Genomic DNA, 230,686 nt, shown 5'->3' on the forward strand with positions numbered 1-230,686 from the left:
CGGGCGAGGGCGGTGACGGCGCGGGCGGCACCGGCGTCGGCATCGCCTCGATGGGCGAGGTCGCCGAGGCCACGGGCGCCGGACTGGCCGCGATGGTCACGGTCCTCGCGCCCGTCCTGGCGGGCATCGCCGCGATCCTTTTCCTCCTCATCGGCTACGCCCTGCACACCGTCAACCCCGACGAGACCCTGGCGCAGCCGCTGATCAGCGTCGGCTGGGCGTTCGCCGGCCTCACGGCGGCGGCGATCCTCATCGCGATGGGGGGCCTGCTCGTCACCGCGCTCCGGAACGGCTCCACGTCCCTGCGCGCCTCCCGGCCCAGCGAGCTCGCCCAGGAGGTCGAACGCGCCCGGCAGAAGTGGCGCGAGGCGCTTCTCGAACGTGGCCTGCGCCCGTTCCTCCTGGAGGCGCTGACGGCGCCGGATCCTCCCACGGACCCGCGCCCCGACTCCGCCGCGGAGAAGCCCGCCGCCCCACCGCGCTCGGCCCCGCCGACCGGCCCGGCCTCGGCGCCCGACCACTCGACCGGTACGTCGCCGACGTCCCATCCCCGCGACCCGGCCGCCCCCGGCGCGCCGGCCGGGGAGACCGCCGACGGCGACAGTGACAGAAATCCGCCCACGCCCTCGTCCCCGGCGGCTCCTGAGGCCGCCGGCCGCTTCGTGGTCCATCGCACCTCGGACGCCGGCCGCATGCCGACCCTCGGCTACACCCACCCCCGTTTCTCCGGCCCGGAGAACGACCATCGCGCCGCCGTCCGCCCCCACTTCACCAGCCCCGACTTCACCAGCCCGGACTACGGCGGACCCGACCACCAGCCGGAGTGAGCACGAGTCCCGCAACCGGTACGCCGAGGGGCCCCGGCGGCGTGCCGGGGCCCCTCGGGCGTCCATGACCGCCCTGGGCGGTCGGGAACACTACTCCGCGATCGGCAGGTACACCCGGTTGCCCGCTGCCGCGAACTCCTTGGACTTCTGGGCCATGCCGGCCTCGGCGTCCACGGCCAGGTCGCCACCGTGTTCGCGGCGGATGTCCTGCGAGATCTTCATCGAGCAGAACTTCGGGCCGCACATGGAGCAGAAGTGTGCGGTCTTGGCCGGCTCGGCGGGCAGCGTCTCGTCGTGGAAGGCGCGTGCCGTGTCGGGGTCGAGGGCCAGATTGAACTGGTCCTCCCAGCGGAACTCGAAGCGGGCGTCCGACAGGGCGTCGTCCCACTCCTGGGCGCCGGGGTGCCCCTTGGCCAGGTCGGCCGCATGTGCCGCGATCTTGTACGTGATGACACCGGTCTTCACGTCGTCGCGGTCGGGCAGGCCCAGGTGTTCCTTGGGCGTGACGTAGCAGAGCATCGCCGTGCCCCACCAGGCGATCATCGCGGCGCCGATACCGGAGGTGATGTGGTCGTAGGCGGGCGCGATGTCGGTGGTCAGCGGGCCGAGCGTGTAGAACGGCGCCTCTTCGCAGATCTCCTGCTGGAGGTCGATGTTCTCCTTGATCTTGTGCATCGGGACGTGGCCCGGGCCCTCGATCATGGTTTGCACGCCGTGTGCCTTGGCGATGGTGTTCAGCTCGCCGAGCGTCCTCAGCTCCGCGAACTGCGCCTCGTCGTTGGCGTCCGCGATGGAGCCGGGGCGCAGCCCGTCACCGAGCGAGAACGTCACGTCGTAGGACGCGAGGATGTCGCAGAGCTCCTCGAAGTTCTCGTAGAGGAACGACTCCTTGTGGTGTGCCAGGCACCAGGCCGCCATGATCGAACCGCCGCGGGAGACGATGCCGGTCTTGCGGCGGGCGGTGAGCGGAACGTACCGCAGGAGCACGCCGGCATGGACCGTCATGTAGTCGACGCCCTGCTCGGCCTGCTCGATGACGGTGTCCTTGTAGATCTCCCAGGTCAGGTCCTCGGCCTTGCCGTCGACCTTCTCCAGCGCCTGGTAGAGGGGGACGGTGCCGATCGGGACGGGGGAGTTGCGCAGCACCCACTCGCGGGTGGTGTGGATGTTGCGGCCGGTGGAGAGGTCCATGACCGTGTCGGCGCCCCAGCGGGTCGCCCAGGTCATCTTCTCCACCTCCTCCTCGATGGAGGAGGTCACCGCGGAGTTGCCGATGTTGGCGTTGACCTTCACCAGGAAGTTCTTGCCGATGATCATCGGCTCGATCTCCGGGTGGTTGACGTTGGCCGGCAACACCGCGCGCCCCGCCGCGATCTCGTCCCGTACGAACTCGGGGGAGCAGTTCTCGCGGACCGCGACGTACTCCATCTCCGCGGTGATCTCGCCACGCTGGGCGTACGCGAGCTGGGTGACGGCGCCGCCCCGGCCGCGGCGCGGCTGCCTCGGGCGGCCCGGGAAGACCGCGTCGAGGTTCTTCAGGCCGCCGCGCGGTGAGGTGTGCTTGAGGCCGTCGTCCTCCGGACGCATCGGCCGGCCCGCGTACTCCTCCGTGTCACCGCGGGCGATGATCCAGTTCTCCCGCAGCGGCGCGAGGCCGCGGCGGACGTCGGTTTCGATGTTGGGGTCGGTGTACGGCCCTGACGTGTCGTAGAGCGTCACGTGCTCGCCATTGGTGAGGTGCACCCTTCGGACCGGCACCCGCAGATCGGGGCGCGAGCCGGAGATGTAGCCCTTGTGCCAGCCGATCTGCTGCGTCTCGGCAGCATCCTGGCCGTTTTCGGGCGTGCGTGCATCCTGCAGAGTCATTGAAGACCCACTCCCTACGCCGGCATTACCCGGTAACAGGTTCGGCGGTCGACGCAGCGGTTTCCGTCTGCCGAGGTTTCACGTGAAACCTCGCTGGGACGGAGATCAGCGCCCTCTCAGCCCGGTGCTCCGAGCTCCCGCGATTGCAAAGGTGCCACCACGGTAGCGGCCGATGCCGCGTGGTGAACAGGGGGCCCGGTGAGTTGTTGGATGATCGGGCGGTGACCCCCAACGAGCCCGAGCACCAGTCGCACAGCCATTCCCCTGCGTCCGGCACCCCGCACGGACACGGCCACGGCCATGGACACAGCCATGGCCCCGCGGCCCCTGTGTCCCGGCATCTGCGCAAGGTCATCGCCGCCGTGCTGATCCCGTTCGCCCTGGCGGTGGGCGTGGGGCTGATCGCCCTGTGGCCCGGTGGCGCACCCTCGCACAAGCCGTCGGGGGTGGGTTTCGACCAGGAGACGCAGACCGCACGTGTCGTCCACCTGACGAAGGTGGACTGCGCGGACGTCAATGCACAGCAGCAGCAACAAATGCAGCAACAGCAACCGACGGGCCCCGGTGGCGGCGCGCAGCAGGCGCAGAGCTGTGAGCAGGCGACCATCGAGGTCACCAGCGGCAAGGACACCGGGCACCGCTTCAAGACCGTGGTGACGCCGGACGCTTCGCGCCGCTACACCGAGGGCCAGGATGTCGTGGTGGCGTACGCGCCCAAGGCGCCGCGGAACTTGCAGTACTCCGTCACCGACGTGGACCGCTCGTTCCCGATGTGGATCCTGGCCGGAGCGTTCGCCCTGGCGGTGGTGGTCGTGGGCCGACTGCGCGGAGTCCTGGCGCTGGTTGCCCTGGCCGCGAGCTTCGCCGTGCTCACCCTGTTCATCCTGCCGGCCATCCTGCAAGGATCGAATCCCCTGCTGGTGGCGGTGGTCGGCGGCAGCGCGATCATGCTCATCGCGCTGTATCTGTGCCACGGGCTGACCGCTCGGACGTCGGTCGCGGTGCTCGGCACGCTCGCGTCGTTGCTGCTGATCGGCCTGCTGGGGTCGCTGTTCATCGGCTGGGGGCAGCTGACGGGCAACACCGACGACCAGACGGGGCTCGTGCACAGCCTCTTCCCGGGCATCGAGATCCGCGGCCTGCTGCTGGCGGGGATCATCATCGGGTCACTGGGCGTACTGGACGATGTGACGGTCACCCAGACGGCGGCCGTGTGGGAGCTACGGGACGCGGACCCGACGGCGAGCCGGCGGCGGATCTACGGCGCGGCGATGCGCATCGGCCGGGACCACATCGCGTCGGTGGTGAACACGCTGGTACTGGCATACGCGGGCGCGGCGCTTCCGCTCCTGCTGCTCTTCTCGATCGCGCGCAGCAGCGTCGGTACGGTCGCGACCAGCGAGGTGGTGGCCGAGGAGATCGTCCGCACGCTGGTGGGCAGCATCGGGCTCGTCGCGTCCGTTCCGTTGACGACGCTGCTGGCCGTGCTGGTGGTCTCGGCGGACCGCGCCGGTACGGGCGGGCGGCAGGCGGAGCCCGGCCGGGCTGCCGGCCCGGGGCTCGGGCAGCCGGGCAGCAGGCGCGGTGGGCGGGGGCGCCGCCGCAAGCGTTGACCGGACCGGACCGACGCTCAGCCCGCTTGTCGGGCGTTCGCGAGGATCCGGTCCAGCTCCGCGTCGAGCGTGCCGCAGACCTGCTCCTGGCCGAGCGGGACCAGCCGGTCCGTACGGTCCAGGAAGGCGACGATCGGTGCCGCGCCGACGCGGAAGAGCGCCTGCTCGGCGCCCACCTGGAGGCTGACGAACACGTCGCTGAGATGTGCGCCCGAGACCGGTGCCACGTGGATGTCGCCCTCGCCGGCGGGCCGGCTCAGGCCGTCCAGGAGGAGCTCCCGGCTGAACGCCCAGGTGACCGGGGCGTCGCCGGGGAGATCGAACGTGAAGCGCACGGCGTAGGGATCGGCACTGTCGAAATCCAGCTCCACCGGGATCCGGAAGGCGAGCTCCTCCGAGACGATGAAGCTCATCATCACTTCTGCCTGAACTGTCTGGCTCATCAACCACTGCCCCGCACTACTTGATCGAAGTGGCCGGTAATGATCCGCCGACCGCTATTGACGCCATCGTCGACCAGTTGCCGACAGATCACAAGGAGTAATTTTTCAGATACTGATAGAGAAGGCCAGCGTCATAAGGGTCGACTCTGCCATCCTCTGTACCTTTTCGGTTACGGACGGCAGTCGATCGGCCTCACCTGCAGGGAGGGAAAGCGCCACCGTCGCGGCCGCCGAACCGACGTGAATGGGAATTGCCGCACAGACGGTGCCCACGGCATATTCCTCCCGTTCAACAGCGAGTTGGGACTTACGCACCGTATCCAAACGGTGCAGCAGGTGATCTTCGCTGCGCACGGAATGAGGCGTGAGCGACTGGACTTGGTACCGCGCCAAGTGGTCTTTCCGCGCCTCCTCGTCGAGTTGGGCCAGCAGGCACTGGCCTATCGCGTGCGCGTGAGCCGTCGTACGGAAGTCCACCCACTCCGCCACCGGCGGCCGGTCGGGGTCGTCGCTCACCGCCAATACCTCCACCTCGCCCGCGCGGTAGACAGCGAAGTAGACCGCGGCACCGACTTCCCGGCCCATGTCCGAGAGGGCGTCGGTGATCTGCGCCTGTCGTCGGCGGCGGGCCCCGGCCCTGCCGATGAGCTCGGCGGCCTCGCCGAGGACGAACACCCCGTTCTCCCGCTGGAGATAGCCCTCGTGGGTCAGCGTGCGCAGCAGGTGGTACGTGGTCGGGAGGGGATAACCGGTCTCCCTGGCCAGCTGCTTGGCGGGGGCGCCACGCGGATGTGCGGCCACCGCCTCCAGCAGCCGGAGCGCCCGCTGCACGGAACCGATCAAGGTGGGGTGAGCCGTGGATGCGTCGTTCGCGATGACCAAGACCAACCCCCTGGACAGGTCGCCGGAGCCGGAGCCCCGGGCCCGGGCCCCGCGCCCGTGCCGCGTGCGCTCCCCCGGAGGCCCGTACGTGCCGCCCGGCCTCGACCGGACATTCCGTAACGCCGGCACCCGGAAGATGCCCCGCGTCCGCACTCTAACGCGAGCCCGCGGACGGTAGGTCGATTAGCTTGCGAATTACCCCGGGCGGCGCATTTCTTGACCGCTCCGGAAGTCTGCCCGGCACGAGCGCCCCGGACATGTGTTCGCAGGGACAAAGAAAAAGCGTCCCGTTCCCCGGAGAGGGAACGGGACGCCCGGCGTTTCGGCGCCGCCCGGCGCTCAGCGCCCGCCGCGTGCGGAACTCACCAGTCGCCGCGCGACGAGGTGGACGATCCGGTGAACCGGCGCACCAGGTAGACGACTCCGGCAATCAGCGCCACGGCCAGCAGGATCTTGAAGAGCAGCCAGATGAGGAAGCCCACCACGCTGCTGATCAACCCGCCGAAGACGACCACCAGGATGACGGGCACCACGACCCACTTCACCCACCACGGAAGTCCCGCGAATATCTCCTTCACTGCCATTGCTCTGCCCCGCTTTCTTTCGCCGCCCGGTCCGCCCGGCACCTGTCCGATCTCTCCCCTGCACCCTCGATGCTAGGGCGGCATTCGGACACATGGGGGCTCCGCGGCCCCGGCCGTCCCCTGAACCGCCCCCTACGGGATGTGGCGGGCGCGCCTCGGCTCGCAGGGGGAGGCGGGCCCGCGTGGCCTCACCCCTCCGGCGGCGAGAAGATCACCATGACCCGCAGGTCCTCGGTGATGTGGTGGAACTTGTGCGCCACCCCGGCCGGCACGTACACCACGCTGCCCCGCGCGACCTGCGTCGTCTCCACCCCCACCGTGATCGACGCACGCCCGCTCACCACCAGGTAGATCTCGTCCTGGCCGTGCGGAGCCTGCGGATCGCTGCTGCCGGCGTCCAGCGCGTACAAACCGGCCGACATATTGCGTTCCCGCAAGAACTGCAGGTAGGCACCGTCGTTCGCGGCCCGTTCCGCCTCCAGCTCCTCCAGCTTGAACGCCTTCATCACCCGCGTACCCCTCATTCGTTCCGTCTCGTCTGCGACGATCCCACCATGAAGAATTTTGTGGTCAAGACCATCGCCAACGCCGCGGCACTCGCAGTCGCCACCTGGCTGCTCAGCGACATCACGCTGACCGGGTCCAGCACGGGCAACAAGGTGTGGACGCTGATCCTGGTGGCGCTGATCTTCGGTGTGGTCAACGTGATCGTGAAGCCCGTGGTGAAGCTGCTCTCGTTCCCGCTCTTCATCCTCACGCTGGGCCTGATCACGCTCGTGGTCAACGCCTTGATGCTGCTGCTCACGTCCTGGCTCGCCGGGAAGTTCGACCTCGCCTTCCACGTCGACGGCTTCTGGACCGCGGTCCTGGGCGGCCTGATCGTCTCGATCGTCTCCTGGGCACTGCACATGATCCTGCCCGACGAGGACTGACCCGGGCCCGCGCCCACCACGCCGAGAACACCCCGCCGTACCTCCCTGGATCCTCTCGTGACCTCCTCCCCGCCCCTCCGCGTCTGTTTCGTCTGCACCGGCAACATATGCCGCTCCCCGATGGCCGAAGCGGTCTTCCGGGCCCGTATCGAAGAAGCGGGCCTGGCGGACCGGGTCGTGATCGACAGCGCCGGCACCGGCGGCTGGCACGAAGGCGAAGACGCCGATCCGCGCACCCTGGCCGTCCTGCGGGAGGCCGGGTACGAGCTGGCGCACAGCGCCCGGCAGTTCCGGCCGGAGTGGTTCGAGCGGCTGGACCTGATCATCGCGCTGGACTCCGGCCACCTCCACGACCTGCGCGACTCGGCCCCCACGGAGACGGACGCGGCCAAGGTCCGGCTGCTGCGCGCCTGCACCCTCCCCGACCCCGGGTCCTACGCCACGACTGCCCTGGATCCGGACGTTCCCGACCCGTACTACGGCGGCATGTCAGGCTTCGAGGGCTGCCTGGCCATGGTGGAGGCCGCGAGCGAGGATCTGCTCACGGTGGTCCGCGCGGCACTGGCCGGGCGGGACACGCACGACGAGCGGGCGGAGACGAGCGCATGACAGGCGACAGCACCCGGGCCGTACGGGCCGGCCTCCCCGAGGCCGAGGCGTACCGGCCGACCCTCCCCGGACCGGTCTTCGCGGCCCACTACCACCTGCCGGGCGACGCGACCGGGCCGTACACCTACGGCCGCGAGTCCAACCCGACCTGGACCCTCCTCGAAGAGGCCGTCACCGAGCTGGAGTCGCCCGGCGCGCCGGCCCACACCTCGGTCTTCGCCTCCGGCATGGCCGCGATCTCCGCCGTCCTCTTCTCCCAGGTCCGCACCGGTGACGTGGTCGTCCTGCCGAACGACTGCTACCAGCTCATGCCCGCCGTACGGGAGCGCCTGGAGAGCTACGGCGTGGTCGTGCGTACGGCACCCACCGCCGGCGACGCGCAGCTCGACGTCCTGGAAGGCGCCAAGCTGCTGTGGATCGAGACCCCCTCCAATCCCGGCCTGGACGTCTGCGATGTCCGCCGGCTCGCCGAGGCGGCGCACGCCCAGGGCACCCTTGTCGCCGTCGACAACACCCTCGCCACCCCGCTCGGCCAGCGGCCGCTGGACCTCGGCGCCGACTTCTCCGTGGCGAGCGGCACCAAGGCGCTGACCGGCCACGGCGATGTCCTGCTGGGATACGTCACCACGCGCGACCGGGCCCTCTCCGACGCCGTGCGGCAGTGGCGGAAGACCGTCGGCGCCATCCCCGGCCCGATGGAGGCCTGGCTCGCGCACCGGTCACTGGCCACGCTCGCGCTGCGCGTGGAACGGCAGGCGGCGGGCGCGCTGGCACTCGCCACGGCACTAGGCGAGCGCCCCGAGGTCACCGGGCTGCGTCATCCCGGCCTGCCGACCGACCCCTCGCACAAGGGTGCCGTGGCCCAGATGCGGCCCGGACGCTTCGGCTGCGTCGTCTCCTTCGTCCTGCCGGACAAGGCGCACGCGGAACGCTTTCTGGCCGAGCTGACCCTGGTCGACGACGCGACGAGCTTCGGCGGCGTACGGTCCACGGCGGAGCGTCGCAGGCGCTGGGGCGGCGACGACGTACCGGACGGCTTCATCCGCTTCTCCGTCGGCGTCGAGGACCCCGATGACCTGGTCTCCGACGTTCTCCGAGCGCTGGACCGGGCGTCCCTGAACTGATCGACCCCGGCGGTACAGGACTGGCCCCGGCAGCACAGGGGTACTCGGTCCGGGCCCGGCAGCAGGCCCGGGCAGCCTCGCCGGGCGGATCCGGCCGTACGCACAGCAGACGGTCCGAGCCTCCCCCCTCTTGGCTCGGACCGTCGTCGGTTCAATGCGCAACGAACCGCATAAGCAAGGCTAGTTGACTCAGCGTCAGTGTCCAATCACGCTAGCGACACAGCCCTATCGACAAATTTATAGTTGGCTCGCCAACAGGCTTCCCGGGCGAAGGGGGTATGGATGGATCTGGCGCTGTTGCGCACTTTCGTCACCGTGCACCGGGCCGGTTCCTTCACTCGCGCCGCCGCCCTCCTCGGCCTCTCCCAGCCGGCGGTGACCAGCCAGATACGGAGCCTGGAGCGTCAGCTCGGCCGCCCGCTCTTCCTGCGCAGGCCGCGCGGGGTCACCCCCACGACCGTCGGCGACGAACTCGCCCACAAGATCGCCCCGCACCTCGACGCGCTCACCGAGATCACCGAGGCCGGGCTCGACGAGGAATCCCTCACTCGCACGCTCCACCTGGCCGGGCCGCCGGAGTTCGCCGCCGAACGCGCCCTCCCGGCCCTGGCTCCCCTCATCGACCGCGGTCTGGCGGTGCGCACCTCCTTCGGCTCCGCCGAAGAGCTGCTCAACGGCCTGGCCGCCGGGCACCACGATCTCGCCGTGACCACCAACCGGCCGCGCGGAGGCCTGCTCACCGCGACGCCGCTGTGCGACGAGGAGCATGTGCTGGTCGCGGCACCCCGTTGGGCGGCCCGGCTCGGCGGCCCCGCCGTCGTCCAGGACCGCGGCCCCACAGCGCTTGACCCCGTCCCCGTGGTCGAGGTCCACGAGAGCCTGCCGCTGGTCACCCGCTACTGGTCCGCCGTCTTCGACGCCCGGCCGACCGCCCCCGCCGCCGTCATAGCCGCCGACCTGCGCGCGGTACTGGCCTGCACGGCGGCCGGCGCCGGGATCGCCGTCGTACCCCGCTACCTCGCCGCGCCGGCACTGGACCGCGGCGAGGTCGTCTCGCTGCTGGACCCGGCGGTGCCGCCCTTACGCACGTACTTCCTCGTCGTCCGCACCGGAACGCTCGCCCTGCCGCACATCGCCCGTGCGCACGAATGGCTGCTACGGGCCGCGGCGGCATGGTGAGTGGGGCGGAGGAGCGCGTTCCGACAGCGACCGGCGTGACTTCTGCGCTGATCCGGCGCGTACGGTCCGGAAGTCACGCGTCCCGCAAGTCGCGGGTTTCACCAGCCGTCGAAAGCGGCATCTGTCCCCTATGACCGTACGGCCAGTCGTCAAACGCACCGCCCGCGCGATCCTGCTCGACGGTGACGACCTCATCCTGATCAAGCGCACCAAGCCGGGACGGGCCCCGTACTGGATCACCCCGGGCGGGGGCGTGGAGCCCGAGGACGCCACCGTCATCGACGCCCTCCATCGGGAGGTGGACGAAGAGCTGGGCGCCAAGGTCAAGGATGTCGTCCCGGTCTTCGTCGACACGATCGAGCACGTCACGGACGGCGGCGTGGACGGCGTGAAGGTGCAGCACTTCTTCGTCTGCCGGCTCGATTCGATGGATCTCAGCCGACGGCACGGCCCCGAGGTGGAGGAACCGTGCGGCGAGTACGAGATCGTGCGGGTGCCTTTCACCCGCATCGGGATCGCCTCCGTCGAGGTCGTACCGCTTTCACTGCGTCACTATCTCGACGGCAATATCGAGGGCGTCCGGGCGCTGCACGCACCTGATCTGGGCTGACGTTCCGCATGTTTCACGTGAAACATGCGGAACCTGTGAAACCGAGGCGTTCTCCGCGATCGCCCGCTTTCACCGTTTCACGCGTTTCACGTGAAACATCGGGCCACCCCAACGGTGACCGTCCGCATCAGCCGAACCAGCCGCGGAAATCTTCCGAGTCGGCCGCCGCCCGCTGCTGCACGAGCGCGAGGACCCGCTCGGCTTCTTTCTGGAAGGACGAGGGGGACACCTCGCGGGCGGGCGCGGACTGAGGCGCAGGAGCCGTCGGGGGCTGCGGAACGGTCGGGTGCTCGCGCCGGCGGAACGGCTCCCGGACGGCCGCATCGGCCGCCGCACCGAAGAAGTCGCCGCCCTTGCGCTTGACGTCATCCGTTCCCCACGCGCGGTCGCCGCGCTCTTGCCGGTCCACCTTCTGCAGGTGGGGGATGTGCTTGGCGCAGTGGATGTACGCCTCCTCCACCTCGACCGCCACCCACAGCTGGGCACGCCGTCCGGGTACCGGATCGACCGGCAGGTCGGGGTGGCGCACCCGCATCTCCTCGTCCGGGACGACCCATGCTCGACCGTTGATGTGCAGGCCGATCCGGTCCCGCAGGAAGTCGACGAAAAGGATGCCCAGCCGCGGGTTCTCGGAAAGGTTGCCGAGGGAGGCCATGACGCCGTTGCCGCGGTACTCGGGGTAGATCAAGGTCCGCTCGTCCAGCACCCGGACGAAGCCGGGCGGGCCGGCCCGGAAGGTCGAGTCGCACTCGCCGTGCCGGTCGGAGGTGGCCAGGAAGAACATCTCCTGGCGGCCGACGAACTCCCGCATGCGGGCATTGAGGTGGTCCAGCACCTGTTCGCGGTAGAAGCGGTCGGCACGGTCGGTCGTCCCCATCTCCTGCTGCACGGTGCGCTCGCCGTCGCTGCCGGGTCGCTCGGCCGGCACGTCCTCCGCGGCCCAGCGGGGCGCCGGCCGTACCTCGCTCCGCTCGTATGCGTACCGGTCCGCGCCGGGCCGCTGTGCCGCGTACGGCTCCTGACCGGCCCACTCGTCATGGGCGTGCCGGCCTGCGACCCGGTCCTGGTGGCTGCCTGGGTGACCGTCCGGGTAGGCACTCCGCTGCCCGCCCGGATACCAGCCGACGGATTCCTCCCCCATGTACCGGCCGACGGGGTCCTCCAGGTACCGGCCGAGGAGCTCGTCCGGGTACCTCTCGACGGACCCGTCCGGGTAGCGGCCGACGTGGCCTCCCGGGTGCCCGTCCGGGTGCCCGTCCGGCTGCCGGGCCGGGTGGCCGGCAGCGGGCTCCCGGCCGCCGTACTCCTCCGAGTAACCCCAGCGGCTGCTGTCTTCGGTGCTCAAGAACTACTCCCCCGCCGCAACGAGCTCTTCCAGGGCGTCGTGCCGGATGCGGTCCGACGGGACGCCGACGCCGACCAACGCGTCCACACCACTGCGGATCAGACCGGGCGGCCCCGACACATACGCGTCGTACTCGCCATACGGGCCGTACTCCCGTACCGCGTCCGGCAGTTGTCCGCTAAAGCTGTTCAGCGCGCCGCTGGACGGCCCGCTGGAGATCACCGGCCGTACGGACAGCCACGGGTGGGCGTGCTCCAGCCGCAGCATGGTGTCGATGTCGTAGAGGTCGTGGTCGCTGCGCGCGCCGTAGAAGACCTCCATCGGACGCCGACGGCCGTGTTCGGCGACGTCCTCGACCAGCGCCTTGATGGGGGCTATGCCCGTGCCGCCGCCCAGGCACAGCAGCCCGTTGTCGGTGGAGTGGTCCACGGTCATCGAACCGGCCGGAGGGCCGAGCCGGATGACGTCGCCGGGCCGCGCCCGGTGCACCAGCGCGCCGGAGACCCAGCCCGCCGGCACCGCCTTGACGTGGAAGGAGAGCAGCCCGTCCGAGCGTGGCGCGGCCGCGAAGGAGTAGTGCCGCCACACCCGGGGCCACCAAGGGGTCTCCACGCTGGTGTACTGCCCGGCGAGGAACGGGTACGGCTGGTCGGGCCGCACGGTCACGATCGCTATGTCGGAGGTGCGCAGTTCGTGCGCGACCACCTCGGCATCCCACCAGGCGGGCGAGGTGGCCTCGTCCTCGGCGGCGGCATCGATCATGATCTGCGAGATTCTGGTGTACGCCCGGATCCAGGCACCCTCGGTCCGGTCGTCCCAGCTGAGCGTGGCGTACCGGGAGAGGGTGCCGAGCAGGCACTCGCCGACCGCCGGATAGTGCGCGGGCTGTGTGCCGTACTTCCGGTGGCCGCGGCCGAGGTGCGCCAGGAACTCGGTGAGCGACGCATCGTCGTCGACCCGCTGGGCGGCGGTCAGCAGCGCCTTGAAGAGCCGGTCGCGCTGCTCGTCCATCGAGACCGGGAAGAGCTGCCGCAGCTCGGGGTAGCGGACGAAGAGCAGCGCGTAGAAGTACGAGGTGACCTGCTCGGCCACCGGTTCTATCTCCGTCATCGTGCGCCGGATGAGCAGCGCGTCGGCGGACACCCCGGCCGCGGCGGGATGCGGCGTACGGAGCGACGCCTCCAGTGCGGACTCGGGCGCGGGCCCGGCCGCCGGCGGGACCGCGCGGCGGGGCGGCGGGGCGGCACCATGGGCTCCGTCCGCCCGGACGCCTGCGGGGCCGTCGTCAGGAGCCGCGGGGGGAGGCTCCGGGTCGCGCTCCTCCGGGGTTTCCGCCGGCCTCTCCGGTGACTTGGCGGGAGAGGGGGAGAACCAACTCCAGGCGCCACTGTCACCCTCGGCGCCGCTACCGGCCGACGCGGTGGTCGGAGCGTCCATGGTCTGCCTCGCCTCGAACGGTCGGGGAACGTCTTCGCATTCTTGATCGGCAACCGCTAGCCGGGCAACACCCATGAAAGCGGGGCAGCTCCGACTGATATGACATCCAACGCAGTTCCCGTCTCCGCACGCCTCCGCAGCATCTCAGCCCGCGTCCACGCACCCGGGCGGACAGCCCGAAGTCCGGGCGTCCGCAAAGCCGTTGCCGATAGGCTGGCGGGCTCCGGACGGCCGTCGGGCCTCCCACGACGCGCTCATCCGCTGAACCGGACTCGACCATACCGGCACCGGTCGAATCCACAAGCCCCGTTCCCGGGCACCGCACCGACCCCCCGGTGAAGTCCTGGTGAGCGTACGGTGAAGCGGCTGACGAACCGGCCTGACGCCCCCTACGCAGCGCTCCCGAGCGTCAGCGCGTAGGCCTCGCGAAGGTCCCGCCCGCCGTACGCGAAGGTCGCCAACTCGCTGACGTGGTGGTCCGCGTTCACCGCGACGGACGCCGGAACGGCCGCGAACAGCTCGGTGTCGGAACGGGAGTCCCCGTACGCCACGCAGTCGGCCCGGCCCAGCCCGAAGGACGCACAGAGCTCGTCGGCGATCCGCACCTTCGCCCCGGCGGACAGGATGCCGGCCGGGTCCACCCGCTCCCGGAAGGGCACCGCCGGCCAGCGCGAGCCGTACGCGGCGTCCGCGCCCCAGTCCAGCAGGCGTTCCACGAAGAACGACGGGGACAGGGAGATCACCGCGCAGTGTTCTCCGCGCTCGCGGATGTCGGCCCACACCTCCCGGATACCGGCCAGCCAGGGCGCCGCCTCGAACGCGGCCGCGACGTCGGCGTGCGTCAGCTCGGTCCACAGGTCGCAGGCCATCTGAGCGAAGCGCGGCGGCGTCAGGTCGCCGGCCGCGAACGCGCGCTCCAGCTCGCCGGTCTCCCGCTCCAGGCCGAGCTGCCGGGCGATCTCCACGGCGGCGGCCGATCGGTAGAGCAGCGTCCCGTCCAGGTCGAAGAGGTGCAGCTTGGCCATGGGGGCGAGGGTAGGTGGTCGCTCCGCGAGGCGTCAGCGCCGGGTCGGGCGCGGCGTACTCGCCGGCGCGTACGGGCGGATACTCCCGCCGTCAGACGCGCCACCGGCCGACCGGCGGGACGGTGGGGACATGCAGCAGCTCAGCCGGCCCGCACGGCGGGCCACACTCGTCGTCCACGTCATCGTCTCCGTCGGCTGGCTCGGGCTCACGCTCGGCCTCCTGGCCCTCGGCATCACGGCGGCGACCGCGCGTGCGGGCGCCGGTGCGTCCGATGGTGCGGGGACGTCCGGGGCTGCCCTGGACCTCGCCGGGGCCGCCTACCGCTCGATGAAGATCTTCGTCGACTGGCTGGTCGTCCCGCTCGCGCTGCTCACCCTCGTCACCGGTCTCGTCCTGTCGCTCGGCACACCGTGGGGACTGGCCCGGCACCGGTGGGTGGTCACCAAGTTCTGGCTGACCCTGGGCGCGGTCGCCGCGACCGTTTTCGCACTGCGTACGCAGGTCAACAGTGCGGCGGCCGCGGTCACGGCGGGTCGCCCGGTGCCGCCCGAGGTCGATCTCGTCGCGGCGCCGGCCGTCGCCCTCACGCTGTACGTCTTCCTGACCGCCGTCTCGGTGCTGAAGCCCTGGGGGCCGACAGCACGCGGCCGCCGCCTGCGCGGAGCGCGCGGGCGGCGGCCGGAGAAGACGGGCCGGGCGGCTGCGGGGTGATCACCGCAGGGGAGCGATCACCCCGGGCCGGCGGCCGCGCGGGCGTGCAGTGCTCACCTCAGACCCGAGACCTCGCGGTCGCGGGGCGATCACTCCAGGCCGGCGGCCTCACGGGCGGCGGTGGCGATCCGGTGGTCCTGCTCGGGCGCGCCGCCGCCGAAGCCGATCGCGCCGATCAGCCGACCGTCGCGGTGCAGCGGTACGCCGCCCGCGATGAACAGCAGCGGCCGGTCGAGCGCGGTCGGCAGCGAGTGGAAGAGGCCGTCGGGACGGACCAGGTCGACGAGGTCCGCGGTCGGCGCGTCCATCTGCAGCGCGGTGTACGCCTTGCGGGTGCTGGTCTCGCCGGAGATCAGGACGGCTTCGTCGTCCCGCCGGAAGGCGAGCAGCTGGCCGCCCGCGTCCAGGACGGTGACGCTGCCGCGCACGCCTTCGCCGTCGGCGGCCCGCCACGCCGCCTCGACGAGGGCGTCGGCGTCACCGGTGGTCAGCGGGCGAACCGCGGTGATGGTCTCGGGGGTGCTCATGGGGGGGTGCTCCTAGGGATGTGGTGCGTTGTGGGGTGGTGCCTTGGGGGCGTTGCGGGCTGGTGCCTTGGGGAGTGGCGTTTTGGGGAGTGGTGCCTTGGGGGCGTTGTGAAGTGGTGGGGAGATGAGAGCGCGGGCCGGTGGCCGTGCCGTTGCCGTCACATACGTGCGGCCTCCACCGGGCTGCCCTGTACGGGGGCGCCTGTCGAGCTGTCGTGCGCGGTGGCTCCGGTCAGGCCGTCCTGTACGCGGCCGTCCTGCACGAGGGACTGCTCCGACAGACGCCCGGCCGCCGCGCGCTTCGCCGACGCCGCGCCCGTGACGACCCGGCCGGTTCCGGCGTCGGCCATGTGGCCGTGCGCCCGACCGGCCGCCCGGCCCCGGCGCTCCAGCGCGGCCGACCAGAAGGCCAGGACCAGCGCGGACGCGGCGAGCAGTGCGCCGACCCAGTTCGGGGCCGTGACGCCGAAACCGGCCGAGATGACCATTCCGCCGAGCCAGGCGGCGATCGCGTTGCCGAGGTTGAAGGCGCCGATGTTGACGGCGGAGGCCAGCGTGGGAGCGTCAGCGGTCTGGTCCAGCACCCGCTTCTGCAGGGGCGGCACCGTGGCGAACCCGAAGGCGCCGATCAGCGGGATGGCGACGGCCGCCGCGACCTTGTCGTACGCGGTGAACGTGAAGGTGCCCAGCACGACGGCCAGCGCCGTCAGCGCCACGTACAGCATCGGCATCAGCGCGCGGTCGGCGAACTTGCCACCGATCAGGTTCCCGATCACCATGCCGATGCCGAAGAGGACGAGCAGCCAGGTCACGGAGGAGTCGGCGTAACCGGCGGCCTCGGTCATCATCGGCGCGATGTAGGTGATCGCGGCGAACACGCCACCGAATCCCAGCACGGTCATGGCCATGGCCAGCAGAACCTGCGGGTTGCGGAAAGCGGCCAGCTCACGCCGGAGGTCCGTACCGGAGCCCCCGTCGCGGGCGGGTTCGCGGCGGTCGGCCGGCACCAGTGCGGCGATGCCCAGCAGACCGAGGACGCCGAGCGCGGCGACGACGAAGAAGGTCGCCCGCCAGCCGACGCTCTGCCCGATGAAGGTGCCGGCCGGCACGCCGACGACGTTGGCGACGGTCAGGCCGGTGAACATCATCGCGATCGCGCCGGCCTTCTTGTGCGGGGCGACCAAGCCCGCGGCCACGATCGAGCCGATACCGAAGAACGCACCGTGCGCGAGCGAGGCGATCACCCGGCCGGCGAGCATCACGCCAAAGACGGGCGCGACGGCCGAGACGAGGTTGCCGGCGACGAACAGCCCCATGAGCAGCATCAGCATCCGCTTGCGCGAGACGCGGGATCCGAGGATCGCCAGGAGCGGGGCGCCGACCACGACACCGAGTGCATAGCCGGTGGTCAGCAGGCCGGCGGTGGGGATGGAGACGTCGAAGTCCGCGGCGACCTCCGGCAGCAATCCCATGATCACGAACTCGGTGGTGCCGATTCCGAAGGCGCCGATTGCCAGCGCCAGCAGTGCGAGAGGCATGACTGGGCCCTTCAAAACGTTGCAGGGGGAGGTTGGATGCATTCACAATAATTGCAAACGCGGGTTACTTGCAAGCGCTGGCTATTTCGCGGGTGGCCTACCCTGAGGAGTACGACCCAAAGGAGGGTTCTCATGACGCAGTGCCAGCAGACGGTCCGCGCGCCCGGCCTCGCCCAGGGGTGGTGCGCGCTCTCCGCCCTGCACGGCCGGATCGAGTCGCACATCGAGCGCGCCCTGCAGGCCGGACACGACCTGAGCGTGCGCGAGTACTCCGTGCTGAACGTGCTGAGCGAACAGCACGACGGGGTGGGCGGCCACCTGCGCATGCACCAGGTCGCCGACGCCGTCGTGCTCAGCCAGAGCGCGACGACACGCCTGGTCACCCGGCTCGAGGAGCGCGGACTGCTGTCGCGCTACCTGTGCCCCGACGACCGTCGCGGCATCTACACCAACGTCACGGAGCAGGGCCACCGGCTGCTGGACGAGGCCCGCCCGACGCACGACGCCGCGCTGGCCGAGGCGCTGCGCGAGGCCGCCCGCCGGCCGGAGCTGGCACCGCTGGTGGCCGCGGTCGAGGGCATGGCCACGGGGGCCGTACCGGCCGAGGCCTGATCCACAGGGGCGCGTACCGCTCGACCGGCGACGGTCCGAGGTCGCCTGATCAGAGTGGTGCGCGCTACGTGCTCGACCCCTGGGACACGGGCCGCACACGGCATATCGTCGCGCGCATGAGCGATTTCAAGATCCGCCGGGCGACCGAGGCGGACATCCCCGCCATCGTGGCGCTCCTTGCCGACGACCCGCTGGGCGCCACCCGTGAGTCGCCCGACGACCTGACTCCGTACCGTACGGCGTACAAGCGGCTGGCCGACGACCCGAACCAGCACCTGGTGGTCGCTGAACACGACGGCCGCGTCGTGGGAACCCTGCAGCTCACCCTCATTCCCGGGCTCTCCCGGCGCGGCGCGACCCGCTCGATCGTCGAAGGGGTGCGCATCCACTCCGAGGAGCGGGGGAGCGGCCTGGGCACCCGCCTCATGGACTGGGCGGTGGAGGAATCCCGCGCGCTCGGCGTCCAGTTGATCCAGCTGACCTCCGACGCGACGCGCATCGACGCTCACCGGTTCTACGAGCGAATCGGCTTCGAGGCCTCCCACCTGGGCTTCAAACGCCAACTGTGACTTGAGTGACTGATGTGCCGCGGTGGCGCATCCGACCTGCGGGCTTACTGGGCCTGTGTGACTTCGGCCGGTACGGCGACTGAGGTGGACTGTGCAGGTCCGACGCCGCCCTCCTCTGTGCCGTCGTCACTCGAATGGACCCTGGATCGGGCCCGGTGCGCCTTCTGCCGGCAGGCCCCACCGCAGTAGCGGGCGGGTCGGCCGGTGTGCGCCGTTTGCACTGGTACGCCGCATTCTTCGCACAGAGTTTCGTCACAGCCAGCCGCTTCGAACGGTAGTTTCGTTACGTCTCGCCCGGCGCGCAGCGCGTCGCACATCAGCGCCGTCATACGGCCCAGCCCACCGGCCGCCGGTTCCGCAGTCGAACTCTTCGGGGTTGCCGAGGTATTCAGGATTGTCGAGGCATCCGGCGCATCCGAGGTACCCGAGATATCCGAGGTACCTGGGACATTCTGGAGAGACTCCGCCCTGGCGCCGGCTTCCCGCATTGCTCCGCGATTCTCACCCGACCGGCGTACTTCCATGGCCATGCAGCCGGTCAACAGCACCCGGACATCCGCCAGGACCACGTCCTTGCGCACCGCACCGTCCCGCTGCGCCCTGTGCAGCAGCACTTCCAACGCCGACCAGAATTCCTGCTCCGGGCCCGGCTCCACCGGACGCGCCCGGACCACGTCGGCGCCGCCCAACGCGGCGCACATCGCCTTGTTCTGCGCGGCCAGCCGTACCACCGAGGAAATGAACCGGAAGAAGACCTCGCCGGGGTCGGGCACCTCGGCCAAGTCCCGTGCGGTGTCGGTGAACAGCTGCAACCGGTCCGCGACCGTCGCCTTGAACAGCTCGTCCTTCGACGGGAAATGACGGTAAACGGTGCCGGCCCCCACCCCCGCGCGCCGAGCGATCTCGCCAAGCGGAACACTCAACCCGTATTCCTCGAAGGCAGTTCGGGCCGCTTGCAACACGAGCGCCCTATTGCGTCGCGCGTCGGCACGCAACGCCGAGGCCTCTTTCTCCGGCATTCCCCGGCCTCCTCGAAAACGGCTGCACCACTGTCTCGGAAACCGTGTCGACAACCGGGCCGGACGTTCCGATTCTAAGTGCCGCCAAGCGCGTGACCAGCGACCCGACGTCGGCGTGCCGTGGGAAGAGAGCCGGAAACGCGCCAGAGGCGGCCGGCGAGAACCATCTGCCCAGCCGTCACTGAACCGGGTTGGTGGTCCCGTTTATCGGGCAGCGATTGAGCTGCCCTCGACGGCGCGGGCGAGCCGGTTCACGAACATGAGCGGGCGACTGTGCTCAGATACCCGTGGAGGCACCCCGAGCGGTCGCTTTCCCCTCTCCTTCAGCCGCCCCCGGAGCCCCATCACTCGCTGCTCTACCCCGCCAAGAGATCGTTAAATTAGGAGAGTTGAGGGCTCGTCGTTCCGCTTCTCGGTGAACGGTTGGCGAACGATGCCGTCGCCCCCTGGGACCGGTCCTTTTCCCCTCTCCCCCGTCGATACGCCGACACGGCTACTTCACCCGCACATGACTGTGGGGCCGTGTTTCACGTGAAACACGGCCCCACTCAGCTCTTATCGCGGCCCATGGGCCCAAAGGACACTCGAATGGCCTAGCCGCGCCGAAACGCCGGCCTCAACGCCGGCCGGAACGCCCGGCCTACTGGATCTGCCCCCTCGGGTGCCCGTCCGCCGCGGAGGGGTCAGCCCCCGACCACCGCGTTCCACGCGGATTCGGCCGCCTTCGTGGCGGCAGCGGTGTCCGGCTCGGCGCCCAGCGTGCGCAGCCCCGCGGCCAGTGCGGACAGCGCAGCGAGCACCACCCCACGGTCCGCGGCACGGCCGTAGTGGTTCAGACGGATCATCTCCGTCGCCAGCGCACCGGCCGCGGCCTGCAGCGGCACCCCGCCATCGGCGGCCAGCGCGGCGGCCACGACCTCGCGTGCGTCCAGTGCCTCCGGAGCCCGCAGCGTCGTCGCCGCCGGCGCGGCATCCTCGTCGCGGAGCACGTACGGCGTCAGGCTGCCCAGCGCACGAACGCCCGCACGTGTTGCTGCCGCCGCCGCACGGTGGCGGGTGATGACGGCGTCGAGGCCCTCGGCTGCCACCCGGTCCACGGCCTGCTCCAGGGCCAGCATCTCCAGCTGCGCCGGAGCGTGCGGCAGGGCAGTACGGCCACCGTCGATCCAGCGGTCCTTCCAGTCCAGCAGCGAGAGGTAGGAGCGGCGCGGGGCCTGCTCATTGGCGGCGATCCGCTCCCAGGCGCGGGCGCTCACCGAGGCGACCGAGACCCCGGCCGGGCCCGCCAGCGCCTTCTGTCCACCGATCACGCACAGGTCCACGCCCCACTCGTCGGTACGCAGCGGCTCGGCGCCCACCGACGCGACCGCGTCCAGCATCAGCAGCGCACCGTGCTCCCGCACCACGGCGCCGATCTCGGCCACGGGGTTGGTGTTCCCGGTCGCGGCCTCGGCGTGCACCAGGCTCACGAAGTCGATGGCCGGGTTCTCCCGCAGCGCGTTGGCCACCTGCTGCGGCGAGACGGCCCCGGTGAACGGTGCGCTGATCGTCACGACCTCGGCACCGCAGGACCGCAGCCAGCCGCCGAAGGTCTCGCCGTACGGCCCGGTGATGATGTTCAGCGCGGTGCTGCCGGGCCGGACGGCCGAGCGGATACACGCCTCCAGCGGCAGCAGCGCCTCGCCCTGCATCGTCACGACGTCCGCTTCGGTCCCCATCAGCGCGGCGACCTTGTCCTCGACGCGCGCGAAGTGGGCCGCGGTGAGCGGGGGCAGGTCGAGCAGCGCCGGGGTGTCGGAGTTCGCGGTCGTGGTCGCATCGTTCACGGCAGTCACAGTGGCCTTCCAGCGGTAGCGGGTCCCGCACGACGGCGGCTCCCGGGCACTCCTGATATCTGGCTCGACTGTACGTCCGCCCCGCCGGTCGACCTTCGGCACCCGCTGCCCACGGGCACCGCCGCTACCGGGCCCCGTTGCCGCCGCGTCCGACGCCGCGTCCGGTGTTCGCTCAGCCCTCCGTGCGCCAGCCGCCTTCGTCGACGCCGCCCGGTACCGGCGCCGACGGCCCGTAGGGCGCGCGGGTGAACACGAACGTCCCCAGGTCCAGGTGGCTGACCGAGCCGTCCCCCGCCCGTACGGCGCGCAGCGTCTCCCCCGCGTAGTAGCCGTCCAGGCCCGTCCAGCTGCCGTCCGTCGCCGGCCGGAACCGCGAACTGCGGCCCCCGCCGGATGCCGGGCCCAGCTCCAGCTCCCGGTCCGCCCGCAACCGCAGGAGGTACGGACTGGCGCCCCAGTACCAGGGGCCGGTCAGCGCCAGCAGCTCCTCGTCCAGCGGGCCGGCCAGGGGCCGCCACGGCGCGGGGACCCGCGGCTCCCGCTCGGCCACGATCCGCACGAGATCGGCGGCGATTCCGCTGATCGCCGGGCCCGAGGTGCAGTTGGCCAGTGCGAGGCCCGCGATGCCCTCGTCCGTACGGGGATCCGCGCCGACCCACAGGGACGCCAGGAAGCCCGGCATGGAGCCGGTGTGGCCGGCCAGCACCCGGCCGTCGTCCGTCCGCAGCAGCTGCATGCCCAGGCCGTAACCCGTGCTCCAGTCGCCCTCCGCCGGCACCGCGGGCGTGCGCATCTCGGCGACGCTCGAGGCGCCCAGTACCCGTTCCTCGCCGCGGGACAGGAACGCAGCCCACCGGCACAGGTCGGTCGCCGTGGACCACAGCTGGCCCGCCGGGGCCATCAGACCGGTGTCCTCGGCCGGTTCCGGCAGCAGCACGTCCGCCCACGGGTGCACCGCCCAGCCCGCCGCGTGCGGCGCCACCGGGTCGAGCGTCGTACGCGTCATCCCCAACGGCTCCAGCACCTCGCGCCGGAGCACCTCGCCCCAGTGCGCGCCGTCGCGCAGCCGCTCGACGAGCGCGCCCAGCAACGCATATCCAGGGTTGGAATAGTGGTGCCGCCGGCCCGCAGGGTGACGGCGTGGCCGTTCACCGAAGAGGTCGGCAGGACCCGGCCGCAGCCTGCCCGGCGTGCGCTCCCACCACGGCCCACGCGCCTCGGCCGCCAGTCCTGCACTGTGCGCGAGCAGCTGCGCGATCGTCGCATCCGGCACCGGTGTGTCCTTCAGATGCTTGCCGACCGGGTCCGCCAGGTCGAGCAGCCCCTCGTCGCGCAGTCGCATGACGAGCACCGCCACGAACGTCTTGGTGAGGGAACCGATGCGGTACTGCACATCACCGTGCGGTACCGCGCCGTCGACGGCTCCCCGCAGCCCCAGCCACACCGGCCGCCCGTCCCGCACGACCGCGCCCACCATCGACGGCGCCCGCCCCTCCGACTGCCCCACGGCCAGCCGACGCCACAACTCCCGCCGAGTCCCCGCCAGCAACTGCGCGTCCTCGCGCTCCTCGTCCGAGGACACCACCACGCCGCCCCACTCCGTCATGCCCTCATGCTGGCAGAACCCAGCGGAACTGCCGTCCCTCGCCGACACATTCGGCGAGGGACGGTGCATGAGGGGCTCAACCTCGCGTCGGACTCCGCTGGGCCACCGCGCGTCGGACCCGGTAGTTCCAGCGGGTGAGCGAACGGACGACCGTCTCGGCGCCGATGGGGTTGGCGCTGTGAACGAAGACCGTCCCGATACGGAAGGGCCGTCCGTCGAAGGCGGCCTCTTCCAAGAGCGTCACCACGGGCATGATGCTGTCGTCACCACCGAGATCGTGGTCGAGCCAGAGCTCGTCGACGAAGGTCTCGCGGTGCTCTTGCAGGAGCTGGACACCGTCGCGGCTGGTGCGGGCGACCCGCGTGGCTCCGGGGAGCGGACGGAGGTCGTCGATCCCAAGGATGACGGGCGCCGGAGCGAGATCTTCTTCCATCGGACCATCATCACAACGGAGCGGGCCGACGCCTGCCCTGACCACCAACGGCTACGGGTCGCTACTGTGAGTTTTCAGCCTCCTTGTCGCATATCGACCCTGTGACCTGGAGTTCCTCTGCCTTTCTCAGGCCGTGTCGCTGGGCTGCCGCCTCAGGCACGTGCCATTTCCTCAGGCTGGATTCCAGAGATCGTTGTTCGCGGGCCCTCCCGGAATGCCGTCTCTGCTGGGAGACGTTCCCAAGAGTGCCCCGTGCAGGGCGGTGTCCTCCCCGGGTGCCGACCGTTCCCAGGGGCCAGCGAAAGACAGGTGAGAGATGAAGTCCGTCATCCGGACGGCTGCCGGCGGCCCCGAGGTCCTGAAGCTCGTTGAGCGTCCGGTTCCCGAGCCGGGGCCGGGCGAGGTACGGGGGCGTATGCACGTCTCGGGTGTCAACCCGACCGACTGGCGCAGCCGCAGACGCCCGCTGCCGTCGGAGATGAGCGAGCAGGTGCCCCACCAGGACGGTGCCGGCGTGATCGACGCCGTCGGTCCGCAGGTCGACCCGGCGCGGGCCGGACAGCGGGTATGGATCTGGGAGGCCGCGTGGGAGCGGCCCTGGGGAACAGCACAGCAGTACACGCTCGTCCCCGACCAACAAGCCGTCGCCCTGCCCGACCACGCCCCGTTCGAACTCGGCGCCGCCCTGGGTATCCCGGCCCTGACCGCCCACCGCGCGCTGACCGTTCACGACGGCGGGCCGGGGCGCATCGCGCCAGGCACCCTGGGGGGCACCACCGTTCTGGTGGCCGGCGGCGCCGGCGTGGTCGGAAACGCCGCCATCCAGCTCGCCCGCTGGGCCGGGGCTCGTGTGATCACCACAGTCAGCAGCCCCGCCAAGGCCGCGCTGGCGCACGCGGCCGGTGCACACCGGGTGGTCGACTACCGCACGCAGGACGCGGCAGCGGAGATCCTGGCCTTCGCCCCCGAGGGCGTCGACATCTTCGTGGAGGTCGCGCCGGGAGCCAACGCGGCCCTCGATGTCGCGGTGGCCGCACGGGGAGCGGTGGTGGCCTACTACTCGGGCGGCGAGGGCGAGCAGCTCTCCGTCCCGGTGCTCTCCTCCCTGCCGGCGAACCTGCGCTGGCAGAGCGTCTTCATCTACACCGTGCGGCCCGCGGCCAAGCAGCAGGCGGTTTGCGATGTCGCGGCGGCCGTGAGCGCGGGCGCGCTGCGCGTGGGCGAGGAGGCCGGATTGCCGTTGCACCGCTTCCCGCTGGAGCGCACCGCTGACGCTCATGCGGCGCTCGAACAGGGGGTCGTCGGGAAGGTCCTGCTCGATATCCCCTGACCTGTCGTCGGCCACTGGCCGACGACACGCGCCGGCACGTCTCGGCTCCGTGTCGTATCCGACCCTGATCCGTCATCGGATCTGAGAATCCGACACGGATTTCGAGAACCTACAAACCGCTACGGGTCACGTCTGGGCCATGTCCACGAAGCGGGAGTAGTGGCCCTGGAAGGCGACGGTGATGGTGGCGGTGGGGCCGTTACGGTGCTTGCCGACGATGATGTCCGCCTCACCGGCTCTGGGGGACTCCTTCTCGTAGGCGTCCTCGCGGTGCAGCAGGATGACCATGTCGGCGTCCTGCTCGATCGATCCGGACTCTCGAAGGTCGGAGACCTGCGGCTTCTTGTCAGTCCGCTGCTCGGGGCCACGGTTCAGCTGCGAGAGCGCGATGACCGGCAGCTCCAGCTCCTTGGCCAGCAGCTTGAGGTTACGGGACATGTCCGAGACCTCCTGCTGGCGGCTCTCGACGCGCTTGGAGCCACCGGACTGCATCAGCTGCAGGTAGTCGATGACCACGAGCTTGAGGTCCTGTCTCTGCTTCAGGCGCCGGCACTTCGCCCGAATCTCCATCATCGAGAGGTTCGGCGAGTCGTCGATGAAGAGCGGTGCGGCCGAGACGTCGGGCATGCGCCGGGCCAGCCGGGTCCAGTCCTCGTCCGTCATCGCGCCGGAGCGCATGTGGTGCAGCGCCACGCGCGCCTCGGCGGACAGCAGACGCATGGCGATCTCGTTGCGGCCCATTTCGAGCGAGAAGATGACGCTCGGCATGTTGTGCTTGATCGAACATGCTCGGGCGAAGTCCAGCGCGAGCGTGGACTTACCCATCGCCGGGCGCGCCGCGACGACGATCATCTGGCCGGGGTGCAGGCCGTTCGTCAGGGAATCCAGGTCGGAGAAGCCCGTGGGGACGCCGGTCATCTGGCCCTGGCGGGAGCCGATCGCCTCGATCTCGTCGAGCGCGCCCTCCATGATGTCGCCGAGCGGGAGGTAGTCCTCGCTGGTGCGCTGCTCGGTGACGGCGTAGATCTCGGCCTGGGCGCTGTTGACGATCTCGTCGACGTCGCCGTCGGCGGCGTATCCCATCTGCGTGATCTTCGTACCGGCCTCGACCAGCCGTCTCAGCACCGCCCGCTCGTGGACGATCTCGGCGTAGTACTCGGCGTTGGCCGCGGTCGGCACGGACTGCACGAGGGTGTGCAGGTACGACGCGCCGCCCACGCGGCCGATCTCGCCGCGCTTGGTGAGCTCGGCGGCGACGGTGATCGGGTCGGCCGGCTCGCCCTTGGCGTACAGGTCGAGGATCGCCTGGTACACCAGCTCGTGCGCGGGGCGGTAGAAGTCGTGGCCCTTGAGGACCTCCACCACGTCGGCGATGGCGTCCTTGGAGAGCAGCATGCCGCCCAGTACGGACTGCTCGGCGTCCAGGTCCTGCGGCGGGACCCGCTCGAAGCCGCCGCCGGACCACGCACCGCCGCTGTCCTCACGGTCGAAGCGGTCCTCGCGACCGCGTCCCTTGCCGTCGTGCCGGCGGGGGCGGGCGGGCAGCCGGTCGCCGGGGCCGGAGTCGGCCCAGGGGTCCTCCATGGCCTCGGGCATGCTCACCACGCCACCTCCTCCCGTCCGCGATGCGGACGTTGCTGTGCCCTTCTTTCTTACGGCACTGCTCCGACAAACGAGTCACCCGACTCCGCTTACGGCGCGACGAGTTCGGATGAATCCAGGTACCGGCACGGGGAAGGGGCGCCGCACAACGGTAGGCCTGTGGGCACCGTCCGCCAATCTGGTTATCCACAGGCCATGTGGATGATCGCCCCCAAGCTGTGGAGAACTCCCCGGATCCTGTGCACGGGGCGGGGGAAACCGATGTGGACAAACACACAATCACTCCTCCCCTGTAGCTCTGACCTGCACTTTCCTCATCCATAGGCTGTGGGGGAGAAAAACTTCGGCAACCTGTTCAAGATCGCGGCAATCGACGCGGAGACGACCACTCCACACTGTGGAAAGTAAGGACCACAACCTAGTTGTGTCTCTTACCTGTGGAAGATTAGATTGGGTGCATGACACAGGCTCCCGCGAAGCCCCGGCGCACCGGCCGCAGGCACGACCGCGAGATCATCGCACTCGCCCTTCCCGCATTCGGCGCGCTCGTCGCGGAACCTCTCTTCGTCATGGTCGACAGCGCGGTCATCGGCCACCTCGGCACTCCGCAGCTGGCCGGCCTCGGAGTCGCCGCCGCCCTCCTCACCACGGCCGTCTCGGTCTTCGTCTTCCTCGCGTACGCCACCACGGCAGCCGTTGCCCGGCGCGTCGGCGCCGGTGATCTCTCCGCGGCGATCCGCCAGGGCATGGACGGCATCTGGCTCGCCCTCCTCCTCGGCGCCGCCGTGATCGCCGTCGTACTGCCGACCGCCCCCTGGCTGGTCGAAGCCTTCGGCGCCTCCACCACCGCGTCCCCGTACGCCACCACCTACCTGCGCATCAGCGCCCTCGGTATCCCGGCCATGCTCGTCGTGCTCGCCGCCACCGGCGTGCTCCGCGGCCTGCAGGACACCAGAACCCCGCTGTACGTCGCCATCAGCGGCTTCTCGGTCAACGCCGTCCTCAACATCGGGCTCGTCTACGGCGCCGGCCTGGGGATCGCCGGCTCCGCCTGGGGCACCGTGATCGCCCAGTGCGGCATGGCGGCCGTCTACCTCACCGTCGTCGTACGGGGTGCCCGCAGGCACGGCGCTTCCCTGCGCCCCGACGCCGCCGGCATCCGCGCTTCCGCCCAGGCCGGCGTGCCGCTGCTCGTCCGTACGCTGTCGCTGCGGGCCGTCCTGATGATCGCGACGGCGGTGGCCGCACGGCTCGGTGACGCCGATGTGGCCGCCCACCAGATCATCCTGACCCTGTGGTCACTGCTGGCCTTCACGCTGGACGCGATCGCCATCGCCGGTCAGGCCATCATCGGGCGCTATCTCGGCGCGGGCGACGTGGACGGAGCGAAGGCCGCCTGCCGCCGCATGGTCGAGTGGGGGATCGCCTCCGGCGTCGTGCTGGGCGCCCTGGTCGCGCTGGCCCGCCCACTGTTCATCCCCCTGTTCACCGCCGACCCGACCGTGAAGAACGTCCTGCTGCCGGCCCTGCTGGTCGTCGCGGTGAGTCAGCCCGTCTCCGGCATCGTCTTCGTCCTCGACGGTGTGCTGATGGGGGCGGGGGACGGGCCGTACCTGGCCGGGGCGATGCTGATCACGCTGGCCGTCTTCGCGCCCGTGGCCTTGGCCGTGCCGGCACTGGGTGGCGGGCTGACGGCCCTGTGGTGGTCGATGGCCCTGATGATGACGGTCCGCCTTCTGACCTTGTGGTTCCGTACGCGCTCCGGCCGCTGGATCGTGACAGGCGCCGCCCGCTGAGGGGAGGCAGCACCACCCGGAAGGCGCCGGGCCACCAGACAGCCGCAGGGGCCGCATCCCGGAAGGATGCGGCCCCTGCGGTGTGACTCGCTCACCGTGCCGCGGTCAGCGGGCTGCCGTCCGCGGCCGGTGAATCAGGCCGTGCGATCGGGCTGCACTCAGGCAGCGACGACCTCGACGCCGACGTTGGCGACAACCTCGGCGTGCAGACGCACGGAGACCTGGTGCGCGCCCAGGGTCTTGATCGGCGAACCGACCTCCACGCGGCGCTTGTCCACGTCCGGGCCACCGGCAGCCTTGATCGCCGAGGCGATGTCAGCCTGCGTGACGGAGCCGAACAGGCGGCCGGCGTCGCCGGCACGGACGGCCAGCTTCACCTTGACGCCCTCGAGCTGACCCTTGACCTCGTTGGCCTGCTCGACCGACGCGATCTCGCGGATCTTGCGACCGCGGCGGATCTGCTCGACGTCCTTCTCGCCACCCTTGGTCCAGCGGATCGCGAAACCACGCGGAACCAGGTAGTTACGGGCGTAACCGTCCCGGACGTCAACGACGTCGCCGGCGGTGCCGAGGCCAGAGACCTCGTGGGTGAGGATGATCTTCATGTTTCGGTCACCCTTCCCTTATCGCGCGGTGGAGGTGTAGGGCAGCAGCGCCATCTCACGGCTGTTCTTCACGGCCGTGGCGACGTCACGCTGGTGCTGGGTGCAGTTGCCGGTGACCCGGCGGGCACGGATCTTGCCGCGGTCGGAAATGAACTTCCGCAGCAGGTTCGTGTCCTTGTAGTCGACGTAGGAGATCTTCTCCTTGCAGAACACGCAAACCTTCTTCTTCGGCTTGCGAGCAGGCGGCTTCGCCATTGTCTCTCTCCAGTGAGTTTCAAGAAGTTTGTGCTGGCGCCCTCAGGCCGCCGGGCCCACGTTTCACGTGAAACCGTGTTTCACGTGAAACAGCCCCGCGTGTACGTGCCAGACGTACGTGCCTAGAAGGGCGGCTCGTCCGAGTAGCCGCCGCCGGAGCCACCGCCCCAGCCGCCACCGCCGCCACCCTGCTGGCCACCGCCGGCAGGAGCACCGGTCGCCCAGGGGTCGTCAGCGGGAGCGCCGCCCCCGCCGCCCTGCTGGCCGCCGGGGCCGCCGCCCCAGCCGCCGCCACCCTGGCCGCCGCCCTGCGGGCCGCCGCCGAAGCCGCCGCCCTGAGCACCCCGGCCGCTGGTCTTGGTGACCTTGGCCGTGGCATTGCGCAGGCTCGCGCCGACCTCGTCGACGTCGAGCTCGTAGACCGTGCGCTTCACGCCCTCGCGGTCCTCGTACGACCGCTGCTTGAGGCGGCCCTGCACGATCACGCGGGTACCCCGCGTGAGGGACTCGGCGACGTTCTCCGCCGCCTGACGCCACACCGAGCAGGTCAGGAACAGGCTCTCGCCGTCCTTCCACTCATTGGTCTGACGGTCGAAGGTGCGGGGAGTGGACGCGACGCGGAACTTCGCGACCGCCGCACCGGACGGGGTGAAGCGCAGCTCGGGGTCATCGACAAGATTGCCGACGACCGTGATGACGGTCTCGCCTGCCATTAGGGGAACCTCTCGGCGGGTGTGCTGCTGGCTGCTGTGTTGCTACTCGAACCCGATGTCCGCTGAACGCTTACGCGGTCAGTGGGTCTCGGGACGGAGGACCTTGGTCCGGAGGACCGACTCGTTCAGGTTCATCTGACGGTCGAGCTCCTTGACGACGGCCGGCTCGGCCTGGAGGTCGATGACCGAGTAGATGCCCTCGGGCTTCTTGTTGATCTCGTACGAGAGACGACGACGGCCCCAGGTGTCGACCTTCTCCACCTTGCCGTTGCCCTCACGGACGACGGAAAGGAAGTTCTCGATCAGGGGGGAGACAGCGCGCTCCTCCAGATCGGGGTCGAGGATGACCATCACCTCGTAGTGACGCATGTGGAACCCACCTCCTTTGGACTCAGCGGCCACGGTCGTTCCGTGGCAGGAGGGTCGTGATGCGTTCCGCGCCCGGCCTGTGCAGCGAATGCGGACAGACATGGGCGCAGACCGTACAGAGTACCCGCCGGAAGGCTTCCGGTTGAAATCAGCCCGGGGATCCCCTCAATCTGGAACACAACGGGTGTGAGCGGCGTTACAGTGCGCCGCCCTGTCTACGGAGGTGCCGTATGGCACATGCAGTACAGCCCCAGAAGACCCAGCAGCACGGCCTGCTCGGCGTGCTGAACAGCGACGGCAAGGCGCACCCTGTCGAGAACACCCTCGCCGCGGTGACCCTGGTACTCGGGCTCATCGCCGTGATCTCCGCCGCCTCCACCCATCTGCACCTGCTCAGCTCCTGGGCCGGCCTCGTCGGGATCGTGACGGGTGCCTGGGGCCAGTTCATCTCCGTGACCACCGGAGAGCGCTTCGTACTGATCATCGGGCTCGGCGCCGCGGCGCTCGGATTCTTCCTCGGCATGGCGCACGGCGGCCTCTTCGGGGGCGTACTGGGCTGACCGCACCGATGACGTACGGGCGCGTGCGTCCGTAGGCCCAGACGGGGCGCTCCCTTGGCGCAGTAGGCTTCGGCGCGAGAGCCGGAGCCCCGACCACGGGGACAAACCTGCCGAGGAGCGCCCCGCATGAGCCTGACCCTGAGGACCATCAGTCGAGAGCAGCATCTGGCATACATCCAGAGTCTGCCCGCGGCGAGTCACATGCAGGTCCCGGCCTGGGCCGACGTGAAGTCCGAGTGGCGCTCGGAGAACTTGGGCTGGTTCGACTCCACCGGGCAGCTCGTCGGCGCCGGGCTGGTCCTCTATCGCCAGCTTCCCAAGATCAAGCGGTACCTCGCGTACCTGCCCGAAGGCCCCGTCATCAACTGGTTCTCCCCGCACCTGGAGGACTGGCTGCGCCCGATGCTCGCGCACCTGAAGCAGCAGGGTGCCTTCTCCGTGAAGATGGGCCCGCCGGTCGTCATCCGTCGCTGGGACGCCCCCGCGATCAAGGCCGGCATCCAGAACCCCGACGTCAAGCGGCTGCGGGACGTGGAGGCCACCCACATCGAGCCCCGTGCCTTCGAGGTCGCCGACCGCCTCCGCCGCATGGGCTGGCAGCAGGGCGAGGACGGCGGCGCGGGCTTCGGCGACGTGCAGCCGCGCTACGTCTACCAGGTGCCGCTGGAGAACCGCTCGCTGGAGGACGTCCACAAGGGCTTCAACCAGCTGTGGCGCCGCAACATCAAGAAGGCCGACAAGGCCGGCGTCGAGGTCGTGCAGGGCGGCTACGAAGACCTCGCCGAATGGCAGCGGCTGTACGAGATCACCGCGGTGCGTGACCAGTTCCGCCCGCGTCCGCTGAGCTACTTCCAGCGCATGTGGACGGCCCTCAACAGCGAGGACCCCAACCGCATGCGGCTCTACTTCGCCCGCCACAACGGCGTGAACCTCTCCGCGGCGACGATGCTGGTCGTCGGCGGGCATGTCTGGTACTCCTACGGCGCGTCCGACAACATCGGCCGTGAGGTCCGCCCGTCGAACGCGATGCAGTGGCGCATGCTGCGGGATGCCTACGCGCTCGGCGCCACCGTCTACGACCTGCGCGGCATCAGCGACTCGCTGGACGAGACGGATCATCTCTTCGGTCTCATCCAGTTCAAGGTCGGCACCGGCGGGCAGGCGGCGGAGTACCTGGGCGAGTGGGACTTCCCGCTGAACAAGTTCCTGCACAAGGCGCTGGACATCTACATGTCGCGGCGCTGACCGCTCGTCTGCGACTTTCCCCACAGATCCACGCACCACAGTCACGAGAAAGGTTCACGGGCCGGCCATGGCGCTCACCCTCTACGTCGACACCGCGCGCTGGCGGGCACACCAGCAGCAGGTGCTGCAGCAGTTCCCGGGACTGGTCCCGGTCTGCAAAGGCAACGGCTACGGCTTCGGTCACGAGCGGCTCGCCGACGAGGCCACCCGCCTGGGTGCCGACCTGCTGGCGGTCGGCACCACCTACGAAGCAGCCCGCATCAAGGACTTCTTCGGCGGTGACCTGCTCGTCCTGACGCCGTTCCGGCACGGCGAGGAGCCGGTACCACTGCCGGACCGGGCGATCCGCTCGGTCTCCTCGGTCCAGGGGCTCGGCGGCCTGGCCGGCGCCCGGGTCGTGGTCGAGGTCATGAGCAGCATGAAGCGGCACGGCGTCACGCCGGAGGAGCTGCCCATGCTGGCCTCGGCGATCGAGAACGTACGGCTGGAAGGCTTCGCCATCCACCTGCCGCTCGACCGCACCGACGGCACCGACGCCGTCGACGAGGTCATCGGCTGGATGGACCGGCTGCGCACCGCACGGCTGCCGCTGCACACCATGTTCGTCAGCCACCTCAAGGCCGATGAGCTGCACCGGCTGCAGGCCCAGTTCCCGCAGACCCGCTTCCGGGCCCGGATCGGCACCCGCCTCTGGCTCGGCGACCACGACGCCACGGAGTACCGCGGCTCGGTCCTGGACGTCACCCGCGTGGCCAAGGGCGACCGCTTTGGCTACCGGCAGCAGAAGGCGGCTTCCGACGGCTACCTCGTCGTGGTGGCCGGTGGCACCTCCCATGGCGTCGGCCTGGAGTCGCCCAAGGCGCTGCACGGTGTGATGCCGCGCGCCAAGGGCGTCGCGCGGGCAGGCCTGGCAACGGTGAACCGAAACCTCTCGCCGTACGTCTGGGGCGGCAAGCAGCGCTGGTTCGCCGAGCCGCCGCACATGCAGGTCTCCATCCTGTTCGTGCCGAGCGACGCACCCGAGCCGAAGGTCGGTGAGGAGCTGGTGGCCCACCTCCGCCACACCACCACGCAGTTCGACCGCCTCGTGGATCGCTGATCCCACAGCCTCTGGGCACCGAGACCACGGGCCCGTACATACGGCTCTTCTGCCGTATGTACGGGCCCGCCTCGTTTCTCCGGCCGTCCCGTCGGCCGGACCACCGCCCCGGCGATCAGTCCTGGACCGGCCCCCACTCGACCCGTGGCGCGCCCTCATTCGGAACGGCGTGCGGCGTGACGTGGTGCTGTCGGCCGAGGACGAACACGTCCGGTGCCTGGTCCAGGACGCCGCCGGAGGGATCGTCGGCGCCGTCCCTACGTACCCCGTCCCGGTCGGGCAGCAGGACGTCCCTGATCACCAGGGCGCACAGGTACAGCGTGCCCAACAGGTGAAGAGTGATCGCCAGTTGGTATCCCTCGGGCGGGAGCCCATGGTGCTTGTCCCCACTGCCGCTGTAGGCGAGGTACAGCCAGATGCCGAGGAAGTACATGACCTCGCAGGCCTGCCAGATCAGGAAGTCCCGCCAACGCGGCCGGGCCAGCGCGGCCAGCGGGACCGACCAGAGCACGTACTGCGGGGAGTAGACCTTGTTGGTCAGGATGAAGAGTGCGACGACCAAGAACGCCAGCTGGGCCAGGCGCGGACGGCGCGGTGCGTAGAGGGTGAGCAGCGCGATGGCACCGCACCCGACGATCATCAGCAGAGTGGCGTAGGTATTGGCGTGCTCCAGCGCATTGCCGGTCCGCTGGGAGATCAGTAGCCAGACGGATCCGAAGTCGATCGGACGCTCCTGGCTGAAGGTGTAGAACTTCTGCCAGCCGTCCCAGGCCGGCAGCATCACCGGCAGGTTCACCGCCAGCCAGGAGAAGACCGCGCCCCCTGTCACCGCGCCGAAGGCCCGCCACTTGCCGGCCCGCCAGCACAGGACGAACAGTGGTCCCAGCAGGAGGACGGGGTAGAGCTTGGCGGCAGTGGCCAAGCCGATGAAGACTCCGGCGGCGAGCGGCCGGCTGCGTGACCACAGCAACATCGCCACAGAAGTCAGCGCGACCGCGAGCAGGTCCCAGTTGATGGTGGCGGTCAGCGCGAAGGCGGGGGCCAAGGCGACGAGTAGCGCGTCCCAAGGGCGGTGGCGGTGGGTGCGGGCTACGCAGACCGCGAGGACAGCGGCGCAGACCATGAGCATCCCGGCGTTGGCCAGCCAGTAGATCTGCTCACGATGCTGCATCGTGCCGCTGTGCGGCGTCATCCAGGAGGCGACCTCCATGAACACACCGGTGAGCACCGGATACTCGAGGTACTGCATGTCGCCGGGGATCCGGTCGAAGTAGGGAACCAGGTTCTCCGCGAAGCCGCGTCCGACGTAGAGGTGCGGGATGTCGGAGTAGCAGGCATGGGTGTACTGGCTGGTGGCGCCGAAGAACCAGGCGCCGTTGTAACAGGGCAGCTTCTGCACCATCCCCAGGGCGAACATTCCCAGCGCAACCAGGGCGATGATGCGTACCGGGGTCCACCAGCTCGCGCCGAGCAGTACGCGACGGCCGGACGGGCCGCCGATCAGCTCGCTGCCGGCCGCCGCCACCTCATCCCGCTGCGTCGGCCGTACCGGCTCGTCCTGTCGCACGCTCGTCATGGGGGTCATCCTGCCGCACGACCCTGTGCCGGAGACGGCGAAGCCCCCGCCCGGCATGCCGGGCGGGGGCTCGTCATCTTGCTTCCTCTGTTTCACGTGAAACCAGATGAGCGTTTCACGTGAAACAGCGTGCGATCAGTTGTCGACGCCGTCAGGGCCTCCGAAGAAACCACCACCGTCATCGCCACCTGGTGTCTCGGTCACCGGCGGAGACGGCTCGTCCCCGGGGTCTCCGGGATCACCCGAGGGCCCACCGTTGCCCTGCCCACCGTTGTCCTTGCAGCCGAGGTCCCAGGGGGAGCAGGTCTCGGTCGGCGTGGCGCTCGGGGACGAGTCATCGCTCGGGCTCTCCGAAGGCTCGTCCGACGGCTCCTTCGACGGCTCCTCCGTCTTCGTCGGAGTCGGAGTCGGGCTGGCGCTCTCGCCGTAGACGACCTTGCCGATCGGCTGCGGCTGCGGGAAGGCCTCCATGGGCTTCCCCTTCATCGCCTCCATCATGTAGTCGCGCCAGATCTGTGAGGGGAACGAAGCTCCGTGGATCTTCTCCTCACCACCGACGCCGTACATCTTGAGGAACTTCTGGGACTTCGCCTGGTCGTTGACGCGCCACATGCCGATCGTGGTGGCCAGCTGCTTGGTGTAGCCCGCGAACCACGCCGACTTGTTGTCGTCGGTGGTACCGGTCTTACCTGCCGCCTCGCGGCCGTCCGGCAGCTGCGCCGCCGTACCTGTGCCCTTCTTGACGACGTTCTTGAGGACGTCGGTGACGTTGTTGGCGATGTTCGGGTCGAAGGCCTGCTTGGTCTTCGCCACGTCCTTGTGGTTGTACTTCTCCACGCCGTCCTTGGTCACCGACTCGACCGAGTACGGGTCGGTCTGCTGACCGCTCGCGGCGAAGGTGGCGTACGCACCGGCCAGTCGGATCGCGCTGGGCGCCGAGGTGCCCAGGGAGAAGGTCGGTGTGGTCCGCGCCATGCTGTTATCGTCCCGCAGGCCGGCGGCGATCGCCTCCTGCTTGACCACCTCCGGGCCGACGTCCATGCCCAGCTGGATGTAGGGCGTGTTCACCGAGAACTGCATGGCGGTCCGAAGGCTGATCCGGCCCTTGTCCTCATTGCCGTCGTTGGCCTGGTGCCACTCGTTGCCGTCCTTGTCGTGCCAGACGGTCCGGTCGTAGTTCAGCAGCCGCAGCTTGTTGTCGCCGTTGTACATGCTGTTCGGCGACACAGGGGTACGGATGGCCGGGTTCTTCGGGTCCCGCACGCCCTTGTCCATCGCCGCGGCCAGAACGAACGGCTTGAACGTGGAGCCGACCTGGACGCCGGTGTAGTCGGCGTTGTTCGTGTAGTGCTCCGTGGCGTCCTTACCGCCGTACATGGCAACGATCTTGCCGGTCCCCGGCTCGACCGAGGCCCCGCCGAACTGCACGTACTTGTCGACCGCCCGCTGCTCGGGCTTCAACGCCTTCTTGGAGACCTTCTCGACCGCCTTGGTCAGCTGATCCATCTTCTTGCGGTCGAAGGTGGTGTGGATCGCGTAGCCGCCCTTTTTCAGCTCGGCTTCCGAGATGTCCGTGTTGGCGGTGATGTAATTGTTGGCGAGGTCGACGAGGTAGCCCTTCTGGCCTCGCAGGTCCATCGCCTTCTTCGGCGGCCGGGGCCGCGGGAACCCTTCCTTGGCGATTTCGGCCCGCTTGGCCTTGGACAGGTTCCCCGTCTCGACTTCCCGGTCCAGCGTCCACGCCCAGCGTGCCTTCGCTCGCTTGAGGTTCGCGCCCTCGCTCTCCGTCGTGACGTACGGGTCGTAGAGGTTCGGGCCGTTGAGCAGGGAGGAGAGGAAGGCGCTCTCGCCCGTGGTGAGGTCCGTGCAGTCCTTGTTGTAATAAGCCCGCGAAGCGGCCTGGATGCCGTAGGCACCACGCCCGTAGTACGCCGTGTTGAGGTATCCGCGCAGGATTTCCCGCTTGTCCACCGAGCCGCCCACCTTTATCGAGATGAACAGCTCGGTGATCTTGCGCTTGAGCGTCTGCTCCTGGTTCAGGAAGGTGTTCTTCACGTACTGCTGGGTGATCGTCGAACCACTCTGGGTCTCACCGCCCATGGCCATCTTGACCACCGCGCGGGCGATACCCATCGGGTCGACGCCCGAGTCGGTCCAGAACGAGGCGTTCTCCGCAGAGACCACGGCGTTCTGCATCGACTTCGGGATGTCGCTGAACGGCACGATCTGGCGGTTCAGCTCGCCACCGCCCGCGACGACCATCGGCTTGTCGTCGGACCAGTAGTAGACGTTCTTCTGCACCTGCGAGAGCTTCTGCGGGTTCGGCACGTCGACGTATGCCAGAGCGATGCCCGACAGCCCGAGCACGAAGGCGATGAACCCCAGGCAGCTGCCCAGCACCAGGCGCCAGGACGGCACCCAGCGGCGCGCTCCGTCCTTGCCCGCGCGCGGGTAATCGATGAACCGCTTCTTGGGCGGCCGGCCGCCGCCTCCGGCGCCGCCACGGGACCGGCGGCCTCCGCCGGCCGCGGCTTCGGGGGCCCGCCGACGCCCGCCGCGTTGCGCAGCCCTGCGTGCCGCCGCCCGTCCCTGGTACGGGGGCTCCTGCTCAGGCGCGCCGGACGGGGATGCGGCGGAAGCAGAGCCGCGCGCCGAGCCGCGCGCAGCACGGCGGCCACTTGATTGTTGCTGTGCGGCGCGTCGGGCCGCGGCACGTCCGCCACCTTGCGGCTGCGGCGGTTTGCGACGGTGCTCGCTCATGGAACGGTTACTCCTCGGGCAGGCGCGCTATCTCATCGCCTGAAGGCGGCAGTTCACTTCAGGTCCCCCCGACAACACGGCCCGCATTGGTCGAACGGGCCGCACTACACCGGGGACGGAGACGCCACTTTTGGCCACTCGGTTCCCGGCAGTCTGCATGCCGCACAGACTACGCACGGCCAAAACCTGCCCAGGCTCGGAATTCACTCCAAATCAGTCACGTTGGCTACGTGGAATCACCGATGTGATCCCGTTCACCACCCCCGCCCTTGTCCCACCCGGTGAGCCGTTCTATCGTCTGGATGTATCGAGTCGATACATCAGCTCGGCATAAAGAGCGCACACAGCTGAGGAGGCGGAGGATGAGCAGACGGTCCGGCATCCTCGAATTCGCCGTGCTCGGCCTGTTGCGCGAGTCACCCATGCACGGGTACGAGCTGCGGAAACGGCTCAACACCTCGCTGGGTGTCTTCCGAGCGTTCAGTTACGGCACCCTCTACCCCTGCTTGAAGGCCTTGGTCGCGCACGGCTGGCTGACCGAGGAGCCCGGGGGAGGAACGGCTCAGGGCGCCTCCGCAACCTCGCTCGCGGGACGCCGGGCCAAGATCGTCTACCGGTTGACGGCCGAGGGGAAGGAGCACTTCGAAGAGCTGCTCGCCCACTCGGGGCCCGACGCCTGGGAGGACGAGCACTTCGGCGTCCGGTTCGCCTTCTTCGGGCAGACCTCGCGGGACGTACGAATGCGCGTATTGGAAGGCCGACGCAGCCGCCTGGAGGAGCGCCTCGAAAGGATGCGCACCTCCCTGGCCCGCCGTGAGCGGCTGGACCAGTACACCCTCGAGCTGCAGCGACACGGGCTGGAATCCGTGGAACGCGAAGTTCGCTGGCTGAACAAGCTCATCGAGAGCGAGCGGACCGGGCGCGACCAGCGCGGCCCGGACCCCGCAGCCCCGGACCGGAACGAGTCAGGAGAGACGGGCGGCCTGCCCCGAAACCGGGGTGGATCCCGGCCGGATCCGTCCGATGACACCGCCACATGAGGCTCCGCAGCCGCGGAGCCGCGTCGAGAACAAACAGGGAGCAACCGGAATGGGTTCGGTTCGCGTAGCCGTCGTCGGCGTGGGCAACTGCGCCGCCTCGTTGGTGCAGGGCGTCGAGTACTACAAGGACGCCGACCCGGACAGCCGCGTGCCCGGTCTGATGCACGTGCAGTTCGGTGACTACCACGTGCGTGACATCGAGTTCGTGGCCGCCTTCGACGTCGACGCCAAGAAGGTCGGCCTCGACCTCGCCGACGCCATCGGCGCCAGCGAGAACAACACCATCAAGATCTGCGACGTGCCGCACGCCGGTGTGACCGTCCAGCGCGGCCACACCCTCGACGGTCTCGGCAAGTACTACCGTCAGACCATCGAGGAGTCCGACGAGGCCCCCGTCGACGTCGTCCAGGTCCTCAAGGACCAGCAGGTCGACGTCCTGGTGTGCTACCTCCCCGTCGGCTCCGAGGATGCGGCGAAGTACTACGCCCAGTGCGCCATCGACGCCAAGGTCGCCTTCGTCAACGCCCTCCCGGTCTTCATCGCCGGTACCAAGGAGTGGGCGGACAAGTTCACCGAGGCGGGTGTCCCGATCGTCGGTGACGACATCAAGTCCCAGGTCGGCGCCACCATCACGCACCGCGTGATGGCCAAGCTCTTCGAGGACCGGGGCGTCATCCTGGACCGCACGATGCAGCTGAACGTCGGCGGCAACATGGACTTCAAGAACATGCTCGAGCGCGAGCGCCTGGAGTCCAAGAAGATCTCCAAGACGCAGGCCGTCACCTCCCAGATCACCGACCGTGAGCTCGGCGAGGACAACGTCCACATCGGTCCGTCGGACTTCGTCGCCTGGCTGGACGACCGCAAGTGGGCCTACGTCCGCCTGGAGGGTCGCGCCTTCGGTGACGTCCCGCTGAACCTGGAGTACAAGCTCGAGGTCTGGGACTCCCCGAACTCCGCCGGCGTCATCATCGACGCGCTGCGCGCCGCGAAGATCGCCAAGGACCGCGGCATCGGCGGTCCGATCCTCTCCGCCTCCTCGTACTTCATGAAGTCCCCGCCGGTGCAGTACTTCGACAACGAGGCCCGGGACAACGTCGAGAAGTTCATCAAGGGCGAGGTCGAGCGCTGACCCAGCGACCGGCGGACGCCGACGCGACCGCACCGTTCTGACCCGCGGGCCCCTGGGAGTCTCCCCAGGGGCCCGCGGCTGTGTGAAGCTGTGGCCCATGCCCGCCGCGCGTGACCTCCGCGTACTCCTCCGCCGCCGCGACTTCCGCCGGTTACTGGCCGTCCGGCTGCTCTCCCAGGCCGCCGACGGCGTGTACCAGGTCGCCCTCGCCTCCTACGTGGTCTTCTCGCCCGAGAGACAGGCGTCCCCGGCAGCCATCGCCTCCGCCATGGCGGTACTGCTGCTCCCCTACTCCATGCTCGGACCGTTCGCCGGCGTACTCCTGGACCGCTGGCGCCGCCGCCAGGTCCTGCTCCACGGCAATCTCCTGCGTACGCTCCTGGCCGCGGCGACCGCGGTGCTGCTCCTCGCCGGTGCGCCGGACTGGCTCTTCTACGCCTCCGCGCTCAGTGTCACCGCGGTGAACCGCTTCGTCCTGGCCGGGCTGTCGGCCGCGCTGCCCCGCGTCGTCGACAATGCCGAGGCGTTGGTGGTGGCCAACTCCCTGTCCCCCACGGCAGGCACGCTCGCCGCCACCGCGGGCGGGGGTCTCGCCTTCGCCGTACGGCTCGCGGGCGTGGAATCCGACACGTCCTCCGTCCTCCTCGGCGCGGTCCTCTACCTGTGTGCTGCGGGCGTCGCGCTGCGCATTCCTCCAGGTCTGCTCGGCCCGGATCCCCGCCAGGTGCCCCCGCGCCTTGCCGCCGCGCTGCTGGACACCGTCCGCGGACTCACCGCCGGGCTGACCCACCTACGAAAGCGCCGCTCCGCCGCCCGTGCCTTGGCGGCCATGGCGCTGATGCGCTTCTGCTACGGAGCGCTGACGATCACGGTGCTGATGCTGTGCCGTGCCTACTGGCCGGCGAACGGACCCGACGGCATGGCGACACTGGGACTGGCGGTCGCCGCCTCGGGCGCCGGGTTCTTCGCCGCCGCGGTGTTGACCCCCTGGGCGGTGACCCGGCTGACCGCCACCGGCTGGATCGCGGTCTGCGCCGGAACGGCCGCCGTACTGGCCCCAGCACTCGGCCTGTCCTTTGCCCTGGTGCCCGTACTCATCGCGGCCTTCGTGCTCGGCCTGGCCACCCAGGGCGCGAAGATCGCCACGGACACGGAGGTGCAGCAAGCCGTCGACGACGCGTTCCGCGGCCGCGTCTTCGCCCTCTACGACTTCCTCTTCCACACCGCCTTCGTCGGCGCGGCCGGAGTCGCGGCCCTGGTGCTGCCGCCCGACGGGCGCTCGCCCGCACTGATCACCGGCGTAGCCGTGGTCCATCTTGTTGTCGCCGTCGCCATGGCGCGGGCGCGTGTTTCACGTGAAACATCGCCCCGGTCGATGGACGGTGACCGAGGCGATGCGCGCGATGTTTCACGTGAAACATGAGCGGCCGGGCTCACCCGACCACCCTTGAATCAGCCCTGCGTGGACCACCACTCCTTGAGCGCCTCGATCGCTGCCTCCCGGTCCATCGGACCGTTCTCCAGCCGCAGCTCCAGCAGGTGCTTGTAGGCCTTACCGACCTCCGGGCCGGGCGCGATGTCCAGTACCTGCATGATGTCGTTGCCATCCAGGTCCGGCCGGATCGCGTCCAGTTCCTCCTGCTCCTGCAGGCGCGCGATGCGCTCCTCAAGCCCGTCGTACGCCCGCGAGAGGGCATTGGCCTTGCGCTTGTTCCGTGTCGTGCAGTCAGAGCGCGTCAGCTTGTGCAGCCGCGTCAGCAGCGGGCCGGCGTCCCGTACGTACCGGCGGACCGCCGAGTCCGTCCACTCACCCGTGCCGTAGCCGTGGAACCGCAGGTGCAGCTCCACCAGACGCGCGACATCCTTGACCATCTCGTTGGAGTACTTCAGCGCGATCATGCGCTTCTTGGTCATCTTCGCGCCCACCACCTCGTGGTGGTGGAAGGAGACCCGGCCGTCCTTCTCGAACCGCCGTGTCCGCGGCTTGCCGATGTCGTGAAGGAGCGCCGCCAGCCGCAGCACCAGGTCCGGGCCGTCCTCCTCCAGGTCGATGGCCTGGTCCAGGACGGTCAGCGAGTGCTCGTAGACGTCCTTGTGACGGTGATGCTCGTCACGCTCCAGTCGCAGCGCCGGCAGCTCGGGCAGCACCCGGTCGGCGATGCCGCTCTCGACCAGAAGGGTGAGTCCCTTGCGGGGGTGCGACCCCAGGAGCAGCTTGTTGAGCTCATCACGTACCCGCTCGGCGGAGACGATGTCGATCCGGTCCGCCATCTCCTTCATCGCGGCCACCACCTCGGGCGCCACCGTGAAGTCCAGCTGCGCGGCGAAGCGCGCCGCTCGCATCATCCGCAGGGGGTCGTCGGAGAAGGACTCCTGCGGGGTGCCCGGCGTGCGCAGCACCCGCGCCGCCAGATCCTCCAGGCCGTTGTGCGGGTCGATGAACTCCTTCTGCGGGAGCGCGACCGCCATGGCGTTCACCGTGAAGTCCCGGCGCACCAGGTCTTCCTCGATCGAGTCGCCGTAGGACACCTCGGGCTTGCGCGAGGTGCGGTCGTACGCCTCCGAGCGGTATGTCGTGATCTCGATGTCGAAGGAGCTCTTCTTGCAGCCGACGGTGCCGAAGGCGATGCCGACCTCCCACAGCGCGTCCGCCCACGGCCGCACGATCTTCAGTACGTCCTCGGGCCGGGCGTCCGTGGTGAAGTCCAGGTCGTTGCCGAGCCGGCCGAGCAGGGCATCCCGTACCGAACCGCCGACCAGGGCAAGTGTGAACCCGGCCTCCTGGAAACGACGGGCCAGATCGTCCGCGACGGGGGACACGCGCAGCAGCTCACTGACGGCGCGGCGCTGCACCTGGTTCAGCGCCTGCGTCGACTCTGCGCTGCGCTCTGCCTGCGGGGCGTGGGTGTGATTGTTGGCGTTCGGCACAACAGGACAGGGTACGTGCCCGCGCGGCAGGAGGCGGACGCGTGGAAAGCGGAGGTGAATAAAGGGGACAAGCCCCGCGGAGACCGGCACCGCCCGATCAGGTGGAGCAGTCCGCAGCACTTCGCCACAGCAGTCATCGTTACCATGCGTGGACGCACATAGCGACGACCACTGACGACGACGAGGGACGGGCGAGCGCGTGGCCGAGGCGGCAGGGTTTCCGGTAACCGAACGGCCGCGTGGTCGATGGCTGCGACGTGCCGCTGCGCTGGTCGCCGGTGCACCGCTGCTGGCCGGGCTGACGCTGGTTCCCGCCGCTCAGGAGGCGCACGCCGCGCCCTCCGGCTCCCGTACCGTCGACGTCGACATCGACTCGCTCAGCCCGTCGGCGGCCGGCAAGGGTGATGACGCGGTTACCGTCACCGGCAGCATCACCAACGAGGGCAGCTCGACGATCACCGATGGGCACATCGGGCTCCGTCGCGGCCCCGTACTGAACAACCGCAGCTCCATCGACGACGTCGCCCGGCGCACCGGCTACTCCGCGGGCCTGGACGGCCAGGAGGTCGGCGGGAAGACCGAGAAGGTCGAGAAGCTGGCGCCGGGTGTCTCGCAGCCCTTCTCCCTGCGCGTACCGGTCAAGAAGCTGCACCTGAGCAAGGACGGCGTCTACCAGCTCGGTGTCTCCTTCTCCGGCCGGTCCAAGAGAGCACCGTACGAGCAGGTGCTCGGCATCGAGCGCACCTTCCTGCCCTGGCAGGAGGGCGAGGCGTCGAAGAAGACCCAGCTCTCGTACATGTGGCCGTTGATCTCCAAGACCCACCTCACGGCGGAGACCGAGGGCGACGAGCAGCAGACGCCGATCTTCCGCGACGACAAGCTGGCGGCCGAGATCGCCCCTGGCGGCCGGCTGCAGCAGCTCGTCGCGCTCGGCAAGGACCTTCCGGTCACCTTCGTCGTCGACCCCGACCTGCTGGCCACCGTCGACGCCATGACCGGCCGCTACAAGGTCGAGGGACCGAACGGCACCACCAAGCCGGGTCGCAACCAGGAAGTCGCCAAGCAGTGGCTGAGCGACCTGGAACAGGCCGTCCAGGCCCACGAGGTCGTCGCGCTGCCGTTCGGCGACCCTGACATCGCTTCGCTGGCGCACAAGGGCAGGGTCGTGCCCAGCGCGCTGAGCCATCTCGGCCCGGCCACCGACCTCGCGTCGAGGACGGTGGGGACCGTCCTGCCGGGCGTGAAGGCGCGTACCGACTTCGCGTGGCCCGTCGAGGGCGCCGTGGACTCCTCCGTCGTGGACGTGGCCACCTCCGCCGGCGCCCACAACGTGATCGCCCGCAGCGACAGCATGCGGCAGAGCGGCCTGTCCTACACGCCCACCTCCGCCCGGCCCATCGGCGGCGGCAACACCGCCGTGGTCGCGGACGCCGGCCTGTCCAGCGCCTTCACCGGTGACCTGACCAAGGCCGGAACCGCCGATCTGGCGGTGCAGAACTTCCTCGCCCAGAGCTTGATGATCAACCTGCAGGATCCCTCGCGGCAGCGCAGCATCGTCGTGGCACCGCAGCGGATGCCCACCGCGAGCCAGGCCCAGGCCATGGCGAAGGCGGTGCGGGCCCTGGATGACAGCGGCTGGGCCGAGGCGCAGGACCTCAGTGACGCGGCGAAGGCCAAGCCCGACCCCAACGCCATCCGCCAGGTGCCCGGCACGGCTTCCTACCCGGCCTCGCTGCGCAAGCACGAGCTGCCGGCGGCGGCCTTCCGGCAGGCGCAGGAGACCCGTACCGCGCTGGACGACTTCAAGGTCATCCTGGCCGAGCCGTGGCGGGTGGAGACCCCCTTCGGCAACGCGATCATGCGGATGATGTCGACGGAGTGGCGCGGTGACGCCAAGGGCGCCGAGGCGTTCCGCAAGTCCGTCCGCAGCTATCTGGACGGACTGACGACGAAGGTCCACCTGATCCAGAAGTCGGACGCCACCCTTTCCGGGCGCAGCGCCACGATTCCGGTCACGGTGCAGAACAACCTCGTCCGGGGCGTCAAGGGGATGACGCTGCGACTCACGTCGTCGCAGCCCAACCGCCTCAACATGAGCAAGCAGCAGACGATCGACGTCGAGGGCGGCCACAGCCAGTCCTTCAAGTTCGACACCACCGCGCATGCCAACGGACCGGTACAGGTCACCGCACAGCTCTACACCGCCGACGGCAAGCGGTACGGCCGGGCGATGACCTTCGAGGTGAACGTCACCGAGATCACCGCTACGGTCATGCTCGTCATCGCGGGCGGTGTGCTGCTGCTCGTGCTCGCGGGCGTACGGATCTACCTCCAGCGCAAGCGCGCGGCGGCCCGTGAGGACGACGGAGGCGCGGACGGCGGCACCGGTACGGACGACGGCGGGGCCGGCTCGGACGGCGGGGACGACAGTCCGGACCGCGACGGCACGGGCCAGGACGGCACCGGCCGGGACGGCGGACCCGCGGACGGCGGCGACGGGCAGCCGGGTGACCCGGAGCCGGACACCGGTTCGGAAAGCACGGGCGCATCCGGCTCAGGTGAGAAAGTGGACCGTTGATACATGGCGGGGCCGGATGGCCGGCGACGGATGAGGTGGGGCAGCTATGAACGCGCCGTACGACGGTGACCGCGGCCGGGCCGCGGACGACGACGCCGCAGACCGGCCCCCACAGCCGCCGCAGGCACCGGACCCCTACGTGCAGGACGCGTACTCCCGGTCGCCCTTCCCCTCACAGGACCCGACGGCCCAGGACCCGGTGGCCGACGCGCTGTACGACCGGGCGGCCCACCCGCCGCAGGCCGGGCCGTCCCAGCCGCTGTACCAGCAGCCGCCGGCGCCCCGGCACACCCCTGACCAGCAGGCGTGGCCCGCACCGGCACCCGATCCCCAGGCGTGGCCCGCACCGACGACCGAGCCGCCGAGCCCCGGGCACCCTCTGCCGTACGGCGACACCACGGCGACGACCCAGTTCGTCGGTGTGGACGACCTGATCACCCAGGCCGTCGACCGGCCGGCGGAGCCGGACGCGTTCGCCCACCTCTATCGCGACCAGCGGGCACCGGAGCCGCACCGGCCGCCGGCGCAGCACAGCGGCCCCGGGTCATACCAAGGGCCGTACCAGCCGACCAATGGGCAGCACCCGTCCGCAGGTGAGCAGTACGGTCCCGCGGGCGGGCAGTACGAACCGGCGGGCGGGCCGCAGCCCGTTCCCCCGGCGGGGTCCGAGCCGGTGTCCGAACCGGACCCGGAGCCGTCGGAGCGCGGCGGTGGCAAGGCGAGCAGCCTGCTGAAGTCCAGCGCCGTGATGGCCGCGGGCACCATGGTGTCCCGACTCACCGGCTTCGTCCGCAACGCACTGATCGCCTCAGCACTTGGTGCGGCCGTTCTCGGTGACGCCTGGCAGGTGGCCTACACCCTGCCCACGATGATCTTCATTCTGACCGTCGGCGGCGGTCTGAACTCGGTGTTCGTGCCGCAGCTGGTGCGCGCGATGAAGGAGGACGAGGACGGCGGCGAGGCGTACGCCAACCGCCTGTTGACCCTGGTGGTGGTGATCCTCGGCGGCCTCACCGTCGTAGCGGTGTTCGCGGCGCCATGGCTGGTACGAGCGATGTCCGGCTTCGCTCCCAACTCGGCCAGCTTCGAGGTCGCCGTCGCCTTCACCCGGTACTGCGTGCCCACGATCTTCTTCATGGGTATCCACGTGGTCATGGGCCAGGTGCTCAACGCCCGTGGCCGCTTCGGCGCCATGATGTGGACACCGGTCCTCAACAATGTCGTCATGATCAGCACGTTCGGGCTGTTCATCTGGGTCTACGGCAGCGCCAACTCCTCACACATCGGCGTGACGACCATCCCCGACGCCGGCATTCGGATGCTGGGCGTCGGCACGCTGCTCGGCCTGGTCGTCCAGGCGCTGGCGATGATCCCCTACCTGCGCGACGCCGGCTTCAAGCTCCGGCTTCGCTTCGACTGGCGCGGCCACGGCTTGGGCAAGGCCGCCACGCTCGCCAAGTGGACCGTGCTGTTCGTGCTCGCCAACCAGGCCGGCGTCCTCGTCGTCTCCAAGCTCTCCACGCTGGCCGGTGAGAAGGCCGCCGGCCAGGGCTACCCCGGCACCGGCTACATGGCGTACTCCAACGCCCAGCTGATCTGGAACATGCCGCACGCGATCATCACCGTCTCGGTGATGGCCGCCCTGCTGCCGCGCCTGTCGCGCGCCGCGAACGACGGTGACACCGGTGCCGTCCGCGACGACATCTCGCAAGGCCTGCGCACCTCCGCCGTGGCCGTCGTGCCGATCTCGTGTGGCTTCCTCGCCCTCGGCATCCCGATGTGCACCCTGGTCTTCGCGGGAACCGGATCCGACGCCGGAGTCTCCACGGGTTACATGCTCATGGCCTTCGGCCTCGGCCTGATCCCCTACTCCGTGCAGTACGTCGTCCTGCGCGCCTTCTACGCGTACGAGGACACCCGCACGCCCTTCTACAACACGCTGATCGTCGCCGCGGTCAACGCGGCCGCCTCCGCGCTGTGCTACCTCGTTCTGCCCGTCCGGTGGGCCGTGGTGGGCATGGCCGCCTCCTACGGCCTGGCTTACATCATCGGCGTCGGCGTGGCGTGGCGGCGGCTGCGCAGGCGGATGGGCGGCGACTTGGACGGCCCGCACGTGGTGCGTACGTACGCCCGGCTGGCCGGCGCCAGCGTTCCCGCCACCCTGTTCTCAGGCGCCGCGGTCTACGGGATCATGCAAGGCCTGGGCACCGGCGCCCTGGGATCGCTCGTGGCGCTGGTCGGTGGCGGTGTCGTACTTCTGGTGGTCTTCTACGCCGCCGCGAAGAAAATGCGCATCGAAGAACTGAACGCCCTGGTCGGCATGGTGCGCGGCAAGCTGGGACGTTGAGCGAGCACAACCTTCGTCCGCCACTGTGTGTCGTGCATAGTGCCGGTCTGTGGGCACAATTGACTTGGCTCTTTTGAGCATGCAACGGATGGGGAGGCAGGAACGACGGTGGCGGAACGGAGCACGGCTGCCGTCGACGTGGCCGACACGAGCGGTGGAGAGCCGCTCGCCGCCAAGGCGGACGAGGCCACGACCGACGGCATGAAGGCCGAGAAGGTGGCCGACGCGGGGCAGGACACCGCGGACAGCGGCGCGAAGAGTGCCACAGCATCCGAGGCTGAGCCGCCCGAACTGCACAGCGGCCACAAGCTGGCCAGGCGTTACCGTCTGGAGGAATGCGTCACCCGGCTGGACGGCTTCAGCAGTTGGCGTGCCGTCGACGAGAAACTGCGCCGCGCCGTCGGGGTCCACATTCTGCCCGCCGACCACCCGCGTGCCCGTCCCGTGCTCTCTGCCGCACGGTCCGCCGCGCTGCTGGGTGATCCGCGCTTCGTCCAGGTCCTCGACGCCGTCGAGGAGAACGACCTGGTCTACGTCGTGCACGAATGGCTGCCGGATGCCACCGAGCTGACCGCCGTCCTCGCCTCAGGACCGCTCGAGCCGCACGACGCCTACCAGCTCGTGACCCAGGTCTCCCAGGCGATGGCCGCCGCCCACCGTGAAGGCCTGGCCCACCTCCGGCTGACCCCCGGCTCCGTCCTGCGTACCTCCTCCGGCCAGTACCGCATCCGAGGTCTGGCCATCATGGCCGCGCTGCGCGGCCTGACCAGCGAGCACCCGCAGCGTACGGACACCGAGGCGATCGGCGCGCTGCTGTACGCGGCGCTGACCCAGCGCTGGCCGTACGAGAACGACGCGTACGGCCTGTCCGGGCTGCCCAAGGGCGTCGGTCTGATCGCACCCGACCAGGTGCGGGCCGGAGTGCACCGCGGCCTGTCCGAGCTGGCCATGCGCGCCCTGGTCAACGACGGCGCCACCGCCTCCCGCCAGGAGCAGCCCTGCACCACACCGGAGGAGCTGGCCAAGGCCGTCAGCGCCATGCCGCGCATCCGACCGCCGGAGCCCTCCTTCACCACCCCACCGCCGTACCAGCGGACCGGCTACCAGCAGGGTTCGTATGCTCAAACGTCCGGCACCGGACGCACGGGAGCAGCGGCCACACGCCCGGTGCCCACTCCGCCGGCCCCGCTGCAGAGCCGTACCGGCAAGGCGGCCAAGTGGTGCGTCTCCGCGCTGCTGATCGCCGCGCTGGGCCTGGGCAGCTGGCAGCTGGCCGACACCCTGCTGAAGGACCGGAATCAGGACGACTCGGGGAGCTCCCAGACCACCGGGGGCAATGCCGAGTCGGCGTCGGGCAAGCCGGTACGGATCGACAAGGTCGTGGACTTCGACCCACCGCCGGGTGGGGACGGTACGGAAAACCCGCAGGAGGCCACCAAGGCCGCCGATGGCAAGGCCGACACCTACTGGCCCACCCGCAACTACTACGGCCGCTCGGATCTCGGCGGCCTGAAGAGCGGCGTGGGGCTGGTTCTGGACCTCAAAAAGGTCCAGCAGGTCGGCAGCATCAAGGTCGATCTCATCGGGAACACCTCGCTCGACTTCCGTGCCGCACCTGAGGACAGCGGTGATGCGCCCACGTCCCTGGACGGTTACAAGAAGATCGCCAGCGGTGAGGGGGAGTCCGTCACCCTGCGCGCCAAGGAGCCGATCAAGACACGTTACGTATTGGTCTGGCTCACCGACCTCCCGTTGAAGGACGATGGCAACTACCGGGGCCAGATCAAGGAGATCCAGGTCCTCAGCTAGGGGTGGGCAGCAGGGGGCGCCAGGATGTCGACACGGACAACGGCCGGCACGCACCGGCGCTCCCCGGGCCTCCCCGGGCGTCCGCAGCCGCGTGCCGCGGCCGTCGTCCTGGAGTCTGGTTCCGCCGAGCACCCGTATGTAAGCTCCCGTCTACAGCTTGACGCCAGGGGTTCGGTTATGCGTGATGGCGCAGTGATGCCCACCGTCGTGGGAGAGGCCGGCTCAGCCGGCGACTCGACCGGTCCGGTCCAAGCCCGTGCCCGGGCGGCGCCGGACCGGTGGCGCCCCGCGATACCGTCCGCGCGGCCCTGGCTGACCGGCCCGCACCGGGGCGGCTCCTGCGGGGCAGGTCATGGCAGATAACCCTCGCCCCTCCGACCAGGCACTCCTCGCCCGCCATGTCGAGGGTGACCCCGACGCCTTCGGGGAGATCGTTAGGCGCCACCGTGATCGGCTGTGGGCGGTGGCGCTGCGCACCCTCGGCGACCGCGAGGAGGCGGCCGACGCCGTGCAGGACGCCCTCGTCTCCGCCTACCGCGCCGCCCACACCTTCCGCGGCCAGTCAGCCGTGACGACGTGGCTGCACCGCATCACGGTCAATGCCTGCCTGGACCGCGCCCGCAAGGCGGCTTCCCGGCGCACCTCACCGGTTGCCGAGACCGAGCGGCTGGAGCAGCTCATCGAGCCGCACGAGTCCGCCGCTGGACCCGCCGAGCGACAGGATCTGCACCGCGAACTGCTCAGCGCTCTCCGCACACTGCCCGCCGAACAGCGCGCGGCCCTCGTCCTGGTCGACATGCAGGGCTACCCCGTCGCCGAGGCCGCCGAGGTGCTTGGCGTCCCCACTGGAACGGTGAAGAGCCGGTGCGCGCGCGGCCGGGCCCGGCTTCTCCCGATGCTCACCCATCTGCGCGCCGAAGACGGGGATAAGGGCACCTCAGGAGGGGGAAGGAACCGGGCGCAGGGGACATCCGTCCCACAGACGGCAGGACCGAATGACTCAGGGGCCGTGAAGGGCGGAGGTGGGCGAGCGTGACATCCACGACCGACACGGGCGGGCATCCGGAGGTCGCGGAGATCTCTGCGCTCGCGGACGGGTTGCTTTCACCCGGCCGCGCAGTGGAACTCCGCTCGCATCTCGACGACTGTCCGCTGTGTGAGGACGTCCACAGCTCGCTGGAGGAGATCCGCGACCTGCTCGGCACCCTGCCGGGACCGGGACGCATGCCGGATGACGTCGTGGGACGGATCGACGCCGCCCTGGCGGCTGAAGCGCTGCTCGATGCCACGGCCCCGGCGGGTGAGCCGGCCCTGGTACCGGCGGCCGCCGGCGACAGCTCCTGGATCGTCGCCCAGCAATCGACGGGTCCGGAGGACATCGGTGTTTCACGTGAAACACCGGAGACCAAGCGCGGCGATGTTTCACGTGAAACCGCGCCGTCCCGCGCAAGGACCAGTTCCGCCGATCGCCCGGCCGGTTACCCCCGCTCCGCCACGGGCCCCGGGCGGAAGACTCCCGGCACCCGCACGACGCGGGCGCACCGATGGCCCAAGGTGCTCCTCGGCACAGCAGCCGCGGCGGCCGTACTCGGGATCGGTGGCATCCTTCTGCAGAATGGTTCCGCAAAGCCGACGCACGAGCACGATCCCGGAGTGAACGCCACCGAGACGAATACCGGGAACCCGGCTCTCAGCTCCGCGACGCTGGGCAGCCATGTCCGTGATCTGCTCGATCAGCCGCGTCGCAGCAAGGCTCCGGACGTGGGCACCCAGAGCTCGCCGCAGACCCCGTTGAGGGGCGCGGACGACACGATCCCCTCCTGCGTGAAGAAGGGCCTCGGCCGCCCCGAGAAGCCGCTGGCTGCGACCCGCGACACCTACCGGGGTAAGACGGCGTACCTCGTCGTACTGCCGCACCCGTCCGATGTCTCCCGGGTCTCTGCTTACGTCGTCTCGGCGTCCTGCGTCTCGGCGTCGCCGCCCGCTCCGGGGAAGATCCTGCTCAGTGGGGTCTACCCCCGCGACTGAGGTCCGGCCGCCACCACGGGTACGAAGCCGGTACGGGAGCGCTGGAGCCCTCCGGGAATGCTCGCCCCGTAGGATCCGTTGGGTGGGGTGAGAGTTCCTCCAGCCCACCCAACGCAGTCGGCAGAGACAAGGAAGACACCCGTGAGCGACGTCCGTAACGTGATCATCATCGGCTCCGGGCCTGCGGGCTACACCGCCGCGCTCTACACCGCCCGTGCCTCGCTGAAGCCGCTGGTGTTCGAGGGCGCCGTCACCGCCGGTGGCGCACTGATGAACACCACCGATGTGGAGAACTTCCCCGGCTTCCGCGACGGGATCATGGGTCCGGACCTGATGGACAACATGCGCGCCCAGGCCGAGCGCTTCGGCGCCGAGCTGATCCCGGACGATGTCAGCGCCGTGGACCTCTCCGAGCCGATCAAGACCGTCACGGACTCCGCCGGCACCGTGCACCGCGCCCGCGCCGTGATCGTCACCACCGGCTCCCAGCACCGCAAGCTGGGCCTGCCCCGCGAGGACGAGCTCTCGGGCCGTGGCGTGTCGTGGTGCGCCACCTGTGACGGCTTCTTCTTCAAGGACCAGGACATCGCCGTCATCGGCGGCGGCGACACGGCCATGGAAGAGGCGACCTTCCTCTCCCGGTTCGCCAAGTCGGTCACCATCGTCCACCGCCGCGACACCCTGCGCGCGTCGAAGGCCATGCAGGAGCGTGCCTTCGCCGACCCGAAGATCAAGTTCGTGTGGGACAGCGAGGTCGCCGAGATCCACGGTGACAACAAGCTCTCCGGCCTGACCCTGCGCAACGTCCAGACCGGCGACACCTCCGAGCTCCCGGTCACCGGCCTGTTCATCGCCATCGGCCACGACCCGCGCACGGAGCTGTTCAAGGGCCAGCTGAAGCTGGACGACGAGGGATACCTCAAGGTCGACGCGCCCAGCACCCACACCAACATCCAGGGCGTCTTCGCCGCCGGCGACGTCGTGGACCACACCTACCGTCAGGCGATCACCGCCGCCGGCACCGGCTGCTCCGCCGCCCTGGACGCCGAGCGCTTCCTGGCCTCGCTGTCCGACAGCGAGCCGGCCGAGCCCGAGCAGACCCCGGCCGAGCCGGAGCAGACTCCCACCGCCTGAACCTCGCACGACAGCTGTTCACACCCACCCAGTAAGGAGAACGCCATGGCCGGTGCCACGGTGACCGTGACGGACGACAACTTCGAAGAGGTCGTCCTCAAGAGCGACAAGCCTGTACTCGTCGACTTCTGGGCCACCTGGTGCGGCCCGTGCCGCCAGGTTGCCCCCTCCCTGGAGAAGATCGCCGAGGAGCACGAGGAGATCGTCATCGCCAAGCTCAACACCGACGAGAACCCCGCGACCACCGCCAAGTACGGCGTCATGTCCATCCCGACCATGAACGTCTACCAGGGTGGCGAGGTCGTGAAGACCATCGTCGGCGCCAAGCCCAAGGCTGCGATCGAGCGGGACCTGGCGGACTACCTCGCCTGATCACCGCGCGCTGTTTCACGTGAAACGGGCCCGCCCTCCGGGGCGGGCCCGTTTCGCTGTTCTCCTACAGAGGCCTCAGCACGGGTTCCTTCTGAACCGCTCCCAGCAGCCGGTCCAGCGCGAGCTCCACGTCTTCCTTCCACGACAGCGTCGTGCGGAGCTCCAGGCGCAACCGCGGATAGCGCGGGTGCGGCCGTACCGTTTTGAAGCCCACCGCCAGCAGATGGTCGGCGGGCAGCACACACGCCGGCTCCGTCCACTTCGCGTCGCCGAACGCCTCGATGGCCTTGAACCCCCGGCGCAGCAGATCCTTTGCGACCGTCTGAACCATGACCCGGCCCAGCCCCTGACCCTGGTAGCCAGGGATGAGCCAGGCCGTCATCAGCTGCACGGCGTCGGGGGAGACGGGGCTCGTCGGAAAAGCCGTGGAGCGCGGCACGTAGGCCGGAGGCGCGTACAACACGAAGCCGACCGGGACCTCGTCCACGTAGACGACCCGCCCGCAGGACCCCCACTCCAGGAGCACGGCCGAGATCCAGGCTTCCTTCTCCAGCTCGGGTCGGCCGCCTTTTACCGCGGCTTCGCCGCTGACGGGGTCGAGCTCCCAGAAAACACACGAGCGGCAGCGCTTGGGGACATCCGGAAGGTTGTCCAGCGTGAGCGGTACGAGCCGACGCCCCATGAAGCCAGGTCCTCACTTCCCTCGCCCACCGCACCTCCCGGTACGGTCAGCGGAACGCGCTCACTGAGCAGCCCACCGACGAAACCGCCGACTGCGCCCAGACCGAACCCCGCCGCCATCAATCCGGTGCGGCTCACCGATCGCATGGCCTCTCCTCGTCGTGAGGTGACTCCGAGTGGATGCGTGCCATACCCGAACGCATCGTAACCGGGACACATGGAACGGGGTACCGCGCAAAGGCAAAGGGCGGGTCGTGTTCCTGTCTCTTATACACATCTGACGCTGCCGACGAAGGCTTAGGTGTAGATCTCGGTGGTCGCGACCCCATGAGCGTCACGATCTCCTCGACCGCCCGGACGGAGAGCCCCTCGGCCACGATGCGGTGCGCCAGCCGGTCCTGCTCCTCGGAGTCCTCCACGGCCAACAGCGCCCGCGCATGACCGGCCGAGAGCACTCCTGCGGCGACTCGTCGCCGCACCGGCAGCGAGAGCTTCAGCAGCCGCAGCGTGTTGGAGATCTGCGAACGCGACCGACCGATCCGGTCCGCCAGCTCGTCGTGCGTGCAGTTGAAGTCCTTCAGCAGCTGGTCGTAGGCCGCAGCCTCCTCCAGCGGGTTCAGCTGAGCCCGGTGGAGGTTCTCCAGCAGCGCGTCCAGGAGGAGCTTCTCGTCATCCGTCGCCCGGACGATCGCCGGGATCTTCTCCAGGCCGGCCTCACGACAGGCCCGCCAGCGGCGTTCGCCCATGATGAGCTCATACCGCTTCGGACCGATCCGCCGTACGACGACCGGCTGGAGCAGGCCCACCTCCTGAATAGAGGTGATCAGCTCCGCCAGGGCGTCCTCGTCGAACACCTCACGTGGCTGACGCGGATTGGGTGTGATCGTGTCGAGCGGCAGCTCGGCGAAGTGCGCTCCGGCGACCTCGGCCTCCTGGGCCTCCGCCACCGGCTCCGCCGGTGCCTCTGTTTCACGTGAAACGGAGGCGTCCGGGATCGCCGCCACCTTCGCCGCGGCCACGCCTCGCTCCTGCGTTATGACCGGCACCGCCGACGGTGACGTGGTCCCCCGGCCCACCGCGGGGCCGGCATTGTCCGAACCCTGCGGTGCCGCGGGGATCAGCGCACCGAGCCCGCGGCCCAGTCCTCTACGTCGTTCGCTCACTGATTCCCCTCCGACATGCTGTGCTGTGATTCATAGGTCACGCTGAGCCCCTGGCCCGCCGTCCCCGACACCCCGCGCAGCGCGATCTCTCGCGCCGCTTCGAGGTAGGACAGCGACCCGCTGGAGCCCGGATCATAGGTGAGCACCGTCTGCCCGTAGCTCGGCGCCTCGGAAATGCGCACTGAGCGGGGAATGCTGGTTCTCAGTACCTCGCTGCCGAAGTGACTGCGCACCTCGTCGGCCACCTGGGAGGCGAGCCGGGTGCGCCCGTCGTACATGGTCAGCAGGATCGTCGAGACGTGCAGCTTGGGGTTCAGGTGGCCACGGACCAGGTCCACGTTCCGCAGCAGCTGGCCCAGGCCCTCCAGCGCGTAGTACTCGCACTGGATCGGGATCAGCACCTCGGCGCCTGCCACCAGGGCGTTGACCGTGAGCAGGCCGAGCGAGGGCGGGCAGTCGATGAGGATGTAGTCCAGCGGCTGTTCATAGGCCTTGATCGCCCGGTCCAGCCGGCTTTCCCGCGCCACCAGCGAGACCAGTTCGATCTCCGCGCCGGCCAGGTCGATCGTGGCGGGCGCACAGAACAAGCCCTCCACGTCCGGCACCGGCTGCACCACGTCGGAGAGTGGCCTGCTGTCCACCAGCACGTCATAGATGGAGGGAACCTCGGAATGGTGATCGATCCCCAGGGCCGTCGAGGCGTTGCCCTGCGGGTCCAGGTCGACCACCAGCACTCGCGCCCCGTGCAGGGCGAGTGAGGCAGCCAGGTTCACGGTGGTCGTGGTCTTACCGACCCCGCCCTTCTGGTTGGCCACCACCATGACCCGTGTCTGCTCGGGGCGTGGAAGCCCCTCTCCCGCACGGCCCAGCGCCTGGACTGCCAACTGAGCAGCACGACCGATCGGGGTGTCGTCCATGGGGGGCGGCGTTTCACGTGAAACGTCGTCCCCGAGCGACTCGCTACGGGGACCGGGGACCGGATCGGTCATCGGTCCCGCGATGTTGGCGTCGGACCGCAAGGATTCACTCTCCTCGACTTCAGGCTCGCAATGCTCAGAGCCTGCCATGGTTTCGGTGTCGTGAACCAGGGAGGCCCTTCCGTCTGTGGATGAATCCTCCTCTGTGGATACATCCGTGACCCGACCGGGTCGGTGGCCTCGCGGTGCGGCAGCCGCACGGCCTCGGCTGATGATTCCATGCAGCAGGGAGCGACGTTTCACGTGAAACACGATGCCAGCGCCGTGTCCCATTCCCCCGCGACACTCCGGCTTATGTCGTTTTGGTGGTTTGTATGGAGCACGCGCCTGGCTGGAACGAGGGACATCCCATCCTTCCACCGGTAAGCGCGACTCATTATCGGCCGAGAGGTGCTGCACCGGTGGCCGCAACTGACCCAAGGCCGCCTCCCGCAAGCCGCTCCACCTCCTGCGTCCGGACGTCTGCTTCACGAAGTCTCCGTGAGCGACGTCTCAGGCTGAGGCACAGGTCAGGAAACGAGCGGTGACCGCCAGAGGCGGTCACCGCTCGTTTCGTTCTCGCCGACCTGGCCCAGGTGGGTCAGCGTCGCCGTCCCCTGGCAGGCCGGTTGGCGCGGTTCGCCTTGGCACGCTTGGCCGCGAAGCGGACGCCGCCGGGGCTTTCCCCCACCTCCACGCGGACGACCGTGGACATCGGGTCCACCACACCCTCGCCGACGTGCACGACGGACGTCTCCACGACGCCGAGCTTGCTGAGCGCCGCTCGGGCACCCTTCAGCTCCTCCTCCGCGGTGTCGCCTTTGAGCGCCAGCATCTCGCCGTACGGCCGCAGCAGCGGCACGCCCCAGCCGGCCAGCCGGTCCAGCGGCGCCACCGCACGCGCGGTCACCACATGCACCTGAGGGATCTTGCCCATGACCTCTTCGGCCCGGCCTCGCACCACGGTTACATGGTCCAGGCCCAGCAGCTCCACGACCTCCTGAAGGAAGTTCGTGCGCCGCAGCAGGGGTTCCAGCAGCGTGATATTCAGGTCCGGGCGTACCAGTGCCAGGGGGATGCCCGGAAGGCCCGCACCCGAGCCCACGTCGCACACCGAGACGCCCTCAGGGACCACCTCGGAGAGCACCGCGCAATTCAGCAGGTGCCGCTCCCACAGCCGCGGCACCTCACGCGGACCGATCAGCCCGCGCCGTACGCCCGCGTCGGCGAGCAGCTCGCCGTACCGTACGGCCTCCGGGAAGCGCTCACCGAACATCTCCCGCGCCGCCTCAGGCGCCGGGGGAAGCTCCGCCGCTGACTCCGTCACGGTTACCGCCCTTCCTCTGAACTGCTGATACTGCCGGTGCCCGGTCGGATGCCGGTCCAAGCAGAAGGCTGACAAGACATGGCCCCGCCTGCGAACAGACGGGGCCACAAGACACGCGCGAGCGCCGGCGGATCAGGCCGGAAGCACGACGACCCGACGCTGGGGCTCCTCGCCCTCCGACTCGCTGCGCAGCCCGGCCGCCGCGACGGCGTCGTGCACCACCTTGCGCTCGAACGGCGTCATCGCCTTCAGCTTCACCGGCTCGCCCGAGGTCTTCGCCTCCTGGGCCGCCTTGGCGCCCAGCTCAGCGAGCTCCTCCCGCTTGCGGGCGCGGTAGCCGGCGATGTCCAGCATCAGACGGCTGCGGTCACCGGTCTCCCGGTGCACCGCCAGCCGGGTCAGCTCCTGGAGCGCCTCCAGCACCTCGCCGTCCCGGCCGACCAGCTTCTGCAGGTCACGGCTGGTGGAGTCGCTGATGATCGACACCGCGGCACGGTCGGCCTCGACGTCCATGTCGATGTCACCGTCGAGGTCCGCGATGTCCAGCAGGCCCTCGAGGTAGTCGGCCGCGATCTCGCCCTCCTGCTCCAGCCGGGACAGGGTGTCGGTGCCCTCGGCGGCAGGGGTCGTGTCCGTCACGAAGAACTCCTTCTACTTCTTGGACGGGTGCTTGGGCCGCTGCTGGCCCTTGCGCTGTCCGGACTTGGCGTTACGGGAGGAACCGGCGGCCGAGCTGCCCTTGGCCTTGCCGCCCTGCGACTTCTGCGCGGCGCTCTTTTTCGCCGCGTCCGCCTTCTGACCCGAGTCCTTCTCCAGCGACTGCTTCGTCTGGCCACCCTCGGCCGTGGCGCCCTGCGCACCCGCCCGGGCCCGCGTACGGGTCTGCGTGCCGCCGGCGGCAGGGGCCGCCGCGGTCTGCCGCTTGGCCTTGGTCTGCCGCTTGGGCTGCTGGCGGTTCTGGCGCGCCTCCTCGGCGGCCTGCTTCGCCTCGACCTCCGCCGGGTCCTCCTTCAGCTTGCCCTTGGCGCGCAGCCGCTCCTGGCGCTCCGTGTAGGCCCGGCTGCCCGGAGTGGGGTTCCGGCGGATCACGAACATCTGCTGGCCCATGGTCCACACGTTGGTGGTCAGCCAGTACACCAGGACACCGACGGGGAAGTTGATGCCGAAGACGGCGAACATGAGCGGGAAGACGTACATCAGCATCTTCTGCTGCTGCATGAACGGCGTCTTCACCGTGAGGTCGACGTTCTTCGTCATCAGCTGGCGCTGGGTGTAGAACTGCGACGCCGACATCAGAACGATCATGATGACCGTGACGACCCGGACGTCGGTGAGGGAGGCGTTGAGCGCCTCGACCTTGGACGCGGAGTCCATGAACTTCACGGACAGCGGGGCGCCGAAGATGTGGGCCTGCTTCGCGCTCGCCAGCAGCGGCTTGTCGATGACGCCGACGACCTGGTTGTTCGCGATGTGGTTCAGGACCTGGTACAGCGAGATGAAGAACGGCGACTGGGCCAGGATCGGGAGACAGCTCGAGAGCGGGTTGGTGCCCGTCTCCTTGTAGAGCTTCATCATCTCTTCGGACTGGCGCTGCTTGTCGCTCTTGTAGCGCTCCTGGATCGCCTTCATCTTCGGCTGGAGCGCCTGCATGTTCCGCGTCGACTTGATCTGCTTCACGAAGAGCGGGATCAGGCAGATGCGGATCAGCACCACGAGCGAGACGATCGACAGACCCCACGCCGCGCCACTGTTCTCATCGAACACGAGGCTGTAGAGCGAGTGGAACTGGACGATGATCCAGGAAACGGCGTAATAGAGAGGATTCAGGATCGTGTCCACGAATCAAGCTCCTTGGGCGTTGGGCTGAGTCTCGGGCTGTGCAGCAGGCTCATGGACGGCGGGCCCGCCTCCCAGTCGGCTCCTCAGCCGCTGGTGCCAGACCGGATGCTTCCGGGGCGGTACATGGTCGACACCACCGAGCGACCACGGATTGCAACGCAGGATGCGCCAGGCGGTCAACGCTGTCCCTTTTACCGCGCCGTGCCGGTCGATGGCCGTGTAGCCATAGTGGGAGCACGACGGGTAGTACTTGCAGACCGGGCCCAGCAAAGGGCTGATGGTCCACTGGTACAACTTGATCAACAGCAGCAGCGGGTACTTCACGAAGCGCCCCCTCCTGGGTCCCGCCCGGGGGTCCTCAGCAGGCGCTGCAGCGCGGCGTCAAGATCGTGAGCGAGCGCTTCGTACTCCGCCTCGCCCGCGCCGGGCAGCGCTCGTACGACTACCAGGCTACCGGCGGGCAGCCGGTCCAGGCGGTCGCGCACGAGGTGCCGGAGCCGGCGCTGGACCTTGTTCCGGACCACGGCGTTGCCGATGGCCTTGCTCACGACGAAACCCGCACGCGTCGGGGGAACCATTTCCCCCGCTGCGTGCGGGTCCGTTGCACCGCTGCGTAGATGGACGACGAGGAGAGGGCGCCCGGCCCTGCGTCCCCGGCGTACCGCGGTCGCGAAGTCCTCGCGCCGCCTCAGCCGATGCTCGGTAGGCAGCACGACATGGACCTAGAGGCCGGGCTGTCAGGCCGACAGGCGGGCGCGACCCTTGCCACGGCGGGACGCGAGGATCGCGCGGCCGGCACGCGTACGCATGCGCAGGCGGAAGCCGTGGGTCTTGGCGCGGCGACGGTTGTTCGGCTGGAAGGTGCGCTTGCTCACTCGGGGGCTCCAGGAAAGATTGTTGCCTCTTGCGAGACAGGTGTGGGGCGTCGACTGGCTGTCACCGTGCGCCCACGAGTAGCTCGCATACGCCCGAGTGCACCGCTACACGATCGCTGGGCGCGATCTTTGCCCATCGGAGGCAGGCGGCAGCAGCCATCGACAACTCGACCTGGTCACGGTACGCGCGGCCACATCATCCGGTCAAACCGGATCCATGACAGGACACGCTATGCACAGCCTGTGGACAACAACTTGAACAGGCGCGGGTCAGCTGACTACCGTGGCTGAACTCCGATTCCTTCCCGCCCGTCCTGAGAATCACACATTCGTGGGACCTGTGAGAGAGCGTGCTCTGTGGCTGACGTCCCTGCAGATCTTGCCGCAGTGTGGCCGCGGGTACTCGACCACCTGCTCCGGGCGGAGAGCGACAGCCTCAAGCCCAAGGACCAGGACTGGCTCAAGCGGACCCAGCCGCTCGCCCTGGTCGCCGACACCGCGCTGCTCGCCGTCCCCAACGAATTCGCGAAGGGCGTACTGGAGGGCCGGCTCGCCCCTCTGATCGGCGAGGCGCTGAGCCACGAGTGCGGCCGCCCGATCCGCATCGCGATCACCGTCGACGACACCTCCGAGGCGCCCCAGCCCCCCGCGCCTCCGCAGCAACACCTCCCCTCGCAGCAGCCGCAGCTCTCGCACGACGCGTACGACAGCTACGACGGCCGCCAGGGCTACGGCCGACAGAACGGGCACCAGGGCACCCACGAAAACGGTCCCCAGGGCGTATCTCAGGGTGGACACGGTGGCCACCAGAGCGACGAGCTGCCCTCCGTGCGCCCCGCGTATCCCGAGTACCAGCAGCAGCACCCGCAGCCGCGCCCCGCGCCCGGCGCGTGGCCGCAGCACTCGGACGACCGACGCGCGGGCCTTGGCGACGACTCCGGGCGACACGACGACTACGGCTGGCAGCAGCAGCGGCTCGGCGGCTTTCCCGAGCGCGACCCCTACGCCACGCCGCCCTCCCACCTCCAGCAGCACGGACGCCCCGCTCCCGGCGACTACCGGTCACAGAACGATGACTATCGGTCGCAGAATGACGACTACCGGTCCCAGGGTGACGACTACCGCTCGCAGAGTGGCGAGGATTACCGCCGGCAGGGCAGCGACCGTCCGCACTCGGAAGCGCCGCGCTCGCCGTACGACCAGTCCCCGCAGCACCGCGACACCGACGGCCACCAGCCCGGCGGCCCCGGCCGGCACGCGGCCCCGGGCGGCCACGGCAGCAATCTTCCGGCGCCCAGCGGCGCCCCCGGCCCGCTCGCGGCGCAGCCCGCGCCGGCGACCGGCCCCGGTGAGCCCACCGCGCGGCTGAACCCGAAGTACCTCTTCGACACCTTCGTGATCGGCGCTTCGAACCGCTTCGCGCACGCCGCGGCGGTCGCCGTCGCCGAGGCCCCGGCCAAGGCGTACAACCCGCTGTTCATCTACGGCGAGTCCGGGCTCGGCAAGACGCACCTGCTGCACGCGATCGGTCACTACGCGCGCAGCCTGTACCCGGGCACCAGGGTCAGATACGTGAGCTCGGAGGAGTTCACCAACGAGTTCATCAACTCCATCCGCGACGGCAAGGCGGACGCGTTCCGCAAGCGCTACCGCGACATGGACATCCTGCTGGTCGACGACATCCAGTTCCTGGCGAGCAAGGAGTCGACACAGGAGGAGTTCTTCCACACGTTCAACACCCTGCACAACGCGAACAAGCAGATCGTGCTCTCCAGTGACCGGCCGCCCAAACAGCTGGTGACCCTGGAGGACCGGCTGCGCAACCGCTTCGAGTGGGGTCTGATCACGGACGTCCAGCCGCCCGAGCTGGAGACGCGTATCGCGATCCTCCGTAAGAAGGCGGTGCAGGAGCAGCTCAACGCGCCGCCGGAGGTGCTGGAGTTCATCGCCTCCCGGATCTCGCGGAACATCCGTGAGCTGGAGGGCGCGCTGATTCGGGTCACGGCCTTCGCCTCGCTGAACCGGCAGCCCGTGGACCTCGGCCTCACCGAGATCGTGCTGAAGGACCTGATCCCGGGCGGCGAGGACGCGGCACCCGAGATCACCGCCACCGCGATCATGGCGGCCACCGCCGACTACTTCGGACTCTCGGTGGACGACCTGTGCGGCTCCTCGCGCAGCCGGGTGCTGGTGACCGCGCGGCAGATCGCGATGTACCTGTGCCGTGAGCTGACCGATCTGTCGCTACCGAAGATCGGTGGCCACTTCGGCGGTCGCGACCACACCACCGTCATGCACGCCGACCGGAAGATCCGTGCGCTGATGGCGGAGCGCCGCTCCATCTACAACCAGGTGACCGAGCTGACGAACCGCATCAAGAACGGCTGACGCGCACGACGACGGCCGCAGGCGCGCCCAGGGCGCTCCGGGACGAACTCCCGGAGCGCCCTTCGCCGTTGAGAGCCCCTCAGCATGCGCAGAGCCCGGCTCGCCCCGTTCGTCGAGGAACCCGCTGAACCTGTCCACCGAAGTCCGAGCCGCTCACACAAGACCGTCAGAACGGCCGTCAGAACGACCGTCGGAAGAGCCGTCAGGAGGCCTCACAGCGCGGCCCGGAGCCTTCGGAAAGCGTCCCCACGCTGTGGAACGCACGCGCCGGCCGCCACCGAACTCCCCGCCGCTGTTCGATTTCTGACGAGGACACGGCTTCTCTCCACAGATTGGGCGAGAATCTTTCTTCCACACCCTGGGGACCGGAGAGTTATCCCGATGACGTCCACAAGCTCCCCGCCCACCGATGGATCACTGCAGGTCAGCGGGGTGTGGATTTGCGGACAACTCTTGTCCACAGGGTGTGGATGAATCGGTCGTCCACAGCGTGTGCGGCTGACTGTCCACCGGCCGCCCACAGGAGAACCGGCGTTGTGCACACCCCGTCCACATCGCTGTCCACTGTTCGGCAAGGCGACACCACCACTCACTGGCGCGAGTGAAAGCGGTCACACCAAAGTGCCGGGTTGGGCTGTGGGGAACCTGGGTAAAGCTGGGGATGGCACTGGGGAGAAACCGGCCTGCCCTGTGCATCGGGTGTGCACAACCGGCGGCGGTCCACAGCATCGGCCGGTTGTCCACGGCTGCGCCCACAGTCCCCGGTGGACAAAATTTGGGCTCTGACCTGCGCAAAAGCAGTTGTCCACGGTTTCCACAGCCCCTACTACTACGACCACGGATATCTAGCGGGGAACTCGTTTCGAATCGGGTGCTGTGCACAACTTGGGGATCGGGCCTCTCCGAGCTCTCGTCCCGACTTGACCCCGAGCCGCACCGGCTGTCGGTGGCGTGCGTCAGACTGGTCTCCGGCAACCCAGCCGACGACGAAGGCCAGCAGGGCGAGAGCCAGCAACAGCAGGAGGCGGTTTCCGGTGAAGATCCGGGTGGAGCGCGATGTACTCGCGGAGGCAGTGGCCTGGGCGGCCAAGAGCCTCCCGGCCCGTCCGCCGGTGCCCGTCCTCGCGGGCCTGCTCCTGAAGGCGGAGGACGGCTCCCTGAGCCTCTCCGGCTTCGACTACGAGGTCTCGGCGCGGGTCTCGGTGGAAGCGGAGACCGAGGAGGAGGGCACCGTCCTCGTCTCCGGCCGGCTGCTCGCCGACATCTGCCGCGCCCTGCCGAACCGTCCGGTGGAGATCTCCACAGACGGTGTACGAGTGACCGTGGTCTGCGGCTCCTCCCGCTTCACGCTCCACACACTGCCTGTGGAGGAGTACCCGGCGCTGCCCCAGATGCCCACCGCCACCGGCACCGTCCCCGGTGAGGTCTTCGCCTCCGCTGCTGCGCAGGTCGCCATCGCGGCCGGCCGTGACGACACCCTCCCCGTGCTCACCGGTGTCCGCATCGAGATCGAGGGCGACACCGTCACCCTCGCCTCCACCGACCGCTACCGCTTCGCGGTCCGCGAGTTCCTGTGGAAGCCGGAGAGCCCGGACGCCTCCGCCGTCGCGCTGGTCCCCGCCAAGACGCTGCTGGACACCGCCAAGTCGCTGAGCAGCGGTGACACGGTCACCCTGGCGCTCTCCGGCTCCGGCGCCGGTGAGGGCCTGATCGGTTTCGAGGGTGCCGGGCGCCGTACGACGACCCGTCTCCTCGAAGGCGACCTGCCGAAGTACCGCACCCTCTTCCCGACCGAGTTCAACTCCGTCGCGGTGATCGAGACCGCTCCGTTCGTCGAGGCCGTCAAGCGTGTGGCCCTGGTGGCAGAGCGGAACACCCCGGTGCGGCTCAGCTTCGAGCAGGGCGTGCTGATCCTGGAGGCCGGCTCCAGCGACGATGCACAGGCTGTGGAGCGGGTGGACGCGCAGCTGGACGGCGACGACATCTCGATCGCCTTCAACCCCGGCTTCCTGCTGGAGGGCCTGTCCGCGATCGACTCGCCGGTGGCGCAACTGTCGTTCACGACCTCGACCAAGCCCGCGCTGCTGAGCGGCAAGCCCGCCGCCGACGCCGAGGCCGACGACGCCTACAAGTACCTGATCATGCCGGTGCGCCTGTCGGGCTGAGTCGCGGGTGCCGCGCCGGTCGGGAGCGCGAGGGTCGCTCCTCGCAGGACCACAGCATGCCGGTGCGCCTGTCGGGCTGAGCCCGGTGCCCCCGCTACTTCGGGCGGCCGTGCGGACCGGCTCCGTACGGCCGCCCGGATGACGCGGCTGACCTGCGGCTTATGAGCGGCTGAGCCCACAGCTGTGCACAGGCCTTCGGGCGTAGGCTCGATGTAGGTCAGGTACAAGGGCAACGACTATGTGCAAAGAGGGTCTCTGATGGAGCTCGGTCTCGTCGGTCTCGGCAAGATGGGCGGCAACATGCGCGAGCGCATCCGCCGCGCCGGCCACACGGTCATCGGTTACGACCGCAATCCCGACCTCGCGGACGTCTCCAGCCTCAAGGAGCTGGTGGACGGTCTGCAGGGTCCGCGGGTCGTGTGGGTCATGGTGCCGGCCGGCGCCGCCACCCAGGCGACGATCGATGAGCTGGGTGAGCTGCTGTCCGAGGGCGACATCGTCGTGGACGGCGGCAACAGCCGCTGGACGGACGACGAGAAGCACGCCGAGGAGCTGCGTGCCAAGGGCATCGGTTTCGTCGACTGCGGCGTCTCCGGTGGCGTGTGGGGCCTGGAGAACGGCTACGCGCTGATGTACGGCGGCGACGCCGAGGACGTGGCGAAGGTCCAGCCGATCTTCGACGCGCTGAAGCCGGAGGGCGACTTCGGCTCCGTGCACGCCGGCAAGGTCGGCGCGGGCCACTTCGCGAAGATGGTCCACAACGGCATCGAGTACGCGATGATGCAGGCCTACGCCGAGGGCTGGGAGCTGCTGGAGAAGGTCGACTCCGTCACGGACGTGCGCGAGGTCTTCCGCTCCTGGCAGGAGGGCACGGTCATCCGCTCCTGGCTGCTGGACCTGGCGGTCAACGCGCTGGACGACGACGAGCACCTGGAGAAGCTGCGCGGTTTCGCGGCGGACTCCGGTGAGGGCCGCTGGACGGTGGAGGCCGCGATCGACAACGCGGTGCCGCTGCCGGCGATCACCGCGTCGCTGTTCGCGCGGTTCGCCTCGCGCCAGGACGACTCGCCGCAGATGAAGATGATCGCCGCACTGCGGAACCAGTTCGGCGGCCACGCGGTCGAGAACAAGAAGTAAGCAGGCCGGGCTTCCGGGGCAGGCGTCCCGGAAGCCCGCAGCAGTACCACGCCGGGGGAGGTCGGCGCCCTTCATGCATGTCGCGCATCTGTCGCTCGCCGACTTCCGCTCGTACGCCCGGGTCGAGGTCCCGCTCGACCCGGGCGTCACGGCCTTCGTCGGGCCCAACGGCCAGGGCAAGACCAATCTCGTCGAGGCGGTCGGCTACCTCGCCACCCTCGGCAGCCACCGCGTCTCCTCCGACGCCCCGCTGGTCCGTATGGGCGCGGAGCGGGCGATCGTCCGGGCCCAGGTGGTGCGAGGAGACCGGCAGCAGCTGGTCGAGCTGGAGCTGAACCCGGGCAAGGCCAACCGGGCCAGGATCAACAGGTCCTCGCAAGTCAAACCGCGTGACGTGCTGGGCATCGTACGGACGGTCCTGTTCGCGCCGGAGGACCTGGCCCTGGTCAAGGGCGACCCGGGCGAGCGACGGCGCTTCCTGGACGAGCTGATCACGGCGCGCTCCCCGCGGATGGCGGGCGTGCGCTCCGACTACGACCGCGTGCTGAAGCAGCGCAACACCCTGCTCAAGAGCGCGGCCCTGGCACGGCGGCACGGCGGCCGGAAGATGGATCTCTCGACGCTGGACGTGTGGGACCAGCACCTGGCGCGGGCCGGTGCGGAGCTGCTCGCCCAGCGGTTGGACCTGATCGCGACGCTGCAGCCGCTGGCGGACAAGGCGTACGAGCAGCTGGCACCGGGCGGCGGCCCGGTCGCCCTGGAGTACCGCGGTTCCGTGGGCGAACGGCTCGCCGAGGCGTCGAACCGCGAGGAACTGTACGGGCTGCTCATGGAAGCGCTGGGCGAGGCCCGCAAGAACGAGATCGAGCGGGGCGTGACCCTGGTCGGCCCGCACCGCGACGACCTGGTCCTCAAGCTGGGGCGGCTGCCCGCGAAGGGGTACGCGAGCCACGGCGAGTCCTGGTCGTACGCGCTGGCGCTGCGGCTGGCCTCGTACGACTTGCTCCGAACCGAGGGCAACGAGCCGGTCCTGGTCCTGGACGACGTCTTCGCCGAGCTGGACTCCCGCCGGCGGGAGCGGCTGGCGGAGCTGGTGGCGCCGGGCGAGCAGGTGCTGGTGACGGCGGCGGTGGACGACGATGTGCCGGGCGTGCTGGCGGGGACGCGGTTCGCGGTCTCCGAGGGCACCGCGGAGAAGGTGTCGTAGATGAGTGAGCAGCCCGGCCCACAGGACCCCCCGGGACCCGATCAGCCCAAGCCGCCGGAGCTTTCCGGCATCGACCTGGCGCGGCAGGCGCTGGTGGCCGCGAAGGAGCAGGCGCGGGCGCGGGGCGCGGCCGCGCAGCAGAAGAAGCAGGCCAGGCGCGGAGGCGGGCTGCGGTCCGGGGCGCGTGCCGATGGACGTGACCCGCTGCCGCTGGGTGCGGCGATCAACCGTCTGATCACCGAGCGGGGCTGGGAGACGCCGGCCGCGGTCGGCGGGGTGATGGGGCGCTGGCCCCAGCTCGTGGGCGCCGAGGTGGCGCAGCACTGCGAGCCGCAGAAGTACGACGAGGACGCCCGTGTGCTGACGGTGCAGTGCGACTCGACGGCGTGGGCGACGCAGCTGCGGCTGCTGGCGCCGACCCTGGTGGCTCGGCTGAACGAGGACCTCGGCCATGGCTCTGTGAAGATCATCAAGGTGCTCGGGCCGGGTGGCCCGCCCCGCCGGTACGGCTCGCTGCGGGCTCCGGGGAGCAAGGGTCCGGGGGACACGTACGGCTGATCCGTACATCCGGGGTCGAAGTCCGCTGTTTCACGTGAAACCGGGGCCGGAGAGGGTGCCTGTACGGGCGAAATGTCCGGGATGTTCCAGTGTGACGGAAGAGACTCCGCTCACCGTAGTCGGAGGTTGACAGCCCGAAGCGCTGAGTGCCGGTGTGAGCGTCCTGGGGGCCCTCCTCAGATATGGGGAGTCGGTGGATGTCAGTTCAGGGCGGCACGTGAGGACTCAGGCGCCCGCAAACCCCCATGAGTGTCGGCGCTACCGGTAGACTGGTGGCAATCCCGCCCACTCGCGGAACATGTCGAACGACGCAGCCGCTCCTGACCGGCACGGGGCCTCCCCGCCGGCGGCAGGGGGAGGCTCGTGCCTGTGCCAGAAAGGGCGCTTCGTGGCCGACTCCGGCGACCTCAACGAGAACATCACGGCTTCTACCGAAGAGGGGGTTTCTTCTGCCGGCGCCAGTGGCGGCTCCTCGGAAGAGAAGTCGTACGACGCCAGTGCGATCACTGTCCTTGAGGGCCTGGACGCGGTTCGCAAGCGACCGGGTATGTACATCGGCTCCACCGGCGAGCGCGGCCTGCATCACCTGGTGCAAGAGGTCGTCGACAACTCGGTCGACGAAGCGATGGCCGGCCACGCCGACACCATCGACGTGACGATCCTGTCCGACGGCGGGGTCCGCGTGGTGGACAACGGCCGCGGTATCCCGGTGGGCATCATCCCCTCGGAGGGGAAGCCGGCCGTCGAGGTCGTGCTCACCGTCCTGCACGCGGGCGGCAAGTTCGGCGGCGGCGGTTACGCGGTCTCCGGTGGTCTGCACGGCGTGGGCGTCTCCGTGGTGAACGCCCTGTCGCAGCGGGTCTCCGTCGAGGTCAAGACCGACGGCTACCGCTGGACACAGGACTACAAGCTGGGCGTGCCGACCGCGCCGCTGGCCCGTAACGAGGCCACCGAGGAGACCGGGACGTCGGTGACGTTCTGGGCGGACGGTGACATCTTCGAGACGACCGAGTACAGCTTCGAGACGCTGTCCCGGCGCTTCCAGGAGATGGCCTTCCTCAACAAGGGCCTGACCATCCAGCTCACCGACGAGCGCGCGGCGCACGTCGACGAGGACGGTAAGCCACTGACCGTCCGGTACCACTACGAAGGCGGCCTCGTCGACTTCGTGAAGTACCTGAACTCCCGCAAGGGCGAGACGGTCCACCCCACGGTCATCGACGTCGAGGCCGAGGACAAGGAGCGGATGCTCTCGGTGGAGATCGCGATGCAGTGGAACACCCAGTACACCGAGGGTGTCTACAGCTTCGCGAACACCATCCACACCCACGAGGGCGGCACTCACGAAGAGGGCTTCCGCGCCGCGCTGACCGGCCTGATCAACCGGTACGCGCGCGACCGCAAGCTGCTGCGCGAGAAGGACGACAACCTCACCGGTGAGGACATCCGCGAGGGCCTGACGGCGATCATCTCCGTCAAGCTCGGCGAGCCCCAGTTCGAGGGCCAGACCAAGACCAAGCTGGGCAACACCGAGGCCAAGACCTTCGTGCAGAAGGTCGTGCACGAGCACCTCACGGACTGGCTGGACCGGAACCCGAACGAGGCCGCGGACATCATCCGCAAGGGCATCCAGGCCGCCACGGCCCGGGTTGCGGCCCGCAAGGCCCGCGACCTCACCCGCCGCAAGGGCCTGCTGGAGACGGCGTCGCTGCCCGGCAAGCTGAGCGACTGCCAGTCCAACGACCCGACCAAGTGCGAGATCTTCATCGTCGAGGGTGACTCCGCGGGCGGCTCGGCCAAGTCCGGCCGTAACCCCGAGTACCAGGCGATCCTCCCGATCCGCGGCAAGATCCTGAACGTCGAGAAGGCCAGGGTCGACAAGATCCTGCAGAACCAGGAAGTCCAGGCGCTGATCTCGGCCTTCGGCACGGGCGTGCACGAGGACTTCGACATCGAGAAGCTCCGCTATCACAAGATCATCCTGATGGCGGACGCCGACGTCGACGGCCAGCACATCAACACCCTGCTGCTCACCTTCCTGTTCCGCTTCATGCGGCCGCTGGTCGAGGCCGGGCACGTCTACCTCTCCCGCCCGCCGCTGTACAAGATCAAGTGGGGTCGGGACGACTTCGAGTACGCCTACTCCGACCGCGAGCGCGACGCCCTGATCGAGATGGGCAAGCAGGCCGGCAAGCGCATCAAGGACGACTCGGTCCAGCGCTTCAAGGGTCTGGGTGAGATGAACGCCGAAGAGCTGCGCGTGACCACCATGGACACCGAGCACCGCGTGCTCGGCCAGGTCTCGCTGGACGACGCGGCCCGCGCCGACGACCTGTTCTCCGTGCTCATGGGCGAGGACGTCGAGGCACGCCGCTCGTTCATCCAGCGCAACGCCAAGGACGTCCGCTTCCTCGACATCTGAGCCCGTCGGCCCGTAACGCAGCCGCAGCTCGAAAGGACTTTGAACAGCAATGGCCGACGAGAACCCCCCTATGACCCCGGACGGCGTGACCGCCGAGGGCGCGCCCGCCGCCATCGAAGGCGTGGGCATGCGCGTCGAGCCCGTCGGGCTCGAGACGGAGATGCAGCGCTCCTACCTCGACTACGCGATGTCCGTCATCGTCTCGCGTGCCCTGCCCGACGTCCGGGACGGCCTCAAGCCGGTGCACCGCCGCGTCCTGTACGCGATGTACGACGGCGGCTACCGCCCCGAGAAGGGCTTCTACAAGTGCGCCCGTGTCGTCGGTGACGTCATGGGTAACTACCACCCGCACGGCGACTCCTCGATCTACGACGCGCTGGTCCGCCTCGCGCAGCCGTGGTCGATGCGGATGCCGCTGGTGGACTCCAACGGCAACTTCGGTTCTCCGGGCAACGACCCGGCCGCGGCCATGCGGTACACCGAGTGCAAGATGGCGCCGCTGTCCATGGAGATGGTCCGGGACATCGACGAGGAGACCGTCGACTTCCAGGACAACTACGACGGCCGCAGCCAGGAGCCGACGGTCCTGCCGTCGCGCTTCCCGAACCTGCTGATCAACGGCTCGGCCGGCATCGCGGTCGGCATGGCCACCAACATCCCGCCGCACAACCTCCGCGAGGTCGCGGCCGGCGCCCAGTGGCACCTGGAGCACCCGGAGGCCTCCGGCGAGGAGCTGCTGGAAGCCCTGATCGAGCGGATCAAGGGCCCGGACTTCCCGACCGGCGCGCTGGTCGTGGGCCGCAAGGGCATCGAGGAGGCGTACCGCACCGGTCGCGGCTCCATCACGATGCGCGCGGTGGTCGAGGTCGAGGAGATCCAGAACCGCCAGTGCCTGGTGGTCACGGAGCTGCCGTACCAGGTCAACCCCGACAACCTCGCGCAGAAGATCGCCGACCTGGTGAAGGACGGCAAGATCGGCGGCATCGCCGACGTCCGCGACGAGACCTCCTCGCGGACCGGCCAGCGCCTGGTCATCGTGCTCAAGCGGGACGCCGTCGCCAAGGTCGTCCTGAACAACCTGTACAAGCACACCGACCTGCAGACGAACTTCGGCGCCAACATGCTGGCGCTGGTCGACGGCGTGCCGCGCACGCTGTCCCTGGACGCGTTCATCCGGCACTGGGTGACGCACCAGATCGAGGTCATCGTCCGCCGTACGAAGTTCCGGCTGCGCAAGGCCGAGGAGCGGGCGCACATCCTGCGCGGCCTGCTCAAGGCGCTGGACGCGATCGACGAGGTCATCGCGCTGATCCGGCGCAGCGACACGGTCGACGTGGCGCGCGAGGGCTTGATGGGCCTGCTGGACATCGACGAGATCCAGGCGAACGCGATCCTGGAGATGCAGCTGCGGCGCCTGGCGGCCCTGGAGCGGCAGAAGATCACCGCCGAGCACGACGAGCTGCTGGCCAAGATCCGCGAGTACAACGCGATCCTCGCCTCGCCCGAGAAGCAGCGGCAGATCGTCAGCGATGAGCTGACCGCGATCGTCGACAAGTACGGCGACGACCGGCGTTCCAAGCTGGTGCCCTTCGAGGGCGACATGTCCATCGAGGACCTGATCGCCGAGGAGGACATCGTCGTCACGATCACCCGTGGCGGCTACGTCAAGCGCACCAAGACCGACGACTACCGCTCGCAGAAGCGCGGCGGCAAGGGCGTCCGCGGCACGAAGCTCAAGGAAGACGACATCGTCGACCACTTCTTCGTGTCCACCACCCACCACTGGCTGCTGTTCTTCACGAACAAGGGCCGGGTCTACCGCGCCAAGGCGTACGAGCTGCCCGACGCGGGCCGGGACGCGCGCGGCCAGCACGTCGCGAACCTCCTCGCCTTCCAGCCGGACGAGCAGATCGCCCAGGTCATGGCGATCCGCGACTACGAGGCCGCGCCGTATCTGGTCCTCGCGACCAAGGCCGGACTGGTGAAGAAGACCCCGCTGAAGGACTACGACTCGCCGCGCTCCGGCGGTGTCATCGCCATCAACCTCCGCGAGCAGGAGGACGGCTCGGACGACGAGCTGATCGGCGCCCAGATGGTCTCCGGCGAGGACGACCTGCTGCTGATCTCCAAGAAGGCGCAGTCGATCCGGTTCACCGCGACGGACGAGGCGCTGCGCCCGATGGGCCGTGCCACCTCTGGCGTGAAGGGCATGAGCTTCCGCGAGGGCGACGAGCTCCTGTCGATGAACGTGGTGCGGGCGAACACCTACGTCTTCACCGCCACCGACGGCGGCTACGCCAAGCGCACCAACGTCGACGAGTACCGCGTCCAGGGTCGCGGCGGCCTCGGTATCAAGGCCGCGAAGATCGTGGAGGATCGAGGAGAGCTGGTCGGCGCGCTGGTGGTCGAGGCGAGCGACGAGATCCTCGCCATCACCCTCGGCGGTGGGGTGATCCGCACGCGGGTCGACGAGGTCAGGGAGACGGGCCGTGACACCATGGGCGTCCAACTGATCAACCTGGGCAAGCGCGATGCCGTCGTCGGTATCGCTCGGAACGCCGAAGCCGGCCGCGAGGCCGAAGAGGTCGACGGCGGTCCGGTGGACGACGAGTCGGCCGATGAGGCGGCGCAGGTCCAGGCCCCGGCGGCCGAGGGCGAGGAGCCCGCGGCGGAGTAGCGCGAGGAGTAGGTCGTGAGTGGAGCCACGGGTGCGCAGGCGGGCGGATCGGACGGGGGCGGGAAGCCTTCTTCCGGGCCCGCGACCGTGACGGGCGGCGCCCGTGGCTCCGATACTGGCGACGGCCCCCGCAAGGAGGCCTCCGTCGAGGGGGGAACCGTGACCGACACCAGGCAGCCGCAGCCGGAGGCACAGCCGCAGCCCGAGCCCCGCCCGCAGGGCAGCGAGGGCCAGCCGTACGTCCCGCCGTCCGCGTACCCCGCCGGCGGCAAGCCGGGGCTGCGGGTGCCCCGGCCGGGCGTCCGTACGACCCCGCGCACGCGCAAGGCGAGGCTGCGCGTGTCCCGTGCCGATCCCTGGTCGGTGATGAAGGTCAGCTTCCTGCTCTCCATCGCGCTGGGGCTGTGCACGCTGGTGGCGGTGTCGGTGCTGTGGATGGTGATGGACGCGATGGGCGTCTTCTCCACGGTCGGCTCCACGATCAGCGAGGCCACCAGCTCGGACGGCGGCTCGGGCTTCGACCTGGAGACGTTCCTGTCGCTGCCTCGGGTGCTGCTGTTCACCGGTGTCATCGCGGCGATCGACGTGGTGCTGGCGACGGCGCTGGCCACGCTCGGCGCCTTCATCTACAACCTCTCGGCAGGCTTCGTGGGCGGCGTGGAGCTGACCCTGGCGGAGGACGAATGACCTGATGCGGGCCGCCGCGGAGGGTCTTTCGCGGCCGGCCCGGTCATCGATTTGGGTCATGGCTCTGAAGTGCGCTAATCTTTCGGTGCAGCCAGCGAGGCGGCAACAAGCCAGGGGCTATAGCTCAGACGGTTAGAGCGCTTCCCTGATAAGGAAGAGGCCACAGGTTCAAGTCCTGTTAGCCCCACCGGCAAGGATCGGCCCGGACGGAGAGTTCTCCGCCCGGGCCGGTCCGTTTGTGCTTCTCCGGGGTCGGTTCGGGCTAGGTCACCGATTGATATCGACCGGTGTGTATCATCGGCCCCCGAAGGTCCCCTACGTCAACGAAAGACGAGGTCGCGCGGTGAAGAAGCTTCTCCTGGTCGCACTGGCCGCCATCGGCGGGCTCCTCGTGTACCGCCAGATCCAGGCGGATCGCGCCGAGCAGGATCTGTGGACGGAGGCGACCGACTCCGTGTCCGCGGGTTCGGGCGTGTGAGCCCCAGTTCCGTACGTACGAAACCCCGGTCCCCGCTCGGCGGGTGGCCGGGGTTTCGTCTGTCCGGCGCCGTTGCGGGACTGTGACACCCCATGGGTTGAATTTGCTAAAGCACACTACTAGGTTGCGATGGCAAATGTGGGTCGTGAGCGGAGGGGGAAGTGCGACATGGCACGACGACGCCGGAGAACGGCGGCCACGCTGATCGGGGGGCTGCTCCTCACGCTCCTGACCGTGCCGCAGGCGTCCGCTGAACCGTCCTTCACCAGCGCCGGGATGGTGATGGTGCTGGACTCCTCCGGTTCGATGGCGCAGCCGGACGGCTCCGGGCACACCCGAATCGCCGCGGCCCGCACGGCGGTCGCCACCCTCGCGGACTCCCTGCCCGACGGGTTCCCCACCGGGCTGCGCGTCTACGGCGCGGACAAGAACCGCGGCTGCGACGACACCCGGCTCGCCCAACCGGTACGGCCGTTGGACCGGGCCGGCCTGAAGAAGGCCGTGGCGAAGGTCGAACCCAAGGGCGACACCCCGATCGGCCTCTCGCTCAAGAAGGCCGCCGCCGACCTGCCGCAGGGCAGCGCCGGCCGCCGCACCATCGTGCTCATCTCCGACGGCGAGGACACCTGCCAGTCGCCGCCGCCCTGCGAGGTCGCCGAAGAGCTCGGCAGGTCGGGTGTCGACCTGCGGATCGACACCATCGGCTTCCAGGTGCGCGGCAAGGCCAGGCAGCAGCTGGAGTGCGTCGCGCAGGCGGGCAACGGCCGCTACTACGACGCCCCGGACGCCAAGTCCCTCGCCCGTCAGATGCAGCGCGCGGGGACGCTCTCCGCCGACAGCTACCACTTCCGGGGGAAGCAGGTGCGCGGTACGCCCGCACGCTCCGCCGCACCCGCCATTGCGCCGGGCCAGTACCGGGACACCATCGGCCCCGGCGAGAAGCGCTTCTACCAGGTGCGCCTGGACTACAGCTCCACCGCCGACTTCTCCGCCACCGCCGTCCCGCACCCGGGCGCCGCGGTCGACACCACCACCGTGCTGCGCACCCAGCTGGCGTACGGCGTCGACAGCGCCTGTGAGTCCAGCACCGAGGTGTTCGGTCAGAACGAAGGCGCCACGCCGCTGACTTCGGGCGTCAGCCGGATCCCGTCGGAGGACGGCAACGGCAGCTGCGACAAGGCCGGCCGCTACTGGTTCGTCGTCGAACGCGAGACGGCCGACGGCTCCGACGCCGCCCGCTGGCCCCTGGAGCTGACGTACCGCAGCGAACGGCCCCTCAAGAAGGGCGTCACCCCCGCACAGTCCGAGCCCGAGTACGGCGCCGGCGGCAAGGACGCCGTCGTGCCGTCCGGCGCCCCGAAGGACGTCACCGGCGGCACCGGCTTCAACGACGCCACGAAGATCGGCGAAGGCGTCTGGCGCGACAAGGTCCTGCCCTCGCAGACGCTCTGGTACAAGGTGCCGGTCGGCTGGGGGCAGCAGCTCCGCTACGACGTGGAGTTCGCCAACGAGCCCACCGTGCGGGGCCACAGCGCGCAGACCTCGTACGGCGCCACCCAGGTCTACACGCCGGCCCGGCAGCCCGTCGGCGGCGGGACCGGCGAGTTCACCCCGCAGACCCCCTACAACGGGCGGCAGGCCTCGCTGCGCATGGGAACCGTCCCGGTCAGCTGGACCAACCGCTACGAGAGCGACCCCAACGTCGTCCCCGTGCACCGCGCCGGCGACTTCTACCTCGCCGTCACCCTCGGTGCCAAGGCCGCGGAGATCGCGGACAATCCGCGGATCGGGGTGGTCCTCAGGGTGGCTGTGCTCGGTGAGGCGGAGAGCGGCCCCCAGGCGCACGCGGCCGTGGTGAAGCATCCTGCCGCCGCGGACAGCGGCACGGCCGACGGCGGTGGCGGGACGCGTCCGGTGATCGCCGTCGTCGGCATCGGCGTGGGGGTGCTGCTCCTCGCCGGCCTCGCGGTGCTGTACCTCAGGGGGCGGGGCAACCAGCGCAGGACCGGAACGGGCTCGGGAGGGGCAGGCGCGTGGTGAGGCGACGCACGATCAGGCGGGGGCTGGCCGGCCCGATGGCATTCGGCGCCCTGACGCTGCTACCGGGGGTGGCCACGGCGGACACCGGGCTGCCCACGTATGTGCCGGCGCAGGACGCCGAGCCCGTCAAGGGCGCGGCGAGCACGGCGAACGCGCCGGACATGCACCCCGGCACGTACACCGACTCCCTCGGGCGCGGCGAGGAGAAGCGCTACGCCCTCACGCTGGACGCCAAGACCACCGCGTACGTCTCCGCCGTGGCCACCCCCGCGCCCGGCAGCAAGGTCGAGGACTACACCGACGGGCTGACCGTGTCCCTGCAGGACGACACCGGCACGACCTGCGGCACGGACGGCGACGTGCGGTACCGGGGCGGCAGGACGGCCTACCCCCTCGCCGCGTACGCCACCCGCCGGGTCGGCGGCGACGTCTCGGACTGCCGGCAGGCCGGCCGGTACTACGTGGTGGTGAAGCGCTCCGGCGACGCCACCTCGGGACCCGACAAGTGGCCCCTGGAACTGCGCTACATGGCCGAGCCGCACCTGAGCGGCCCGGCCCCCGGAAAGCCCGGGAAGGGCAGCTGGAGCAGCGCCACGCCCGCCGCGCCCACGGGGGGCGAGAAGAAGTCCGTCACGGGGGGCACCGGCTTCAACGACGCCGTCTCGGTGGGCAAAGGGCAGTGGGCCGACCGCATTCGGCCCGGCGAGACCCGCTTCTACCGGGTCCCGGTGGACTGGGGACAGCGGCTGAACGTGAGCGCCGAGCTGTCCAGCGCCCCGAAGCAACCGGGCGTGGGCGTCTCGACGTTCACCCCGGACGCGTTCGGCCTGACCGCGTACAACCCGGCGCGCGGCGTGGTGAGCGACGAGGACTTCGTCGCGTACGAGGGCAGGCAGCAGCAGTCGCGGCTGTACACGGCGCCGGTGCACTACGGGAACCGGTCCAGCGACGACGCGGCCGTCCGCGCGACGAGCGTGGCGGGCTGGTACTACCTGGAGGTCTCGCTCAACCCGGATGCCGCGAAGTTCTTCAAGAAGAGCGCGGGCCTCACCCTGCGGGTGGACGTCGAGGGAGCGGCGGAGCCCGCCCCGAAGTACGCGCGGCCCGCGGCGGACTTCTCCGTCACGTCCGAGGACCGTGAGATGGCCGCGACGGGCCGTACGGCGTCCGAGGCGGAGCGCCACGGACACCTGCAGGCGGTCGGGTTCACCGGCCTCGGCGTCGGCGCGGTGCTGCTCGCCGGGCTCGGCGTGTGGACGGTGACGGCCCGGCGCAAGGCCGCGGCGGGCGCTACGGCGGTCACGGGGACGGCTGGGGACGCGCCGGGCGGCCAGGGAGCCCCGTTGCCCGGACAGCAGCTGTACGACGGTCGGAACGGGTCTCAGGAGGCCTGGCAGGGGTTCGGGCAGCCGCCGCGGGGCCGGTGAGCTCCGGACGTCGCACAGGCCCGTCAGCGGGCTTCTGTGGCCTTCTGCGGGCGTCTGCGGCCGTGCGGGCGTCAGCCGGCGGTCAGCGCCCAGACGCCCACCGCGATGCACAGCAGCGCGACGACCAGTACCGGCACGGCGATCTTCGCGGGCGGCCCGGAGCGCACGGGCTTCGCACCCTCCGTACCGGGCGCCGGGGCCTGGCCGGGCACGCGCGGCTGGTCCCTCGTGTACGGCCGGGTGAGCGGCAGGCCTCCCCCCACCGGTGCGGTCGGCTCGTACTGCCGCATCGGAGGCGCGGGCGGCGGTGTACCGGGCAGCGGCCGAGCGGGTCCCGATACGGCGGGGAACCCGGGCCCCGAAGGGGACGCGTCCGGGCCCGCCACCGGGAAGCCGGCGCCGGAGGGGGACGGATCCCGGCCGTGCTCCGCAAGGGGCGCCGAGGGCGACGGCGTGGGCGGCCCCTGCGGGAGGGGCGGCGCCAACGAGAAGCTGCCGGTCGCCGACATCGAAGGCCCGCGCAGGTCGCCTCCTCGTGCACCGCCTTCCGGACCGTCGGGCCCGTACCCGGAGGGCAGCGGCCCGATGTGGTCGAAGACCTCGACGATCTCGTCCTCGATCGTCTCCTCGGGCAGCAGCTCGACGGCCGACAGGAGCGCTTTGCGGGCCCCGTTCGCCGTCCGGAAACGCGCGTCGGGATCCGGATGCAGCAGCCCGGCCAGCACCTGCCACAGCGGCTCGGGGACGTCCTCGGGCGCCCCGGGCACCCCGTGCTGCATGAAGAGCTCGACCAGCGCCTGGGCGTCCGGCTTGTTGCCGGTCAGCAGGAACAGGCCGAGCAACCCGACCGCGAAGAGGTCGGCGGGGAAATCCGGTTCGGCACCCAGCAGTTGCTCCGGCGCGAAGTAACCGGGCGTCCCGACCACGTAGTTGGTGTCGGTGAGCCGCGGCTCCCCCTTGCGCATCGAGATGCCGAAGTCGGAGACGCGCACGTGCGGCCGCCCGGTACCGGTGGCCTCCAGCAGGATGTTGGCCGGCTTGATGTCCCGGTGGACCACGCCCTCTTCGTGCACCGCGGCCAGCCCCGAGAGCACCTGATCCAGCAGCAGGCACGCATAGCGCGCCGGCAGCGGCCCGTAGTCGCCCACCAGGTGCGCCAGCGAACCGCCGTTGACCAGGTCCATCGTGAACAGGACCTTGTCGTCGTCGGCGGCCCAGCTGGCCGGCGCGAGCACATGCGGATGATCGATGCGCAGCGCCTGCTCCCGTACGAAGCGCAGCAGCGTGTGCGCGTCGCTCTGCTGCAACACCTTGGCCGCGACGTACCGGCGGCGCCGCTGGTCCCAGGCGCGCCACACGGCGCCCACCCCGCCCCGCCCGATCGGGTCGATCAGCTCGTACCTGCCGGCGAAGACCTCACCCATGGCGCCGCGTCCGCTCCCTCACAGCATGCGTGATCAGTTCTGGTGCGCTTCGTAATGGGCCACCGCGTCCGCGGTCCGCCCCGCCCCGTAGACCCGCAGGAACTCTGCCAGTTCGGGGTGGCTGGCGGCGAGGGAGTCAGCGGCGTCGATGATGTCGCCGGCCGCCGCGACCGAGCGCAGCAGCGACTGGATCTCCCGCACGACACGACGCACGGTGGTGGCGCCCGTGGTGGACGTCTGCGTGGTGTTGTTCAGGACGGACCCGCCCGCGGTCTTCTTGATCTCGTCCATCCGCTCGGTGGCCTCCGCCGCACTGACGCTGCCGTCGGCGACCTGGCTCGACAGCTCCTGGAGCGCCTGGACACGCTGGACCACCGCCGGGTTGCCGATCTTCGCGCGCTGGCCGCTCATCAGCTGCGACAGCATGGGGGCCGAGAGTCCGAGCACGGCGGCAAGGCGGGCCTGATTGAGGCCGAGATCGTCGATGAGACGACGGAAGAGCGCCCCCAGCGGCTCTCCGTACCAACTGCGCTGCAGCTCCCGAGCGCGCGCGGTGGCTTCCTGCTGTGCTGCGTCCATGGCGTCTCCCCTTCGCTTCGCTGCCGCGAATCTCGCGAAGCATCCTACGGAGAGCGACGGCCCGGAGCGATACCCGGTCGGGAAAGCGGTCGGGTACCGGGTACTCTGGTGCCCGACGGGGCCTTAGCTCAGTTGGTAGAGCGCTGTCTTTGCATGGCAGATGTCAGGGGTTCGACTCCCCTAGGCTCCACGGAAAACACCCTCCGAACTGCGGAAACGCGTTCGGAGGGTGTTGTGCTGCGAGGGCCGGACCGCGGCCGGGGCCGCCTTACGGCTGCCCGTGGCGTTCGTCCGCCTCGGATTCCGCCTGCTTCGCCTGCACCTCCGGGTCCAGGACCGCGCCGGGGCTGCCGTCCACGGCGCTCAGCGGGGTGCGCTCGCCGACCTCGGTCGCGGCCGGCGGTTCGACCAGCCAGTCGGGGTTGGCCTGCTTGTCCCACCACTTCCACGCGGCGTAGGCGCCGCCGGCGAGGATGCCGAGCAGGGTGACCCGCTTGAGGGCCTTGCCCGTACGGGCCCGGCGGCGGTGCTTCTTGGCGAGCTTCTCGATCTCGGCGGCGGTGACATTCCCGCGCAGCGCCGCCAGCGCGGCGGACCCGCGCAGCATGGCCTCCTCGCGGGCGGGCTCGGCCGCCGCACGCGCGCTGCGCACGGCCTTCTCCACGCGCGGAGCGGTGTAGTCGGTGGCCTGCCGGGCGGCCTTGCGGGTACGGATCGCGGCCTTGGTCGCGGCGGCGTCCACCTTCGGGGGCAGCGCGCCGCGCGCGTGCTCCAGGCGAGGCTGCAGCCGTGCGTCGTACTGGTGACGGGCCTGCTGCGCGGCCTCGGTCACCTTCGGGGCCAGTTTCGTACGCGCCTCGTGCGTGAGGTGCACGGCGGTGTCCTTGGCCGTGCCGGCATACGGAGCCACCACCTCCGCGGCGTGCCGCACGCTCTCCTTGGCCGTGCCGGTCGCGGCGCGCACGCTGTCCTTGCGGGTCACGGGATCCTCCTCATCGGTGGCGTGTCCGGGCTCGGGGGCGCTTGCCCACGTCTGTGTCTCGCCTCTCCGCCCGCTTGCAGATCATTCCTGCGGAGCGGACGTACGGCATGTGCTGACGGGCATCCGGGTCAATGCGGACTTCGGACGCCTTGTGATGACAATGCCACGGTTCGGCGCGGCGTGCGCCGATTAGACGGCTTCCGGCCGCGGTATCGCGATTCGGCGGTTTCTCGCCCCCTGTCTGCGTTTCCTGCCGTCCGGTCGGGAACGGTGGATGACCGCTTCCCGACCGGAATGTACGGGTCCCCGCTGACGGTCGCGGGAAACGTCGGGGAGGGGAAATCAGTGCGAAGACCGGACGTCAGGTGGCGCTCGGGGGACGGGCGCGGCCGTTCGTGCGAGGATCGGGAACCGTCAGCGCAGACTTATGGAAGGTAGATCGTGGCTGAGCAGCTCTACGCCACCCTGAAGACCAACCAGGGGGACATCGAACTTCGGCTTCTGCCGAACCACGCCCCGAAGACGGTCAAGAACTTCGTCGAGCTCGCCAAGGGCGAGCGGGAGTGGACCAACCCGGCGACCGGCCAGAAGTCCACGGACAAGCTGTACGACGGCACCGTCTTCCACCGGGTGATCAGCGGCTTCATGCTGCAGGGCGGCGACCCGCTGGGCAACGGCACCGGTGGACCGGGCTACGAGTTCGCCGACGAGTTCCACCCGGACCTGTCGTTCAACAAGCCGTACCTGCTGGCCATGGCCAATGCCGGCCCGGGCACCAACGGCTCGCAGTTCTTCATCACCGTGGCCCCGACCGCGTGGCTGACCGGCAAGCACACCATCTTCGGTGAGGTCTCCAACGCGGAGAGCAAGAAGGTCGTGGACGCCATCGCCACCACCCAGACGAACCCCCGCACCGACCGCCCGGTGAACGACGTCGTCATCGAGCAGGTCGTCGTCGAGACCCGCTGAACGGCAGCATCGCCGTGCAGACCGGCGCCGTGCCCCGCTGAGCGAACAGGTCGGCTGCGGTCCCGGCCGGGGCCCCGGCACGGACGCGCCGGCACCGGCCGGTCACCCTGCCCGCGCTCGGCCGCGGGCGGCGTGGAACCATGACGCCCCGCCCGGTCGTAGACCAGGCGGGGCGCGCAGCGTGTCGGTGCCGCGGGCCACAGAGGACGAGGGGTAGCGATGGAGCAGGCGCCAGGCAATCCGCAGGAACCGCGGGACGCCCAGAGCGGAAACGGTTCGCCGGAAGGGCGAAACGATTCACTCGGCTGCTACCGGCACCCCGACCGGACCACCGGCATCACCTGCACCCGCTGTGACCGGCCGATCTGCCCGGACTGCATGGTCAGCGCCGCCGTCGGCTTCCACTGCCCGGAGTGCGTACGAGGCAACAGCGGCACGGGCCACGCGCCGGGCGCGAACCGGCCGCGCACGGTCGCCGGCGGCGCCCTGACCGCCGATCCGAAGCTGCTCACCAAGATCCTCATCGGGATCAATGTCGCGATCTTCCTCGTCGGCCTCCGGCTCGGCGACCCCTTCGTCCAGGCACTGGAGCTGATCGGCGGGGCCCGCGAGTCCATGCTGTCGAGCCCGTACGGGGTCGTGCAGGGCGAGTGGTACCGCCTGCTCACCGCGATGTTCCTGCACCAGCAGCCCATGCACATCGTGTTCAACATGATGTCGCTGTGGTGGCTGGGGCCGCCGCTGGAGGCGGCGCTCGGCCGGGTCAGGTTCCTCGCGCTGTACTTCCTCGCCGGACTGGGCGGCAGCGCTCTGTCGTACCTGCTCGCCGCGGTGAACCAGCCGTCGCTGGGTGCGTCCGGCGCGATCTTCGGGCTGCTGGGCGCCACGGCGGTGCTGCTGCGCCGGCTGAACTACGACATGAAGCCGGTGCTGATCCTGCTCGGCATCAACCTCGCCATCACGTTCCTGTGGCCGGACATCGCCTGGCAGGCCCACGTGGGCGGCCTGGTGGTGGGCGCCGCGGTGGCGTACGCGATGGTGCACGCCCCGCGCGAGCGCCGGACCGTCGTCCAGGCCGGCGCCTGCGTCGCGGCGCTTCTGGTGATCATCGCGGTGGTCTGCATCCGTACGGCACAGCTGACGGGCTACAGCTGACGGGCTGACGCCGAGGCTGCTCGCGGGCGGGCCGCGGCGCACTTCCCCCAGCAACCTCGGCTGTCTCCCCCCAGCAATCTCGGCTTGCTTCCCTCAGCAACCTCGGCTTGTTTTCCCACCGGAAACGGCTGACCCGTACCCCTCACAGGGGTACCGACATACCCACAGCGCACTGCGGGGGGAGTGACCGACCGTTCACTTGTCCACAGCTTGTGTCGGCCTCTGTGCGCACCGTGCAGAATCCCGGCAAGCCCGGCAAGGGGGACCACTGCAGGGACGTTTCCCCAGTACAACCGCAGGTCCCTGGGGCTCGGCGATCTCCGCCCCCGGTGTGACCGGCGTCAACCCCACAGGGGTTATCCACAGATCTTCTGAAGTTTTCCCCGGCTGTGGATAACCGTGTGGATGGTCTTGGGCACAGCTTGCGTTCAACGCGAGGGTGAGCCCGCCCTCCTGGAGTCGGGGCGCGCCGCTGCAAGGCCGGGCCACGCCGCTTCAGTGGCGGAGCGGGGCTACTTCCACTGTGTGGAGACGCCGAACCCCACCGCGATGAAGCCGAAGCCGGCGACGATGTTCCAGTTTCCCATCGCCTTGATCGGCAGGTCGCCCTCGGTCACGTAGAAGCACACGATCCAGGCCAGTCCGATCATGAACATCGCCAGCATCAGCGGCGCCACCCAGCCCCGCCCGGAGTTCAGCTTGATCGAACTGGTCTGCTTCGCCGGCGGCGGCGTGAAGTCGTCCTTCTTGCGGATCCGTGACTTCGGCACGAGGAACTCTCCTGTCGATGCGCTGCGTAACCGCGCGGATGTACAAAGGCTGGCGCCGGTCGGGGGGCGTCGGGGATCGGGTGCTCCCCCCGGGCGTCCGTTAGCGTAGTGCTTCCGCGGCGTCGTAAGGAGTAAGGGTACGTTGAGCAATTCCGCTGACTCCCCCGGCCGCCGTCCGCGTCCGCGGCTGCGTCCCGTACGGCTGTTGACGCTGGCCGTCTTCGCGCTCGCCGGGCTGCTCTTCTGGATCAGCTTCGACACCGCACGCGGCACCAACCTGCGGTCGGACGATTCCATGCTGCGACTGTCGGACCTCATCCAGGACCACAGCCAGAAGAACAAGATCCAGGACGAGCGCAACGCCTCGCTCCGCTCCGACGTCGACCGGCTCGCCGACGAGGACAACGGCAGCACCGACGCCGACAAGGCCCGGGTACAGGCGCTGGAGAAGAATGCGGGCACGAAGAAGGTGGCCGGCCAGGGCCTGTCCGTCACCCTCACCGACGCCCCGCCCAACGCCACCGCCAAGATCCCCGGCGTGCCCGAGCCGCAACCCAACGACCTGGTCATCCACCAGCAGGACCTGCAGGCCGTCGTCAACGCCCTGTGGAAGGGCGGCGCCAAAGGCATCAAGGTCATGGACCAGCGGCTGATCTCCACCAGCGCGGTCCGCTGCGTCGGCAACACCCTGATCCTCCAGGGCCGCGTCTACTCGCCGCCCTACACCGTCACCGCGGTGGGCGACCGCCAGGCGCTGACCGACGCGCTCAACACCTCGCCTGCCATCCAGAACTACCTGCAGTACGTCGATGCTTACGGACTCGGCTGGAAAGTCGAGCCGCGCGGAACGATGACTCTGCCCGGTTACTCCGGCACAGTGGAGCTCCACTACGCACAGCCCGTGCAGCCGTAGCGCGCGGGAGCGCGCCGGAGCGGGTAAGGAGGGGCGCGAAGCTCCTTGGGGGGCGGTGGTCGGGTGACGGTTAGGGAGGGGCGCGAAGCTCCTTGGGGGGCGGTGGTCGGGTGACGGGAGGGCGGGTCCGGGTATGTCCGTGCGGTGGATCGTCAGGACCTTCAGCGAGCTGTGCCTCACCGTCGGCAGCCTGATCGTCCTCTTCGTGGTCTACGTGCTCTTCTGGACCGGCGTACGCGCCGACAGCGCCATGGACGGTGAGCTCGGAAAACTGGCGGAGCGCTGGGCCACGGGTCCGGTCGCCGCGGCCTCGCCCGCGCCCGGCGGCCCGTCCCAGGACGGGACCACCTCTCCGGGGGCGGGCGACCCGCAGGACGACGGACCGCCACCGCAGCCCGCCTACCGGGACGGCGAGCCCTTCGCCGTCATGTACATCCCGCGCTTCGGCGGCGACTGGGCGAAGCCCGTGCTGGAGGGCACCGCCACCGGCACTCTGCAGAAGGGCCTGGGCCACTACGACGGCACCGCCCGGCTCGGCGCCACCGGCAACTTCGCCGTCGCCGGCCACCGCCGCACCTACGGCGACCCGTTCAAGGACTTCCCGCGGCTGCGGCCCGGCGACGCGGTCGTGATCAGCGACGGCACGACGTGGTTCACGTACCGCATCGACAAGCGCCCCTACCGCACCTCGCCCGGCGACATCGGGGTCATCGACCCCGTACCGCGCGCATCCGGCTACGACGGCCCCGGCCGTTACCTCACCCTTACGACCTGCGAGCCAGAGTGGGGGCACAGTCACCGGCTGATCGCCTGGGCACACCTGGACGCGACCGAGCCGGTGGCCGGGGGCCGTCCGTCCGCATTGCGCAGCTGAGCCACACCGCCGGGACTCGCCCCTTACTCTGGTGGGGCAAATGACCATTGGCATCGGCAAGTAGGGACAGCATGTACGGCTGGATCTGGCGGCATCTGCCGGGCAACGCATGGGTGAAGGCACTGATCTCGCTCGTGCTCGCGCTGGCGATCGTCTTCCTGCTCTTCCAGTACGTCTTTCCATGGGCGGAGCCGCTGCTCCCCTTCAACGACGTCACGGTGGATCAGGGAATGAGGGCCGTCCGATGAGCGCGAAGATCCTCGTGGTCGACAACTACGACAGCTTCGTCTTCAACCTCGTCCAGTACCTCTACCAGCTCGGTGCCGAGTGCGAGGTGCGACGCAACGACGAGGTGGAGCCGGGGCACGTGCATGGGGGCACCTCCCGCTCGAGCGGAGCCGAGAGTGGGGGAGGTTTCGACGGCGTCCTGCTGTCGCCCGGCCCGGGCGCACCCGAGCAGGCGGGCGTCTGCATCGACATGGTGCGGCACTGCGCGGACACCGGCGTGCCGGTCTTCGGCGTGTGCCTGGGCATGCAGTCCATGGCGGTGGCGTACGGCGGCGTCGTCGGCCGCGCTCCCGAGCTGCTGCACGGCAAGACCTCCCTGGTGACGCACGAGCACAAGGGCGTCTTCCAGGGCCTGCCCTCGCCGTTCACGGCCACCCGCTACCACTCCCTGTCGGTGGAGCGGGACACCCTGCCCGCCGAGCTGGAGGTCACCGCCTGGACCGAGACCGGCCTGGTGATGGGCGTACGCCACCGGGAACTGCCCGTCGAGGGCGTGCAGTTCCACCCGGAGTCGGTGCTGACCGAGTGGGGCCACGGAATGCTCGCCAACTGGCTGGTCGAGTGCGGTGACAAGGGAGCTGTGGAGCGTTCGACGGGGCTCGCCCCGGTGGTCGGCAAGGCCGGCGCGTGACCGCGCTCCGCCCCGAGCGCGAAGGCATGTCGTCGTACGGTCCTTACGATCCGTACGACGACTCCGTCGCGTTCGAGGCGGCCGTCGGGCAGCTCGGCGATCCCCTCACGGACCCGCTGCCCGGCCAGGACGACGGCCAGGGCCTGGGGCCGGGGCCGGCGCAGGGCCAGGAGGCCGTCACCGCGTACGACCAGGCAGCCCGTCCGTACGATCAGCCGGCCGGCCCCCAAGACCCAGCCGGCTACCCGCAGACCGCCGGCTATCCGCAGTCTGCCGCTGCCTACGAGCCGACCGCCGTCTTCGACCAGGTCCCGGCATACGACGCCCGGGCATACGACGACCCGGCGCCGGCGCCTGGCCAGGCCTTGGCATACGACCATTCCGCCACCGAAGTGGCGGGCCACGGCACGTACACCGAAGCGGCCCTCGCCGCGGCCGACACCGTCATCGCGCCGGCCGTGCCGTCCCTGCCCGTCGACGACGAGACGATGGCGCTGCGGCAGGCGGACCCCAAGGCCGTGAAACGGCCCGAGGACGCTGTTTCACGTGAAACAACGCCTCCGGCGACCGGCGGGCGCGCCGAACGGCGCAGAGCGGCGCAGGCGGCCGCCAAACGAGGCGGCAAACGCGGCCGCCGCGCCGCCCCGGCCGCCGAGACCGCTCCCGAGCCCGTGCCGACCTCGCGGGTCGCCGCACGACGGGCCGCGCGAGCCCGCAAGGAGAGCGTCGGCGTCGTCGTCAGCCGGATCACGGGTGAGGCGTTCATCACCCTCGGCGTGCTGATGCTGCTGTTCGTCGCGTACCAGCTGTGGTGGACCAACGTCCTGGCCCACAACCAGGCGGGCGGCGCCGCCAACAATCTTCAGCAGCAGTGGGACAAGGACGGCGAGGACGACAAGCGCGCGGCGGGTGCGTTCTCGCCCGGCGAGGGCTTCGCGATCATGTACATCCCCAAGCTGGACGTGAAGGTCCCGATCGCCGAGGGCATCAGCAAGACCGAGGTCCTGGACCACGGCATGGTCGGCCACTACGGCGAGGGCAAGCTGAAGACGGCGATGCCTTGGGACAAGACCGGCAACTTCGCGGTGGCGGGCCACCGCAACACCCACGGCGAGCCGTTCCGCTACATCAACCGGCTGGTCAAGGGCGACAAGATCGTTGTCGAGACCCGCAGTCGCTTCTACACGTACGAGATGGAGAGCATCCTCCCGCAGACCCTGCCCTCCAACGTCGGGGTCATCGGCCCCGTCCCGCCGGGCTCCGGCTTCACCAAGCCCGGCCGGTACCTCACGCTGACCACGTGCACCCCGGAATTCACCAGTACCTACCGGATGATCGTGTGGGGCAAGATGGTCGAGGAGCGGCCGCGGAGCAAGGGTAAGCCGGATGCGCTCGTCAGCTGAGCACCATCAGGGGGTACCACGCGGTGACTGCCACCGGACAGGACGCGGACGTCGAGGGCGTCGAGGGGACCGATGACGGCGGGGCGCCCGCCGCGGCGTCGCGACCCGCGCCGCGTAAGGCGCGGCGCCGCATAGCAGCCGTCGTCAGCGTCATCGGCGAGCTGCTGATCACGGCCGGCGTGGTGATGGGCCTCTTCGTCGCCTACTCGCTGTGGTGGACCAACGTCCTCGCCGACCGCGCGGCGCACCACCAGGGTGACCAGGTGCGGCGGCACTGGGCCGAGTCGAAGGGCCCGGACCAGCAGAAGGAGCTGGACACCAAGGACGGCCTCGGGTTCCTGCACGTCCCCGCGATGAAGAACGGTGAGGTGCTGGTCAAGAAGGGCACCAGCAGCAAGATCCTCAACGACGGGGTCGCCGGCTACTACACCGAGCCGGTGAAGTCCGGGCTGCCGCGGGACAAGACGGGCAACTTCACGCTCGCCGCGCACCGGGACGGCCACGGCGCGAAGTTCCACAACATCGACAAGCTCAAGGACGGCGACGCGATCGTCTACGAGTCGCAGGACCGCTGGTACGTCTACAAGGTCTTCGCGACCCTGCCGGAGACGTCCAAGTACAACGTCGACGTGCTGAACAAGGTCCCGAAGGAGTCCGGCAAGAAGAAGCCGGGCCGCTACATCACCCTGACGACCTGCACGCCGGTCTACACCTCGAACTACCGCTACATCGTCTGGGGTGAGCTGGTCCGCACCGAGAAGGTCGACGCGGACCGCACCCCGCCGAAGGAACTGCGCTAGCCGCCACCGCGGTGGGCGGCGGGAGACCTGCCGCCCACCGCAAGCGAGAGGGCCCGGGGCGAGTGATCGCCCCGGGCCCTCTCACGTTCCGGCCGCTGCCGGTCCTGCTTCGGCGTCAGTGCTTGCGGCCCCAGGCGCCGCCCCAGAAGCCGCCGTCGTCCCCGCCGTCGTCCCCGCCGTTGCCGGGCATCGTCGTGACGTTCACGGACGTGCCCTTGGCGACCTCCGTGCCGGCGATCGGGTCGGAGACCACGACAGTGGCGTTGTCGTCCTGCGGGCCGGTGATGTTGCCGACCGCGAGACCCATGTCGGTGAGGGTCTTCTTGGCGTCCTTGAGCTTCTGGCTGGACAGGTCGGGCACCTGGACCTTCTCGGCGGCCTTGGCGACCGTCAGGGTGATCTGGGAGCCGTTCTCGGCCTGGCTGCCGCCGGCCGGGTCCTGCGACAGCACGGTGTCGGCCGGCTGGTCGGACTCCTGGTCCGTACGGGCCACCTTGAAGCCGAGGTCGGTCAGCTGCTTCTGCGCCTGGTCGAAGGGCTTGTTGGTGACGTCGGGCACCGCGGTCTTCGGCTTCGCGGCCGCGACGGTCAGGGTGATCGTCTTGTCCTTGGCGGCCTCGGTCTGACTCTGCGGGTCCTGGTTGATGACCTTGCCGGGAGTCTGGTCGGACTGCGCCTTCGTCTGCTGGATGTCCGTGAAGCCCTTGTCCTCCAGGATCGACTTGGCCTTGTCGAAGGTGTAGCCGAGGACGTCCGGCACGGTGATCTTCTCGACGCCGGTGCACATCGTCACCGTGACCGTGTCGCCCTTACCGATGTCGGAGCCGGCCGTCGGGTTCTGCTTGGTGACCTGGCCCTTCTTGGCGTTGTCGCAGGTCTTGCTGCCACCCTTGACGACCTTGAAGTCGCCGTTGCGGCCGGCCTGCCGCGCCTCGTCCAGGGTCTTGCCGACCAGGCTGGGCGCCGGGAAGCTGCCCTCCGACTTGCCGCCGCTGAACATCGCCTTGCCGATGAAGATCGCACCGATCAGGACCAGGACCGCCGCCAGGATCAGCAGGATCGTGGAGGTGCGGTTCTTCTTCTGGCCGCCCCGGCGCCGGTCGGGCCGATCGTCGTAGCCGTAACCGCCGTCGTCGGGGTTGACCGGCGGCAGCATGGAGGTGGCGCCCGCCGGGTCCTGCGGCCGCAGCGTCGCGGTGGGCTGGTCCTGGTCGTAGCCGACGGCGCCGAGCGCCGCGGTGGCCGCGACCGGCTGCCCGTCCAGCGCCGCCTCGATGTCGGCGCGCATCTCGTCCGCCGACTGGTAGCGGTAGTCCGGGTCCTTGACCAGCGCCTTGAGGACGATCGCGTCCATCTCGGGCGTGATCTCGGGGTCGAAGTTGCTCGGCGGCTGCGGCTCTTCACGCACGTGCTGGTACGCGACCGCGACCGGCGAGTCGCCGACGAACGGCGGCCGGACGGTCAGCAGCTCGTACAGCAGGCAGCCGGTGGAGTACAGGTCGGACCGCGCGTCGACGGTCTCGCCCTTGGCCTGCTCCGGAGAGAGGTACTGCGCCGTGCCGATCACCGCTGCGGTCTGCGTCATCGTCATGCCGGCATCGCCCATCGCACGGGCGATGCCGAAGTCCATGACCTTCACCTGTCCGGTGCGGGTCAGCATGACGTTCGCGGGCTTGATGTCACGGTGGACGATGCCGGCCCGGTGCGAGTACTCCAGCGCCTGCAGCACGCCGATGGTCATCTCCAGCGACCGCTCGGGCAGCAGCTTGCGACCGGAGTGCAGCAGCTCACGCAGCGTGGACCCGTCGACGTACTCCATCACGATGTACGGGATCGAGACACCGTCGACGTAGTCCTCGCCGGTGTCGTAGACCGCGACGATGGACGGATGGTTCAGCGAGGCGGCCGACTGGGCCTCACGGCGGAACCGGGCCTGGAAAGACGGGTCGCGGGCCAGGTCCACGCGCAGCGTCTTCACGGCGACGGTGCGCCCGAGGCGGGTGTCATGGGCGAGGTACACCTCGGCCATGCCGCCGCGGCCGAGCACCGAGCCCAGCTCGTACCGGCCGCCGAGGCGACGCGGCTCTTCCATAGCTACTCCAGCCCTCTCCGTCGATCCCGACCGCACCTGTGTGTGGTCCGGCGGTGTGCTGTTCCGGCATACCGTACCCGGCACGCCTGACGCGGCCCGGCCGCGGCCGCCACCTGATATGCGACCGGTACGGTCATGACCGAGGTCACTTGTTGCCGTCGAGTACCGCCTCCATGACCGCCTTGGCGACGGGCGCCGCCAGCTTGCCACCGGCGATGTCGCCGCGCAGGGTGTCGGAGCCCTCGATGACCACGGCGACGGCCACCGGAGTGCCCTTGTCGGTCTTGGCGTAGGAGATGAACCAGGCGTACGGGTTGTCCTTGTTGTCCTCGCCGTGCTGCGCGGTACCCGTCTTGCCGCCGACCGTCACGCCCGGGATCTGCGCGGTCTGGCCGGTACCGGTCTTCACGACCGTCTCCATCATGTCCTGCAGCTTCTGCGCGTTCTCCGGCTTGAGCGGCTCGCTGAGCTTCTCCGGCTGGGTCTGCTGCAGGACGTTCAGGTTCGGCGCGACCAGCTTGTCGACCATGTACGGCTTCATCAGCGTGCCGCCGTTGGCGACCGCCGAGGCGACCATGGCCATCTGCAGCGGCGTGGCGCGGTTGGAGGCCTGCCCGATGCCGGCCATGGCGTTCTGCGGCCGGTTGTCCTTGGGGTAGACGCTGGCGTCCGCGCGGACCGGCGTGAAGTGCTCCTTGTTGAAGCCGAACTCGTTGGCTTCCTTGATCATCTTGTCGTTGCCGAGGTCGGCGCTGATCTTGCCGAAGACGCTGTTGCAGGACACCCGCAGCGCCTCGCGCAGGCTGGCGTCCTTGCAGGGGATGTTGCCCTCGTTGTTCAGCGGCTGGTGCGCGGTGTCCGGCAGGTAGTAGGGCAGCGGCGAGTTCGTCTTCGCGTCGATGTCCGTGTACAGGCCGTTCTCCAGCGCCGCGGCCGCGGTGACGACCTTGAAGGTCGAGCCCGGCGGGTAGGTCTGGCGCAGCGCCCGGTTCAGCATCGGGTCGTCGGCGTTGTTCGCCTTCAGCAGCCCGTTGTACGCCTTGGAGTCGTCGTCGCTCATGCCGGCGAAGCTGGACGGGTCGTAGGACGGCGCGGAGGACAGCGCGAGGATCGCGCCGGTCTCGGGGTTGATGGCCGCGACCGCGCCCTTCTTGCCCTTCAGGCCGTCGTAGGCGGCCTTCTGCGCCTTCGCGTTGAGAGTCGTGACGACGTCGCCGCCCTGCTGCTTCTCGCCGGTGAACATGTCCACCGTGCGGCTGAAGAAGAGCTTGTCGTCGGTGCCGGTCAGGATCGGGTCGTACAGCTTCTCCAGCTGGTTGGCGTCGAACGCCTGCGAGGCGTACCCGGTGACCGGCGCCCACATGGGGCCGTCCTTGTACGTCCGCTTGTACTTGAAGTCGCCGCTGTCGGTGGTGGTCGAACCGGTGACCGCCTTGTCGCCGACGATGATGTTGCCGCGGGGGATGCTGTACCGCTCGATGGCCACCCGGCGGTTGTGCTTGTCGTTCTTCAGTTCGTCGGCCTGGACGAACTGCACCCAGTTGACGCGCACGAGCAGGGCGAGGACGAGCAGGCCGCAGAAGATCGCGACCCGGCGCAGGGGCTTGTTCACGGTCGGACCACCTGGGTCATCTCGGCGTCGGTGGAGGGGGCGGGGGCCGGCGCCGGCCGGCGCGCGGTGTCGCTGATCCGGAGCAGGATCGCCACCAGCGCCCAGTTGGCGATGACGGACGAACCACCCTGGGCCAGGAACGGCATCGTCATACCGGTCAGCGGGATAAGCCCGGTGACACCGCCGGCGACGACGAAGACCTGCAGCGCGAACGCGCCGGACAGGCCGACGGCCAGCAGCTTGCCGAACGGGTCGCGGGCGGCCAGCGCCGTACGGATGCCGCGCTCGATCAGCAGGCCGTACAGCAGCAGGATCGCCATCAGACCGGCCAGGCCGATCTCCTCGCCGACGGTGGCCAGGATGTAGTCGCTCTTCGGCGCGATACCGCCGATGAGGCGCGAGTAGCCCTGCCCGAGGCCGGAGCCGAGGATGCCGCCGGAGCCGAAGGAGTACATGGCCTGCGCGGTCTCGGTGACGCCGCCGTTCAGCAGCTGCAGCGGGTGCAGCCAGTTGTCCACACGGGTCTTCACGTGGTGCTCGAAGGTGGCCACCGCGACCGCGCCGCCGCCGCTGAGCAGCAGACCGAAGACGATCCAGCTGGTCCGCTCCGTCGCCACGTACAGCATGATCACGAAGAGGCCGAAGAACAGCAGCGACGTACCGAGGTCGGTCTCGAACACCAGGATCATCAGACTCAGCGCCCAGATGACCAGGATCGGGCCGAGGTCACGGCCGCGCGGCAGGTACAGCCCCATGAAGCGGCGGCTCGCCAGCGCCAGCGCGTCCCGCTTCACCATCAGGTAACCGGCGAAGAAGATCGCGATGATGATCTTCGCGAACTCACCCGGCTGCAGCGAACCCACACCCGGGATCGTGATCCAGATGCGGGCGCCGAAGCGGGCCGGGAAGAACACCGGCAGGATCAGCAGGACCAGCGCCGCCACCATCGAGATGTAGGTGTAGCGCTGCAGGACACGGTGGTCCTTGAGGAAGATCAACACACCCAGGAACAGCGCCACGCCGAGCGTGGACCACATCAGCTGACCCGGCGCCATCGCCCCGCCCAGCTGTGGCGTGGTGATCTGCGGCTCCTGGTCCAGGCGCCAGATGAACACCAGGCCCAGCCCGTTCAGCAGCGTGGCGACCGGAAGCATCAGCGGGTCCGCGTACGGCGCCCACTTCCGCACGACCAGGTGTGCGACGCCGGCCAACAGGCCGAGCCCCAGCGCGTAGCCGAGCACGCCGGCCGGCACCGTGTCTTCCTTGGCGAGCCCGACGTTGATGTAGGCGAACACCGGGATGATGACCGCGAAGACGAGCAGCGCCAGTTCGGTGTTCCGGCGGCTCGGGGCTCCGATCGTCCCGATGGTGGTGGTGTTGCTGGTACTGCTCATGAGATCAACGGCCCCCTACGCCCTCACTGCTGGGTGCTGCAATTCTTTTCCAGCCGCTGCTGCTCCGCGGAGGGGGAGTTGCTGGTGGACGGCGTGGGAGTGGGGCTCGCGCTGTTCGTCGCGCTGCCCGGCTCGGCCGTGGAACTCGGCTGGGTCGCGTTCGGCTTGCTGCCGGCGGCCCGGCCCTCGCTCTTCTTGCGGGCGGCCTCCCGCTCAGCGGCCTCCCGCTGCTGCATGGTCTTGCACGCACCCGCCTGCTTGCCGAGCTCGCCGACCTTGGCCAGCGCCTGCGTCCGGCTGTCGACCGCGATCGTCTCCTCGACCTGCTTCCGCTGGTAGGCGGGCAGGTACTTGAGTTCGATCTCCGGGTGGTCCTGGTCGATCTTGTTCATGGAGAACCACGCCAGGTCCTGGCTGATGCCCTGGTACAAGGCCACATGCCCGCCCTTGGCACCCACGAAGTACTGCGACTGCGTCCAGCGATACCCCGCGTACAGACCGCCGCCGACCACGGCCAGGCACAGCGCGACGATCAGCGTCGGCTTGATCCACCGGCCGCGCCGTCGCGGCTGCGCGTAGTCCTCGTCGACGAACGCGCCGTACGCGCCCTGCGGCGGAACCGTCTCGGCGCCGCTCCCGGGCGGGCCGAAGCCGCCGGACTGCTGCGGGGGTACGTCACCGCGCCCCAGCTCGGCCGCGCGGCCCGCCGGGGTCTGCATGGCGCCGTCGTCGAACTGGTGCTGGTTCTCCGCGACCGCGCCCACGATCACCGGAGTGTCGTTCAGCTGGCCCGCGAGGGTGTCGGTGTCGTCGACGTTCAGCACGTCGGCCACGATGCAGGTGATGTTGTCCGGGCCGCCGCCGCGCAGCGCGAGCTGGATCAGCTCCTGCACCGTCTCGTGCGGGCCCTGGTAGCTGGCGAGGGTGTCCTCCAGCGTCTGGTGGCTCACCACCCCCGACAGACCGTCCGAACAGATCAGGTACCGGTCCCCGGCGCGCACCTCTCTGATGGAGAGGTCCGGCTCGACGTGGTCACCGCTGCCCAGCGCCCGCATCAGCAGCGACCGCTGCGGATGCGTCGTGGCCTCTTCCTCGGTGATCCGGCCCTCGTCGACCAGCCGCTGTACCCACGTGTGGTCCTGCGTGATCTGGGTCAGCGCACCGTCCCGCAGCAGGTACGCGCGGGAGTCGCCGACGTGCACGAGGCCGAGCCGCTGCCCGGTCCACAGCAGAGCGGTCAGGGTCGTCCCCATGCCCTCCAGCTGCGGGTCCTCCTCGACCATGACGCGCAACTGGTCGTTGGCGCGCTGCACGGCCGTGCCGAGCGAGGTGAGGATGTCCGAACCGGGCACGTCGTCGTCGAGCTGGACGAGGGTGGAGATGACCTCGGAGGAGGCCACCTCACCGGCGGCCTGGCCACCCATGCCGTCGGCGATGGCGAGCAGGCGCGGGCCGGCATAACCGGAGTCCTCGTTGCCCTCCCGGATCATGCCCTTGTGGGATCCCGCGGCAAAGCGCAGTGACAGACTCATGCGCACCTCGCCCGTCGGCTCGGGGTACAGCCGGTCTCGCGCCACACTGCCCACCCTCCGGTCGGGAGCGCGCACAGGCCGGCCGAGTGGACCGCCGCGGCTCGCTCGCTCCGCTCGCTCATTGTCGTACTACTTCCGCAGCTCGATGACGGTCTTGCCGATGCGGATCGGCGCTCCCAGCGGGATCGGCGTCGGAGTCGTCAGCCGGGTCCGATCGAGATACGTGCCGTTGGTGGACCCGAGGTCCTCGACGATCCACTGCCCGTCACGGTCCGGGTAGATCCTGGCATGCCGGCTGGACGCGTAGTCGTCGTCCAGCACGATCGTGGAGTCGTGCGCCCGGCCCAGCGTGATGGTCTGGCCCTGCAGGGCGACCGTCGTGCCCGTGAGGGTCCCCTCGGAGACCACCAGCTTGGTGGGGGCGCCCCGGCGCTGGCGGTTGTTGCCGCCGCGGCCGCTCTCCTGACGACGCTGCGCCTGCTGCGGCGGAGCCGCCTGCCGCTGTGCGCCCCGCGGTTCCTGGCCCCCGCGACGGGCGGCGCCGCGCTGTGTGACGCGCGTGCCGAACAGATCGCTGCGGATGACCTGTACGGCCACGATGACGAACAGCCACAGTACGGCGAGGAAACCCAACCGCATGACCGTGAGGGTCAGCTCTGACATTGCCCCCGCTTCACCCTTCGGCTTGCCGGTAAACGATGGTGGTGCTGCCCACGACGATCCGCGAGCCGTCGCGGAGCGTAGCGCGGGTGGTGTGCTGCCCGTCCACCACGATGCCGTTCGTCGACCCCAGATCCTGGATCGAGGACGGCGATCCGGTCCGGATCTCGCAGTGTCGGCGCGAGACCCCCGGGTCGTCGATGCGTACATCGGCATCGGTGCTGCGGCCGAGCACCAGCGTCGGGCGGGAGATCTGGTGGCGGGTGCCGTTGATCTCGATCCAGCGCCGGGTCTGGGCCGGCGGCTGCGGGCCGGCGCCGGGGCGCGAGGCCTGCGGCGCACCGGGCGGCGGGGACGAGGGCATGGGGGGCGGGCCCACGTGTCCGCCGCCGGGCCGACCGGCCCGGGCCGCGCCTGCCCCCTGTGGGGCGGCGCCTCCCTGCTGTGCCTGTGACGTGCTGGCGGCGAGAGTGCGGCTGCGCACGCGGTACAGGCCGGTGTCGAGGTCCTCCGCCTTTTCCAGGTGGACCTTGATCGCGCCCATGAACGTGTAGCGCTGCTGCTTGGCGTAGTCCCGCACCATGCTGGCCAGCTCGTCGCCGAGTTGGCCGCTGTAGGGGCTGAGGCGCTCGTAGTCCGGCGCGCTCAGCTCCACGATGAAGTCATTGGGGACGACGGTCCGGTCGCGGTTCCAGATCGTGGCGTTGTTGTCGCACTCACGCTGGAGCGCGCCCGCGATCTCGACGGGCTGCACCTCGGATTTGAACACCTTGGCGAAGGTGCCGTTGACGAGGCCCTCGAGACGCTGCTCGAAGCGTTTCAGTACTCCCACGGGGCACCTCCTTCCTCAGTCCTCTTCAGGGTCGTCCCTGTACTGCTTACTGATCGTATCCACGCGTCGGGAAAACAGCTGGTTCCCCTTTCCCGCCCAGAGGACGAGTGTCGCCTCTCACAAGGTTGCCCACGCTCGCCGTCCGATGCTGACTGCGATCGTAGATGCGGCCGCACGACAGTGTCCCGCAACTGCCGGTCTCCCCGGGCGGGCGGGGCCGTTGAGGGCGTACGCGGGGCCCGGATGGACCTTTGCGGCGGGCGCCGTACTGACGCGACGGGGAGGATTGGATGCCCGCAGCGGGGCCGGGCGGGTGACCAGCGCGCGGCCGGTCCGTACGAACCGGGGCACGGCGGGGGCGCCACGAGCGGGCGCGGAGTGTTCGAGAGCGGCGCACGGCGCTGGTGAGGGAGCCGTCGGTGAGCCGGCCGGCGGACGGCCGCGAGGTGGCCTGCGGGGAACGAGTGTGAAGGCACCCCTCGCAGCGTGCTAATGTTTTCCATGTCGAAAGGCGCTCCCGCCGAAGACCCGGGCCGAACGGCCCCGGATCACCGGTGAGAGAATCGAACGACAACACCCATGCGCGGGTGGCGGAATAGGCAGACGCGCTGGATTCAGGTTCCAGTGCCCGAAAGGGCGTGGGGGTTCAACTCCCCCCTCGCGCACAGAGGACCCCCGGTCCCGGAGAGATCCGGACCGGGGGTTTTTCGTTGTCCGAAACCTGGGGGCGGCTGTCGGACGGGCCCTACGGCGGCGGATCGATCCACGGTGGAACGAACCGTTCCGGTAGGAGCCGTACCGTTTCCGGAACGGGCAAGGGGATGTGAGGCGTACCTCACATCCCCCTCTTTGTCGGAGCCGGCTCTATGCCGGAGCCGACTTCTTGTCGGAGTCGACTTCTTGTCGAAGCCGGCCCCATCGTTGCCGGTGCGGTGCGGTGCGGTGCGGTGCGGTGTAGAGCGGTACCGCTGCCGGCCGGCCCGGCCCGAATCGTTCGGAAGTCGGACCGGATCAGGCGGCCACGCGCTCCGCGAGCTCCTTGGCCTTGGTGACCGCCTCCTGCTGGACCTTCTCGCGAGAGGCCTCGAAGAGCGGGATCAGCTCGGCCATCGCCGGGTTCGACGGCGCCATCGTGAGCTCGGGCACGATGAAGTGCACCTCGAAACCGAAGCCGCCGGTCAGCACGGACTCCAGGTAGTTCTGCACGTGCTCGAAGCTCTCGCGCGGCGTGCCCGGGGCGTAGCTGCCGCCGCGGCTCGCCACGACGACGACCGGGGTGCCCTTGGCGGACGGCGTCTCACCGGCGGTGCGGCCCATGATGATCGCCTGGTCCAGCCACGCCTTCAGCGTCGAAGGAATCGTGAAGTTGTACATCGGGGCGCCGATGACGATCGCGTCCGCCTGCTCGATCTCCTCGGCGAGCTGCGTCCGCACCGCGAACGCCGCCTGCTGCTCAGGAGTGTGGGTGGCGGGGTCGCTGAAACCGGCCGAGGCGGCAACGCCGTCGAGGTGCGGCAGCGGGTCGACGGCGAGGTCGCGGTAGATCACCGTGCCGTCGGGGTGCTGCTCCTCCCAGGTCTTGCGGAAGGTGGAGGTCACCGCGCGCGAGGCGGAGACGCCTTCGGGGGAGACGGACGAGTCGATGAGCAGCAGCGTGGCCATGGTGGGCTCCTGGTGGCTATGGGCCGGGGTCGGGGCCGGTGGGCCGGCGTCCCCTTCCTCGGCGGTAGTGAAGAACCGTATGTACCTATGAATAGCAGAGTAGCTTACTTTTTTGCAGTCCCCAACGGGAACGCAGTACTCTGGTCTCATGGCGGAACACGGCGGAGAGGCATGCAAGCAGGTCGACAGCGGTATGACGCGCGTCTTCGGGCTGCTCGGAAAGCGCTGGACGGGGCTGATCGTGGCCACCCTGATGTCCGGCCCGGTGCACTTCGCCGACCTCCGACGGGCGATCCCCGGCATCAGTGAGCGCATGCTCTCCGACCGGCTCGTGGAACTGGGCTCGGCGGGCCTGGTCGTCCGCGAGGTCGACGCCGGACCCCCGCTGCGCGTGGCCTACCGGCTCTCCACTGCCGGCCTGGCCCTCGACCCGGCGCTCAAGGAACTCGGCCGCTGGGCCGAGACGTACCTGGCGGAGGGCGGACAGTGCCCGGAGCGGTTCAGGGGTTGAGAACGGCGGTGGGGGGACGAGAGCTCAGCTCGGCTGCGGCTGGAGCGAAATCAGCCCCCGTCGTTGCGGGGACGGCCCGGCTGCGGCGAGATCAGTCCAGCTGTTGCTGCGTCGCGTTGTAGCGGAGCAGGTATGAGGCGAAACGCTCCAGGTCCGCGTCGTCCCAGTCCGCCAACCGGTCGGTGAAGGCCTGACGGCGCTGCGCACCCGCGCTGGCGAGCACCTGGGCGCCCAGTTCGGTGGGGTGCAGCACCTGGACGCGGTGGTCGTCGGGGGCGACGCGACGCTCGACGTAGCCCAGCCGCTCCAGCGCGGAGATCTGCCGGCTCACCGTGGACTTGTCCAACAGGTAGTGTGCGGCGAGATCGGTGGCGCGACAGCCCTTCTGGTCGTCCAGGTGCGCCAGGAGCGTGTACGAGACGAGCGACAGCTCGGGATGCATCCGGGCCGCGGTGGCGCGGGCGCGACGCGCGAACGCGGTCAGCTCCTGCTGAATGATGCCGACGGAGTCGTCTCGCTTCGCCACTGTCTTCACCCTTCCTTGCTTTGGTTGCATATTACAACCTAAATCGGGCGTCGTATAAGCCAACTGGGGCATGGTGGCGAGTGCCGTGCCGGGCCCGCACAGCCGCCGCACGACGCCCCGCCGGAGGGGGAGCCGGGGGAGCCGGAGGGGGAAGAGAGAAGTCGGTAACCGTCTGAGCCGCCTGCTCCGCGGCCTCTCCCGCAAGTTATCCACAGGCCCTGCCGCCCGGCCCAACCTGTCTGTAGCGTCATCCCCATCGGCATTCCGCACACAGCATCCGACCGAATGAGCGGGGATGGATGGCTGGATGGGGCGGGTGAGGTGGGGGGTGGGGAGGGGTGGGGGCGGGGCCCCCGGGGGCGAGGAGAAAGGGTTCGGCAGGGAGAGGGGAGAAGGGGGACCCGGGGGTCTGCCGGGGGCGAAGTTCCCGTGAGTCCGCCCCCTCGCCAACCCCGTCCGTGCCGTTTCACCCCTCCCCCAGCCCCGCCGCCCTGCTCCCACCGTTCCGCCGCTCCCGACCCGATGGACCATCCCTCCCGCCTTTCCTCCCGCCCTCCCGCTCTTCCTTCCTTCCTCCCTTCCGCCTTCCGATCCGAAGGACCCGCCCATGAGTTCCTCTCGCCTTCCCTACGTCAGTGGCTTTGCGCGGCGCGGTGCGGAAGAGCCCGGGGTGAAGGCTGCCGGGAAGGCGTTGCGGGAGGCGGTTCCACGGTCCGCGCACCGTGGGCTGGCGTTCGGGGCGGAGCGCCCCGGTGCCGTGGCGGCGGTGGAGGAGTCCAGCGCCGGGCGGATTCCGGAGCTGATACCGATACGGGTCGGGCGGATGGCGGCCTCGCCGTTCGCTTTCCTGCGCGGTTCGGCCGGGCTGATGGCCCACGACCTGATGAGCACGCCCGTCACCGGCATCGCGGCGCAGATCTGCGGTGACGCGCATGCCGCGAACTTCGGCCTGTACGCCGACGCGCGCGGGCGGCTCATGATCGACCTGAACGACTTCGACGAGACCCTGCGGGGGCCGTGGGAGTGGGACCTGAAGCGGCTGGCCACCTCGCTCGTCCTGGCGGGCCGCGAGGCGGGGGTCGGCGAGGACGTCTGCCGGGAAGCCGCGCGGGATGTGACGGGCGCGTACCGCCGCACGATGCGGCTGCTGGCGCGGATGCCGGCGTTCGACGCGTGGCACGCCATCGTGGACGAGGACCTGGTCTCGCACGTCGATGCCCGGGATCTGGCCGGTACCTTGCGGCGCGTCATGGACAAGGCGCGCAAGAACACCAGCGCGCGCTTCGCGGCGAAGGCGACCGAGGTGGTGCCGGATGCCGACACGACTGCCGACGACGACGGAGCGATGGGCACGGCGGACGGTCGCGGTGGTGTGCTGCGGCGGTTCGTGGACGCGCCGCCCGTGCTGCGGCGGGTGCCGGACGCGGAGGCCGCAGCGGTGGTCTCATCGCTCGGTGGGTACCTGCGGACGCTGCCCGACGACCGGTTGCCGCTGCTGTCCCGGTACGCCGTGCACGACGTCGCCTTCCGCGTGGTCGGCACGGGCAGTGTGGGGCTGCGGTCGTACGTCGTCCTGCTGGTGGATCCTCGTGGCGAGCCGCTGGTCCTGCAGGTGAAGGAGGTCCGCGGGTCGGTGCTGGCGCCGTACGTGCAGAAGGCGGGGTTCGAGGCGGCGCCGGTGGAGCACGAAGCGCGGCGGGTGGTGCTGGGCCAGAAACGGATGCAGGTGGTGAGCGACACGCTGCTGGGCTGGACGACGGTGTACGCCACGGACCCGGCAGCGAGCGGGTGCCGGGAGGGGCTGCCGTTCCAGGTGCGGCAGTTCCGTAATCGCAAGGGGAGCGTGGACCCGGCGGCGCTGCCCGCGGACGAGCTGGACGATTACGCGCGGATGACCGGTGCGCTGCTGGCCAGGGCGCATGCGCACAGTGTCGATCCGCGGCTGGTCGCCGGGTACTGCGGGAAGAGCGAGGCGCTGGACGACGCGGTGGCCGCTTTCGCGGTGGCGTACGCGGACCGTACGGAGGCGGACCACGCGGAGCTGGTGGCGGCGGTGCGCAACGGCCGGATGGCCGCGGAACCGGGAGTGTGAGCCGGGCCGTAGGGTGGCCGGGTGACGAACTCGCAAGCGGAGAACGGGCAGGACGGCCAGGCAGCCGGCGGTGGCGGAGGCCCGCAGGGTCCGGCGGGCGGCCCCGAGGGGCAGGACGCGGGGACCGCGCGGCTGGCTCAGGCCGTGCGGGCGGCCGAGCAGGCACTGATCGAGTTCGAGATCGCGGTGGAGACTTTCCGGGTGGAGGTGGAGAACTTCTCGCGCCTGCACCACCAGCGGCTCGGGCCGATGTACTCGCGGCTGGACGAGCTGGATGCGCAGATCGCGGAGGCCGTCGCGGCGCGGTCGGGTGATCCCGAGGACGCGCGCAGGGCGCAGGAGCTGCGTGCCGCGGTGCTGCCGATGCCGGGTGTGGAGGAGCTGTTCCACGGCTGGATGGGCTCGGAGGGGCTCTGGCCGGAGGCGCAGGCGATGCTCACGGACCAGCCGGTGCGACCGCCGCAGAAGGTGCGGCCGAGCGAGGAGGCTCGCAAGGTGTACCGGGAGCTGGTGCGGAAGGCGCATCCGGACCTGGCGCAGGACGAGCGGGAGCGGGAGCGTCGGGACGCGTTCATCGTGCGGGTCAATGCGGCGTACGCGGCAGGTGACGCGGGGGCGCTGCAGGAGCTTGCGGCGGAGTGGGAGGCCGGTCCGGTTCCGCAGGAGCGGCTGTTGAGCGAGAGCGAGGAGCTGTACGCGCGGCTGGAGTGGCTGGCTGAGCGCAAGGAGCTGCTGACGGCGCTCGCGGCGGAGCTGGAGGAGAGCGCGATCGGTCAGATGCTCAAGATGGCGCCTGACGATCCGGACGCTCTGCTGGCGGAGATCGCGGAGAAGCTGTTGGCGGATGTCGCGGAGCGGGAGCAGCGGCTCGCGCAGCTGGTCGGATAGCGCGGAGCGTGCGGGGCCGCCGGTCGGGTAGCGTCGGGGCCATGCATTTCGGTTCTGTGCCCTCGGTTGGTGTCGATGCCCTGACGTCGGCGGATTTTCTGCTGGACGTGCGTGAGGACGACGAGTGGAAGGCAGGGCACGCCGAGGGTGCCCTGCACATCCCGATGAGCGACTTCGTCTCGCGGTACGGCGAGCTGACGGAGCAGGCGCCCGAGGGCGGCAAGGTGTACGTGCTGTGCCGGGTGGGCGGCCGTTCGGCGCAGGTGACGCAGTACCTGGTGCAGCAGGGCCTGGACGCGGTGAACGTCGAGGGTGGCATGCAGGCGTGGGAGGCCGCCGGTCGTCCGGTGGTCACCGACGAGGGTGGGGCCGGCACGGTCATCTGACGCCCGGCCAAAGGTTGTTGGCGGCGGCGCTCGGTTTCACGTGAAACGCGGCGCCCTGTTTCACGTGAAACGTGGAGCGGGGCGCCGCCGCTTTTTTCTGGTCTGCTTCCCGCGGGCCTGTTCCCGCGGGTCCGCTCCCCGCCGGCCTGCTGTCCGAGGGAGACGGCTCATCCGAGTGGATGGGTGGCCAGCAGGTCCCCGAGGGCTTCTTCATGGGCCGGTGCGGGCCCGAGTGTGAGTTCCAGTTGCTTGGCCCATGCGTGGTAGCGGTGCAGCGGGTAGTCGGTGTCGGCGCCGAAGCCGCCGTGCAGGTGCTGGGCGGTCTGTACGACGCGGCGTACGCCCTCGGCGGCCCAGATCTTGGCGACTGCGACGTCGCCCGCCGGCGGCAGGGTGCCGGCTGCGTCGGTGCCTAGACGCCAGGCGGCCTGCCAAAGGGTGGCTTCCATGGCCCGTAGGTCGATGTACCGGTCGGCGGCCTGTACGGCGACGGCCTGGAACGTGGCGACGGGGTGGCCGAACTGCTCACGGGTGCCGGTGTATGCGGCGGTCATGGCGAGTACGCGTTCGCCCAGTCCCAGGGCCTGGGCACAGGTGCCGACGGTGAGGAGCCGGCGCAGCCGTTCCCAGGCGTCCGGCTCGGTGATCATTTCGCGGTCGGTGAGCCGTACCGCGTCGAGGCGTACCTCGGCGTAGCGCTCTCCGTTGGTGGAGGTCTGCTCGGTGAGGGTGACGGCCGGGTGGTCGCGGGGGACGAGCGCGAGCACGGCGCCGCCGTCGTGGGTGTGGGCGGGGAGCAGGAAGTGGTCGGCGCTGTGGGCCCAGGGCACGGCGCTGTGGGTGCCATCCAGGGTCCAGTCGGTGCCGTCGCGGTGTGCGGTCACGGCCAGTTCGGCGGGCTCGTGGCCGGTGCGGCCGGCGGTGGCGACGGTGAGGACCAGTTCGCCGCGGCCGATGCGGGGCAGTGTCTCCTCGCGGAGGGCGGGGTCGGCGTACGTCTGCAGGGCGAGGGCGGCGGCGCTGGTCTCCAGTAGCGGTACGCGGGCGAGTACCTTGCCGGCTTCGCGCAGGACGAGGCAGAGCGCGATGGGATCCAGCCCGGCGCCGCCGTACGCGGGGCCAAGGCAGAGGGAGAGCAGGTCGGCGTCGGCCAGGGTGTGCCAGAGGCGGCGGTCGATGTCGTCGGCGACCGCCCCGGTGGTGAGGGCGGGCGAGGGGACGGCGTCGGGGGCGACCCCGGAGAAGACGGCTTCGGCCGCTTCCGCGGCCGCCTGCTGTTCCTCGGTGAAGGTGAAGTCCATGGTCTGTCCTTCCGCGCGCACCGGTGGGGGGCTGCAAGGTAGAACAGGCTGCAGTAATGGGGAAGGGGCACGGGCGGGCGTGGTGCGACCGGTGCTCCCGGGTCGGGTGTCGAGGCACGGTGTGAGGTGTCGAGCCTGTGCACAACTGGGGGTTCACTGTCGCCACGCACGCCTCCTGGGTACGGTTCCGTGGCGGGACAGCGCCGCACAGGACCGGGAAACGGGGCAGGAATGCAGTCATACGCGGAGGAATCGCGGCCACCAGAGACACCACCGGTGTCCGCGCTCTCACTGCCTTCGCGGATCGTGCTGGCGACCGCGGCGGGTGGGATCGCGGTCGCCGCGCTGGTCCACATCGCGATGATGTTCCTGCACGTCGCCCCGTCCAACACGCTCACCAAGGCGCACGGCGCGGCGGTCGACGACTACGTCTATCCGGAGTACGAGCAGAACTGGAAGCTGTTCGCGCCCAATCCGCTGCAGCAGAACGTCGCCGTACAGGTCCGCGCGGAGGTGCGCCCCGGGGACGGCGGCAGCGCCCGCACGACCGGTTGGACCGACCTGTCCGCGCGCGACGGCCGGGACATCCACCACAACCTCTTCCCCAGCCACACGCAGCAGAACCAACTGCGCCGCGCCTGGGAGTCCTTCGTCGGCTCGCACGACGAGCGGAACCGGGCCACCGGCCTCCGCGGTGAGCTCTCCGAACGCTATCTGCGGCGGATCGCCATGGGCCGCCTCGGCGAGGAGTGGACGGCGGCCGGCGGCACGGTGGCGCGAGTGGAGTTCCGGTCGGTGACGACGCCGGTGGGCCCGCCGCCGTGGAGTGCGGAGAAGATCAGTACCAAGCCCGTGTACCGCGTGCTGCCCTGGTGGCCGGTCACCGTCGACGACCTGCCCGAGGGGGCGAGCAACCAGTGACCACGCATGCCACGGGGCGCGGGAGCGCCGACGAGCAGGATTACGTCGTACGGGACACCTGGATAGAGCGCATGATCGGCCGCGGGTTCGCGTGGGTCACGGCCGGCCCGTTCGCGCCGTACCAGACCGCGGTGATCCGGATCGGCTTCGCCATGACCTGGCTGCTCTTCCTGGTGCGCGAGTGGCCGAACCGCCATGAGCTCTACGGGCCGGACGGGGCCTTCAGCCTGGACATGGTCCGCCGGCTGCTCGGCAACAACGGGGCGTTTTCCGTCCTGGTCTGGTCCGACGGGCGCGGCTGGTTCGAGCTGGTCTACGCGCTGGCGATGATCTCCAGCGCGCTGCTGATGATCGGCTGGCGCACCCGCACCATGTCCGTGCTGTTCATGATCGGTGTGCTGTCGCTGCAGAACCGCAGCATCTTCCTCGGGGACGGCGGCGACAACGTCATCCACCTGATGTCGATGTACCTGGTCCTGACCCGGTGCGGGCAGGTCTGGTCGCTGGACGCCCGGCGCGCACGGCGGGCGGCAGCTGCGGGTACCGGGGACGTCCCCGGCCGGGACGTGACCGGCGTCCTGCTGTGGTCCGTCCTCGGCCTGGTCCTCGCGTTCGCCCAGCTGCGGGGGCTGTACGGGCTGGAGTGGACGGGCGACGGGCCGTTCCCGCACGTGGGCTGGGGCCTGGCGCTGTGGGGGCTGTGGCTGGCGCACGGCGCGTGGTGGTGGGTGCGGCGGTACGCGCCGGGGGAGCCGCGTACGGTCCTGAACACCGTCGCCGACCTCGCGCACAACGGCGCGCTGCTGGTCATCGTGGTCGAGGTCTGCCTGATCTATGCCACGGCCGGCTGGTATAAGATCCAGGGCGGCCGGTGGCAGGACGGCACCGCGGTCTTCTACCCGATGCACCTGGACTACTTCTCACCGTGGCCCGAGCTCTCCTCGGTGCTCGCCGGCAGCGGGCTGCTCATCATGCTGATCACGTACGGCACGGTGATCGTGCAGGTCGCGTTCCCCTTCACGCTCTTCAACCGGCGTCTGAAGAACGTCCTGCTCGTGGGGATGATCCTGGAGCACCTGTCGATCGCGGTGCTCCTCGGACTGCCGTTCTTCTCCCTCGCGATGGTGGCGGCGGACTCGGTCTTCCTGCCGACGAACTTCCTGCGGTGGCTGGGGGCGCGGGTCACGGCCCTCCGCTACCGGCTGCTCCCGGGCAGCGCCCCGCGGTCCGCGCCCGAGGGCGCCCCTGCGGTGCCGGGGGGCGGAGCGGAGCCTGCGGGCGGGCCGGGGGCTCGTACGCAGGAGCCCGGCGGTGGCCATACGCTCGTGGGGTGAGCAGCGAGAACACCGCCCCCGGCAGCGGTCAGAACACCACCGGCAGCGTCCCGGACGCCGCCGGCCCGCGTACCACCGGCTCGGCGACGATCCTCCCCGACGAGTCCGCGCGGAGCGCCGAGCCCGTGCAGTACGACGAGGGGTTCGCGACGGTCGTCGGCGTGGGACCGCACCCGGAGCCCTGGCCGCAGGACGAGCGGTACGACCCGGAGCTGCTCGCGCACGGTGACCGGCGCAACGTCGTCGACCGTTACCGTTACTGGACCCGCGAGGCGATCGTCGCCGACCTGGACACCCGCCGCCACGACTTCCACGTGGCGGTGGAGAACTGGGGCCACGACTTCAACATCGGCTCGGTCGTACGGACCGCCAACGCCTTCCTGGCCAAGGAGATCCACATCGTCGGCCGGCGGCGCTGGAACCGGCGGGGCGCGATGGTGACCGACCGCTACCAGCACGTGCGCCACCACCCCGACACCGCCGACCTCACCGCCTGGGCGGCCGCCGAGGACCTGCCGATCATCGGGATCGACAACCTTCCCGGTGCCGTCCCGCTGGAGACCACGGAACTGCCCCGGCGCTGCGTGCTGCTCTTCGGCCAGGAAGGGCCGGGTCTCACGGAGGAGGCTCGGGCGCACGCCTCGATGGTCTGCTCGATCGCGCAGTTCGGCTCGACCCGCTCGATCAACGCGGGGGCGGCGGCCGCCATCGCCATGCACGCCTGGATCGGCCGCCACGCCCGCATCGAGGGCCCCGCCTAGAGCGAGCGGATCAGGCCTGTCGCCGTACCTCCACCGTCCGGAACCGGTTGGCCACGAACGCCCCGTCGCACAGCGCGGCGTTCGCCGCCGGGTTGCCGCCGGAGCCGTGGAAGTCGGAGAACGCCGCGGTCTGGTTGACGTACACCCCGCCCGTGAGGTTCAGCGAGAGCTGCGCGCACTCCTCCAGGCAGGCCTCCTCGACCAGCCGCTCCACCTCGGCAGAGGTGGTGTACGCGCCGACGGTCATGGCGCCCTTGTCGCGCAGCGTACGGCGCAGCAGCTCCACGGCCTCCGGCGTGGAGTCCACGGCGACGGCGAAGGAGACCGGGCCGAAGCACTCCGACAGGAAGGGCGGCTCGGCGTCCGCGCTCTCCCACTGCTTCCGCTCGCCGTCCGCCTTCACCACCACGGGCGTGCGGACGGTGGCGCCGGGGAAGTCGGGGTTCGACACCTCGCGGGACGGCAGCGCGACCTCGCCGAGCTCCGGGGCGGCCGTTATGCGCGCGGCGACCTGCGGGTTCACGATCGCACCGAGCAGGGCGTTGGCGCGGGCGTCGTCACCGAGCAGCTTCTGCACGGCGCCCGCCAGGTCCTCGACGACCTCGTCGTACGACTTGCGCCCGGCGTCCGTGGTGATGCCGTCGCGGGGGATGAGGAGGTTCTGCGGGGTGGTGCACATCTGGCCGCTGTAGAGGGACAGCGAGAACGCCAGGTTGCCGAGCATGCCCTTGTAGTCGTCCGTGGAGTCGATGACGACGGTGTTGACGCCGGCCTTCTCCGTGAAGACCTGGGCCTGGCGGGCGTTCTCCTCCAGCCAGTCGCCGAAGGCGGTGGAGCCGGTGTAGTCGATGATGCGGACCTCGGGGCGCAGCGCGAGGACCTTGGCCAGGCCCTCGTCGGGGCGGTCCACGGCGAGCGCGACGAGGTTCGGGTCGAAGCCGGCCTCGGTGAGCACCTCGCGGGCGGCGCGGACGGTCAGGGCGAGCGGCAGGACGGCCCGCGGATGCGGCTTGACCAGCACCGCATTGCCGGTGGCCAGGGAGGCGAAGAGGCCCGGGTAGCCGTTCCACGTGGGGAAGGTGTTGCAGCCGATCATCAGGGCGACGCCGCGGGGGACGGCCTGGAAGGTCTTGCTGAGCTCCAGCGGGTCGCGCTTGCCCTGTGGCTTGGACCACGGGGCCTCGCCGGGGGTGCGGGTCTGCTCGGCGTAGGCGTACGCCACCGCCTCCAGGCCGCGATCCTGGGCGTGCGGCCCGCCGGCCTGGAACGCCATCATGAACGCCTGGCCGCTGGTGTGCATGACCGCGTGCGCGAATTCATGGGTGCGGGCGCTGATCCGGGCGAGGATCTCCAGGCACACCGCGGCGCGGGCCTCGGGGCCGGCGTCCCGCCAGGCCGGCATCGCCGCGCGCATGGCGGGCAGCAGGACGTCGGGATCGGGATGCGGGTAGGCGATGCCCAGCTCGATGCCGTACGGCGAGACCTCCTGGCCGGTCCAGCCGTCGGTGCCGGGCTGGTCCAGCTCGAAGCGGGTGCCGCGAAGGGCCTCGAAGACGGCCTGGCCCTCGGGCGCGGCGTTCTCGCCGTACGCCTTGGGGTGCTCCGGGTGCGGGGACCAGTACGCGCGGCTGCGGATGGTCTCCAGCGCCTTGTCGAGGGTGGGGCGGTGCTTCTCGATCAGCTGCGTGGTGGTCGGGTCGGCGGCCATCGGGGAACCAACTCCTCGTCGATCAGGCTGGGAGCGGACAGGCGACGCAGCTAGAGTAACCGAACGATCGGTCGGGGCAAGGGGGCTCGGAAAGCCTGTGGAAAACTCCGCGGTACGCCGGCCGCCACGGCCGTGGACGCGGGGCCCCGACGTCGCTGCTCCCTCACCGGTCGCCGTTCCGTCCCGCTCCTCGGTCCGCTGCGCGGCCCCGTCCGGAAAGCTGCTGTAATCATGACCATGGCCAAGCGCGACACCTACACGCCCGATTCGCTGCTCGCGGTCGCCGTCGAGGTGTTCAACGAGCGCGGGTACGACGGCACGTCCATGGAGCACCTCTCCAAGGCGGCCGGCATCTCCAAGTCCTCCATCTACCACCATGTGCGCAGCAAGGAAGAGCTGCTGCACCGGGCGATAAGCAGGGCGCTGGACGGCCTCTTCGGCGTCCTCCAGGAGCCGGGCGCGACCGAGGGGCGCGCGATCGAGCGGCTGGAGTACGTGACCCGGCGCGAGGTCGAGGTGCTGATCGCGGAGCTGCCGTACGTGACGCTGCTGCTGCGGGTGCGGGGCAACACCGACACCGAGCGGTGGGCGATGGAGCGCCGTCGCGACTTCGACAACGAGGTCGCCGAGTTGCTGAAGGCGGCGGCCGCCGAGGGAGACCTGCGGCCCGACGCCGACATCCGGCTGGCGACGCGGCTGCTCTTCGGCATGATCAACTCGATCGTCGAGTGGTACCGACCGGGTCGTGGCGGCTCGGCGAGCAGTGAAGAGGTCGCCGACGCCGTGGTCCGCACCGCCTTCGCGGGCCTGCGCAACGAGGCCTGATTCCGCACGGCGGCCCGCGGAGCCGGTGCCCGTCCGGCGCTCAGCCCTCCGGTTCGAGGTCCGTCTCCTCGAAGACCAGCAGGGTGCGGGTGGAGAGCACCTCCGGTATCGACTGGATGCGGGTGAGGACCAGTTCCCGCAGCGCTCGATTGTCCTTCGTGTGCACCAGCAGCAGCACGTCGAAATCCCCGCTGACCAAGGCGATGTGGGCGGCGCCCGGTAGCGCCTGGAGCGCTTCGCGGACCGTGCGCCAGGAGTTCTGCACGATCTTCAGCGTGATGTAAGCCGACGCGCCCTGCCCCGCCCGCTCCTGGTCCACGCGGGCGCTGAAACCGCGGATCACGCCGTCGTCCAGCAGCCGGTTGATCCGCGCGTAGGCGTTGGCGCGGGAAATGTGCACACGGTCGGCCACGGACCGTATCGACGCCCGGCCGTCGGTCTGGAGCATGCGCAGGATGTCGCGGTCCACAGCGTCCAGCGCGCGGACGGGCTGCCGCCCGGCGGGATTGACCATCTGTTCGTCCGGCATGCCGTCCCGTCTCCCCTTGTTGGACGTCCTGACTCCATTCCAGGCTGTGCAGAACCGATTGTCCACAGGCTTCCCCCGCCTGTAGCCAAAATGTGTCGGCAACCGAACAATCGGTAGGGAGGGATCCGACCCACCGGCCGGTACCTCTGCACCGCAGTTTTCCCTTCAGCCGCCCGTCCCCACCCCGTACGAGGCGCACAGCGCCACCCCCTTCGAACCAAGGAGGTGCCCTCATGACGGTCCTCGAGCAGCCCGGCAGCAGCAGGCACGGCAGCACCGCGACCGGCGACCGCCCTGCTCCGCCGCCCGCCTGGCGCCCCCGCGTCGACCCCGGGCCCCTCCTGCCCGACGAGGAGCCGTACCGGGTCCTGGGCACGGACGCCGCGGGCAAGGTGGACGCCGACCTCCTGAAGCTGCTGTACGAGCAGCTGGTTCGCGGCCGCCGGTACAACACCCAGGCCACCGCCCTCACCCGTCAGGGCCGCCTCGCCGTCTACCCCTCCTCCACCGGCCAGGAGGCCTGCGAGGTGGCCGCGGCGCTCGTCCTGGAGGAGCGGGACTGGCTCTTCCCCAGCTACCGCGACACCCTCGCCGCCGTCGCCCGCGGCCTGGACCCCGTGCAGGCGCTCACTCTGCTCCGCGGTGACTGGCACACGGGGTACGACCCGCACGAACACCGCGTGGCGCCGCTGTGCACCCCGCTCGCGACCCAGCTGCCGCACGCCGTGGGCCTCGCGCACGCCGCCCGCCTCAAGGGCGACGACGTCGTCGCGCTCGCCATGGTCGGCGACGGCGGGACCAGCGAGGGCGACTTCCACGAGGCGCTGAACTTCGCGGCCGTATGGCAGGCGCCGGTCGTCTTCCTGGTGCAGAACAACGGCTTCGCGATCTCCGTGCCGCTCGCCAAGCAGACCGCCGCCCCCTCGCTCGCACACAAGGCGGTGGGGTACGGCATGCCGGGCCGCCTGGTGGACGGCAACGACGCGCCCGCGCTGCACGAAGTGCTCGGCGAGGCCGTCACACGGGCCCGCAGGGGCGGCGGCCCCACGCTCGTCGAGGCCGTGACGTACCGCATGGAGGCGCACACCAACGCCGACGACGCCACCCGCTACCGCAACGACGCGGAGGTCGAGACCTGGCGCGGCCACGACCCGATCGCCCTGGTGGAGCGTGAGCTGGCCGCACGCGACCTGCTGACGCCCGGTTTCGTGAGCGACACGAAGGACGCCGCCGAGGAGATGGCCGGCGCGCTGCGCGCCCGGATGAACGCCGACCCGGCGCTGGATCCGATGGATCTCTTCGCCCATGTGTACGCCGCGCCGACCGGCCAACTGCGCGAGCAGTCCGACCTGTTGCGGGCCGAGATCGAAGCGGAAGGGGAGCACTGATGAGCACGGCAGTCGTCGCGGGGGACACGACCGCGACCGAGCGCAAGCCCGCCACGATGGCGCAGGCCCTCACCAGAGCGCTGCGCGACGCCATGGCCGAGGATCCGGCCGTGCACGTCATGGGTGAGGACGTCGGGCAGCTCGGCGGCGTCTTCCGGATCACCGACGGCCTCACCGCGGAGTTCGGCGAGGACCGCTGCACCGACACCCCGCTCGCCGAGGCCGGCATCCTCGGCACGGCCGTCGGCATGGCGATGTACGGTCTGCGGCCCGTGGTGGAGATGCAGTTCGACGCGTTCGCCTACCCGGCCTTCGAGCAGCTCGTCAGCCATGTGGCACGGATGCGCAACCGCACGCGGGGCACGATGCCGATGCCGCTGACGATCCGCATCCCGTACGGCGGCGGCATCGGCGGCGTCGAGCACCACAGTGACTCCTCCGAGGCCTACTACATGGCCACGCCAGGCCTTCAGGTGCTCGCCCCGGCGACCGTCGCCGACGCGTACGGCATGCTGCGGGCCGCGATCGCCTCCGACGACCCGGTGGTCTTCCTGGAGCCGAAGCGGCTGTACTGGTCCAAGGCCGACTGGTCCCCCGAGGAGCCCACGCCCGTCGCGCCCATAGGCCGCGCGGAGGTCCGGCGTACCGGGAGCAGCGCCACGCTGATCACGTACGGGCCGTCGCTGCCGGTCTGCCTGGAGGCGGCCGAGGCGGCGCGCGCGGAGGGCTGGGACCTGGAGGTGGTGGACCTGCGGTCCCTCGTGCCCTTCGACGACGAGACGGTGTGCGCATCTGTACGGCGTACGGGGCGTGCCGTCGTCGTTCACGAGTCCACCGGTTTCGGCGGCCCTGGAGGGGAGATCGCCGCCCGGATCACCGAGCGCTGCTTCCACCACCTGGAAGCGCCGGTCCTTCGGGTGGCCGGGTTCGACATCCCGTATCCGCCGCCCATGCTGGAGCGGCACCACCTGCCCGGAGTCGACCGCGTCCTGGACGCCGTGGCACGCCTGCAGTGGGAGGCCGACTGGACCGAGGACGGCACCGGTCGCGGCGCCGGCGGCACCGAGGGGAGGGGGGCGTGATGGCCGAGGTGCGCGAGTTCCCGCTGCCCGACCTGGGCGAGGGGCTGACCGAGGCGACGATCGTGCGCTGGTTGGTCGAGGTGGGCGAGGTGGTCGCCGTCGACCAGCCGGTGGTGGAGGTCGAGACGGCCAAGGCGATGGTCGAGGTGCCGTGCCCGTACGGCGGCGTCGTCACGGCACGGAGGGGCGAGGAGGGCGACGAACTGCCCGTGGGCGCGCCGCTGGTGACGGTCGCTGTGGGCGCGCCGGAGGCCGGCGCCGCGGCGACCGAGCCGGAGCGGAAGGCCGCGGATGCGTCCGAGGGGTCGGGGAACGTCCTGGTCGGCTACGGGACGAGCGCGCCGGCGGGACGGCGTCGCCGAGTACGTCCGTCCGGCACGGGGAGTACCGGGGGCGGCAGGGCCGGGGGAACCGGGGGGACCGGCGGGACCACCGGGACGGTCGGCGGCACCGACGCGGTCGGTGGCATCGGTGGCATCGGTGGCATCGGTGAAGCCAGTGAGATCGGTGGCGTCGGTACGGAGGCCACTTGGCCCGAGCCCGGGCCCGTGTCGGTGATATCGCCGTTGGTGCGGCGGTTGGCGCGGGAGCACGGGGTGGATCTGCGCACGGTGCGGGGCAGCGGCCCGGAGGGGTTGATCCTGCGGTCCGACGTGGAGCGCGCGGTACGCGTCCCGGAGCAGGACGCGGTGGTGGGCGCCGTCGCGGCGGGGCCCGCTGTGACGGCGCCGGCAGGGGCCGAGCGGGTGCCGCTGAAGGGGATGCGCGGCGCCGCGGCGGAGAAGTTCAGCCGCAGTCGGCGGGAGATACCGGACGCGACCTGCTGGGTGGACGCGGATGCCACGGAGCTGCTGGCCGTACGCCGTGCCATGAACGCGGGCAGCGGTCCGAAGGTCTCGCTGCTCGCACTGCTGGCCCGCATCTGCACGGCGGCCCTCGCGCGCTTCCCGGAGCTGAACTCCACCGTCGACACCGCGACACGGGAGATCGTCCGGCTTCCCGGAGTGCATCTGGGCTTCGCCGCGCAGACCGACCGCGGCCTGATCGTGCCGGTCGTACGGGATGCGCACGCCCGTACGGTCGAGGGGCTCTCCGAGGAGATGGCCCGGCTCACCGAGACCGCCCGCGCCGGCCGGCTCGCGCCCGCCGAGCTGACGCACGGCACGTTCACCCTCAACAACTACGGCGTCTTCGGGGTCGACGGCTCCACGCCGATCATCAACCACCCCGAGGCCGCGATGCTCGGCGTCGGGCGCATAGCCGCCAAGCCCTGGGTGCACGAAGGGGAGTTGGCCGTACGAAGCGTCGTACAGCTCTCGCTCACCTTCGACCACCGGGTGTGTGACGGGGGCACCGCGGGCGGCTTCCTGCGCTTCGTCGCGGACTGTGTGGAACAGCCGGCGGTCCTGCTGCGGGGCCTGTGACGGGCGGTCACGCGAGAGAACGGGAAAAGGGAGAGGAAGAGCAGGGAGAGGAAGAGCAGGGATGAGGAGGGCGAGGGGAAGAAGAGAGAAGGGGAGACGGACGGGGTGTTGATCGCCGGGGCCCGGTGATACTCGGAAGGTGACGACCGACTACGACACCATCGTCCCGGCCGGGGGCGCGGCGCGCCGGCTGGGCGGCGCCGACAAGCCGGCCCTCGCGGTCGGCGGGCGGTCCCTGCTGGACCGGGTGCTCGCCGCCTGCCCCGACGCGGCGCGCACGGTGGTGGTCGGGCCGGAGCGGCCGACCGCGCGCCCCGTGGTGACGACGCGGGAGGACCCGCCCGGCGCCGGGCCGGTCGCGGCGCTCGACGCGGGCCTGCGGCACACCACGGCCGGCACGGTACTGGTCCTCTCCGCGGATCTGCCCTTCCTCACCCGTGCGACGGTGGACGCGCTGCTCACGGCGGTGGCGGAGCCGGACGACGCCTCGCCGTGCAGCGAGCCGGCCCGGGTCGACGGGGCCCTGTTGGTCGACGCGGACGGGCGTGATCAGCCGCTCGTGGCGGCGTACCGGGCCGAGGCCCTGCGAGGCGCCCTGGAGACGCTGCGGACCGCGCACGGGGGCCTTGCCGGGTTGCCGCTGCGGGCACTGCTCGCGGAATTGACGGTGCGCCGGGTACGGGACGACACGGCCACGGCCTCGTACGACTGCGACACCTGGGAGGCCCTCAGCGCGGCGCGCGCCCGGATCAGGGAGCATGGACACGTGTTGGACGAATGGATCACCGCAGTCAAGGCCGAACTGGGCATCGAGCTGGATGTCGACACGGCCGCACTCCTCGACCTGGCGCGGGACGCGGCACACGGCGTGGCCCGGCCGGCCGCCCCGCTGACGACCTTCCTCGTCGGGTACGCCGCCGCCCAGCAGGGGCTGGACGTGGCGGAGGTCAGCAGGCGCGCGGCGGCGCTGGCGAACCGCTGGGCCGCGGAAGCCGCGGAATCGACGGAATGATGCCGGCTCCGACCGGAGACCCCGGCGAATTCGACGACGCGCTCGCCATCGCCAATGCGGGCCGCGCCGGCGCTGCGAACCCGGCATCCCGCACGCCGGGCACCGGATACGGCCGTGAGCGGGGGGCCGAGCCCGGGACGACGGACGCCGCGCAAGAGGGCGCCGCGCCCCGTGATCCCGTTTCCCGCGGCGCCGAGACGCGTGGTGCCGACGCGCGCGGCGCCGGCCCGCGTGCGGGTGAGCAGGCCGACGAGCGGGCCGATGAGCGGGCTCCCGAGCGTCCCTGGTTCGACCCGTGGCACGCCCCTTGGGGCAACGGCCGCCACGAGCCGCGCCAGGAGACCGGAGCGGCGGACCGTACCCCGGAAGCGCACCCGCGTGCGGCCCGGGACGCGGGGCAGGCCCCGGCCTCCGGCCGGAACGCAGCCGCCGACCCGCTCGCCCCCGTCTTCCACGACTTTCCGGCTGCCCCCGGGCCGCGGCCCACCGACTCCGGTCCCCGGCGGGCCACCTCCGCAACCCGGCCCGCCACCTCCGAGCCGGAGCCGCTCCTCCCCGAGTCCTGGACGGCGCCGACCACGTCCGTGCGACCGCCGACCGCCTCCGCGCAGCCTCCGAGCGACCCGTCGGACCCCCGGAGGGGCCCCGCGTCCACCGAGTCCTCCCCCGCGCAGGCTGCCGGCCCTGAGGCCTCCCACCCCGAGTCCCGCCGGCCCGGAACGCCCGGCCCCCAGGGCCCTGCTCCTGGACCCCAGGCCCCTGGACCCCAGACCCCTGGCCGCGAGACCCCTGGCCCCCAGGCCCCTGGCCGCGAGCCCCCTGGTCCCGAGTCTCCTGGCCCCGAGTCCCCTCGCCTCTGCCCCGGAACGCCCCGTACCGGGGAACATCGCCCGGAGAAGCACCGTCACAGAGAGCACCACTCCCCCTGGGACGTCGCGCGGGCGGTTGCCTCGGAGGCCGTCGACGGGCCGTTGGAGCCCGGAGCCGTGCCGCTCGGCCCCGAGGCGCTGGGCCGAGTGCTCGCCGGTGCGCTCACCGCGCTCACGGACCTGCCGTCGTTCGACACCTCGGCCATGGACGGCTGGGCCGTCTCGGGCCCGGGCCCCTGGCGCCTCGCCGCGCCCCATACGGTCACCCCCGCCGCGTCCGCCGGCATCCTCGCCGGTCAGGGGCGCGCGCGGCCGCTGCCCGACGGGCACGCGGTGCCGATCGCGACCGGGGCGCGGATACCACCGGGTGCGTCGGCCGTGCTCCGCTCCGAGCACGGCGAGACCGCGGAACAGTCCGACGGCAGCCTCGTGTTGACGGCGCCTCGCGGCGCGCCGCCCGGTCAGGACATCCGGCCGCGCGGCCAGGAGTGCCGCAACGGCGACCCGCTTCTGCCGCCCGGCACTCCGGTGACCCCGGCCGTGCTCGGCCTGGCCGCCGCCGCGGGCTATGACGAGCTGTGGACGTACCGCCGCCCGGTGGTGGAGATCCTGGTCCTGGGCGACGAGTTGTTGCACAGCGGGCTGCCGCAGGAAGGCCAAATCCGGGATGCGCTCGGCCCGATGCTCGCGCCGTGGCTGCATGCCATGGGCGCGGAGACCATTGGCCCGCGTCATCTCGCGGACGACGAAGCGACGTTGTACGAAGCCGTTGCCGGTTCCACGGCGGACGTGGTGATCACGACCGGCGGAACGGCGGCGGGGCCGGTCGACCACGTGCATCCGATGCTGCACCGCCTCGGAGCCGAACTGCTCGTGGACGGCGTACAGGTGCGTCCCGGTCATCCGATGCTGCTCGCCCGGCTGGACCCGGTGGAGGCCCCGGCTCGGCGCGGACGGTCTGCCAAGCGCGCCGCCCGGCAGGCTCCCGCCTCGGTTTCACGTGAAACACCCGCGGTGGCCCGCCACCTCGTCGGCCTCCCCGGCAACCCGCTCGCCGCCGTGTCGGGCCTGCTGACGCTCGCCGCACCGCTGCTCGGTACGCTCTCCGGCCGTACGCGCTCCGAGCTCCGCCGGGTGTGCCTCGCCGACGGCGTGCAGGGGCATCCGCATGACACCCGACTGGTCCCCGTAGCCTGCCGTACCGACGAGAAGGGAGGCACCGTGGCGCTCCCCCTCCACTTCAACGGCCCCGCCATGCTGCGCGGCGTCGCCGCCGCCGGCGCGCTGGCCGTGATCCCGCCGGGCGGCGCCGCCGCGGGCGAGCCGATCGCGCTGCTGGACCTGCCGTGGTCCGCGGCGGCCGCCTTCCCGGACACGGCCACGGCACCGACGACGACCACAGCATCGACGACAGCCACGGCATCGAGGACGGCACCGGCCACGGCCGCGCCATCGACCACAGCATCCGACACGGCCACGACACCGGGCACGGGCGCCCACGGAGGCCCTGCGTGAAACTCCCCCTGCACGACGCCGCGGCGCGTGAGCAGCACCTCCCCGAGGACGTCTCGCACCGCGTGCAGCTACCGCGCCGCGCCCCCGAGGCCCCGCTGCGGCAGGTGATCCGCCGGCTTCTGATGGCGTTGATAGTGCTGGTCCTCACGGTCCTGATCGTTTGGGTGGACCGCGACGAGTACCACGACAACGCCGACGACGCGGTCGACTTCCTCGACTGCGTCTACTACGCGACCGTCACGCTCTCCACGACCGGTTACGGCGACATCGTGCCGTACGGAGACACCGCACGGCTGCTGAACATCCTGCTCATCACGCCTCTCCGCGTCCTGTTTCTCATCATTCTGGTCGGCACCACTCTGGAGGTCCTCACCGAGCGGACCCGTGAACAGTGGCGGCTGAACCGCTGGAGGACCGCCTTGCGCGACCACACCGTCATCATCGGTTTCGGTACGAAGGGCCGGTCGGCCGTGCAGACGCTGCGCGCCACGGGCGCCAGCCGGGACCGCATCGTCATCGTGGATCCGAGCCCCAAGGTGATCGACACGGCCGTCGCCGAAGGCTTCGCGGGCGTGCTCGGCGACGCCACGCGGAGCGACGTACTGCTGCGTGCCGAGGTGCAGCGAGCCCGACAGATCATCATCGCGACGCAGCGCGACGACACCGCCGTACTGGTCTCGTTGACCGCCCGTCAGCTGAACAAGAAGGCGACGATCGTGGCGGCCGTGCGGGAGGAGGAGAACGCGCCGCTGCTGCGGCAGTCCGGCGCGGACTCGGTGATCACCTCCGCGAGCGCCGCGGGCCGGCTGCTGGGTCTGTCGGTGAACAGCCCGAGTGCGAGCACGGTCATGGAAGACCTGATCCAGCAGGGCAGCGGGCTGGACCTGATCGAGCGCCCGGTGGTGAAGTCGGAGGTCGGCAAGTCGGTACGGGACACCGGTGACCTGGTCGTCTCCGTACTGCGCGGCCACCGGCTGCTGGCGTACGACGACCCGGCGGCGAGCCCGCTGCAGCACGCCGACCGACTGATCACCATCGTCCGCGCGTCGCCCGGCGAGGAGCGCGCGGAGCTGGGCCGCCCGGCCGCGCAGGGGATGCCGGGCAGTGGCGTCAAGCCGATGCGCCGGGCCGATGAGAAGGACCGGGTGATCCGCCGCGCGGACGAACAGGACCTCGGCGACTGACGGTACGGGGCGCCGCTCCGGTACGACAGCACAATCCCGTACCGGAGTGCCCTCGGACGTGGCCGGAGGAGGCGAGTAGCCTCGCGACCATGCGTGCGATCACCATTCCCGAACCCGGCGGACCCGAGGCCCTGGTGTGGGCCGAGGTGCCCGCGCCGCAACTGTCCGAGGGCGAGGTGCTGGTCCAGGTCGCGGCCAGCGCCGTCAACCGTGCCGATGTGGTGCAGCGACAGGGCTTCTACGACCCGCCGCCCGGCGCGTCCGCCTACCCCGGCCTGGAATGCGCCGGCACGATCACCGAGGTCGGCCCGGGCGTGAGCGGCTGGTCCGTCGGCGACGAGGTCTGCGCCCTGCTGGCGGGCGGCGGTTACGCCGAACAGGTGGCGGTGCCGGCCGGCCAGCTGCTGCCGCTGCCGAAGGGCCTCGACGTCACCCAGGCCGCCGCGCTGCCCGAGGTGACCTGCACCGTTTGGTCGAACGTCTTCATGCTGGCGCACCTGCGGCCCGGCGAGACCCTGCTCGTGCACGGCGGGTCCAGCGGCATCGGCACCATGGCGATCCAGCTGGCCAAGGCCGTCGGCGCGAAGGTGGCCGTGACCGCGGGCAGCGCCGAGAAGCTGGAGAGCTGCCGCGAACTGGGCGCCGACGTGCTCATCAACTACCGCGAGCAGGACTTCGTCGAGGAGATCCGCAAGGCCACCGACGGCCGGGGCGCGGACGTGATCCTCGACATCATCGGCGCGAAGTACCTGGACGCCAACGTCAAGGCGCTGGCCACCAACGGGCGGCTGGCCATCATCGGCCTGCAGGGCGGCCGGAAGGCCGAGCTGGATCTGGGCGCGCTGCTGGTCAAGCGGGGCGCGGTCGCCGGGACGTCGCTGCGCGGCCGGCCGCTCGAGGAGAAGGCCGCGATCGTCGCCGCCGTGCGGGAGCACGTCTGGCCGCTGATCGAGAACGGCCAGGTGCGGCCGATCGTCGACCGTACGCTGCCGATGGCGGACGCCGCCGAGGGGCACCGGGTCCTGGAGGAGTCCGGCCACATCGGCAAGGTCGTCCTGACGGTCGGCTGAGCGGTACCGCCCGTGCAGCCGTACCGCCCGTGCAGCCGTACCGCTACGGCACCGCCCCGTGCTCCCGTACGGGGCGGTGCCACGAGCCCACCCCGACCACCTCGCTCGCCCCGCCTCTCACCGCCGCCGTAGCCGGAGGCCGATGAATGCCAGGCCGAGGCCTGTGAGCGCGAGTCCCGCGCCGAAGGGGAGGACGCGTGCGACCCGGGCGGCGCGTGCGGTGGCGTAGGGCGGGCGGAGGGCGCCGGTGGTCTCGCGGCCGGTCGGATACGGCCCGGCTGACGGCGAGTCGCCCGACGGGCTCAGCGACTGCCAGTTGTGCATCCCCTGACCGCGCGGTGTCAGCGGCGGCAGCGGGCGGCCGGGCTGCTCGCCGGACGGCCGGTCGGACGTGGCGGGGCTCTGCAGCGTGGCGCCGGAGCCGGAGTCCCGGACCGGACCGCTGGGCCGGAGAGGGGTGCCCAAGCGGCTGGGCGGCTTGTCCGAGGCGGAGGCCGAGTGGCCGGGGTTGGGCCGGGTGGGTGAGGCCGTGGCCGAGCCGGTGCTCGCCGACGGGCTCGGGCCGGTGGCGGTCGAGGACGGCGAGGGGCCCTGACCCGGTCCCGTCGGTATCGTCGAGGGGCCGGAGGGGGCGGAGGAGCCGGGGTCTTGCGACCGGCCGGCGGTGCCGGCGGTGCCGGCGGTGCCGTCCCCCGTCGTGTCCCCGGCGGTCGGGTCCGGCGGTACGTCCGAGACCGTTCCGCGGTCCGGGGAGGGGACGGCCGGTTGCCGGCCGGTGGTGGCGGGCCGCCCGTCGGTGATCTGCGGCTGTGGTTGCGGCTGTGGCGGGTCGCCGGGCCGCGTCTGATGCGGCGCACCGGGAGGCGCCCCCAGAGCGGCGGCGGCCGCGGGAACGGCGGGGAAGAGCGTGATTGCCGTCAGCAGTCCGGCGGCGATGAGTGAGCGGAGTCCTGAACCCACGCCGTGTCCTCCCGTGCCGAGCCTAGAGTGACGTCCTCAGGGTCACATGAGCCGACAATCACGGCATCTCAGGAAAGAGAGAAAGAACACCTAAAAGGCGGTCGAACTGGCGTGATGTCCATGGATGTGCCGGGAAGTACGGAGACCACCCCGTCGGGCGAGGGTGGATCAATAGTTCTCCGGGGCACATCTGTTCTTAAGTGCATGTACGAGAGAATGGCGGCATGGATATGCCGATGAACGAACGGTCGCAGGAGAGCCCGCACGTCCTGGTTGTCGGCCCGGACGGCATGGCTCTCGGCAGCGCAGGCGGCTCCGGTGGCGGAGACGGCGACGACGAGCCACGCGAGGTTCCGGTGACGGAGATGGTCGAACAGCCGGCGAAGGTCATGCGCATCGGCAGCATGATCAAGCAGCTGTTGGAAGAGGTGAAGGCGGCACCGCTCGACGAGGCGAGCCGGGTACGTCTCAAGGAGATCCACGCCGGCTCCGTGAAGGAGCTGGAGGACGGGCTGGCCCCGGAGCTGGTGGAGGAGCTGGAGCGACTGTCCCTGCCGTTCACCGACGACTCGGTCCCCACCGAGGCCGAACTGCGTATCGCGCAGGCCCAGTTGGTCGGCTGGCTGGAAGGCCTGTTCCACGGCATCCAGACCGCGCTGTTCGCCCAGCAGATGGCCGCCCGCGCCCAGTTGGAGCAGATGCGCCGTGCCCTGCCTCCGGGTGCCGTACCCGCCGAGGACGACGAGCAGCCCCACCCCGGCCGCGGCAGCGCCCGCTCCGGCCCGTACCTCTGAGGACACCTGCACCGAGGGGCCCTGCGCGCGGTGTGCGCGAAGGGCCCCTCGGTGCAGGTGCGTCGGGCGCCGGCGTCAGCCGGACTTGCCCGTCGAGACGACGAGCTGGATCTTCTGGTCACCCTTGGGGTCGTAGTCCTCGTTCTGCTCCGGCGTCTGCCGGATGACGGCGTTCTTTCCCCACATCGGTTCGCTGTTCTCGTAGGTGACGTCCCACTGCCAACCGGCCTTCTGCATGCAGTGCTTCACCGATTCGAGGTTCTTGCTGTAGAAGTCCGGCATCATGATCTTCGACTTGTCGTCGAAGCTCTTGACCGCTTCCGTGCACTTCTTCGGGTCGATGACCCGGTCCTTCTGCTCCGGCTGGACCTTGTCCGCGGTGTCCTCGGTGGCCGAGGCGGTGGGCTGCGGCGTGCCGTCGCCGTTGGCCTGCGGACCGGGACCGTCCGGGTCGCCGCCGCTGAGGGCGATGACCATGACCACCGCGACGACGGCTATCAGGGCGACCACGGCGGAGCCGATGAGCACCGGCTTGTTGCTCTTGCCGCCGCCCGACTGCCCGTCGCCCTGCTGCGGCGAGATGGTGTACGGCGGCGGGGTCTGCATGCCGTTGTGGTACGGGCCGGGCGTCGGGGCCGGGGTCTGGTACGCGTGGCTCGGCGGCGGCGGGGTGGACGGGCCGAAGCCGCCGAACTGGCCGTTCGTGGGCGGCGGGGTGTACGGGCTCTGCACGTTCGGCGCGCCGGTCCCCGGGGTGCCGGTCGCCGACGGGAAGACCGCGGAGGCCACCGAGGCGCCGCTGCTGCGCGGGCCCTGGCCACCGACGATCATCGGCGAGGCGCCGGACTGACCGGCCTGGGCGATGCGCAGGCACTCGTCCTGCATCGCCTGGGCGGTGGGGAAGCGTTCGTTGGGGTTCTTCTTCAGCGCCCGGGCGACCAGCGCGTCCACCGCCGGCGGTACCGAGCGGTTGATGCTGGAGGGCATCGGCGGCTCCTCCTGCACGTGCGCGTACGCGATGGCCAGCGGCGAGTCCGCGTCGAAGGGCAGCTGCCCGGTCAGCAGCTCGAAGAGCATGATGCCGACCGAGTACAGGTCGGAGCGGGCGTCGACGCCGCGGCCCAGGGCCTGCTCGGGCGAGAGGTACTGCGGGGTGCCGACGACCATGCCGGTCTGGGTCATCGAGGTGACGCCGGATTGCATGGCGCGGGCGATGCCGAAGTCCATGACCTTCACGACGTTGCGCTTGGTCATCATGACGTTGCCGGGCTTGATGTCCCGGTGGACCAGGCCCATTTCGTGGCTGACCTCAAGGGCGGCCAGCACATCGGCGGTAATCTTCAGCGCCTTCTCGGTGGGCATGGCGCCGAACTGCGCGATGTCGGCGTCCAGGACCGAGCGCAGCGGCTGCCCGGCGACGTACTCCATGACGATGTACGGCACGACGCCGCCGTCGCCCGCGCCGGAGGCGCTGTCGGACAGCGTGTCCTCGCCGGAGTCGAAGACCGAGACGATGTTGGTGTGCGAGAGCTTCGCCACGGACTGGGCCTCGCGGCGGAAGCGCTCGCGGAAGGCCTGCTCGCGGCCGAGCTCGGTGTGCAGCGTCTTGATCGCGACCTCGCGGTCCAGCACGCTGTCGTACGCGAGGTGCACGGAGGCCATGCCGCCGGCGCCGAGAAGATCACGGAGCTGGTAGCGTCCCCGTCCCACCGAACGGCCCGCTCCGTGGCCCTGTGCGCCGTCCTGGCTCATGTTTCCGTTTCCCCCTCGGCGCACTGCCCGCACTGACCCGTACGCGGCACTGGTCGGGCTGTTCTGTTGCTGGCCGGAGCCGGTACACGACCGGTGGGCCAGGTTCTGGAATTCCGCAGCCAAGTGTGCCTCAGGCCTCCGGGCAGTCAAGCCGCGTGCCCGTTCCGTGACCAGATGGGCAACATCCCCGTACGGCCGTGCCGCGTGACAGGAGCCTGCCAGGATGGGGCGCACGCGTTGTCGCGAGCGTGTCAGGACACTGTCACGACTCTGTCAGCGTCGGCCGGGCAAAACGGTCACACGTAGTGAACTTGCGACATGTGAGCGGTGCACGCTTTGATGGCCGGTCCTTCACAAAACCGGTGTGCCCCGCGGAGCCTGTAGCGTGCTCTTGCGAAGACCGAGACTTAATGCCGCGTGCACGCGGATCGATTCGACGGCGAGGACCGATGGCACAGACGCAGAGCCCCCAGGGCCCGTCCGATCCTGAGGCCACCGGCTCCAATATCCCCGATGCACCGGAGATGTGGGGCAACGGCGGTCTGGTCGGCGACGGGCGCTACCGCCTGACGCGCCGTCTGGGCCGGGGTGGCATGGCGGAGGTGTTCGCCGCGGAGGACGTGCGGCTGGGCCGGACGGTCGCGGTGAAGCTGCTGCGCTCCGACCTCGCCGAGGACCCCGTCTCCAAGGCCCGATTCACCCGCGAGGCGCAGTCCGTCGCCGGGCTGAACCACCACGCCGTGGTGGCGGTGTACGACTCCGGCGAGGACCTGGTCGGCGGCAACACCATCCCGTACATCGTGATGGAGCTGGTCGAGGGCCACACCATCCGGGACCTGCTGCTCAATGCCGACGCGCCGCCGCCGGACCAGGCGCTCATCATCGTCTCCGGGGTGCTGGAGGCGCTGGCCTACAGCCACCAGCACGGCATCGTGCACCGCGACATCAAGCCCGCGAACGTGATCATCACGAACAGCGGCGCGGTCAAGGTGATGGACTTCGGCATCGCGCGCGCCCTGCACGGCGCGTCGAACACCATGACCCAGACCGGCATGGTCATGGGCACGCCGCAGTACCTCTCGCCCGAGCAGGCGCTCGGCAAGACCGTCGACACCCGCTCGGACCTGTACGCGACCGGCTGCCTGCTGTACGAACTGCTCGCGCTGCGCCCGCCTTTCGTCGGCGAGACGCCGCTGTCGGTGGTGTACCAGCACGTGCAGGACATGCCGAATCCGCCGTCGGAGGTCTCCGACAAGGTGCCGCCGGAGCTGGACGGCCTGGTGATGCGCTCGCTGGCGAAGGACCCGGACGACCGGTTCCAGACCGCCGAGGAGATGCGCGGCCTGGTCCAGTACGCGCTGCAGATGCTGCACGAGCAGGGCGGCCACACCGGTACCTGGAGCACCGGGCCCGTCGCCGTGCACGAGGGCGGCTCGACGCCCGCCATGGGCGTGGCGGCCACGACGGCGATGCCGCACCCGACGCACGGCTCGACGACCGCGCAGCCGATCCTCCCGCAGGGCATGCGGGACGACGACGGTGGTTACGAGGGCGGGCCGCGCGGCTCGAAGGGCGGCCGCGGCAAGGTGTGGCTGATCGCCGCGCTCGCGCTGATCGCCATCGTGGTCGGTGTCGCCATCGCGCTGCAGAACACCGGTGACGACAAGCACGAGAAGAACCCGAAGCCGACGCCGACGGCGACGAAGAGCAAGGAAGAGAAGACGTCCGAGCCGCCGTCGGAGGAGCCGACGACGGGGGCGACGCTGCCCGGCGGCACGGGCGGCAACACCGGTGACTACACCCAGACGCCGACGGAGACCGGCAACCCGACGCCGACGGACACCGAGCCGACGACGACCGAGCCGACGGACGATCCGACCCCCACGGAGACCGACACGGGTGAGCCGACGGGCGACCCGACCGCGCCGACGACGGAGCCGACCGACGACTCGTCGCCGATCATCCCGCCGCCGGACGACGCCGGGGGCGGCGAGTGAGCCGGCCGGCAGACCGATCCTGACGAGCGAGGCACGGACGTCCGTGCCTCGCTCGTTCATGTGGTGGCGGCACCGCGGGGCTGACGTCAGGGGGCTGGCGTCAGGGTCGCGACCGCGGGCATCAGCCGGTGAACGCCTGCCGGACCGCCGCGTACTCATCCGTCCACCACACCGCCAGCGCCGCCGCGGCCGGGAAGAGGCCGTCGGCGCGCCGGTCGCCCCGCCGGTACCGCCAGTCCAGCATCCAGAAGTCGTTCAGGCGTTCCCACCAGACGCGGTGCACGGCGGCCGCCAGCTCGTCCGGGCCGACGCCCGAGGCCCGCCGATAGGCCCGTGCGTACGCCGCCACCTTCGCCAGGTCCAGGCTGCCGGAGGGCCGTACGAAGAAGATCGCGGCGGCCCGTACGGTCTCCTCGGCGCGCGGCGCGACCGCCAGCCGGTCCCAGTCGACGATGGCGGTCGGCTCGGCGTCCCGGTAGAGCAGGTTCAGCGGGTGGAAGTCGCCGTGCACCCAGCCCACCGGGGCCGCGCGGGTCGGGCGGTGGTGGGTGTGCGCGGCCAGCAGGGCGCGGCGTTCCAGGAGGCGGTGTTCGGCGAGCGCGTCGAAGCTGTCGTGCGGGCGGGCGTCCCGGGCCAGTGCCAGCAGCTCGTCGATGCCCACGAAGGTCGCGTCGGGGTCGGCGCTCTCCTGGCCCGGCTGCGGCGGTGCCTCGGGCATGACCTGGGAGAGGGCCACGTGGACCCGGCCCAGCAGCGTGCCGAGGCGGTGGCACTGGGTGGGGGTGAGGGCCGCGCCGTCCAGGTGGCGGCCCTCGACCCAGGGGTGCAGGGCGTAGCAGCGGTCGTCGAGGACGGCGACGGTGCGGCCGTCGGCGGCGCGTACGGGCGGCGCGACGGGCAGGCCCATGGCGCCCAGCAGGCGGGTGGCGCGGTGCTGCCGTACGAGGGCGGCGTGGTCGGCGTCGAGGTGGTGCTTGAGGAAGAAGCGGGCGCGCGTGGTGGTCAGCCGGTAGCCGTGGTTGAGCAGGCCCTCGGCGACCGGCTCGCACGCGAGCGGCTCCCCGGCGCCTTCGTAGCGGCGCAGCAGGGAGCCGAGGGTGTGTCCGTCGGGCGCCGTTGCCGTCCGGACCGCAGATGAGCGGAGCACCCGTCAGATGTTAGATCACTGGGACCGGGCCGGATTCCCGCACCGGTCGGCTATCGGTCAGCCTGAAGAGACGTATCCGAACGCCGGTACATCGGTCAGCGTGTGGACTTTGGCGAAGACCGGCTCGATGTGCAGGAAGACCGGGTCGAAGGGCTCGCCGTCGGCGAGCGCGGGGGTGCGCCCGAAGGCGTCGTGGTCGGCGGGGCCCGGGCACACGACACCGGCCGTACCGGTGAACTGGACGGCCCAGGTCTCGGGCTCGCCGGCGGTGACGTTGTCCGCCTGGTAGGAGACCACGCTGCCGTCCAGGGCGCGGTGGTAGCCGTAGCCGCGGTGCAGGCGCAGCAGCAGCAGCCCCTCCTCGGTCACCACGTGTCGGGCGATCGTCGTGAAGGGCAGCGCCCGCAGGCTGGCCGAGACCCGGCCGTAGGGCGTACGGCCGAGCAGTTCCAGTGCGCGGAATTCGTCGGGCATGGGAACCACCCTGCCCGGCGGTGCGGGCAGGGCTGTAGGGGCGGCGGCCCCGGTCCGCCGGGACGTTGGTCCCGAAAGGGGCGATTCCGCAGGTCAGCCCGGAGAAAAGGCGGCAATGAACTTCCGTGCGACGTCGTTCAGCGACCTTCCGCCTGCATTCTGGCGACGTATGCGGCGGCCTGGGAACGGCGTTCCATACCGAGTTTGGCGAGCAGGCTGGAGACGTAATTCTTGATGGTTTTCTCGGCGAGATGCAGCCGTTCTCCGATGGCCCGATTGGTCAGTCCCTCGCCGATCAGGTCGAGGATCCGCCGTTCCTGTTCGGTGAGGTTCGCCAGCCGGTCGTCGCCCTTGGCACCGCCGTCCCGCAGCCGTTCCAGGACCCGTTGCGTGGCCACCGGGTCCAGCAGGGACTTGCCGGCCGCCACGTCCCGGACGGCCGAGAGCAGTTCGTTGCCGCGGATGGCCTTGAGTACATAACCGGACGCACCAGCCATGATCGCGTCGAAAAGTGCCTCGTCATCGGCGAAAGACGTGAGCATCAGGCACTTGATCTCCTCGTTCTGCGACCGGATCTCCCGGCACACCTCGACGCCGCTGCCGTCCGGCAGCCGGACGTCCAGGACGGCCACGTCGGGACGCGTCGCAGGGATCCTGACCAGGGCATCCGCGGCGGTACCGGCCTCGCCGACCACCTCGATGTCGCTCTCGACGGTGAGCATGTCGTGAACGCCACGCCGTACGACCTCGTGATCGTCGAGCAGGAATACCGTGATTTTTCCGTCTTCGTGCACGGCCTCAGTCTCACACACCAACCCTTCCCGTGCTCCGGTCCGGCGATATAACGTGCCGTTGTCCCGGCGGCCTGCGACGCTGTGACCAGGAGTTGTTCCCACCCTCCGCGATTTACTTGGAAATCCAAGCAAAATCGCAGGTCAGGGCCGTTTTCGCTTAGGCTCGGGAAATGGGTAACGTGCATGGGCAGGCCACGTCCGGGGCAGTTTTGTTCCACCCGGGCCTGACCGCGTTCGCACACACCCCGTGCGCCGTATCGGATACCGGGTGAGCCGCAATACGGCCACCGGCGGACCCCGGGGGCCGGACAGACGGAGGAGCAGCACGTGACCGTGGACAGCACTGCCGCACGGAAAGCTACGCGCAGTAGCGGCAAGCGCGCGACCGCGAAGAAAACGCCCGGTGGTACCGCGGCGAAGGCCAAGGCCGGCACCAAGGCCCCCGCCGCAGCGCCGGCTTCGGCGGAGCAGGACCCGGACCAGTTCGTCCAGCTGCTGACCCCCGAGGGGGAGCGCGTCGAGCACCCGGAGTACGCGATCGACCTGTCCGCCGACGAGCTGCGCGGCCTGTACCGCGACATGGTGCTCACGCGGAAGTTCGACGCCGAGGCGACCACCCTGCAGCGCCAGGGCGAGCTGGGCCTGTGGCCCTCGCTGCTGGGCCAGGAAGCCGCGCAGATCGGCTCGGGACGCGCGCTGCGCGACGACGACTACGTCTTCCCCACCTACCGCGAGCACGGCGTCGCCTGGTGCCGCGGGGTGGACCCGACGAACCTGCTGGGCATGTTTCGCGGCGTGAACCACGGCGGCTGGGACCCCAACAGCAACAACTTCCACCTGTACACGATCGTGATCGGCTCCCAGACGCTGCACGCGACGGGCTACGCGATGGGCGTCCAGAAGGACGGCGCCGACTCCGCCGTCATCGCCTATTTCGGTGACGGCGCGTCCAGCCAGGGTGACGTCGCCGAGTCCTTCACCTTCGCGGCCGTCTACAACGCCCCCGTGGTGTTCTTCTGCCAGAACAACCAGTGGGCGATCTCCGAGCCGACCGAGAAGCAGACCCGGGTGCCGCTCTTCCAGCGTGCCCGCGGCTACGGCTTCCCGGGCGTACGGGTCGACGGCAACGACGTGCTCGCCGTCCTCGCCGTCACCAAGGCGGCCCTGGACCGGGCCCGCACCGGCCAGGGCCCGATGCTGGTCGAGGCGTACACCTACCGCATGGGCGCCCACACCACCTCCGACGACCCGACGCGCTACCGCGGCAACGACGAGCTGCTGGCCTGGGAGGCCAAGGACCCGATCCTGCGGCTTCGCCGGTACCTGGAAGCCGAGGGGATCGCCGACGAGGCGTTCTTTGCGTCCGTCGAGAAGGAGGACGAGGCGCTCGGCAAGCGGGTGCGGGACGCGGTCCGCACCATGCCGAACCCCGACGACATGGCGATGTTCGAGCACATCTACGCCGACGGGCACGCGCTCGTCGACGAGGAGCGCGCCCAGTTCGCCGCGTACCAGGCTTCGTTCGCGGAGGAGAACTGACATGGCCGTCTTCGAGAAGATCACCATCGCCAAGGCGATCAACGAATCGCTGCGCGACGCCATGGAGGCGGACCCCAAGGTCCTCGTCATGGGCGAGGACGTGGGCAAGCTCGGCGGCGTCTTCCGCGTCACCGACGGCCTCCAGAAGGACTTCGGCGAGGACCGGGTCATCGACACCCCGCTCGCCGAGTCCGGCATCGTCGGCACCGCCATCGGCATGGCGCTGCGCGGCTACCGCCCGGTGCTGGAGATCCAGTTCGACGGGTTCGTCTTCCCGGCGTACGACCAGATCGTCACCCAGCTCGCCAAGATGCACGCCCGCGCGCTCGGCAAGATCAAGCTGCCGATCGTCATCCGCATCCCCTACGGCGGCGCGATCGGCGCGGTCGAGCACCACTCCGAGTCCCCCGAGACGCTGTTCGCGCACGTCGCGGGCCTGAAGGTGATCACGCCTTCGAACTCCTCGGACGCCTACTGGATGCTCAAGCAGGCCATCGCCGGCAACGACCCGGTCATCTACTTCGAGCCCAAGCGCCGCTACCACGACAAGTCCGCGCTGGACACCGAGGCCATCCCGCACCCGCTGCACAAGGCCCGCGTCACCCGCGAGGGCAGCGACCTGACACTCGCCGCGTACGGCCCGATGGTCAAGGTCTGCCAGGACGTCGCGCAGGTCGCCGAGGAGGAGGGCCGGTCGATCGAGATCGTCGACCTGCGCTCGCTCTCCCCGATCGACTTCGACACCCTCCAGTCCTCCGTCGAGAAGACCCGCCGCCTGGTCGTCGTGCACGAGGCGCCGGTCTTCCTCGGCTCCGGCGCGGAGATCGCCGCCCGCATCACCGAGCGGTGCTTCTACCACCTGGAGGCGCCGGTGCTGCGGGTGGGCGGCTACCACGCCCCCTATCCGCCGTCCCGGCTGGAGGACGAGTACCTTCCGAACCTGGACCGGGTGCTCGACGCGGTCGACCGGTCGCTGGCGTACTGAGGGGCTTGAGGAGAGTCGTGACCATGACTGCAACCGATCAGCGCTTCCGCGAGTTCAAGATGCCCGACGTGGGCGAGGGGCTCACCGAGGCCGAGATCCTCAAGTGGTACGTCGCCGAGGGCGACACCGTCGCCGACGGGCAGGTCGTGTGCGAGGTCGAGACCGCCAAGGCGGCCGTCGAACTCCCCATCCCCTACGACGGGGTCGTGCACGAGCTGCGGTTCGGCGAGGGCACCACGGTCGACGTCGGCACGGTCATCATCGCCGTGGACACCGACCCGGGAGCGGGTCCGGCCGAGGCCCCCGCGGCACCGGCCGCCGCCGAGCCCGCCGCGGAGAGCGGCGAGGACGAGGGCCGCAAGGCCGTCCTGGTGGGCTACGGCGCCGCGCCGTCCTCGACGAAGCGACGGGCGCGCAAGGCACAGCCCGGTACCGCCGATGCGAACGGTGCCCGTGCCGCCGTCCAGGCGGAGCTGAACGGCCACGCCGCGCCCGAGCCGGCCGCGCCGGTTTCACGTGAAACGCCCGCGGTCCCTGCCGCAGCCGAGCCCGTGTCCGGTGGTCGCCCACTGGCCAAGCCGCCGGTGCGCAAGCTCGCCAAGGACCTCGGCATCGACCTCGCCACGGTCGTCCCCAGCGGCCCCGACGGGATCATCACCCGCGAGGACGTGCACGCGGCGGCCGCACCCGCGCCCACGCCGACGTCGGCACCGGAGTTCGACGTGGCACCGGCCCCCGCCGTGCCCGCGCCGGCCCCCGAAGCCGTGGCCGCGGCGCGCGAGACCCGCATCCCGATCAAGGGCGTACGCAAGGCCACCGCCCAGGCGATGGTGAGCTCGGCCTTCACGGCGCCGCACGTCACGGAGTTCATCACCGTCGACGTGACCCGCACGATGAAGCTCGTACAGGAGCTGAAGCAGGACCCCGACATGGCGGGCGTCCGCGTCAACCCGCTGCTCCTCGTCGCCAAGGCGTTCCTGGTGGCCATCAAGCGTCACCCGGAGATCAACGCGGCCTGGGACGAGGAGAACCAGGAGATCGTCCAGAAGGACTACGTGAACCTGGGCATCGCGGCCGCCACCCCGCGCGGCCTGATCGTGCCGAACATCAAGGACGCCGGCGCCAAGACGCTGCCGCAGCTGGCCGGCTCCCTCGGTGAGCTGGTCGCCACGGCCCGGGAGGGCAAGACCTCCCCGGCGGACATGGCGGGCGGCACGGTCACCATCACCAACGTCGGCGTCTTCGGCGTCGACACCGGTACGCCCATCCTGAACCCCGGCGAATCCGCGATCCTCGCCTTCGGCGCGGTCAAGGAGCAGCCCTGGGTCCACAAGGGCAAGATCAAGCCGCGTAAGGTGACGACGCTGGCGCTCTCCTTCGACCACCGGCTGGTCGACGGCGAGCTGGGCTCCAAGGTCCTCGCGGACACCGCGGCAATACTGGAGCACCCGAAGCGCCTGATCACCTGGGGTTAGCCCCGCACGCGGGCGTGGCCCGCACGACAGCGACCCGGCAGGGCGGCGCGGCGAAAAGGAATTGGTGGAGCCGCGCCGCCCTGTTTACGGTCCCTTTCATGACCGATACACAGATCGCTGCTGACGCGGGCCCGGACGGCCTCCCGCCCCTGCAGTCCGTCGCCTGGCTGCACATCCGCGACGGCCGCCTGCTGAGCGTGCGTACCCGCGGCAACAACACCTTCTACCTTCCCGGCGGCAAGTACGAGCCCGGCGAGACGGCCGCGGAGGCGCTCTCCCGCGAGCTGGCCGAGGAGATCGGCGTGGCCGTGCCGCCGAGCGAGCTGACCGAGGCCTTCACCGTGCACGACGTGGCGCACGGTCGTGCGGGCCGCCGCCTGCAGATGACCTGCTTCACGGGCGGCCCGGCGGCGGTGGATCCGGTACCGGGCCGTGAGATCGCCGAGGTCGCCTGGCACAACGCCGCGGACTTCGACGTGTGCGCTCCGGCGTTCCGCCAGGTCGTACGCCGTCTGACGGAGGCGGGGCGGCTGTAGCGGCGGCCCGGACCCCTCGGCGTTCACCTGCGCGTCCATTCCGCATCATGGACGCGTTCGCGGACGCATACCTGTTGTATCTATCCTGTGCTCATGCCATCAGTCGCCCCGCCGAACCCGAGCGTCACGCCGACCGCCAAGCAACCACCCGCCGCCGAGCGCGTGTACGCGCACGTCAAGCAGGCCGTCCTGGAGCGCCGCTACGAGGGCGGCATGCTCCTCACCGAGGGCGAGCTCGCCGAGGCCGTGGGGGTGTCGCGGACGCCGGTACGGGAGGCGCTGCTGCGGCTGGAGGTCGAGGGGCTGATCAAGCTCTATCCGAAGAAGGGCGCGATGGTCCTGCCGGTCTCGGCCCAGGAGATCGCGGACGTCGTGGAGACCCGGCTGCTGGTCGAGGAGCACGCGGCACGCAAGGCCGTGCCCGCGCCCGCCGCGCTGATCGAGGAGCTGGAGTCGCTGCTGGCGACCATGCGGGAGCAGGTCGCCGCCGGTGACCTGGCCGCCGTCTCGGTCACCGACCGCTGCTTCCACGCCGCGATCGTGCGCAGCGCCGGGAACCGGATCCTGGACCGGCTCTACGAGCAGCTGCGCGACCGCCAGCTGCGGATGGGCGTCGCGGTCATGCACGCGCACCCGGACCGGATCGCGAAGAACATCGCCGAGCACGCCGAGATCCTCGAAGCGCTGCGGGCCGGCGACCCGGAGGCGGCCACCGCCGCCGTGCACCGGCACGTCAGCTGGGTGCGGAACCTGGCGCAGGGGGACGTGCGATGACCACCGCGCAGAGCACCCCGGTCACGCTGCCCGGTGACCCGCCCGGCGGCCGGAAGGCCATGTGGATCTGGGGCATCGGCGTCGCCGTCTACTTCGTCGCGATCATCTACCGCACCAGCCTCGGCGTCGCGGGCCTGGATGCCGCCGAGCGCTTCCACATCAACGCCTCGGCGCTGTCCACCTTCTCCATCCTGCAGCTGCTGGTCTACGCCGGCATGCAGATACCCGTCGGCCTGATGGTCGACAAGATGGGCCCGAAGAAGGTCCTGATCCTCGGTGCGACGCTCTACACCGTGGGCCAGCTCGGCTTCGCGCTCTCCAACTCGTACGTCATGGCGCTCGTCTCCCGTGCGCTGCTCGGCTGCGGCGACGCGATGACGTTCATCAGCGTGCTGCGGCTGGGCACCCGCTGGTTCCCGGCCCGCCGCGGCCCGCTGATCGCGCAGATCGCCGCGCTGATCGGCATGTCCGGCAACCTCGTCTCCACCCTGGTCCTGGCCCGGCTGCTGGACACCCTCGGCTGGACGCCGACCTTCGCGGGCAGCGCCGTATGCGGCATCGTGGTGATCGCACTCGTCCTGCTCTTCCTGAAGGACCACCCCGAGGGGTTCGCCCCCGTGCCCGCGAGCAAGCCGGCCGCCGCCGGCAGCGGTTACGTCCGGCGGCAGATATCCGAGTGCTGGCGGGAGCCGGGCACCCGGCTCGGCATGTGGGTGCACTTCACCACCCAGTTCCCCGCGATGTTCTTCCTGCTGCTGTGGGGCATGCCGTTCCTGGTCGAGGCGGAGGGACTCACCGAGACCGCCGCCGGCGGCCTGCTGACGCTCATCGTGCTCTCGAACATGGCCTCCGGGCTGGTCTACGGCCAGATCATCGCCCGCCACCACGCGGCCCGCCTGCCGCTCGCGCTCGGCACCGTCGCCGCCACGGCGACGCTCTGGGCGGCCATGCTGTGCTGGCCCGGACACGCGCCGATGGCGCTGCTGGTCATCACCTGCATCGTGCTGGGGACCTGCGGCCCGGCCTCGATGATCGGCTTCGACTTCGCCCGCCCGGCCAACCCGCCGGAGCGGCAGGGCACCGCCTCCGGCATCGTCAACATGGGCGGCTTCATCGCCTCGATGACGACCCTGCTCGCGGTCGGCGTCCTGCTCGACGCCACGGGCGACAACTACCGCATCGCCTTCTTGACGGTCTTCGTCCTGGAGGCGCTCGGCCTCAGCCAGATCCTGCGGCTGCGCAGGCGGGCGGCGCGCCGGGAGCGCGAGCGGACGGTCGCCAGCCGGGTGGAGGCGGTGCACGTACCGGTGTGACCGCCCGGCGCGCGCTCACGCGGCACGTGCCTCCAGAGGGCGTACGAGGGGCCCGCCGCCGTGACCCACGGGGCGGGCCCGCCTGTTTCTCCCGTCCCCCGGGACGCCCGCTACGGCGTCACCGCGAAGTGGTCCAGCACGGCAGCGCCCAGCTCCTGGTCGCCGTCGATCTTGATCTGGTCGGCGACGGCGGCGGGCCGCACCCGGCCGCAGGCCAGCCGTACGTAGGTCTCCCAGTCCGTCGTGAGCGTCACCGCGGGGCCCAGCGAGACGCTGCCGTCGACCGAGCCGCGGCCCTCCGCGTCGACCCGTACCGTTCGCATGAACTCCACCGGGCCGGTCACGTCGACCACCACGGCGGTGCCGCCCGGGGCGCCGGTGCTCTCGGCGACCACCTTGGCGAGCGACGGTATGAGGACGTCGCGGGTGAGATGGGCGCCGGGGGAGTCGAGGTTGCCGGGCTGTCCCAGCGCCCGGCGGATGTCCTGCTCGTGCACCCAGGTGTCGAACGCCCGCATCTTCAGCGCGTGTTCGAGCGTCTGCTCCTTGCCCTGGGGGCCGCGGACGGTGGCGTCCGGCTCCCGCGTCTCGTTGCGCAGCTGCCGGGCCCGCCGGATGATCGTGTACTCCAGCTCGGCCGTCATCTCGGGGCCCGTGTGGTGCCGCCGGACGTCGACCTGCATTTCCATGTACCGCGCGAACTCGCTGCGTACGTGGTAGAGATCGCGCGGCAGCGAGTGGATGGGCCGGGGATCACCCAGCGCCTCGCAGTCCAGGCCGATCAGGTGGGACACCACGTCCCGCACCGACCAGCCGGGGCATTCGGTGGCGCGATTCCACTCCCCTTCCACGAGCGGTGTCACCAGCTCGGATATCGCTTCGATGGAGTGCGTCCAGGCGTCGATGGAGGGCTGAAGGACTGGGTGGACGGTCACGGGACCCCTCGGACGGTTCGTACGCGGGCTGCTGTCTGTGCAGTTAAGTTACGCTGCGCACGGGCACCCCGGCAGTGCTTTCGGGTGACCATCGTAGGCATTTTTTGACGGCGAACCGGCTCCGAAGACCAGGCGGTGGTACTGTGCGCGCTTCACTGATCCAAGTCGGTGTGGACCAGCAGGAATCGGTCAATTCACGTCGGGAGCGGGTGGCTTCGCTCGTGCGCGCCCAGACGGCGTCCGACCTCGTGGTCCTCCCCGAGCTGTGGCCCGTGGGGGCCTTCGCGTTCGAGGCTTTCGAAGAGGTGGCGGAACCGCTCGACGGCCCCACCCACCAGGTGATGTCCGCGGCCGCGCGGGACGCGGGCGTCTGGCTGCACGCCGGTTCCGTCATCGAGCGGGCCGCGGACGGCGCGCTCTACAACACCGCGCTGGTCTACTCCCCCGACGGCGAGCGGGCCGCGCACTACCGCAAGATCCACCGCTTCGGCTTCGACCAGGGCGAGGCGACGCTGCTGGGCGCCGGCACCGAACCGGTGACGGTCGCGCTGCCGGCGACCACGCTGGGCCTGGCCACCTGCTACGACCTCCGGTTCCCCGAGCTGTTCCGGCAGCTGGTGGACGCCGGCGCGCAGACCCTGGTGATCCCGGCCGGCTGGCCGGAGCGCCGCCGGGCCCACTGGTCGCTGCTGGCCCGTGCCCGCGCGGTGGAGAACCAGACGTACGTACTCGCCTGCGGCACCGGCGGCACCCACGCCGGCGTCGAGCAGGCCGGGCACAGCGTGATCGTCGACCCGTGGGGCGAGGTGCTGGCCGAGGCGGGGCGCGACGAGGAGATCATCAGCGCCGAGCTGGACCCGGAGCTGATCGGGAAGACCCGGCACGTCTTCCCCGTCCTGCGGGACCGGGTACTGGGGCTGCCGACGCCGTGACGGCGCGGGGCGGGGTCCGAGCTCGTGCGCGCGCCGAGCGGCACGGTCCGGGCCCCGCCGTCAGTCCTCGCGCTCCCGCTCCGCCAGCCGGATCACGCACACCGCGACCGCGATCAGCAGCGGTGCGTCCGCGTCCTCGCGCAGGACATTGACCGCGTAGGTGTCCCGTACGGTCAGCCAGCGTCGGGAGATCTCCGCCAGCAGTTCGCCGTCGTACTCGACCGCGAACTCCCGATCGAGGATCTTGCCGCTGACGTCCAGCTCCGTGCCGTCCACCAGCTCCACGCGGTAGTGGTTGCGCAGCAGCGACAGCCGCTTGCGGCGGATGGTCGCCAGCGGCTCGTCGTCCCGCTCGATCGTCATCGCGTCACGGAGGCTGAGCACTTTCTTGCGCAGCGTGATGAGGACCCGGCCTTCGCGGTCCTTGATCTCGAAGGTCTCCCGCATCCGGAGCGCCTTGCCGTCGACGAGGTAGACGTGGCGTCCCGCCTCGTCCTCGATCCAGTAGTCCTCGCCGATGCCGAAGATCCGGTCGCGTACCAGGTATCTCATGTCCGACGCCTTCCCCCGGGCCCCGCCGGAATGCGCGACCGGGTGGGTGGCGTTGAATGTGCACATGGCTTCACGTGCACGCGTCCGCGCCCCCGAGCTGGTCGGCAAGGGCGGCTGGCTCAATACGGGCGACAAGGAACTGACCCTCTCCGACCTGCGGGGACGCATCGTCGTCCTGGACTTCTGGACGTTTTGCTGCGTGAACTGTCTGCACGTCCTGGACGAGCTGCGCGAGCTGGAGGAGCGGCACCGCGACACCGTCGTGATCATCGGCGTGCACTCCCCGAAGTTCGTGCACGAGGCCGAGCACCAGGCGGTCGTCGACGCCGTCGAGCGGTACGAGGTCGAGCACCCCGTACTGGACGACCCCGAGCTGGCCACGTGGAAGCAGTACGCCGTCCGCGCCTGGCCGACGCTGGTCGTCATCGACCCCGAGGGCTACGTCGTCGCCCAGCACGCCGGTGAGGGTCACGCCCACGCCATCGAGAAGCTGGTCGAGGAGCTGGAGGCCGAGCACGAGGCGAAGGGCACGCTGCGCCGCGGCGACGGCCCGTACGTGCCGCCCGAGCCGGTCGCCACCGACCTCCGCTTCCCCGGCAAGGCCATCCAGCTGCCTGGGGGCACCTCCCGGACGGAGTCTGGGGGAGGCTCCTTCCTGGTCTCCGACACCACCCGGCACCAGCTGGTGGAGCTGGACGCGGACGGCGAGAGCGTGCTGCGCCGGATCGGCACCGGCGAGCGCGGCCTGAGCGACGGACCGGCCGAGCGGGCCGCCTTCAGCGAGCCGCAGGGCCTGGCGCTGCTGCCCGGGGGCACGGTGATCGTCGCGGACACCGTCAACCACGCGCTGCGCACGTTCGACCCCGCCACCGGCGAGGTCGCCACCGTCGCCGGCACCGGCCGGCAGTGGTGGCAGGGCTCGGCCACCGAGGGCCCCGCCCGCGAGGTGGACCTCTCCTCGCCGTGGGACGTGGCGTACTTCGACGGCCTGGTGTGGATCGCCATGGCCGGCGTGCACCAGCTGTGGACGTACGACCCGGAGGCGGGGACCGTACGGGCAGCGGCGGGCACCACCAACGAGGGCCTGGTGGACGGGCCGGCCGCCGAGGCCTGGTTCGCGCAGCCCTCCGGCCTGGCCGCCACCGAGGACAAGCTGTGGATCGCCGACTCCGAGACCAGCGCGGTCCGCTGGATCGACCGGGAGGGCGTGGTGCACACGGCGGTGGGCACCGGCCTCTTCGACTTCGGCCACCGCGACGGCGCCGCTGACCAGGCGCTTCTCCAGCACCCGCTGGGTGTCACCGCGCTGCCGGACGGCTCGGTCGCGGTCGCCGACACCTACAACCACGCGCTGCGCCGCTTCGACCCGGCGACCGGCGAGGTGACCACGCTCGCCACGGACCTGCGGGAGCCGTCGGACGCGGTGCTCGTCGGTGACGACATCGTGGTCGTGGAGTCGGCGCGGCACCGGCTGACCCGGCTGCGGCTGCCCGAGGAGGCGGTACGGGTCGAGTCGGTCGCGCACCGCACCCAGCGCGCCGCCACCGAGGTGGCCCCGGGCCGGCTCAAGCTGGACGTGGTCTTCCAGGCGCCGGCCGGGCAGAAGCTGGACACCCGCTACGGGCCCTCCACCCGGCTGCTGGTCAGCTCGACCCCGCCGGAGCTGCTGGCCGAGGGCGACGGCGCCGGTACGGACCTCAGCCGCGAGCTGGTTCTCGCGGACGGGGTGACCGAGGGCGTGCTGCACGTCTCGGCGATGGCCGCGTCCTGCGACGACGCGCCGGACATCGAGTACCCGGCCTGCCACGTGCACCAGCAGGACTGGGGTGTGCCGGTGACGGTCACCGCCGACGGGACGGCCCGGCTGGGGCTGGTCCTGGCGGGTCTGGACAGCGAGGGATAGGCCGAGAGCGGCCTCTGCTCACTCGCAGTTGTCGAGCGTCGAGTACTGGAGCTGGTTCGGTTCGATCCGGATGCCGGGCACCCACAGCTTCTTGCCGTGCTGCCGGACCTGGAACCAGATGCTGCTGTGGCCGCCGGCCTCGTCGGTGACGGTGACCCCGTTGGCGATGCGGCACTCGGCGGTCAGCTGGTCGCCGTGCCAGACGTGACCGCCGATGTTGGACGGCCGGTAGGCCAGGTAGGGGTCTATGGCCAGCCCCATGGAGCACTCGCGGGTGCGCTTGGGGCGGCACCCCTTGTCGACGTTGTGAACGGTGATGCGCTCCGTTCCCTTGGCCGCCGGTGTTTCACGTGAAACACCATGGCCGGAGGCGTTGTTGTCGTCGATCAGCCCCCACGTGACGACGCCTGCCACCGCGAGGACCACGGCCGTGGCCACGCCCACGAGAACCGGCTTCAGTCGTGTCGTGGAGGTCGGTGGCCGCTCCGGCGCGCTGCCGGCCGTTACCCCGCCGTCCGGGTTCTCGGGGGGCTCCGTCGCGCTCGCCGGCGCCGCCTCGTTGGCGAGGTGCAGCAGCCGCACCAGCTCGGGCAGCCGGTCCTCGCCGGTGAAGGAGAGCTTGCACCACTGCACCAGCAGCCGTTCGTCGGGCAGGCTCTGTCCCCGGAGGTAGCGCGAGAGCGACGATCTGCTGGCGGGCAGCCGGGCTTCCAAGTCCTTCAGGCTCAGCCCCAGTTCGCCGTGCATGTGGCGGAGGCCGGACACGAAGTCGCGTACCGGTCCGTCGAGTTGTTCGGGCAAGGGGGCGAGCGGCTTACGGCGGGGGTTGGTGGCGCGGTTCGGATTCCCATGCACAGACGGCATTCCAGCACAGCCGCGACACGCACCGCGAGAGGCACTTCCGCTCCCCTGCGGCGGAAGTGCCTCTCGTTACCGAATCCGGATGCTGCTCGGATCAGTCGGTGAACTTCACGGGGCGGTAGGGCTTGAACTCGCCGCCCCCGAGCCCGTAGGTGAGCGACCGGTGGTCGGTGCCGTGGCCGCCGCGCTGCTCGTACGCGGTGTACGAGGTGTGCGCGGCGTTGTCCCACTTCTCGAACATCACGACGTGCCGGGTGTTGTTGTCACCGGCAGCGTCGATCAGCAGGTCACCGGGCTTGAGCTCGTTGACGGAGATCGGCCGGGTGATCCTGGAGCTGGTGAGCCCCACGGTGTTGGTGCCGGGTGCGCCCAGGTTCAGCGCCATCGAGACGTAGCCCGAGCAGTCCTGGCGGTACCCGTCCTTCCAGTTCTTCGCCTGGCTGTAGGGCACCTGCGCGCCGTTGTTGGCGGTCAGCCAGGTGGCCGCGCGCTGCAGCGCCTCGCCACGGGTGCCGCCGGGCGCCGGCGGGGGCGGGTTCTGGCCGCCCTGCTCCGGTACGCCGGGCAGCTTGTCCTGCGGGATGTCGACGGCGATCACGCTGAGGAAGCCGGTCACCGGACCCGTGATGTGCGCCATGTAGGTCGAGCAGGCGCTGCCCTCGCACACCTTCTTGCCGGTGTTGACCTGGTAGTCCGCGGTGATCTTGTCCTGGCCGGCGGCGTCCTTGTTGATCATGCCGACGGACGGCGAGCTGGTGTCCGGCGAGGCGTGCACCACCCAGCGGGTCCCCCAGGTCGGGAAGGTGCTGCCGGCCGCCGTCGTCTTGAGCGCTGCGGCGGTACCCGCCTGCGTCTTCAGGTCGGCCTTGGTGTCCCGCGCCTCGACGGTGGTCTGCGCGGCGGCCCGGGAGCCGGTGTCGGCCTTGGCCTCCCCGCCGGAGCAGCCGGTGACGGCGGCGATGCCGATGCCCGCTGCGGCGACCGCGGGCAGGACGCGGCGCAGCGTGGTCGTGCGGAAGGTGGCGTGCGTGGTCTGCGACATGATGGATTCCCCTCGTTGATGAGGCTGGTGAGCGCCGCGCTGTCCGGTGCGGCGCCGTGTCGGCCTCGGCGACAGGAACCATCATTCGGTGGGGGAAGGGCATTTCCGGGGCTACCGTGTCCCATGGGACGTCCCGCCCGCCGGGACGCCCCCGAGACGTTGCTGACCTGCTGGGACGTGGGACGCGATACGCCGGTACGGGACGTCCGGCGGGCGGTGCCGGGACATGACGGGACGTACGGGCCTCCTTTACGGATTTACGGACCGCTCGGCACGGCCTCCGTACGGGCAGGCAAGAGGGGCGCCCGCGCGACATCGCGCGGGCGCCCCTTCAGGCAAGTACTTCTGGGATCCGAGTGTCACATGAGGTCACATGGCCGCGGGCCCGTCACTCGTAGCCGTGCCGGTGGGTCTCCTCGATCACAGGAGCGGCGGGCGGCGGCGGCTGCATGCGACGCCGCTTGAAGATGCTGACGTACGCGGCAATACCGATGATGCCGACCGCCATCAGGATCAGGCCCACGAGATCGAGGTTGACCCCGGCCATGTGCCAGTCCACCGCGAAGGTCAGGATTCCTCCGACGGCGAGCAGACCGATGCACCAGCCGATGCCCATGATGTGCGCCTCCCTCTCGATCGGCGGTTCCGGGCAGGTCGTGCACCGGGTACCCGGCCGGCATGCCGTCAATCAGGGGACACACAACAAGAGTTGCGGTGCCTCAGTCGCCTGCTTCCGTCCCGTCCGCCTCACTGTTCCCGTCCCGCGCGAACAGCTGCGTCAGCGTGCTGATCGTGTAGACGTCCGTGGCCGCCTCGTCGACCAGGTGCATCTCGGCCAGCCGGGCCAGCCCGTCCTGCGTGCGCTCCAGGTCGGAACCGGCCAGCGCGGCCGCCGCCGAGGCGTTCAGCTGCCCGTCGGCACTGGTCGCCAGGGCGCTCAGCAACCGCGCGTCGTCCGCCGACAGCCGGGCCACGGACATCCGCAGCGCCGAGGCGATCCCGGTGTCCTCCGCCGACAGCAGCGACAGCCGGCGCCGCTCGTCGCGCAGCGCGGACGCCAGTCGGGCCAGTCGCCAGCGGGGCCGCGCGGTCAGCTGGGCGACCGCCGCGCGCAGCGCCAGCGGCAGCCCGTCACACAGCTCGACCAGCTCGCGGGCGGCCTCCGGATCCTCGTCCACCCGCTCGGCGCCGAGCATCGCGCCGAGCAGCGCCACGCCCTCGGACACACCGAACACCTGGAGGCCCACCGGCCGGGCACAGTCGGTGGCCACCAGTCCGTCCAGCCTGCTGCGACTGGTGACGATCGTGGCGCAACCGGGCCCGCCCGGCAGCAGCGGCCGTACCTGCGCGGAGCTGTGCGCGTTGTCCAGCACGACCAGCAGTCTGCGGTCCGCGACCAGCGAGCGGTACAGCGCGGACGCGGCCGTCGCTGAGGTCGGTACGGCGTGCTCCGGCGTACCCAGGGCGGTCAGGAAGAAGCGGAGCACCGCGGCCGGTTCGGTGGCATCGCCCTCGCCGAACCCCCGCAGATCCGCGAAAAGTTGCCCGTCGGGATACTCGGCGGAGTGCTGGTGCGCCCACTGCACGGCACAGGCGGTCTTGCCGACGCCGGCCGGTCCGGTCACGACCGCCAGCGGGCTGTCGCCGTCCGCACCGTCTTCCTCCGTGAGCGCCGCCGTGAGCCGGCTCATCGCCGCCTCACGGCCCAGGAAACGGGCCGGCGGCCGGGGCAGCAACCGTGGCGGGCCCGTGGGCGCGCCGCCGGCACCGGCACCACCGTCCGCGCCGGGCTCCGCAGCGCCGGTTTCACGTGAAACCGGCGCGTCCGGCCGCCCGGTGGCGCCCGTGTCCCGCTGCCCGGGCATGCGCGCCCCGTCGGCGGGGGTGTCGGACGCCCCGACCGTTGGGTCGGCAGCTGCCGCCCCGGCGCTCGGGCCCGCCTCCTCGGCCCGCAGGATCTCCTCGTAGGCGCCCCGCAGGCGGGCGCCCGGGTCCACGCCCAGCTCCTCGCTCAGCAGCCGCCGGGTGCGGTGGTACCAGTCCAACGCGTCGGACTGGCGCCCCGTACGGAAGAGCGCCCGCATCAGAGCGGCGATCAGTCCTTCCCGCAGCGGGTGTTGCACGGCCGCGTTGTAGAGGACCGAAGCGGCCTGTTCGTGCTCGTTCAGCGCGCTGTGGGCACGGGCCAGCGCCTCCACGGCCGTCAGCCGCCGCTCGTCCAGCGCGTGCGTGGCGGCGGCGAAGGGCGGGCTGGTGACCGTGCCGGTCAGCGCCGGGCCGCGCCACAGCCCGAGCGCCTCGCGCAGCAGCGGCACGGCGTCGGCCGGGGCCACCTCCGGTCGCGCCAGCGAGACCAGTTCGCCGAAGCGGTGCGCGTCGATCAGCTCCTCGGGGAGCCGCAGGAGGTACGCCGAGCCGTGCGTGGCCAGCTCCACGCCGTACGCCTCGGCGCCGCCCTCGGCGAGCGTGGCGCGCAGCCGCGAGACGTGTCCCTGCACGACCGTACGGGCGTGCGCGGGCGGCTCGTCCTCCCACAGGGAGTCGATCAACTGCTCCAGTGGCACCGTGGTGTTGGGACGCAGAAGCAGCAGCGCGAGCACGCTGCGCCGCTTGGCGGGCCCGAGCGGGAGCTCACCCGCGGCGGTGGTGACAGCAACCGGGCCGAGCAGGGAGAACTCCAACTCAGTCCTCCAAGAAGGCCGTCAGAGCGGCGGCCAGCAGATGCGGATCCTCGGCGCCGCACAGCTCGCGCGCCGAGTGCATGGAGAGGATCGCGACGCCGATGTCGACGGTCGTGATGCCGTGCCGGGCGGCGGTGATCGGGCCGATCGTCGTGCCGCACGGCATGGAGTTGTGCGAGACGAAGGACTGCCAGGGGACGCCGGCCCTTTCGCAGGCGTCGGCGAAGACCGCGCGGCCGCCGCCGTCGGTGGCGTACCGCTGGTTGACGTTGACCTTCAGGATGGGGCCGCCGTTCGGCATCGGGTGGTGGCCCGGCTCGTGCCGCTCGGTGTAGTTCGGGTGCACGGCGTGGCCGGTGTCGGAGGACAGACACACCGTACCTGCGAAGGCCCGCGCCTTGTCCTCGTACGAGCCGCCGCGGGCGAAGACCGAGCGCTCCAGCACGGTGCCGAGCAGCGGCCCGTCCGCGCCGGTGTCGGACTGGCTGCCGTTCTCCTCGTGGTCGAAGGCGGCCAGCACCGGGATGCAGGTCGGACCGTCCTGCGCGGAGGCGGCGGCGAGCGCGGCCGTACCGGCGTGCACGGAGAGCAGGTTGTCCATCCGCGGCCCGGCGACCAGTTCGCGGTCCCGGCCGAGGTAGGCCGGCGGCTCGACGCTGTGCACCATCAGGTCCCAGCCGCGCACCTCGCCGGCGGTGAGCCCCGCCTCCTGCTCGACGAAGGAGAGCAGATCGCCCTCCTGAACCTCGCCCAGGCCCCAGATGGGCGTCATGTGCCGCTGCTTGTCGAGCTTGAGGCCGTCGGCGTTGACCGACCGGTCGAGGTGGACGGCCAGCTGCGGCACGCGCAGCAGCGGGCGGTCGACGTTCACCAGCCTGTGGCTGCCGTCCCGCAGCGTCAGCCGGCCGGAGAGACCCAGGTCCCGGTCGAGCCAGGTGTTGAGCAGCGTGCCGCCGTAGACCTCGACCGCAATCTGCCGCCAACCGCGCGACCCGGTGTCCGGGATCGGCTTCACCCGGAGGTTGGGTGAGTCGGTGTGCGCACCGACGATGCGGAAGGGCGTTGCCGGGGTGGCGCCCTCGGGCACGTGCCAGGCGATGATCGCGCCCCCGCGGAGCACGTACTTGCCGCCCGCTTCCCCGTCCCAGGCGTCGGTCTCGGCGACCTGCCGGAAGCCGGCCTTCTCCAGCCGGGCGGCTGCGTTCGCCACCGCGTGGTACGGCGACGGGCTCGCGGCGAGGAAGGACATCAGATCGTCGGTGTGGCCGCGGTCGAAGCGGACAGATGTGCTCATGGATTCAGCATAAGGAGGCGTCGTGCCGGGTGGGTGGTACGCCGTACGGATGAGTGGAATCGGCCGCCCGCGTGGCCGGTGGGATCCCTGTGGCGAGAGGGGTTCGACGACGGGGCGTCGCGGTATGCCGGTGGCCCCGCCCGGAGGAAACCGGACGGGGCCACACGAGCGGCAGGCGGGCACGGGCCCTCAGCGGCGGTGGGAGACGCCGCGCCGGATCAGAACGCCGCCTCGTCCAGCTCCATCAGGGACTGGTCGACGGACTCGGCGAGCCCGCGCTGCACGGCGACGCCCGGCAGGACGTTGTGCGCGAAGAACTTCGCCGCCGCGATCTTGCCCTGGTAGAACGCCGCATCCTTGGAGGAGGCCGTGGCCAGCTTCTCCTGGGCCACCGCGGCGCCCTTGAGCAGCAGGTAGCCGATGACGACGTCACCGGAGGCCAGCAGCAGGCGAGTGGTGTTCAGGCCCACCTTGTAGATGGACTTGACGTCCTTCTCGGTGGCGGCGAGGTCGGTCAGCATCGCGCCGACGATCGCCTCCAGGTCACCGGCGGCCTTGGCCAGCTCGCCGCGGGCGCCCTCCAGCTCCTCGCCGCCGACCGCCTCGGCCAGGAACTTCTTGATGGTCTCGGACAGGGTGGTCAGCGCCGCGCCCTGGTTGCGGACGATCTTCCGGAAGAAGAAGTCCTGGCCTTGGATCGCGGTGGTGCCCTCGTAGAGGGTGTCGATCTTGGAGTCCCGGATGTACTGCTCGATCGGGTACTCCTGCAGGTAGCCGGAGCCGCCGAAGGTCTGCAGCGACTGGGCCAGCTGCTCGTAGGACTTCTCCGAGCCGTAGCCCTTCACGATCGGCAGCAGCAGGTCGTTCAGCGCGTGCTCGGCGGCGGCGTCCTCGCCCGCGGCCTCCTTGATCAGGATCTCGTCCTGGACGGTGGCCGTGTAGAGGACCAGGGCGCGCATGCCCTCGGCGTACGCCTTCTGCGTCATCAGCGAGCGGCGCACGTCGGGGTGGTGCGTGATCGTGACGCGCGGCGCGGTCTTGTCGGTGAAGGCCGCCAGGTCCGGGCCCTGCACGCGCTCCTTGGCGTACTCCAGAGCGTTCAGGTAGCCGGTCGACAGGGTGGCGATGGCCTTCGTGCCGACCATCATCCGGGCGAACTCGATGATGCGGAACATCTGGCGGATGCCGTCGTGCTTCTCGCCGATGAGCCAGCCCTTGGCCGGGTGCTTGTCGCCGAAGGTCATCTCGCACGTGTTGGAGGCCTTCAGGCCCATCTTGTGCTCGACGTTGGTGGCGTAGACGCCGTTGCGGGCGCCCAGCTCACCGGTCTCGAAGTCGAACTCGTACTTCGGCACGAGGAAGAGCGACAGGCCCTTGGTGCCCGGGCCTGCGCCCTCGGGGCGGGCCAGCACGTAGTGGAGGATGTTCTCCGACATGTCGTGCTCACCCGAGGTGATGAAGCGCTTCACACCCTCGATGTGCCAGGAGCCGTCCTCCTGCTTGATCGCCTTGGTACGGCCGGCGCCCACGTCCGAGCCCGCGTCGGGCTCGGTCAGGACCATGGTGGAGCCCCAGGCCTTCTCCGTGGCGATCTTGGCAATGTGCTTCTGCTGCTCGGTGCCCTCCTCGAAGAGCACGCCGGCGAACGCCGGGCCGGAGGCGTACATCCATACGGCCGGGTTGGAGCCCAGGATGGACTCGGCAAAGGCCCACAGCAGCGAGCGCGGCGTCGTGGTGCCGCCGATCTCCTCCGGAACGCCCAGCCGCCACCATTCGGCGTCCATGTACGCCTGGTAGCTCTTCTTGAAGCTCTCGGGAACGGGCGCGGTGTTGGTCTCGGGGTCGAAGACCGGCGGGTTCCGGTCGGCGTCCTCGAACGAGGCGGCCAGCTCGTTCTCGGCCAGCCGGGCGATCTCGGACAGCACGCTCTTGGCGGTGTCGACGTCCATCTCCGCGAACGGGCCGGTGCCGTACACGCTGTCGCGGCCGAGCACCTCGAAGAGGTTGAACTCGATGTCGCGGAGATTCGACTTGTAGTGCCCCATGGCGACGGCTCCGTAATCCTTCGTGAGGAGGTCCTCAAACGCATACCAGGTAGTAGCTACCAGGATGCTACCCGTCGGTAATAAGAAGCAACCCCTAACGGCCCATCTGTGACGAGGTTCGCGGCGGGGCGCTTGTGTTCACGCGAAAGAGTGGTCCCTCTTGGAACGTCTGTCCGGTACGTGCGTGAGTGAATACGCTCGGTAGCTGACGGAGTGGGCAAGGCTGCAGAGGAGGGGTGAATGCGCTCTCGCGTGCTGACAGCGGTCGTCCCCGTGTGGCTCAACCGAGGAAGCCACGCACGGGCGCATGCCGCGTGTCATGCCTCGGCGCTGCTGTGGAACCGAGCAGTGGCTTGGGTACGCAGCGAGTGGAGTGCCGGACGTTCACCGGGGCGCGAGGACGTCCGCCGGTACGTGACCTCCTTGCCGGCCGAGGCGAGACCGCTGCACGCCCACACTGCCCAGGCAGTCGCCTACGACCTCGCGGAGGCGATCGTCCTCGGCCGCCGCAACAGGCAGCAAGGGGTGGCGCGGACAAAGCTGCCGTGGCGGCAGAAGAGCTACCGGCGGCTGGTCTTCACCACGGGTTTCGGCTGGAAGATCACTCGCGACGGACGGCTGGCGTTGTCGCTGGGCCGTGGACGCGAGCGGATCGTGCTGCCGGTGCCGGAGTTTCCCGACCGACAAGGGGAGACGGTCGCTCCTGACCGCTGGGGCGAGATGAAACTGTGCTGGGATGCAGCCGACCGTTCCTGGTCGCTGCGTGTCGCTTACCGCGCGCCGGACGACGGACTGCCGGACGCCGGTGACCGGAGCGACGAAAGCGTCCCGGACATGCGAGTAGTGACGGTCGCGGTCGATGAGGGCCTCATCAATCCGATGGCGCTGGCCACGCGTGCCCCGGACGGTGGCTATGAGGTGGCGGTGATCAATGGGCGCTCCGCTCGTTCCCTCAAGCAGCGTCGGAACAAGGGCGTCGCGCAGCTCCAGGCGAAATCGGCGCGGTGCAGCAATGGTTCACGTCGCCACCGAAGGCTCGCAGCGGCCCGGAAGAAGCTCACTGCCCGTACCGACCGGAGCCTGCGCGATTTCAACCATCAAGTCACCGCGAAGGCCAACCGCTTCATCCGCGAACAGGTGTCGGCTCATGAGAGAGCTGCTCCGGCGGAGGTACGAGTGATGGTGCGGCTGGTGGTGGGAAATGTTCGCGGGATCGAGAGGAACACCGAGAGGAAGCGTCGGAACGCGCGTTCCACCCGACAGCAGCTCTCTCAGTGGGAGCGGGGAACGCAGGAGCGTCAGCTGGCCTACAAGACGGGCCTGGTGATTCGGCATGTCGACGAGGCGTACTCCTCGCAGACCTGCCCGTACTGCCTCACCCGTTGCAAAGTGCGCGGGCGAACCTACGCATGTGTGAACAGTGACTGCTCCCGGGTGCTGCACCGGGATGCGGTGGGCGGGGTGAACATCCACACCTTGGCCGTCAACGACGGGGCGTACGTCCCGGTGGCACCCGGCATTCCCGTACGGGTGAAGTATCTGCGAGCCCTGCCCGGCTGGTCTTGCGATCAGCGGGGACGTCACTCCATGTATCAACGGGCGCGCTTGCGCGCGGGACCGTGGAGCGGCCGTGAAGCACGTAGTAGCGCCCGGAACCGGGCCACCCGTGTCGACGCCTCCGGTGCTGCGGGTGTTGCTGTCTCCTTCTGCGAAGGAAGGCGTAGGGATCGCGAAGACGGTGTCGCTGCCCCACGGGGCGCCGGCAGGGCGGGTGCCCGTACTGCCTGACGGTCCGCGGACGACGGAAACTCCGGCTCTCACGCAGCCGGGGAGGTTCACTCAGTACGCTTTGCAGCTATGTACGGCTACGACCAGAACGCGGGTGCGGGTCAGCAGGGTTACGGTGCTGCGCCGCCTCCGCCGCAGCAGGCTCCTGGCGGGTACGGCGGGCAGCCGCTGTACCCCGAGCCGTCCCCGCCCTCCCTTGCCGACGCGGTGCGCGCCTTCACGACCGGGTCGATGTCCGCCGAGGACTTCCAGGGGATCTTCTCGAACTCCAAGGTGTACTGCCCGCGCGGCGACAACCCGGGCTTCCTGGCGCTGCACAACACGCAGCAGCCGGTGATCCCGATGTTCACCTCGCTCAAGGAGCTGCGCGCGTACGCCGGCAAGGAGTCCAAGTACTTCGTGATCACGGGCGCCGAGGTGCTGGACCTGCTGCCCACGGGGTACGGCTTCGTGCTCGACATGGAGGGCGAGCACCGGATGGTGTTCGACGCCAAGGCCGTGGAGCAGATGGTCGACTTCGCCATGCGGCGGATGTACGGCTGACCCGCACTTCTCGGGCGGCCGTCGTGCCGCCGCCCCGTCCCGATGGGCCGGTCGCGTTCGGACGCGACCGGCCCTCCGGTTTTCTCTCCCTTGTGACCTGCGGGAATGCGTCGGGGAATGGAGTGCGCCTTGCGAGTTGTTCAGACTTCAACTAAATTGAAACCCGAACGACCGAGGAGGCCGTCATGCCCGCAGTGACCGTTGAGAACCCGTTGACCCTGCCGCGCGTTGCGGCGCCCGCCGACGCCCGGCAGCGCTCCGCGCTCGCCGTATCGACCGCGCCCACCGGGTTCGAGGGCGAGGGCTTCCCCGTCCGCCGGGCCTTCGCCGGCATCGACTACAAGCACCTCGACCCGTTCATCATGATGGACCAGATGGGTGAGGTGGAGTACGCGCCCGGCGAGCCCAAGGGCACGCCGTGGCACCCGCACCGCGGCTTCGAGACGGTGACGTACCTGATCGACGGCACCTTCGTGCACCAGGACTCGCACGGGGGCGGCGGCACCATCAACGACGGCGACACCCAGTGGATGACGGCGGGCTCCGGCCTGCTGCACATCGAGGCGCCGCCGGAGTCGCTGGTGATGTCCGGCGGGCTCTTCCACGGCCTCCAGCTGTGGGTGAACCTGCCGAAGAAGGACAAGATGATGGCCCCCCGCTACCAGGACATCGGCGGCGGCCAGGTCAAGCTGCTGACCTCGTCCGACGGCGGTGCGCTGCTGCGCCTGATCGCGGGCGACATCGACGGGCACGAGGGTCCCGGCATCACGCACACGCCGATCACGATGATGCACGTGTCGCTGAACCCGGGCGCCGAGCTGACGCTGCCCTGGCGGTCGGACTTCAACGCGCTGGCGTACGGGCTGGCCGGGCGCGGTACGGCGGGCCCCGAGGGCCGTCCGTTCCGCATGGGCCAGTCGGTCGTCTTCGGTGCCGGTGACTCGCTCACCATCAAGGCGGACGCCACGCAGGAGTCCCGCAGCCCGAACTTCGAGGTCGTCCTCCTCGGTGGGCAGCCCATCCGCGAGCCGATGATGCACTACGGCCCGTTCGTGATGAACACCCACGCCGAGCTGGCCCAGGCCTTCGAGGACTTCCAGGCGGGCCGCCTCGGCACCATCCCGGCTGCTGCCGGCTGACCCGACCCGCTCCGGCCGGGCCCGGCGTTTCACGTGAAACGCCGGGCCCGGCTCTGCGCTGTGCGGGCCGTCACGCGGCTCCGCGTGGTGGACTGGGTCGGTGCAGAAACGGATGAACAGGGATGAACGGGAAGCTCTGCTTCCCCTCGGTGCGCGTCGGGCGGCGGCCTGGTGCGGAGTGGCGCTGCTCGTCGTCGCGGTGGTCGCGGTCGCCATCTGGCTGACCGTCCACCTGAAGGCGGCCGTGACGCCCGTCCTGCTGGCCCTGCTCGGCAGTGCCCTGCTCGGGCCGCTCTACCGGCGGCTGGTCGCGATGAAGCTCAACCGCTCGCTGGCGTCCGGGCTGACCTGCGTCGCCCTGCTGGTGGTCGTCGGCGGAGCCGGGTACATCGTGATCTCCGCGCTGATCGACACCGGCGATCAGATCGTGGCGTCGGTGCAGCAGGCGACCAAGGAGCTCAGCAAGCACCTGGGCGGCACCGGCACCTCGCTCGGAGACCTCACGGCGAACGCCAAGGAGCTGGCGCAGAAGTTCGGCGGCCGGGCCGCCACCGGGGTGCTCTCCGGCATCAGCTTGATCGGCCAGACCGTGGCCGCCGCCGTGCTGGCGCTGCTGCTGACGTTCTTCTTCCTGCGGGACGCGGACAAGGCGGTGGGCGTGCTGCGGTCCTGGGCGCCCGGCGACTCCGGGCCGCAGCTGGAGCGGATGGCGCGCCGCGGTTTCGAGGCGGTGGAGGGCTTCATGCGCGGCACGACGGTCATCGCGCTGATCGACGCCATCTGCATCACCGTCGGACTGCTGATCCTGGGGGTGCCGGGCGCGGTCGGGCTGGGGGCGCTGGTCTTCGTCGGCGCGTACATCCCGTACCTGGGCGCGTTCATCTCCGGCACCGTGTCGGTGCTGGTGGCGCTGGCCGACCGGGGCTTCGTGATCGCGCTGTGGGCGCTGGGCGTGGTGCTGTTCGTTCAGGTGCTGGAGGGCCACATCCTGCAGCCGCTGATCCAGAGCCGTACCGTCCACATGCACCCGGCCGTCGTGCTGCTCGCGATCACCGCGGGCGCGAGCGTGGCGGGCATCCTCGGCATGCTGCTGGCCGTACCGCTGGCGGCCGCGGCGACGGGGATCCTGTCAGAGCTGCACGAGCGCTACGCCGCCGGTTCGGACAGCGGCGGGCCGGACAGCGAGGGGCCGCCGTCCGGGGGCTCCTCCGGGGACGCGCCGGCCTGAGCCGCGGCCGCCGCGAGGCTGTCCCCGGCGTCCTCGTACAGCTCGAACCAGATGGACTTGCCGTCCCCGCGCGGGTCCACGCCCCAGGCGCCGGCCAGCAGCTCCATCAGGACCAGGCCGCGCCCGGAGGATGCCAGCTCGCCGGGGCGGCGGCGGTGCGGCAGCTCGTCGCTGCTGTCGGCCACGTCCACCCGGATGCGCCGGGCGCCTCTCGCACCGGAGATCTCGGCGACCAGCAGGGCGTCGCCGTCGGTGTGCAGCAGCACGTTGGTGACCATTTCGGAGACCATCAGGACGGCCGAGTCGACCTGGTCCTCGTCGGTCCAGTCGTGCAGCACGTCGCGGATCTGGCCGCGGGCCTCGGCGATCCGCTCCGGCTCGGCCTGCGCGATGGTCAGGACCGTACGGCGGACCGGCAGCCCGGGCTGCAGCCCGCCGGTGCCGATGGCGCAGCTGGCGCTCTCCCGGGACAGCAGCAGCATCGCGATGTCGTCCTCGCGGCGGTCCACCAGCGGCCCGGTGGTGTGGTGCGAGGACGGCCCGTGCACGGCCTGCACCAGGGCGTCGGCGAGCCGCTCCAGTCCGTCCTCGGTGTCCGGGTCCTCGTGGGCCTCCATGACGTCCCGCAGCCGCGTCCAGCCGCTCTCCAGGTCGTGCCCGCCGGTCTCGATCAGCCCGTCCGTGCAGACCAGCATCGTCTCGCCGGGCTCCAGGACGAGCCGGGTGGTCGGGTAGTCCGTGTCCGGGTCGATGCCCAGCGGCATCCCGCCCGCGGTCGGCCGGACCAGCATTGTGCCGTCCGTCATCCGGATGGCGGGGTCGGGGTGGCCGGCCCGCGCGATGTCCAGCAGCCCGGTGGCCGGGTCGACCTCGATGTAGAGGCAGGTGGCGAAGCGCGGGTCCAGCCCCTCGGCCTCGGTGTCGTTCAGGCCGGCGAGGAACCGCGAGGCGCGGGAGAGCACGGCGTCGGGGTGGTGGCCCTCGGAGGCGTACGCCCGCAGCGCGATCCGCAGCTGGCCCATGAGCCCCGCGGCCCGTACGTCGTGGCCCTGGACGTCACCGATGACCAGCGCGATCCGGCCCGACGGCAGAGTGATCATGTCGTACCAGTCGCCGCCGACCTCCAGGCCGCCGCCGGTGGGCACGTACCGTGCGGCCACCGCCATACCGGGGATGTCCGGCTGGACCGTGGGCATCATGCTGCGCTGCAGGCCCGTGGTCAGCTCCAGCTGCGACTCCTGGTCCCCGGCGCGGTGCAGGGCCTGGGCGAGCATCCGGGCGACGGTGGTGAGCACGGAGCGCTCGTCGGGGGTGAAGGCGACGCGGTGGCCGAAGGCGGCCATCCAGGCGCCGACCGTCCGGCCCGCGCTGATCAGCGGCAGGAAGGCCCAGGACTGGCGCCCGAAGCGCTCGGCCATCGGCCAGGTCACGGGGAACCGGCGGCTGTACTCCTCGGGCGTGGGCAGGTAGATGGCCCGCCCGGTCCGTATCACCTCGGCGGCCGGGTAATCGGTGTCCAGCGGCATGTCGACGAAGGGCTGCTCGGCCCCCGGCTTGTGCCCGTGGTGCCCGATCACCGATATGTGGTCGCCTTTGATGCCGAAGACGGCCAGCCCGTCGGGCATGAAGCCGGGCATGGACAGGCCGGCGGCCACCCGCAACACCTCGGCGGTGGAGCGGGCCTCGGCCAGCGCGCGCCCCGCGTCCAGCAGGAACGCCTCCCGGGAGCGGCGCCAGTCGCCGGTGACGGGGGTGCGCGCCGCGGACGTACCGGGCTGCGGCTCGGGGACCTCTTGGAGGGTGCCGACCAGCTCGTAGCTGTTGTCCAGCGGGGTGACGCGGGCGCGGCAGCGAACGACGCGCAGGACCTTGCCGTCGTCGCGCATGACGCGGAGCCGGCCCTCGGCGAGGGTGTTCTCGGTGAGCGCGAGGTGGACGACGCCGTTGATCTCGGCGAAGTCGACGGCGTGGAAGCGCGAGCGGATGAAGGCCTCGCTGAAGTCGGCGGGCTCCTCGGGCAGGCCGAGCAGCCTGGCCGCCTCGGCGTCCAGCGTCACCTTGCCGACTGAGTGGTCCCAGTGCCACAGGCCCGTGCCGATGGCGGCCAGGACGTCCTTGGTGCGCATTGCATCACTTTATGTGGGTTTCACGGAGGCCCACCAGTGAGAAGGACGTGACCCTGGTCCCATGGTGTTCCACCGGGAAGCTCTCGGGGGGCTTTGTCGTGGATATGGCAACCCGGAGGGACGGGGCGGAGCGGTAACCTGGAGCGGTTATGCCAATCCTGGGGTGATCATCGGGTGTCGACCGGGAGCCGACCCGGCCTCCCGCCCCCGTTGCCCCACCTCGACTCGCGACGACTTGGATGAGCGATGCATCGGTACCGGTCCCATAACTGCGGCGAGCTCCGGGCCGCGGACGTCGACACGGACGTCCGCCTCAGCGGCTGGCTGCACAATCGACGTGACCTGGGCGGCATCCTCTTCATCGATCTGCGCGACCACTACGGCATCACGCAGCTCGTCGCCCGCCCCGGCACCCCCGCCAACGAGGCGCTCGGCTCTCTGACCAAGGAGACCGTCGTCCGCATCGACGGCAAGGTCAGCGCGCGTGGCGCGGACAACGTCAACCCCGACCTGCCCACCGGCGAGGTCGAGATCGAGGTCTCCGCGGTCGAGGTGCTCGGCGCCGCCGAGCAGATCCCCTTCACGATCAACGCCGAGGACGGGGTCAACGAGGAGAAGCGCCTGGAGTACCGCTTCCTCGACCTCCGCCGCGAGCGCATGCACCGCAACATCATGCTGCGCACGGCCGTCATCTCCGCCATCCGCCACAAGATGGTCTCCCTCGGCTTCAACGAGATGGCGACGCCGATCCTGTCCGCCACCTCCCCCGAGGGCGCGCGCGACTTCCTGGTCCCCTCGCGCCTGCACGCCGGCAAGTTCTACGCCCTGCCGCAGGCCCCGCAGCAGTTCAAGCAGCTGCTGATGATCGCGGGCTTCGACCGGTACTTCCAGATCGCGCCGTGCTTCCGCGACGAGGACGCCCGCGCCGACCGCTCGCCGGGCGAGTTCTACCAGCTCGACATCGAGATGTCCTTCGTCGAGCAGGAGGACGTCTTCGGCCCGGTCGAGAAGCTGATGACCGAGCTCTTCACCGAGTTCGGCGGCGGCCGCGAGGTCACCTCGCCGTTCCCGCGCATCCCGTTCCGCGAGTCGATGCTGAAGTACGGCAACGACAAGCCGGACCTGCGCGCCAAGCTGGAGCTGGTGGACGTCTCCGACGTCTTCGAGGGCTCCGGCTTCAAGGCGTTCGCCGGCAAGCACGTCCGCGCGCTGGCCGTGCCGGACACCGCCGACCAGCCGCGCAAGTTCTTCGACGGGCTCGGCGACTACGCCGTCGAGCAGGGCGCCAAGGGCCTGGCCTGGGTCCGCGTCGGCGAAGAGAACGCGCTGACCGGCCCGATCGCCAAGTTCCTCACCGAGGACGACGTCAAGGCGCTGGTGGAGAAGCTGGACCTGGCCCCCGGCCACGCCGTCTTCTTCGGCGCGGGCGAGTTCGACGAGGTCTCGAAGATCATGGGCGCGGTCCGCGTCGAGGCCGCCAAGCGCGCCGGCCACTTCGAGGAGGGCGTCTTCCGCTTCTGCTGGATCGTCGACTTCCCGATGTTCGAGAAGGACGAGGAGACCGGCAAGATCGAGTTCTCCCACAACCCCTTCTCGATGCCCCAGGGCGGTCTCGAAGCGCTGGAGACCAAGGACCCGCTGGACATCCTGGCCTGGCAGTACGACATCGTCTGCAACGGCGTCGAGCTGTCCTCCGGCGCGATCCGTAACCACGAGCCGGAGGTCATGTACAAGGCCTTCGAGATCGCCGGTTACGACAAGGACACCGTCGAGGCGGAGTTCGGCGGCATGCTCCGCGCCTTCAAGTTCGGCGCCCCGCCGCACGGTGGCATCGCCCCGGGCGTGGACCGCATCGTGATGCTCCTCGCGGACGAGCCGAACATCCGCGAGACCATCGCCTTCCCGCTCAACGGCAACGCTCAGGACCTCCTCATGGGTGCCCCGAGCGAGGTCGAGGAGTCGCGCCTGAAGGAGCTGCACCTCTCGCTCCGCAAGCCGCAGGTGAAGTAACGCTCATCGCTCAGAGGGGCCCGGACCGCATGGCGGTTCCGGGCCCCTCGCGCGTGCTTGCGGCCCCTATGCTTGGCGCAAGAGCGGTCGGCAGGAGAACCTTCAGTGGACAACAACGCGCTCATCAAAATGTGGCACGAGCTGGACGTCCTCGATGGGCTGCACGTGGAACTGCTCGACGGTGAGCTCGTTATGCAGGCCAATCCCGGGCACTTCCACGACCTTCCTGGACGGACCTTCGTGCGCCACACCCCGGAGCCGTTCGAGGCGTGGGACGAGCGAGGATTGCTGGTGGCCGACGACTATCGGCCGCGGGCCGATGCCGTGGTCGTCCGATCTGAGGACATTCCAGCCGAGAACGAGCCCGACTGGCCTGTGCAGATCATCCAAGCCGTCGTCGAGACCGTCTCCACGACCCGTACGGCCATCAGGCGCGACTGGGAGGACAAGCGTGAGCGGTACGCCGGGGCCGGCATCCCCGTCTACCTGATCGTCGACCCGAACGACGCGACCTGGCATCTCCTCCAGCTCGACGGTCGCCACTACGTCGAGACCGCGAAGGGCATCTTCGGGCAGGAGATCACGATGCCGGAGCCCATGGGGTTCACGGTGCGGACGGCGGACTGGCATCCGTACGGCGGCACATCCGCGTAGCGCAACGCCGAGGGCCCGGAACCGCGCGGTTCCGGGCCCTCCGTCATGCCGTGGGACTTACTCCTCGCCGCCGAAGCGGTCCTTGTACGCCGCGAGGTCGTCTTCGGTGATCTTGGCGAAGAGGACGGGGGGGACGGTGAAGGACGTGCCGGCCGGGACGGAGGACAGGGCCTTGGCCTCGTCCTGGGTGACCCACAGGGCCGTGTCGTCGGCGAGGTCGAACGCGCCGCGCATGGCCTTCGCCGAGGACGGGATGAACGGCTCGGAGATCACCGAGTACAGGTGGATGAGGTTCATCGCCGTACGGAGGGTGAGCGCGGCCGCGTCCTTGTCGGTCTTGATCTCCAGCCAGGGGGCCTTCTCCTCCAGGTAGGAGTTGCCCGCGCTCCACAGCGCGCGCAGCGAAGCGGCGGCCTTGCGGAACTGCAGCGCCTCCATGTGGCCCTCGTACTCGGCCAGGAGCCGCGCGATGTCCTCGCCGAGCTTCGCCTCCGCCTCGCCGGCCTCGGCGCCCGCCGGGACCTCGTCACCGAAGCGCTTCCGGGAGAAGGACAGCACGCGGTTGACGAAGTTGCCGAGGGTGTCGGCCAGGTCCTTGTTGACCGAGGAGGAGAAGAGCTCCCAGGTGAAGGAGGTGTCGTCGGACTCCGGCGCGTTCGCGATGAGGAAGTAGCGCCAGTAGTCGGCGGGCAGCAGCTCCAGCGCCGCGTCGGTGAAGATGCCGCGCTGCTGCGAGGTGGAGAACTTGCCGCCGTAGTAGTTCAGCCAGTTGAAGGCCTTGAGGAAGTCGACCTTCTTCCACGGCTCGCGGGTGCCCAGCTGCGTCGCCGGGAACATCACGCTGTGGAACGGGACGTTGTCCTTGGCCATGAACTCCGTGTACCGGACGTCGTCGGCCTCGTACCACCACGACTTCCAGTCCCGGACCTCGCCGTCGGGCGCCGCGTCCGCCCACTCCTTCGTCGAGCCGATGTACTCGATCGGGGCGTCGAACCAGACGTAGAAGACCTTGCCCTCGGCGGCCAGGTCCGGCCAGACGTCGGCCGGTACCGGCACGCCCCAGTCCAGGTCGCGGGTGATCGAGCGGTCGTGCAGGCCCTCGGTCAGCCACTTGCGGGCGATGGAGGAGGCCAGCGTCGGCCACTCCTCACCGGCCTCGTCGATGAACTTCTCGACCTCGCCCTGGAGCTTGGACTGGAGCAGGAAGAGGTGCTTGGTCTCGCGCACCTCCAGGTCGCTGCTGCCGCTGATCGCCGAGCGGGCGTCGATCAGGTCGGTCGGGTCCAGCACGCGGGTGCAGTTCTCGCACTGGTCGCCGCGGGCCTTGTCGTAACCGCAGTGCGGGCACGTGCCGACGATGTAGCGGTCGGGCAGGAAGCGCTCGTCGGCGTTCGAGTAGACCTGGCGGATCGCCCGCTCCTCGATGAAGCCGTTCTCGTGCAGCTTGCGCGCGAAGTGCTGGGTCAGCTCGACGTTCTGCTGCGAGGAGCTGCGGCCGAAGTGGTCGAAGGCCAGCCCGAAGCCGTCATAGATCGCCTTCTGCGCGTCGTGCTGCTCGGCACAGAACGCGTCGACGGACTGGCCGGCGTCCTTCGCCGCCAGCTCGGCCGGGGTGCCGTGCTCGTCGGTCGCGCAGATGTAGAGGACGTCGTGCCCGCGCTGCCGCATATACCGGGAGTACACATCGGCCGGGAGCATGGACCCCACCATGTTGCCCAGGTGCTTGATCCCGTTGATGTACGGAAGGGCGCTGGTGATGAGGTGTCGAGCCATTGCCGGCTGCTCCCAAGTCGCTACGGTGAGTGATTTTTTGCACTACGGAACGCCAATATCGTACTCGCCCGACCGGGTGCCACCGCGCCCCGTTTCCCCGGCCCCGCGGCGCACGCATGGCGCGCGGGCGGCCGGGGATGCTGTGGGAAGGAGGGACAGCCGGGGGAGGGGTGGCCATGGGAGAGCGGCCGAGATGGGTCGCGTCGAGCTACAGCCGTGAGACGGACGGGACGTGCGTCGAAGTGGCGATCTCGGCGGACCGGGTCCAGGTACGGGACTCGCGGCAAGGCCGAGTGCGAGGGCGGGGTACGGACGAGGGCGCGGCGCGGCTGACGTTCTCCGCGGCGGCGTGGTCGCTGTTCATCGCGCACACGACGGCGGACTGAGCGGCACCGGTCACGGGGACCGGACAGCGGAACGGCCCGGCCGCCCCCTGTGGGGCCGCCGGGCCGTGCGCGATGCTGCCGCCGCTGCCGTCAGCTGTCCTTGAGCACGCCCGCGGCGCGCGCGTCGCTGAGCCACTCCGGGAACTCGATCATCAGCTGCGCGTAGAGGTCGGCGTCGGCCAGGGCGCGGGGGTCGCGGCCCGCGTGGAAGAAGCCGGCGTTGTCGACCTTGCGCTTCTCCGGTACGGCCAGGTCGTCCAGCTTGCGCAGGAAGTCGAAGCCCTTGGCCTCGGGGTCGCCGAAGCCGACGAACTGCCAGAAGATCGGCAGCCCGGCCGCCTCGCACAGCGCCTTCTCGGCGGCGGGCTTGGAGGTGGGGGCGCCGTCCGTCTGGAAGATCACGAACGCCGGTGCGGTGGTCTTCGACTTCTTGTAGTGGTCGACGACCGCCTTGATCGCCCAGTGGTAGTTGGTCCGGCCCATGTGGCCGAGGCCGGCGTGCAGCTCCTCGATCCGGCCCTCGTACGAGGTCAGATCCAGGTCGGCGGTGCCGTCGACGTCGGTGGAGAAGAAGACGACGGGCACGGTGCCGTCGTCGTCCAGGTGCGCGGAGAGGCCGAGGGCCTGCTCGGCGAGGTGCTGGACGGTGCCGTCCTTGTAGTAGTTGCGCATCGAGCCGGAGCGGTCGAGCACGAGGTAGACGGCGGCGCGCTGGGTGCCGAGGCCCTGCTTCTCCAGCGCCGCGCCCGCGTCCTTGTAGAGGCTGACCAGCTTGGGCGCGACCGCCTCGACCTTGCTGAGGGAGATCGCGGCACCGGCACCGGCGGAGGCGACGGGCTCCGGGGTGGGAGCCGGCGCCGGGACCTCGGTCACCGTCTCCGTCTCGGTGCGGGCGGCGGGGATGGTGGGGGTGGCGGTCGGCTCAACCTTGGCGGCCACCGGCTCGGGGGCCTCGGTAAGGGGCTCGGGGATTTCCGCGACCGGCTCCGCGACGGGCTCCGCGACGGGGGCCGGGGCCGGCTCGGCGGCGGGCTCGGCCACCTCGGCGGCCGGCTTCTCGTCGCCGGCCTCGGGCTCGGCCTCCGCCTCGGGCTCGGCCTCCGCCTGGTGCTTGGCCTTCACCTGGGGCTTGGCCTCCGCCTTGGGCTCGGCCTTCGCCTGGGGCTTTGCCCCGATCCCCGGCTTGTCGGTCTCCGGCGCGACCTCGGCCTTGTCCTTCGCCGGGCTTCCGGCCTCGGCCGCGGTCTCGACCTTGACCTTCGCCGGGCTCTCGGCCCCGGCCTCGGCCTTGGCCGCGGACTCCTTCTCCGCCTCAGGAACGGTCCCCGGCTCCGGCTCGGCCTCTGCCTCGGGCCCGGCCTCCGGCTCGGCCTTCTCAGGCTCCGCCTCGACCGGTGCCTCGTCGGCCGATGCCGCCTCGGCCGGCGTTGCCTCGGTCGGCGTCGCCTCGGCGAGCGCTTCCTCGGCGGGCTCCGCGGCCGCGGGCTCCGCCGGCGGCTCCTCCGTGGGCTCCGGGGTCGAGGCCGGGGACGACGGGCGGTCGAAGGCCTCCCGTACCAGGTCCGACACGTCGGAGGAGGAGGGATCGGTGGAGCCGACGGACCGGGCGATACCGGTGGAGCCGGCCACCACCGCGGCGCCGGCCGCCGGGGCGGTCTCCGCGTAGACCTCCGTACGGGCCGGCTGCTGTTCCGTGCGGGCCGCCGGTACCTCCGTCTCGGCGGGCGAGGCGGCCGGCGCGGTCGGGGCCGCCTCCGCGGCGGGTGCCGACTCCCCCCGGGCCTCCGGGATGGCCGCGGTGTCGGTGGTCACCGCTTCGGTGGCCTCCGTCGCCGCGGGGGCATTCGGTTCGTTACGGGCCGCCTTGGAGCGACCGAAAACGTTGCGCAGCAGACTCCGAATGCCCATCGGCGTACCTCTCGTGCGTGTGGTGTCGTGCGTGGGGTGGGGCGACGATTGTCCGAAAAGCGAGGTGCGTTGCTGACCTGGACGGACACCAAAGGGTAGCGGCCTGCCCCTATCGCATCGTGGGACCCCGCGCGTCGTGCTGCGGCACGAGCCGAAGGTGCCCGGATTCACCGTCAGTTCATCTTTTTGTCGCCGCGTGTCGGACCTGTGCCCATACCGTCGCCGCTGATCAGACGACTATCCGCCATACCGGCCGACAGGTACCGACAGGCACACCGACCGGCATACCGACCGGCCCAGGGAAGGAACACCGTGCGCAAGCTGCTGCCGTTGATCGGCTCGCACCCCGGCGGCCGTTCGGCCATGACCTGCCGCTACCGCTGCGGCGACGCCTGCTTCCACGACGCGCCCAACACCAGCGGCAACGCCTACGTCGGTGACGTGATCGCGGGCGCGCTCTCCCGTCGGTCCGTGCTGCGCGCGAGCGCCGTCGTCACGGCCGCCGCTGCCACCGGCGCCGCGCTGACCGGCCCGGGTGCCGCCCCCGCGTCCGCGGCCGAGTCCGGCGCCGCGTCCGGGACGGCGGCGGGTGCCACCCGCCATGCCCGCCGCCCGGCCCGCGGCCTGCGCTTCACGCCCGTCGCGCCCAACACCGCCGACGCCGTGACCGTCCCGGCCGGGCACGAGCAGAACGTCGTGATCCGCTGGGGCGACCCGGTGCTGCGCGGCGCTCCGGCGTTCGACGCGGACCGGCAGTCCGCGAAGGCGCAGGCGGGTCAGTTCGGTTACAACAACGACTACATGGCCGTACTGGACCTGCCGGGCGAGCGGGACCGGCAACTGCTCGTGATCAACCATGAGTACACCGACGAGGTCCTGATGTTCGCGGGGTACGACGCGGACAACCCCACCCGCGCGCAGGCGGAGATCGGGCTCCAGGCACACGGCCTGACGGTGCTCGTCGCGCAGGAGGAGCGGCGCAGCGGCCGGCTCACCGCGGTGCCCCGCCACCACCTCAACCGCCGGATCACCGGCACCACGCCGTTCGAGGTGACCGGCCCGGCCGCCGGCAGCGACCTGCTGAAGACCGCCGCCGACCCCGAGGGCACCCGCATCCTCGGCACGCTCAACAACTGCGGTGGCGGCATCACCCCGTGGGGCACGGTGCTGTCCGGCGAGGAGAACTTCAACCAGTACTTCGCCAACGGCGACGAGGTCACCGACCCGGAGATCGCCGAGCGGCTGAAGCGGTACGGCATCAAGGGCGGGGCGAGCGAGCGCAAGTGGGAGCGGTTCGACCGGCGCTTCGACGTGGCGAAGGAGCCGAACGAGACCAACCGCTTCGGCTGGGTCGTGGAGATCGACCCCTTCGACCCCGACTCGACCCCGCGCAAGCTCACCGCGCTCGGCCGGTTCAAGCACGAGGCCGCCGAGCCGCGGCTGACCCCGGACGGCCGGCCCGTCCTCTACATGGGTGACGACGAAAAGTTCGACTACTTCTACAAGTTCGTCTCCGCCAAGCGGATGAAGCGGGGCAACAGCGCGGCGGCCCGCGAGCACAACCGCACGCTGCTGGACGAGGGGACGCTGTACGTCGCGAAGTTCACCGGTGACAGCCCGGCGGGTGAGATCGACGGGTCGGGGAAGCTGCCGGAGGACGGCGAGTTCGACGGCCACGGCGAGTGGATACCGCTGGCCACCGGCACCACCTCGCACGTGCCGGGCATGACCGCGGAGGAGGTGTACGTCTTCACGCGGATGGCCGCCGACAAGGTGGGTGCCACGAAGATGGACCGCCCCGAGGATGTCGAGCCCAGCCCCCGTACCGGCAAGGTCTACGTGGCGCTGACCAACAACAGCGACCGGGGCAAGGACGGCAAGGCCGCTGTCGACGAGGCCAATCCGCGCAACGGCAACAAGCACGGCCAGATCCTGGAGCTGACCGAGCGCCGCAACGACCCGGCGGCCGGACGTTTCACGTGGAACCTCTTCCTGGTCTGCGGCGACCCCGAAGACCCGTCGACGTACTTCGGTGGCTTCCCCAAGGACCAGGTCAGCCCGATCTCGTGCCCCGACAACATCACCTTCGATGTGCACGGCAACCTGTGGATCTCCACCGACGGCAACGCCCTGGGCAGCCATGACGGCCTCTTCGGCGTGGCCACCACCGGCTCGCGGCGCGGCCAGGTGCGGCAGTTCCTCACCGTGCCGACCGGCGCCGAGACCTGCGGGCCCATCGTGCAGGAGCGGCGGGTGCTGGTCGCGGTGCAGCACCCGGGCGAGGTGGACGGCGCGACCGTGGAGCAGCCGGCGTCGCACTGGCCGGACGGCCCGGGCAAGCTGGTCCGCCCGTCGGTGATCAGCGTCTGGCGCAAGGACGGCGACGACATCGGTGTCTGACGCGGGTGCGCGGCGCGGCACCTCGCCGCGCCGCGGCCACCTTTCGGGCACCGGCCGTACCTGCCCTTCCGGCGGCCGCCGCGCCTCACTCCGCCGGCAGCCGCTTGGCCGCCGCGGTCACCGACCGGGCGCGCCAGCCGTCACCGGACCACGGGTCGGCCGCCTCCAGGCGCTCGGGGGTGGTGCGCAGCGTCCAGCGCTGGGCGTTCAGCTCGGGGTCGTCCAGTTCGGCACGGCGGATCGGCATGGCCACCGGCGCGCCCGGCTTGGCGCGCACGCTGTAGGGTGCGACAGCGGTCTGCGCGTAGGCGTTGCGCTGGACGTCGAGGTAGATGCGGCCGCGGCCGCTCTTCGTGGCGCGGTCGGCCTTGCGCTGCTCGGTGGTGAGCCGGTCCGGGTGGCGGTCGGCGAGCAGCTCGGCGGCGCGGTGCGCGAAGTCCCGTACCGTGTCGTAGTCGGACTTGGCGTCCAGTGGCGCGATGACGTGCAGGCCGCGTGAGCCGGTGGTCATCAGCCGGGTCGGCAGGCCGACCTCGTCCCACAGCTCGCAGACCCGGGCGGCCGCCCAGCGCACGTCCTCGAAGCCCGCGCCGTCCGACGGGTCGAGGTCGAAGATCAGCAGGTCCGGCTCGTTGGCGCTGTCCTCCCGGGAGAGCCAGCGGTGCTGGGTGAGCGAGGCCTGCCCGGCCAGGTAGACGAGGGTGGCGGCGTCGTCGCAGACGACGTGCGTGACCTTGCCGCCGGCCTTCTCCTGCACCGAGGTGCGGATCCAGTCGGGGAAGTAGTCCGGCGCGTTCTTCTGCATGAGGGGCCGGCCGCCGATGCCGTCCGGGTGGCGCTCCATCATCAGGGGGCGGCCGCGCAGGTGCGGCAGCGCGCGCTGGGCGACGGCCCGGTAGTGCTCGGCCACGTCGCGCTTGGTGATGCCGTCGTCCGGGAAGAGCACCTTGTCCGGGCGGGTGATCGCGACGGTGCGCCGGCCCGCACGTACGGTCTCTTCGCCCTTCGCGCTCCCGCTCCGGGCGCGCCCGTCTTTGTTGTCGCCGTTATCGCCGTTGACGCCCTTGTCGCCCTTGATGCCCTTGTCGCCCTTCATGAGGGGGACGGGTAACCGTCCGGCGGTCCCGGCAAACCCGCCGGTGCCCGCGTACCGGACCCGTCGCCGAGGACGGCCGTACGAGTTGCTTCCGGGCCACGGCCGTTCGCCTGCCGTGCGGGGCGGTACCCGCGTGCTTACGATCCTTGGCGGCAGGGGCCGGACAGGGGCCGGGTACGGAGAAGTGGAAGGGACGCCGCGATGAGAGCCGTAGCAGTCAGCGCCTTCGGGGCCGAGCCCGAGCTGATGGACCTGCCGCAGCCCGAGCCGGGGCCCGGCGAGGTGCTGGTCGCGATGGCGGTCGCGGGCCTGAACCCGGTCGACTGGAAGATCGCCGACGGCATGCTCAAGGAGGCCGTGCCGCACTCCTTCCCGCTGGTCCTGGGCGCCGACGGGGCGGGCGAGGTGGTCGCGGTCGGCCCCGACGTGCGCCGCTGCACGGTCGGTGACCAGGTGTTCGGGCAGTTCCAGTTGGTCGGCAGGGGCGGCGGTTCGTACGCGGACTACGCCGTGGCGGCGGAGGACGCCGTCGCGCCCGCGCCGCGGAACGTCACGTACGCGACCTCGGCCGCGGTGCCGACGGCCGGCACGACCGCGTACAACCTCGTGGAGGAGACCCGTGTAGCGGAGGGCAAGCGGGTGCTCATCGTGGGCGCGACCGGCGGCGTCGGCACCTTCGTCACACAGCTGGCCGCGCAGCGCGGCGCCGAGGTGATCGCCACCGCTCGGGCGGGCAGCGCGGAGCTGATGGGGCAGCTCGGCGCGGGCGCCACGGTGGATCACACCCTGGGCCCGGTGGCCGACCAGGTGCGGGCCGCCCACCCGGACGGCGTGGACATCCTGATCGATCTGGTCAGCGACGCGGCGGCGTTCGCGGACCTGACGGGCGTCGTACGGGACGGCGGCACGGTCGTCTCCACGGTCGGCGCGGCCGACACGGACATGCTCATCGAGCACAACCTGCGCGGGTTCAACTTCCTCAACCGGCCCTCGCCGCAGCTGCTGTCGATCCTCGCCGACCAGCTCGACGCCGGCCGGCTCACCGTGCTGATCAGCAGCGAGGTGCAGCTGGAGGACGCCCCGGCGGCCCTGGCCCGCAGCCGATCCGGCCGGGCACAGGGCAAGACGGTCATCGGGCTCTGAGCTCCCGGCGGGCCCGCCGCCGCCCCGCCAGGACGCCGGTCAGCCATGCCGCCGCCGCGGCGGTGAGCCCCGCGGCGCCCAGCAGCAGGCCGCCGGACCAGGCGCTCGCCGTGAGGGTGTCGAAGACCGCCGCGCCCGTCGCCCGGGTCACCGACTGCGGCAGTACGTCCAGGGCGTACCCGCGCGCTGCGGCGAACGCGGCGAGCAGCAGCGCGCCGCCCACGGCCCAGCCCAGTCCGGTACCGATCAGCGCCCGGCGGCGGCGCGGCGCCAGCAGCAGCCCGGCCGCCACGCACAGCACGGCGGCGACGGGCAGCAGCCGGCCGAGGGTGCGCACCGCCGCGTACGGGCCGCGCCACTCGGCCACCTCGTCGGACCGCAGCAGCGTGAGCGTCGTGCCGGAGACGTGGACCCGCTGGATCAGCCGGGCACCGGCCGGCACGGTGTGCGCCAGGCGGGCCCGGGCGCGGTCGACGACGGGTTGGAGGTCGAGCTCCACGGTCCGCTCACCGGACGAGGAGAGCGCGGTGACGAGGGACGCGTGGGTGGTCCCGTTGACGCGGTTCCACAGGGCGGGGAAGGAGCGCGAGGTGACCACGCCGCGGATCTGGGTGGCCACGAAGTCCCGGACGCCGCGGGCGAACCGCTCGCGTATCGCGGGGCGTTGTGCCGGCGGTGCGGCGTCCACCAGCGGCGACAGGTCCACCCGGCGCATCACGCCGTTGCTGATCGCGGTGACCATGTTCCGCTGGACGGCGGGGTCGCGGGAGAGCGGCGCGGTGGTGGCGGTGTAGCGGGCGGTGTCGGTCAGTTCGGCGCGTGCCCAGCCGGCGGTGAGGGCCGGTGGGGCCAGGAGACAGCCGAGGACCAGCAGCACGGTCGCCAGGGCAGCTCGAGGCCGGTGGCGGGTCGGTGTTCCGGGGGCGGTCGGAGCGCCGGTGCGGACCGGTGCGCTCGCTGCCATGTCTCCTCCGTTTCACGTGAAACCGGCACGGGACCGGGCGAGTCGGGAACGCCCGGCCTCCCGCAAGTGTGCCGCGCACCGTCCCGCCGACACCCGATTCGGCCACGTGAGTCGCGTCGCTCCCGGCTCAGTGGTCGTGCGGCCCCGCCCGGTGTACCGGTCCGTGCGTGTCCGCGCAGTGGGCGCCCGAGGAGTCGTCCCGGCGATGGCCGATCCGCAGCAGGTCGGCGCCGTCCCGCTCGCCGAGGTGGTCGACCTGGAGCGTGGCGTGCGTGATGCCGTACTCGGCCGCCAGCAGCTCCTGCAGCGTGCGGCGCACCTTGTGGCAGTCGCCGCCGGGCTCGACCAGGACGTGCGCCGAGAGCGCCGGGTCACCGGAGGTGATTTCCCAGACATGCAGGTCATGGACCTCCACGACCTGGTCGGCGGCGACCAGCCGGTCCCCCAGCGCGTCCGGGTCCACCCCGGCGGGCGCGGCCTCCATGAAGATCCGTCCCGAGTCGCGGACCAGCCCGAAGCCCGCCTTGAGCATCAGCGCGACCACCAGCAGTGAGGCGATGGCGTCCGCCCGGGCGAAGCCGGTGAACAGCACGACCGCACCGGACACCGCCGTGGCGATGAAGCCGAAGAGGTCGGTGAGGAGATGCTGGTAGGCGCCCTCGACGTTCAGGCTGGACCGGTTGGCCTTGGAGATGAACCAGGTCGCGACGAGGTTCACCGCGACCCCGGCGAGCGCGGTGACGAGCACCAGGCCGCCGGTCACCTTCGGCGGTTCCAGGAGCCGGTGAATGGCCTCGTACGCCAGCCAGACCGACAGCACCAGCAGCGTGACGCCGTTGGCCTGGGCGGAGAGGATCTCGGCGCGCTTGAGGCCGTAGGTGTAGCCGCCGCGCGCCGGGCGGGCCGCCAGCCGCATCGCGATCAGTGCGAGGACGATCGAGGCGGCGTCGGTGAGCATGTGCGCCGCGTCGGAGATCAGGGCCAGGGACCGGGCGATGAAGCCGATCACGACCTCGATGGCCATGAACGCGGTGATCAGGATCAGCGCGGCCCGCAGCCAGCGGCGGTCCGCGTCCGCCGCCACGGCGTGCGAGTGGCCGGAGTGCTCACCGTGCGTGTGGGCGTGCCCCGTCATGGCCCACTCCCTCCTGGGTCGGGCGGCCTGGCTGCCGCAGCGGCGCTCCCGTTTCCGCGGGGGCGCTCGAACGAAGGAAACCGCACTTCGGCGGGAGATCCAAAGGCTGCATCGGTACCCGTTGTCATTCCCCCGCCGTGTCGACAACACCGCAGGTCAGAGCGGTGTTGCGAGCGAATCCCCGGAGGTGTTCCTGAAAAGGATTTCCGTCGGCGGTCTTGAAAGGGCGCCGGGCAGGAACGATCTTGGTGGAGACCGCAGCACCCCTCGACCCACACACCCCCAGGGAGCGTTCTTGGCCGCGAACCGAGAAGCGCCGGACATACTGTCGCCGGAGTTCATGGCGGATCCGTACGCCGCGTACCGCGTCATGCGCGACGACTTCCCCCTGCTCCACCACGAGCCCACCCAGAGCTACCTCGTCTCCCGGTACGAGGACGTCGAGCGGGCCTTCAAGGACCCGGCGTTCACCACCGACAACTACGACTGGCAGCTGGAGCCGGTGCACGGCCGGACCATCCTCCAGATGAGCGGCCGCGAGCACTCCGTACGCCGGGCACTGGTGGCGCCCGCCTTCCGCGGAGTGCCCCTCCAGGAGACCTTCCAGCCGGTCATCGACCGCAACGCGCGTGAGCTCATCGACGGCTTCCGCGACGTGGGCCGGGCCGATCTCGTCGCGGATTTCGCGACCCGCTTCCCGGTCAACGTCATCGTCGACATGCTCGGCCTGGACCGCGGCGACTACGACCGCTTCCACCGCTGGTACACCGCGATCATCGGCTTCCTCGGCAACCTCAGCCAGGACCCGGAGGTGGCCGCGGCCGGGCTGCGGACGCAGCAGGAGTTCGCCGCGTACATGCTGCCGATCATCCAGGAGCGGCGCGCGAACCCCGGCGACGACCTGCTCTCCACGCTGTGCACCGCCGAGATCGACGGCACGGCGATGAGCGACGAGGACATCAAGGCGTTCTGCAGCCTGCTGCTGGCCGCGGGCGGGGAGACCACCGACAAGGCGATCTCCAGCGTCATGCACAACCTGCTGCGCCACCCCGAGCAGCTGGCCGCCGTGCGGGCGGACCGGTCGCTGATCGAGCGGGCCTTCGCCGAGACGCTGCGGTACACGCCCCCGGTCCACATGATCATGCGGCAGCCGGCCGAGGACGTCGAGATCGGCGGCGGCAAGGTCCCCGCCGGCGCCACCGTGACCTGCCTGATCGGCGCGGCCGGCCGGGACGAGCGGCGGTACGCGAACCCCGACACCTTCGACATCTTCCGCGACGACCTGAAGACGACGACGGCCTTCTCCGCGGCCGCCGACCATCTGGCCTTCGCGCTCGGCCGGCACTTCTGCGTCGGCGCGCTGCTGGCCAAGGCCGAGGTGGAGGCCGGCATCGGGCAGCTGCTGGACGCGCTGCCGGACGCCGCGATCGAGGCCGGGCACACCCCGCGCGAGCAGGGCGTCTTCACCCGCGGGCTGGACGCGCTGCCGGTGACGTTCACGCCGGTGGCCTGAGGCGGCCCGTACGGGCCGTACGGGTACGTCCCGTACGGCCCGTGTGTCAGGCGGGTCCCGGTGTGTAAGCAGGCGTGAACGTCACCGGCAGCCCCGTCAGGCCGCGCATCCACACCGACGGGTGCCAGACCAGGTCCTCGTCCGGCACCGAGAGCACCACGTCCGGCAGCCGGTCCAGCAGCACCTCCACCGCCGCCCGCGCGATCACCTCCGCCAGCTGCGGCGCCGGGTACGGGCAGGCGTGCTCGCCGTGGCTGAACGCCATGTGCGCCTGGTTGCCGTCGGCGTCGGCGGCGGTGAAGTCCGGCCGCACCAGCGGGTCGTTGTTGGCCGCCGCGAGGCCCAGCACCACCATGTCACCGGCCTTGATGCGATGGCCGCCGAGCTGGGTGTCGCGGGCCGCGAAGCGCCCGATGAAGTTCTGCGTGGGGGTGTCCTCCCACAGCACCTCGTTCAGCGCCTGGCCGACGCTGCGCCGCCCGCCGGACAGGCTGACCGCGAAGCGGTCGTCGGTCAGCATCAACCGCAGCGTGTTGCCGATCCAGTTGGCCGTGGGCTGCTGCGCCGCGGCCATCACCACCAGCAGGTCGATGACCACCTCCTCGTCGGTCAGCCCGGCCGGATGGGCCAGCAGCCGCGACGGGATGTCCGGGCCGGGCCGCTCGTGCTTCGCCGCGACCAGCCGGGCCATCCGCTCCGCGACCCGCCGGTGCGCGTCGATCGCGCCGTCGTGCACGTCCAGCGACTCGGCGATGTCCTTGACCAGGGCCGGCACTTCGTCCGCCGGGGCGCCGTACAGCTCGGCGACCACGCGCAGCGGCAGCCCCGCCGCGTACTCGGCCATCAGGTCCGCCTCGCCGCGTCCGGCGAAGGCGTCGACCAGCCGGTCCGCGAGCCGCTCGCAGATCTGCCGCAGCTCGAACTGGTCGATCGCCAGCAGCGCGTCGCTGATCGCGCCGGCCCGCCGCCGGTGCTCCGGCCCCTCGGCGAACATCACCGACGGCTGGTACCCGACGAACGGCAGCAGCGGCCAGTCGTCCGGGACCCGGTCCCAGGCGTGCCAGCGGCGCGAGTCGCGGGGGAACAGCTCGGGGTCGGAGGTGACCTGGTGCAGCTCCCGGTAGCCGATCACGAACCAGGCCGGGAAGCCGCCGTCCAGCAGGATCGGCACCACCGCACCGTGCCGGCTGCGCATCTCCCGGTACAGCCGGGCCGGATCACCGCTCAGCCCCTCGCCGTACAGCGGTACGGCGTCGGCGGAGACGGGGCAGCCGGCGGTCTGCGCGGCTTCGGTCACGGTGCACCCTCCTGAACTCGGGTCATGCGGTGGCGTCCTGGGCGGTGAGCGCGTACAGGTGGCGGACGAGCGAGATCAGCACCTGCTTGCTGGACTCCCGGTCGCGGGCGTCGCAGGCGACCAGCGGTACGCCGGGGGAGAGGTCCAGCGCGTCCCGTATCTGCTCCAGGGTGTGCCGCTCGCCGCCGAAGTCGTTGTGGGCGACCACGAACGGCATCCCGTGGGCCTCCAGCCGGTCGATCGCGTACCAGGAGTCGTGCAGCCGCCGGGTGTCGACCAGCACCACGGCGCCCAGCGTGCCGGCGAAGAGCCGGTCCCACAGGAACCAGAAGCGTTCCTGGCCGGGGGCGCCGAAGAGGTACAGGACGGTGCGCTCGTTGATCGTGATGCGGCCGAAGTCGAAGGCGACGGTGGTCGTCGACTTGCCCTCGACGCCGGCCGGATCGTCCACGCCCACGCCCGCCTGGGTCATCGTCTCCTCGGTGTTGAGGGGACGGATCTCGCTGACCGAGCGGACCATGGTGGTCTTGCCGACGCCGAAGCCGCCGACGATGACGATCTTCAGTCCGTTGTCGGCGGACTGGTGCAGCGGGGCCCGTACGTTCTCGTCCACAGCGGCTTCGGCCGCGTCGTCACAGGCGGTGGAGTGCATCGAGCACCTCCTTCAGCAGGTCGGGTTCGGGCAGCTCGGCCCGGGCGGGCGTGCGCGGATGGCGGGCGGTGATCCGGCCCGTGTCGAGCAGGTCGGTCAGCAGGATCCGGACGACGCTCACCGGCAGCCGCAGCGCCGCCGACAGCTCGACGACCGCCGTCGGGCGCCGGGCCAGCTCCAGGATGCGGACGTGCTCGGACTGCATCCCGGGCGCGGGCTCGCACTCCGCAACGATCAGCGTGACCAGGTCGAAGGCGCCCCCGGTGGCCCGGCTGCGGCCGCCGGTGACGGTGTAGAGCCGGTCCGGGTCGTCGTCCGGGCCGAGCGGGCTCATGCCGGCCGGCCCCCGTCCTCACGGGGCGCGGCGCTGAGGTACTCGCCGATCTGCTCGACCAGCTCGTTCATGTTGAAGCCGATCACGCCGACGTCGGCGTCCTCGACGGCGACCACGGCCAGATGCGCGCCGTGCCCCGCCTCGACGATGAACAGGATGCCGCCGTGGAACTCGGTCATGGCCTGCCGCACCCCGCCGCTGCCGTCGCCGAACTCCACGGACGCACCGTGCGACAGCGACTGGATGCCGGAGGCGATGGCGGCCAGCTGGTCGGCCTGGTCGATGCTGAGGTCCTTGGAGTGGCACAGCTTCAGGCCGTCGCGGGACAGCACCAGCGCGTGCCGGGTGCCCGGCGTCTTCTGCAGGAGGTTCTCCAGCATCCAGTCCAGGCGGTTGTCGGTGGTGTTCATCGGGGATCGTCCTTCGGGGCTTCTTCGGGGGTGGTGGGCCGGGCGGGCGGGGCCTCGCCCTGCACGGCCCGGCGGAAGGAGCGCAGGCGCGCCGCCGACTCCTCGTGGGAGCGGCTGCGGGTGCGCCCGGTGGCCGGCGGGTTCTGCGGGATGGGCGCGCCGGCCAGGGTCTGGCCGCGCCGCCGCTTGGGCAGCCCGCTCGGTCCGTACTCCGTCGCGGGCGCCGGGCCGGCTCCGCGCGGTGCGGGCACGTCCGGCGCGTCCCGGTGGGGCGTGCTCCGGTCGTGCGGGTCGTCCGGGCCCCGCGACGCGCCCCCGTCGCGTGCGGTGCCCGCGTCCCGGTCGGGGACGGTGGGGCGAGGGTCGGTGGCCTCCCGTACGGCGGGTGCGGCGGTGGTGCCCCGTACGTCGCGGGAGCCGGCAGCGGCGCCGCGCTCGCGGGCGGCGGGCAGCTCGGGCACGTCGCGCTCGTGCACCTCGCGGTCCTGCAGGTCGTGGGCGGCGCGCAGGCTCGTGGCGGGCGCCTCGTGGCCCCCGGTCCGGCCGGTGCCGCCCGGCCGGCGCGCCGGCTGCTGGGAGATGAGCTGCTGCGGGATCAGCACGACGACGCCGGTGCCGCCGCGGGCCGAGGGCCGGAAGGAGACGGTCAGGCCGTGCTTGCCGGCCAGGCAGCCGACGACGGCGAGGCCGAGCCGGGTGCCGGACAGCGACATCAGGTCCAGCTCCTTCGCGGAGACCGCCGCCTCGGCGCGGCGCAGCGCCGTCTCGGTCATGACCAGGCCGCTGTCCTCGACGCTGATCACGACGCCGGCCTGCGTCTCCTCGACGTACACGTGGACCGTCGAGGTGGGCGGCGAGAAGGAGGTGGCGTTGTCCATGATCTCGGCGAGCGCGTGCATCACGCCCTCGGCCGCGTGCCCGGCGACCGCGGCGGTGCTGCTGCTGTGCAGCCGGATGCGGCGGTAGGCGCTGATCCGGCCCATCGCGCCGCGCAGGATGCTCTCCATGGTGATCGGCTTGTTCCAGCGGCGGCCGGAGCGGGCGCCGGTCAGTACGGCGATGCTGTCCGCCAGCCGGCCCGCCTGCGCGGTGCTGTGATCCAGCTTCAGCAGGTCGCCCAGGACCTCCTCGCCGTGCCGGTGCTCCATCTCGCGCAGGTCGGCGAGCATGCTGGTGGCCAGGGCCTGGACCCGGCCGGCGGCGCTGGCGCAGGCGGACATCGCGGCGGCCCGCATCCGCTCGCCCCGGCCGACCTCGGTGGCCAGCGTCTCCACGATGCGGCGGTGCGCGGCGGTCTCCGGCATCGGGGTGTGGCCGAGCGCGGTGTCGACCGAGGCGCCGTCGCGCAGCCGGGTCACCAGCGCGGGCAGCGTCTCGTCCGCGAGCCGGCCGGCCGCGGCCTCCACGTCGGCGAGCCGGGCGCGGTGCCGGGCGGCGGTGCGGAACGCGTACACCGTGGCCGCCAGCAGCACGCTCACCACCACCGCCGCCGTGCCGCAACACCACGCCAGCCAGGTCCGCGACGCCGCCGGGCCGGCGAGCACCGGCCACAGCGCCAGGCCGCCGGTCACCACGAGGGCGGCGAGGAGCGCGTAGAGCGCCGCCTTCAGGGGCGAGCGCGCCGGCTGCGGACGGGTGGGTGTCAAAGCTGACATCAAACGGGTCCTCGGGCGGTCGCGGGGTCGCAAACAGCCCTGCGGGCGCAGGACAAGCGAAGATCGACTGCACCCTATCCGCTTCCTACCGGCGAGCAACTTCCGCGTACGGGCGAACTTTTGAAAGCGTGTCCGGGCTCGGAGCGCCGGTGTTCCCGTACGCGTCCTTCCACCGGATCTGCGGAGTTCTTCGGCGCACTCACCGGGCCCTTGTTGAACATGATTATCAACTGCTACGGTCTCGGTATGCACCACACGCCGACCGAAGGCCGGCTGCCGGTCACCGTCCTCTCCGGTTTCCTCGGCGCCGGCAAGACCACCCTGCTGAACCACGTGCTCGCCAACCGCGAAGGTCTGCGGGTCGCGGTCGTCGTCAACGACATGAGCGAGATCAACATCGACGCCTCGCTCGTCCGGGACGGCGCCGCGCTCTCCCGCACCGAGGAGCGCCTGGTGGAGCTGACCAACGGCTGCATCTGCTGCACGCTCCGCGACGACCTGCTCGAAGAGGTCGAACGACTGGCCCGCGCCGGCCGCTTCGACCACCTCCTCATCGAGTCCAGCGGCATCTCGGAGCCGATGCCGGTCGCCGCCACCTTCGCCTTCACGCGGGACGACGGCGCCTCGCTCACCGACCTCGCCCGCCTGGACACCATGGTCACCGTCGTGGACGCGGTGAACTTCACCGCCGAACTGGGCCGCGGCGACGACCTCGTGGCGCGCGGCATCGCGCCCGTGGCCGACGACGAGCGGACCGTCAGCGATCTGCTCGTCGACCAGGTCGAGTTCGCCGACGTGCTCCTGCTGAACAAGACCGACCTGGTGTCCGAGGGCGAGGCCGACCGGCTGGCGGCCACGCTGCGGCGGCTCAACCCGGCGGCGCGCGTCCTGCGGACCGTGCGCGGCGAGGTCCCCGTCGCCGAGGTCCTCGACACCGGCCTCTTCGACCTGGCCAGGGCCGAGCAGGCGCCGGGCTGGGTGGCCGAGCTCAACGGCGACCACGTGCCGGAGACGGAGGAGTACGGCATCTCGTCCGTGGTCCTGCGCGACCCGCGGCCCTTCCACCCCGGGCGGCTCTGGGACCTGATCACCGGGCCGCTCGACGCCGGCGCGTACGGCACCGTCCTGCGCTCCAAGGGCTTCTTCACGCTCGCCACCCGGCCCGACGTCACCGGCCTGTGGTCCCAGGCAGGCGCGGTCGCCCGCTTCGAACCCTCGGGCGTACACGACCACGACCACGAGCACGGGTACGAGCACGACCGTGATCACGGCACTGACGACAGCCGCGGCCATGAGCACGGCCATGAGCACGGTCATGACGACACCGCCGAGGACCGGCCGGCCGTGCAAGGCCAGGAGCTGGTCTTCATCGGCACCGGGCTGCGGGCCGACGCGCTGCGCGAGGCGCTGGCCGACGCCCTGCTCACCGCCGGCGAGCTGGCCGACGGGCCGGTGGCCTGGGCGGCGTACGACGACCCCTTCCCCGCCTGGGACCTCGTGCCCCAGGCGAGCTAGACCCGGGAATGCCCGGCGGGCCCGGCAGCCCTCGTCGGGCATTCCCGTAGGCCGGGCGGTGGCGGGCGCCGGCGGACTGCGGTCCGGCGCCCGCCCCGCCCGACGCCCGACCGGCCCCTGTCCTGCCGGTCATGCGGCCGACACCGGCGGCTACGCGACGAAGCCGCCGGTGTCGGCGGCTCCGACGGTCACTCGTACGGCCACTTCCAGTCCGCGACCTCCGGCATGTCGGTGCCCCGCTGCCGGATGTAGTCGTGGTGCCGCTGGCGCGCGTCCTGCATCTCCTGGCGCAGCGCCGTGGCCCGTACGGCGAGCCCCGGCACCCGGTCGATGACGTCCATGACCAGCCGGAACCGGTCCAGGTCGTTCATCACCACCATGTCGAACGGGGTGGTCGTGGTGCCCTGCTCCTTGTAGCCGCGGACGTGCAGGTGGGCGTGGCCGGTACGCCGGTACGCCAGCCGGTGGATCAGCCACGGATAGCCGTGGTACGCGAAGATCACCGGCCGGTCGGCGGTGAACAGCGCGTCGTACTCGGCGTCCGTCATGCCGTGCGGGTGCTCCCCGCTGGGCAGCAGCCGCGCGATGTCGACGACGTTGACGACGCGTACGGCGAGGTCCGGCAGGTGCTCGCGGAGCAGCGCGGCCGCTGCCAGCACCTCCTGGGTCGGCACGTCCCCCGCGCAGGCCAGCACCACGTCCGGGGAGGCGCTGCCGCGCTCGGTGCCCGCCCAGTCCCACACGCCCGCGCCCCGCGCGCAGTGCGCGATCGCCTGGTCCATGTCCAGCCAGTCGAAGGTGGGCTGCTTGCCCGCCACGATGACGTTGACGTAGTCCCGGCTGCGCAGCGCGTGGTCGGTGACGGAGAGCAGGGTGTTGGTGTCCGGCGGCAGGTAGACGCGGACGGCCGGCGGGTACTTGTTCAGTACGTGGTCGACGAAGCCCGGGTCCTGGTGCGAGAAGCCGTTGTGGTCCTGGCGCCAGACGTGCGAACTGAGCAGGTAGTTGAGCGACGGGATGGGGCGGCGCCAGTTCAGGTCGCCGGTGACCTTCAGCCACTTGATGTGCTGGTTCACCATCGAGTCGACGATGTGCACGAAGGCCTCGTAGCAGGAGAAGAGGCCGTGCCGGCCGGTGAGCAGGTAGCCCTCCAGCCAGCCCTGGCAGGTGTGTTCGGAGAGGATCTCCAGCACCCGGCCGTGCCGGTCCAGGTCCTCGTCGGTGTCCAGGAGCTCGTCCTGCCAGTTCTTGCCGGAGGCCTCGTACACCGCCTGCAGCCGGTTCGAGGCCGTCTCGTCCGGGCCCACCAGGCGGAAGTTGCGGCTCTCCGCGGTGTCGGCCATGATCCGCTCCAGCAGCTTGCCGAGCACCTTGGTCGGCTCGCGCAACTCGGTACCGGGGCGCTCGACCGGTACCGCGTACTCGGTCAGCGGCGGCAGCGGCAGCGACCGGGTCAACTGCCCGCCGTTGGCGTGCGGATTGGCGCCCAGCCGGCGCGGGCCCTTCGGCACCCAGCGCAGCACCTGCTCGCGCGGTGCGCCCCGCTCGTCGAAGAGCTCCTCAGGACGGTAGGAACGCAGCCAGCGGTCCAGCTGGCGCAGGTGCTCGGGATTCTCGCGGGTGGCGGCCAGCGGGACCTGGTGGGCGCGCCAGGTGCCCTCGACGGGCTTGCCGTCGACCTCGCGCGGCCCCGTCCAGCCCTTCGGCGTGCGGAGCACGATCATCGGCCAGGGCTGCCGCGCGGGCGGCGCGGTGGCGGAGCCGTCGCGGGCGGCGCGCTGGATGGCGGCGATGCGGTCCAGCGACCGGTCCATGGCGTCGGCGAGGGCGCGGTGCACGGCCTCCGGGTCGTCGCCGGTGACGTACACCGGGTCGTGTCCGTACCCGCGCAGCAGCGCGTCCAGCTCCTCCTCGGGCAGCCGGGCGAGCACCGTCGGGTTGGCGATCTTGTAGCCGTTCAGGTGCAGGATCGGCAGCACGGCGCCGTCGTGCGCCGGGTCCACGAACTTGTTCGAGTGCCACGACGTGGCCAGCGGCCCGGTCTCCGCCTCGCCGTCGCCGACCACACAGGCCACGACCAGGTCGGGGTTGTCGAAGGCGGCGCCGTACGCGTGCGCCAGCGAGTACCCCAGCTCGCCGCCCTCGTGGATCGAGCCCGGCGTCTCAGGGGCGACGTGGCTCGGTACCCCGCCCGGGAACGAGAACTGCTTGAACAGCCGCGCCATGCCCGGTTCGTCCTGCGCGACGTCCGGATAGATCTCCGAGTAGCTGCCCTCCAGCCAGGACCCGGCGACCACCGCGGGACCGCCGTGCCCCGGGCCCCAGATGCACATCGCGTCCAGGTCGCGCTCGACGATCACCCGGTTGAGGTGGGTGTAGACGAGGTTGAGCCCGGGCGAGGTGCCCCAGTGACCCAGCAGTCGGGGCTTGATGTGCTCGGGTGTCAGCGGCTCGCGCAGAAGAGGGTTGTCCAGCAGATAGATCTGGCCCGCTGCGAGGTAGTTCGCCGCCCGCCAGTGGGCGTCCAGCGCCCGCACGTCCTCGTCGGACAGCGTGCCGGCGGCGCGCTCACCGCTGTCCGCCGCCGTCCCGGTCCTCGGTGCATCCCGCATGTATCAACCCTTCTCCGGCTTACCCGTCGAACCGACCCTTTCCATGCTGGGAGCCGGGGCGCCACCCGGCAACGCAGGATCGGCCGGCGTACGCGGTACCCGTGACCGGAAGAGGAATGCCGGCGGACCGCCAGGGGATCTCCACGGGAGGAGGGCCCGTCACGTACCGTGCGGGCAGGAGGCGGCGGACGGCCGCCGCGCGCGAAGGGGGAACGCGGATGGATCCGGAGATCGCGGCGCTGGCGGGCACCGCCGGCACGACGCTCGTCACCCTGATGGCCACCGAAGCCTGGCAGGGCGTACGCGACGGGGTCGTCGGACTGTGGCGGCGGGCCCGCCCGGACCGCGCCGACGCCGTCGCGGCCGAGCTGGAGGCCACCCGCGAGGACCTGCTCGCGGCCCGCGACGCGGCCGACGAGGAGACCGAGGAGGAGCTGAGCCGGGACTGGCAGGGCCGCATCCGCCGGCTCCTCGCCGCCCGCTCGGACGTCGCCGACGACCTCCGGGCCCTGCTCGACGAGGTCTCCCCCGACACGCCACCGGCGGCTCCGGTGATCACCCAGCGCGCGACGGCCTCCGGCTCCGGCCGGGTCTACCAAGCGGGCCGGGACCAGCACATCCACGAACGGTGACGCGCGCGGTGACGCCGGTCACGGCGGGCCCGGAGTCTCTTACGGGCCAACTTACTCCGGAGTAATGTCGCGCTTCCCGGGCCACTCGTGGCGGCCCGCCCCTCGGCCCGTACTGGAGGCGCCATGTCCCGCACCGCCGACCGCACCGCTGACCGCACCGCCGATCGCACCGCACGTTCGCCCAAACTGCTCGCGGGCCTGCTGGCCGGTGCGGGGGTGCTGCACTTCGCCGTGCCGAAGCCGTTCGACACGACCGTGCCGCGCGCCCTGCCCGGCTCGGCGCGCGGCTGGACGTACGCGAGCGGCGTGGCCGAGCTGGCCCTCGCGGCCGGCGTGGCGCACCCGCGGACACGGAGGGTGGCGGCGCTGGCCACGGCCGCCTTCTTCGTCGGTGTCTTCCCCGCGAACGTCCAGATGGCCGTCGACTGGCGCCACCGCCCCGCCCCCCTGAAGACCGCAGCCCTCGCCCGCCTCCCCCTGCAGGCCCCGCTCATCCTCTGGGCCCGCGACGTCGCCCGCCGCGCGGGACGCTGAGCGCGGCGCCGAGCGGGGTGCTGAGCGGGGCGCTGAGCGAGGGGTGCCGAGCGGGGCCGGTCCGGCGGTGCGCATCCCTCCCCCTCCCGTCGGGGGTAAACCCCCGCTCGACTCAGGGGGCTTGCCCCGATGTGGCGTACGGGTCAGGAGCGAAAAAGTAAGGGCATGACATCGACTCGCTCCCGCGGCCGACGCTTCGCCGCGTCCGCGGTGCTCGCCACCGCATGCGCCGCGGGCTCGCTCGCACCATCCGTACCCGCCACCGCCACCGACACCGCGACTGTTCCGACCGTCACCCTTCGTACTGCTCGTACTGCCACCGCTGTCGCTCCCACCGACAGCTCCGGCGCCCGTCCGTCCGCGTCCGGTCCCGCCACAGATCACCGGCCGGGCGCCCGCGGCGCCCATGGCACTCGCGGCACCCACGGCACCCGCGGCACTCGCGGCACTCGCGGCACTCGCGGCACCGTCGTCTCCGTCACCGAAGTGGCCCGCCTGACGGCGCGGGAGGTCGCCGCCCGACTGGAGAAGGCGGGCATCGACGCGGCACAGGTGCGGTACGGCGTACGGGCGCACCGCGTCGTCTACCGGACCCTCGACGCTCAAGGCGCGCCCACCACCGCCAGCGCCCTGGTGGCCGTGCCCGACACCGGCCGCCGCCACCTCCGGCCGGTGTCCTGGCTGCACGGCACCACCGTGTACCGCGGCGACGTGGCCTCGGTGAACGACAACTCCACCGACCGGGCCGCGGCGCTGCTGTTCGCCGCGACGGGCAAGGCCGTATCCGCACCGGACTACCTCGGACTGGGCGAGGGCCCGGGTACGCACCCGTACGGCGACCCGCGGGCCACCGTCAACGCCGCGATCGACGCACTCCGGGCGACACGCGCCGTCGTGCGCGAGGACGGCCGCACCGTGTCCCGGCGCGTACAGGTCAGCGGCTTCTCCCAGGGCGGCCCCGCCACGATGATGGTCGGCCGGGCCCTCCAGCAGCGCGTCGACCCGTTCTTCCGGTTGGGCGCGCTCGCCCCGATCTCCGGCCCCTTCGACCTCAGTGCCTTCGAAGCCGCCGCCGCGAACGACGACATCGTCCGGTCCTCGCTCTACCTCGCCTACTTCACCGTCGCCTGGAACCGGCTGTACGGCCTGTACGACACACCGCCCGAGGCGTTCCGCGCCCCCTACGACACGACCGTGGAGACCCTCTTCGACGGCGACCACACTTCCTCGGAAATAGCCGCCGCCCTCCCACCAACCTCGAAGGACCTCTTCACCGAAGCGTTCCTGGCGAAGGTCCGCCACCCCACGGGCGAACTGCGCCGCCGCCTGAACGCCCTGGACACCACCTGCGACTGGCGCCCGGACGTCACCGTGCACCTGTACCACGCGACGGGTGACAAGGACGTCGCCTACGCCAACGCCCAGCACTGCCGAGCTCAGTTGGCCGCCCACGGCGCACCGAGCCACCTCACCGACCTCGGCGAAGCCGACCACAACACCAGCGTCCGCAGAGCCCTCCCCCAGGTAGCCCGCCAGTTCCGCTGAAAACCTTCAACTCCCCTGCCGGTGCCCAACTCCCCTGACTGCATTTCGATTTCTCAGGTGACCGGTGTGCCGTACGCGGCTACGGTGAACTCGGCATCGGATCGCCGGGGGAGAGGGACGCATGCTCACGGAGACGTTCATGGCGGTGGCGGCAGCGGGCGGTACGGCGCTGGCCCAGGCCGCTGGGACCGACGCATGGGGCACCCTGCGCGCGGGGGTGGCTCGGCTGTGCGGCCGCGGGGACCCGCAGCGCGAGCGCGCGGAACTGGAGCGGCTCGACCGGACGGCCACGGCTGTCGAGTCGGCCGGCCAGGGTGAGGAAGACGGTGTCCGGATCGCCGAAGGCGTCTCCTGGCGGACCCGTTTCGAGTTGCTGCTCGAATCGCTGCCCGAGGAGGAGCGGGCCGTCGTAGCCGCCGAGCTGCAGGCCCTGCTGGACGAACGGGCCGGTCGCGGGCGGCAGGAAGACGGCGCGGTGTCCGGCAACACCTTCCACGGTCCCACCGCGTTCCAGGTCGGGGACGGCAATCACCAGGTCAACCACTTCACGTCGGAGGCGTGACGGTGGCCAAGGACTCCGGCGGCGGGCTGTCCGGCAACTCTTTCCACGGCTCCACCGCGGCGCAGCACGGCGAACACAGCGTCCAGATCAACCATTACGGCCCACCGCCCGGAAACCCCCGGAACCGGCTACGGATCACCCTCGCGGCACTCGCCGTCCTGGTACTGCTCGGCGGGGCGCTGACGCTGGCCCTGTGGAAGTACCGCGACGGCACCGCCGATCCCGACCCCGAGGGACGGTCAACACACACCCCGTCCGGCGCCGCCCCCGCCCCCGGCGCGACGCGGGAATCCGGAACTCCCTCCCCCGACGCTTCGGGTGCCACGGGCGCTTCGGACGCACCGGCTCCGGAGGCCTCGCTCACCTCCGACCCCGGCGGCATCCAGTGGACCGGCCCGGTCCGAATCGCCGAGGACGGGCCGTACCTCGACGAGAAACCGCCGAAGATCAAGGCCAGCACCTACGGCGAGGACGTCGACCTGGGCCTGGTCGACCCGCCGCGGCTCTCGGGCCGAACCGGCGAATCCAACTTGGCCCTCTGGCCCGGCACCGGTATGCCCACACGTCAGGAATGCGCGGACCTGATCGCCACTCAGGGCGTGCGGCAAGTGAAGGTGGCGAAGGGCACGGTGGTGTGCGTCGCCACACAGGAAGGCCGCACCGCCGTCCTGACGATCACCTCGACCAGCAACAACTTCACCGACGGCGTGATGGCCCAGGCCACCGTCTGGTCCACCGTCACCGACTGACGCCCCCACCCCCGACAACAACAAAGCCCCGGACCACTGGCCCGGGGCTTCACTCTGGAGCGGGTGACGGGAATCGAACCCGCGCTCTGAGCTTGGGAAGCTCATGTTCTACCATTAAACTACACCCGCGTGACCGCCTGATCTTGCAGGGCGGTGCATCGTCGCACACTGTACCTCATCCCTGGCCTCCGGTGCATTTGACCGTGAGGCTTTTGTCATGTGCGGGGGCGGCGCGGGGGTCGTACGCGGGGTGCGGGGTGCGGGAGTTGAGGCGTACGGTGGGGACTCTTCCCCGGTTCGGAGTGCCGCCTGGGAGTGCGCCCAGTTCATCCCCTAATGTGGCTTTTGTTGTCCATGCGTTTGGGAGAGGGACTTGATGGAGCGCACCGTCGTCCGTTGTGCCGAGGGGCACGTGTTCAGCACCGCTTCGTTCCCCATGCAGACCACCGACCGGCTCGGTCCCGGTCGGCTGCTGCGGTGCCCGCGCTGTGCGCGGCTGCGCCACGCGGTCCCTGTGCAGATGGAGAAGCGCTGACGAAGGCCGTGCGGGTCCGGTCCCCCTGGGAGGGGGCCGGGCCCGCACGGCTGTCCGGGGGCGGGCGGAGCGCGGTGGGCCGGGACGGGCCAGGACGGCAGGGGTGGCGAGGCGGGGCGGAAGCGGGATGCGGAGCCCCGGGTACCGGACGCGTATCCTCGTGGCGTGCTTCTCTCAGACAAGGACATCCGGGCCGAGATCGACGCGGGCCGGGTGCGTATCGATCCCTACGACGAGTCGATGGTCCAGCCGTCGAGTATTGATGTGCGCCTCGATCGGTACTTCCGAGTGTTCGAGAACCACCGGTACCCGCACATCGACCCCTCCGTCGAGCAGCCCGATCTGACGCGGGAGGTCGTGCCCGAGGAGGGCGAGTGCTTCATCCTGCATCCGGGCGAGTTCGTGCTGGCGTCGACGTACGAGGTCATCACGCTGCCCGACGACATCGCGTCCCGGCTGGAGGGCAAGAGCTCGCTGGGGCGGCTGGGGCTGCTGACGCATTCGACGGCCGGGTTCATCGACCCCGGTTTCAGCGGCCACGTGACGCTGGAGCTGAGCAACGTCGCGACGCTGCCGATGAAGCTGTGGCCGGGCATGAAGATCGGGCAGCTGTGCATGTTCCGGCTGACGTCGCCGGCCGAGTTCCCGTACGGGTCGGAGCGGTACGGCTCCCGCTACCAGGGGCAGCGCGGGCCGACGCCCTCGCGGTCGTACAAGAACTTCCACCGTACGCAGGTCTGAGGCGGGTCCGAGGACCGTACGGCGGCGGGGGAAAGCAGTGGCCCGGTGGCGCGCTCGCAGGGGAGTCGCGCCGCGGGGCGGGATCGCTAGAGGGCTGAGAGAGATACGTGACTGACGTGCGGGAAAATCTGACGTACGAGCGTTTCGGCACTGCCATTCGTGAGCTGGCGCAGACGATCGCCGATGATGGGTACGAGCCCGACGTGGTGCTGAGCATCGCGCGGGGCGGGGTCTTCGTGGCCGGTGGTCTTGCGTACGCGCTGGACTGCAAGAACATTCACCTGGTGAACGTGGAGTTCTACACCGGGGTCGGCGAGACGCTGGAGATGCCGGTCATGCTGGCGCCGGTGCCCAACGCGATCGACTTCAGCGACAAGAAGGTGCTGATCGCCGACGACGTCGCCGACACCGGGAAGACGCTGAAGCTCGTCCACGACTTCTGCAAGGACACCGTGGCGGAGGTCCGCAGCGCGGTGATCTACGAGAAGTCGCAGTCGCTGGTGAAGTGCGAGTACGTCTGGCAGCGCACGGACGACTGGATCAACTTCCCGTGGAGCGTCGAGCCGCCGGTCGTCCGGCGCGAGGGCCAGGTCCTCGACGCGTGAAGTCCGCCGGCCTGCGGGCCGGTTGAGCCTCAGGACGAAATCGGGCCAATCCTGTGCCGGGTGTTCCGCCGGGTTCTACCTACGAGTAGAAACCGGCGGTAACAGCAGACCGGAGGGGAGGCCCAATGGTGCGTGCGAGACGAGGGCGGCGGCTGGTGACCGCAGCCGCCGCCGTGATGGTGCTGACCGGTGGCACGGCCGTCGCCGGTACGGGGACGAGCGTGGCGGCGCAGCCGTCGTACGGGGCGCGGGCCGCGGCGGAGAGCAAGCCGCTGCCGCCCGAGCTGGAGAAGATCAGGGCCGAGGAGGCCACCCGGCTGTACGGGGATCCGGCCGAACGCCCGATGGAGCAGCGCAAGACCTCGCTGATCTCGCTGGGGGACAGTGAGATCTCGGGGGAGGGTGTCGGGACGTACGAGCCGGGGACCGACGGGCCGGACAACTGGTGCCACCGGTCGCCGGACGCGGCCATCCACCGCACCGGCATCGCCGCTGATGTGACGTACAACGTGTCCTGCTCGGGTGCGTACACCGGGAACATCGAGGCCGGCGGCGCGAAGCAGTACGCCGATGAGCTGGTGCAGAGCGACAGTCTGGCGATCAAGGCGCGGAACACCCGGCTGAAGATGGTCGTGCTGGTGGCCGGGGCCAACGACGACCTGCAGTTCGGGCCGGTGATGACCGACTGCGTCACGCGCTGGCTGACGCTGCAGGGGACCTGTGAGCCGAAGTACGCGCCGGGGTGGCAGGCGCGGGTGGACGGGCTGGTGCCCAAGGTCGAGCGGACGGTGGGTGACCTGCGGGCCGTGATGCGGGACGCCGGGTATGCGGACGGCGACTACAAGCTCGTGGTGATGGGGTATCCGAGCCCCATCGGACCGGATGTCGAGGACAACCCGAACTTCCCGGGGAAGCTGCCGGGCGGCTGCACGGGGTACACCTCCGACTCGGCGTGGGGACGGAACGCCGCCGTCCCGGCCTTCGAGAAGGGCATGCGCACGGCCGCCCGGGAGTCGGGCGCCGTGTACCTGGACAACTCGCGGCTCTTCCACGGGCACGAGGTGTGCATGGAGGACGCCTGGGCGCGGGGCCTGTACGTGGACCTCTCGCATCCGTTCCCGCCGGACGTCAACTCCGTACGCCAGTCCTTCCACCCCAACGCGCGCGGACATGCCGCCTTCGCCTCCTGCCTCACCCAGCTCTACGCCTCCGGTCTGCGCGAGGCGTCCTGCGCGGACCCGGCAAGCACGGGGAAGCCCGAGCTGTACGCGGGAGCCTGGGACGACGCGTACCGGCCGCTGAAGAACGACGCCACGGCGAGCTGCGTGGACGCGACCGGCGGCAGTTCGCGCAACGGCACGAAGGTCGCCGGCTGGGACTGCAACGGTCAGCGGAATCAGGGCTGGTGGTACGACAGCGGCCGGCGGTCGGTACACGTGGAGCTGACGCAGGACCGGTGTCTGGACGTGCCGGGGGCGAAGTACGAAGCCGGTGCCGGGCTGGTGCTGTGGAACTGCTCGGGCGCGGCCAACCAGCGGTTCGTGAAGGACGGACAGACCATTCGTCCGGAGGCGGCCCGCGACCTGTGCCTGACGCTGGCCTCGGCAAAGGACGCGGTGCGACTGCAGGAGTGTGAGGGTGCGGCTACGCAGCGTTTCACGTGAAACATGACGTAGGGCAACGCGTACGACGCGACGTATCTGCGCGCGTGAACCGGCGCGGGCCGAGCGGGAGTTCTGGCGGCCGAGCTGCGGTCCGTACGTGACAGGGCCCCGTTCCCTCGGGAACGGGGCCCTGCCTCAGGATGTGTCGCCGGCGCGAGTGGCGGTTGCCGCCGTTGCTACAGCGTGCCCAGCTTCACCAGGGCCAGCAGGGCGACCAGCTGGATCGCGGAGGCGCCCAGCGCCTTCGGCCAGGGCAGATCGTGCGATCGGCGGACCATCGTGGTGAAGAGATACGCGGCGGCGAGCCAGGTGAGCCAGCCGATGACCTGCACGAGCGTGCTGTCGCCGCCCAGGAACATCGCGAAGAGCAGACGCGGCGCGTCCGTGATCGACATGATCAGCATGGACAGGCCGATGGTCGGCTGCCAGGCGCCGTCGCCGCCGAGCTGCCGCGCGAGGGTGTGCGTCACCGCACCCAGGATCAGCCCGCCGACCACGAACATCACGCCGGTGATCAGCACCCACGGGATGCTCTGGGAGAGCGTGGCGTTGAGCACGTCCTCGCGGGCGGTGTCGAAGCCGAAGACCGCCAGCAGGCCGTAGACGAAGGTCACGATGAGGGCCGGGGCCCACACCGCGTAGTCGCGCATCTGCCAGAAGGTCTGGTCGGGCCGCATGACGATGCCGCTCAGCAGCTGCTTCCAATGCAGCCGCGGGCCGGCCGGCGGCGCGGCCGACTGGCCGGCCTGGTAGGTGCTGCCGCCGCTGTACGCGTCGTTGCCGTACTGGTCGCCGTACGCGTCCGGTGCCTCACCCAGGCTGAACTGCTGGGTGTGGCCCGGCGCGTCCGAGCGGGGGGCGCTGCCGTAGGGCGACTGCTGCGGGGCGTGCCCCGGGTCGCCGAAGTACTCGGGCTCGCCGTGCGGCCCGGTGCCCTGGCCGCCGCCGTGCGCGCCGTGCTGCTGCCACTGTCCCTGAGCGGGCGGCGGAGCCTGCTGACCGTACGGCGCCTGCTGCTGACCGTACGGCGTCGGCGCCCCGTACGGAGCCGGCTGACCGTAGGGAGCCTGCTGACCGTACGGGGCCTGGCCCTGCTGCCCCTGCTGCGCGGTGCCGGAGTTCCGCCCGCGACCCATCCTGAATCCAGCCACGGTTCGAACGTACCTGGTCCCGGCGGCCCGCAGGCGGGAGAGGGCGGACAGGACGGGCATTGCTGCCGACCTGTGACATCCCCTAGGGGGTTCCCGGCGGGGCCGCGGGGAGCGCGCGGTCAGCCCGCCATGATGGCACCGAACTGCGGCTTTCCGGTGGTCGGCACGCCGACCGCGCTCGGGGAGACGGAGCGGGCGCCCGCGGTACCGATGCGGGTGCCGTCGGACGGGAGGTGGACGACCGAGCCGTTGCCGTCGTTCTCGTAGCTCACCCCGGCCGTGAGGTCGGCCTTGCCGTCGCCGTTGACGTCGGAGAGGAAGACCTCGGTGCCGAACAGATCACCGTTCTCCGAGGCGCCGGGCACGCCCGCGGTGTCCTGGTGGAAGTACTGGACTCCTTGCGTGGTGTCGATACCGGAGGCGGAGCCGCGCAGCACGGTGACCGCGCCGGTGTCGGTGACGCCGTCGATGTCCTCGCCCGCCGCGCCGATCGCCAGGTCCTGTCTGCCGTCACCGTCGATGTCACCGAGCGAGACCTCATAGCCGAAGCTGTCGCCGCGCTCGGAGTTGCCCGGCACCGCGCCGGACTCCTGGGTGATGGAGTCGATGCGGCCGGTGGGTCCGCTCGCCGAGCCGTAGATGACGTTGACCTTGCCGCCCTTGGTGCTGCCGGGCACCATGTCGGCGTCCCAGTGCATGCCGGTGACCAGGTCGCCGTAGCCGTCGCCGTCCGTGTCACCGATGGCGGTGATGAAGCCGGCCGGCAGCTTGCGCGCGGCGGAGCCGGACAGGCCGGAGGCCGAGCCGGGCACGTAGTAGTTGGCGTTGTAGTAGTTCTCGCCGTCGTCCGCGGCGTTCTCGAAGCCGTCGACGACCAGGTCGGTGCGGCCGTCCGCGGTGACGTCGCCGGCGGTGAGCTGGAGGATGCCGGTGTCGGTGCCGCCGAGGATCGGCAGCGCGACCGCCGACTTGGCCGCGGAGACGCCTGCCGAGGTGAAGCCGCCCTTGAAGACGCGGAGCGTCGCGGAGCTGGTGCCGACGGCCAGGTCGGCCTTCTTGTCGCCGTCGAAGTCGCCCGCGGCCAGCGCGTTGCCGAAGCGGTCGTGCTTGGTCGGGGCCGGGTCGGGGACCGTGGCCGTGCGCGTGATGCCACCGGCCGCGCCCCACAGGATCTGTACGGTGCCGCCGTCGGTGTCGCCCGAGACGTCCTCGTACGGGGCGCTGACGGCGAGGTCCGCGTAACCGTCGGAGTTGAAGTCGCCCGCGGCCGTGGCCGAGCCGAACATGTCACCCGTCTCCGCGGCGCCCTGGACGCCCGCGGTGTCCTGGGTGAAGGTGGCGTGCCGGCCGGCGGAGACACCGGTGGCCGAGCCGTAGAGGATCGTGACCGCGCCGGCGTTCTTGTGGCCGGCGACGGTGGCGGCGGGGGCCGCGACGGCGAGGTCGCGGTAGCCGTCGCCGTTGAAGTCGCCCTGCAGGCCGCTCCCTGCGGCGGCCGCGGGGCCGGTGGAGAGGGTGAGCAGAGCGCCGGTCAGGGACGCCGCGGCTGCGGTGGCCAGGACCGTACGAAGGTGCTTGGGCACGCTGGTTCTCCTGCTGCATGCGGGACGCGGGGCGCGTCCCGTCCGTATGAGAGCCGCTCGCCGCCGTGCTTCACCGGGCATTCGCCCGGAGTTCGGCGGCAGTTGGCGATCACAAGACCCATGAGGGGGCAGGAGGGTTGCACGCCGCGCTCGGCGGAGTGCCCGGTACGCACCCGGCACTCACTCCGAGAAGGCCGCCGTGGTGAAGGTCAGCGCCGGGCCGGCCGCGAAGCCGGTGGCTGCGCCTCGGTGGACGGTGACGGCGTCGCGGGTGCCGTAGACGGTGCGCAGGACCAGGTCGGCTCGGCCGTCGTGGTCGAAGTCGGCGAGCCGGACCACCGTGGAGCGGGCTCTGGCGGGCATGTCGGGGGCCCGTACGGCTGGTTCGCGGCCCGGCCGGAGGCCGGTGGCCGAGCCGGTGAGGAGTACCGGAAGGGGTGAGCCGCCCGAGACGACCAGGTCCGTGCGGCCGTCACCGGTCACGTCCGCCGCGGCGACCGACCGCCCCGCCACCGCGACGGACGCGGTGCGCGGTGTCGCCGTGCCGACGCCGTACCGCACGGCGAGCCGGTCGCCCGTGGCGACCACCGCGTCGACCGAGGTGCCGCCGTCGAACCGGCCGAACGCCGTCCCGAACCCCGCCGGCAGCGTGGCGCCCGCCGTGGCAGGCCCCCGCGCGCCGCCCAGCGCCAGCCGGCCCCGAACGGCGAGGGTCGTGGTCCCCGACCGTACGAGCAGGTCGTCGGCGCCGTCGCGGTCCACGTCGACCGGGATCGGCAGGCTGACGGGCACCGTCCCGGGCATGTCCAGCGGTGCACCGGCTGCCTTGGGCGCGCCCTGCCGTGTGAACGGGCCGCGCAGGAAGCTCGCCCGGGGCCCGGACGCGGTGACGGCCAGGTCCTGCGCGCCGTCGCCGTCGAAGTCGCCGCAGACCGGCCGGTCGGGCCACTCGTTGCCGAACCGGGCCCGGTCCGGGATGCGCAGCTTCACGGCGCGTGCGGTCAGGCCGGCCGGCGAGCCGAACAGGATCTGCACGGGGACGGGCGGCCGGCCCTGGCCGTCGTACGGCGGGTCGGTGCTGACCACGAGGTCGGTGAAGCCGTCGCCGTCCAGGTCGCAGGCGGCCTCGGCGTCGAAGACGGCCGGTACGACGCCCTTCGTGGCGGCGGCGTGCCGGGCGGGGGTGAGGAGCTGGCGTGCCGCCGGGTCGAGGCCGTGCTCCGTGCCGTAGACGATGCCGATGCCGGGGTCGTCGTCGTGGCTGTCGGCGGGGTTGAGCAGGGTGTCCAGCACCAGGTCGGGGTGGCCGTCGCCGTTGAAGTCGTCGGCGGTGTCGCTGCCCTTGCCGTGCGGGACGGGCCGGGGTGGTGGGCCGACGGTGTGCCGGGCCGCGGACCGTACGTGCGCGCCGTCCGCCGTGAGGAGGCCGCAGCCCGCCGCCAGTAGTGCGCAGCACAGCCCGGCCCCCGCCGCCCGTGCCGCTCGTGACCCTCGGTACCGCACTTCGCCCCCCAGCGCCCCACCCGTATCCGGCGCCTCATGGTCGCACGGACATACGTCGTGCGCCCGTACGTTCGTCCGGTTCCGGACACCGGCGCACGCCGGGCCGAGCCGGTGGCGGAACGGCGACGGCCGGCCCCGCGGGATGCGGGACCGGCCGTCGGAGGGACGTGCAGCGCGGTTACTTGACCGGCTCGGGCTCCGGCTCGTCGGCGGGCTCGGCCTCGCCGGCCGGGTCGGCCGGGGTCTTCACGGAGTCCAGCAGGAGCTGGGCCACGTCGACGACCTGGACGTTCTCGCTGACCTTGCCGTCGTTCTTCTTGCCGTTGACCGAGTCGGTCAGCATGACGAGGCAGAACGGGCAGGCGGTGGAGACGATGTCCGGGTTCAGGGAGAGGGCCTCGTCCACGCGCTCGTTGTTGATGCGCTTGCCGATGCGCTCCTCCATCCACATCCGGGCGCCGCCGGCGCCGCAGCAGAAGCCGCGCTCCTTGTGGCGGTGCATCTCCTCGTTGCGCAGGCCCGGCACCTTGGCGATGATCTCGCGCGGCGGCGTGTAGACCTTGTTGTGGCGGCCCAGGTAGCAGGGGTCGTGGTACGTGATCAGGCCCTCGACCGGGGTGACGGGGGTGAGACGGCCCTCGTCGATGAGGTGCTGCAGCAGCTGCGTGTGGTGGATGACCTCGTACTCGCCGCCCAGCTGCGGGTACTCGTTCGCGATCGTGTTGAAGCAGTGCGGGCAGGTCGCGACGATCTTCTTCTTGGACTTCGGCTTCTTGGTCTCCGGGTCCTCGTCGTCCTCACCGAAGGCGGCGTTGAGCGTGGCGACGTTCTCCGCGCCCAGCTGCTGGAAGAGGAACTCGTTGCCCAGACGGCGGGGGGAGTCACCGGTGCACTTCTCGTCGCCGCCCATGATCGCGAAGTTGACGCCCGCGATGTGCAGCAGCTCGGCGAAGGCCTTGGTGGTCTTCTTGGCGCGGTCCTCCAGGGCGCCGGCGCAGCCGACCCAGTACAGGTAGTCGACCTCGGTGAGGTCCTCGACGTCCTTGCCGACGACCGGAACCTCGAAGCCTGCTTCCCGCTGCAGCTCCTGGGTCCAGGCGAGGCGCTGCTTCTTGGCCAGGCCCCAGGGGTTGCCCTTCTTCTCCAGGTTCTTCAGCATCGTGCCGGCCTCGCTGGGGAAGCTGGACTCGATCATGACCTGGTAGCGGCGCATGTCGACGATGTGGTCGATGTGCTCGATGTCGACCGGGCACTGCTCGACGCAGGCGCCGCAGGTGGTGCAGGACCACAGGACGTCCGGGTCGATGACGCCGTTCTCTTCGAGGGTGCCGATCAGCGGGCGCTCGGCTTCGGCCAGCGCGGCCGCGGGCACGTCCTTCAGCTGCTCCTCGGTGGCCTGCTCGTTGCCCTCCATGTCCTTGCCGCCGCCGGCGAGCAGGTAGGGGGCCTTGGCGTGGCTGTGGTCGCGCAGCGCCATGATCATGAGCTTCGGCGAGAGCGGCTTGCCGGTGTTCCACGCGGGGCACTGCGACTGGCAGCGGCCGCACTCGGTGCAGGTGGAGAAGTCGAGGATGCCCTTCCAGGAGAAGTGCTCGACCTGGGAGACGCCGAACTGGTCGTCCTCGCCCGGGTCCTCGAAGTCGATCTCCTTGCCCTCGGAGGTCATCGGCTGCAGCGCGCCGAGCGCCACCTCGCCGTTGGACTCCCGCTTGAACCAGATGTTGGGGAAGGCCAGGAAGCGGTGCCAGGCGATGCCCATGTCGGTCTTGAGCGCGACCGTGATCATCCAGATGAAGGACGTCGCGATCTTCAGGCCGGCGAAGAAGTAGGTGAGGTTCTGGAGCGTCGAGACGTCCAGGCCCTCCAGCCACGAGACCACCGGGTACGAGATGAAGAACGAGGCCTCGTAGCCGTCCACGTGGTGCTGGGCGCCCTCCAGCGCGTGCAGCATGAAGATGCAGACGCCGACGATGAGGATGACGGCCTCGACGAAGTACGCCTGGCCGAAGTTGGAGCCCGCGAAGCGGGACTTGCGGCCCGCGCCGCCCGGCCGGTTCAGCTGCCGGATGACGATCAGGGCCAGGATGCCGAGGACCGTCATCGTGCCGATGAACTCGACGAAGACGTTGTACGGCGCCCACTCACCGATGACGGGCAGCAGCCAGTCGGCCTTGAACAGCTGGCCGATGGCGTTGACGATCGTCAGCAGCAGCGAGAAGAAGCCCACCGCGACGAACCAGTGCGCCGCGCCGACGATCCCCCACTTGTTCATGCGGGTGTGGCCGAGGAATTCCTTGACCACCGTGACGGTGCGTTGCCAGGGGTCGTTGGTCCGGAGGCCGGCGGGGACGGACTGGCCCAGCCGCATGAAGCGGACGATCTGCACGATCGCGCGGCCGAACAGTGCGACGCCGACCGCGATTAGGACCAGCGACACGATGATCGCGGCGAGTTGCATGGGGGCTCCTCGGGCCTGCGTGAGCGGGGAATTCAGAAGGTCTCTGTGAGGGACGGGATGGGCAACTACTAAGCAGTAACTTAGTCAATCCGTGCTGAGGGTACCCACTATTCATGCCGTCCTGTACCAGCTGCGGCGGTGATCTGCGTCGCTGAGGATGACCTAAGGGTGCCGTAAGCGGCGCGCCCTGAGTGCGGACGCGACACGCCGGAGATGCGCCGGACGTCCGTGCGGGGGAGGGTGGGGGTGTCGGCGCCACGCCCGTCGCAGGACGGACGTCTCGCTCCCCTCTCATCAGTACCTCGCTGACCTGCGCATACGTTGCCGTGCGTAAATCTACGGCAGGAGACTTGAGCGGCCTCGACTCAGGTCCTTTGACAGCGCCGGATCTCTGATGCACTCTTGAGCCAGTTCCACTCAATGTCAGCTGGAGGAATCGAAATGGCACGTGCGGTCGGCATCGACCTGGGCACGACGAACTCCGTCGTCAGTGTTCTCGAAGGCGGTGAGCCCACCGTCATCACCAACGCCGAGGGCGCCAGGACCACGCCGTCCGTCGTCGCCTTCGCCAAGAACGGTGAGGTGCTCGTCGGCGAGGTCGCCAAGCGCCAGGCGGTCACGAACGTCGACAGGACCATCCGGTCGGTCAAGCGCCACATGGGCACCGACTGGAAGGTGGACATCGACGACAAGAGCTTCAACCCGCAGCAGATCTCCGCGTTCATCCTGCAGAAGCTGAAGCGCGACGCGGAGTCCTACCTCGGCGAGAAGGTCGCGGACGCGGTCATCACCGTCCCGGCGTACTTCAACGACTCCGAGCGGCAGGCCACCAAGGAGGCCGGCGAGATCGCGGGCCTGAACGTCCTGCGCATCGTCAACGAGCCCACCTCCGCGGCGCTGGCGTACGGCCTGGAGAAGGACGACCAGACCATCCTGGTCTTCGACCTCGGTGGCGGTACCTTCGACGTCTCGCTGCTGGAGATCGGCGACGGTGTCGTCGAGGTGAAGGCCACCAACGGTGACAACCAGCTCGGTGGTGACGACTGGGACCAGCGCGTCGTCGACTACCTGGTCAAGCAGTTCCAGAACGGCCACGGCGTCGACCTGTCCAAGGACAAGATGGCGCTCCAGCGGCTGCGCGAGGCCGCCGAGAAGGCGAAGATCGAGCTGTCGTCCTCCACCGAGACGACGATCAACCTTCCCTACATCACCGCGTCGGCCGAGGGCCCGCTGCACCTGGACGAAAAGCTCACGCGCTCGCAGTTCCAGCAGCTCACCAGCGACCTGCTCGACCGCTGCAAGACCCCGTTCCACAACGTCATCAAGGACGCCGGCATCCAGCTGTCCGAGATCGACCACGTGGTCCTGGTCGGCGGTTCGACCCGTATGCCGGCCGTCGCCGAGCTCGTCAAGGAGCTGACCGGCGGCAAGGACGCCAACAAGGGCGTCAACCCGGACGAGGTCGTCGCCATCGGCGCGTCCCTCCAGGCCGGTGTCCTCAAGGGTGAGGTCAAGGACGTCCTCCTGCTGGACGTCACCCCGCTGTCCCTCGGTATCGAGACCAAGGGCGGCATCATGACCAAGCTCATCGAGCGGAACACGACGATCCCGACCAAGCGCTCGGAGATCTTCACCACCGCCGAGGACAACCAGCCCTCCGTGCAGATCCAGGTCTACCAGGGCGAGCGCGAGATCGCGGCGTACAACAAGAAGCTCGGCATGTTCGAGCTGACCGGTCTGCCGCCGGCCCCGCGTGGCGTCCCGCAGATCGAGGTCTCCTTCGACATCGACGCCAACGGCATCATGCACGTGACCGCGAAGGACCTGGGCACGGGCAAGGAGCAGAAGATGACCGTCACCGGCGGCTCCTCGCTGCCGAAGGACGAGGTCGACCGCATGCGCGAGGAGGCCGAGCGCTACGCGGACGAGGACCACAAGCGCCGCGAGGCCGCCGAGACGCGCAACCAGGGCGAGCAGCTCGTCTACCAGACGGAGAAGTTCCTCAAGGACAACGAGGAGAAGGTCCCCGCCGAGGTGAAGACCGAGGTCGAGACCGCCGTCGGCGAGCTGAAGGAGAAGCTCAAGGGCGAGGACACGGCCGAGATCCGTACCGCCACGGAGAAGGTCGCCGCCGTCTCGCAGAAGCTGGGCCAGGCCATGTACGCCGACGCCCAGGGCGCGCAGGCCGCGGGCGGTGCCGAGGGTGCCGCCGGTGGCGAGCAGGCCAAGGCCGATGACGACGTCGTCGACGCCGAGATCGTGGACGACGAGAAGGACAAGAAGGATGGTGCCGCGTGACGGAGGAGACCCCGGGCTTTGACGAGAAGCCTGACGTCCCCTCCGACGCCGCAACTCCCGATGATGCGGCGCAGGGCGCCGGGTCCGCCGACAAGGCGGGCCCGGCCCCGGCCGGGGACGCGAACCAGGACGCCGGTCTGGTGGCCCAGCTGGATCAGGTGCGCACCGCGCTCAACGAGCGCACCGCGGACCTCCAGCGCCTGCAGGCCGAGTACCAGAACTACCGCCGGCGGGTCGAGCGCGACCGCGTGACGGTCAAGGAGATCGCCGCGGCGAACCTCCTGTCCGAGCTCCTGCCGGTACTGGACGACATCGGCCGCGCCCGCGAGCACGGCGAGCTGGTCGGCGGCTTCAAGTCGGTCGGCGAGTCGGTCGAGACGGTCGTCGCCAAGCTCGGTCTGCAGCAGTTCGGCAAGGAGGGCGAGCCCTTCGACCCGACGATCCACGAGGCGCTGATGCACTCGTACGCACCGGACGTCACGGAGACGACGTGCGTTGCGATCCTGCAGCCGGGGTATCGGATCGGCGAGCGAACGATTCGTCCCGCGCGGGTCGCGGTCGCCGAGCCCCAGCCGGGTGCCCAGCCCGCCAAGTCCGAGGAGAAGTCGTCGGACGAGGAGAGCGGTGGCCCGGACGAGGGCTGACGTGAGAAGCAGGACAGTACGGGAGGAGGGACGTCGGGGATGAGCACCAAGGACTTCGTCGAGAAGGACTACTACAAGGTCCTCGGCGTCCCGAAGGACGCCACCGACGCCGAGATCAAGAAGGCGTACCGCAAGCTGGCGCGGGAGAATCACCCGGACGCCAACAAGGGCGACCCCAAGGCCGAGGAGCGCTTCAAGGAGGTCTCCGAGGCGAACGACGTCCTGGGCGACCCCAAGCGCCGCAAGGAGTACGACGAGGCGCGGGCGCTGTTCGGCAACGGCGGCTTCCGTGCCGGTCCCGGCGGTGCCGGCGGCGGCAGCTTCAACTTCGACCTCGGTGACCTCTTCGGGGGTGCCCAGGGCGGCACCGGCGGTGCCGGCGGTTTCGGTGGCGGACTCGGGGACGTCTTCGGCGGCCTGTTCAACAGGGGCGGCGGCGCGGGCACGCGCACCCAGCCGCGCCGTGGTCAGGACATCGAGTCCGAGGTGACGCTCAGCTTCACCGAGGCGGTGGACGGGGCCACGGTCCCGCTCCGGATGTCCAGCCAGGCCCCCTGCAAGGCCTGTTCCGGTACGGGTGACAAGAACGGCACCCCGCGGGTCTGCCCGACCTGCGTGGGCACCGGCCAGGTCAGCCGTGGCGCGGGCGGTGGCTTCTCGCTCACCGACCCGTGCGCCGACTGCAAGGGCCGCGGCCTGATCGCGGAGCACCCGTGCGAGGTGTGCAAGGGCAGCGGCCGCGCGACCAGCGCGCGCACGATGCAGGTGCGCATCCCCGCGGGCGTCTCCGACGGGCAGCGGATCCGGCTGCGCGGCAAGGGCGCGCCGGGCGAGCGCGGCGGGCCCAACGGCGACCTGTACGTCGTCGTGCACGTCGACGCGCACCCGGTCTTCGGGCGCAAGGGCGACAACCTCACCGTCACCGTGCCGGTCACCTTCCCGGAGGCCGCGCTCGGCGGCGAGGTGAAGGTGCCGACCCTCGGCGGCCCGCCGGTCACGCTGAAGATACCGGCCGGGACGCCGAACGGCCGGACGATGCGTGCGCGCGGGAAGGGTGCGGCGCGCAAGGACGGTACGCGGGGCGACCTCCTGGTCACCATCGAGGTGGTCGTGCCCAAGGACCTCAGCGACAAGGCGAAGGACGCGCTGGAGTCCTATCGCGAGGCGACCGCGGGTGAGGACCCACGGTCGGAGCTCTTCCAGGCCGCGAAGGGAGCTTGATGATGGACAGCCGGGGCGGGCGTCGGAGTCGTAATCCATATGAACTGACCGATGAGTCGCCGGTGTACGTCATCTCCGTCGCGGCTCAGCTCTCCGGCCTGCATCCGCAGACGCTGCGCCAGTACGACCGGCTCGGCCTGGTCTCCCCGGACCGGACGGCCGGGCGCGGCCGGCGGTACTCGGCCCGGGACATCGAGCTGCTCCGCCAGGTGCAGCAGCTGTCGCAGAACGAGGGCATCAACCTCGCGGGCATCAAGCGCATCATCGAACTGGAGAACCAGGTCGCGGCGCTGCAGCAGCGCGTCGCCGAGCTGCAGAGCGCGGTGGAGGGTGCCGCCGCGGCGATCCAGCAGCGGGAGGCGGCGGTGCACGCCAGCTACCGCCGGGACCTGGTGCCGTATCAGGACGTGCAGCAGACCAGTGCGCTGGTCGTGTGGCGACCTAAGCGGACGGGCGAGTAGCCGCAGTGCTCCGACGGGGCGGGCCGGGGTCTTCGGACCCCGGCCCGTTCGCGTTCCAGGGGTGCCGCGAGCGGCGCATACGCGGGCCAGGCCGGGTCAGCAGCCGTTGTACCCGGCCGTCGGCATCGACAGCCGCCGGTGCACCCGGGACTTCATCTCCGTGGTGTAGACCGGCTCGGTCCCGTCGGCGGTCTCCAGGCGGACGCCGGCCGCGGCGCAGCGGGCGGTGAAGTCCTCGGCGGAGTCGACGGCGTTCTCCAGGGCGCGGCGGTTCGGTACGACGAAGACGTCGACCAGCCCCGCCTCCACGTCCTGCCACAGGGCGCAGTGGTCGGCGCGCAGGTGGTGCAGGCTCAGCCGGCAGGTGAGGCGGTAGTCGCGGTCCTCGGCCCAGCGGGCACACATCTCGTGCTGGCTGCGGTCGTCCACCAGGAAGGGATCATCGTCCAGTTCCGCAAGTGGCATCAGGCACGCGATCGCCGTCACTCGCACCGCATTCATCCTGCCCCCCGGGACGTGGCGACTGTGGGAGTGACGATACCCCTGTGGACGGAGCGGGGCTGCGGCGCTGCGCCGGGCGGCGAGGCGTAGCCGCAGGCGTGGCAGATCTTCCATCCGTCCTGGTTGACGGCCAGCCGGCCGCCGCAGCGTGGGCACGATTCGGCGCGGGGGCGCCGGTCCGGGCTGTCGGCGGCGTTTCCGTGTGTCGTGCTGGTGTGCGTTGCTGACCTCATTCGGCCTCCAGCTGACCTGTTCGGCCCGGGACGGATCGCATCGTGCGCGGACCTGGTCACGTATTCACTAGCAGCTCCGGCCGAGGATTCGGAAGAACGCGGTCCGTTATCGGCCACACGACCCGCGTACGGGCGCGTGGCCTCAGCCCCGTCCGAGCATCTTCGTCACCCGGATCTCGATGACCACCCGTTCGGGGTTGGGCCGCGGCTGCCGCTCGTACCGCACTGCGTACCTGGCCTCCGCGTCCCGCACGCTCGCCTCGTCCGTACGGACCGTCGCCAGGCCCTCCAGGGTCGCCCACCGCTTCCCCTGCATCTGGCAGACCGCGACGCGCGCGCCGCCGTCGCCCCGCGACAGGACGTTGCGCGCCTTGGCCGTGCCCCTGCTCGTGATGACGCGGGCCAGCCCCTGCTCGGGGTCGAACGTCACCCCCACCGGCACGACGTGCGGCGTCCCGTCCGGCCGCATCGTGGTCAGCGTGCAGACATGCCGCTCCCGCCAGAAGGCGAGGTACTCGGGGTCGGGGTTCTGGAGATCCTGGGCCATGCCCGCACTTTACGGGGGCGTGCGGGGCGGGCCTGCGACGACCGGCGGCCCGGCGGTCAGAGGAACTCCGAGGTCTCCAGGTCGAAGGAGAAGGGGGCGGGGAGGGGGAGGGGTTTGCCGAAGGGCACCGAGTGGATCTCGCCGTAGTCCCCGTCAGCCGGCTCGCTGAACAGAGTGATCGTTGACTTCGTCCGGTCGACGAGGAGGTAGAGCGGAATGCGTGCGCGGGCGTATGCCTGCCGCTTGGGGCCGCGGTCCTTGTTCGGCTTGCTCGATGTCACCTCGATGACCATCGCGACGCCGTCGCTCGGCATCCATGGGGGAGCGCCCCGGAAAAGGCGCAGCTCACGCGGGGCGATGGTGGCGTCCGGGATCACGTGATCGTCAGCATGGCCTGCCGTACTGGAGAGGACGAGCCCTTTGTAGCCGGAGATCTGCATGTGCGTGCTGGACTCGGCCCTGACCTGGCCGGAGATCAGGTCCAAGTAGTCCTCGTGATCGCCATCCGTCGGTGGTGACACAACGATCTCCCCCTCGATGAACTCAGGCCGGAACCCCACGGGGGTCTCCAGCTTGAGGAAGTAGTCCAGGAGGGTCTCTTCGTCAGTGGCCGTCGGCTCGTACGCCATAGCCGTCATGCTGCACCTCCTTGTCGCGGAAGACCAGCATGGCGGGCCGGAGCCCCGGCCGGGCCGATCATCAGAACGGATCACCCGCGCGAGTGGGATGCGCGTCCGACGGGAACCCAGGCCGCAGCGGCCGGCAAAGGTCGGCGTTTTTGCCTTGAGTGGAATAGACTCAACTTATCGCACGTTGCATCAGGCAAGAGGCGGCCCGAGGGCCGATAACGTGCAGGCCGGACAAGAGGAGGAGCGCGAGCACGTGGACGCCGAGCTGACCAACAAGAGCCGGGAGGCGCTGAGCGCCGCCAACGAGCGGGCCGTGACCGGGGGCAACGCGGACATGACGTCCGCCCACCTGCTGCTCGCGCTGCTCGCCGGACAGGACAACGAGAACATCACCGACCTGCTGGCCGCCGTCGGCGCGGACGCCGCCGCGCTGCGCGCCGGTGCCGAGCGCCGGGTCGCCGCGCTGCCCAGCATCCAGGGCTCGACCGTCGCCCCGCCGCAGCCCGACCGCGAGCTGCTCGCGGTGATAGCGGACGCGTCGCAGCGCGCCAAGGAGCTGGGCGACGACTACATCTCCACCGAGCACCTGCTCATCGGCATCGCCGCCAAGGGCGGGACCACCGGCGAGCTGCTGGACCAGCAGGGCGCCTCCGCCAAGAGGTTGCTGGACGCCTTCGAGAAGGCGCGCGGCGGCCAGCGGGTCACCAACCCCGACCCCGAGGGCACGTACAGGGCCCTGGAGAAGTTCGGTACGGACTTCACCGCGGCCGCGCGCGAGGGCAAGCTCGACCCGGTCATCGGCCGGGACCAGGAGATCCGCCGCGTCGTGCAGGTGCTCTCGCGGCGTACGAAGAACAACCCGGTGCTGATCGGCGAGCCCGGCGTCGGCAAGACCGCCGTCGTGGAGGGCCTGGCCCAGCGCATCGTGAAGGGCGACGTGCCCGAGTCGCTGCGCGACAAGCGGCTGGTGGCGCTGGACCTCGGCGCGATGGTCGCGGGCGCGAAGTACCGCGGCGAGTTCGAGGAGCGGCTGAAGACCGTCCTGGCGGAGATCAAGTCCAGCGACGGCCAGATCATCACCTTCATCGACGAGCTGCACACCGTGGTGGGGGCCGGTGCGGGCGGCGACTCCGCCATGGACGCGGGCAACATGCTCAAGCCCATGCTGGCCCGCGGCGAGCTGCGGATGGTCGGCGCGACCACGCTGGACGAGTACCGCGAGCGCATCGAGAAGGACCCCGCGCTGGAGCGCCGCTTCCAGCAGGTGCTGGTCGCCGAGCCGACCGTCGAGGACACCGTCGCGATCCTGCGCGGCCTCAAGGGCCGGTACGAGGCGCACCACAAGGTGCAGATCGCGGACTCCGCGCTGGTCGCGGCCGCCACCCTCTCCGACCGGTACATCACCTCGCGTTTCCTGCCCGACAAGGCCATCGACCTGGTCGACGAGTCGGCGTCCCGGCTGCGCATGGAGATCGACTCCTCCCCGGTGGAGATCGACGAGCTGCAGCGCTCCGTGGACCGGCTGCGCATGGAGGAGCTGGCGCTGAAGAACGAGACGGACGCCGGTTCCGTCCAGCGCCTGGAGAAGCTGCGCAAGGACCTCGCCGACAAGGAGGAGGAGCTGCGCGGCCTCACCGCTCGCTGGGAGAAGGAGAAGCAGGGCCTGAACCGCCTCGGTGAGCTGAAGGAGAAGCTCGACGAGCTGCGCGGCCAGGCCGAGCGCGCCCAGCGCGACGGCGACTTCGACACCGCCTCCAAGCTGCTGTACGGCGAGATCCCAGGGCTGGAGCGGGAGCTGGACGAGGCCGCGGCCGCCGAGGCCGAGCAGGAGGCCAGCAAGGAGTCCATGGTCAAGGAGGAGGTCGGCCCGGACGACATCGCCGACGTGGTCGCCTCCTGGACCGGCATCCCGGCCGGCCGGCTGCTGGAGGGCGAGACCCAGAAGCTGCTGCGCATGGAGGACGAGCTGGGCAAGCGGCTGATCGGGCAGACCGAGGCCGTGCGCGCGGTCTCCGACGCGGTACGCCGTACGCGCGCCGGCATCGCCGACCCCGACCGCCCGACCGGCTCGTTCCTCTTCCTCGGCCCGACCGGCGTCGGCAAGACCGAGCTGGCCAAGGCGCTCGCGGACTTCCTCTTCGACGACGAGCGGGCCATGGTCCGCATCGACATGAGCGAGTACGGCGAGAAGCACTCCGTGGCCCGCCTGGTCGGCGCGCCTCCCGGCTACGTCGGCTACGAGGAGGGCGGCCAGCTGACCGAGGCCGTACGGCGCCGCCCGTACAGCGTCGTCCTGCTGGACGAGGTGGAGAAGGCCCACCACGATGTCTTCGACATCCTGCTGCAGGTGCTGGACGACGGCCGGCTCACCGACGGCCAGGGCCGCACGGTCGACTTCCGCAACACCATCCTGATCCTGACCTCCAACCTCGGGTCGAACTTCCTGATGGACCCGCTGCTGAAGGAGGAGCAGAAGAAGGAGAAGGTGCTGGAGACGGTTCGTTCCGCCTTCCGCCCGGAGTTCCTGAACCGGCTGGACGACACGGTGGTCTTCCACCCGCTCGGCACGGACCAGCTCCAGCGGATCGCGCAGATCCAGATCGCGCACCTGCAGAAGCGGCTCGCCGACCGGCGGCTGACGCTGGACGTCTCGGACGCGGCGCTGACCTGGCTGGCATGGCTGGGCCAGGAGCCGGTGATCGACAAGCCCGAGCAGGCCGCCTCTTCGGGGCCCGACCTCTCCTACGGCGCCCGGCCGCTGCGCCGCCTCGTCCAGACCGCCATCGGCGACCAGCTCGCGCGGGCGATCCTGGCGGGCGACGTGCACGACGGCGACACCGTCCGGGTGGATGTGGACGGCGACCACCTGTCGGTGACGGCCGAGCGGGAGCCGGTGGCGGCGGCCTGACCGGTCCGACCGGCCTGACCGGGCCGACCCCGCCCTTCGCCGTAGGCGGAGCGCCTGACCCGCCCCGTCCGCTTGCCAGGACGGGGCGGGTGTGGGGGAGGATGGCAAGGACCATACGAAGGGACTTCCACGGTGACTATCGACCCGTCCTCGATTCCGAATTTCGGGGGCCAGCCCGAACCGCAGCCGACGGGGCCGGAGGGTCCCATCGTGCCTGACCAGGACCTGGTCAAGCAGCTTCTGGACCAGATGGAGCTGAAGTACGTCGTCGACGACGAGGGCGACCTCGCCGCCCCGTGGGAGCAGTTCCGCACGTACTTCATGTTCCGGGGCGAGGAGGAGCAGCAGATCTTCTCCGTCCGCACCTTCTACGACCGGCCCCACGCGATCGAGCTCAAGCCCAAGCTGCTGGAGGCGATCGACGACTGGAACCGCCGCACCCTGTGGCCCAAGGCCTACACCCACACCCACGACGACGGCACGGTCCGTCTGATCGGTGAGGCGTCGATGCTGGTCGGCACCGGCGTCTCGCTGGAGCACTTCGTCTCCAGCACGGTCAGCTGGATCCGCGCGTCCATCGAGTTCGACAAGTGGCTCATCGAGCAGCTCGGCCTGGAGGCCGAGGTCGACGACGCCAAGCCGGACGACGAGGCCTGACGGCCCGCGCTCGGCAGCGAGAGGGCCCCGGAGCAGCTCGCTCCGGGGCCCTCGCGCGTGCCGACGAGCGCCGAGGCGCTCGCGTTCCCGCCGATCAGCCGCCCGACAGCTGCTTGAGTCGGGTCGCCGCCGCGCGCAGCACCTCGTCCTTCTTGCAGAACGCGAACCGTACGAGGTTGCGCCCCGCCGCCTTGTCGTCGTAGAAGACGGCGTTCGGCACCGCGACCACGCCGCAGCGCTCGGGCAGGCCCAGGCAGAACGCCAGGCCGTCCTGCTCGCCCAGCGCGGTGATGTCGGTGGTGATGAAGTACGTGCCGCTCGGCCGGAAGACCCGGAAACCGGCCTCCGCCAGCCCGTCGGCCAGGATGTCCCGCTTGCGGCGCAGGTCCTCGCGGAGCCCGTGGAAGTAGTCGTCCGGCAGCGCGAGCGCCTCGGCGACCGCGTACTGGAACGGGCCCGCCGAGACGTAGGTGAGGAACTGCTTGGCGGAGCGGACCGCGCCCACCAGCTCCGGTGAGCCGGTCACCCAGCCGACCTTCCAGCCGGTGAACGAGAAGGTCTTGCCCGCGCTGCCGATGGAGACCGTGCGCTCGCGCATCCCGGGGAAGGACGCCATCGGGACGTGCTCGCCCTCGAAGACGAGGTGCTCGTAGACCTCGTCGGTGACGACGAGGAGGTCGCGCTCGCAGGCCAGCTCGGCGATGGCGGCCAGCTCGGCGCGGCTGAGGACGGTGCCGGTGGGGTTGTGCGGGGTGTTGAGGAGGATGAGGCGGGTGCGGTCGGTGACGGCGTCGCGCAGCTCGTCCAGGTCGAGGCGGTAGCAAGCCTCCTCGGGGGAGGGGCGCAGGGTGACCGGGACGCGGGTGCCGCCGGCCATCGCGATGCACGCCGCGTAGGAGTCGTAGTACGGCTCCAGCGCGATCACCTCGTCGCCGGGCTCCAGCAGCGCCAGCAGGGAAGCGGCGATGGCCTCGGTCGCGCCCGCGGTGACCAGCACCTCGGTGTCGGGGTCGTACGTCAGGCCGTACCAGCGCTGCTGGTGGGCGGTGACGGCGGCGCGCAGTTCGGGGATGCCGGGGCCCGGCGGGTACTGGTTCCCGCGGCCGTCGCGCAGCGCGCGTACCGCAGCTTCGCGGACCTCTTCGGGGCCGTCGGTGTCGGGGAAGCCCTGGCCGAGGTTGATCGAGCCGGTGCGCACGGCGAGCGCGGACATCTCGGCGAAGATCGTCGTACCGAATTCGGCGAGGCGGCGGTTGAGCAGCGGTCGTCCCATGGGCGTCATCCTCCGCCGAACCTCTGGAGTTCCTCAACTCCGCTTTTGGTTGCCGGCAGGCCGGGCATGTGATCCGCACGCAAGAACCGAAATACGGGGGTGAGTGGAATGACAGGCGTTGTGATCTTCCTGCTGATCTGTGCCTTCGTGGCAGCCGCGGTCTGGATGACGCGGACGGCCATGAACAATGAATCGCCGCGGGGCCGCAACAAGAGGAAGTGGGTCGCCGGTGGCGGGTCCGGTTCCGGGGGCAGCTGGTGGGCCGGTGACGGCGGATCGGGCGGCGGCCACCACGGCCACCACCACGGCGGCTCCTGCGGGGGCGGCTCGTCCTGTGGTGGCGGTTCGTCCTGCGGTGGGGGTTCGTCCTGCGGGGGTGGCGGCGGTGGCTGCGGAGGCGGAGGCGGCGGTTCCTGAGCGGTTCCCCCGCGCGTCCCGCGGCGATCGCCCGGGTGATCCGGTGTGGAACATGCAACCGGCCCATGCCTTGTCGCATATGCGCCCGGTGGTTATCAACAACCGCCGGGCGCAAGCCTGTTGAACAACTGAACTGAGAGGCCCTCTGAGGGATGGAAACCCGGCGAAGATGGGTAAAAAGGCTGTGGGCCCCGCGAGTTTCATGATTCCCTCTCTTGTGAGAATCCACCAGTTCTCGGACCCCACGTGGTCACGAGCCGGCAGCCGGTAAGTCGTATCCCTGGTCCTCCTCCGGGGCGGGCCGGCCCACCATCCACTGCGTGCTTGCGGAGCCGACCCATGCTCACCACCATCAAGACCGCCTACACCGACACCCGCGCAGCCGACCTCGCCTGGGCGCTCGGCCGGGAGCCGCTGCCGGCGCTCGCCGTCCTCGACCTGCAACTCGAGGAGGCAACTGTCCAGTTGCGGCTGCTCGGCGCCTCGCACCAGGTGCTCCTGACGGAGGAGCACGGCAGCTGCTCGGAGACGGTGGCCTGTATGCCGGGCAGCAGCACCCCGCTCCCGCTCGGTGTGGCGAAACGCATCGGCGACTGGGAGTACGAGTTCGCCGCGCATGTGGAGACGCTCTCCCGCGGCTCGTTCGCGGGCCGGGCACAGGAGTTGCTCGCTCTGGTGGCCGAGCATCCGTACGGACTCGCCGGGACGTTCCCCGGAGCACCGCACGCATTCACCGCGATGCTTGCGCAACGCGAGAGCGGCCAGGTGCGCTGGCGGACGTGGCACGCCTACCCCCAGGAAGGCCGGCTGGTGGCGACCCGTACGCGCGTGGGTGTGCGGGCGGTGGCGGCGCTGTGAGCGGGAGCGCGGCGGTGGCGCGGGGGCTGTTCCGCGCGAGCCCAATGCACTCCTGTGGGTGACAAGGCGCGACAGAGGCGTCACGTAGCGTTCGCAACATGATCGATCCGCCAGCGGCCCTCACCTCCGGCGCCCGCAGGCCGCCGGAGATCGTCGGATCACCACGGCTGCCGGTACCGGCCGGAATCGGCCGCCTCCTCGTGCTTGCCGTGGTCTTCCTCTGCGCCGCCTGCGGCCTGGTGTACGAACTGGAGCTGGTCGCCCTCTCCACCTACCTGGTCGGCGACTCCGTCACCCAGGCCTCCGTGGTGCTCTCCGTGATGGTCTTCGCGATGGGCGTCGGCTCGCTGCTGGCCAAGCGGCTGCGCTGCCGCGCCGCGGTCGGCTTCGGCGCGGTCGAGGCGGCGCTGGCCCTGACCGGTGGTGTCTCGGCGATGGCGCTGTACGCGAGCTTCGCGTGGTGCGGCCAGTCCCGGCCCGCGATGGTCGGCTTCTCGCTGCTGATCGGCGTGCTCATCGGCGCCGAGGTACCCCTGCTGATGACGCTCATCCAGCGCATCCGCGACCAGGACGCCGGCGGCGCGGTCGCCGACCTCTTCGCGGCGGACTACGTCGGCGCGCTGGTCGGCGGGCTCGCCTTCCCCTTCCTGCTGCTGCCGGTGCTCGGCCAGTTGACGGGCGCCCTGGTCACCGGCGGCGTGAACGCCGTCGCGGGCGGCGCGCTCGTCCTCGGCCTGTTCGGCCGCGACCTCTCCCCCCGGGCCCGTCGGTCGCTGCTGGCCGCCAACATCCTGGTGCTCGTGCTGCTCGCCGCGTGCACGGCGCTGGCCGGCCCCTTCGAACGGGCCGCGCGCGAAGCGGTGTACGCCGCCGAGCCGCGGGTCGCCCTCCAGACGGACGTGCAGGAGGTCGTGCTGACCGGCGGGACGGGCGGTGGGCGCGCGGGCCGGAGCGGTGGCGGGGCCGTCCGCGCGCCCCTCGCGCTCTATCTCGACGGCCGGTTGCGGGTCAGCGCCACCGACGCCTTCCGGTACCGCGAAGCACTCGTCCATCCGGCGATGGCCGGCGGCCCGCACGGCCGGGTGCTGGTCCTCGGCGGCGGCGACGGCCTCGCCGCGCGCGAGCTGCTGCGCTACGACGACGTCGAGTCCGTCACCGTCGTCGACCGGGACAGCGCCCTGCTCCGGCTGGCCCGCACCGACCCCGGGCTCGCCCGGCTGAACCGCCACGCGCTCGACAGCCCGCGAGTGCGGGCGGTGACCGCCGACGTCTTCGACTGGCTGCGCCGGGACGCCCGGCACGAGGTCCGCCGGGACGGCCCGTACGACGTGATCCTCGCCGACCTGCCCGACCCCGCCATCACCACCGGGGCGAAGCTGTACTCCCAGGAGTTCTACGGACTCGCGGCCCGGGTGCTGGCCCCGGACGGCCGGCTCGCGGTGCACGCGGGCCCGCCCCGAGCCCGGCCCCGCAATTTCTGGACGGTCGAGGCGACCCTGCGCGCCGCGGGGCTGCGCACCGTCCCGTATCGGATGCCGGGCCGCCTGCACACCTTCTCGGGCGGCCCCGCCCGGGGACAGAACGGCGCCGGCAAGGCGAGCCCGGAAGCCGTCCGGTACTGGGGCTTCGTCCTGGCGGGCCGCAGCACGCCCCCGCTGAAGCTCTCGCCCGACACGCCGCCGCTGCGCGCGCTCACCCCGGCCGTGCTGCGCTCCGGCCGCCTCGCCCTGGACCGCGCGCGCCCGCCTGGCCTGCCGCCGTCGACCCTGGTGCACCCGCGGTACGGCGGCTGACTCGGGCCGGCCCGCCGACCGGGCGACGGCGGCCTGCCGAGAACGCCGCGCGGGCGCACCCGGCCGCCAGGCGCTCGCGGTCGCTTCGCCTCTCCATGACGGCCGATGGACACCTGTCCGCACGGTCCGTCGGAGGTGTGCCCGGCCGGCTCCCTCGGGACACCAGGGGACCGACGCGAGGAGCGGGATATCACCGGGGGGCCTCCGTCGCGCCCGGAAAGGAATTAGGCTCCGATGTCATGGAGCATGAGGTGTACGTTCCGTTTCCCGTCGGCACGGTGCGGCAAGCGCTCACCGAGCCGGAACGCCTGGCCCGTTGCGTCCCGGGCGCCCAGCTCGACGCGGACCCCGCACCCGGAGTTCCGGAGGGCCGGCTGCGGCTGCGGGTCGGCGGCTCCACCATCACCTACCGCGGCACGCTGCGGGTGACCCCGCGCGACGGCGACCCGGACGCGTTCGACGCCGCGGCGCGTGGCACGGAGGTGCGCGGCGACGGCTTCGCCGAGCTGGACCTCACCGTGCGGGTGGCGCCCGACGAGGGCGGCAAGGGCACGACGCTCTCCTGCACCGCGGTCGTACGGTCCGCCGGCCGGCTCGCGGCCGCCACGGACGACGCCGTTCAGGCGGTCGGGCGCCGCATCCTGGACCGCTTCGCCACCACCCTCACGGAGGACCTGTCGCTCCGGCCGGTGGCCATCGGGGAGCCGGACGCCTCCGCAGCGGCCACCGGGGAGCCGGCCGGCTCCGGTACGCAGGCCTCGTCGGACGCCTCCGATGTGCAGAGCCCGCCGGACGCGGGCACGACGGCCGCCGAGGGGGCGGCCGTCTTCGCGAGCGAGCCGACGGACGGGCGCGAAGAGCCCGGCGCGACCGGCGTGGAGCCGGCCGGTGACGAGGAGGACGCCGTCGCCGGTGCGGACGCGCTCGCCGCGGAAGAGACCGAGGAAGACGCCGTCGGCGACGCCGAGGGTGTCAGCGGCATCGAGGGCGTCAGCGGCATCGAAGGGGGCAGGGAGCCGGGCGCCGAGGACGACCCGGACGATGTCACCGGGGTGGACGACGCCGACGCGGAGGACGCCGACGACGTCGACGAAGCGGGCGACCTGGTGGACGCGCCGCCGCGGTCCGGCGTCTTCGAGACCGAGATCCCGCCCCCCTCGCTGGACCCGCTCGCCGACGACGAGCTCGGCATCCCGGCCGAGCCGCCCGCCGAGGCCGCGCACGCCCGCCGCACGATGATCGGCCGCAGCGCCGAGGAGGTCGACCACGCCCCGCCGCGCGGCCGCTACGCACCCGTGCCCGCCCCCGACACCACCTCCGCCTCGGCCACCCTCCGCTGGGCGGCCCCCGCGGCGGCCGTCGTCCTGGCCTCCGCCGTGGTGGTCGGCCGGGTCCTGCGCCGCCGCCGCTGATGCGGCGTCGGGCCCCGCGTGCCCGGCCCGCCGCGCGTGAGCCGCACCGTTAAGGTCGAGCCGTGAGCACTGAGAACCGCACAGAGCCCGCCCACAAGCCGCGCGTGGCACGCACCGTCCGGCTGGCCGCCGGGGACACCGAGGTGGCCGTCCGCCCGGACAACGGCTGCCGCATCGAGAGTCTGCGGATCGGCGGCACGGAGCTGCTCCGGCAGGGCGACAAGTACGGCTGCTTCCCGATGGTGCCGTGGTGCGGCCGGATCGAGAACGGCCGGTTCCGCAACGGCGGCGAGACGCACCAGATGCCGCTCAACTCCCCGCCGCACGCCATCCACGGCAACGGCCGCAACCTCTCCTGGCGCACCGCCCGTACGACCGGAACCAGCGGGGCCTTCACGTACGACCTGGACGACCCGGCCGCCCCCTGGCCCTACCCCGGCAAGGTCACCCAGCTGGTGGACCTGGCCGAGGACGGCGGCTCGCTGACGCTGACCATGGGTATCGAGACGTACGGCGACTCCTTTCCGGCGCAGGCCGGCTGGCACCCCTGGTTCCTCCGCGACCTCGGTGACGGCGGCGAGGGCGTCCGTATCGACTTCGCCCCCGAATGGCAGGAGGAGCGTGGGCCCGACCACCTCCCGACCGGGCAGCGCATCGCGCCCCGCCCCGGCCCCTGGGACGACTGCTTCGGCATGCCGCAGGGCGTGGATGTCACCCTCACCTGGCCGGGCCGGCTGGAGCTGAAGGTCGCCAGCCGCGCCGAGTGGGTCGTGGTCTACGACGAGCAGGAGGCGGCCGTGTGCGTGGAGCCGCAGTCCGGCCCGCCCAACGGGCTGAACACCCTGCCGCGCCTGGTCACCCCCATCGACCCGCTGGAGATCTCCACGACCTGGACCTGGCGTTCCCTGGCCTGACCGGTCGGCCCGCCCGGTGCCGGCAGCGGCCGGTACCGGCTCCGGTGGGCCTCGCGGAGCCGCGTCCCGGACCGGCCCCCGTGCTGTCCTAAGCTCGTGCGCATGACGGACGACGTACGTGGCGAGCTGCTGCGGCAGATCAAGAACAAGGCCGTGGTGCACGGCAAGGTGACGCTTTCCTCCGGCAAGGAAGCCGATTACTACATCGACCTCCGCCGGATCACCCTGGACGCCGAGGCGGCGCCGCTGGTCGGCCAGGTGATGCTGGACATCACCGCCGACCTCGACTACGACGCGGTCGGCGGGCTCACGCTCGGCGCCGACCCGGTCGCGACGTCGATGCTGCACGCCGCCGCCGCGCGCGGGCAGAAGCTGGACGCCTTCGTCGTCCGCAAGTCCCAGAAGACCCACGGCATGCAGCGCCGCATCGAGGGACCGGACATCACGGGCCGCCGCGTCCTGGTCGTCGAGGACACCTCCACCACCGGCGGCTCCCCGCTGACCGCCGTCGAGGCGGCCCGTGAGGCGGGCGCTGAGGTCGTCGCCGTCGCGACGATCGTCGACCGCGGCGCCGAGTCGGCCATCGCCGGGGCCGGCCTGAAGTACATCACCGGCTACCAGCTCACCGACCTCGGTCTCGCCTGAGAGCACCGGCACGCTCGCCGGTGAGGTCGGCGCGCCGGGCCGGGTTTTTCGGTGCCGCACGCGGTGACCTGCGGTTTCACCAAAGGGCGGGCTGTTTCACGTGAAACAGCCCGCCCTTTGCGCCGTCCGGGTGGCGGCGCGATGTGGAGGTATCCGGCAAGTCTGGGAAGATGGGCCGCGACGATGACGTCGCCCCCTGGTCAGGGCCCAGAACGTACCCGGTACCCGCACACACAAGGAGCGGACAGATGCCCATCGCAACCCCCGAGATCTACAACGAGATGCTCGACCGGGCGAAGGCAGGCAAGTTCGCCTACCCGGCCATCAACGTGACCTCGACCCAGACGCTGCACGCGGCGCTGCGCGGTTTCGCCGAGGCCGAGAGTGACGGCATCATCCAGATCTCCACGGGCGGTGCGGAGTTCCTGGGCGGCCAGTACAGCAAGGACATGGTGACCGGTGCCGTCGCCCTGGCCGAGTTCGCGCACGTCGTGGCCGCGAAGTACGACATCACCGTCGCGCTGCACACGGACCACTGCCCCAAGGACAAGCTGGACGGCTACGTCCGCCCGCTGATCGACATCTCCGCCGAGCGCGTGGCCAAGGGCCAGAACCCGCTCTTCCAGTCCCACATGTGGGACGGCTCGGCCGAGAACCTGGCCGACAACCTCTCCATCGGCCAGGAGCTGCTCGCCAAGGCCGCCGCCGCCAAGATCATTCTTGAGGTCGAGATCACCCCGACCGGTGGCGAGGAGGACGGCGTCACCCACGAGATCAACGACGAGCTCTACACCACCGTCGACGACGCGATCCGCACCGCCGAGGCGCTGGGCCTGGGCGAGAAGGGCCGCTACCTGCTCGCCGCCTCCTTCGGCAACGTCCACGGCGTCTACAAGCCGGGCAACGTCGTCCTCCGCCCCGAGCTCCTCAAGGACCTCCAGGAGGGCGTCGGCGCCAAGTACGGCAAGCAGTCCCCGTTCGACTTCGTCTTCCACGGCGGCTCCGGCTCCACCGAGCAGGAGATCGCCACCGCGCTGGAGAACGGCGTCGTGAAGATGAACCTCGACACCGACACCCAGTACGCCTTCTCCCGCCCGATCGCGGACCACATGTTCCGTAACTACGACGGCGTCCTGAAGGTCGACGGCGAGGTCGGCAACAAGAAGGTCTACGACCCGCGCAGCTGGGGCAAGCTGGCCGAGGCCGGCATGGCCAAGCGCGTCACCGAGGCCTGCGCCAACCTGCGCTCCACCGGCACCAAGATCAAGTAACTCCGGCGCGGCGCCGCACCGGCGCCCGCGGAGTAAGCACCTCGGAGGGCCCCGTACGCAAGGGGAGCACGCGTACGGGGCCCTCCGCGTGCCCGGACCGTACCCGGCGCACCCGAAGCCGCGGACGGTGGTGTGGAGGCCGTGGACGGTGGTGCGGCCGGGCCGCCCCGCGCGTGGACGATCCTCCGTGCGCCCACCGGAACGGCCACCTCCCGGGCGCCGCCCGCCGCACGGACCAGGCAGACTTGGACGCATGGCCATTCACGAGAACCTGCTCGGGGGACCGCCCCCGACCCATCTGCCCGAAGACCCGGAGCCCCGCGAGCTGCTCGCCTCGGGCACCGCACCGGCCGACGTCGCCGCGAAGTACCCGGCGTCCTCGCTCGTCTGGGCACAGCTGGCGGACGACGCCTTCCAGGCCGGCCGGACCGTCGAGTCCTACGCGTACGCCCGTACGGGTTACCACCGCGGCCTGGACTCGCTTCGCCGGGCCGGCTGGAAGGGCCATGGCCCGGTCCCGTTCGAGCACGAGCCGAACCGCGGCTTCCTGCGGGCGCTGCACGCGCTCGCCCGCGCCGCCCAGGCGATCGGCGAGCAGGAGGAGTACGAGCGCTGCACGACCTTCCTGCGCGAATCCTCGCCGACGGCGGCCGACACGCTCTCCTGAGGTATCACCCGGGAGAAGACCGGCTCAGGACCGGCCGGCGACATGTTCCGGCCGGTCCTGAGCCGGTTCGGCCCCCGCGAGTCGGCCGGGGCTGCCCTTGCCAAACCCTGGAGAGTTGCGGAAGATGCGCAACAGGTCCGGTGAGCCGGGCCTGACGAGGGGACCGGGGCTCCGATGCCGACAGGAAGGGGCGGACCGCTACCCGGAGGCATGCATCACGAGGAGTTCCTGATGTCGCACTCGTCATCAGCGTCCCAGGCGTCCCCGTCCCCGGAGCCGGCCCCGCGCTGCCCGGTCGGCGGCCAGGCCGAAGCGGACCCGAATCTCGACTTCGCAGGCACCACGCCGTACGAGGACTACGTCCAGGCGGAACTGCTGACCCACGCCCAGCACCTGCTCTCCGACGACCCCGGAGAGATGGCGTTCCTGGTGACCACCCAGGTCATGGAGTTGTGGTTCACCGTCATCGTCCACGAGTGGCACACCGCCTGCGATGCCCTGCGCGGCGATGACGTGCCCACCGCGATCGACGCGCTGCGCCGCTCCACGTACGAGCTGGAAGCGCTCAACGCCGCGTGGAAACCGCTGGCCCGGCTGACCCCCGCGCAGTTCAACGCCTACCGCGGCGCCCTCGGCGACGGCTCCGGCTTCCAGTCCGCGATGTACCGACGGCTGGAGTTCCTGCTCGGCGAGAAGTCCGCCTCCATGCTGGTCCCGCACCGCGGCGCGCCCCGCGAGTACGCCGAGCTGGCGAAGGCGCTGCACGAGCCGAGCCTGTGGGACGAGGTCCTGCGGCTGCTGGACCGCCGCGGATACGCCGTCCCCGTGTCCGTCCTGCAGCGCGACCCCACGCTCAAGTACGAGCCGAACCCCGCCGTCGAAGCCGCCTGGGCCGAGGTCTACGCCGGCGACCCGCGGAGCGAGCTGGTCGCACTGGGCGAGGTCCTCACCGACGTCGCCGAACTGGTCTGGCGCTGGCGCAACGACCACCTGGTGGCCACCCGCCGGGCGATGGGCGCGAAGATGGGCACCGGCGGTTCCTCCGGTGTCGCGTGGCTGGAGAAGCGCGCCCGCAAGAACGTTTTCCCTGAGCTGTGGACGGCTCGCAGCCATGTCTGAGCGGCCGACCGCCCGACCGCGGTACTCGACCCGGCCGGACGGGGCACCCGTGCTGGAGCGGCAACTGACCACCGACGGGAACGAGCGGCTCCGCACCACACAGCACCACACAGCAATGCGGCCGGGCAGCGGCGAAGGGTGACGACGACGTGCAGCAGAACCAGAGCGCCGCAGACGGCGCGACGACCGGCGGTATGGGTGCGTCCGGGGTGACGGGCGGGGGCGTGGATGCGTCGTCCGGCGTAGCTGCCGGGGGCATGGATGTGCCCGGTGCGGCGACCGACAGAATCGATTCGCCCGGGGCGGCTGTCGGCGGGGTGGCCACCGGCGGTACGGTCGCCGGCCGTATGTCCACCGGCGGTACGGCCACCGGCGGTGTGGATTCGTCCGGCGCGGCGGACACCCTGGCCGGCCATGCCGTCGCCGAGGCCGCCCTCCGCGACGACCTCGCCGCCCACGCCGCGCGCAAGGACGCCGAGGATCCGCTGCGCGCCAAGCGGGCCGAGTTCGTGCTCGACGAAGCGGTCTACCTCGACGGCAACTCCCTCGGTGCCCTGCCCCACGCGGTCCCCGAGCGGGTCCGCGAGGTCATCGCCCGCGAATGGGGTGAGCTGCGCATCCGCTCCTGGTCGGAATCCGGCTGGTGGACCGCGCCCGAACGGATCGGCGACCGCATCGCCCCGCTCCTCGGCGCCGCCCCCGGTCAGGTCGTCGTCGGCGACTCCACCAGCATCAACGTCTTCAAGGCCCTGGTCGCCGCCGTACGCATGGCCAACGAGACCGGGCCGGCGGCCGGCGGCGTCCCCCGGGACGAGATCCTCGTCGACGCCGCGACGTTCCCGACCGACGGTTACATCGCCCGGTCCGCCGCCCGGCTCACCGGCTGCACCCTGCGCCCCGTCGAAGCCGCCCGGATGCCCGTCGAAGCGTCGGAGCGTACCGCCGCCGCGCTGGTCAACCACGTCGACTACCGCTCCGGCCGGATCAACGACCTGCCCGGCATCACCGCCGCCCTGCACGAAGCGGGCGCCCTCGCCGTCTGGGACCTCTGCCACAGCGCGGGCGCCCTGCCCGTCGACCTGGACGCGCACGGCGTGGACCTCGCCGTCGGCTGCACGTACAAGTACCTCAACGGCGGCCCCGGCGCCCCCGCCTACCTGTACATCCGCGCCGAGCACCAGCCGCGCTTCGACTCACCGCTGCCCGGCTGGAACTCCCACGCCGACCCCTTCGGCATGGACGCCGAGTACGTGCCGGCGCCGGGCGTCGAACGCGGCCGCGTCGGCACCCCGGACATCCTCTCGCTGCTCGCCCTGGAAGCCGCGCTGGAGGTCTGGGAAGGCGTCGCCATCGAGGACGTGCGCGCCAAGAGCCTCGCGCTCACCGACTTCTTCCTCGAATGCGTACGGGCCTACGTCCCCCGCGGCCGGGTGCGGTCGGTCACCCCGGAACGGCACGACGAACGCGGCAGCCAGGTCGCCCTGGAATGCGCCGGGGCCACCGAGGTGATGGGCGAACTGATCCGGCACGGCGTGATCGGCGACTTCCGCCACCCCGACGTGCTGCGCTTCGGCTTCACCCCGCTCTACACCTCCTTCGCCGACGCGGAACGCGCCGCCCGGACCCTCGCCGAGATCCTGGCGTACGTCCCGGGCGACGGCAGCGCGTCCGCGGTCGCCGCGGGCGGCCCGGAAGAGGGCCCGGTCACGGTATGAACGCCCCGACCCCGGACGCGGAGGCCGCGCTGTCGGGTCTCCGGCCCGCTGCGCCGGTGGGGGAGGAAGCCGCGCTCTTGGGCCTCCCGCCCGTCGCGCCGGACGACCGTCTCGTCTACGGCGACCACCCGGACCAGGTCGTCGACCTGTACCGGCCGCCGACCACGGCACCTGCCCTTACGCCCACGGTGTCCGGCCCGCCGACCATGGCCCCTGCCCTGTCGCCCACGCCCCCTGCCCTGTCGTCCACGGCACCTGCTCCGCCGGCCGGCGGCCGCACCGCGCCGCTGGTCGTGCTGTTGCACGGCGGCTTCTGGCGCGTGGCGTACGACCGTACGCACCTGTCACCGGCGGCCGCCGCGCTGGCCCGGAACGGCCTGCACGTCGCGCTCGCCGAGTACCGCAGGGCCGGCGGAGGCGGCGGCCTGCCGGAGACGTTCGACGATGTGACCGAGGCGGTACGGACGGCGGTCGCCGCGGCACCCGCCGGCACTCCCGTGCTCGTCGCCGGCCACTCCGCCGGCGGCCACCTCGCCCTCTGGGCCGCCGCCCACCCCGGCCCGGTCACCGCGGTCGTCGCCCTCGCCCCGGTAGCCGATCTCGCCCGCGCCCACGACCTGCGGCTGAGCAACGGCGCGGTGGCGGAGTTCCTGAGCGGCGGCACGCCCGCACCGCTCGCGCCGGCGGCGCTGACGGCACGCATCGCCGAGACCGACCCCGTACGGCTGCCACCCCGTGTACCGGTGACGCTCCTGCACGGCACGGACGACCCCGACGTACCGGTGGAACTGTCGCGACGGTACGCGAAGGCGCACGGCAGCGGCCTGTTCGGGGACACCGCCGGGACCGGCGCCGGCGGCGCATGCGGGGACTCCGGCAACGGAACCGGTGGCGGCGCACCCGTCGTCCTGCGCGAACTCCCTGGTGTGGGGCACTACGCCGCCGTCACACCCGGCACGGACGCGTTCGCCGCGCTGCACGAGGCGCTGGTCAGCGCGGCGGGAGCCACGCGGGGAGCCGGGGCGGGGCCGCACCGGAACGCGCTGCGCCGGGTCGGGGCCGTACCGGATTCCGCTGCGGAAGTCACCCCGGACGACGGGCGATCCGGCCGTACCGGCCCCTGACCGGCGCCCCACCCGCGGCGGTACCGTCCCCCCATGGCAGCCGTCGCCGCATTCGCCCCCTGGTCGCCCGAGTTCGTCGCCGACCCCTACCCCGGCCTCGCCGAACTGCGCGCCGCCGGCCGTGTGCACTACTTCCCGCCCTCCGACCAGTGGCTCGTACCGCACCACGCCGACGTCGGCGCGCTCCTGCGGGACCGCCGTCTCGGCCGTACCTACCTGCACCGCTTCACCCACCAGGAATTCGGCCGCACCCCACCCCCGCCCGCGCACGAGCCCTTCCACGCCCTCAACAGCAACTCCCTGCTCGACACGGAGGCCCCCGACCACACCCGGCTGCGCCGCCTGGTGTCCAAGGCGTTCACGCCCCGCACCGTCGAGCAACTGGCCCCCGTCGTCCGCACACTCGCCGAGGGACTGGTCGACGACTTCGTCACGGCGGGCGGCGGTGACCTGCTGACCGCGATCGCCGAGCCGCTCCCGGTCGCGGTCATCGCCGAGATGCTCGGCGTCCCCGAAGCCGACCGTCACCTGCTGCGCCCCTGGTCAGCCGCCATCTGTGGGATGTACGAGCTGAACCCGCCGGAGGAGACGGCACGCCGCGCGGTACAGGCCTCCCTCGAATTCTCCGCCTACCTCCGCGAACTCATCGCCACCCGGCGCAAGGACCCCGGCGACGACCTGATCAGCGGCCTGATCGCCGCCCACGACGAGGGCGACCGGCTGACCGAACAGGAAATGACCTCCACCTGCGCGCTGCTCCTCAACGCCGGCCACGAAGCCACCGTCAACACCACCACCAACGGCTGGCTCGCCCTCTTCCGGCACCCCGCGCAACTCGCCGCGCTCCGCGCCGCCCCGGACGCGCTGCTCCCCACCGCCATCGAGGAGCTGCTGCGGTACGCCACCCCGCTCCAGCTCTTCGAACGCTGGGTGCTCGACGACATCGAGATCGACGGCACGGTCATCCCGCGCGGCGCGGAGGTCGCCCTCCTCTTCGGCTCGGCCAACCGCGACCCGGCCCGCTTCGACCGGCCGGAGGAGCTGGACCTCGCCCGCCCGGACAACCCGCACGTCACCCTCGGTGCCGGTATCCACTACTGCCTGGGCGCCCCGCTCGCCCGCCTGGAACTGGCCGCCTCCTTCGGCGCCCTCCTCCGTGCCGCCCCGGCCCTCCGTCTCGCCACCGAACCCTCCTGGAAGCCGAACTTCGTGATCAGGGGAGTGCGGGAACTGCTGGTGGAGATCTGAGGAAGGGGGGTGGGGGCTGGGCGTTGCGGATTGGGGGCTGTGGGGTGCGGGTTGCGGGTCGAGGGTTTGGGGTTGGGAGTTGTGGGCTGTGGGCTGGAGCTGAGGGCTCCCGCCTCGCGGTAATGCGGACGCCGGAACCCGCGGCCGGCCGCCGTCGGCGTGTAGTACTTGAGACGGACCCGCACAGATCCCCATCGGGCCGGACGCCACCGACCGTCTCCGTACATACGGTGGGGTGCGTGAACAAGAAACCTCAGTCTGTGGAGGGCGCGGGCGGCGCGTACGGTGCGGACAACGCGTATAGCGCGCATGGCGCGCATGGCGCGGACGATGCGTATGGCGCGTACGGCGCGGGTGGCGCGGACGGCGCACGCCGGAAGCAGGGCGACGCCGGGTACGCCCGTGCCGGCGGGCACCCCGAAGCACGCATTGTGAGCGGTGTGCTGAGCGGCCTCCGCCGGGACCTGTTCTCCCACCCCTTCGCCTTCCGTCCGCTGCCCCCGCTGGACGCCGACCGGGTGGCCGGCTGGGTGCCGTGGATGCCGCCCCGGACGAGCCGCTACCTGCGTTGGTTCCCGCACGCGCTGGTCCTCGGCTACGCCTTCGTGCTGCTGATGTTCGCCACCCAGGCGGTCAGCGTCGGGCCGCCGCTGATCGTGCTGATCTTCGGCGTACTCGTGGCGGGCCCGCCGGCGATGACGCTCGTCCGGCCGGTGGGTGCTTTCTGGGTGTCGCTGCTGGCCGTGTGCTTCGGGATACTCGGCGGCGGTGGAGGCGCCTGGCTGTTCTCCGTCATGGGGCACCTCGCGACGATGACCCTGGTGGTCCTGCGCACCCGGCCTCGGCTGGCGCCGGAGATGTGGGCGGTGACGTTCGCCGTGCTCACGCCGGGAGTCGTCGTGCTGGGTAGCGACACCGGCCTGCTGCCGCAGGTGGCCTTGGCGAACGGGGTCGTCCTGCTCGCGGCCGCGGCCGTTCGTGCCTGGCGCGAGGAACGGCAGCAGGTCGAGGAGACCCGTACGGTCACGGCGGTGGAACGGTCGCGGCGCACCACGTTGGAGGAGCGCGCGACCATCGCCCGCGAGCTGCACGACGTCGTCGCGCACCACATGTCGGTCATCGCCATTCAGGCCGAGGCGGCGCCGTACCGTGTGCGTGACACGCCTCCCGAGCTGGCCACCGCCTTCTCGACCATCCGCGAGAACGCCGTCGCCGCGCTCACCGAACTGCGGCGCATCCTGGGCGTCGTACGGTCCGAGGACCCGGACGCCTTCGCCGGCCCCGAGGCACCCCAGCCCACCCTTGCCGACCTGGACGGTCTGCTGGACAGCGTGCGTGGGGCGGGGCTCAGCGTCACGGCCGTCGTCACCGGCGCGGTCCGGCAACTTCCGCAGGGCGTCGAGCTGTCGGCGTACCGGATCATCCAGGAGGCGCTGAGCAACACGCTGCGGCATGCGCCGGGCGCCGAGGCCCAGGTGGAGGTCGCCTACGTACTCGGTGGGCTCGGCCTCCGCGTCGTCAACGGCCCCGCGAACCGCCTGGCCAAGCCCTCGCCCGGTGCAGGCCACGGCGTCCTCGGGATGCATGAACGCGTCGGCATGCTCAACGGCGAGATGACCAACGGCCCGACCGCGGACGGCGGCTACGAGGTCGCGGTCTTCCTCCCGGCAGCCTCCACACCGGACAACAGCGACACGTCGGCCCCTGGAGCGTCGAGAACGACGGCAGCGTCGAGAACGCCCGGAACGTCGGGGGCGACCGGAGCGTCAGGGACGATCGGAGTATCGGAGGCGGCTGGAGCATCCGGCGGGCTCGGGACGCCCGATGGCCGCGGGGCATACGGTGGCCACGGGTCGCCCGGTGGCAGTCCGATTCCTGGTACGAAGGAGCCGTCACCCACCCGTCCGATGCGGCACCCCACCACCGGACAGCAGCCCACCGATGCGCAGCCCACCGCTTCACAGTCCGCCGATTCGCTGCCCACCAATTCCCAGTCCGCCGATGCACAGTCCACCGTGTCGCTGAACAAGCCGGACACCCCGCCGGAGAGGCCGCAGGAATGATCAGGGTTCTGATCGTCGACGACCAGGTGATGGTCCGCGAGGGCTTCTCGGTCCTCCTCAACGCGATGCCGGACATCGAGGTCGTCGGCGAGGCGGTGAACGGCCGCGACGCGGTCGCCCAGGTCGCCGCGCTCCACCCGGACGTCGTCCTGATGGACATCCGCATGCCGGAGGTCAACGGCCTCGACGCCACTCGCGAGATCGTCGCCGCCGACGCGGATGCCAAGGTGTTGGTGCTGACCACCTTCGACCTGGACGAGTACGTCTACCAAGCGCTCCGCGTGGGAGCCAGCGGCTTCCTCCTCAAGGACGCCTCCGCCGGCCAGTTGGCGGAGGGCGTACGGATCGTCGCGTCCGGCGAAGCACTTCTCGCGCCGACCGTCACCAAGCGACTGATCTCGGAGTTCTCCCGGCTGGGCGCGCCCCGGCCGCCCGCCCAGGACCGCGTCGCCGACCTCACGGAACGGGAGACGGAGGTCCTGGTGCTGGTCGCTCAGGGCCTGTCGAACGGTGAGATCGCCGCCCACCTCGTCGTCGCCGAATCCACGATCAAGACGCATGTGAGCCGCATCCTGGTGAAGCTCGGCCTCCGCGACCGCACTCAGGCCGCCGTCTTCGCCTACGAAACCGGCCTGGTGACGCCCGGCCTCTGAACCACCGCCCCGGGGCGAGTCTCTGGCTCCGGGGCGCGAGCCGTCGCCTCCCGCCCCCCCCGGGACCGCAGTCGGCGGACCCCGAACGATATCCACAGGGTGTGGATATCGCTGTGGGTCAGGGAGAAAGCCCCGACCAGCACGCCCACCGGCCGGCCGGGGCGGACCTCACACCGGCCGGCCGGGGGCGGCCCTTCATCGGCCGGCCGGGGGCGGGCCCCACCCCCGTTTCCGGGCCCGTCCCGCCGCCCCCGTAGGTCACTTCGACGTCACCCCATGTCCCGGCGCTTCGCCCCCACGAGGCCGAGGGTCGTGCTCACGGCGGCTATGAGCAGCAGCCATACGAAGGGGGTCGCCGTCACGTCGCCGCCCGGGAGCTTCGGGAGGTGGCTGAAGGGGGAGAGGTCCATCGCCCACTGCGGAAGATCGAGCGCGGGGCCGATCCAGCCGAGGGCCAGGGACACCCCGACCAGCCCCCAGGCCGCCGTGGCGAGCTTCGGGAGGACGCCGAACAGGAAGGTGGCGAGCCCGGTCAGGACCCAGACCGCCGGTATCTGCGCCAGCGTCGCACCCACGATGGGGCCGAACCGTCCGCCCATGTCACCGGTGGTGCTCCCGTACCCGATCGCCAGCCCCACTCCGCCGGCAGCCAGCACCACGCCCGTGCCGAGGAACGCGACCACCAGGTGGCTCGCCACCCAGCGCAGCCGTCCGACCGCGCCGGCCAGTACCGGTTCGGCCCGGTCGCCGGTCTCCTCACCGCGCAACCGCAGCACCGCGCCCGTCGCGTAGAGGGCCGCGACCATGCCCAGCATGCCGGCCATGGTGGCCAGGAACGTGTCGGTCAGCGCCTGGGCGCCGCCCATCCGTTCCAGGATCTGCCGGGTCTGTTCGTTGTCGCCGACCATGTCGGGGGCGCCGTTGGCGATGCCACCGAACACCCCGCCGGCCACCACGAATCCGATCGTCCAGCCGAGCAGTGTCATGCGCTGGAGTCGCCAGGCGAGGCCGAACGCGCCGTTCAGTGACGCCGGCGCACGGGCCGGCCCCGGCCGCGCGGGCAGGAAGCTCATCCCGAGGTCGCGCCGCGCGGTCAGTGCGTACCCGGCGTATGCCGTGGCGCCCGTGCCGGCGGCCAACAGCAGGAGTACCCACCAGCGTTCGTCGGCGTAGGCCCGAAGATGCTGGGACCAGCCGATCGGCGAGATCCACGTCAGCGGCGAGGACCCGTCGGCGGTCGCGGCGTCGCCCGCGGCCCGCAGGACGAAGGCGAGCCCCACGACGGCGCCCGTCAGACCCTTGGCGAGCCGTGCGCTCTCGGTGAGTTGTGCGGCGATGGTGGCGACGCCCGCGAAGAAGATGCCGCAACCGCCGATGGCCAGGCCGAGCGCCAACGAGCCCGCGGCCGGTTGACCTGAGGCGGTGAGGCCGGCGCCGATGACCAGCGCCAGGGCGATGTTGGCGAGGAACGCGGTCAGCAGGGCGGCGGTGATCGGCGCGCGGCGGCCGACCATGGCCGCCGACAGCATTTCCTGACGGCCCGTCTCCTCTTCCTCCCTGGTGTGCCGTACGACGATGAGCAGGCTCATCACGGCGGCGAGCACCGCTCCGAAGCCGGCCATGCGCCAGGCGACCAGTCCGCCGATCGAATCGCCGAACACCGGCCCGTACAGCGCGCGCATGGAGGCGTTGGCGTTCATCGACCGGGCCAGCTCGGAGCGCTGGGCCGCGGTGTCGTAGAGCGCTTCGAAGGAGCCGCCCAGGCTTGCCACCGTCAGCCCGAGCAGCAGGACCCACAGCGGGATCATCAGCCGGTCGCGACGCAGGGCGAGGCGGAGCAGGGTGCCGGTGCCGGCCAGGTCGCGGGTCCCGCTCCGGACGGCGGGGCCGGCGAGTACGGCGGTCATCGCGTGGTCACCCCTTCGGCGTCGGAGGGCTCCGCGCCGGACGGTCGAACGGCTGCCTTCGTGGCGGCGTCGGTGCGGTGGTACCCGTCGCCCGGTTCGCCGCCCAACTCGTCCTGGTAGTGCCGCAGGAACAGCTCCTCCAGCGTCGGCGGCGTACTCGTCAGGCTGCGTACGCCGGAGGTGGTGAGGGAGCGCAGTACGGCGTCGAGCTTGTCGGTGTCGACCTGGAGCCGCACCCGGTTGCCCTGCACGTCGAGGCCGTGCACGCCGGGGAGGCGGGACAGCCCGTCGGGCGGGCCGGCCAGCTCCGCGGCGACGGAGGTGCGGGTGAGGTGGCGGAGGTCGGCGAGCGAGCCGCTCTCCACGGTCCGGCCCTTGCGGATGATGCTGACCCGGTCGCACAACGCCTCGACCTCGGACAGGAGGTGACTGGAGAGCAGGACCGTGCGTCCGCGGTCGCGTGCCTCCAGGACGCACTCCTGGAAGACCTCCTCCATCAGCGGGTCGAGGCCGGAGGTCGGCTCGTCGAGGATCAGCAGGTCCGCGTCGGAGGCGAAGGCGGCGACCAGGGCGACCTTCTGTCGGTTGCCCTTGGAGTACGTACGCCCCTTCTTGGTGGGGTCGAGCTCGAAGTGCTCCAGCAGCCTGGCCCTGCGGGCGTTGTCGAGCCCGCCGCGGAGGCGGCCGTAGAGGTCTATGACCTCGCCGCCGGAGAGGTTGCGCCACAGCGTCACGTCCCCGGGCACGTACGCGATGCGGCGGTGCAGTGCGACCGCGTCGTGCCAGGGGTCCTTGCCCAGCAGGCGGGCGTCTCCGCGGTCGGCGCGCAGCAGGCCCAGCAGGACACGGATGGTGGTGGACTTCCCGGCGCCGTTGGGGCCGAGGAAGCCGTGAACCTCGCCAGGGGTGACGGTGAGGTCGAGACCATCGAGCGCGCGGGTGCGCCCGAACGACTTGTGGAGACCGGCGACGTGGACCGCCGCTGCCGGGTCTGTTGCTGCAGTCATGATTTTGAACATACGCTACTTTCACAAACTTGTGAAGTTAAGGAAGCGTATAAAATCGAGGAGCGTGCGAGGGAGTCGGAGCGCGCGTCGTCGGTCGCCGGGGGTTCGGGAGAGGATGAGCAGATGAGCGAGGAGCAGTGGGTGGAACGGCGGGACGACGAGGCGGTTGCCCAGTTCGTGGAGCGCTTCGCCGCGCAGCTCGTGGACGCGGGAATGCAGCGGATGCCCGCCCGGGTGTTCTCCTGTCTGATCTCCTCGGACTCCGGCGTGCTCACCTCCGCGGAGATCAGCGAACGGCTGAGCATCAGCCCCGCCGCCGTCTCCGGCGCGATCCGCTACCTCTCGCAGGTCGGCATGGTCGGCCGGGAGCGCGAGCCCGGTTCCCGGCGCGACCGGTACCGGGTGCACAGCGAGCAGTGGCACGAGGCGCTGACCCGCAAGAACAGCAACATGACCCGCCTGGAAACGGCGCTGCGCGAAGGCGTGGACAGCCTCGGCGAGAGCTCGCCGGCCGGTCGCCGGGTCGGTGAGACCCTCGCGTTCTTCGAGTTCATGCAGCAGGAGCTGACCGTGATGATGGAGCGCTGGCGGGCGCACCGTGACCAGCTGCGCGCCCAGCAGGAGGCCGAGGACGAAGGCCGTCTGCCCGGCTGAGGTCGCGCGCCCGCGACCGGAGCCGTGGATTTCTCCGCAGCCGCAGATCCGGGCGTGAGAAGCGTCACCCCCGCCGCGGGGTCACTTCCGGGGGAGCGTCAACCGCCACGCGGAGGGCTGGACCGTCCAGGTCCGCGTCCTGACCGGCCCGCCGATCAGCGCGTCGGCCCGGTAGTGGAAATCGGGCCCGGACACCGTCACGGCCCGCGCCCGTACCCGTACCGGCGCCTCCGAGGCCTGCCACTGCACGACCACCTCGGCCAGCCCCTGCGGCTCCTGCGACGCGCACGCCGCCCCGTCGCGCGGCTCCGTTCCGTGCGCCGCCGTGCACCCCACGGGCGCGACCGACACGCGGTGCACCGGCCGGTCCAGGTCGGCCAGCACCACGCCGTCCGCCTCCACCCGCAGCCGCGGCAGTACCCGCTCGCCGCGCCGGGCGCGGCTCCCGCCGCCACCCGGGACGGGCGCCGTGAGCAGCGAGAAGGCCGCTCGGGCGGTCCGTGCGGCCGGGGACCACCAGGGCTGCTGCGCGGGTACGACGGGCTCCTCCGCGGCCGCACGCGGCGCCGGTGCGGGCTGCTCGGCCACGTCGCCGCCCGGAATGCGCAGCCCGCCCAGCACGATCCCGTCGCTGTCGTCGGACAGCAGGTCGAGGGCGCGTTCCTGCCCGTCCAGGACGGCGCGCGCGGCGGACACGGTGTCCGTGGGGACGCCCAGCGCCCGGCACAGGGCCACCCCGGGCGGCGCCCCGACGGGTACCAGCGACAGGGCCACCCGGGCCAGCTCACGCTCCTTGTGGAGCAGCTCGACCGTGCGCATCAGGGCGCGGTCGTCGCCGATCACCACGGGGCGGCGTTGCCCCCTTCGGGCGAGCACCCGGGCGAATTCCCCGGGATCGTCCGGGAAGCAGATCTTCGTGGTCGCGGCCGCAGACAGGACGTCCTTGGCGATGCGTACGGACTCGCCGTCCACACGGCGGGCGACCGGGTCGATGACCACGAGCAGGGAGCGCCCGGCAAGGTCTGGAGCCGACACCTCGGTCCTTCCTAGGGCTTGCGTTCTCTCGGGGAACGGACTCGGACGGGAAGGGGGCAAAACGGTCGTCGCGACCGCCGCAGGCCCCGTGCCCCGGCGCCGGCCGGGCGCCCCGGGACTGTCCTGTTCGTCGCCCGAGAGAAATGTTGGGTAATCTCTCGGTGCAAGAGCCCCTGTCGTTGTTGCGCCAGGGGCTTCGTCTATCCGGGGCACCGGTTCGACGGCTCGCGCGGCGGCTGCACCAGGCAGTGAGCCGCTCGCACGTTGGACATGCCCCGCCCGGAAGGGGTGTACGCCTGTGCCCGCACTTGTGCTGCTCGGTGCTCAGTGGGGTGACGAGGGCAAGGGAAAGGCCACCGACCTGCTCGGTGGGTCCGTCGACTATGTAGTGCGCTATCAGGGCGGCAACAATGCCGGCCACACGGTCGTCGTGGGCGACCAGAAGTACGCACTGCACCTGCTCCCTTCCGGGATCCTCTCGCCGGGGTGCACCCCGGTCATCGGTAACGGCGTCGTCGTCGACCCGGCGGTCCTGCTCTCCGAGCTGAGCGGACTGAACGAGCGCGGCGTCGACACGTCCAAGCTGCTGATCAGCGGCAACGCGCACCTGATCACGCCGTACAACATCACCGTCGACAAGGTGACGGAGCGCTTCCTCGGCAAGCGCAAGATCGGCACCACGGGCCGCGGCATCGGCCCGACCTACGCCGACAAGATCAACCGCACCGGCATCCGGGTGCAGGACCTCTTCGACGAGTCGATCCTGCTCCAGAAGGTCGAGGCGGCCCTCGACTTCAAGAACCAGGTGCTCGCCAAGCTCTACAACCACCGCGCGGTGGTCGCCGAGCAGGTCGTCGAGGAGATGCTCGGCTACGCCGACCAGATCAAGGGCTACGTGGCCGACACCACGCTGATCCTCAACGACGCCATCGACGAGGGCAAGGTCGTCCTCTTCGAGGGCGGCCAGGGCACGCTCCTGGACGTCGACCACGGCACGTACCCCTTCGTGACCTCGTCGAACCCGACCGCCGGCGGTGCCTGCACCGGTGCGGGCGTCGGCCCGACCAAGATCAACCGGGTCATCGGCATCCTCAAGGCGTACACCACGCGTGTCGGCGCCGGCCCGTTCCCGACCGAGCTGTTCGACGAGGACGGCGAGGCACTGCGCACCATCGGTGGCGAGCGCGGTGTGACCACCGGCCGTGACCGTCGCTGCGGCTGGTTCGACGCGGTCATCGCGCGCTACGCGACCCGCGTCAACGGCCTCACCGACTTCTTCCTGACCAAGCTCGACGTGCTGACCGGCTGGGAGCAGATCCCGGTCTGCGTCGCCTACGAGATCGACGGCAAGCGGGTCGAGGAGCTGCCGCACAACCAGAGCGACTTCCACCACGCGAAGCCGGTCTACGAGATGCTCCCGGGCTGGTCCGAGGACATCACCAAGGCCAAGACCTTCGCCGAGCTCCCGAAGAACGCCCAGGCGTACGTCAAGGCGCTGGAGGACATGTCGGGCGCCCCGATCTCCGCCATCGGCGTCGGCCCGGGCCGCGACGAGACGATCCAGATCAACTCGTTCCTGGACTGAGGCACGGTCCCAGGCACTCCAAGGGGCCCGTGGCCCCTGCCCCACGATGGCCGCGCCCTCGTGGCGGCGCCCTCACGAGTGACGGCCGGCAGCCGCGTTCACTGCACCTTCGTGTAGGTACGCGGCTGCTTGTCGTTGCCGCGGAACTCGCGCACGAGAGAGCCGTCGCCCGCGATCCGGAAGTACGACGAACTGCTGGCCGTGCATCCGGGGGCGCGCCGCTGCACCACCGAGGGGCCGACCGTCAGCTTCCCGTCGGCCGAGTAGAAGTCCGCACGTGCCGTGCAGTGCCCGCCGCTGCCCCGCACCTCGATCGTCACGGCGGGGCTGCCCACGGGCCTGCGTTCGATCGTCACCCGCTGGGTGCCCACCCCGTCGGCGTTCGGCCGCTCCCACGTACCCAGGTACGCCGTCGGCACCACCTCGTGGTCCGCCGGACGCAGCGTCGCCGTACGCCCCGCCGCGTTCCACACGAGGGTGCCGTGCGACCCGCGCTTCAGGCTGTGCTCACCCAGTGCCGAGCAGCGCCCCTCGGGTGCGGAGCGCACCACCTTGGTGTCCAGCCGCAGCCCGTTCGCGTCCGACACGGACACCAGCTTCCCGTCGCTCTTGCACTCGTACGTGGCGCCGAGGCTGATGCTGTTGGCGACCACCTCGCCCACCGACCCGTGCGAGATCACGAACCGCCGCTGCTGCCCCGTGGGCACGCCGTCCCGCTCCACGAACCCGGTCCAGGTGCCCACGTACGCCGCCGGGATGTCCGACCCGCCGCCGCTCCGTCCGCCCCCGCCCAGCGCGGGCACGGTGAACGTCGCCACACCGGCCGCGGCGACCACCGCGACGACAGCGCCGAGCGCCAGAGGCCAGCGGCGCCGCCGCGGCGCGGCCGGGGCCGGGGCAGGGGCAGGAGCGCCGCCCCCGGAGCCGTCCGGGCCGCCGTCCGGGCCGCCGTGCGGGCCACCCGACCCCGGCCCGCCGTCGGGCACGTGCGCGCTGCCCGGCGCCGTTGCCGAGCCGGTCGGCAGGACCGTCGTCCGTGACTCCGAGCGCTCCGAAGGGGGCGCGCCGCCCGTCTCTCCCGTACGTCCGCCCGTCTCTCCCGTACGTCCGCCCGTCTCTCCCGTACGTCCGCCCGTCTCCCCCGTACGTCCGCGTGCCGGCTGCCCCGAAGGCGGCGTGTCCGTGTCCAGCAGGCGTACGGCGTGCTGCCCCAACTGGGCGACCAGCTGAGCCGGCAACCACGGCGAGCTCGCTCCGCCGCTGCTCACCGGACCGATCTCCGAGACGATGTCCTCCGGCGCCGGCCGCTCCTCCGGGTTCTTCGCCAGGCAGCTGCCGATCAGCTCCCGCAGGTGCTTCGGCACGGAGTCCAGGTCGGGCGCGGACTCGGCGACGCGGAACATCACCGCGTGCACGCCCGATGCCGGCGACCCGAAGGGCATCTGTCCGGACGCCGCGTACGCGAGCACCGAACCCAGGCAGAAGACGTCACTGGCCGGCGTGATCCGTTCGCCGCGCACCTGCTCGGGTGACATGAAGCTCGGCGAGCCGACGACCATGCCCGTGCGGGTCTGGGTGTGCTCGCTCACCGCGTCCAGTGCCCGCGCGATACCGAAGTCGATGACGCGGGGGCCGTCGATGGTCAGCAGCACATTGGACGGCTTCAGGTCGCGGTGCACCAGGCCGACGCCGTGGATGTCGAGCAGCGCGCTGGACAGCCCGTAGGCGAGCCGCCTGACCCCGTACTCCGGCAGTGCCCCGTACGTGCCCTCCACGACCTCGCTCAGCGCCGGGCCCGCGATGTACCCGGTCGCCACCCACGGGATGTCCGCCTCGGTGTCGGCGTCCAGTACGGGCGCGGTCCACCGGCCGCCCACCCGCCGCGCCGCCGCCACCTCGGCCCGGAACCGGTCCCGGAACTCCTGCTCGACCGCCAGCTCGGCCTTGACCAGCTTCACGGCCACGGTCCTGCCGCCCTCGGAGCGCGCCAGATACACCCGCCCCATGCCGCCGGTGCCCAGCCGCCCGAGCAGGCGGTAGGCGCCGATCGTCCGCGGGTCCTCGGCCGTCAGCCCCTTGAGACCGTCCATGCCCGGCGCCCTCCCCGTTCGCTTCGCCGTTGCCGTCGCGTCCTGTGGCGTTACGGCATCGTCAGCCGAGCGTAGGCCGCCGGGGATCGCACGCGGGCAGCCGGGGCGTCACGAGGCGGGAACGATCGGTCCGGCGGGTGCGTTGGTCAGGCAGTCGTGCTCGAGGGGAAATTGCGGGCGATGAGCGATTCGATGGCAGGGGGGTGGAATTCGGGGAAGTCCATGACGACGACGCCGAGGTGGACGCCGGGTTGCTGATGGCCCGACAGGTAGTCCAGGACGGCGGGCATGACCGCGTCGGCGAGGTGCTTGGGCCAGCGGAAGCCATTGGCCGCGTCCGGGGCGAGACTGGTGAAGTTCAGATACAGCCGGCCGGAGTCCTGGTGGGCCGTCGCGGCGTCGAGGTGGCGCAGGATGTCCTGCCGCTTGGTGTCGACCGACGTCGCGTAGTGGTCCTGCAGTTCGAACCACTCGTTGGAGAAGGTGCCGTTGTCGCCCGCGGGCCAGGCGGGCGCGCTCAGCGAGGAAGCGAACTGGGTGATCAGTACGACCTTGCCACGGGCCGCGCCGAGCGTCGGAAGCGAAGGCTGGACGAGGAAGAGGTCGCCGTAGCCCTTCGGCCCCAGGTACTCGGCGAACTTGTCGCCGAGCTGGGCATCGGTGAGTCCGTGCTCGTTCTTGACGCGCATCAGCACGGTGTCGTCCGGCGAAGCCCGCAGGAAGTCCCTGCACTGATCGAGGACGGTGTTGAACGTGATGTCCTGGTAGTACGAGCCGTGATAGACGCCGAGTTCGCCGGGCACGTCCGGGGGCGGCGTACCGAGCCGGATGTCGAAGAACCGTATGCCGCGGCGCAGTTGCTCCGATATGCCCATGTTCTGGGTGTGCGACCACTCCGTCCCGTTCATCGGGTCCGTGGCGCAGGTGTCGTGCGTACCGGGAATGGTCAGCCGGGTCAGCGGGATGCCGTCCTGCAGCGCGGACATCCACCGAGCGGGATCGGCCGCCGCGGCGGAGCGGCGGGCCGCCGGGGTGACCGGGGCCGTGAGCGCACGGGCAGGTGAGGCGAGCAGGGCGGTGGCGGAGCCGGCCACGGCCGCGGCGACGAACCCTCGACGACTGATGGGCATGCGGAACCCTCCCAGTGGCATGCGGCCCGGCACCACACGGCACGAGCCTCTGCGGCGGAGCTGCGTGTGGTGAACAGGAGAGTAGCCGCAGTGGCTACAGGGGCGGGCGGGACTGAAGAAACACGTGTGGTGACCTTCGGCCGCGGACGCCCCCACTCGCGCTCCTCGCCGCCTCCCACTCACGTCCCTCACGGCCCCCCAACTCACATTCCTCGCTGCCCCCACGCGCCTTCCTTAACGCCGATGAGGGGCGCCCTTAACCCGCCGGTTCCTACGTTTTTCCTGTGCCTCCCGACGAGCGGCTTCCCCGCCGCGCCCCGGGAGCGAATCGCAGGGGACGTGGCCGCCGAACGGGACGGCCACCCGTGACCGGACGAGGTAAGCGATGACTACTCTCGGACAGCTGGCCGCCCATCTCGGGCTCGATCTCGCCGCCGTGTGCGTGCTCACCTTCGCCGTGTACTACCCGCGGCACCGGCGGCGCGACCTGGTACCGGCCTACCTGGCCCTGAACGTCGCGCTCTTCTCGGTCGTCGCGGCGCTCGCGGAAGTCAACGGCAGCGGCGGCACAGCACTGGCTTTCGGCCTTTTCGGCGTGCTCTCGATCATCCGGCTCCGCTCCGACTCCATCCAGCACGAAGAGGTCGCGTACTACTTCACGACCCTCGTCCTCGGCCTGCTGTGCGGACTCCCGCAGCTGGAGCTCGGCTACGCGACGGTCTTCACCGTCCTGCTGCTCTTCGTCATCTGGTGCGCCGACCACCCCAAGTTGCTGACCCGGAGCCGCCGCACGGTGGTCACGCTCGACACCGTGCACACCGATCCGGCCGCGCTCCGCGCCGACCTCGCCCACCGGGTGGGCGAGCCGCTGAACTGGACCGTCAAGCAGGTCGACTTCGTCCGGGACGTGACGGTCGTGGACGTCCGCTACCGCGAGATGGAACGTTCGTCCGCCGTCGCTCGTACGCCTCACAAGGCGACCGAGCACCAGGCGCCCGCGGAACCGGACCGGTACCGCGCCGACCGTTCGCCCCACGTACCCGACCACGGCCCCACCGCGCACCGCCCCGACCGCACCACCGACCTCCCCTCCGGACGTACCGCCAACGCCTCGAAGGAGACCGTGTGAACCCCGCCGTACGCGCCATCGCCCGGGCTGCACTGGCCGCCCATCCCGTCACCCTCGCCGAGGTCCAGGCCCGTGCCGAACTGCTGGCCCGGCACGACAACAGCTATCTCGTGCCGGTCGAGACCTTCGCCGACTTCGCGGCTCGGCTCACCGACCCCAAGCGCCCCGGTGGCCCCTTCAAGTCGCTGTGCATCAACGGCCGCCGCTGGTTCCGGTACAACTCCCTCTACTACGACACTCCCGACCTGCGCGCCTTCCACGACCACCGGCAGGGACGACGGCTCCGCTACAAGATCCGGGAGCGGCTCTACGAGGACACCGGCGAACGACAGTTCGAGATCAAGCTCAAGAGCGGGCGCGGTGAAACGGTCAAGTTCCGGCAGCCGATGCTGCCCGGCGACACCGCGCTGGACCGGGCGCCGAGCGAATTCCTCTCCTCGGTACTGCGCCGCACGTACGACATGACGGCCCCCACCGACCTCGCCACCTCGCTCGTCACCGACTACCAGCGGGCGACCTTCGTGGCCGACGGCCAGCGCATCACCTGCGACGCCGGCATGGTCTGCCACGACCCGCGCACCGGCCGTTCCGTCCGTGCCGACGGCGGACTGGTCCTGGTCGAGTCCAAGACCGACGGCCATCTGACCGAAGCCGACCGACTGCTGCACACCTATGGCGTCCGCCCGGCCGAGTTCACCAAGTACTGCGGCGCGCTCTCCGCCCTCCGCCCGGACCTCACCGCCAACGCCTGGCGCCGCGCCACCCGCAAGGTCTTCACCCCGACGGAACCGCACGCGGCGTGACGGGGAGGGGAAGGGGCTGGTGAACGGTACGGGAGCGGCGTACCGGGAAGGCCCACGGGCGGTTCGGAAGCGGGCGGGAACTACGCCGACGGACCGCCGAGATGCGCCTCCACCCGGGCACCACGGCCGCCGCCCGCGCCACCGGCGACCGCACCCCCGTCCCCCCGGACCGTGCCCCTGCCACTCGCCCCACGCGCTGTCGTCAGCACCGTGCTGCCCCCGGACTCCTCGGCGACACGGCGCACGATGTCCAGGCCGAGCCCCGTCGAACCACCGCCGCTCTTGCCCCGCTGCGGTACGTGCCCCTCGGGGAAGCCGGGCCCGTCGTCCTCGATGACCAGCACACCGCCGCCCCCGGTACGGGCACCCGCCGCGCCGCCCTGGTGCCCGTGCTCGGCAGCGGACACGGACAGGCGCATGCCCACGCCCTCCGGCGTGTGGTCGAAGACATTTCCGATGAGTGCATCGACCGCCGCCGCGAGCTCCGCTTCGTCCGCCCGGACGGGCACCGGCGCATCAGGAGCGTGAAAGCCCAGCGTGCGCCCCTGATCCTCGGCCAGCGGCCGCCAGAAATCCGCCCGCTCACGGGCCACCGCCGCCAGGTCGACACACGGCGCATCGCCACCCCTGCCGCCAGGGCCGCCCGCACCGCCGTAGCCGGCGGCCTCCCGCAACGGCTTGCGCGCCGTACGGATGACCTCGTCCACGCTGTGCTCCAACGCCGCCACGTCCGCCGCGATCCGCTCCGCCTCCGCCGGATCACGCAACCCCTCGGCATCCAGACGCAGCGCGGCCACCGGCGTACGGAGGCGGTGCGCCAGATCCGCCGCGTTCTCCCGCTCGGCGGTCAGGAAGCCCTCGATACGGCTCGCGAGGTTGTTCAACTCGCCGGCCACCAGACGCAGCTCCGGCGGCCCCTCCGGCTCCGCACGGGCGGTCAGGTCACCGGCCGCCAACCGGTCCGCGACCTTCGCCAGCCGCCGCGTCGAACCGACCAGCCGGGCACCCAGCCGGTCCGCGACCAGCAGCCCCAGCAGCACCAGCCCGACACCGAGCCCGGCGAACGCCAGCCAGGACGGCAGCGTCCCCGCGTACAACTGCTGGTCGGTCAGCGCGACATGCACGACGGCGGTGCCGCCCGAGGTGCCCTGCACGGGGACCAGGACGACCTGACCACCTCCAGGCGGCGCGTACGCGAACGCACGCCCGTAACGCGCCAGGCGGACGGCATCCGTGACGCGCGCCGGCGGGCCCAGCACCGTCCCGTCGGCGAGGATCACCGACGTCTGCGGCAAACTCGCCCCGTTGGCGGCCGTGACCAGCGACGCGGCGGTCGCCCGGCTGCCCTCGGGGCCGGGGTGGGCCAGCGCCGTACCGATGCCGGCCGCCAGCGACTGCGCACGGGCGGTCGCATCCGCGGTCGCCCGGTCCGCGGCGTGACTACGGGTGAGGATCGCGAGCGGCACCAGAAGGGCCGCCAGGACGAGCGCCGTGGTCAACGCGGTGACCAGCAGAATCCGGAGACGCATCGGCGCTACTCCGCACGCCGCGACGCGCCGCCGCCACTGCCGTCACCCGCACTGTCATCCGCGCCGTCACCCGCACCGTCGCCGTCCCCGGCGTCGCTGTCGGGAGCCGCGAGCTTGACGCCCACCGTACGGACGGTGTGCAGATACCGGGGCTTCTGGGCCGTCTCCCCCAGCTTCCGGCGCAACCACGACAGATGGACGTCCACCGTCTTGTCCGCGCCGCCGAGCGGCTGCTGCCACACCTCCGCGAGCAGCTCCCGGCGCGACACCACCTGGCCGGCGCGACGGGCGAGATGGGCCAGCAGGTCGAACTCCCGCGGCGTGAGATCCAGCGGCACGCCGTCCAGCACGACCTCGCGCGCCGCCGTGTCCAGCACCAGCCCGCCGACCCGCAGCGGAGCCTCCGGCTCGGCGGTCCCCAGCCGGCGCAGCACCGCCTTGATCCGCGCGTCCAGCTGCGCGGCGCCGAACGGCTTGACGATGTAGTCGTCCGCGCCGTCGTCGAGCACCGCGACCATGTCGCCCTCCTCGTCGCGCGCGGTGGCCACGATGATCGGTACGTCGCTGACCGCGCGCAGCATCCGCAAGACCTGGGCACCGTCCACGTCGGGCAGTCCGAGATCCAGCACGATCAGGTCGGGACGGTCGGTGACGGCGGCATCGAGGCCGGACATCCCGGTCGCGGCAG

Annotated in this window: 196 protein-coding genes, 4 tRNA genes and 2 pseudogenes (2 of these 202 only partly in view); 115 read left to right on the top strand and 87 right to left on the bottom strand. The window is 70.9% G+C overall.

All coding sequences use genetic code 11. The features are described 5' to 3' along the window. A protein-coding gene (locus IF20_RS17995; RefSeq protein WP_052866195.1) for a hypothetical protein crosses the window boundary here: on the top strand, positions 1-827 show its 3' portion. Its footprint begins 268 nt before the window's first position; only the last 827 of its 1,095 coding nucleotides appear in the window; the start codon falls outside the window, past its left edge; it ends in the stop codon at positions 825-827. A 90-nt stretch (positions 828-917) separates the two neighbouring features. Here the strand turns inward: IF20_RS17995 and thiC are convergent, their stop codons facing one another. Beyond that, complete coding sequence (thiC, locus tag IF20_RS18000; protein ID WP_052866196.1) at positions 918-2,693, bottom strand: phosphomethylpyrimidine synthase ThiC; 1,776 nt, start codon at positions 2,691-2,693, stop codon at positions 918-920. Positions 2,694-2,914: 221 nt separating this feature from the next. On the opposite strand from thiC, the gene IF20_RS18005 reads away from it, so the two are divergent. Continuing rightward, on the top strand, positions 2,915-4,306 hold the full coding sequence (locus IF20_RS18005) for a YibE/F family protein (RefSeq protein WP_052866198.1): 1,392 nt from the start codon (positions 2,915-2,917) through the stop codon (positions 4,304-4,306). Between the two features lie 17 nt (positions 4,307-4,323). Here IF20_RS18005 and IF20_RS18010 read toward each other — a convergent pair whose 3' ends face one another. The 4 genes from IF20_RS18010 to IF20_RS18025 form a co-directional block, all read right to left on the bottom strand. Next, positions 4,324-4,749, bottom strand: coding sequence for an SsgA family sporulation/cell division regulator (locus tag IF20_RS18010; protein ID WP_052866199.1), 426 nt, complete (start codon positions 4,747-4,749; stop codon positions 4,324-4,326). Between the two features lie 105 nt (positions 4,750-4,854). Beyond that, on the bottom strand, positions 4,855-5,631 hold the full coding sequence (locus IF20_RS18015) for an IclR family transcriptional regulator (RefSeq protein ID WP_052866459.1): 777 nt from the start codon (positions 5,629-5,631) through the stop codon (positions 4,855-4,857). Positions 5,632-5,993: 362 nt separating this feature from the next. Further along, positions 5,994-6,215: a DUF5326 family protein gene (locus tag IF20_RS18020; protein ID WP_052866201.1), complete on the bottom strand. Its 222-nt coding sequence runs from the start codon at positions 6,213-6,215 to the stop codon at positions 5,994-5,996. A 188-nt stretch (positions 6,216-6,403) separates the two neighbouring features. Next, positions 6,404-6,721 (bottom strand): cupin domain-containing protein, encoded by a 318-nt coding sequence (locus IF20_RS18025; RefSeq protein WP_052866203.1) that lies wholly within the window; start codon positions 6,719-6,721, stop codon positions 6,404-6,406. Between the two features lie 48 nt (positions 6,722-6,769). Between IF20_RS18025 and IF20_RS18030 the strand changes: the two genes are divergently transcribed. The 5 genes from IF20_RS18030 (at position 6,770) to IF20_RS18050 (ending at position 10,669) form a co-directional block, all read left to right on the top strand. Next, entirely contained in the window at positions 6,770-7,147 is a 378-nt protein-coding gene (locus tag IF20_RS18030; protein ID WP_052866204.1) for a phage holin family protein, read from the top strand. A 120-nt stretch (positions 7,148-7,267) separates the two neighbouring features. Beyond that, a complete protein-coding gene (locus IF20_RS18035; protein WP_052866460.1) occupies positions 7,268-7,756 on the top strand; it encodes a low molecular weight protein-tyrosine-phosphatase in 489 nt (162 codons plus the stop codon). Further along, on the top strand, positions 7,753-8,880 hold the full coding sequence (locus IF20_RS18040) for a cystathionine gamma-lyase (protein ID WP_052866206.1): 1,128 nt from the start codon (positions 7,753-7,755) through the stop codon (positions 8,878-8,880). The genes IF20_RS18035 and IF20_RS18040 overlap by 4 nt, the downstream gene beginning before the upstream one ends. Positions 8,881-9,162: 282 nt before the next feature. Continuing rightward, a complete protein-coding gene (locus IF20_RS18045) occupies positions 9,163-10,059 on the top strand; it encodes a LysR family transcriptional regulator (RefSeq protein WP_052866207.1) in 897 nt (298 codons plus the stop codon). A 130-nt stretch (positions 10,060-10,189) separates the two neighbouring features. Beyond that, on the top strand, positions 10,190-10,669 hold the full coding sequence (locus IF20_RS18050; RefSeq protein WP_052866208.1) for an NUDIX domain-containing protein: 480 nt from the start codon (positions 10,190-10,192) through the stop codon (positions 10,667-10,669). Positions 10,670-10,796: 127 nt separating this feature from the next. On the opposite strand, the gene IF20_RS18055 is transcribed toward IF20_RS18050, so the two are convergent. From IF20_RS18055 to IF20_RS18065, 3 genes are all read right to left on the bottom strand, one after another. Beyond that, the gene (locus tag IF20_RS18055) at positions 10,797-11,546 is read right to left on the bottom strand and encodes a pyridoxamine 5'-phosphate oxidase family protein (RefSeq protein WP_199896655.1); all 750 of its coding nucleotides are present in this window, start codon (positions 11,544-11,546) and stop codon (positions 10,797-10,799) included. Between the two features lie 471 nt (positions 11,547-12,017). Further along, positions 12,018-13,451, bottom strand: coding sequence for a globin domain-containing protein (locus IF20_RS18060; RefSeq protein WP_110944281.1), 1,434 nt, complete (start codon positions 13,449-13,451; stop codon positions 12,018-12,020). A gap of 389 nt (positions 13,452-13,840) precedes the next feature. Beyond that, positions 13,841-14,476, bottom strand: coding sequence for an HAD family hydrolase (locus IF20_RS18065; protein ID WP_052866209.1), 636 nt, complete (start codon positions 14,474-14,476; stop codon positions 13,841-13,843). 130 nt (positions 14,477-14,606) lie between these two features. On the opposite strand from IF20_RS18065, the gene IF20_RS18070 reads away from it, so the two are divergent. Beyond that, entirely contained in the window at positions 14,607-15,188 is a 582-nt protein-coding gene (locus IF20_RS18070; RefSeq protein WP_052866211.1) for a hypothetical protein, read from the top strand. A gap of 89 nt (positions 15,189-15,277) precedes the next feature. On the opposite strand, the gene IF20_RS18075 is transcribed toward IF20_RS18070, so the two are convergent. Further along, positions 15,278-15,715: a GlcG/HbpS family heme-binding protein gene (locus tag IF20_RS18075; protein WP_052866213.1), complete on the bottom strand. Its 438-nt coding sequence runs from the start codon at positions 15,713-15,715 to the stop codon at positions 15,278-15,280. A gap of 158 nt (positions 15,716-15,873) precedes the next feature. Next, a complete protein-coding gene (locus IF20_RS18080) occupies positions 15,874-17,253 on the bottom strand; it encodes an MFS transporter (RefSeq protein WP_110944282.1) in 1,380 nt (459 codons plus the stop codon). A gap of 132 nt (positions 17,254-17,385) precedes the next feature. Between IF20_RS18080 and IF20_RS18085 the strand changes: the two genes are divergently transcribed. After that, positions 17,386-17,865: a MarR family winged helix-turn-helix transcriptional regulator gene (locus IF20_RS18085; RefSeq protein ID WP_052866215.1), complete on the top strand. Its 480-nt coding sequence runs from the start codon at positions 17,386-17,388 to the stop codon at positions 17,863-17,865. A 116-nt stretch (positions 17,866-17,981) separates the two neighbouring features. Then, positions 17,982-18,434: a GNAT family N-acetyltransferase gene (locus tag IF20_RS18090; RefSeq protein WP_052866463.1), complete on the top strand. Its 453-nt coding sequence runs from the start codon at positions 17,982-17,984 to the stop codon at positions 18,432-18,434. Positions 18,435-18,478: 44 nt separating this feature from the next. Here the strand turns inward: IF20_RS18090 and IF20_RS18095 are convergent, their stop codons facing one another. From IF20_RS18095 to IF20_RS18110, 4 genes are all read right to left on the bottom strand, one after another. Next, positions 18,479-19,453, bottom strand: coding sequence for a TetR/AcrR family transcriptional regulator (locus tag IF20_RS18095; RefSeq protein ID WP_110944283.1), 975 nt, complete (start codon positions 19,451-19,453; stop codon positions 18,479-18,481). A 683-nt stretch (positions 19,454-20,136) separates the two neighbouring features. After that, positions 20,137-21,288, bottom strand: coding sequence for a pyridoxal-phosphate-dependent aminotransferase family protein (locus tag IF20_RS18100; protein ID WP_052866217.1), 1,152 nt, complete (start codon positions 21,286-21,288; stop codon positions 20,137-20,139). A 172-nt stretch (positions 21,289-21,460) separates the two neighbouring features. Beyond that, on the bottom strand, positions 21,461-22,894 hold the full coding sequence (locus tag IF20_RS18105; RefSeq protein ID WP_052866218.1) for a serine hydrolase domain-containing protein: 1,434 nt from the start codon (positions 22,892-22,894) through the stop codon (positions 21,461-21,463). Positions 22,895-22,970: 76 nt separating this feature from the next. Beyond that, positions 22,971-23,327: a cyclic-phosphate processing receiver domain-containing protein gene (locus IF20_RS18110; RefSeq protein ID WP_052866220.1), complete on the bottom strand. Its 357-nt coding sequence runs from the start codon at positions 23,325-23,327 to the stop codon at positions 22,971-22,973. 316 nt (positions 23,328-23,643) lie between these two features. Here IF20_RS18110 and IF20_RS18115 point away from each other — a divergent pair, with 316 nt between their 5' ends. Beyond that, the gene (locus IF20_RS18115; protein WP_052866221.1) at positions 23,644-24,657 is read left to right on the top strand and encodes an NADPH:quinone reductase; all 1,014 of its coding nucleotides are present in this window, start codon (positions 23,644-23,646) and stop codon (positions 24,655-24,657) included. 126 nt (positions 24,658-24,783) lie between these two features. Here the strand turns inward: IF20_RS18115 and dnaB are convergent, their stop codons facing one another. After that, a complete protein-coding gene (dnaB, locus tag IF20_RS18120; protein WP_052866464.1) occupies positions 24,784-26,241 on the bottom strand; it encodes a replicative DNA helicase in 1,458 nt (485 codons plus the stop codon). Positions 26,242-26,717: 476 nt separating this feature from the next. Here dnaB and IF20_RS18125 point away from each other — a divergent pair, with 476 nt between their 5' ends. Then, a complete protein-coding gene (locus IF20_RS18125; protein ID WP_052866223.1) occupies positions 26,718-28,055 on the top strand; it encodes an MATE family efflux transporter in 1,338 nt (445 codons plus the stop codon). A gap of 158 nt (positions 28,056-28,213) precedes the next feature. Here IF20_RS18125 and rplI read toward each other — a convergent pair whose 3' ends face one another. The 4 genes from rplI to rpsF all read right to left on the bottom strand — a co-directional run bounded on the left by rplI (position 28,214) and on the right by rpsF (position 29,997). Further along, the gene (gene rplI, locus IF20_RS18130; RefSeq protein WP_052866225.1) at positions 28,214-28,660 is read right to left on the bottom strand and encodes a 50S ribosomal protein L9; all 447 of its coding nucleotides are present in this window, start codon (positions 28,658-28,660) and stop codon (positions 28,214-28,216) included. A gap of 18 nt (positions 28,661-28,678) precedes the next feature. After that, positions 28,679-28,915, bottom strand: a complete 237-nt coding sequence (gene rpsR, locus IF20_RS18135; protein WP_003978893.1) for a 30S ribosomal protein S18 — start codon at positions 28,913-28,915, stop codon at positions 28,679-28,681. Positions 28,916-29,037: 122 nt separating this feature from the next. Continuing rightward, positions 29,038-29,628: a single-stranded DNA-binding protein gene (locus IF20_RS18140; protein ID WP_052866226.1), complete on the bottom strand. Its 591-nt coding sequence runs from the start codon at positions 29,626-29,628 to the stop codon at positions 29,038-29,040. A 78-nt stretch (positions 29,629-29,706) separates the two neighbouring features. After that, complete coding sequence (rpsF, locus tag IF20_RS18145) at positions 29,707-29,997, bottom strand: 30S ribosomal protein S6 (protein ID WP_003978891.1); 291 nt, start codon at positions 29,995-29,997, stop codon at positions 29,707-29,709. Between the two features lie 230 nt (positions 29,998-30,227). Between rpsF and IF20_RS18150 the strand changes: the two genes are divergently transcribed. The 3 genes from IF20_RS18150 (at position 30,228) to IF20_RS18160 (ending at position 32,901) form a co-directional block, all read left to right on the top strand. Next, the gene (locus IF20_RS18150; protein ID WP_052866227.1) at positions 30,228-30,557 is read left to right on the top strand and encodes a hypothetical protein; all 330 of its coding nucleotides are present in this window, start codon (positions 30,228-30,230) and stop codon (positions 30,555-30,557) included. 126 nt (positions 30,558-30,683) lie between these two features. Then, positions 30,684-31,802 (top strand): lipid II:glycine glycyltransferase FemX, encoded by a 1,119-nt coding sequence (locus IF20_RS18155; RefSeq protein ID WP_052866228.1) that lies wholly within the window; start codon positions 30,684-30,686, stop codon positions 31,800-31,802. Between the two features lie 67 nt (positions 31,803-31,869). Next, positions 31,870-32,901 (top strand): alanine racemase, encoded by a 1,032-nt coding sequence (locus IF20_RS18160; protein ID WP_052866229.1) that lies wholly within the window; start codon positions 31,870-31,872, stop codon positions 32,899-32,901. 115 nt (positions 32,902-33,016) lie between these two features. Here the strand turns inward: IF20_RS18160 and IF20_RS18165 are convergent, their stop codons facing one another. After that, positions 33,017-34,477, bottom strand: coding sequence for a glycosyltransferase family 87 protein (locus IF20_RS18165; protein WP_052866230.1), 1,461 nt, complete (start codon positions 34,475-34,477; stop codon positions 33,017-33,019). 135 nt (positions 34,478-34,612) lie between these two features. Further along, positions 34,613-37,237 carry a transglycosylase domain-containing protein gene (locus IF20_RS18170; protein ID WP_110944284.1) on the bottom strand — a complete coding sequence of 875 codons (2,625 nt, stop codon included), beginning with the start codon at positions 37,235-37,237 and terminating at the stop codon, positions 34,613-34,615. A gap of 362 nt (positions 37,238-37,599) precedes the next feature. Between IF20_RS18170 and IF20_RS18175 the strand changes: the two genes are divergently transcribed. From IF20_RS18175 to IF20_RS18185, 3 genes are all read left to right on the top strand, one after another. Beyond that, positions 37,600-38,277, top strand: coding sequence for a PadR family transcriptional regulator (locus IF20_RS18175; RefSeq protein WP_052866232.1), 678 nt, complete (start codon positions 37,600-37,602; stop codon positions 38,275-38,277). 49 nt (positions 38,278-38,326) lie between these two features. Further along, on the top strand, positions 38,327-39,409 hold the full coding sequence (locus tag IF20_RS18180) for an inositol-3-phosphate synthase (RefSeq protein ID WP_052866233.1): 1,083 nt from the start codon (positions 38,327-38,329) through the stop codon (positions 39,407-39,409). A 97-nt stretch (positions 39,410-39,506) separates the two neighbouring features. Next, positions 39,507-40,832: an MFS transporter gene (locus IF20_RS18185; protein WP_052866234.1), complete on the top strand. Its 1,326-nt coding sequence runs from the start codon at positions 39,507-39,509 to the stop codon at positions 40,830-40,832. A 29-nt stretch (positions 40,833-40,861) separates the two neighbouring features. Here IF20_RS18185 and IF20_RS18190 read toward each other — a convergent pair whose 3' ends face one another. Further along, positions 40,862-42,337, bottom strand: a complete 1,476-nt coding sequence (locus IF20_RS18190) for a CCA tRNA nucleotidyltransferase (RefSeq protein ID WP_052866235.1) — start codon at positions 42,335-42,337, stop codon at positions 40,862-40,864. A gap of 199 nt (positions 42,338-42,536) precedes the next feature. On the opposite strand from IF20_RS18190, the gene IF20_RS18195 reads away from it, so the two are divergent. The 7 genes from IF20_RS18195 to trxA all read left to right on the top strand — a co-directional run bounded on the left by IF20_RS18195 (position 42,537) and on the right by trxA (position 52,605). Further along, positions 42,537-44,915, top strand: coding sequence for a DUF6049 family protein (locus IF20_RS18195; RefSeq protein ID WP_199896641.1), 2,379 nt, complete (start codon positions 42,537-42,539; stop codon positions 44,913-44,915). A 46-nt stretch (positions 44,916-44,961) separates the two neighbouring features. Further along, positions 44,962-47,262 (top strand): murein biosynthesis integral membrane protein MurJ, encoded by a 2,301-nt coding sequence (gene murJ / locus IF20_RS18200; RefSeq protein WP_052866236.1) that lies wholly within the window; start codon positions 44,962-44,964, stop codon positions 47,260-47,262. A 108-nt stretch (positions 47,263-47,370) separates the two neighbouring features. Further along, positions 47,371-49,071, top strand: a complete 1,701-nt coding sequence (locus IF20_RS18205; RefSeq protein WP_052866237.1) for a protein kinase family protein — start codon at positions 47,371-47,373, stop codon at positions 49,069-49,071. A 352-nt stretch (positions 49,072-49,423) separates the two neighbouring features. Further along, the gene (gene sigM / locus IF20_RS18210; protein ID WP_052866238.1) at positions 49,424-50,107 is read left to right on the top strand and encodes an RNA polymerase sigma factor SigM; all 684 of its coding nucleotides are present in this window, start codon (positions 49,424-49,426) and stop codon (positions 50,105-50,107) included. Further along, complete coding sequence (locus tag IF20_RS18215) at positions 50,104-51,099, top strand: anti-sigma factor family protein (protein WP_052866239.1); 996 nt, start codon at positions 50,104-50,106, stop codon at positions 51,097-51,099. The genes sigM and IF20_RS18215 overlap by 4 nt, the downstream gene beginning before the upstream one ends. 141 nt (positions 51,100-51,240) lie before the next feature. Continuing rightward, positions 51,241-52,233: a thioredoxin-disulfide reductase gene (gene trxB / locus IF20_RS18220; protein ID WP_052866240.1), complete on the top strand. Its 993-nt coding sequence runs from the start codon at positions 51,241-51,243 to the stop codon at positions 52,231-52,233. Positions 52,234-52,278: 45 nt separating this feature from the next. Further along, a complete protein-coding gene (gene trxA / locus IF20_RS18225; protein WP_052866241.1) occupies positions 52,279-52,605 on the top strand; it encodes a thioredoxin in 327 nt (108 codons plus the stop codon). 64 nt (positions 52,606-52,669) lie between these two features. On the opposite strand, the gene IF20_RS18230 is transcribed toward trxA, so the two are convergent. The 9 genes from IF20_RS18230 to rpmH form a co-directional block, all read right to left on the bottom strand. Then, positions 52,670-53,287: a GNAT family N-acetyltransferase gene (locus tag IF20_RS18230; RefSeq protein WP_052866242.1), complete on the bottom strand. Its 618-nt coding sequence runs from the start codon at positions 53,285-53,287 to the stop codon at positions 52,670-52,672. Positions 53,288-53,420: 133 nt separating this feature from the next. After that, positions 53,421-54,449, bottom strand: coding sequence for a ParB/RepB/Spo0J family partition protein (locus tag IF20_RS18235; RefSeq protein ID WP_110944285.1), 1,029 nt, complete (start codon positions 54,447-54,449; stop codon positions 53,421-53,423). Then, complete coding sequence (locus IF20_RS18240; RefSeq protein WP_324605577.1) at positions 54,446-55,516, bottom strand: AAA family ATPase; 1,071 nt, start codon at positions 55,514-55,516, stop codon at positions 54,446-54,448. The genes IF20_RS18235 and IF20_RS18240 overlap by 4 nt, the downstream gene beginning before the upstream one ends. 490 nt (positions 55,517-56,006) lie before the next feature. Then, positions 56,007-56,732: a 16S rRNA (guanine(527)-N(7))-methyltransferase RsmG gene (gene rsmG / locus IF20_RS18245; RefSeq protein ID WP_052866244.1), complete on the bottom strand. Its 726-nt coding sequence runs from the start codon at positions 56,730-56,732 to the stop codon at positions 56,007-56,009. 132 nt (positions 56,733-56,864) lie between these two features. Next, positions 56,865-57,371, bottom strand: a complete 507-nt coding sequence (locus IF20_RS18250; RefSeq protein ID WP_030259438.1) for a Jag family protein — start codon at positions 57,369-57,371, stop codon at positions 56,865-56,867. Positions 57,372-57,383: 12 nt separating this feature from the next. Next, positions 57,384-58,571, bottom strand: a complete 1,188-nt coding sequence (gene yidC, locus IF20_RS18255; protein WP_052866245.1) for a membrane protein insertase YidC — start codon at positions 58,569-58,571, stop codon at positions 57,384-57,386. 3 nt (positions 58,572-58,574) lie between these two features. Then, complete coding sequence (gene yidD / locus IF20_RS37885) at positions 58,575-58,895, bottom strand: membrane protein insertion efficiency factor YidD (protein ID WP_110944286.1); 321 nt, start codon at positions 58,893-58,895, stop codon at positions 58,575-58,577. Then, positions 58,892-59,284: a ribonuclease P protein component gene (rnpA, locus tag IF20_RS18260; RefSeq protein ID WP_052866246.1), complete on the bottom strand. Its 393-nt coding sequence runs from the start codon at positions 59,282-59,284 to the stop codon at positions 58,892-58,894. Before rnpA ends, yidD begins: the two co-directional genes overlap by 4 nt. 24 nt (positions 59,285-59,308) lie before the next feature. Then, complete coding sequence (rpmH, locus tag IF20_RS18265) at positions 59,309-59,446, bottom strand: 50S ribosomal protein L34 (RefSeq protein ID WP_003949374.1); 138 nt, start codon at positions 59,444-59,446, stop codon at positions 59,309-59,311. Between the two features lie 357 nt (positions 59,447-59,803). Between rpmH and dnaA the strand changes: the two genes are divergently transcribed. The 12 genes from dnaA (at position 59,804) to IF20_RS18320 (ending at position 76,632) form a co-directional block, all read left to right on the top strand. Further along, complete coding sequence (gene dnaA, locus IF20_RS18270) at positions 59,804-61,834, top strand: chromosomal replication initiator protein DnaA (protein WP_110944287.1); 2,031 nt, start codon at positions 59,804-59,806, stop codon at positions 61,832-61,834. Positions 61,835-62,868: 1,034 nt separating this feature from the next. Further along, positions 62,869-63,999 carry a DNA polymerase III subunit beta gene (gene dnaN / locus IF20_RS18275; RefSeq protein ID WP_052866248.1) on the top strand — a complete coding sequence of 377 codons (1,131 nt, stop codon included), beginning with the start codon at positions 62,869-62,871 and terminating at the stop codon, positions 63,997-63,999. A 258-nt stretch (positions 64,000-64,257) separates the two neighbouring features. Next, positions 64,258-65,136 carry a phosphogluconate dehydrogenase (NAD(+)-dependent, decarboxylating) gene (gnd, locus tag IF20_RS18280; RefSeq protein WP_052866249.1) on the top strand — a complete coding sequence of 293 codons (879 nt, stop codon included), beginning with the start codon at positions 64,258-64,260 and terminating at the stop codon, positions 65,134-65,136. Between the two features lie 73 nt (positions 65,137-65,209). Continuing rightward, on the top strand, positions 65,210-66,343 hold the full coding sequence (gene recF / locus IF20_RS18285; protein WP_052866250.1) for a DNA replication/repair protein RecF: 1,134 nt from the start codon (positions 65,210-65,212) through the stop codon (positions 66,341-66,343). Continuing rightward, positions 66,344-66,901, top strand: a complete 558-nt coding sequence (locus IF20_RS18290; protein WP_052866251.1) for a DUF721 domain-containing protein — start codon at positions 66,344-66,346, stop codon at positions 66,899-66,901. A gap of 388 nt (positions 66,902-67,289) precedes the next feature. Continuing rightward, on the top strand, positions 67,290-69,323 hold the full coding sequence (gyrB, locus tag IF20_RS18295) for a DNA topoisomerase (ATP-hydrolyzing) subunit B (protein ID WP_052866252.1): 2,034 nt from the start codon (positions 67,290-67,292) through the stop codon (positions 69,321-69,323). Positions 69,324-69,372: 49 nt separating this feature from the next. Continuing rightward, complete coding sequence (gene gyrA / locus IF20_RS18300; protein ID WP_052866253.1) at positions 69,373-72,000, top strand: DNA gyrase subunit A; 2,628 nt, start codon at positions 69,373-69,375, stop codon at positions 71,998-72,000. Between the two features lie 15 nt (positions 72,001-72,015). Next, on the top strand, positions 72,016-72,687 hold the full coding sequence (locus IF20_RS18305) for a DUF3566 domain-containing protein (RefSeq protein WP_110944288.1): 672 nt from the start codon (positions 72,016-72,018) through the stop codon (positions 72,685-72,687). A gap of 113 nt (positions 72,688-72,800) precedes the next feature. Further along, positions 72,801-72,874 (top strand) — tRNA-Ile (locus IF20_RS18310). Positions 72,875-73,030: 156 nt separating this feature from the next. After that, positions 73,031-73,165, top strand: coding sequence for a DLW-39 family protein (locus IF20_RS40005; protein WP_234426710.1), 135 nt, complete (start codon positions 73,031-73,033; stop codon positions 73,163-73,165). Positions 73,166-73,333: 168 nt separating this feature from the next. Then, positions 73,334-75,205 (top strand): vWA domain-containing protein, encoded by a 1,872-nt coding sequence (locus IF20_RS18315; protein WP_052866255.1) that lies wholly within the window; start codon positions 73,334-73,336, stop codon positions 75,203-75,205. After that, complete coding sequence (locus IF20_RS18320; RefSeq protein ID WP_052866256.1) at positions 75,199-76,632, top strand: hypothetical protein; 1,434 nt, start codon at positions 75,199-75,201, stop codon at positions 76,630-76,632. The genes IF20_RS18315 and IF20_RS18320 overlap by 7 nt, the downstream gene beginning before the upstream one ends. Positions 76,633-76,703: 71 nt before the next feature. On the opposite strand, the gene IF20_RS18325 is transcribed toward IF20_RS18320, so the two are convergent. Together IF20_RS18325 and IF20_RS18330 are read right to left on the bottom strand one after the other, a co-directional pair. Beyond that, entirely contained in the window at positions 76,704-78,056 is a 1,353-nt protein-coding gene (locus IF20_RS18325; protein ID WP_052866257.1) for a serine/threonine-protein kinase, read from the bottom strand. Positions 78,057-78,089: 33 nt separating this feature from the next. After that, entirely contained in the window at positions 78,090-78,635 is a 546-nt protein-coding gene (locus tag IF20_RS18330; protein WP_052866258.1) for a helix-turn-helix domain-containing protein, read from the bottom strand. A 117-nt stretch (positions 78,636-78,752) separates the two neighbouring features. On the opposite strand from IF20_RS18330, the gene IF20_RS18335 reads away from it, so the two are divergent. Next, positions 78,753-78,825 (top strand) — tRNA-Ala (locus tag IF20_RS18335). 78 nt (positions 78,826-78,903) lie between these two features. Here the strand turns inward: IF20_RS18335 and IF20_RS18340 are convergent. Then, complete coding sequence (locus IF20_RS18340; RefSeq protein ID WP_052866259.1) at positions 78,904-79,617, bottom strand: DUF5324 family protein; 714 nt, start codon at positions 79,615-79,617, stop codon at positions 78,904-78,906. A 441-nt stretch (positions 79,618-80,058) separates the two neighbouring features. Between IF20_RS18340 and IF20_RS18345 the strand changes: the two genes are divergently transcribed. After that, the gene (locus IF20_RS18345; protein ID WP_052866260.1) at positions 80,059-80,586 is read left to right on the top strand and encodes a peptidylprolyl isomerase; all 528 of its coding nucleotides are present in this window, start codon (positions 80,059-80,061) and stop codon (positions 80,584-80,586) included. A gap of 219 nt (positions 80,587-80,805) precedes the next feature. Continuing rightward, positions 80,806-81,741, top strand: coding sequence for a rhomboid family intramembrane serine protease (locus IF20_RS18350; RefSeq protein WP_052866261.1), 936 nt, complete (start codon positions 80,806-80,808; stop codon positions 81,739-81,741). A 512-nt stretch (positions 81,742-82,253) separates the two neighbouring features. Here the strand turns inward: IF20_RS18350 and crgA are convergent. Beyond that, on the bottom strand, positions 82,254-82,511 hold the full coding sequence (crgA, locus tag IF20_RS18355) for a cell division protein CrgA (protein WP_052866262.1): 258 nt from the start codon (positions 82,509-82,511) through the stop codon (positions 82,254-82,256). Positions 82,512-82,653: 142 nt separating this feature from the next. On the opposite strand from crgA, the gene IF20_RS18360 reads away from it, so the two are divergent. The 6 genes from IF20_RS18360 (at position 82,654) to IF20_RS18380 (ending at position 87,420) form a co-directional block, all read left to right on the top strand. Continuing rightward, the gene (locus IF20_RS18360) at positions 82,654-83,424 is read left to right on the top strand and encodes a DUF881 domain-containing protein (protein WP_052866263.1); all 771 of its coding nucleotides are present in this window, start codon (positions 82,654-82,656) and stop codon (positions 83,422-83,424) included. Positions 83,425-83,557: 133 nt separating this feature from the next. Continuing rightward, the gene (locus IF20_RS18365; protein WP_052866264.1) at positions 83,558-84,298 is read left to right on the top strand and encodes a class E sortase; all 741 of its coding nucleotides are present in this window, start codon (positions 83,558-83,560) and stop codon (positions 84,296-84,298) included. 71 nt (positions 84,299-84,369) lie between these two features. Then, the gene (locus IF20_RS37900) at positions 84,370-84,546 is read left to right on the top strand and encodes a hypothetical protein (protein WP_110944290.1); all 177 of its coding nucleotides are present in this window, start codon (positions 84,370-84,372) and stop codon (positions 84,544-84,546) included. Beyond that, positions 84,543-85,217: an aminodeoxychorismate/anthranilate synthase component II gene (locus tag IF20_RS18370; protein ID WP_052866265.1), complete on the top strand. Its 675-nt coding sequence runs from the start codon at positions 84,543-84,545 to the stop codon at positions 85,215-85,217. Before IF20_RS37900 ends, IF20_RS18370 begins: the two co-directional genes overlap by 4 nt. Next, positions 85,214-86,620, top strand: coding sequence for a class E sortase (locus IF20_RS18375; protein ID WP_407702520.1), 1,407 nt, complete (start codon positions 85,214-85,216; stop codon positions 86,618-86,620). Before IF20_RS18370 ends, IF20_RS18375 begins: the two co-directional genes overlap by 4 nt. A gap of 23 nt (positions 86,621-86,643) precedes the next feature. After that, the gene (locus IF20_RS18380; protein ID WP_110944291.1) at positions 86,644-87,420 is read left to right on the top strand and encodes a class E sortase; all 777 of its coding nucleotides are present in this window, start codon (positions 86,644-86,646) and stop codon (positions 87,418-87,420) included. Positions 87,421-87,535: 115 nt separating this feature from the next. On the opposite strand, the gene pknB is transcribed toward IF20_RS18380, so the two are convergent. The 6 genes from pknB to IF20_RS18410 all read right to left on the bottom strand — a co-directional run bounded on the left by pknB (position 87,536) and on the right by IF20_RS18410 (position 95,542). After that, positions 87,536-89,512 carry a Stk1 family PASTA domain-containing Ser/Thr kinase gene (gene pknB / locus IF20_RS18385; RefSeq protein WP_052866266.1) on the bottom strand — a complete coding sequence of 659 codons (1,977 nt, stop codon included), beginning with the start codon at positions 89,510-89,512 and terminating at the stop codon, positions 87,536-87,538. Positions 89,513-89,657: 145 nt separating this feature from the next. Beyond that, complete coding sequence (locus IF20_RS18390) at positions 89,658-91,124, bottom strand: peptidoglycan D,D-transpeptidase FtsI family protein (protein WP_052866267.1); 1,467 nt, start codon at positions 91,122-91,124, stop codon at positions 89,658-89,660. Then, on the bottom strand, positions 91,121-92,518 hold the full coding sequence (locus IF20_RS18395; RefSeq protein ID WP_052866268.1) for an FtsW/RodA/SpoVE family cell cycle protein: 1,398 nt from the start codon (positions 92,516-92,518) through the stop codon (positions 91,121-91,123). Before IF20_RS18395 ends, IF20_RS18390 begins: the two co-directional genes overlap by 4 nt. Before the next feature lie 23 nt (positions 92,519-92,541). Then, positions 92,542-94,050 carry a Stp1/IreP family PP2C-type Ser/Thr phosphatase gene (locus IF20_RS18400; RefSeq protein ID WP_199896642.1) on the bottom strand — a complete coding sequence of 503 codons (1,509 nt, stop codon included), beginning with the start codon at positions 94,048-94,050 and terminating at the stop codon, positions 92,542-92,544. A gap of 129 nt (positions 94,051-94,179) precedes the next feature. Next, positions 94,180-94,713, bottom strand: a complete 534-nt coding sequence (locus IF20_RS18405; protein WP_052866270.1) for an FHA domain-containing protein FhaB/FipA — start codon at positions 94,711-94,713, stop codon at positions 94,180-94,182. Positions 94,714-94,723: 10 nt separating this feature from the next. Further along, positions 94,724-95,542, bottom strand: a complete 819-nt coding sequence (locus IF20_RS18410; protein WP_052866271.1) for an FhaA domain-containing protein — start codon at positions 95,540-95,542, stop codon at positions 94,724-94,726. A gap of 581 nt (positions 95,543-96,123) precedes the next feature. Between IF20_RS18410 and IF20_RS18415 the strand changes: the two genes are divergently transcribed. Continuing rightward, positions 96,124-96,207, top strand: a tRNA-Leu gene (locus IF20_RS18415). Positions 96,208-96,553: 346 nt separating this feature from the next. On the opposite strand, the gene IF20_RS18420 is transcribed toward IF20_RS18415, so the two are convergent. After that, a complete protein-coding gene (locus IF20_RS18420) occupies positions 96,554-97,204 on the bottom strand; it encodes an FMN-dependent NADH-azoreductase (RefSeq protein ID WP_052866272.1) in 651 nt (216 codons plus the stop codon). A 148-nt stretch (positions 97,205-97,352) separates the two neighbouring features. Between IF20_RS18420 and IF20_RS18425 the strand changes: the two genes are divergently transcribed. Beyond that, complete coding sequence (locus IF20_RS18425; protein ID WP_052866273.1) at positions 97,353-97,715, top strand: winged helix-turn-helix transcriptional regulator; 363 nt, start codon at positions 97,353-97,355, stop codon at positions 97,713-97,715. Positions 97,716-97,806: 91 nt separating this feature from the next. Here the strand turns inward: IF20_RS18425 and IF20_RS18430 are convergent, their stop codons facing one another. Further along, the gene (locus tag IF20_RS18430) at positions 97,807-98,241 is read right to left on the bottom strand and encodes a MarR family winged helix-turn-helix transcriptional regulator (protein ID WP_110944292.1); all 435 of its coding nucleotides are present in this window, start codon (positions 98,239-98,241) and stop codon (positions 97,807-97,809) included. 607 nt (positions 98,242-98,848) lie between these two features. On the opposite strand from IF20_RS18430, the gene IF20_RS18435 reads away from it, so the two are divergent. Genes IF20_RS18435 through IF20_RS18445 form a run of 3 tightly spaced genes read left to right on the top strand, consistent with a single transcriptional unit; the run spans position 98,849 to position 101,607 of the window. Continuing rightward, complete coding sequence (locus IF20_RS18435) at positions 98,849-100,333, top strand: DUF2252 domain-containing protein (protein ID WP_052866275.1); 1,485 nt, start codon at positions 98,849-98,851, stop codon at positions 100,331-100,333. Between the two features lie 21 nt (positions 100,334-100,354). Further along, complete coding sequence (locus tag IF20_RS18440) at positions 100,355-101,221, top strand: hypothetical protein (protein ID WP_234426711.1); 867 nt, start codon at positions 100,355-100,357, stop codon at positions 101,219-101,221. A 41-nt stretch (positions 101,222-101,262) separates the two neighbouring features. Then, positions 101,263-101,607, top strand: a complete 345-nt coding sequence (locus tag IF20_RS18445; RefSeq protein WP_110944293.1) for a rhodanese-like domain-containing protein — start codon at positions 101,263-101,265, stop codon at positions 101,605-101,607. Positions 101,608-101,774: 167 nt separating this feature from the next. Here IF20_RS18445 and IF20_RS18450 read toward each other — a convergent pair whose 3' ends face one another. Further along, positions 101,775-102,908 (bottom strand): acyl-CoA dehydrogenase family protein, encoded by a 1,134-nt coding sequence (locus IF20_RS18450; protein WP_052866276.1) that lies wholly within the window; start codon positions 102,906-102,908, stop codon positions 101,775-101,777. A gap of 276 nt (positions 102,909-103,184) precedes the next feature. Here IF20_RS18450 and IF20_RS18455 point away from each other — a divergent pair, with 276 nt between their 5' ends. The 3 genes from IF20_RS18455 (at position 103,185) to IF20_RS18465 (ending at position 105,924) form a co-directional block, all read left to right on the top strand. Next, positions 103,185-103,829: a DUF5819 family protein gene (locus tag IF20_RS18455; protein WP_407702521.1), complete on the top strand. Its 645-nt coding sequence runs from the start codon at positions 103,185-103,187 to the stop codon at positions 103,827-103,829. Between the two features lie 71 nt (positions 103,830-103,900). Beyond that, positions 103,901-105,163: an HTTM domain-containing protein gene (locus IF20_RS18460; RefSeq protein WP_234426729.1), complete on the top strand. Its 1,263-nt coding sequence runs from the start codon at positions 103,901-103,903 to the stop codon at positions 105,161-105,163. A gap of 89 nt (positions 105,164-105,252) precedes the next feature. Beyond that, on the top strand, positions 105,253-105,924 hold the full coding sequence (locus tag IF20_RS18465) for a TrmH family RNA methyltransferase (RefSeq protein ID WP_052866470.1): 672 nt from the start codon (positions 105,253-105,255) through the stop codon (positions 105,922-105,924). Between the two features lie 10 nt (positions 105,925-105,934). On the opposite strand, the gene paaN is transcribed toward IF20_RS18465, so the two are convergent. Then, on the bottom strand, positions 105,935-107,632 hold the full coding sequence (gene paaN / locus IF20_RS18470) for a phenylacetic acid degradation protein PaaN (protein ID WP_052866279.1): 1,698 nt from the start codon (positions 107,630-107,632) through the stop codon (positions 105,935-105,937). A 231-nt stretch (positions 107,633-107,863) separates the two neighbouring features. Here paaN and IF20_RS18475 point away from each other — a divergent pair, with 231 nt between their 5' ends. Continuing rightward, positions 107,864-108,457, top strand: a complete 594-nt coding sequence (locus IF20_RS18475) for a TetR/AcrR family transcriptional regulator (RefSeq protein WP_052866280.1) — start codon at positions 107,864-107,866, stop codon at positions 108,455-108,457. Positions 108,458-108,497: 40 nt separating this feature from the next. Here IF20_RS18475 and IF20_RS18480 read toward each other — a convergent pair whose 3' ends face one another. Further along, positions 108,498-108,986 (bottom strand): Lrp/AsnC family transcriptional regulator, encoded by a 489-nt coding sequence (locus IF20_RS18480; RefSeq protein WP_052866281.1) that lies wholly within the window; start codon positions 108,984-108,986, stop codon positions 108,498-108,500. A 233-nt stretch (positions 108,987-109,219) separates the two neighbouring features. On the opposite strand from IF20_RS18480, the gene pdhA (IF20_RS18485) reads away from it, so the two are divergent. The 7 genes and pseudogenes from pdhA (IF20_RS18485) (at position 109,220) to IF20_RS18515 (ending at position 118,530) form a co-directional block, all read left to right on the top strand. Then, entirely contained in the window at positions 109,220-110,374 is a 1,155-nt protein-coding gene (gene pdhA / locus IF20_RS18485) for a pyruvate dehydrogenase (acetyl-transferring) E1 component subunit alpha (RefSeq protein ID WP_052866282.1), read from the top strand. Continuing rightward, positions 110,374-111,456, top strand: a complete 1,083-nt coding sequence (locus IF20_RS18490) for an alpha-ketoacid dehydrogenase subunit beta (protein ID WP_052866283.1) — start codon at positions 110,374-110,376, stop codon at positions 111,454-111,456. The genes pdhA (IF20_RS18485) and IF20_RS18490 overlap by 1 nt, the downstream gene beginning before the upstream one ends. After that, the gene (locus IF20_RS18495) at positions 111,456-112,880 is read left to right on the top strand and encodes a dihydrolipoamide acetyltransferase family protein (RefSeq protein WP_052866284.1); all 1,425 of its coding nucleotides are present in this window, start codon (positions 111,456-111,458) and stop codon (positions 112,878-112,880) included. The genes IF20_RS18490 and IF20_RS18495 overlap by 1 nt, the downstream gene beginning before the upstream one ends. A gap of 139 nt (positions 112,881-113,019) precedes the next feature. Then, entirely contained in the window at positions 113,020-113,892 is an 873-nt protein-coding gene (locus IF20_RS18500) for a DUF6457 domain-containing protein (RefSeq protein ID WP_052866285.1), read from the top strand. 584 nt (positions 113,893-114,476) lie between these two features. Further along, positions 114,477-116,147: pseudogene (locus IF20_RS18505) on the top strand (molybdopterin molybdotransferase MoeA); the annotation flags it as partial. Positions 116,148-116,272: 125 nt separating this feature from the next. Continuing rightward, positions 116,273-117,460, top strand: coding sequence for a potassium channel family protein (locus IF20_RS18510; RefSeq protein WP_052866471.1), 1,188 nt, complete (start codon positions 116,273-116,275; stop codon positions 117,458-117,460). A gap of 89 nt (positions 117,461-117,549) precedes the next feature. Beyond that, positions 117,550-118,530 carry an NAD(P)H-quinone oxidoreductase gene (locus tag IF20_RS18515; protein WP_052866286.1) on the top strand — a complete coding sequence of 327 codons (981 nt, stop codon included), beginning with the start codon at positions 117,550-117,552 and terminating at the stop codon, positions 118,528-118,530. A 117-nt stretch (positions 118,531-118,647) separates the two neighbouring features. Here IF20_RS18515 and IF20_RS18520 read toward each other — a convergent pair whose 3' ends face one another. Continuing rightward, positions 118,648-119,490 carry a hypothetical protein gene (locus IF20_RS18520; RefSeq protein WP_052866287.1) on the bottom strand — a complete coding sequence of 281 codons (843 nt, stop codon included), beginning with the start codon at positions 119,488-119,490 and terminating at the stop codon, positions 118,648-118,650. A gap of 224 nt (positions 119,491-119,714) precedes the next feature. Here IF20_RS18520 and IF20_RS18525 point away from each other — a divergent pair, with 224 nt between their 5' ends. After that, complete coding sequence (locus tag IF20_RS18525) at positions 119,715-120,284, top strand: bacterial proteasome activator family protein (RefSeq protein WP_199896643.1); 570 nt, start codon at positions 119,715-119,717, stop codon at positions 120,282-120,284. Between the two features lie 75 nt (positions 120,285-120,359). On the opposite strand, the gene IF20_RS18530 is transcribed toward IF20_RS18525, so the two are convergent. Then, positions 120,360-122,036 carry a Stk1 family PASTA domain-containing Ser/Thr kinase gene (locus IF20_RS18530; protein ID WP_052866289.1) on the bottom strand — a complete coding sequence of 559 codons (1,677 nt, stop codon included), beginning with the start codon at positions 122,034-122,036 and terminating at the stop codon, positions 120,360-120,362. A 449-nt stretch (positions 122,037-122,485) separates the two neighbouring features. Here IF20_RS18530 and IF20_RS18535 point away from each other — a divergent pair, with 449 nt between their 5' ends. Further along, the gene (locus tag IF20_RS18535; protein WP_110944294.1) at positions 122,486-124,033 is read left to right on the top strand and encodes a protein kinase domain-containing protein; all 1,548 of its coding nucleotides are present in this window, start codon (positions 122,486-122,488) and stop codon (positions 124,031-124,033) included. Between the two features lie 121 nt (positions 124,034-124,154). On the opposite strand, the gene IF20_RS18540 is transcribed toward IF20_RS18535, so the two are convergent. The 3 genes from IF20_RS18540 to IF20_RS18550 all read right to left on the bottom strand — a co-directional run bounded on the left by IF20_RS18540 (position 124,155) and on the right by IF20_RS18550 (position 126,448). Beyond that, complete coding sequence (locus IF20_RS18540) at positions 124,155-125,180, bottom strand: phosphotransferase (protein ID WP_052866290.1); 1,026 nt, start codon at positions 125,178-125,180, stop codon at positions 124,155-124,157. A gap of 57 nt (positions 125,181-125,237) precedes the next feature. Further along, complete coding sequence (locus IF20_RS18545; RefSeq protein WP_052866291.1) at positions 125,238-125,654, bottom strand: pyridoxamine 5'-phosphate oxidase family protein; 417 nt, start codon at positions 125,652-125,654, stop codon at positions 125,238-125,240. A 137-nt stretch (positions 125,655-125,791) separates the two neighbouring features. Next, complete coding sequence (locus tag IF20_RS18550; RefSeq protein WP_052866292.1) at positions 125,792-126,448, bottom strand: response regulator; 657 nt, start codon at positions 126,446-126,448, stop codon at positions 125,792-125,794. Between the two features lie 327 nt (positions 126,449-126,775). On the opposite strand from IF20_RS18550, the gene pdhA (IF20_RS18555) reads away from it, so the two are divergent. From pdhA (IF20_RS18555) to IF20_RS18580, 6 genes are all read left to right on the top strand, one after another. Beyond that, positions 126,776-127,987, top strand: a complete 1,212-nt coding sequence (pdhA, locus tag IF20_RS18555) for a pyruvate dehydrogenase (acetyl-transferring) E1 component subunit alpha (protein WP_052866293.1) — start codon at positions 126,776-126,778, stop codon at positions 127,985-127,987. Position 127,988: 1 nt separating this feature from the next. Beyond that, positions 127,989-128,972, top strand: a complete 984-nt coding sequence (locus IF20_RS18560; protein ID WP_052866294.1) for an alpha-ketoacid dehydrogenase subunit beta — start codon at positions 127,989-127,991, stop codon at positions 128,970-128,972. A 23-nt stretch (positions 128,973-128,995) separates the two neighbouring features. After that, positions 128,996-130,447, top strand: coding sequence for a dihydrolipoamide acetyltransferase family protein (locus IF20_RS18565; RefSeq protein ID WP_052866473.1), 1,452 nt, complete (start codon positions 128,996-128,998; stop codon positions 130,445-130,447). A gap of 98 nt (positions 130,448-130,545) precedes the next feature. Next, positions 130,546-130,983, top strand: coding sequence for an NUDIX hydrolase (locus IF20_RS18570; RefSeq protein ID WP_110944295.1), 438 nt, complete (start codon positions 130,546-130,548; stop codon positions 130,981-130,983). A 93-nt stretch (positions 130,984-131,076) separates the two neighbouring features. Next, positions 131,077-131,757 carry a GntR family transcriptional regulator gene (locus IF20_RS18575; RefSeq protein ID WP_052866474.1) on the top strand — a complete coding sequence of 227 codons (681 nt, stop codon included), beginning with the start codon at positions 131,077-131,079 and terminating at the stop codon, positions 131,755-131,757. Then, positions 131,754-133,070 carry an MFS transporter gene (locus IF20_RS18580; protein ID WP_052866295.1) on the top strand — a complete coding sequence of 439 codons (1,317 nt, stop codon included), beginning with the start codon at positions 131,754-131,756 and terminating at the stop codon, positions 133,068-133,070. The genes IF20_RS18575 and IF20_RS18580 overlap by 4 nt, the downstream gene beginning before the upstream one ends. Before the next feature lie 110 nt (positions 133,071-133,180). On the opposite strand, the gene IF20_RS18585 is transcribed toward IF20_RS18580, so the two are convergent. Continuing rightward, positions 133,181-134,005, bottom strand: coding sequence for a maleylpyruvate isomerase family mycothiol-dependent enzyme (locus IF20_RS18585; RefSeq protein WP_052866296.1), 825 nt, complete (start codon positions 134,003-134,005; stop codon positions 133,181-133,183). A gap of 143 nt (positions 134,006-134,148) precedes the next feature. Between IF20_RS18585 and IF20_RS18590 the strand changes: the two genes are divergently transcribed. Continuing rightward, positions 134,149-134,937, top strand: a complete 789-nt coding sequence (locus IF20_RS18590) for a carbon-nitrogen family hydrolase (protein WP_052866297.1) — start codon at positions 134,149-134,151, stop codon at positions 134,935-134,937. A 60-nt stretch (positions 134,938-134,997) separates the two neighbouring features. On the opposite strand, the gene IF20_RS18595 is transcribed toward IF20_RS18590, so the two are convergent. After that, the gene (locus IF20_RS18595) at positions 134,998-135,489 is read right to left on the bottom strand and encodes an LURP-one-related/scramblase family protein (protein WP_052866475.1); all 492 of its coding nucleotides are present in this window, start codon (positions 135,487-135,489) and stop codon (positions 134,998-135,000) included. Positions 135,490-135,553: 64 nt separating this feature from the next. Here IF20_RS18595 and IF20_RS18600 point away from each other — a divergent pair, with 64 nt between their 5' ends. Beyond that, the gene (locus IF20_RS18600) at positions 135,554-137,392 is read left to right on the top strand and encodes an NHL domain-containing thioredoxin family protein (RefSeq protein WP_052866298.1); all 1,839 of its coding nucleotides are present in this window, start codon (positions 135,554-135,556) and stop codon (positions 137,390-137,392) included. A gap of 18 nt (positions 137,393-137,410) precedes the next feature. Here the strand turns inward: IF20_RS18600 and IF20_RS18605 are convergent, their stop codons facing one another. The 6 genes from IF20_RS18605 to IF20_RS18630 form a co-directional block, all read right to left on the bottom strand. Next, a complete protein-coding gene (locus IF20_RS18605) occupies positions 137,411-138,256 on the bottom strand; it encodes a helix-turn-helix domain-containing protein (RefSeq protein WP_052866299.1) in 846 nt (281 codons plus the stop codon). Positions 138,257-138,347: 91 nt separating this feature from the next. Next, entirely contained in the window at positions 138,348-139,295 is a 948-nt protein-coding gene (locus IF20_RS18610) for an NlpC/P60 family protein (RefSeq protein WP_052866300.1), read from the bottom strand. A 388-nt stretch (positions 139,296-139,683) separates the two neighbouring features. After that, on the bottom strand, positions 139,684-139,911 hold the full coding sequence (locus tag IF20_RS18615) for a DUF6458 family protein (RefSeq protein WP_052866301.1): 228 nt from the start codon (positions 139,909-139,911) through the stop codon (positions 139,684-139,686). Positions 139,912-140,014: 103 nt separating this feature from the next. Beyond that, the gene (locus IF20_RS18620; RefSeq protein ID WP_052866302.1) at positions 140,015-141,976 is read right to left on the bottom strand and encodes an AfsR/SARP family transcriptional regulator; all 1,962 of its coding nucleotides are present in this window, start codon (positions 141,974-141,976) and stop codon (positions 140,015-140,017) included. A 1-nt stretch (position 141,977) separates the two neighbouring features. Continuing rightward, positions 141,978-143,270, bottom strand: coding sequence for a M18 family aminopeptidase (locus IF20_RS18625; protein ID WP_052866303.1), 1,293 nt, complete (start codon positions 143,268-143,270; stop codon positions 141,978-141,980). A gap of 218 nt (positions 143,271-143,488) precedes the next feature. After that, positions 143,489-145,315 carry an acyl-CoA dehydrogenase gene (locus IF20_RS18630; RefSeq protein WP_052866304.1) on the bottom strand — a complete coding sequence of 609 codons (1,827 nt, stop codon included), beginning with the start codon at positions 145,313-145,315 and terminating at the stop codon, positions 143,489-143,491. A 414-nt stretch (positions 145,316-145,729) separates the two neighbouring features. Between IF20_RS18630 and IF20_RS37905 the strand changes: the two genes are divergently transcribed. From IF20_RS37905 to IF20_RS18645, 4 genes are all read left to right on the top strand, one after another. Beyond that, positions 145,730-147,103, top strand: a complete 1,374-nt coding sequence (locus IF20_RS37905) for a zinc ribbon domain-containing protein (protein ID WP_199896644.1) — start codon at positions 145,730-145,732, stop codon at positions 147,101-147,103. Positions 147,104-147,172: 69 nt separating this feature from the next. Next, positions 147,173-147,646 (top strand): SseB family protein, encoded by a 474-nt coding sequence (locus tag IF20_RS18635; protein ID WP_052866305.1) that lies wholly within the window; start codon positions 147,173-147,175, stop codon positions 147,644-147,646. 185 nt (positions 147,647-147,831) lie between these two features. Continuing rightward, a complete protein-coding gene (locus IF20_RS18640) occupies positions 147,832-148,785 on the top strand; it encodes a pirin family protein (protein WP_052866306.1) in 954 nt (317 codons plus the stop codon). A 112-nt stretch (positions 148,786-148,897) separates the two neighbouring features. Then, positions 148,898-150,013 carry an AI-2E family transporter gene (locus IF20_RS18645; RefSeq protein ID WP_052866307.1) on the top strand — a complete coding sequence of 372 codons (1,116 nt, stop codon included), beginning with the start codon at positions 148,898-148,900 and terminating at the stop codon, positions 150,011-150,013. Here IF20_RS18645 and IF20_RS18650 read toward each other — a convergent pair. Then, positions 149,932-152,139: an ATP-binding SpoIIE family protein phosphatase gene (locus tag IF20_RS18650; RefSeq protein ID WP_052866308.1), complete on the bottom strand. Its 2,208-nt coding sequence runs from the start codon at positions 152,137-152,139 to the stop codon at positions 149,932-149,934. The genes IF20_RS18645 and IF20_RS18650 overlap by 82 nt on opposite strands. A gap of 246 nt (positions 152,140-152,385) precedes the next feature. Here IF20_RS18650 and aspS point away from each other — a divergent pair, with 246 nt between their 5' ends. Both aspS and IF20_RS18660 read left to right on the top strand, forming a co-directional pair. Further along, positions 152,386-154,149: an aspartate--tRNA ligase gene (aspS, locus tag IF20_RS18655; protein ID WP_052866309.1), complete on the top strand. Its 1,764-nt coding sequence runs from the start codon at positions 152,386-152,388 to the stop codon at positions 154,147-154,149. A gap of 105 nt (positions 154,150-154,254) precedes the next feature. Then, positions 154,255-154,803 carry a Uma2 family endonuclease gene (locus IF20_RS18660; RefSeq protein WP_052866310.1) on the top strand — a complete coding sequence of 183 codons (549 nt, stop codon included), beginning with the start codon at positions 154,255-154,257 and terminating at the stop codon, positions 154,801-154,803. 57 nt (positions 154,804-154,860) lie between these two features. Here IF20_RS18660 and metG read toward each other — a convergent pair whose 3' ends face one another. Then, positions 154,861-156,576 carry a methionine--tRNA ligase gene (gene metG / locus IF20_RS18665; protein WP_052866311.1) on the bottom strand — a complete coding sequence of 572 codons (1,716 nt, stop codon included), beginning with the start codon at positions 156,574-156,576 and terminating at the stop codon, positions 154,861-154,863. A gap of 176 nt (positions 156,577-156,752) precedes the next feature. On the opposite strand from metG, the gene IF20_RS18670 reads away from it, so the two are divergent. Next, positions 156,753-156,962, top strand: coding sequence for a DUF397 domain-containing protein (locus IF20_RS18670; RefSeq protein WP_110944326.1), 210 nt, complete (start codon positions 156,753-156,755; stop codon positions 156,960-156,962). 90 nt (positions 156,963-157,052) lie between these two features. On the opposite strand, the gene IF20_RS18675 is transcribed toward IF20_RS18670, so the two are convergent. Further along, positions 157,053-158,870, bottom strand: a complete 1,818-nt coding sequence (locus tag IF20_RS18675; protein ID WP_052866313.1) for a vWA domain-containing protein — start codon at positions 158,868-158,870, stop codon at positions 157,053-157,055. Between the two features lie 312 nt (positions 158,871-159,182). On the opposite strand from IF20_RS18675, the gene IF20_RS18680 reads away from it, so the two are divergent. After that, positions 159,183-161,270 carry a PhoX family protein gene (locus IF20_RS18680; protein WP_052866314.1) on the top strand — a complete coding sequence of 696 codons (2,088 nt, stop codon included), beginning with the start codon at positions 159,183-159,185 and terminating at the stop codon, positions 161,268-161,270. 85 nt (positions 161,271-161,355) lie between these two features. Here IF20_RS18680 and ligD read toward each other — a convergent pair whose 3' ends face one another. After that, positions 161,356-162,366, bottom strand: a complete 1,011-nt coding sequence (gene ligD, locus IF20_RS18685; protein WP_110944297.1) for a non-homologous end-joining DNA ligase — start codon at positions 162,364-162,366, stop codon at positions 161,356-161,358. 201 nt (positions 162,367-162,567) lie between these two features. On the opposite strand from ligD, the gene IF20_RS18690 reads away from it, so the two are divergent. Beyond that, a complete protein-coding gene (locus tag IF20_RS18690; RefSeq protein ID WP_052866315.1) occupies positions 162,568-163,509 on the top strand; it encodes an NADP-dependent oxidoreductase in 942 nt (313 codons plus the stop codon). On the opposite strand, the gene IF20_RS18695 is transcribed toward IF20_RS18690, so the two are convergent. Next, complete coding sequence (locus tag IF20_RS18695; RefSeq protein WP_199896645.1) at positions 163,496-164,473, bottom strand: hypothetical protein; 978 nt, start codon at positions 164,471-164,473, stop codon at positions 163,496-163,498. The two genes, IF20_RS18690 and IF20_RS18695, sit on opposite strands and share 14 nt — an antisense overlap. 127 nt (positions 164,474-164,600) lie before the next feature. Next, positions 164,601-165,608: a cation diffusion facilitator family transporter gene (locus IF20_RS18700; RefSeq protein ID WP_052866317.1), complete on the bottom strand. Its 1,008-nt coding sequence runs from the start codon at positions 165,606-165,608 to the stop codon at positions 164,601-164,603. 340 nt (positions 165,609-165,948) lie between these two features. Between IF20_RS18700 and IF20_RS18705 the strand changes: the two genes are divergently transcribed. Beyond that, on the top strand, positions 165,949-167,121 hold the full coding sequence (locus IF20_RS18705) for a cytochrome P450 (protein WP_407702525.1): 1,173 nt from the start codon (positions 165,949-165,951) through the stop codon (positions 167,119-167,121). 46 nt (positions 167,122-167,167) lie between these two features. Here the strand turns inward: IF20_RS18705 and IF20_RS18710 are convergent, their stop codons facing one another. From IF20_RS18710 to IF20_RS18730, 5 genes are read right to left on the bottom strand one after another with little or no spacing between them, the layout of a single operon-like run. Continuing rightward, on the bottom strand, positions 167,168-168,418 hold the full coding sequence (locus IF20_RS18710; protein WP_052866319.1) for a cytochrome P450: 1,251 nt from the start codon (positions 168,416-168,418) through the stop codon (positions 167,168-167,170). 22 nt (positions 168,419-168,440) lie between these two features. Further along, positions 168,441-169,070, bottom strand: coding sequence for a GTP-binding protein (locus IF20_RS18715; RefSeq protein WP_052866320.1), 630 nt, complete (start codon positions 169,068-169,070; stop codon positions 168,441-168,443). Then, positions 169,051-169,404 carry a DUF742 domain-containing protein gene (locus IF20_RS18720; RefSeq protein WP_052866321.1) on the bottom strand — a complete coding sequence of 118 codons (354 nt, stop codon included), beginning with the start codon at positions 169,402-169,404 and terminating at the stop codon, positions 169,051-169,053. Before IF20_RS18720 ends, IF20_RS18715 begins: the two co-directional genes overlap by 20 nt. Further along, positions 169,401-169,814 carry a roadblock/LC7 domain-containing protein gene (locus IF20_RS18725; protein WP_052866322.1) on the bottom strand — a complete coding sequence of 138 codons (414 nt, stop codon included), beginning with the start codon at positions 169,812-169,814 and terminating at the stop codon, positions 169,401-169,403. The genes IF20_RS18720 and IF20_RS18725 overlap by 4 nt, the downstream gene beginning before the upstream one ends. Further along, positions 169,811-171,469: a sensor histidine kinase gene (locus IF20_RS18730; protein ID WP_052866323.1), complete on the bottom strand. Its 1,659-nt coding sequence runs from the start codon at positions 171,467-171,469 to the stop codon at positions 169,811-169,813. The genes IF20_RS18725 and IF20_RS18730 overlap by 4 nt, the downstream gene beginning before the upstream one ends. A 246-nt stretch (positions 171,470-171,715) precedes the next feature. On the opposite strand from IF20_RS18730, the gene IF20_RS18735 reads away from it, so the two are divergent. Beyond that, the gene (locus IF20_RS18735) at positions 171,716-172,984 is read left to right on the top strand and encodes a GTP-binding protein (RefSeq protein ID WP_052866324.1); all 1,269 of its coding nucleotides are present in this window, start codon (positions 171,716-171,718) and stop codon (positions 172,982-172,984) included. A 188-nt stretch (positions 172,985-173,172) separates the two neighbouring features. Here the strand turns inward: IF20_RS18735 and IF20_RS18740 are convergent, their stop codons facing one another. Then, on the bottom strand, positions 173,173-175,596 hold the full coding sequence (locus IF20_RS18740) for a phosphoketolase family protein (protein ID WP_052866325.1): 2,424 nt from the start codon (positions 175,594-175,596) through the stop codon (positions 173,173-173,175). A 218-nt stretch (positions 175,597-175,814) separates the two neighbouring features. Here IF20_RS18740 and IF20_RS18745 point away from each other — a divergent pair, with 218 nt between their 5' ends. The 5 genes from IF20_RS18745 to IF20_RS18765 all read left to right on the top strand — a co-directional run bounded on the left by IF20_RS18745 (position 175,815) and on the right by IF20_RS18765 (position 179,618). Beyond that, a complete protein-coding gene (locus IF20_RS18745; RefSeq protein ID WP_052866326.1) occupies positions 175,815-176,228 on the top strand; it encodes a hypothetical protein in 414 nt (137 codons plus the stop codon). Positions 176,229-176,351: 123 nt separating this feature from the next. Continuing rightward, a complete protein-coding gene (locus tag IF20_RS18750) occupies positions 176,352-176,762 on the top strand; it encodes a DoxX family protein (protein WP_052866327.1) in 411 nt (136 codons plus the stop codon). A 165-nt stretch (positions 176,763-176,927) separates the two neighbouring features. Next, positions 176,928-178,307, top strand: coding sequence for an alpha/beta hydrolase family protein (locus IF20_RS18755; RefSeq protein WP_199896646.1), 1,380 nt, complete (start codon positions 176,928-176,930; stop codon positions 178,305-178,307). A 121-nt stretch (positions 178,308-178,428) separates the two neighbouring features. Further along, entirely contained in the window at positions 178,429-178,869 is a 441-nt protein-coding gene (locus IF20_RS18760) for a hypothetical protein (RefSeq protein WP_052866329.1), read from the top strand. Beyond that, positions 178,866-179,618 (top strand): hypothetical protein, encoded by a 753-nt coding sequence (locus IF20_RS18765; RefSeq protein ID WP_199896647.1) that lies wholly within the window; start codon positions 178,866-178,868, stop codon positions 179,616-179,618. Before IF20_RS18760 ends, IF20_RS18765 begins: the two co-directional genes overlap by 4 nt. Before the next feature lie 55 nt (positions 179,619-179,673). On the opposite strand, the gene IF20_RS18770 is transcribed toward IF20_RS18765, so the two are convergent. Continuing rightward, a tRNA-Gly gene (locus tag IF20_RS18770) sits at positions 179,674-179,747 on the bottom strand. 247 nt (positions 179,748-179,994) lie between these two features. Between IF20_RS18770 and IF20_RS39240 the strand changes: the two genes are divergently transcribed. The 4 genes from IF20_RS39240 to IF20_RS18785 all read left to right on the top strand — a co-directional run bounded on the left by IF20_RS39240 (position 179,995) and on the right by IF20_RS18785 (position 183,163). Then, positions 179,995-180,153, top strand: a complete 159-nt coding sequence (locus tag IF20_RS39240) for a hypothetical protein (RefSeq protein ID WP_169746141.1) — start codon at positions 179,995-179,997, stop codon at positions 180,151-180,153. Between the two features lie 165 nt (positions 180,154-180,318). Further along, positions 180,319-180,894 carry a dCTP deaminase gene (gene dcd, locus IF20_RS18775; protein WP_052866331.1) on the top strand — a complete coding sequence of 192 codons (576 nt, stop codon included), beginning with the start codon at positions 180,319-180,321 and terminating at the stop codon, positions 180,892-180,894. A 107-nt stretch (positions 180,895-181,001) separates the two neighbouring features. Continuing rightward, the gene (locus IF20_RS18780; protein ID WP_052866332.1) at positions 181,002-181,499 is read left to right on the top strand and encodes a phosphoribosyltransferase; all 498 of its coding nucleotides are present in this window, start codon (positions 181,002-181,004) and stop codon (positions 181,497-181,499) included. 125 nt (positions 181,500-181,624) lie between these two features. Beyond that, complete coding sequence (locus IF20_RS18785; protein ID WP_052866333.1) at positions 181,625-183,163, top strand: ricin-type beta-trefoil lectin domain protein; 1,539 nt, start codon at positions 181,625-181,627, stop codon at positions 183,161-183,163. A 176-nt stretch (positions 183,164-183,339) separates the two neighbouring features. On the opposite strand, the gene IF20_RS18790 is transcribed toward IF20_RS18785, so the two are convergent. The 4 genes from IF20_RS18790 to IF20_RS18805 form a co-directional block, all read right to left on the bottom strand. Next, the gene (locus IF20_RS18790; protein WP_052866334.1) at positions 183,340-184,299 is read right to left on the bottom strand and encodes a Yip1 family protein; all 960 of its coding nucleotides are present in this window, start codon (positions 184,297-184,299) and stop codon (positions 183,340-183,342) included. Between the two features lie 134 nt (positions 184,300-184,433). Beyond that, the gene (locus IF20_RS18795) at positions 184,434-185,897 is read right to left on the bottom strand and encodes an FG-GAP-like repeat-containing protein (protein WP_052866335.1); all 1,464 of its coding nucleotides are present in this window, start codon (positions 185,895-185,897) and stop codon (positions 184,434-184,436) included. Between the two features lie 180 nt (positions 185,898-186,077). Beyond that, positions 186,078-187,400, bottom strand: a complete 1,323-nt coding sequence (locus tag IF20_RS18800) for an FG-GAP repeat domain-containing protein (RefSeq protein WP_052866336.1) — start codon at positions 187,398-187,400, stop codon at positions 186,078-186,080. A 178-nt stretch (positions 187,401-187,578) separates the two neighbouring features. Continuing rightward, complete coding sequence (locus IF20_RS18805; protein ID WP_052866337.1) at positions 187,579-189,858, bottom strand: (Fe-S)-binding protein; 2,280 nt, start codon at positions 189,856-189,858, stop codon at positions 187,579-187,581. A gap of 441 nt (positions 189,859-190,299) precedes the next feature. On the opposite strand from IF20_RS18805, the gene dnaK reads away from it, so the two are divergent. Genes dnaK through IF20_RS18825 form a run of 4 tightly spaced genes read left to right on the top strand, consistent with a single transcriptional unit; the run spans position 190,300 to position 194,482 of the window. Continuing rightward, on the top strand, positions 190,300-192,156 hold the full coding sequence (gene dnaK, locus IF20_RS18810; protein ID WP_052866338.1) for a molecular chaperone DnaK: 1,857 nt from the start codon (positions 190,300-190,302) through the stop codon (positions 192,154-192,156). Continuing rightward, complete coding sequence (grpE, locus tag IF20_RS18815) at positions 192,153-192,800, top strand: nucleotide exchange factor GrpE (protein ID WP_052866339.1); 648 nt, start codon at positions 192,153-192,155, stop codon at positions 192,798-192,800. The genes dnaK and grpE overlap by 4 nt, the downstream gene beginning before the upstream one ends. 39 nt (positions 192,801-192,839) lie before the next feature. Continuing rightward, positions 192,840-194,021 (top strand): molecular chaperone DnaJ, encoded by a 1,182-nt coding sequence (gene dnaJ / locus IF20_RS18820; protein ID WP_052866340.1) that lies wholly within the window; start codon positions 192,840-192,842, stop codon positions 194,019-194,021. Between the two features lie 2 nt (positions 194,022-194,023). Next, complete coding sequence (locus tag IF20_RS18825) at positions 194,024-194,482, top strand: heat shock protein transcriptional repressor HspR (RefSeq protein ID WP_110944298.1); 459 nt, start codon at positions 194,024-194,026, stop codon at positions 194,480-194,482. 96 nt (positions 194,483-194,578) lie between these two features. On the opposite strand, the gene IF20_RS18830 is transcribed toward IF20_RS18825, so the two are convergent. The 3 genes from IF20_RS18830 to IF20_RS18840 all read right to left on the bottom strand — a co-directional run bounded on the left by IF20_RS18830 (position 194,579) and on the right by IF20_RS18840 (position 196,401). Next, entirely contained in the window at positions 194,579-194,983 is a 405-nt protein-coding gene (locus IF20_RS18830) for a hypothetical protein (RefSeq protein WP_052866342.1), read from the bottom strand. A 375-nt stretch (positions 194,984-195,358) separates the two neighbouring features. Further along, positions 195,359-195,763, bottom strand: coding sequence for a PPOX class F420-dependent oxidoreductase (locus tag IF20_RS18835; protein ID WP_052866343.1), 405 nt, complete (start codon positions 195,761-195,763; stop codon positions 195,359-195,361). Positions 195,764-195,819: 56 nt separating this feature from the next. After that, positions 195,820-196,401, bottom strand: coding sequence for a Uma2 family endonuclease (locus IF20_RS18840; RefSeq protein ID WP_199896648.1), 582 nt, complete (start codon positions 196,399-196,401; stop codon positions 195,820-195,822). 244 nt (positions 196,402-196,645) lie between these two features. Between IF20_RS18840 and clpB the strand changes: the two genes are divergently transcribed. Both clpB and IF20_RS18850 read left to right on the top strand, forming a co-directional pair. Continuing rightward, positions 196,646-199,300: an ATP-dependent chaperone ClpB gene (gene clpB / locus IF20_RS18845; RefSeq protein WP_052866344.1), complete on the top strand. Its 2,655-nt coding sequence runs from the start codon at positions 196,646-196,648 to the stop codon at positions 199,298-199,300. A gap of 132 nt (positions 199,301-199,432) precedes the next feature. Beyond that, positions 199,433-199,957, top strand: coding sequence for a YbjN domain-containing protein (locus tag IF20_RS18850; protein WP_052866345.1), 525 nt, complete (start codon positions 199,433-199,435; stop codon positions 199,955-199,957). A 94-nt stretch (positions 199,958-200,051) separates the two neighbouring features. On the opposite strand, the gene IF20_RS18855 is transcribed toward IF20_RS18850, so the two are convergent. Continuing rightward, complete coding sequence (locus IF20_RS18855) at positions 200,052-201,239, bottom strand: pyridoxal phosphate-dependent aminotransferase (RefSeq protein ID WP_052866346.1); 1,188 nt, start codon at positions 201,237-201,239, stop codon at positions 200,052-200,054. A 747-nt stretch (positions 201,240-201,986) separates the two neighbouring features. Between IF20_RS18855 and IF20_RS18860 the strand changes: the two genes are divergently transcribed. The 13 genes and pseudogenes from IF20_RS18860 (at position 201,987) to IF20_RS18920 (ending at position 217,129) form a co-directional block, all read left to right on the top strand. Continuing rightward, positions 201,987-202,505 carry a DUF2617 family protein gene (locus tag IF20_RS18860; RefSeq protein ID WP_052866347.1) on the top strand — a complete coding sequence of 173 codons (519 nt, stop codon included), beginning with the start codon at positions 201,987-201,989 and terminating at the stop codon, positions 202,503-202,505. A 98-nt stretch (positions 202,506-202,603) separates the two neighbouring features. Then, positions 202,604-204,298 (top strand): polyamine aminopropyltransferase, encoded by a 1,695-nt coding sequence (locus tag IF20_RS18865; protein ID WP_110944302.1) that lies wholly within the window; start codon positions 202,604-202,606, stop codon positions 204,296-204,298. Between the two features lie 239 nt (positions 204,299-204,537). Next, positions 204,538-205,710, top strand: a complete 1,173-nt coding sequence (locus IF20_RS18870) for an SRPBCC domain-containing protein (protein ID WP_052866348.1) — start codon at positions 204,538-204,540, stop codon at positions 205,708-205,710. 62 nt (positions 205,711-205,772) lie between these two features. After that, positions 205,773-206,624: an aldose epimerase family protein gene (locus tag IF20_RS18875; RefSeq protein ID WP_052866349.1), complete on the top strand. Its 852-nt coding sequence runs from the start codon at positions 205,773-205,775 to the stop codon at positions 206,622-206,624. 102 nt (positions 206,625-206,726) lie between these two features. Next, positions 206,727-207,269 carry an orotate phosphoribosyltransferase gene (gene pyrE / locus IF20_RS18880; protein ID WP_052866350.1) on the top strand — a complete coding sequence of 181 codons (543 nt, stop codon included), beginning with the start codon at positions 206,727-206,729 and terminating at the stop codon, positions 207,267-207,269. 248 nt (positions 207,270-207,517) lie between these two features. Beyond that, the gene (fbaA, locus tag IF20_RS18885; protein ID WP_052866351.1) at positions 207,518-208,540 is read left to right on the top strand and encodes a class II fructose-bisphosphate aldolase; all 1,023 of its coding nucleotides are present in this window, start codon (positions 207,518-207,520) and stop codon (positions 208,538-208,540) included. Positions 208,541-208,793: 253 nt separating this feature from the next. Beyond that, positions 208,794-209,207 (top strand): DUF3151 domain-containing protein, encoded by a 414-nt coding sequence (locus IF20_RS18890; RefSeq protein WP_052866352.1) that lies wholly within the window; start codon positions 208,794-208,796, stop codon positions 209,205-209,207. Between the two features lie 231 nt (positions 209,208-209,438). Beyond that, positions 209,439-210,326: a tryptophan 2,3-dioxygenase family protein gene (locus tag IF20_RS18895; protein ID WP_052866479.1), complete on the top strand. Its 888-nt coding sequence runs from the start codon at positions 209,439-209,441 to the stop codon at positions 210,324-210,326. A 257-nt stretch (positions 210,327-210,583) separates the two neighbouring features. Next, positions 210,584-212,041 (top strand): kynureninase, encoded by a 1,458-nt coding sequence (gene kynU, locus IF20_RS18900; protein ID WP_407702526.1) that lies wholly within the window; start codon positions 210,584-210,586, stop codon positions 212,039-212,041. Beyond that, positions 212,038-213,165, top strand: coding sequence for an alpha/beta hydrolase family protein (locus IF20_RS18905; protein ID WP_110944303.1), 1,128 nt, complete (start codon positions 212,038-212,040; stop codon positions 213,163-213,165). The genes kynU and IF20_RS18905 overlap by 4 nt, the downstream gene beginning before the upstream one ends. Positions 213,166-213,198: 33 nt before the next feature. Then, positions 213,199-214,413, top strand: a complete 1,215-nt coding sequence (locus IF20_RS18910) for a cytochrome P450 (protein ID WP_052866353.1) — start codon at positions 213,199-213,201, stop codon at positions 214,411-214,413. A 428-nt stretch (positions 214,414-214,841) separates the two neighbouring features. Then, a pseudogene (locus IF20_RS37920) lies at positions 214,842-216,125 on the top strand (sensor histidine kinase); the annotation flags it as partial. 347 nt (positions 216,126-216,472) lie between these two features. Beyond that, the gene (locus IF20_RS18920) at positions 216,473-217,129 is read left to right on the top strand and encodes a response regulator (protein ID WP_052866354.1); all 657 of its coding nucleotides are present in this window, start codon (positions 216,473-216,475) and stop codon (positions 217,127-217,129) included. Positions 217,130-217,398: 269 nt separating this feature from the next. Here the strand turns inward: IF20_RS18920 and IF20_RS18925 are convergent, their stop codons facing one another. Together IF20_RS18925 and IF20_RS18930 are read right to left on the bottom strand one after the other, a co-directional pair. Further along, complete coding sequence (locus tag IF20_RS18925; RefSeq protein WP_052866355.1) at positions 217,399-219,036, bottom strand: ABC transporter permease; 1,638 nt, start codon at positions 219,034-219,036, stop codon at positions 217,399-217,401. Continuing rightward, on the bottom strand, positions 219,033-220,043 hold the full coding sequence (locus IF20_RS18930) for an ABC transporter ATP-binding protein (RefSeq protein ID WP_052866481.1): 1,011 nt from the start codon (positions 220,041-220,043) through the stop codon (positions 219,033-219,035). The genes IF20_RS18925 and IF20_RS18930 overlap by 4 nt, the downstream gene beginning before the upstream one ends. Before the next feature lie 123 nt (positions 220,044-220,166). On the opposite strand from IF20_RS18930, the gene IF20_RS18935 reads away from it, so the two are divergent. Continuing rightward, positions 220,167-220,697, top strand: coding sequence for a GbsR/MarR family transcriptional regulator (locus IF20_RS18935; protein ID WP_052866356.1), 531 nt, complete (start codon positions 220,167-220,169; stop codon positions 220,695-220,697). A gap of 81 nt (positions 220,698-220,778) precedes the next feature. On the opposite strand, the gene IF20_RS18940 is transcribed toward IF20_RS18935, so the two are convergent. Next, a complete protein-coding gene (locus IF20_RS18940; protein ID WP_052866357.1) occupies positions 220,779-221,732 on the bottom strand; it encodes a diacylglycerol kinase family protein in 954 nt (317 codons plus the stop codon). 298 nt (positions 221,733-222,030) lie between these two features. Here IF20_RS18940 and IF20_RS18945 point away from each other — a divergent pair, with 298 nt between their 5' ends. Next, entirely contained in the window at positions 222,031-223,317 is a 1,287-nt protein-coding gene (locus IF20_RS18945) for an adenylosuccinate synthase (RefSeq protein ID WP_052866358.1), read from the top strand. Between the two features lie 98 nt (positions 223,318-223,415). Here the strand turns inward: IF20_RS18945 and IF20_RS18950 are convergent, their stop codons facing one another. After that, a complete protein-coding gene (locus IF20_RS18950) occupies positions 223,416-225,407 on the bottom strand; it encodes a serine/threonine-protein kinase (protein ID WP_052866359.1) in 1,992 nt (663 codons plus the stop codon). A gap of 146 nt (positions 225,408-225,553) precedes the next feature. Beyond that, positions 225,554-226,537 carry a phosphatidylinositol-specific phospholipase C gene (locus IF20_RS18955; RefSeq protein WP_052866360.1) on the bottom strand — a complete coding sequence of 328 codons (984 nt, stop codon included), beginning with the start codon at positions 226,535-226,537 and terminating at the stop codon, positions 225,554-225,556. 385 nt (positions 226,538-226,922) lie between these two features. Here IF20_RS18955 and IF20_RS18960 point away from each other — a divergent pair, with 385 nt between their 5' ends. Then, positions 226,923-227,666, top strand: coding sequence for a DUF4956 domain-containing protein (locus tag IF20_RS18960; protein WP_199896650.1), 744 nt, complete (start codon positions 226,923-226,925; stop codon positions 227,664-227,666). Then, positions 227,663-228,469 (top strand): polyphosphate polymerase domain-containing protein, encoded by an 807-nt coding sequence (locus IF20_RS18965; protein WP_052866361.1) that lies wholly within the window; start codon positions 227,663-227,665, stop codon positions 228,467-228,469. Before IF20_RS18960 ends, IF20_RS18965 begins: the two co-directional genes overlap by 4 nt. 80 nt (positions 228,470-228,549) lie before the next feature. On the opposite strand, the gene IF20_RS18970 is transcribed toward IF20_RS18965, so the two are convergent. Together IF20_RS18970 and IF20_RS18975 are read right to left on the bottom strand one after the other, a co-directional pair. Further along, complete coding sequence (locus IF20_RS18970; protein ID WP_052866362.1) at positions 228,550-229,998, bottom strand: sensor histidine kinase; 1,449 nt, start codon at positions 229,996-229,998, stop codon at positions 228,550-228,552. Positions 229,999-230,003: 5 nt separating this feature from the next. After that, positions 230,004-230,686, bottom strand: partial view of a response regulator transcription factor gene (locus IF20_RS18975; RefSeq protein ID WP_110944306.1) — the 3' portion only. 88 nt of this gene lie beyond the right edge of the window; only the last 683 of its 771 coding nucleotides appear in the window; its start codon lies beyond the right edge, outside the window; the stop codon is at positions 230,004-230,006.

The sequence above is a fragment of the Streptomyces niger genome (genome assembly GCF_000718305.1).
In the GTDB taxonomy this organism is placed as follows: domain Bacteria; phylum Actinomycetota; class Actinomycetes; order Streptomycetales; family Streptomycetaceae; genus Streptomyces; species Streptomyces niger.

Excerpts from the sequence above, each read along its gene's own strand:
- murJ (WP_052866236.1), top strand. The coding sequence starts at position 44,962 with ATGAACGCGCCGTACGACGGTGACCGCGGCCGGGCCGCGGACGACGAC.
- IF20_RS18020 (WP_052866201.1), bottom strand. The coding sequence starts at position 6,215 with ATGGCAGTGAAGGAGATATTCGCGGGACTTCCGTGGTGGGTGAAGTGG.
- IF20_RS18565 (WP_052866473.1), top strand. The coding sequence starts at position 128,996 with ATGACTGCAACCGATCAGCGCTTCCGCGAGTTCAAGATGCCCGACGTG.
- IF20_RS18715 (WP_052866320.1), bottom strand. The coding sequence starts at position 169,070 with ATGCACTCCACCGCCTGTGACGACGCGGCCGAAGCCGCTGTGGACGAG.
- IF20_RS18450 (WP_052866276.1), bottom strand. The coding sequence starts at position 102,908 with ATGGACTTCACCTTCACCGAGGAACAGCAGGCGGCCGCGGAAGCGGCC.
- IF20_RS18030 (WP_052866204.1), top strand. The coding sequence starts at position 6,770 with ATGAAGAATTTTGTGGTCAAGACCATCGCCAACGCCGCGGCACTCGCA.
- dnaK (WP_052866338.1), top strand. The coding sequence starts at position 190,300 with ATGGCACGTGCGGTCGGCATCGACCTGGGCACGACGAACTCCGTCGTC.
- IF20_RS18185 (WP_052866234.1), top strand. The coding sequence starts at position 39,507 with ATGCCCGCCGCGCGTGACCTCCGCGTACTCCTCCGCCGCCGCGACTTC.
- IF20_RS18475 (WP_052866280.1), top strand. The coding sequence starts at position 107,864 with ATGACCATGGCCAAGCGCGACACCTACACGCCCGATTCGCTGCTCGCG.
- IF20_RS18350 (WP_052866261.1), top strand. The coding sequence starts at position 80,806 with ATGGAGCAGGCGCCAGGCAATCCGCAGGAACCGCGGGACGCCCAGAGC.
- pdhA (WP_052866282.1), top strand. The coding sequence starts at position 109,220 with ATGACGGTCCTCGAGCAGCCCGGCAGCAGCAGGCACGGCAGCACCGCG.
- IF20_RS18730 (WP_052866323.1), bottom strand. The coding sequence starts at position 171,469 with ATGTCAGCTTTGACACCCACCCGTCCGCAGCCGGCGCGCTCGCCCCTG.
- IF20_RS18140 (WP_052866226.1), bottom strand. The coding sequence starts at position 29,628 with ATGGCAGGCGAGACCGTCATCACGGTCGTCGGCAATCTTGTCGATGAC.
- IF20_RS18950 (WP_052866359.1), bottom strand. The coding sequence starts at position 225,407 with ATGGACGGTCTCAAGGGGCTGACGGCCGAGGACCCGCGGACGATCGGC.
- IF20_RS18935 (WP_052866356.1), top strand. The coding sequence starts at position 220,167 with ATGAGCGAGGAGCAGTGGGTGGAACGGCGGGACGACGAGGCGGTTGCC.
- IF20_RS18610 (WP_052866300.1), bottom strand. The coding sequence starts at position 139,295 with ATGTCGCAGACCACGCACGCCACCTTCCGCACGACCACGCTGCGCCGC.
- IF20_RS18855 (WP_052866346.1), bottom strand. The coding sequence starts at position 201,239 with ATGACGCCCATGGGACGACCGCTGCTCAACCGCCGCCTCGCCGAATTC.
- IF20_RS18165 (WP_052866230.1), bottom strand. The coding sequence starts at position 34,477 with ATGACGAGCGTGCGACAGGACGAGCCGGTACGGCCGACGCAGCGGGAT.
- IF20_RS18705 (WP_407702525.1), top strand. The coding sequence starts at position 165,949 with ATGGCGGATCCGTACGCCGCGTACCGCGTCATGCGCGACGACTTCCCC.
- IF20_RS18700 (WP_052866317.1), bottom strand. The coding sequence starts at position 165,608 with ATGACGGGGCACGCCCACACGCACGGTGAGCACTCCGGCCACTCGCAC.
- IF20_RS18860 (WP_052866347.1), top strand. The coding sequence starts at position 201,987 with ATGCTCACCACCATCAAGACCGCCTACACCGACACCCGCGCAGCCGAC.
- IF20_RS18050 (WP_052866208.1), top strand. The coding sequence starts at position 10,190 with ATGACCGTACGGCCAGTCGTCAAACGCACCGCCCGCGCGATCCTGCTC.
- IF20_RS18670 (WP_110944326.1), top strand. The coding sequence starts at position 156,753 with ATGGGAGAGCGGCCGAGATGGGTCGCGTCGAGCTACAGCCGTGAGACG.
- IF20_RS18595 (WP_052866475.1), bottom strand. The coding sequence starts at position 135,489 with ATGAGATACCTGGTACGCGACCGGATCTTCGGCATCGGCGAGGACTAC.
- IF20_RS18110 (WP_052866220.1), bottom strand. The coding sequence starts at position 23,327 with ATGGAAGAAGATCTCGCTCCGGCGCCCGTCATCCTTGGGATCGACGAC.
- IF20_RS18180 (WP_052866233.1), top strand. The coding sequence starts at position 38,327 with ATGGGTTCGGTTCGCGTAGCCGTCGTCGGCGTGGGCAACTGCGCCGCC.
- IF20_RS18155 (WP_052866228.1), top strand. The coding sequence starts at position 30,684 with ATGAGCCTGACCCTGAGGACCATCAGTCGAGAGCAGCATCTGGCATAC.
- IF20_RS18790 (WP_052866334.1), bottom strand. The coding sequence starts at position 184,299 with ATGGGTCGCGGGCGGAACTCCGGCACCGCGCAGCAGGGGCAGCAGGGC.
- IF20_RS18755 (WP_199896646.1), top strand. The coding sequence starts at position 176,928 with ATGACATCGACTCGCTCCCGCGGCCGACGCTTCGCCGCGTCCGCGGTG.
- IF20_RS18545 (WP_052866291.1), bottom strand. The coding sequence starts at position 125,654 with ATGCCCGACGAATTCCGCGCACTGGAACTGCTCGGCCGTACGCCCTAC.
- IF20_RS18290 (WP_052866251.1), top strand. The coding sequence starts at position 66,344 with ATGAGTGAGCAGCCCGGCCCACAGGACCCCCCGGGACCCGATCAGCCC.
- aspS (WP_052866309.1), top strand. The coding sequence starts at position 152,386 with ATGCATCGGTACCGGTCCCATAACTGCGGCGAGCTCCGGGCCGCGGAC.
- rpsR (WP_003978893.1), bottom strand. The coding sequence starts at position 28,915 with ATGGCGAAGCCGCCTGCTCGCAAGCCGAAGAAGAAGGTTTGCGTGTTC.
- IF20_RS18870 (WP_052866348.1), top strand. The coding sequence starts at position 204,538 with ATGGAGCATGAGGTGTACGTTCCGTTTCCCGTCGGCACGGTGCGGCAA.
- IF20_RS18090 (WP_052866463.1), top strand. The coding sequence starts at position 17,982 with ATGAGCGATTTCAAGATCCGCCGGGCGACCGAGGCGGACATCCCCGCC.
- IF20_RS18515 (WP_052866286.1), top strand. The coding sequence starts at position 117,550 with ATGCGTGCGATCACCATTCCCGAACCCGGCGGACCCGAGGCCCTGGTG.
- IF20_RS18690 (WP_052866315.1), top strand. The coding sequence starts at position 162,568 with ATGAGAGCCGTAGCAGTCAGCGCCTTCGGGGCCGAGCCCGAGCTGATG.
- IF20_RS18525 (WP_199896643.1), top strand. The coding sequence starts at position 119,715 with ATGGATATGCCGATGAACGAACGGTCGCAGGAGAGCCCGCACGTCCTG.
- IF20_RS18825 (WP_110944298.1), top strand. The coding sequence starts at position 194,024 with ATGGACAGCCGGGGCGGGCGTCGGAGTCGTAATCCATATGAACTGACC.
- IF20_RS18115 (WP_052866221.1), top strand. The coding sequence starts at position 23,644 with ATGAAGTCCGTCATCCGGACGGCTGCCGGCGGCCCCGAGGTCCTGAAG.
- IF20_RS18735 (WP_052866324.1), top strand. The coding sequence starts at position 171,716 with ATGCACCACACGCCGACCGAAGGCCGGCTGCCGGTCACCGTCCTCTCC.
- IF20_RS18070 (WP_052866211.1), top strand. The coding sequence starts at position 14,607 with ATGCAGCAGCTCAGCCGGCCCGCACGGCGGGCCACACTCGTCGTCCAC.
- IF20_RS18575 (WP_052866474.1), top strand. The coding sequence starts at position 131,077 with ATGCCATCAGTCGCCCCGCCGAACCCGAGCGTCACGCCGACCGCCAAG.
- IF20_RS18720 (WP_052866321.1), bottom strand. The coding sequence starts at position 169,404 with ATGAGCCCGCTCGGCCCGGACGACGACCCGGACCGGCTCTACACCGTC.
- gyrA (WP_052866253.1), top strand. The coding sequence starts at position 69,373 with ATGGCCGACGAGAACCCCCCTATGACCCCGGACGGCGTGACCGCCGAG.
- dnaJ (WP_052866340.1), top strand. The coding sequence starts at position 192,840 with ATGAGCACCAAGGACTTCGTCGAGAAGGACTACTACAAGGTCCTCGGC.
- trxA (WP_052866241.1), top strand. The coding sequence starts at position 52,279 with ATGGCCGGTGCCACGGTGACCGTGACGGACGACAACTTCGAAGAGGTC.
- IF20_RS18480 (WP_052866281.1), bottom strand. The coding sequence starts at position 108,986 with ATGCCGGACGAACAGATGGTCAATCCCGCCGGGCGGCAGCCCGTCCGC.
- thiC (WP_052866196.1), bottom strand. The coding sequence starts at position 2,693 with ATGACTCTGCAGGATGCACGCACGCCCGAAAACGGCCAGGATGCTGCC.
- IF20_RS18930 (WP_052866481.1), bottom strand. The coding sequence starts at position 220,043 with ATGACTGCAGCAACAGACCCGGCAGCGGCGGTCCACGTCGCCGGTCTC.
- IF20_RS18105 (WP_052866218.1), bottom strand. The coding sequence starts at position 22,894 with ATGACGGAGTGGGGCGGCGTGGTGGTGTCCTCGGACGAGGAGCGCGAG.
- IF20_RS18785 (WP_052866333.1), top strand. The coding sequence starts at position 181,625 with ATGGTGCGTGCGAGACGAGGGCGGCGGCTGGTGACCGCAGCCGCCGCC.
- IF20_RS18400 (WP_199896642.1), bottom strand. The coding sequence starts at position 94,050 with ATGAGTCTGTCACTGCGCTTTGCCGCGGGATCCCACAAGGGCATGATC.
- recF (WP_052866250.1), top strand. The coding sequence starts at position 65,210 with ATGCATGTCGCGCATCTGTCGCTCGCCGACTTCCGCTCGTACGCCCGG.
- IF20_RS18580 (WP_052866295.1), top strand. The coding sequence starts at position 131,754 with ATGACCACCGCGCAGAGCACCCCGGTCACGCTGCCCGGTGACCCGCCC.
- IF20_RS18170 (WP_110944284.1), bottom strand. The coding sequence starts at position 37,237 with ATGAGCGAGCACCGTCGCAAACCGCCGCAGCCGCAAGGTGGCGGACGT.
- IF20_RS18905 (WP_110944303.1), top strand. The coding sequence starts at position 212,038 with ATGAACGCCCCGACCCCGGACGCGGAGGCCGCGCTGTCGGGTCTCCGG.
- IF20_RS18830 (WP_052866342.1), bottom strand. The coding sequence starts at position 194,983 with ATGAATGCGGTGCGAGTGACGGCGATCGCGTGCCTGATGCCACTTGCG.
- kynU (WP_407702526.1), top strand. The coding sequence starts at position 210,584 with ATGGATGTGCCCGGTGCGGCGACCGACAGAATCGATTCGCCCGGGGCG.
- IF20_RS18625 (WP_052866303.1), bottom strand. The coding sequence starts at position 143,270 with ATGAGCACATCTGTCCGCTTCGACCGCGGCCACACCGACGATCTGATG.
- IF20_RS18325 (WP_052866257.1), bottom strand. The coding sequence starts at position 78,056 with ATGGGTGAGGTCTTCGCCGGCAGGTACGAGCTGATCGACCCGATCGGG.
- IF20_RS18025 (WP_052866203.1), bottom strand. The coding sequence starts at position 6,721 with ATGAAGGCGTTCAAGCTGGAGGAGCTGGAGGCGGAACGGGCCGCGAAC.
- gnd (WP_052866249.1), top strand. The coding sequence starts at position 64,258 with ATGGAGCTCGGTCTCGTCGGTCTCGGCAAGATGGGCGGCAACATGCGC.
- IF20_RS18895 (WP_052866479.1), top strand. The coding sequence starts at position 209,439 with ATGTCGCACTCGTCATCAGCGTCCCAGGCGTCCCCGTCCCCGGAGCCG.
- IF20_RS18635 (WP_052866305.1), top strand. The coding sequence starts at position 147,173 with ATGTACGGCTACGACCAGAACGCGGGTGCGGGTCAGCAGGGTTACGGT.
- IF20_RS18010 (WP_052866199.1), bottom strand. The coding sequence starts at position 4,749 with ATGAGCCAGACAGTTCAGGCAGAAGTGATGATGAGCTTCATCGTCTCG.
- IF20_RS18760 (WP_052866329.1), top strand. The coding sequence starts at position 178,429 with ATGCTCACGGAGACGTTCATGGCGGTGGCGGCAGCGGGCGGTACGGCG.
- IF20_RS18725 (WP_052866322.1), bottom strand. The coding sequence starts at position 169,814 with ATGAACACCACCGACAACCGCCTGGACTGGATGCTGGAGAACCTCCTG.
- IF20_RS18445 (WP_110944293.1), top strand. The coding sequence starts at position 101,263 with ATGCATTTCGGTTCTGTGCCCTCGGTTGGTGTCGATGCCCTGACGTCG.
- IF20_RS18960 (WP_199896650.1), top strand. The coding sequence starts at position 226,923 with ATGACTACTCTCGGACAGCTGGCCGCCCATCTCGGGCTCGATCTCGCC.
- IF20_RS18240 (WP_324605577.1), bottom strand. The coding sequence starts at position 55,516 with ATGGCAGGCTCTGAGCATTGCGAGCCTGAAGTCGAGGAGAGTGAATCC.
- IF20_RS18045 (WP_052866207.1), top strand. The coding sequence starts at position 9,163 with ATGGATCTGGCGCTGTTGCGCACTTTCGTCACCGTGCACCGGGCCGGT.
- IF20_RS18035 (WP_052866460.1), top strand. The coding sequence starts at position 7,268 with ATGGCCGAAGCGGTCTTCCGGGCCCGTATCGAAGAAGCGGGCCTGGCG.
- IF20_RS18615 (WP_052866301.1), bottom strand. The coding sequence starts at position 139,911 with ATGGGCATCGGCTGGTGCATCGGTCTGCTCGCCGTCGGAGGAATCCTG.
- IF20_RS18925 (WP_052866355.1), bottom strand. The coding sequence starts at position 219,036 with ATGACCGCCGTACTCGCCGGCCCCGCCGTCCGGAGCGGGACCCGCGAC.
- IF20_RS18490 (WP_052866283.1), top strand. The coding sequence starts at position 110,374 with ATGAGCACGGCAGTCGTCGCGGGGGACACGACCGCGACCGAGCGCAAG.
- IF20_RS18970 (WP_052866362.1), bottom strand. The coding sequence starts at position 229,998 with ATGCGTCTCCGGATTCTGCTGGTCACCGCGTTGACCACGGCGCTCGTC.
- IF20_RS18420 (WP_052866272.1), bottom strand. The coding sequence starts at position 97,204 with ATGGCCACGCTGCTGCTCATCGACTCGTCCGTCTCCCCCGAAGGCGTC.
- IF20_RS18370 (WP_052866265.1), top strand. The coding sequence starts at position 84,543 with ATGAGCGCGAAGATCCTCGTGGTCGACAACTACGACAGCTTCGTCTTC.
- rplI (WP_052866225.1), bottom strand. The coding sequence starts at position 28,660 with ATGAAGATCATCCTCACCCACGAGGTCTCTGGCCTCGGCACCGCCGGC.
- IF20_RS18095 (WP_110944283.1), bottom strand. The coding sequence starts at position 19,453 with ATGCCGGAGAAAGAGGCCTCGGCGTTGCGTGCCGACGCGCGACGCAAT.
- IF20_RS18645 (WP_052866307.1), top strand. The coding sequence starts at position 148,898 with ATGAACAGGGATGAACGGGAAGCTCTGCTTCCCCTCGGTGCGCGTCGG.
- IF20_RS18865 (WP_110944302.1), top strand. The coding sequence starts at position 202,604 with ATGATCGATCCGCCAGCGGCCCTCACCTCCGGCGCCCGCAGGCCGCCG.
- IF20_RS18460 (WP_234426729.1), top strand. The coding sequence starts at position 103,901 with ATGATCGGCCGCGGGTTCGCGTGGGTCACGGCCGGCCCGTTCGCGCCG.
- IF20_RS18675 (WP_052866313.1), bottom strand. The coding sequence starts at position 158,870 with ATGGGCATTCGGAGTCTGCTGCGCAACGTTTTCGGTCGCTCCAAGGCG.
- IF20_RS18920 (WP_052866354.1), top strand. The coding sequence starts at position 216,473 with ATGATCAGGGTTCTGATCGTCGACGACCAGGTGATGGTCCGCGAGGGC.
- IF20_RS18650 (WP_052866308.1), bottom strand. The coding sequence starts at position 152,139 with ATGCGCACCAAGGACGTCCTGGCCGCCATCGGCACGGGCCTGTGGCAC.
- pyrE (WP_052866350.1), top strand. The coding sequence starts at position 206,727 with ATGACGGACGACGTACGTGGCGAGCTGCTGCGGCAGATCAAGAACAAG.
- IF20_RS18150 (WP_052866227.1), top strand. The coding sequence starts at position 30,228 with ATGGCACATGCAGTACAGCCCCAGAAGACCCAGCAGCACGGCCTGCTC.
- IF20_RS18405 (WP_052866270.1), bottom strand. The coding sequence starts at position 94,713 with ATGTCAGAGCTGACCCTCACGGTCATGCGGTTGGGTTTCCTCGCCGTA.
- IF20_RS37900 (WP_110944290.1), top strand. The coding sequence starts at position 84,370 with ATGTACGGCTGGATCTGGCGGCATCTGCCGGGCAACGCATGGGTGAAG.
- IF20_RS18175 (WP_052866232.1), top strand. The coding sequence starts at position 37,600 with ATGAGCAGACGGTCCGGCATCCTCGAATTCGCCGTGCTCGGCCTGTTG.
- IF20_RS18560 (WP_052866294.1), top strand. The coding sequence starts at position 127,989 with ATGGCCGTCTTCGAGAAGATCACCATCGCCAAGGCGATCAACGAATCG.
- IF20_RS18805 (WP_052866337.1), bottom strand. The coding sequence starts at position 189,858 with ATGCAACTCGCCGCGATCATCGTGTCGCTGGTCCTAATCGCGGTCGGC.
- IF20_RS18080 (WP_110944282.1), bottom strand. The coding sequence starts at position 17,253 with ATGCCTCTCGCACTGCTGGCGCTGGCAATCGGCGCCTTCGGAATCGGC.
- IF20_RS18085 (WP_052866215.1), top strand. The coding sequence starts at position 17,386 with ATGACGCAGTGCCAGCAGACGGTCCGCGCGCCCGGCCTCGCCCAGGGG.
- IF20_RS18840 (WP_199896648.1), bottom strand. The coding sequence starts at position 196,401 with ATGACGGCTATGGCGTACGAGCCGACGGCCACTGACGAAGAGACCCTC.
- sigM (WP_052866238.1), top strand. The coding sequence starts at position 49,424 with ATGGCAGATAACCCTCGCCCCTCCGACCAGGCACTCCTCGCCCGCCAT.
- IF20_RS18040 (WP_052866206.1), top strand. The coding sequence starts at position 7,753 with ATGACAGGCGACAGCACCCGGGCCGTACGGGCCGGCCTCCCCGAGGCC.
- IF20_RS18365 (WP_052866264.1), top strand. The coding sequence starts at position 83,558 with ATGTCCGTGCGGTGGATCGTCAGGACCTTCAGCGAGCTGTGCCTCACC.
- IF20_RS39240 (WP_169746141.1), top strand. The coding sequence starts at position 179,995 with ATGGAGCGCACCGTCGTCCGTTGTGCCGAGGGGCACGTGTTCAGCACC.
- IF20_RS18075 (WP_052866213.1), bottom strand. The coding sequence starts at position 15,715 with ATGAGCACCCCCGAGACCATCACCGCGGTTCGCCCGCTGACCACCGGT.
- IF20_RS18750 (WP_052866327.1), top strand. The coding sequence starts at position 176,352 with ATGTCCCGCACCGCCGACCGCACCGCTGACCGCACCGCCGATCGCACC.
- IF20_RS18230 (WP_052866242.1), bottom strand. The coding sequence starts at position 53,287 with ATGGGGCGTCGGCTCGTACCGCTCACGCTGGACAACCTTCCGGATGTC.
- IF20_RS18535 (WP_110944294.1), top strand. The coding sequence starts at position 122,486 with ATGGCACAGACGCAGAGCCCCCAGGGCCCGTCCGATCCTGAGGCCACC.
- IF20_RS18495 (WP_052866284.1), top strand. The coding sequence starts at position 111,456 with ATGGCCGAGGTGCGCGAGTTCCCGCTGCCCGACCTGGGCGAGGGGCTG.
- IF20_RS18630 (WP_052866304.1), bottom strand. The coding sequence starts at position 145,315 with ATGGGGCACTACAAGTCGAATCTCCGCGACATCGAGTTCAACCTCTTC.
- IF20_RS18125 (WP_052866223.1), top strand. The coding sequence starts at position 26,718 with ATGACACAGGCTCCCGCGAAGCCCCGGCGCACCGGCCGCAGGCACGAC.
- pknB (WP_052866266.1), bottom strand. The coding sequence starts at position 89,512 with ATGGAAGAGCCGCGTCGCCTCGGCGGCCGGTACGAGCTGGGCTCGGTG.
- IF20_RS18955 (WP_052866360.1), bottom strand. The coding sequence starts at position 226,537 with ATGCCCATCAGTCGTCGAGGGTTCGTCGCCGCGGCCGTGGCCGGCTCC.
- IF20_RS18745 (WP_052866326.1), top strand. The coding sequence starts at position 175,815 with ATGGATCCGGAGATCGCGGCGCTGGCGGGCACCGCCGGCACGACGCTC.
- IF20_RS18395 (WP_052866268.1), bottom strand. The coding sequence starts at position 92,518 with ATGAGCAGTACCAGCAACACCACCACCATCGGGACGATCGGAGCCCCG.
- IF20_RS18890 (WP_052866352.1), top strand. The coding sequence starts at position 208,794 with ATGGCCATTCACGAGAACCTGCTCGGGGGACCGCCCCCGACCCATCTG.
- IF20_RS18160 (WP_052866229.1), top strand. The coding sequence starts at position 31,870 with ATGGCGCTCACCCTCTACGTCGACACCGCGCGCTGGCGGGCACACCAG.
- IF20_RS18065 (WP_052866209.1), bottom strand. The coding sequence starts at position 14,476 with ATGGCCAAGCTGCACCTCTTCGACCTGGACGGGACGCTGCTCTACCGA.
- IF20_RS18060 (WP_110944281.1), bottom strand. The coding sequence starts at position 13,451 with ATGGACGCTCCGACCACCGCGTCGGCCGGTAGCGGCGCCGAGGGTGAC.
- IF20_RS18835 (WP_052866343.1), bottom strand. The coding sequence starts at position 195,763 with ATGGCCCAGGATCTCCAGAACCCCGACCCCGAGTACCTCGCCTTCTGG.
- IF20_RS18600 (WP_052866298.1), top strand. The coding sequence starts at position 135,554 with ATGGCTTCACGTGCACGCGTCCGCGCCCCCGAGCTGGTCGGCAAGGGC.
- IF20_RS18055 (WP_199896655.1), bottom strand. The coding sequence starts at position 11,546 with ATGGGGACGACCGACCGTGCCGACCGCTTCTACCGCGAACAGGTGCTG.
- IF20_RS18910 (WP_052866353.1), top strand. The coding sequence starts at position 213,199 with ATGGCAGCCGTCGCCGCATTCGCCCCCTGGTCGCCCGAGTTCGTCGCC.
- ligD (WP_110944297.1), bottom strand. The coding sequence starts at position 162,366 with ATGAAGGGCGACAAGGGCATCAAGGGCGACAAGGGCGTCAACGGCGAT.
- IF20_RS18425 (WP_052866273.1), top strand. The coding sequence starts at position 97,353 with ATGGCGGAACACGGCGGAGAGGCATGCAAGCAGGTCGACAGCGGTATG.
- dnaB (WP_052866464.1), bottom strand. The coding sequence starts at position 26,241 with ATGGAGGACCCCTGGGCCGACTCCGGCCCCGGCGACCGGCTGCCCGCC.
- IF20_RS18695 (WP_199896645.1), bottom strand. The coding sequence starts at position 164,473 with ATGGCAGCGAGCGCACCGGTCCGCACCGGCGCTCCGACCGCCCCCGGA.
- IF20_RS18530 (WP_052866289.1), bottom strand. The coding sequence starts at position 122,036 with ATGAGCCAGGACGGCGCACAGGGCCACGGAGCGGGCCGTTCGGTGGGA.
- IF20_RS18740 (WP_052866325.1), bottom strand. The coding sequence starts at position 175,596 with ATGCGGGATGCACCGAGGACCGGGACGGCGGCGGACAGCGGTGAGCGC.
- IF20_RS18330 (WP_052866258.1), bottom strand. The coding sequence starts at position 78,635 with ATGGACGCAGCACAGCAGGAAGCCACCGCGCGCGCTCGGGAGCTGCAG.
- paaN (WP_052866279.1), bottom strand. The coding sequence starts at position 107,632 with ATGGCCGCCGACCCGACCACCACGCAGCTGATCGAGAAGCACCGCCCC.
- IF20_RS18640 (WP_052866306.1), top strand. The coding sequence starts at position 147,832 with ATGCCCGCAGTGACCGTTGAGAACCCGTTGACCCTGCCGCGCGTTGCG.
- IF20_RS18605 (WP_052866299.1), bottom strand. The coding sequence starts at position 138,256 with ATGCCGTCTGTGCATGGGAATCCGAACCGCGCCACCAACCCCCGCCGT.
- IF20_RS18570 (WP_110944295.1), top strand. The coding sequence starts at position 130,546 with ATGACCGATACACAGATCGCTGCTGACGCGGGCCCGGACGGCCTCCCG.
- IF20_RS18435 (WP_052866275.1), top strand. The coding sequence starts at position 98,849 with ATGAGTTCCTCTCGCCTTCCCTACGTCAGTGGCTTTGCGCGGCGCGGT.
- rpsF (WP_003978891.1), bottom strand. The coding sequence starts at position 29,997 with ATGCGTCACTACGAGGTGATGGTCATCCTCGACCCCGATCTGGAGGAG.
- metG (WP_052866311.1), bottom strand. The coding sequence starts at position 156,576 with ATGGCTCGACACCTCATCACCAGCGCCCTTCCGTACATCAACGGGATC.
- IF20_RS18315 (WP_052866255.1), top strand. The coding sequence starts at position 73,334 with ATGGCACGACGACGCCGGAGAACGGCGGCCACGCTGATCGGGGGGCTG.
- fbaA (WP_052866351.1), top strand. The coding sequence starts at position 207,518 with ATGCCCATCGCAACCCCCGAGATCTACAACGAGATGCTCGACCGGGCG.